The sequence below is a fragment of the Cytobacillus sp. FSL M8-0252 genome, assembly GCF_038007345.1.
Taxonomy (GTDB): Bacteria; Bacillota; Bacilli; order Bacillales; family Cytobacillaceae; genus Cytobacillus; species Cytobacillus kochii.
The window spans coordinates 1,266,942-1,497,627 of the sequence record NZ_JBBOWZ010000001.1; the positions used below are offsets into that span (position 1 = coordinate 1,266,942).

The window sequence follows — 230,686 nt, forward strand, 5'->3', positions numbered from 1 at the left end:
ATTATCAATTTTTCACCTATACTTTAGGTATGAGATTAGTGAAAAAGACTGTCAATCAAGATGATATTCAAACATATCATTTGTTTTTCGCAGATGATACGGGAAGTCCTGGAACAGATATGACTTTCTTCGATTTTCCTAATATACCCAAAGGTGTTCATGGTACAAATGAAATTTTTCAAACATCTTTCCGTGTACCTAGTGATCAGGCATTGGCTTATTGGGTGAAAAGGTTTGACCGGTTAAATGTTGCCCATAGCGGTATACAAGAGCAATTTGGCAAAAGAGTTTTGCCGTTTGTTGATTTTGATGATCAGCAGTATCAGCTTATTTCCGATGAAAATAATAAAGGTGTCGAAGCTGGGACACCGTGGCAAAATGGTCCTATTCCTTTAGAGTATGCGATTACTGGCCTTGGTCCGGTCTTTGTACGTGTATCTAATATTGATTATTTTAAAGAAATGCTGATGAAAGTATTAGAGTTTAGAGAAATTGCCCAAGAAGGTGACTTGTACTTATTTGAAGTTGGCGAAGGTGGTAATGGTGCACAAGTAATTGTTGAGTATAATACCGTTTTACCGATGGCACGCCAAGGATACGGTACCGTCCATCATGCTGCTTTTAGAGTGGAAGATAGGGAAGCTATTGATCATTGGACTGGGAGAATGGCGCAATTTGGCTACCAATCATCAGGTTTTATTGACCGTTTCTTCTTCGGCTCTTTGTATACAAGAGTTGCACCGCAAATTCTATTTGAGCTGGCAACAGACGGTCCAGGGTTTATGGGAGATGAACCATATGAGACACTAGGTGAATCGTTGTCACTGCCACCATTCTTCGAATCTAAAAGAGAACAAATTGAAGGCCTAGTCAGACCAATCGATACAGTTCGAAGTACAATTGACTTTAAAAAAGAATGACGCACTCTATTAGTATTAATTAGGATTAAGCAAACGCGATCTCATTTGATCGCGTTTTTTAATTTCGTTAAAATTAATTATGCTTAAAACAATACATACTTATCTGAGATGATTATTTTTCAAGATGATACATAACACCCACCAATTAATAGGGATACTATTCATATGTTTTATCTAATTTGTGTGAAATACAATATTTATAACTAAAAGGAATAAGGGAATAACATGGAGGAGTGTTTTTTCAAAGAAATAAGAGAAATCAATTTTCATTTTGCATTTTCTAGTTTAGTATGGTTATATGTATAAAAAGTACGGTTAGGTTAGATGAAGGGGAAGATCGTTGCATGTCAGAAGAAAATATCACGAGAATACATATGTATGATAAAGAATATATCCTTATTGGTACAGCACATATATCCAAAAATAGTGCGGAGCAAGTAAAAGAAGTGATTGAAAGAGAGCAGCCTGACTCCGTATGTATTGAATTAGATAAAGGTAGATATGAGTCTATTACAGAAGGAAATAAATGGAAAGACATGGATATTTTTAAGGTGATTAAAGAAAAGAAAGCAACACTTTTATTAATGAATCTTGCTATCTCCTCTTTTCAAAATCGTATGGCTAAACAATTCGGAATTAAAGCAGGACAAGAGATGATTCAAGGCATTGAATCTGCTAAGGAAACCGGAGCAAAGCTTGTGTTAGCTGATAGAAATATCCAAATTACGTTTTCTCGTATCTGGAGAGGACTGGGTTTTAAGGGAAAAGCAATGTTACTTTCACAAGTATTTGCCGGTATATTTAGCAATGAAACGATAACTGAAGAAGAACTAGAAAAAATGAAAAATCAAGACTCAATTGATTCCATTTTAAATGATTTTACTGAGGTATTCCCACAATTAAAAGTACCTTTAATTGATGAACGCGATCAATATTTGGCAGAAAAAATAAAGAATGCGCCCGGTGAAAAGGTTGTTGCTGTATTAGGAGCAGCTCATGTTCCAGGTATTAGAAGGGAATTTGAGAAAAAACATGATCTCAAGAAATTAACGGAAGTACCACCAAAATCAAAAGCGCCAAAAGTAATTGGCTGGATGATTCCAGTAGCAATTTTAGTCCTTATTGTTCTTACTTTTCTCATGAATCCATCGGCTGGAGTACAACAAACAATTAGTTGGGCCCTTTGGAATGGAGGGCTCGCTGCTCTAGGGGCTGCTATTGCATTTGGACATCCTCTTACAATATTATCAGCATTTATTGCTGCGCCATTTACATCTTTAAGTCCGTTGTTGGCTGTAGGTTGGATCGCCGGATTTGTCCAAGCATTCATTAAGCGTCCGAACGTACGCGATTTCGAAAACCTCTCGGAAGATGTATTTACATTGAAAGGGTTTTGGAATAATAAAGTAACTAGGATTCTCCTCATTATTGTGCTATCCAATCTCGGTAGCTCATTAGGAACTTTTATTGGCGGAGCAGATGTCATTCGTTTATTTATTGATCATTTATAAGTTATACTAGAATTAGTAATGTTCATTGAAAGGAAGTATGACGTTTGAAGAAATTCCCAACAATTATTATTGTTGCTATTGTAGTTGCGATAATAGCGTTTAATATGCTGGAAGCTGATTCAGCAGAATTAGTATTACGTGATCGAACGTTGATTTCAGCTGGTGCAGGTGTTTTGTCCGGAACCATTATGTGGATTCTTTTAACACTTGATAAAAAAGATAAAAAGTAATGTAAGAGCGCCTTTTCTTTTGAAAGGCGTTTTTTTATATGGGCTTTAGTTGTGATGTTCTCTTTTTGTCATAACAGTTGAGGTTGGTCAATACAATGAAATAACAACGAATGAAAGAGGGGACAGCATGAATACGAATAGGGTGATTACCAATGAAATACTTGTACGCTATGCGGAGCTCAGCAGATTAAAAAAACAAATTGATGAAGAGTTAGGTGCTATGAAAAAAGTATTCAATGAATACTTTGATCAAGCGGTAGGGAGAAACGAAAAAGGTGAACTCATCCTCTCCCAATATAAATTACAGCGTCAAATTAGGGTGAAAGAGCAGTACGATAGAGAGAAGACGGTAAACAAATTAGAATCTATTAATCAGCATCAACTTATTCAAAAAATACCAGATGAGAAGAGAATTCAGTCTGCACTAGATTTAGAAATTATCGATGATAAAGATTTATCTGACTGTAAAACCACACAATATACGAAGGTGATTGTCGTTAAAGCAAAGGAATGAGGAGAAAAGATATATGGGATTTAGCATAGTTTAAAATATGTATTTTACACGAACAAATCCATTTTTTTGAATTTGTTCGTGTATTTGGTATTGTTCTGACTATTTTTTGAACCGGCTTGTCTTATTTAAAGATGGTAGAGATTTGCTCTATTTCTTCTCCGGAAAGTTGCACTTCTAATGTTTTTAAATTATTCAACACTTGCTCGGCTCTTTTAGCCCCTGGGATAATGGCGTCGATGCTGTCTTTTGTTAAATACCAGGCTAAAACTATATGGGCGACTTCCACATTTTTCGCTTGGGCAATACCTCGTAATTCATCTACTTTTGCTAAGTTATCTTCAAAAACCTCTTTTTGAAAATGTGGGGAGTTAGCACGCAAGTCACTGAATGTTGTATTTTTATCGTATTTCCCTGCTAATAAGCCAGATGCTAGTGGAAAATAAGGTATGAATGAAATATTGTTTTCTTTTGTATAAGGAAGTAAGTCTGCCTCGGCGTTTCTCTGTAATAAATTGTATTCCCCTTGGTATACATCTACATAACCATCTTTATTGGCTTCTTTTAATTGATCAATAGAAAAATTAGATACGCCAATAGCTCTTATTTTTCCCGCGTCTTTCAGTTCTTTCAACGCTCCAACTGCTTCGTCTTTTGGTGTTGATTCATCAGGAAAATGGATGTAATAAAGGTCAATATAGTCAGTTTGGAGTCTACGTAAGCTATCATCTACAGATTGTTTTAAGAAACTGGGACTGTTATCCATCACCACATCTTCTTTAACGAATTTATGAGCGCCCTTGGTCGCAATGACTGCTTCTTCACGTTTGCCTCTTTCTTGTAAAACCTCCCCAATGAGTTCCTCTGACCGCTCAGGCCCGTAAATAAAGGCTGTGTCAAGAAGGTTCACGCCATTATTCAATGCTTCATGAACCAGTTTTTTTCCTTGTGCTTCATCAAGGTTGGAGTATAAATTATGTCCACCCACTGCATTTGTTCCAAGACCAATAGGATTAACAAAAAGTCCAGATTTACCTAATTGTTGTTTCGACTTCATTTACTTCACTCCTTCTTTTAAGTTAATCTGATCATAACAAATAATGTTAAGATAACAAAGAAATGCGTTTGTCATTCTTTCTTTTAAGTTGACATCTACTTGACATGAAGCAGAACGATAATGAATAGTAAAACATACGTCAGGAGATTATGGTGAGTGAAATGAGAACTGTTTTAATAGTGGAAGATGAATTACCAATTAGCCAAGTATTAAAAGTTTATTTACAAAAGGCAAACTTTCAAACTGTCCAAGCATTTAATGGAACTGAAGCAATCCAAAAATTAAATGAATATCATCCATCACTTGTTTTATTGGATGTTATGTTGCCAGATCGGGATGGATGGTCAATTTTAAAGGAAATCAGAGCGCAAATGAAAACGCCTGTTATTATGTTAACCGCTCTAGCGGACGTTCAATATCGATTAAATGGATTAAATGAAGGAGCAGATGATTATATCGCTAAACCATTTAATGCAGAAGAAGTTGTAGCTAGAGTGCAAGCGGTCTTAAGAAGGACTGGTAAAAGTGATGAAAAAATCAAGAAGTACGGTGGTCTGATAATTGATATTAAGTCTCATAAAATTACATTAAATAGTGTGGTCATTGAGTTAACGCCTAGAGATCTTGCTTTGCTCATTTTTTTAGCAGAGCATCCGAATCAAACATTTACTAGGGAACAATTAATTGAACATGTTTGGGGTTGGGAATATGAGGGAAGCGATCGAGCGGTAGACTTAGCGATTAAACGAATTAGAAAAGCATTGCATTCATGGTCTTCAGAAGAAGGTGAAATCAAGACTTTACGTGGATTGGGGTATCAATTAAGTGTCTAATCAACAAAGTAAACCTAGAGAATCTCTACTTCGATATTGGACGACTCGCTATTTACTTGCACTTTGTGTCGGACTTCTAATTATCGCCTTTTTTTCTGTATTATGGATTAGGCATACCACAGTTGAAAACCGCCTCAATATTATGGAGTTAATGGCGGAAGAAATTGCTGACCGTTTTGTAGAAATGAGTGAAGGAAAGCCAATTCCAAAAGGAGATGTCCCAGGGTATTTGAATGATAGAGGACGTTTTATGGATTTGGAAAGTGATCCACTTATTTCAATTGTTGATACGTATGGAAATACTTTAACAACCAATCGGCCTCAAGATCGAATGTTACAATTTTCCGAAGTTCTTTTAAATGAGGATAAAACTGTTCAAGAATTAAATAATGATGCAACGAAAGAAGCTTTTTATGTTGTAAAAGTACCGATTACTTATCAAGATGCGCCTGTAGGCTGGGTAGTTATGCTAGAATCGAAAGCAAATCTAGCAGAAGTAAACCAAGAATATCGATTATTAGCTATGATGATTATTGGTTTGGCATTAATTGGCTGGGCAGCGATTTACTTCTTGTCGAAGAGATTGTCTAAACCTATCCAAGAAGTAGCAGAGGCAGCTAGGGAAATTCAAGCGGGGAATTATCAAATTGATTTAAAGGATTCATACCAAGAACAGGAATTATATGAGCTTGTACATTCTTTTAAAGAAATGTCTAAACGGTTAGAGAAATTAGAAACATTACGTACGGAGCTGTTAGCAGGTGTGACTCATGAATTAAAAACGCCGGTAACGTCAATTGACGGGTTATTGCAGGCTGTTCATGAAGGAGTGGTGGAAGGTGAAGAGGCAAAAGAGTTTATCAAACTGTCCATATTAGAAACAGAAAAAATGAAAAAAATGGTGGAAGATCTATTAGCCTTTAACACTTATGCCACGAATGTGATGCCAGTTCAACTACAAGAATATGAAATTAATCAATTAATTAAAGAATCAGTCTATCAATGGGAAATTACGCATGAAGTAAGTGAGGATTTTCAACTTGTTGTGTACCAAGCGAGCACGCCTTTATTTGTGCATATTGATCAGATAAGATTACAACAAATTCTAATTAATTTACTTAATAATGCCTTCCAGGCAATGGATGGAAAAGGGAAAATCGAGGTTAAAATAGATACGGGACCGAAGAATATCTCTATAAAAGTTAATGATAGTGGAAAGGGAATACCTGACGAAGAAGTACCATACATTTTTGAGCGTTTCTTTCGTGGACAAGAAAAGAAGCTTCGTGTAAGAGGGTTAGGTCTTGGCTTACCATTTAGTAAACTGATAGCACAATCAATGAATGGTGATTTAATTTTAGTTAAGACATCTGAGTGTGGTACTGAATTTATGATCGAATTACCTTATCAAAAGCACAGTTTTAGGAAGGATTGACCAAAGTGAAAGAACCTGATCATACAGCTGTAAGAGTGTCTTTATGGCGAGCATTACATTTAATTGTTGATGAAAAACCTTATATTTTTCATGATAATATCGGTTTAAAACTTATCTCTCCAAATGTTGATTGGCAGAAACGTCCTGATATGGATGTAGCAAATACAAGTGCTTTTAGAGCATCAATTGTCGCTCGCTCTCGTTTTGTTGATGATTTAGTTGTTGAACAATTTGAAAAAGGGGTAGATCAATATGTGATTCTTGGTGCGGGGCTTGACACTTTTGCACAAAGGCATCAAGAGTTATGTCCTCAGATGACCATTTATGAAATCGATCAAGTTGATACACAGTTATGGAAGAAAAAAAGACTGGAAGAAACAGGGTACCACATTCCTGATTGTTTAAAATTTGTACCGGTAAATTTTGAAGAGAAACAAGGGTGGTTAGATCAATTAAAGAAGAATGGTTTTGATGTTAAGAAGCCTGCCGTTGTTGTTTCAACAGGGGTTACTCAATATTTAACTATAGATGCCATTATGGATACATTGAAAATGTTTAGTAAGTTAGCAAAGGGCTCAAGGTTGGCGCTGACTTTCCTACTCCCATTTGAAAACATAAAAAAACAGGATGAACGGAAAGAGGTGGATGAAGCAGAAAAAGGAGCAAAAGCAGGTGGAACGCCATTTATCAGTTTTTTCACCCCTTCAGAAATGCTAGCACTAGCTGAAGAGGCAGGCCTAAAAGATGTGACTCATCTATCATCTATTGATTTAAAAGAGAAGTATTTTCGTGAACGGAAAGATCAATTGATGCTGCAAGGTGGAGAAGATTTTATTATAGCAACGATATGAAAATATGTCGTGCCCTACTTTTATAAGATATCTATTCACATTTAACCCGCAATTTCAGATTATACCTGAAAGTTTGCGGGTTTTTTCGTTCTTGGGTACTCGGCGATTGAGCTGTGTGCTTTGGAAAAGTATTATGTCAAAACGAGATAGAACTGAAAGCCGAGGATAATACGTTAGCACGTCATTCAGATGGAAAAGCGGAATTGAACACTTCGCAAAAGCTGTTTGCAGGTCATTCAGAAGGAAAAGCGGAAATGAACGCTTCGCAAAAGGTATTTGCAGGTCATTCAGAAGGAAAAGCGCAAATGAACGCTTCGCAAAAGCTGTTTGCAAGTCATTCAAAAGGAAAAACGGAATCGAAAGCTTCGCAAAAGGTATTAGCAAGTCATTCAGAAGGAAAACCGGAAATGAACGCTTCGCAAAAGCTGTTTGCAAGTCATTCAAAAGGAAAATCGAAAATGAACGCTTCGCAAAAGGTATTTGCAAGTCATTCAAAAGGAAAAGCAGAAACGAACGCTTCGCAAAAGCTATTTGCAAGTCATTCAGAAGGAAAAACAGAAACGAAAGCTTCGCAAAAGGTATTTGCAAGTCATTCGAAAGGAAAAGCGGAAATGAACGCTTCGCAAAAGGTATTAGCAAGTCATTCAAAAGGAAAAGCGGAAATGAACGCCTCGCAAAAGGTATTAGCAAGTCATTCAAAAGGAAAAGCGGAAATGAACGCTTCACAAAATGTATTTGCAAGTCATTCAAAAGGAAAATCGAAAATGAACGCTTCGCAAAAGGTATTTGCAAGTCATTCAAAAGGGAAATCGGAAACGAAAGCTTCGCAAAAGCTGTTTGCAAGTCATTCAGAAGGAAAATCGGAAATGAACGCTTCGCAAAATGTATTTGCAAGTCATTCAGAAGGAAAAGCGGAAATGAACGCTTCGCAAAAGCTGTTTGCAAGTCATTCAAAAGGAAAAACAGAAATGAACGCTTCGTAAAAGCTGTTTGCAAGTCATTCAGAAGGAAAAGCGGAATCGAACGCCTCGCAAAAGGTGTTAGCGAGTACGTTAACAAACAGAAAACGAGAATTAACCCAAGGTGGAACCAACCGCAGAGATAAAAGAAATAACCGTCTTATGGAATAAACATACATTTATGTTTCATACTAACAAAAAGGAGTATGGGAGGTGGCGTAATGTATCAGTTAACGACGAAAGAATTGTCGGCAATTGAAGATGAAATTCGGGCGGAGGAAATAACAGCGAAGACGTTTAACTGGTGTGCTTCTCTTTGTGAGGACGAAGAAGTAAGGATGTCATTGGAAAAATTAGCAGAGGAACATCAGCTAAGGATTGCAGAATTATCAACCTATTTCAACCGAGCGAGGAAATTACATTAATTTTATTGGAGGTGGTTTCATTGCCGAATAATATCAATGGTCGTGGATTAACAGAACGAGAAATGTTGCAATTATGTTTAGAATTAGCAAAAGGAAGAGTTCCCGCTATTAGCCACACATTAATGGAAACGACTCATGATGAATTGAGAGATATTTATGAAGGGTGCTTAAAAACAAGTGCAGAAGCCCAAAAGGAAATCTTTCAATTAATGGAAAAGAAGGGATGGTATGAAACGCAACTCGCTACAGTAGAAGAAATCGAAAATGTACAAAACTTTATGCAAAATAATTTAAACCCATCTCCCTCCGAATAATATTCGGAGGTTTTTATTTCTTTTTTTACATAAAAAATTATTTTGACATATGCCTGACACATTCACTGATTAAATTATAAAACAAGGCAAGCAAAATCAAATGAAAGAAGGGATTTTTAATGAATGAATTCAATCATTTTGAAGATAATCGCGAGTATCAATCGAAGCGAAAAAATACTTGGTTTAAAAGTGTAACAATGACTGTAGCAAGTGGAGTTATGGGCTCAGCCCTAACTTTAGGAGCAATCAATTATTTTCCTAATGAAACAAAACAGTCTACGGAGGTTGTACAGGAGCAAGCAGAAACTAATGTTTCCAAAGTTAATGCTGAAACGGTATCAACTACGAGTGATGGGTCGATTGCAGATATAGTAGAAAAAGCCTCTAAAGCAATCGTAGGCGTTGTCAACATGCAAGACCAGCAAGCAAACCCTTTTAGTCATTCTACAGGCAACACCCAAAGTGGGGAAGCAGTTGAAAGTGGTACTGGCTCTGGTGTTATTTTCAAGCAAACAGACAATGAAACGTATATTGTGACAAACAATCACGTCATTGAAGGAGCGTCTAATATTCAGGTTTCTCTGCATAATGGTGAAAAGCTTCAAGCTGAACTTGTTGGAACAGATTCATTAACAGATATTGCCGTGTTAAAAGTGAATGAAAAAGTAGACGCTGAAGTCCTTTCTTTTACTGATTCTTCAAACCTTCGTGCAGGAGATCAAGTGTTAGCAATAGGCAATCCACTAGGCTTAGATTTATCCAGAACAGTAACTCAAGGAATTGTAAGTGCAGTGGATCGATCGATTGAAGTCTCTACCTCAGCCGGAGAATGGGATTTAAATGTCATACAAACAGATGCAGCAATAAATCCTGGAAATAGTGGTGGAGCACTTATTGACTCAAATGGGAATTTGGTTGGTATTAATAGTTTGAAAATAGCTGATAGTGGCGTAGAAGGGTTAGGCTTTGCCATTCCAAGTAACGATGTCGAGAACATTATTGATCAGTTAATGAAGGATGGTAAAATCATTCGACCTTATCTAGGTGTTGGTTTGATGGACTTAAATCAAGTACCGCAGTTTTATCAAGAACAATTACCAAAAAATGTAGAAGAAGGTGCCATTATTACCCAAGTTGAGGAAGGTTCGACAGCAGAAACGGCGGGGTTGCAAGCTGAGGATATTTTAGTTTCAATTGGTGATCAAACTATTACAGCCGCTAATGACTTAAGAGAATCTCTTTATAAAGACTTTTCAATTGGCGATAAGGTTAAAATATACTTTTATCGTGATGGTGAAAAGAAAACAGTAGAAGTAACGTTACAAGGAAATGGGGAAAAGCAAGTTGAAAAAGAATAAATTATTGATTGCCACTGGTTGTATGTTTGTTGCGCTGTCATAGTTGCTGTTGTTTTATACAATAGCCATTCAAAAGCAGCGACAGTCAATGGAGAAAATATAAGCAAAGATGATTTGAATGAAGCGTTAATGTCTCAATATGGCACTTCTGTTCTAGATACATTAATATCTGATCAAATTGTTCTTCAAGAAATGGATAAGGAGAAGGTAACTGTAACTGAAGAAGAAGTGGCTGAAGAAATGGATGCCTATATGGAGCAATATGGGGGAGAAGAGGCATTTAAAGAAGTGTTAGATGAAAACGGGGTATCCTATGACTCTATAGAACATAATATCGAAATCTACTTAGGTTCAAAGAAATTGATCACACCAGGAATAGAAATTACTGATGATGAGATGGAAACATACTTTGAAGAAAATAAAGAAAGTTTTTCTCAGGCAGAAGAGATAGAAGCAAGTCATATCCTAGTAGAAGATGAGGATACTGCCAAAGAAGTAAAACAAAAACTCGATGATGGTGACGATTTCTCAGAATTAGCAGCTTCTTATTCAACCGATGATTCAAATAAAGATAATGGCGGTGAATTGGGGTATTTTGGTGAAGGTGAAATGGTAGAAGCATTTGAAGAAGTGGCTTTTGCTATGGAAGTGGACGAAGTGAGTGATCCAGTTAAAACAGATTATGGTTATCACATTATTAAAGTAACAGATCATAAAGAACCGAAAGAAGCCAATTACGAAGATGCGAAAGAAGAAATAAAAGAGATGTTAATAGAGTCTAAGCTTTCTACTGAATATACGGAATGGCTAAATGAGAAATACGAAGAATACGAGATTAAAACGTATATTTAAAGGAGGTGAACGATTTTGAAAGGAAGGAAAGAGCTCAAACATGAAATCTCAAAAATGGATGGGGTTATACTTAAAAAACGCTTAAGTTCCTTTATGAATGCGGACCCCCATTCAAATGGGAGAGGGGGATATAATGTTCGTAGCGTATACTTTGATAACTTTGAAAACAAAGCACTAATAGAAAAAAAAGAAGGCTATATGAACCGGGCAAAATATAGGGTTCGCACATATAATAATGATTTTGACACAATTAATCTAGAAAAGAAAAGTAAGAAGAATAATCTGACCTATAAAGAAAAATGTCGGATGACAGCTGAGGAATATGAGCTTATTAGAGCTAGCGACATTTTATGGATGGAGAATGATTCCAGACCATTAATGAGGGATCTTTTCCATAACATGATTCGTTATCAATTGAAGCCAGTAACGGTTGTCGATTATGAGAGGGATGTTTATATCTACCCATATGGTAATGTACGTCTCACTTTTGATAGCAATATTCGTACAAGCTTAAGGAATCCCGACTTTTTAAATACGACAATGCCTATGGTACCATCCCTTGATCATCAATTGATGATACTTGAAGTAAAGTATGATGAATACATTCCCGATGTCATTAAAATGCTTCTGCAAATGCTAGATCGCAGGAAGGGCACGTATTCTAAATATCAATTAAGTAGAATGTATGGATTATAGAGAGAATAGGAGAAAAGCAAAATGGAAAGTGTGAATTTTTCAGATGTATTTAAATCAAGCTTTTTAGAAAAGACAGAGAGTTTTTCAATTATAGATTCCCTAATAGGTTTATTCATGGCTTTTGCAATTGGACTTTTTATTTATGCAGTATATAAGAAGACATTTTCTGGTGTGATTTATTCACATACTTTTAATATATCCCTCATTATAATGACCATGGCTACAGCATTAATTATTATGGGAATTTCCTCGAATGTCCTGTTATCACTAGGTATGGTTGGTGCTTTATCCATTGTCCGTTTTCGTACACCAATTAAAGACCCTATGGATCTTGTTTATCTTTTTTGGGCGATTGTTGCCGGTATTCTTTGCGGAGCAGGCTTTATTCCGTTAGTGATTATTGGCAGTTTAATGATCGGTCTCGTACTTGTATTGTTCGTTAACAAAATTACGATTCAGAACCCTTACTTACTCATTGTAAAATATGGGGGTGAAGATGTGGAATCTCAACTAGAATCGCTATTATCAAAGGTCACTAATAAACATATGATGAAATCCAAATCTATCATGAATGGTAATCAAGTAGAAATTACTTATGAAGTAAGAATGAAAAAAGAGCAATCTCAAGTGGTGAATAATGTAACGAACCTTAGCGGGGTAGAGTCGGCTGTAATGTTAAGCTATGACGGTAATTTTACAGCGTAAATGAACAGGAGAAAGGAATATGATTAAACGCAAATATGTCGTTCTCGTTTTTCTAATGTTGGCTGTTTTATTTGTTGGTATTCTATTCTTTCTACCTCATTTACTTCCAAAAGGGGAAGTAGTTGATCACTCTTATGTTTCAAAAGTATTCAATAAAAATAAAGTGACTCAAGTTGAGTTAACCCTAGCAGAAGATGATTGGGAAGATATACTAGAGAATCCGACGGAAGAAGAATATAAGATGGCAAATGTGACGATAAATGGAACTAAATTGAACCAAGTAGCTGTTCGGACAAAGGGGAATTCTTCCCTTTCTTCCGTTGCTAGAATGGAAGATTCTGATCGTTATAGCTTCAAAATAGACTTTGATTACTATACCGATCAAACTTTATATGGATTGAAAAAGTTGAATCTAAATAACCAATTTAGTGATGCTACGCAAATGCGAGAATATTTATCGTATCAATTAATGGAGAATATGGGATTACCCACACCTGCTTATTCTTATATGTATGTGACCATTAATGGTCAGGAATGGGGATTATATTTAGGTGTTGAACAAGTAGACGAAGTGATGCTTGGAAGATATTTTGAAAATCCATATGGATCATTGTACAAGCCAGATGGTACAAATAGTGACTTGAAATGGGTAAGTGATGATATTGATGATTACTCAGGTTTAAACTTGAAATCAGAGGAGCAAGATGAACAAGCGTTAATAGATATGTTAGATAGTATCAATAATGGTGGCAATTTAGAAAAAACTTTAGATGTGGATCAAGTATTACGATATTTTGCAGTAAATACGGCTGTCGTTAGCATGGATAGTTACCAAGGGCAAATGAAGCACAACTATTATTTATATGAAAATGATGGTAAGTTCTCAATCATTCCGTGGGACTATAATATGGCATTTGGCGGCTTTGGAGTAGGTATGGGTGGCGGAGGACGCATGAACGGAGATTCTTCAATCGCTGAAGAAAACCAAAACAAAAATCAAAATCAGGAACAACAAGGTCTAGCACCAGGAGAAGGTGGGCAAGGTGAGGATGAACAAGGTCAAGTTCACCAAGCTGAAATGGGGAACTTCGATGGTGGCATGGGAAATAGTAATTTAATGAGTGAAGATACGATTAATTTCAGTATTTCCGAACCTGTAGCTGGTACTTCTTTAGATGAGAGGCCTTTACTTAATGCTTTATTGGCAAATGATGAATTTAAAAAGCAATATGAAGCATACCTTGAAAAGATTGCCGAAGAATATATGACAAAAGAGTCTTACCAAAATACAACTACACAAATTAGTACATTGATTCTTCCTTATGTAGAACAGGATCCTACCAAGTTTTATACAACAGAAGAATTTCTACAAGCAGTGCAAGGTGATGAGAGTTTACCAGCATTTGCTGAGGCGAGATCAGAATCGATACTTGCTCAGCTTTCAGGTGAATTAGAAGTAGAATCACAAGCTTCTGAAGTCAATAACATGTTCCCTAGCCGAGCAGGTGGTGATGACCAGGAAGGTCAAGAAAGAGGAGAAGTATTCCAACCGCCAAACGGTAATGAAGGAAACATTGATGGTGAAATGCCTGAACGTCCGCAAGGCAATGGAGACTTTCCGCAGGAAGGAGATTTTGAGACACCAGAAGGGTTTGAAGGTATGCCTGGTGGTGAGGGACGTGGACAAGAAGAGCAACCTAGTACAGTAAAGTTCAAAACGTCAGCAATCATCTTGTATGTGGGTCTAATCACAGCTTTATTAGGAACAACTTTTTTTATCTTCTTGTTTAAACGAAGAGGAAGATAAGTAAATGCATAAAAAATCAAAATACTATTGACAATTAATTCAATACCCGATAAAATTTCCTTTATCAAAGCAACACATTAAATTTAATATGATTCTTATCGAGAGAGACTGAGGGACCAGGCCCGAAGATGTCCGGCAACCTCCTTTTAAAGGGAAGGTGCTAAATCCTGCAGAATGATTTCATTCTGAAAGATAAGGTTTAATAACAATCATTTGTTGAGCCTCTTTCAAAGTGAAAGAGGCTCATTTTATGTTGTAGAGGATTTAGGGAGGGTGAGGTAAATGATTGAAGTCAATCATTTAGTGAAAATTTATAAAAGCAAAAAGAAGCAAGTAATAGGGGTTGACAATGTATCCCTTTCTATTAAAGAAGGGGAAATATACGGGATTATTGGCTATAGTGGAGCAGGGAAAAGTTCTTTATTACGCTGTCTAAATTTATTGGAGAGACCGACATCTGGTGAAGTGAAAATTGATGGCGTTGATTTAACATCTTTAACAAGTAAAGAATTAAGAAAAGCAAGGCAGAAGATAGGTATGATTTTTCAGCATTTTTATTTAGCGAGTTCGAAGACAGTGTATGAGAATATTGCCTTTGCTTTAAAAGCGGCAGGTAAAAGCCCGAAAGAAATAGATATCAGGGTGAAAGAACTATTAGAATTAGTGGGTTTAGCAGATAAAATTCATCAGTATCCCACACAATTAAGTGGTGGTCAAAAGCAAAGGGTAGGAATAGCCAGAGCACTCGCTAATGATCCAAAGGTTTTACTTTGCGATGAAGCCACGTCAGCTCTAGACCCTAAAACAACAAAATCAATCCTGAACTTATTAAAATCAATTAATAAAAAGCTAGGATTAACCATCGTACTTATCACTCATGAGATGGAAGTAGTCAAAGAGATTTGTCATAGGTTAGCTGTTATGCAAGATGGAAAGGTCATAGAAGAGGGACCGGTGTATGATATATTTGCGAATCCAATTGAACCACTTACAAAGGATTTCATTCAGAGTGTTCTTCAATTTGACTTACCACAACAATTGATTGAAAACAGGAAGGGAACAATCATTAAGATTCAATTTAAAGGTGCAATAGCAGAAGAATCTGTTGTTTCTGAACTGTTCCAAACATTCAAAGTAAAAGGAAATATTCTTCACGGCAAGATTGAATATATTCAAGAAGTACCTCTTGGTATTTTTATTATGGAGTTGACTGGCGAAATACCTGAAATAGAAAGAGCTATACAATATATTCAAGAAAGAACACAGAATTTGGAGGTAGTTGAACATGTTGCTTGAGTCCATTCAGGCGTTACTTCCTGAACTAAATACAGCTGTATTACAAACAATTTATATGGTCGCCATTTCTTTAGTTGCGGCACTTATACTAGGTCTTCCACTAGGGATCTTATTATTCGTTACAGACGAAGGATTGTTCTTAAAGAATAGATTTGTAAATGCTGTTACCGGTTGGATTGTCAATTTGATCCGCTCTATTCCTTATATTATTTTGTTAGTAGCTCTATTGCCGTTAACAAAATTAATTGCAGGTTCAACTATTGGTCCTACAGCGGCTTCTGTTTCATTATCTGTAGCAGCGATTCCGTTTTTTGCAAGATTGGTAGAAACATCCTTAAGAGAAATAGATAAAGGAGTCATTGAATCTGCAGTAGCAGTAGGCGCTTCCCCTTGGATGATAATTAAGGAAATTCTTGTCCCAGAAGCGAAACCTGGAATTGTTCAAGGTTTAACGATTACGACTATTAGTTTAATTGGTTATTCAGCAATGGCAGGTATTATTGGCGGCGGTGGTATTGGTGATTTAGCGATACGTTTCGGTTACTATCGCTATGATAATGTCATTATGATTACGACAGTAATTGTCCTCGTTGTATTGGTGCAAATCATTCAAATTGGTGGGGATAAATTAACTAAATATGTAGATAAGAGATAATAAATTCAAACGATAGATATAGTAAAGGGGATGGAGCCTTTACTATATCTATTTATCCTAATGATTGAGTATTAAAGAGAAGATGGAAACAGACGGGGAGGAAGGATTCTATGAGCACGATAACAGCTTCATCTAAGGAAGCGTATTTAGCTGAACAACTCGCTCGACCATTTATTAAGACGGCTCAACAAGAAGAATTATTTCATAAAGCTACGATATTAGCAGAAGGATTTAGTAAGAGGGCGCAAAAGATTGATGAAAATGCAGAATTCCCTTTTGAAAATTTTGAAGAATTAAAACAATCAAATTACTTAAGTTTAACGATTCCGAAAGAATATGGTGGTAAAGAGATTTCCTTATATGAATATTTCTTAATACAAGAAAGGATTGCCCAAGGTGATGCGTCTACGGCTTTATGTATTGGTTGGCACTTAGGTGTTATCTATGATTTAAGGGTTAAACGGAAATGGAAGGAAGAACAGTTTGCCAAGTTATGTGAAATGGTTATCAAAGATAATAAATTGATTAACCGCTGTGCAACTGAGGTAGCAACTGGCAGTCCAACCCGTGGTGGACTACCAGCGACTACTGCGGTGAAAAAAGGAACACAATGGATCTTGAATGGAAGAAAATCTTTTGCTTCGATGGCACCAGGGTTAGATTTTTCTCTTATTACAGCAACGATAGAAGCTTCAGGAGAAATTGGTATATTCCTTGTACCTCATGAGAACCCTGGTTTAAAAGTGGAATCAAATTGGAATATGCTAGGGATGCGGGGCACGCGTAGTGACGATCTCGTGTTAGAGAATGTAATTGTAGAAGAAACAGCATTAGTCGAATTAGAAGGTGTTCATTTTTATGCGATTCCTAATGCATGGTTACTACATTCAGCTGCTTGTTTTATTGGCGTTGCTATTGCAGCTCGGAACTATGCCATTATTTTTGCTTCTGAATATCAACCTAATAGCCTGCCTGGTCCAATCAGTGAAGTACCAGAAGTGCAACGTAAAATTGGGGAAATGGAACTCGAGCTACTAAAAGCGCGAACAGCACTCTATTCTATAGCGGATCGTTGGGATAATGAACCGAATAAACGAGGAGAATTAGGAGCAGAACTTGGAGCCATCAAACATCTTGTCTCTAACAGTGCTAATAAAGTGGTCGATTGGGCAATGAGAATAGTTGGTGCACAAAGCTTGCAACAAAGAAATCCTTTGCAGCGTTATTACCGTGATGTGCGAGCTGCGCTCCATAATCCGCCTATGGATGATGTAGTAATCACAAATTTAGCAAAAAAAGCATTATCATTTCAAAATAACAATGATTAATAAAACTATTTAAATCACATGCCCCTCTTCATATTTGGAGAGGGTTATTATTTGTATAGGCATATAGATTAGCTCCAATTTTTATCATTTTCATCGTATATGGGCTTCAAAATATTTCGTTTTTCATAATTCTTTTTTTAAAGGCTTCTTTCCTTTTGAAAATGAATTATACTAGTAGATGTGAAAATGAAAAACGTAGAAAGTGGTGTACAGATTGAAAAAGTTTATTTCATCAATGACAATGGTTTCTTCCGTACAATGGGTCTTTTTTATTTTTGCCAATACTGTTGTCATTCCGATTTCCATTGCCAATGTATTTGAGCTATCTAGTGAAACGATGGCAATGATGATTAGAGCATCACTCATACTTACAGGTATTACTTGTATACTACAAGGATGGAAAGGTCATCGTTTCCCGATTATGGAAGGGCATTCAGGGTTATTATGGGGAATTATCCTTAATCTTGGGCTTTCAGCACAAGCGCTTAATATTGGATTAGAACGTATTGGTGGTGGGATTGTTACTGGTATTGTTTTAGCTAGTCTAGTGACCATTTTGCTGATTGCTTGTGGTGGTTTTTCATTATTGCAAGCCATCTTTAGTCCGATGGTAATGACTGTATATTTGTTTTTGCTTACTTTTCAATTAATGTTTATCTTTTTTGAAGGTATGTTAAAGATGACCTCGACTGGCGTCATTGATATAGGTATAAGTCTTTATTCTGTAGTACTCGCTCTGATTGTCGCTACATTAAAAATGAAGGGTAATCAACTTATTAGCAATTTTTCTATCTTAATTGGCCTTTTAGGGGGCTGGCTTGGTTATGTCCTATTGTTTGGTAATGATGGGGCGGGTATGACAACATCGGCACCTTTCCAACTTTTTCCATTAGGGGCTCCTAATCTTGAAATGGGAATTGTCGTAGTCACTTTTGTTGCCGTATTATTAAACTTAAGTAATACATTTGCTTCTATTAACGCTGCAGAAAAACTTCTACAAAGGAGAGCAGCAAAAAAAGGGTTTAAAGGCTCAATGCTGATTACTTCAATTTCTACCATTATTGGATCTGGTTTCGGACTTGTTCCCTATACACCATTTACATCAACGATTGGTTTCTTGCAAAGTACGAGAATTTATGAAAGAAAGCCATTCTTTATCGGTGGTGCTTTACTTACGATCATTGGTATTGTTCCAATTTTAGGCTCATTTCTTTCAATGTTGCCTGTTACAGTTGGAAACGCAGTCTTGTTTGTTGCCTATATGCAATTATTTGGTACTGCATTCAGTAGTTTAAATGGAAAGACGTTTAATTCCAATACGATATTTAGGTTAGCAGCACCTGTATTAATTGGTATTAGTATTATGAATATTTCACCTGCTATCTTTTCGGAATTACCTGTACTCATTCAACCATTTTTAGCAAATGGATTAATAATGGGTGTTATTATCTCAATTATATTAGAAAAAGCAGTGAACTGGCTTAAATACGAAGATCAACCTATTAAAAGAGGAAAAGCAAGTTGATGTTTCCTTCTTTGGTATAAGACATATTCTTGCACGTTTCTTAACTAGGCAAATGAAAATAAAACACGTAAGATAGAATAGTAGCGAATCAAAAAAGGGGATTTTGTGATGGAAGGAATTACACTGAGTTCATTGCTAGATGTAATTGGGGAGTTATTTTCAGATGAAGTGTCAATTGTAGTTTCAAATACAACAGAGTATATTTACTATCGTCCAAGTAAACGTGTTGACTTGAAAATTCGGCCAGGGGATATTGTAAAAGAAGGAAGTATTGCTGACAAAGCGCTTAAGGCTGAACAAAAGGTGTCAGAGTTTATTAATAGGGATGTATTTGGTGTACCTTATCACGGGATGGCTGTTCCATTTAAAAATAATGGAAAAATTGAAGGGTGTGTGACTGCTATTTTTCCAACATTGACAGAGGGGAAATCTGTCGTTACATTAAAGACAAGTGATGGTTGGGTACCTGTTCCATTTAATGAAGTATATTTCTTGGAAGCCAAAGATCGTAAAACACATGTTCATGCTATTTACTCTTCTGGTACGCATAAAAATACGCTACAGGAGTTTGAGTATATTTTACCAAAGGAAAACTTTATTCGCTGTCACAGGTCATTTTTGGTGAATGTTAATCAAATACAAGAGATATTTCCTGACTCTCATTCTACTTTTTTATTATTAATGAGAAATGGTGCAAAAGTGCCTGTTAGTCAATCCTATTCTAGTTATTTTCGTAAGTTGCTCGGCTTCTAAATCAAAGGCATAAATGGATGAATAACATTTAACTCAATATTTTCTGATTATCTGAAAAAATCTGCTGGCTTATCGGCAGATTTTGCTGTTTTATCAAAATTTTTCATTAATTATACTAAAAAAATAATCCCATTCTGATTTATTAGTAAAATAGTTATTAAGTATTCTTTACAGAAAGAGGGATGGGAATATGGATAATAAACTTGGGAGAGTTAAAATTCAGACACTTCAGAACAATATCATGACTGCAGAAGGGGCTGCAGAAATGATTAAAGATGGCATGACATTGGGGTTAAGTGGATTTACTCGTGCGGGAGATGTGAAAGCGGTTCCTGTCGCATTAGCAGAAAGAGCAAAAACTGAAGATTTTAAAGTCAATGTGTATACAGGCGCATCTCTTGGATCGGATGTTGATAAGTTGTTTGCAGAAGCCGGTATTTTAAATAAGAGATTACCATTTCAAGCGGACTCAACAATGAGAAAAGGCATTAATAAAGGGGACTTCTTATTTGTTGATCAACATTTATCTCACACAGCAGAACTTATCCGTTCAGGGGTATTACATGTGGATGTAGCTATTTTGGAAGCGGTTTCGATTGAAGATGACGGAACAATTGTACCTACAACATCAGTTGGTAACTCACTGTCTTTTGCAGAACATGCCCATAGTGTAATTGTTGAAATTAATATGGCCCAATTACCATCACTAAAAGGGTTACATGATATTTATAGTCCAGATAAACAAGGTGAGCGTGGTCCAATTCCAATTACAAATGTAGCCGATCGTATTGGTGAGATAGGTATTAAAGTGAATCCGGAGAAAATTAAAGCGATTGTGTTTACTGAACAAGGCGATTCACCTTCAACTATTGTTCAGCCAGATGAGGAAACAGTTATTATGGCACAACATTTAACCAACTTTCTTCGCAATGAAATTGCAGCAGGGAGATTAGATGAAAAACTTGCCCCATTACAATCAGGCATTGGTTCGGTAGCAAATGCTGTATTACATGGCATGATTGACTCTGAATTCACAGACTTAGAGGTGTATTCAGAAGTACTTCAAGATGCAGTATTTGATTTAATTGATGCTGGGAAAGTAAAGTTTGCGTCAGGTTGTTCCATTACACTTTCAGAAGAAAAGATGCAAGAAGTGTTTGCACATTTCGATCAATATCGCGATAAGTTATTGTTAAGACCACAAGAGATCACTAATCATCCGGAATTAATTCGCCGCTTAGGATTAATCTCTATCAATACTGCATTAGAACTAGATATCTATGGCAATGTGAATTCTACTCATGTTCAAGGAACTAAGATGATGAATGGTATTGGCGGATCAGGGGATTTTGCAAGAAATGCAAGGTTAGCTATATTCGTGACAAAATCAATTGCTAAAGATGGAAAAGTTTCAAGTATTGTACCTTTTGCTTCACATATTGATCATACAGAACATGATGTTGACGTAATTGTCACAGAACAAGGCTACGCAGATTTAAGAGGATTGGCTCCTCGTGAACGAGTTGAGTTAATCATTGAAAATTGTGCGCATCCGTTATACAAGGATCAACTTAGAGATTATTATTATGAAGCATTATCAGCAGGTGGCCAAACCCCACATATTCTAGCGAAAGCTTTTTCTTGGCATTTAAACTATGTGGAAAATGGCACAATGTTAGCTTCAGAGAAAGTGGATGTTTAAGGAACAAATATAAATTATAAAATACGAGTTAGAAAAGTAACCTAAGTTAATACTCAGGTTACTTTTTGTCGTGTCTCACCATCGTCTTTGTCTATATATACTGGAAAGGAAAGAGACTGAGTCGGAAACGAGTCAAAAAAGGGAGCCCAGGCAAAAGTTTGATTGGATTCAAGCAGAAACGAGTCAAAAAAGCGAGTCCGCGGCAAAATTTGATTGGATTCAAGCGAAAACGAGTCAAAAAAAGCGGGCCCGGGCAAAAATTTGGTTGGATTCAAACGGAAACGAGTCAAAAAAGCGAGCCCAGGCAAAAATTTGATTGGATTCAAGCGGAAACGAGTCAAAAAAGCGAGTCCGTGGCGATATTTGATTGGATTCAAGCGGAAATGAGTCAAAAAAGCGAGCCCGCGCAAGAATTTGATTGGATTCAAACGGAAACGAGTCAAAAAAAGCGAGCCCGGGTAAAAATTTGGTTGGATTCAAGCGGAAATGAGTCAAAAAATCGAGCCCGCGAAAGAATTTGGTTGGATTCAAGCGGAAACGAGTCAAAAAAAGGGAGCCCGGGCAAAAATTTGATTAAATATTCAAGAGTAATTGCCTCACTCAGTCCGTTTCATCAGTTGTTTCGTTTTCGTATTTATCTCTGAGCTTTAAAGCCTTGTCAATCAGTGTACTGCCAATTTCATTTTTAAATTGAGTGTAGACTGGGTCTAGGACCTTTTTCCAACTGTTTTTTTCTTCATTGGTAAGTTCGTGAATGTGGATTGAACTCACTTTTCTTATTTCTTCGAGTTGATTTTCATTCATCTGGGCAGCTTGTTTTCGATTCCATTGCGTGACTTCAGACATAGCCTCAGTTAAGATTCGTTTTGTTTCACTTGATTGCTTATTCCAAACATTCTCATTCATTAAGACGGCATAACCGAGATAGCCATGATTGCTTATTGTCATATACTTTTGTAAGTTATAAAACTTTTTCGAATAAATATTAGAGATAGTGTTCTCTTCGCCGTCTACTTTCCCACTATCTAACAAGTCGTATGTAGAATTAAAAGATTCTTTCACTGAATTTGCATTCAATTCAAGAAATTGTGATGAGAGGACATCACTTTGCATGATTCGGAATGTTTGTCCAGCTATATCTTGCGGATAAATAATTGGACCATCATTGGATGTGAATTGCTTAAATCCATTACTCCAATGAGCTAAACCGATGAGTCCATCCCCCTTTACACTAGATAATAGTGTTTGTCCGATAAACCCGTCTAACCCTTCGTTAATGGCTTCATAGGAAGGGAAAATAAACGGCAAATCGAGTACCCCCCATGCAGGGTTTAACATGCCAAGTTTTGATGTGGAGGGAGCAATAATATCAACATTGCCTTCTTGAACCGCTCGTATTTCTTCTATATCAGAGTAGAGAGAGCCGTTAGAGAAGACAACAATTTTAATATTTCCGTCTGATTTTTCAGCAACAATCTCAGCAAATTTATCAGCGGCCATTCCCTTTGGCGTATTATTGGAGACAACATGACTAAAAGTTAAAACGATTTGATCATTGAGCCCTTCTTGTTCATCATCATAAGGAAGGTCTTCTGTGAGAATATATTGTTTAAAACTAAAAAAAAGTGCAAGCGTTATAATAATGGTTAATAGTATGATGCTATATTTACTTTTCATCACCTTCACCTCATACTAAATAGTATCATTATTTTCAGATTAAAGGTCAAGTGTAGGTGGCAATGAAAGGAAGATTTGTTTGAAGGAAATACCTATTCGTTGGAAAATAACGTTGCTATCATATGGGGTTGTTATCTTTTTACTGCTTATTTGCGGGCTTGTTGTTATCGCAAATATGCAACAACAAGAAGAATTGGACTTAAGAGGCGAATCAATGAGTACGGCTAGGACAGTAGCAGAGCTTGCAGATATAAAAGATGGACTTGAGGGAGATGAGGGCTGGAAGATTATTAACCCCATTGTTGAAGAAATAAGGGTCATTAATAATACGGATTATATTGTAGTAATGAATATGGATAGAGTCCGTTTCTCACACCCAGTTAGAAGTATGATAGGTCATGTGTCAACTGGTAGTGATGAAGATCCTGCATTTGCCGAACATATTTATTTTTCCAAAGCAAGGGGAGAAGATGGTACATATTTAAGAGCGTTTATTCCAGTATTAAAAGATGAACAACTAAACCAAATAGGTGTGGTAATGGTTGGTAATAAAATTCCAACATTCAAGGAAATCGTCTCTGGTTTTTCTAAAGAAATCCTATTTATTGTGTTCCTCACTTTAATTGTAGGGTTTATTGCCTCATATATATTAGCCAATCATATTAAGAAGCAAATGTTTGATTTAGAACCGTTCGAAATTAAACGAATGTTTGAAGAGAGAACAGCAACCTTTCATTCCATCAATGAAGGGGTAATTGCGATCGATTATCATGAGAAAATTACGATCTTTAATGAAAAAGCAAAAAAAATATTTAATGTGAATGGAGAAGTCACGGGATTATCGATTCGTTCCGTTTTAGAAGATACACGTTTACCAGAAATTGTTGAGAGAAATGAACCGGTTTATAATGAACAAATTATGGTGAGTGGAAAAAGCATCTTGAGCACGAGAATTCCTATTAATAAAGATGGCCAATTAATTGGCGCCGTTGCTATTTTCCAAGATAGAACGGAGGTAGCAAAATTAGCAGAGGAACTTACTGGTGTAAGGAGTTTTGTTGAGGCACTGCGTGTGCAAAATCATGAGCATATGAATAAATTGCATACAATTGCTGGGCTTATCCAATTAGGAAAGCCAGAAAAGGCATTTCAACTTGCATTTGCTGCTTCAGAAGAACAAGAAAGTATATCTTTATTTCTTCATGAAATAATTAAAGACGATGCGGTAGCTGGACTCCTAATTAGCAAAATCAGGAGAGGGAAGGAACTAGATATTATCGTGACAGTTGATACTAATAGTAATTTGGATCACTTTCCTCCTCATTTAGATCATCATGATTTTGTTCTATTATTAGGTAATTTGGTTGAGAATGCTTTCGGCTCCTTCGAACAACTCGATCAGGAAGAAAAAATGATAGATATAAGTATCGAACAAGATGACTACATTTGTTCCATCCTTGTAGAAGATAATGGGATAGGTATAGAAGAATCTAATTTAGAAAAAGTTTTTACAAAAGGATTCACGGAAGGAAAAGAAAATGGGACTGGTTACGGATTATATTTGGTCAAACAAATTGTGGATAAAGGAGAAGGGCAAATAACTGTCACTTCTAAGGTAAATGAAGGTACTTCTTTTTTAATTACCTTTGGGGAGGTTTAACTTATGAATGATATTCAAGTACTATTAATTGAAGATGATCCAATGGTACAAGAAGTTAATAAAGGTTTTATATCTAAGGTAAAAGGGTTTCATGTGAAAGCCATTGCTAATAACGGAGAAGAGGGCATTAGACTTGCTAAAGATTTCTCACCAGATTTAATATTGCTTGATGTGTTTATGCCGAAAAAAGATGGATTAAAAGTTATGTACGAATTAAGGAAACAAAAGCTTAATGCAGAAGTAATCGTAATCTCGGCAGCTAAAGATAAGGATACGATTAAAATGATGCTACAAAATGGAGCAATCGATTATATAATGAAGCCGTTTAAATTCGATAGGATGAAGCAGGCACTTGAGAAGTTTCGTCAGTATCGTGAAAGCTTAAAAAATGAAGGAACAATGTCGCAAGAGCAACTTGATCAATTACTTTATGCAGAACAAGTAACGAAAGTAGAGGTAGATTTACCTAAAGGGCTAAATGAATTTACATTGAAAGAAGTCATTAATTATCTAACCGTTCAACAACAACCGCAAGCAGCTGGAGAAGTGGCTAGCGGTATTGGGATTGCAAGGGTGACAGCTCGGAGATATCTTGATTATTTAGAGAAAAAAGGTGTAATAGTACTAGATATACAATATGGTGGGGTAGGGAGACCTGTGAATCGGTATATGATTAAAACGTAGTGCTGAAATATAGAATAATAATCACATAATCATGAACTAAAAAGAACTGTTGAGTAAAAGCTATTCAACAGTTCTTTTTAGTTCATTTGCCCCTATAGTAAAACTACTACTTTCCATGCATTGACGATGAAAGGGAGAAAATTTACGATAGATTATATACTTTAATTAAAGTATATAATCTATCTCCAAATGATCAAAGAGGAGGAAATGTTAGATGAAAGAGATTATCTCATTACAAGACATTAAACATTTTGATTCAAGATCAGAACAATTCCAACCGTTAGAATGGTACAAATCGATGCTTGAAAGTGGGTCTATTAGTTATAATGAGAATTCTGATACTTGGAATGCATTTAAGTATGATGCCGTAAAGACCGTTTTAAGCGACTATGAACATTTCTCCAGTGAAGGAGACCGTACAACGATTTCAGTAAAGTTTAGTGAAGATGATAAGCAAATGAATAGTAAAGTGAACTTCTTGAAAATGGATCCTCCACACAACAGAAAAGGAAGATCCCTATTAGCATCAGCATTTACTCCAAGAAGTTTAGAAAATTGGAAACCGCGGATTAATCAAATTGCTGAAAATTTAATTACACAAATAGAAAAGGGCAAGACGGAAGATATCGTAGCGGCATTAGCCAATCCTATGCCTGCAATGGTAATGTCAGACTTATTAGGGATTCCGAAGCCCGATGTAATTAAATTTAAGAAATGGGTCGATATATTATTTCTACCATATGATAAGAGCAAAAAGGATGTAATCGATAACCAAAAAAATCAAGCAATTAAAGAGTTCTTTACTTATTTACAACCAGTCATCATTGAAAAGCGACAGCAGTTACAAGATGACATCATTTCTGACCTCATTAGGGCGGAAGTAGATGGAGAAAGACTAACGGACTTTGAAATTATTGAAATGACAATGGCTATATTAGGTGCAGGGGTAGAAACAACGAGTCATATGATCTCAACAAGCTTTTATGCCCTTTTATATGATGACAACGAGTTATTTTCAGAATTAAAAGCCCACCCAGAATATATTGATCGAACGGTCGAAGAGATGTTACGATATCGTTTTCATATGAGTCGAAGAGATCGTACGGTGAAGAAGGATAACAATATTTTAGGGGTAGAGTTGAAAAAGGGAGATGTCGTTGTTGCCTGGATGAGTGCGGCTAATATGGATGAGGAAATGTTTGAAGAGCCATTTCAATTAAATATTCATAGAAAAAATAATAAGAAACATCTTACATTTGGAAATGGACCTCATTTTTGTTTAGGTGCACCATTAGCAAGACTTGAGTTGAAGCTCATTTTAGAAAACTTAGTTAAGCGTTTTTCCAAAATCGAACCTATCGAATCATTTGAACTAGAGCCCAACTTAACTGATTCTGCGACGGGTCAAACGTTAACCTCATTGCCTCTTAAACTTTCTTGAAATAAATAGAGTGAAGATTCAAGGTAAAATTAAAAGAATGAACAATGAATAGTTTCTCGGAAAATACGAACAAATTCTAATGAATAGGTTCGTATTTTTATTTTTAAGTATACAGATTTTACCGATTAATTAACGAACATGCTCTTATTAATTGAAACTATAATGAAAGAATCAGATGCGTTTATCTCCCAGTATAAGTTAAAATAGCTATATACGTTTTTGGAGGTGAACGGGTGAATGATTAGAATATATATCTTAGGTATGTTAGCACATTCAGTAGACTATCCTTATAATATCCGCAAAAAACTAATGAATGCACAGCCTTTCATAAAGATTAGTGAAGGAAAGTTTTATTATGATTTTGAAGCATTACATAAAAAGAATTGGATAGAGCCTGTACAAAAGTTACAAGAAGGAAGTCGCCCAGAAAAAACACTTTATCGGATAACCAATGAGGGACGTGGCCATCTGGTAGAAGAACTCTATCTTTGTTTTCAAAAATATACGGAAGTGGCAGATTTGTATATTGCCATTCATTTCTTAAATTATATTAATAAAGAAGAAGCCGCTTCTATTTTGAAACAAACCATTCAAAAGGAAAAAGAAAAGTGGGATACATTAAAAACGAAAAAAGAAGAAAAGGAAAAATATAACAAAGTCTCTGACTCAAGCCAATTAATTGCTTCTCATGCATTTGATAAAGCGGAATTTAATATTAAATGGTTAGAGAGAGTACTAGAATTCATAAAATAAATTACTAGACGAAAGAGAGCTTAAATAAATTGTGGCTCTCTTTTGTCTAATCTATCCCTAATTTGACCTTAAATTTCACTTAGATGCTTATGGTAAGAGTAATCGGGGACTCTCCTCCTTTACTGGTTAAAATTATGTAACTTGGCAGTAGTCCATATATGCCAATCATTTTTACTGTCTCAACTAATAAGACCAAAATGAACAAAATGTTCACTATGACCATAAACTTCTTTTCATTTTCTGAAAACGCTATCATTCTAATTACAAAGAATAGTCAGATAGATAGTGTGACAGGAGATGATTAATGTGGGATTTTTAAGAATCTTTAAGAACTTAACCGTTCAAGTGTTAACAGCGATCGCACTTGGTGTGTTAGTTGGTTTAATTTGGCCAGATATAGGTAAAGAATTACAGCCGTTAGGAACTACTTTCATTAATGCAGTGAAGATGGTTATTGCCCCAATTATTTTCTTAACAATTGTTTTAGGAATCGCAAAAATGGGAGATATGAAAAAAGTTGGTAAGGTTGGTGGGAAAGCTTTTATCTATTTTGAAGTTGTTACCACGCTTGCTCTCGTTATTGGATTATTAGTCGTTAATATTGTAAAACCAGGTGACGGGTTAAATTTTAATGAGCTTGAACAAGGTGACGTATCTCAATATACAACCAATGCTGAAGAAGGCATTGATTGGATCGAATTCGTTACACATATCGTACCATCAAATATGGTGAATGCTTTTGCGGAGGGAGATATCCTTCAAGTTTTATTCTTCTCCATTCTATTTGGTGTTGCTCTTGCTTCTTTAGGTAAACGGGGAGAAGTTATTACTGATTTTCTTGACCGGTTATCCCATGTGTTCTTTAAGATTATCGGTTATGTCATGAAAGCTGCGCCAATTGGTGCGTTTGGTGCAATGGCATATACGATTGGACATTTCGGCTTAGGTTCTTTAGCACCGCTCGCTAAGTTGATGATGAGTGTGTATATTACAATGTTCTTATTCATCTTTATCGTTTTAAACATCATTTGTAAATATTATGGATTTAGCCTATTTAAATATTTACGTTTTATTAAAGATGAGTTACTTATCGTATTAGGAACGAGTTCTTCTGAATCTGTATTACCAAGAATGATGGATAAAATGGAAAGATTCGGTGCGTCAAAATCAGTTGTTGGTCTTGTCATTCCGACGGGTTATTCCTTTAACCTTGATGGGACTTCTATTTATCTTTCAATGGCGACGGTATTCTTAGCTCAAGTATTTGGAGTAGATTTATCTATTGGTCAGCAAATAACGATTATCTTAATTCTTATGCTTACATCTAAAGGAGCTGCTGGGGTTACAGGAAGTGGATTTATCGTGTTGGCTTCGACATTAGCAGCTATTCAAGTTATTCCGTTAGAAGGTTTAGCACTCTTACTCGGTGTTGATCGCTTTATGAGTGAAGGTCGTGCCATTACGAATATGATTGGTAACGGAATCGCGACAATCGCCGTGGCGAAAAGTGAGAATGAATTTGATGAAGAAAAATATCAACATGCAATTTCGAATATGAAAGAAATATCTCAAGAAGTGAATAAAGCAAGTTAAACGGTAAAGCCCTCTCAAGATAAACCTGAGAGGGCTTTGTCTGTAAGATGCTATTTGTGGTACGATAAATAAATCATTGATTGGTAAGGTGGAGCGTATATGAAGTTAACAGTAAAACCGTCATACATAAAGAAGTATAGGGAAGGTTTTCCATTAATAAATGAACAATCTGTTGAACGAATTCCTCAAATGGAAGAAGGGACGATTGTTGAGCTAGTGAATGAAAAGGGACAGTTTCTCTGTAAAGGTTACTATGGAATTCAAAATAAAGGTAGAGGCTGGGTATTAACGAAAAACCAGCATGAGCGAATAGACCAAGCCTTTTTTATGGAAAAGCTGAAGGCAGCAGTAAATCATAGACAAAAACTTTTTAACGACCCAGAAACGACTGCTTTTAGAATTTTTAATGGAGAAGGCGATGGCGTTGGAGGCGTTACAATAGATTACTATGATACGTATTATTGCATTAGTTGGTATAGTGAAGGTATCTATCAATTCAAACAAGAGATTATTAGGGCATTAGAGCAATGTATGCCGGTGAAGGCCATTTATGAAAAGAAAAGATTTAATCATAAAGGGTTGTATGTAGAAGATGATGATTTTGTTTGTGGTGAAAAGCCGACATTTCCTATTATCGTTAAGGAAAACGGGATAAACTATCCAATCTATCTTAATGATGGCGCTATGGTTGGGGTTTTCCTAGATCAAAGAGAAGTAAGGAAAAAAATAAGAGATCAATATGCCGATGGTAAAACAATCTTGAATACATTCTCATATACAGGAGCTTTTTCGGCAGCAGCTGCATTGGGCGGTGCAGTGAAAACAACGAGTGTCGATTTGGCTAATCGAAGTAAAGCGAAGACAATCGAAATGTTTAGTGTAAATGGTATTGATTATGAAGAACAGGATATCATTGTTGAAGATGTATTCAAATACTTTAAATATGCGGTGAGAAAAAATTTATCATTCGATCTTGTCATTTTAGATCCACCTAGTTTTGCACGATCAAAAAAACATACTTTTAGTGTTGCAAAAGATTATGCTGCTTTATTAGAAGAAGCTATCTCGATTACTAATCAAGGAGGGATCATTGTTGCTTCATCTAATGCAAGTAATGTGCCGATGAAAAAGTTTAAAACATTTGTCTCAAAAGCATTTGCAACAAGTAATGGAAAGTATAAGATTCTTGAAGAATATTCATTACCTATTGATTTTAAAACGATTCCGTCTTTTCCCGAAGGAGACTATCTTAAAGTTTTATTTATAAAGAAAGATTAATAAAAAGCTACAGGGTACAGCACTACAGTATCCTGTAGCTTTTTTTTACAAATAATTGTTAATTGTTTTTGTAGAATAAATTTTTAGAATAATTGTTGTTTTTTTAATTTTTTCTTGTATACTTGTAATACAAGATTGAAATTAAAACGTTTTCATTTGGTGAAAGGGGGAGAATTATGAAAGGTAAAAAAATAAAAATTACAATCTCAATCGCTGCTATTATTTTTCTTACCATTTTTGGTATTAAGACGGCTGCTGATAATGAAGATAAAACCTTTTTATCCGTAGCGACAGCTTCAACAGGTGGTACTTATTATCCGATTGGAGTAGGTATGGCCAATATATGGAGTTATGAATTAAAGAATAAGAAAATTCAAGCAAGTGGACAATCTTCTGCTGGTTCGATTGAAAATATCGAGCTTTTAAGAGAGGGAGAAGCTCATTTAGCTATTCTTCAAGGGTTAATATCTTCTCAAGCTTATGCTGGAGATGATGGTTTTGCAGGTAAACCTTATAAAGACTTACGTACTGTGGCTATGTTATGGCCCAATGTAGAACATTTTGTGTTAATGGATAATGCTATTGAAACCGGTAACATTTCAGACATTGATGGCACTCGTTTTTCCGTTGGACCCCAAGCAAGCGGAACAGAACAATCAACTGTAGTAATGATGCAAGGGTTAGAATTAACTAAAGCTAATATATCACCAGAGTATCTCGGTTATAACGATACTGTTTCTGCAATGAGAGATGGTAGATTAGACGGTGGGTCATTACCAGCCGGCATCCCAATCTCAGCAATTACGGATATGTTTGCTAGTAATGTCAAAGCTAGTATTCTTGAAGTAACAGATGAGCAGTTAGAAAAAATTAACGCTGTTTCAAACTCTTGGTACCCTTATACGATTCCTGGAGGAACTTATCCTCGTGTAGAGGAGGATATCCAAACCATTGCACAGCCTAACCTTTTATCTACAACAAAAGATATTGACGAAGAGACAATTTATACGTTAACAAAAACGCTTTATGAGAATCTAGACAAAATGTATGAAGTGCATAATTCTGCAAAAGAAATTACTTTAGAGACAGCACTTGATGGAGTGACTGTACCTTTACATGCAGGTGCTTACAAATACTTTAAAGAAGTTGGTTTAGAGATTCCTGAGGAATTAATTCCGCCAGAGGCAAAATAAGGAGGTTAGAAAATGTCGAATGTAAAAGGGGATGCCGTAACAGCAAATCAACAAGGCTTAGATAAAGAGGCTGGCGGAGGTATGCGTGTATTGCATGGTTCGTATGCCAAGGTTGTAGCGATATTAGCTATTTTATTATCTATATTTTCCATTTATTCAAATGGACTTTCTAATATTCAGGAGATTTATAGAAACTTAATATTTCTAGGTTTTATTCTCGTTTTAACATTTTTATTATATCCTGCAAGATCTTCATCAAAAAGTGGGCGTTTTACATTAGCTGATTATTTGTTTGTTGCATTAGCAATTTTGGGTGTAGGTTATTTAATTATTAATTATACAACCATTCATGTTGATCGTGGCTCACAGCCAATTTTAATTGATTATATTTTCGGTGCTATTACTATTATCGTATTGTTTGAAGCAGCAAGAAGAGCTGTAGGTCTATTTATCCCAATCCTTTGTGGTATTTCTGTTATCTATGCCTTATTTGGCACAATTTTTCCGTGGATATTTGGCCATGCGGGGTTCTCTTTAGAACGTTTGCTTTACCGTTTATATATGACCACTGAAGGCATCTTGGGTCTTACATTATCAACTGCATCAACCTTTATCGTTATGTTTATTTTATTCGGTGCCTTTTTATCTGCAAGTGGTGCGACACAACTATTTAACGATTTAGCATTAGCTATTGCAGGTAGAAAAAGAGGTGGGCCTGCACAGGTAGCTGTTATATCTAGTGCTTTAACAGGGTCATTAAGTGGGAGTGCTGTAGCAAATGTTGCCACAACAGGAGCTTTTACGATCCCGTTAATGAAATCAATTGGTTTAAAACCAAAATTTGCTGGCGCAGTTGAAGCAGCAGCATCTACTGGTGGAATGATTATGCCACCAATCATGGGTGCAGCAGCTTTTATCATGGCTGGATTTTTAGGTGTTTCCTATACTACTGTTATTCTCGCAGCCATTATCCCAAGCTTCTTATACTATATCGCTCTCATCTTTGCGATTGATATAGAAGCGAAGAAACAAGGGTTAAAAGGGATTAGTAAGGAGAATATACCAAATGTTTTACAAGTGTTAAAGGAAAGAGGCGTACTGATTGTTCCTATTATAGTGGTTATAGGAACATTATTGATTGGTAAAACAGCATTATTTGCAGGTTTTGCAGGTATCGGTTCCGTTATTGTTGCCAGTTGGTTAACGAAAGATAAGTCTAATAGAATCACAATTAAGAAAATGATTGAAGCATTTATCGATGGAGGGAAAGGGACAATACAAGTAGGTATCGCTTGTGCCGCAATCGGTATTATTATTTGTGTTGTTACCATGACAGGTATAGGTTCAACACTAGCTTTTAATATTGTTGATTTAACCGGTGGACAGCTTTGGTTAATACTTATTGTCGTTATGCTAACTTGTATTGTGCTAAGTATGGGATTACCTTCTACCGCACTATACATTGTTGTTGCTGTAACTGCTGCACCTGCATTAGTAGAGGCTGGCGTACAACCAATTGCAGCTCACTTCTTTGTATTCTGGTTCGGTGCTCTTTCAAATATTACGCCACCAGTAGCGCTTGCATCTTATACGGCAGCAGGAATTGCTGGAGCAAATGCAATGAAAACGTCATGGGAAGCTTTAAGACTTTCATTAGCAGGATTTATTATTCCGTTTATGATTGCATACAATCCAATACTATTACTCCAATCACCTGATGGCGGTAGTGTGGAAATTCTTTCTGTTATACTAGTATTAATTACTAGTACTCTAGGAGTCTATGCGCTAGCTGTTTCTATGGGGAATTACTTGAATACTTACTTACATGTAATTGAAAGAATTTTATTATTTTTCGGTGCATTGATGCTCATTAAACCAGGTATTATCACTGATGTTTCTGGTCTGGCTTTATGTGCACTTGTATTCAGTATTCATTTAATTCGTACAAGAAAGGAGACAAGTAAGGGTGTAGAGGTGAATATGTAAAGGAGATTAATAAATGAAAATTGAACGGAAGAAGATATCGGCACAAGTATTAGAGCAATTAAATGAAAAAATTAAAAGCAAAGAGTTTCCGCCCAATCAACCATTACCTTCTGAGAATGAATTGGCGAAATTATTTGGCGTAAGCCGCGCTCCTGTTAGGGAGGCACTCAGTGTCTTATCAGCAAGTGGGATCATTGAATCAAGACAAGGTGGCCGAAGTTATGTTAAAGAATTACATCTTGTCGATATGATGGACCGCTTAACATTGCAATATATTTCCTTAGAAGAGGTTTTTGAATTATTGGAATTAAGGATGATAATGGAAACAGAGGCCGCTGCTCTAGCTGCTAATCGTCGTGATTCTTCCGACTTAGAGAAAATAAAGAAAGCGCTAAAAGGGCTAGAGGAGACACTTACTAACCCTGATGAAGTGGGTCTTCAAGCTGATTTAGATTTTCATAAATATATGATTGAAGCAACAAAGAATAGCTTTATGGTAGGGGTCATGGATAATATCGGTGACCTTTACCGTAAGGCTGTCGCTTTTTCATTAAAGAAGAACTTAGGATTACAAAGAAAAAGGGAAAGCGTTTATCTTGAGCATGAAGCGATATATAAAGCGATTGAAAGTCAAGATGAAGAAAATGCAAGAAAGGCAATGAAGAATCATCTACAAAATGTACGAAAGAAATTATGGGAAGAAAAGTAAAGGAAGAAGGTGCCATCATGTTGACAGATGAGATGGTCGAACAATTTCAAAAAGCCATAAATTCACCAACGAGAATGTTAAAAGAAAAAGCGGATTTAGTCTCTTATTCATATGATGGGTCGTTCGGTACTTATTTACCTGAATTAGTCATACAGCCAATGTCAACACAGGAAGTTGTGTCTATCGTAAAGGTGGCCAATCAATATAGAGTGCCTTTATATCCAAGAGGTCGAGGAACAAGTCTAAGTGGTGGACCCTTGCCTGTTCATGGCGGAGTGGTCCTGGACTTTTCACAGTGGAATCAAAAATTAGAAATAGATAGTGATGATACAATTGCTGTTGTTTCGCCAGGAGTATTGACAGCTGAAATAGACAAAGCAGCGAAAAAATATGGGCTGATGTATCCCCCTGATCCGAGTAGTGCGCATGTGTCAACGATAGGTGGTAACTTAGCTGAAAATGCTGGTGGACCAAGAGGCTTAAAGTATGGGGTAACAAAGGATTATGTGTTGGGGTTAGAAGTCGTTACACCTGAGGGAGAGGTCATTAAAACAGGTGGTCGTACAATTAAAAATGTTACTGGCTATGACTTAACTAAGCTGATAGTCGGATCTGAAGGTACTTTAGGAATTATTACTGAAGCAACACTACAACTAGTTCCACGGCCACAAGCAACTGGAACGATGATGGTCATTTTCGACGATATTGTCGATGCAGGGAGAGCCATATCAAAAGTTCTCACATCTGGGATATTACCTTCTAAGATGGAGATTATGGATCAAGCATCTATTATAGCTGTTGAAGAATATGAATCAGTCGGACTTCCGACCGATGTTGATGCCATTATTCTTATAGAATTAGATGGTCATCCAGTGGCGATTGCTGATGAGTGTAAACAAGTAGAACAAGTTTGCCTAATGGTAGGAGCACGAGAAGTTCAGATAGCAGCGAATGATGTGGCTGCAGCGAAACTCTGGAAAGCGAGGAAACTTGTCTCCCCAGCGATTGTTAGAAAAAAACCAACGAAGATTTCTGAGGATGCGACAATCCCAAGAAGTAAAATCCCAGAAATGTTTAAACGGCTAAAACAAATTAAAGAAAAATACAATATAGATCTAGTAGTATTCGGGCATGCAGGTGATGGCAATCTCCATCCAAATATTATTACTGATAAACGGGATAAAGAGGAAATGAAAAGAGTCGAACTTGCTGTAGCTGAGATATTCGAAACAGCTATACAATTAGGTGGGACTTTATCAGGCGAACATGGCATCGGCACAATGAAGACACCGTTTATGAAAATGGAGCTAGGGGAGGCTGGATTAGATATGATGAAAAGAATGAAGAGCGCATGGGATCCTAAAAATATCATGAATCCTGGTAAGGTTTTTCCCGAAAATGAAAATCAAAGGCTCGTATTAGTCGATGAATAATCAATTAGCATACGAAGAAACATTTGATTGTGTCCAATGTGGGTATTGCTTACCTGCCTGCCCGACTTATACGACAATGGGAAAAGAAAGGCATTCGCCTAGAGGAAGAATTAATTTAGTACAGATGGCTTCTGAGGGTAAAATTTCGATTCAAGAAATAGAAGATTCGATGGAATTATGCCTTGGCTGCAGAGCATGTGAGACTGCTTGTCCGACCAATGTTCAATACGGGAAAATTTTATCTTCTTATAAAGAAGTGAAAATGGAGCAGGAAGGTAGTTCACTTATCAATCGCTTGGCGATGAAAAAAGGTCTTGCGAATAAGAGCATGTTGAATACAATGAATCTTTCCTTGAGGTTTTATCAACAATCTGGGATTGAAAAATTAGGCAAAGTAACAAAAGGGATTCGGGTACTACCTGAGAATTTACGTGCATTTGAAGCCATTATACCTAATATAACAAAGCCTGATAAGGAACTTAGAAAAGGCACACTTATCCCAGATACTGAAACAAAACTAAAAGTCGCCTTTTTTACTGGATGTATCATGGATGTGTTTTTTGCTAAGATCAATGATCTAAGTATAAAGTTGCTTCAGCATGCTGGATGTGAAGTAACCGTAATAAAAAACCAAACATGTTGTGGAGCTCTACAGCATCATGAGGGTGATAGCGAGACCACTAAACAATTAGCAAAAGAAAACATCGTTGCATTTGAAAAAGAGCACTATGATTATATTGTTAATAGTATTGGTGGATGTGGTGCGATGTTAGTTGAATATGATCAACTGCTTCAGTCTGAACCAGAATGGGTTGAACGAGCAAAACGATTTGCTGAAAAAAGTAAAGACATTAGTGTGATTTTAGCAGAGTTGGATATTGAATTTACGAAGAAGGTTGAAAAGAGAATTACATATCAACCCTCATGCCATTTATCAAATGTGCAAAAAGTAAAAAAATCGCCATTAGAGTTAATTTATCGTATACCAGGAACAACGTATATTCCCCTCCCGGAAATGGATATGTGTTGTGGCTCAGCAGGGACGTACAATGTTTTTCATTATCAAGAATCAATGGAAATATTAGATGAAAAAATGTCCTATGTAAAAGAAACGATTCCAGAAGTAATTGTCACTTCTAATCCTGGTTGTCATTTGCAGATGTGCATGGGTGTGAAGCGTGAAGGATTAGAAAGTAAGGTTGAAGTCGTTCATATTGTCGAGATACTAGCAGAAGCATGTGGTTTAAAGAAATGATAGAAGGTGAAAAGGATGTATGATTATATTATTATTGGTGGAGGAATTGTTGGTCTATCCGTTGGGTTAGAACTACTTGAACAAAAACCGGCACTAAAGATTGCTATCGTTGAAAAAGAAAGCCATGTAGCGGCACATCAGACAGGGCATAATAGTGGTGTTATTCATTCTGGCATATATTATAAGCCAGGTAGTGAGAAAGCGAGATTAGCTAAAATCGGCGGACAATCCATGAAGGATTTTTGTGAAAGTAATGATATCGAATATGATATTTGCGGTAAAGTAATTGTCGCTAGTGAAGAAGAAGAGTTGCCACTATTAGATAACCTTTATAAAAGAGGGATACAGAACGGACTTGATATTCAATTAATGGAAAAAGAAGAATTATTGGAAAGAGAACCACATGTAAATGGGAAAAGAGCCATTCATGTACCAATGGCAGGAATTGTTAACTATAGACAAGTGTCTGAAAAAATGGCGGATATCATTCGCCATAAAGGTGGAGATATTCTCCTTAATCATGAAGTTGTGGCCATTCAAGAGGATAATAATGAAGTGGTTGTTATTACTGATCAAGGAGATATAAAAGGTCAATTTTATATCAACTGTGGTGGTCTACACTCCGATCGGATTGCGAAAAAGGCAAAATTATTAACTGATATGAAAATTGTCCCCTTCCGTGGTGAATACTATCAACTGGTTGAGGAAAAACGTCATCTAGTGAAGCATTTAATTTATCCTGTTCCCAATCCAAAGTTCCCATTCCTTGGCGTTCATTTTACGAGAATGATTGGCGGTGCGATTGATGTCGGTCCAAATGCAGTATTGGGCTTCAAACGCGAAGGTTACCGAAAGACAGATATTCACTTACCGGATTTATTTGAAGTGTTAGCATATAAGGGCTTTTGGAAGCTGGCAAGTGGTTATATGAAGGAAGGGATTGAGGAAATGATCCGTTCAGCCTCTAAACAGCTTTTCTTAAAGAATGTACAAAAACTTATGCCAGAAATACAAGCGGCAGACTTGAAAACTGGACCAGCAGGAGTAAGAGCACAAGCATTGAAGGATGACGGCTCATTAGTGGATGATTTTTACATACTGCCGAGCAAGCGTGCGATTCATGTATTAAATGCACCATCTCCTGCTGCAACGGCGTCTATTGAGATTGGCAAGGAGATTGTCAGAAAACTGATATAAAAACTAAATTTCTTGGGTGTTTGAGAGCTATAGACTTTTTTACTATAGCTTTTTTCTTTTTGTTTTAAGGTGAATATGACAAAAGAACTTAGGGGATTTACATTAATCGCCTTTTTTCTATTTTATTTTTAAAAATTTCCCGGAAAATAAGTGGTCGAAGGAGATTAATGTCAAACAGTAAATAGGAAGAAATTACAGCCGTTACTTATATAAATGCGGGAGAGGATAAAGGATAAAGGAGTGTGTTTGCACATGAAGAAAACAGTAATGATTTTATTACTTATTTTCATTCTTTTTCCTAATAGTATATTAGCTAATGAAGATTCTTCCATCGTATCTGAGGCCCTTTTAACCTCTCTCGCTCCTGTGCTTACCGAAGAAATTCATCAATTTTATGGGTATGAAAAACAATACAATCTGTATGACACGGAGATAAAGAAAATCAAACGTAATCGAAAAGGGTATCATATTATTGTCAAACTTGAAATAACTACCTATGAAAAAGAGTATTTACCTCCTTATGGACAAGATTCTCTTGTACTGGACATAACGCCTTTAGGAGCAAAGGTCATTACCTATAAACATAAAGGAGACGCGGAGGAGAAAAAAGTGAATCACTTCTACCGGAAAGTTGCAAAGGACATTGAACATAGCTTCAAAAAAAAATGGCGCAGTTATCGTCAAACACGATTTAACCAATTTCAATTTCTAGCTAGCAACAATGGTTGGAATGATCGTCTTGGACCAGTAACGCAATTAGTTAAGGATATTAATGAAGAAGCAACATCAAAGTATAAAAATACCATTCAACCACTCATCTACTTTAATCAAGAGGAAATCTTAATTCTCTATAAAAATAAAATAGGATTGAATGAGATGATTACTTTAAAACATGTAGGCGATGGGTGGGTAGTAGACGAAAGAGAACAGAAACAAGGAAAGAAAATGACTGAGCAAATATTATCTTATATGTAGATTAATGATTGTTTCTTACCAACCCTGATGCTAAAATTTAATTACTATTTGATAGGGTTGGGGGTGTACATATGCCATCAAATCATTTCCATGATCAAAACATATCTGCGGATAAAATAGTGGCTGTTGCTAAAGAGCTCGTCACTGATAATGCATTTCAAAATATTACTTTAGAAGATATTGCTGTGAAAATGAGATGCCAAGTGAAGGATCTGACGGTTCATTTTAATCATATCGATGGTTTATTATATCGAATAATTGAGGAAGACTTCAATGATTTAACGCAGATGTTAGTCACTATTCAATATGGTGATGATAATAAAATAGATAAGCTTAAACAAATCTTAATTACTTTCATGGAATTTGGTATAAACCTTCATCACCGTTACGATGGGTTATTTGCTTTTTATACAAGCAACGATAAGCATTCGATTACAGAAATGGCCCAAAAAACTTATTACCGGTTTGAATATGCTGTTCTACAATTAAAAGATCAACAAACTGAAGAATCACTTATTTATTCTGCCTTCATTGCCCTACATGGTTTTATTCAACACCATAAAGGCTATGTTAAAGACTTTGAAGAAGTTCGAACTTATGCAGAGTCACATGCTTGGTTCGTTCTAAAGGGTTTATCATAAATAAAAGTCAGCAAATATTGAAGCGCTAAGAGCAGGGGATTTACTAGCTATGCTAGGATTCCCTGCTCTTTATAATATTGAAGTTAGGAAGAATGGGGATGGACGGAGGGAAAAGTAAAGATGAATACGGTTCCTTCATTAATTTTACTTTGTACTTTTATTGTTCCTTTCATTGCTCTGGCGATGCTAAAAACAACCATCATTCCTAATCCAGTCCCTTTTGCTCCTTTTGTGGAATAGTAAGGCTCTCCTAGGCGACGAATTTGATCTTCTGTCATACCGAGCCCTGTATCTTGAACTTCGATTCTAATGTGCGTAGAGGAATAATTAGAGCTTATGTATAGTTGGCCACCTCTTGGCATCGATTCTATGGCGTTTTTAATAACGTTTAAGAAGCATTGCTGAAACTTTTGTCGATCGCCTTCGATGTCACCTATGATAGAAAAATTAGTTGTTATTTCTACCGAATTTTGATTAGCTATCGGGCGTAGTATACTAATGACATGACCTAGTTCTTTCTTTACGTTCATTGTTTCAATTTTATCTAGTCCAGGTTTAGAAAAAGTTAGATAGTTTTGAATGACACGTTCTGCTGATGCCAGTTCATGTTGGACGATTTCTAAGTATTCATTTCTTTTTGAAGGGGAAAGTGTTTGTTCTTTTAATAATTGAACAAATCCTGCAGCAGCTGTGAGTGGATTCCTAATTTCATGTGAAATCGCTGCCCCCATTTGCTCAACGGCTTCTAATTTTTCTGCGATAATAAGCTTTTTCTGCATATCGATTGTTTTGAAGACAAATTCAATAATATATACTGCCATTCCTACACCAAGAGCTGGAATGGTAAGAAGAGCAAACCATAAATCAAGTGAGTGTAATTGTGGTACATATAATTCATATAAAATTAGTGAAACGATACTAGAGATAAACGTAATAAGAACAGCTAGAATAATTCTTTTATTGGCAGAAATCTGTTTAAATCTTGGGTATAAATATAAAAACAAACATCCCAGCAAAAGGTATTCAAACATAGTTACATAGAATCCTAAATTCATTCCGTAAAACCATCTTACAGCAATAACGACAATTATGAGTAAAGGGCCGACACCAACATACAATCCACCTAATATTACAGGTATAATCCTTAGGTCCATCATTAAACCAGGCACAGGTTCAAATGAAAAAATATAACAAATACCAATCATCAATGCCAGACTAATAGTTGCCGATGTTCTTGAAAAATGAAAACCGAGATTTTTTTCAGTCCATACAAGCAGAAAAAATAGGATGACAATTAACAGTGATAGATTAAGGAAAAAATGAGTGGTAATGACCATTTTTTCACATCCCTTTTAGTGTATAGGAAAATTTTATATGTTTTCCTTGCATCTGACAATAAAAATGCGGAAAATTAAGAAAAATATAATAGGTGATGCCTACTATTTTCTAAAAACCATAATGAATATGAATTAGATAAAGAATAAAAGATTTCCTTTCTTTTTCTCCTAGCAATTTTTATTTTTCTATTATATGCTAAACAAAAAAAGAAAATGGAGGGTTAGTGTGCAAATACATGAGGGGTTAGGGCTTGTTCTTGACGTAGAGACAACGGGCTTGTCGCCAATTAATGATGAAGTAATTGAAATCGCCTTGAAGTTATTTTCATTTGATCAACAGACAGGTGATATTCTTACCATAAAAGACGAACGAAGCTATTTAAGAGAGCCGGAAACCACCAGTGCATTAAGAAATTATAATCAAGCTTATAAAATTCACGGCATCCCTTTTGAAGAAGTGGTGGGGAAAAGCTTTGATGATCGTGAAATAAAGAAGATGTTCGCATATGCGGATATCGTACTTGCTCATAATGCATCATTTGATAGAAGCTTTCTCTATCAAATGTACCCTAATGATGTAAATGAACTGAAATGGTATTGTACGATGAGAGGGGTCCCGTGGAAAGAATATGGTTTCTATAACAGTAAATTATTGACGCTTTTAAAAGGTCACCAAATCACAAACTATCAAAATCATAGAGCAATGGATGATATTACATATTTACTAGAATTACTGAAAAACAAAAATCCAAATGGAGAATCATATTTAAAGGATGTTTTAAGGAAAGGTCCGATGCGTAAGTATCAGCCTAAAGTCAAGAAGTATATTTGATTTCCTCATAAATAATATCAAATCTATCGTATAAAAAGGTGTTTTCACTGTAAATGATCGTTGTGAAAGCACCTTTTTTACTATGAGCCTATGTCCATTTAAATTGTAATAATATAGAACTGACATTACTAACGATAGAGTCTCTGATTGTTAATCAGAGACTCATATAAAGATATGAAACATTAAGCTACACTATTATTCCAATTAGATATATCTTCTTCCAATGGAATTTTATTAGCTCTAGCTTTCCGTGCAGCAATAAAGAATATTGTAATTAAAACGATAGCGCCTATAGCTCCACCTATCCAAGAAGTAGTCATAGAGAGACCAAAGCCGATTTGGGCATTTAAGATATACGTAATTACCATCACTAACATAAAACTACCTGGTATTAAAGCGATAAAGTAATTCTTTTTAGCAATATATAAGTACATAGCACCGACAAACAATGCAATTACTGCTGTTGATTGGTTTGCCCAGTTGAAGTATCTCCATAATACATTAAAATCGACTTGGGTAAGTACCATGGAAATTCCAAATAACGGTACAGCAATCCATAATCGACTAGAGAACTTAACTTGAGGAAACTTAATATAGTCGGCAATTATCATTCTAGCACTTCTAAATGCGGTATCGCCTGAAGTGATAGGAAGTACCACTACCCCTAACACAGCTAATGTACCACCGATTGCTCCAAGTAAAGTTGTAGATACTTCACTAACTACTGCACCAGGACCACCGGCAGCAAGCATTTCATTTAAGCCACCATAACCATTAAATAAGCTCATTGCAGCTGCGGCCCAAATCATGGCAATAATACCTTCTGCAATCATCATTCCATAGAAAATCTTTCTTCCTTGCGTCTCATTTTGAGTTGTTCTAGAGATGATGGGTGTTTGGGTAGCATGGAATCCAGATAGCGCCCCACATGAAATGGTAAAGAATAATAAAGGTAGCAAAGGAGCATTGTCAGGGTGAAAATTCTGAAAAGAAAGCTCAGGAATAGGTGCACCTGTGACTAAAAGACCGATACCAACCCCCAATGCACTAATTACTAATAACGCACCAAAATAAGGATAAAGACGACCAATGATTTTATCAACAGGCAAGAGTGTTGCTAAAATATAGTAAAGAAAAATAAATCCGATAATAAGACCTAGTGCGACTTTTCCGTCCATTAAAAGGTGTAATAAACTAGCAGGAGTAGAAACAAAGACTGTACCTACTAATAATAACAATAGTATTGCAAAAGCATTTACGACATGCTTCATAACTTTTCCTAAAAATTTACTAGCTAACTCAGGCAAGTGAGCTCCGCGATTTCTTATAGAAATCATACCTGTTAAGTAGTCATGTACAGCACCTGCAAAGATACAACCGATAACGATCCAAACAAACGCGACTGGTCCATATAAAGCACCTAAAATTGGCCCGAAAATTGGACCTGTACCAGCAATATTAAGTAATTGAATAAGTGAGTTTTTAGATGTACTCATAGGTAGATAGTCGACATTATCTTTGTGTGTGAATGCAGGTGTTGCTCTAGCTCCTTTCACCCCAAAAACTTTCTCAACATACTTACCATAGGTGAAATACCCAATAATTAATAAGATAATACAAGAAAAAAATGTAATCATAGCATTGCCCCCTTTGTTAATGTATACGTTTTCATTTATTATAAATGACTATGATTCAAGGTTGAGTATTTTGAGCATAACATGTATAAATCCGTGATTAAGAGGTCCTTAAATTAAATTAAGATGCATTTTTTAGTGTAAATAGTCTGATAATTAATTGAGCTCCATGACCTATATTTCTAGTTTTGTTCTTAAATCTTTTACATAATTTCTGCTGACAGAAAGTTTTTCATTCGATCCTTTTAGCTCTAACTGAAATGCCCCATTGAACCAAGGAGAAAGTTTATTAATATATCTTAAATTAACAAAATAGCTTTTATGTATTCTACAGAAAGAATACGTAGATAGTCGATTTTCTAGCTCTTTTAATGATGCTTTTGTCTCATAGGCATTATCTACAGTTATGATTCGTGAAAATTTATCTTCCTTATAAACATAAATAATATCTTTAGGTTCGATGTAAATAATTTCTCCATTGTCTTCAATTGCTAGCTTTCCAGCTAATTTACTTTGCTTAGGTAGATCTATTGGTTTTAAATATTTGATAATCCGGCTGACCGTTTCAGAGATTTGCTCTTCATCATATGGTTTCAGTAAGTAATCAATCGCTTCATAGCGAAAAGCTTCTACAGCAAACTGAGGGTAAGCTGTTGCGAATATGATTTTAGGTGGATTTTTGAATTCCATTAAACTTTTAGCTGTTTGCATGCCATCCATTTTGGGCATTTCGATATCAAGAAAAACGATATCTGGCTGTAATTGAATCGTTTGTATGATGGCATCTTCTCCAGAATCAGCTTCGCCAACAATATGAATAGAGTCAAATATGGATAACAAATGCTTTAATTCTTCCCGGCTGTACGGTTCATCATCTACAACGAGCACTTTAATCTTTGTCTTCATTTTTTTCCCCCATTGGTATATTAAAAGTTATTTCCGTTCCATTGTTTTCTTCACTATTTATGTGTAATCGGGCGTTCTCCCCAAATGTCATGATTAACCTTCTATTTACATTGTATAATCCAAGACCTGTGCCTATTTTTGATGCGATTGGTTCTTTCCCAATTTGCTTTAACCGATCATGATCAATACCAAGACCATTATCTTTAATAGATATAGCAACTTCATTGTTCATTTGTTTAATTTGTACTTTAATCATACAATTTTTGTTCATTTGCTTAAATGCATGTTTAATTGCATTTTCTACAATAGGCTGTAAGGTGAGCGGTGGAATCTTACTATTAAGAACTTCATTTTCAATATAATAATCGACTTGAATTCTGTTTTCAAATCTCGTTTGTTCTATCATTAAATAGGCTTTCATATGAAGAATATCTTGTTCCAAAGTGATACGGTTTGCGGTTGTTGCATTTAAGTTTTGCCTTAGAAATTGAGACAAAGTAATAAGCAGTTTTCTTGCTTTATCGGCATCAATACGGACGAGAGAGACAATGGTATTTAATGTGTTAAAAAGAAAATGGGGACTAATTTGCGCTTGCAAAGCTTTAATTTCTGCTTCTTTAGCCAATTGAAATGCTTTATCTGCTTCGGCTATTTCTAGCTGATTACTTAGTAACACACTTAAACCTGAGATCAACTCAATTTCTAAATTAGTCACTTCCTTCTCAGAGGTGAAATATACCTTTAAAGTACCGATGATTTGCCCGCGTTGCTTTAGGGGAGCAATGACAGCTGCTCCAAGTGGACAATGCTCATTTTGACATTGTATTTCTTCATTACCTACTACTATTAGTTTACCATTATTAATTACTTCCTTTGTGATTTCTGTTTGGATGGGGTGGTCTACTCGGTGATGATCATCACCTGAACCAACATGGGCAAGAATCACATGTTTATTTGTAATGGCGACTGCCTTTGCATGTATTTCCCTTAATAATATGGTACACACAGCCTTAGTGGAGACCTGTGTCATTCCTTTCCTAAGATGTGATAAAGTTTGATCAGCGATTCGTAATGACTTTTGCGCTTGTAGTGCTCCTGCCTTTTCTTCTTCATTCACTACATTTTTAATGATAAGGAGGAATAAGGCTGATCCTACACCGTTTGCAATAATCATTGGAACACCAATTACTTCAACTAAAGAGACGGCCTTTTCAAACGGCCTCGAAAGAAGGAGAATAAGAAGCATTTGAACGGCTTCTGCAGTAGCTCCTATAAAAAAGGCAGAAGATAGCTTTACATGGTCTTTCTTCTTATGAAAATAGCCTGCTATTAGTCCGGATATAATCGTTGCTAATCCACATGAAAAGGCAGTAAAACCACCTAGTGTAAAACGATGGATTCCAGCAATTAATCCAGCACCCAAACCTACTTTATAACCACCGAAAAGCCCAGCTAAAACAACACCTATTACGCGTGAGTTAGCAATTGCTTCTTCACTTGTTAAATTAGATGCCCATCTGTCTATATTAAATGTCTCAGCATTTAAAGATAAACCTGTGTACGTCCCGATTATTCCGAAAAAACCAAAAAATAAGATCGCTTTTAATTGTAGATCTTTTTTTACATTTTCCTTATAAATCATATCTCGAAAAAATTGGAACCGTGTTAGAATAAAGGCTATGGTAACAATAATACCTAGCCTCTCTAACATAGTAATGAACAATTCAAACATAAGAAAACTCCTTCGTCATATATACATCTATCATACATTAAAAGGGTAAAATATCTAAGTATCATAAAAATTTTCGAAAAATTCCCGCTTTTACCTTTGCATTCTTTTCCACTTTCTGCTATTATGAAAGAAATTATTTTTGTTCGGAATGTAAGTAGGATGCGTTTGTAGACGTTTGCTTCATGTATGTTCCACAAGAATAGTCATAATTTATGTGTTATACATAAGGAGGATTTATTCATGGCAGAAGGAAAAGTGAAATGGTTTAATGCAGAAAAAGGTTTTGGTTTCATTGAAACACAAGAAGGACAAGATGTGTTCGTACATTATTCAGCTATCCAAACGGAAGGTTTCAAAACGCTTGATGAAGGACAAAGCGTAACATTTGAAGTGGAAGAAGGTCAACGTGGCCCACAAGCTTCTAATGTAGTTAAACTATAATATGCTTGAAATACAAGCCTGATGAAGGGCTTGTATTTTTTTTGGCGAAAACAAGCGGTTGTTTTCTAAAAAATAGTACAATTACAAACTTACTGGAATCCTTTTTTTCTTAATGATAAATAGACTATAATATAGATAGAGACTAAATAAAGGTAGGAATCGTTATGATTGTAAAAACTGAAGAAGATTTAGCGGGTTTAAAGGAAATTGGGAAAATTGTTGCTTTAATCAGAGATGAAATGATTGCTCAAACAAAGCCTGGCGTCACAACTAAAGAATTGGATGAGATAGCTGGAAAGATGTTTGAAGAGCATGGGGCATTATCTGGTCCAAAGGGTGAGTATGACTTTCCAGGATATACTTGTATTAGTGTAAACGAGGAAGTAGCACACGGTATCCCTGGAAATAGAGTCATTGCAGATGGAGATTTAGTTAATATTGATGTATCTGGATCAAAAAATGGTTATTTCGCTGATACAGGTTTATCAATCGTTGTAGGTAATGGGGATGAGAAACTACACTCTTTATGTGAAACAGCGCAAAAAGCTTTTGATGAGGGCCTAAAAAAAATAAAGCCAGGTACGAAACTTAATCGAATCGGAAAATCTGTCTACCAAACAGCAAAAAATAATGGTTTTAATGTTATTATGAATTTAACTGGCCATGGAATTGGTCGTTCTTTACATGAAAAGCCAGATCATATTCTTAATTATTTTGATAACTGGGATAATCAATTATTACGTGAAGGGATGGTTATCGCTTTCGAACCCTTTATTTCCACTGGAGATGAAGAAGTTCGTGAACAAAGTGATGGCTGGACTTTCATTACACCTAATAAAAGCTTTGTTGCGCAATGTGAACATACAGTTATCGTGTCGAAGGAAGGCCCGATTATTATTACGAAGTAAATCAAATGAAGAGCGGTAGCGATATCTAGTCGTGCCGTTCTTTTTTTGTTTTTTTAAGATGAGCTATTGAATTGCTTTAATTAGAATCTCCCTGTGTTTGTTGAAACTGACTGGAGGAGATATGCAATTTTCTTAAGGTTTATCACTTTTCACAACAATAGATTACCCTTATGATAGATATAAAAAAGGAGTGTGGGAACGAATGAAAGCAGTGATACATAAAGGTGAAGCAGGATTGAATGGAACGGGTTATCAGGACGTAAATGATTTTACTGTTGGTGATAAAGAAGTAAAAGTTGAATTAAAGGCGGCTGGATTAAACCATAGAGATTTATTTATTCTTCATCGACATCAATCAACTGAACCAGCACTTGTATTAGGTTCTGATGGTGCGGGGGTCGTGGTGGAAATTGGTGCAGAGGTGACGGGTATTAAAGTCGGAGATGAGGTTGTCATTAATCCAGGATTAGGCTGGGAAAAAAATAGTGACGCACCACCAGAGGGGTTTGAAATTGTTGGCTTTCCGTATCACGGTACTTTTGCCGATCATATTGTTATTCCTGCCATTAATGCTTTCCCTAAACCTCCACATATGTCATGGGAAGAGGCAGGCGTGTTTTCATTAGCAGGTTTAACTGCTTATCGTGCCTTATTTACAAGAGGGCAAGTAAAGTCTGGGATGAAAGTATTTATCCCTGGCATTGGTGGAGGAGTGGCTACTTCTCTTTTACAATTTGCTGTAGCAGCTGGTGCGGAAGTATACGTTAGTTCTCGTTCAGAAGAAAAGCGAGAAAAAGCTTTATCATTAGGTGCTAAAGAAGCTCTGGATAGTGGGGCAGATTGGCAAGGGGAAATTGGGGGCAAAATGGATCTAGTCATCGAATCAGTTGGAGCTGCAACTTTCAACCAATCCTTAGCTGTTCTTCGTAAAGGAGGCACACTAGTAATTTTCGGTTCATCTACAGGTGACGAGGTGACAGTAAATCTTCGACAATTCTTTTACGCACAGCAAAACATTCTTGGTAGTACAATGGGAAGTGCTGAAGAATACAAAGAAATGATTACGTTTATGAACGATCATAAAATCAAGCCAGTAATGGATCAAGTTTATCAGTTAGCAGATTATCAAAAGGCATTTGCCAGATTAGAACAAGCAAAACAACTAGGAAAAATCGTTTTTCAAATAGGTAAATGAGTAATAAGGGTGAACGAAGAAACTAAAAAACTTCGTTCACTCTTTCTTTTATCCAACATAAAAAATCGTCGGATATTGTATCCACTAAAAAAATGAGTGCTTTTCTAAAGGGAAGGAGCTCAAAAATCACTTTTTCCTTCAAATTAATGGAAAATAATGATGTAATATTACACTTTTATACCTTTCTAGAGACCTAAATTCACTTTTAATTCCGAGTAATAAAAAGGGTAATTATCATGAATATTGATTTTATGGAAAAAAATACCTGATTTAATGTTGAAAAAAATGTCTGATGGCCTGCTACTTGGAAAAAAATATGTCAAATTTACTGTTTTTTACAAATAAATAAATGCTGAATTTTACACATTGTTGTAGTCTGAATTTTTGAAATATAATTACCCCTAAGTAAGACATTACAATTTGGGGAGGAACAAGTAAATGACGAAAAAGAAAACAGTAGCAGCTGCACTACTTAGTCTTACGTTAGGGATGTCCGTATTTACATCAGGTATTTCTGCACAAGTTTCAGATGAAGCAAAAGGGAGTGAAACATATCGCGTATTGATACAAGCCCCTAGCAATTCTGTTAATGCATTAGAAACAAAGTATGAAAAACGATGGGACTTTGGTAAAGAAGGCTTCACTGCAGATGTGAGTGCTAAGGAGTTACAAACATTACAAGCGACAAAAAATGTCGAAGTACAAAAGGTAAATGAAATGAGTATAGCAACAGTAACAGGAGAAGTGTCGAAAGCAGAAGTAACAGCTGTGCCAAGTTCACAAACACCTTGGGGAATAAAATCAATCTATAATAATCAATCTTTAACAGCAACATCAGGTGGTAATGGTATCAAAGTAGCTGTGCTTGATACAGGTGTTTATACAAATCATATTGATTTAGCAGGATCAGCAGAACAGTGTAAAGACTTTACACAATCAAGCCCACTTGTAAATGGCTCTTGTACTGATCGTCAAGGACATGGTACACATGTAGCAGGAACTGTTTTAGCACATGGTGGTAGTGATGGACAAGGTGTTTACGGAGTAGCTCCTGATGCGAAGCTATGGGCATATAAAGTGTTAGGTGATAACGGTTCTGGTTATTCAGATGATATCGCTGCAGCGATTAGACACGTAGCAGATCAAGCAACTAGCACAGGCTCTAAAGTAGTTATTAATATGTCTCTTGGCTCTTCCGGTAAAGATTCACTCATCTCAAGTGCAGTAGACTATGCATACAATAAAGGTGTATTAGTTGTTGCTGCGGCAGGAAACAGTGGTTCAGGTAGTAATACAATTGGTTATCCAGGAGCATTGGTCAATGCAGTTGCCGTTGCAGCTTTAGAGAATGTGCAACAAAATGGGACTTATCGCGTAGCGAATTTCTCATCAAGAGGTAACCCATCAACTGATGGAGATTATGTCATTCAAGAGCGTGATATTGAAGTGTCTGCCCCAGGTGCAGCAGTGGAATCCACTTGGTATAATGGCGGTTATAACACAATCAGTGGTACTTCAATGGCTACACCACATGTAGCTGGTTTAGCAGCAAAGATTTGGGCTGCGAATCCTTCTTGGAGTAAATCTACTTTAAGAACAGAATTACAAAATCGTGCCAAGGTTTATGATATTAAAGGTGGAGTTGGTGCAACAACAGGCGATGACTATGCATCAGGACTTGGTTACCCTAGAGTAAAATAATTAAAATAGGGGTTGCTATATTCAAGTAGCAACCTCTTTTATATATGATTATGACGTGCTAGAATTCTTTAAATACTTAGGATTTTTCATAACCGAAACGAGAAGGATAACCCCGCTTGCAATCAGTAATAGACTTGTAGTAATAAAAACGGCAGTAAACCCAAAGGCCCCAGCAACCATTCCTCCCATAACTGGTCCGATGACATTTCCTAGAAATCTTAAACTAGTATTATATCCCAGCACCTCTCCTTGCATGGCTATAGGTGCAGCCTGTCTAATATAGGCAATACGCACAGGTATAATTCCTCCAATAGTTACCCCGAGTGCAAAACGAATGATAATAAGCTGCCACATTTCAGTGACAAATCCACCTGGAAAATAGACGATACCAGCTAAAAACAATAAGGCCATTAATATTTTAATATAACCATAATTGTCCCCAAGCTTTCCCCAAGTTTTTGACATCATTAAGTTACCTACACCAGCTGCGGAAAAAGCAATACCTGCATATAGAGCTAAATTTTCTGGGCCATGTATTTCGCTGACATAAAGGGACAGAATCGGTTGAATACTAAAATGAGCGACTTGAATCAACATCGATAAGATTAAAACAGTCACAAGGACAGGGTTTGTAAGTATATGTTTTAATACTTCTTTACTCGTATAATTCTGCTTCTCTGATTTCTTCACTTCATTGATTTGAAATTCTTTCGTGAAGATAACAAGAATCGCAGAAATAAAAATGGCTAATGATGTCCAATTGAAAGTAGAAGAAAAACCGACCATGTCAGCTAGTGCACCACCGATTAAAGGTCCTAAAAGAGAGCCTGTGATACTTCCTGTTTGTAAGGTGCCAAGCACTTGTCCTGCCATTCTTTTTGGTGTTTGTGTAGAAATAAAAGCTTGTGAAAGGGGAATAAAACCTGTGAAGATACCCATAAATAGCCTTAGATAAAACAAATGCCATACGCTTGTCGCAAAACCTAATAGGAAAATACAAAGGGCCATTCCAGAAGCAGAAATGATTAACACCTTTTTCTTTCCATACAAATCACCAATTCTTCCCCAAATTGGAGCTACAATAAAGGCAGTAACGAATGTAATGGCAAAAATCCAACCCGACCATCTTTGAATATAAGCGTCGGAAAATTGACCAAAGGTTTCAATATATAATGATATAAAGGGCAAGACCATCGTCATACTAGCTGAAACAAAGAAGTTGGCAAACCACATAATTTTTATATTTGTCTTTACTTGTGGATGGATCATGAACGAACACTTCTTTCTCATTTAAACATTTCGTAACACTAAATTTATCATAAACGAACTCAACCAAAATAAAAAGGAAAAGGTTTTTACACGACATTACCTTATAAATAACGAAAGTCGATTTAACATGAGCCATTGTTATTTGAACAGGATACCTTTATATTATGTATTATAAACGTATTTCATCTGTATGAAGTCGTTTTAAACTGTTTATCGTTAAATAAAGGAGTTATATCATCTATGGAAGTTATTGGCGAACTAAAGCCGTTTATTAAAAAAGTATGGGAACAATCGCAATTTAAACAACCAACAAATATACAGCAAGAGGCGATTCCTGTTGTATTAGAGGGAAAAGATCTTATTGCTCAATCCCCAACAGGTACCGGAAAAACGTTAGCGTATTTATTACCTGTTTTAGAAAAGATTCAACCAGAAAGCAAGGATGTGCAGGTAGTTATTCTCGCATCATCTCAAGAGTTAATTATGCAAATCTTAAGTGAAGCACAAAAGTGGGGAAGAAATAGTAACATCCGTAGTGCATCGTTTATCGGTGGTGCGAATGTAAAGCGACAGTTAGAAAAATTAAAACAACGTCCACATATCGTTTTGGGTACCCCAGGTAGAATACTTGAATTGATTAAGCAAAAGAAATTAAAAATGCATGAGGTAAAAACAGTTGTCCTTGATGAAGGTGATCAGCTTCTCATTCCCGAACATCTAGAACATGTGAAAAGTATAATAAAGGCGACTTTAAAGGAAAGACAAGTAGTGCTGTTTTCTGCTACTTTACCTAAAACAATAGAAGTGGAAGCTAAAAGTTGGATGAAATCACCAGAGATTATCACCATTGAAAAAGATGAGACGATTACAGCAGGTGATGTGGGGCATATATACTTTAACGTGGAACAACGGGAAAAAGTTAAATTATTGGAAAAGCTTTCTCGAATGGATCATTTGAAGGCGCTGGTATTTGTTAAGGATATCCCCAATATCATGATTATGAAAGAAAAGCTAGAGTATAACCATATTCACGTAAATGTACTTCACAGTGATTTAAATAAATTCGAAAGATCTAAAAATTTGAATGGCTTTAGGAAAAAGGATGCTCGCTTACTTTTATCAACAGATGTAGCAGCGAGAGGTTTAGATATTAAGGGAATTACTCATGTCATCCACTTTGACTTACCACGTGAGAAAACGCAGTATATCCATCGCTCAGGGAGAACAGGACGTTTTGGTGCAGATGGAACAGTGGTATCACTTGTTACCATGAATGAAGAAAGAGATTTAAAGCGCTTTGCTAAAGAATTAAATCTTCAATTAGAAGAGAAAATAATGCACGGCGGAAAAATCGTCAATCCAGAACATCAATCAAACGAAAAAAGACGCTAAGGAGTAATGGTGTAAGACGCTACAATAAGAAATCATAGAAAATCCGCAACAAGGTTTGATGGTTGCGGATTTTTTTCTTTTTGTTCTATATCGCTACATTTCAAGATGAAATGGAAACATCTTCAATCTATCGATGCCGATTTTGATTAATTAAGAATGTACAATTTTTTTCAACCACTTATGTGACATTATTCTATCTGGAAGCCGCACTAATCCAGTTAAAAGAAAAACATTTAAAAAGTTTCCAAAACTTAGCTTACCTTACCTTTATGGTCATATGCGTTAATCCATCTTTTCCAATGGTTCAGTTGCTGGACCTTCAATGACCTCGCCATCATATGAAAAACGGGATCCATGACATGGACAATCCCAAGTGCGATCGCCGGCATTCCATTCTGTTTCACAACCTAGATGAGTACAAGTTGTGTCAACAATATGAAGTTGGCCATCATCATCGCGGTAACAGCCTCGGCGTTTTCCATCCACTTTCACCAGGCCGCCTTCATTATTTGCTAGATCCTCAGGATGCTTAAATTCTGGCTCGAGTTTCCCTTTTATTAATTGTCCTGCAACATCTGCATTATAAGTGATAAAGTTTTTAATACTAGGGTTCGCATGAAATCTCGATGGGTTAAAAAGTTCCTGATAAGGTGTATGCTGTTCAGTTATTAAATCTTTTAACAAAATTCCGGCAGCTGTACCGTTTGTCATACCCCATTTGCGATAACCAGTAGCCACGAAGATATTATTTTCATTAGATGTGATAGGACCAATATAAGGTATTTTATCTAATGAAGTTAAATCTTGTGCAGACCAGCGAAAGGTGATTGGCTTTTCCCCGAAGACCTCATTAGAGAAAGCCTGTAATGTCTCGTAATGTTGATAAGTGTTAATGCCTTTTCCTGTTTTATGACCCTCTCCGCCAATAAGAATAAGTTTCTTACCAGTCTCCTCTGAAGTTGTAGCACGGATCGAACGGACAGGGTTATTGGCACAATAGTACATGTTACCTTCAAAATCGTCGTCACTTTCGATAGCAATTACATAGGACCGTTCAGGTAAAAGCCTGGAGAAATATAAACCTTTCCATTTTAAAAATGGGCTATGGGATGCCATAACAACATAGTTACATAAAATACGATGCCCTTTATTCGTTATGACAACAGGTTGTTTACCTTCCTCGATATCAACGACCGTTGTTTGTTCATAAACAGTACCTCCTAAGTCGATGAAACGCTTAAGTAAGCCTTCTAAATATTTAACCGGATGAAATTGTGCTTGATTGTTCATTTCAAGCACACCTGTAGTTGGAATGGAGAATGGGATACTCTCTTTTAATTGCCCTATAATCCCCAATCTTTTATAGGCGTCATATTCAAAAGTTAATTTTTCACTGTATTGATCATTGGTTGCATAGATAAAAGAGCTTTCATTACTAAAATCGCAATTTATATTTGCTGCTTCTTTTTCAATCATTTTTATTGCATCAGCTTGGGCTTCATAATACAGTCTTGCTTGCTCTATGCCGAAATGTTCAATCAACTCGTCATATATTAAACCATGCTGTGCAGTCACTTTTGCAGTTGTATGGCCAGTCGTTCCTGCTAAAACTTCCCCGGCGTCTAATAAAATCACTTTCAACCCTTCTTTAGCCAATAAGTAAGCTGAAGTAATCCCTGTTATACCAGAGCCAATGATAACTACATCTGTTTTAGTGTTACCGTCCAATGATTGATATTGGAGTTGTTTTGCTTCCAACCAGTACGATTGAGGGTATTTCGGCATATTATTTTTTTCATTATTCATACAATCACCTCTAAAATATATATCTCCGTTTAATATAGCCTTATGGATGTTTCTTATACTTCTTTCCTCAATTGACGTAAAAAAGTACAGTGAGCTATAATGATAGAATTAAGAAATTTATGAAAATAAAACAAGGTGATTTATACTTTTGGTGTATAAAAAGGAGATTCAATAGGATGAAATTTGAGACGGCATTATTACATGGAGATAAAAAAGAAAAGCGCACAATTCAAAGTAAAGCAACACCGATTTATCAAACCTCTGCATTTACTTTTAAAAGTTTAGAAGAACTAGAGGGTTTTTATAGTGGAAACGGCAACTACTTGTATACGAGATCAGGCAATCCAAACACTGATGAGTTAGGAGAAGTTGTCGCAAGATTAGAAGGTGCAGCAGCAGGAGTTGCAGCTGCATCAGGTTTAGGTGCCATTATGGTAGGAATATTAGCAGTGGCTAAAAATGGTGATCATATTATTGCTACTGATGATGTGTATGGAGGAAGTTTTCATCTTATTGTGGAAGAGCTCACGCAATTCGGTATTGACGTAACAATTGTTCCTTTTAGCGATATGACGCAAGTCGAGGCGGCAATCAAAGAGAACACGAAGCTTTTATATACAGAATCAATTACTAATCCTTTATTAAGAGTAGAAGATCTTAAAGCTGTTGTATCATTGGCGAAAAAATACAATCTGAAGACATTGATTGATAATACATTTGCTTCACCGTTTCATTGTCAGCCGATTGAGCTTGGGGTAGACATGGTTGTTCATAGTGCGACCAAATATATTGGTGGGCATAGTGATGTCACTGCTGGTGTCATTGTTGGTAGTACTGAGTTAATCGAACTGGCTGCAGCAAAAGTCGTAAATCTTGGCGTGAACTTAAGTCCTTTTGAAGCATGGTTAACAGTAAGGGGAGCAAAGACATTAGCATTAAGGATGAAGGAACAATCTTATCATGCGAAAAAAGTAGCAGAAGCTTTACTTATTCATGAAGGAGTGGAGAGAGTTTATTATCCCTTCGAACAAAATGGAGCATATGGATACGGGGCAATGGTCACGATCGAACTGAAACAACAAGCTGATGTATCAACTTTTTTCCGTTCACTAGGGTGGATAAAAATTGTTCCTACTTTAGCTGGTGTTGAATCTTCTGTTTCACATCCAATTACAACTTCGCATCGTGCGGTACCAGAAGAAACTTGTGAGGCGTTAGGCATTAATGAGCATTTGATTAGAATCTCCATTGGTATTGAACATTACGAAGATATTATTTCACAGCTTTCCATGGCTATTGAAAAAGCAATGAATAAGTAAAAAGAAAGGCTGTGACGGTGGTGGTCACAGCCTTAAAATATTTAATTTAAGAGGTCATCTATCTCTTCTTTTTTTTCATCTATTTGGGTAGAATCTTTTGAATGAAGCGCGTACCTTAATGTGTAAACAAAAACGCCAGCAGCCAAACCAACGATGAGTAAATAAGCGCTTGTTGCTATCCATAAATAAGCGATAATGATCCACCCCTTTCATTACACTTATATGCAAGTCATCACTTTTTCTTTCCATTAGACAAAGGAAACTTTTCATCGGATGACGAAATTAATTAGTAGAGTGAGGAGGGATATCATGTCTTTTAAAACAGCAGATTTATGTGACGACCATCATGAATATGTAAAGGTAAATCAAGAAGTATTATATTCATACGGTAAGAAAAAGAGATTCCATGGTAAGGTTTCAACAGTTAAGGTTTTTGAAGATAATGTACTTGTACTTGAAGCACTGGAAAGTATCCCAGAAGGTCATGTGCTTGTTGTTGATGGTGGCGGGTCAAGGAGATGTGCACTTATGGGCGATCGATTAGCAAAAATTGCAGAAACGCGCGGATTGGCGGGTGTCATTATATATGGTTGTGTGCGAGATACAGCAGATATAGCATCAATGGATATTGGTGTATTAGCAATTGGTAGTAGTCCATTAAAAAGTAGAAAAGCTGGCAAAGGAGATAGGGATACGATCGTGACATTTGGGGGGCTTGATTGGTTGCCAGACGAATATGTATACGCTGATGAAGATGGTGTCATTGTTTCAGAAAAGCCATTGTTATAAAAGGGAATAATAAAAATAATCCTTGGTCTTGCCCCTTTCAAGTAGTCAACATAAAAAAACAAATCAAAGAACGCGTGTCGATAATATTCAATAGGCACGCGTTTCTTTATCTCCTTTTGTAATCGTAATAGTAAATGTAATCCTCGGGTAGTTTGTCTCCTGCCTCCCAATTACTTATATACAGCTATGCGGTTTTTTTAGGGTGAGGTGAAAAGAGTGATTCTATACAGCCTTCCTTTGCGTGAGTGGCTGCTCTTAATTTTGTAAATCCCCCTAATCGGCAGCTGAATAGCTTTAAGTTATATTCAAAGCCTTGATTTGAACGAAGAACAGCTAATGTAAGTTAAATCATTTCTGTTGGATAGCTTTCGAATGATGAGTGGTATGTTCATTGCCGTCATTAATCTGTGTAATTAAGCACCCACATTCATTTAAATCGGCAGGGGACGGCTGTTTTAGGTTTCTTTGGCATAGAAAAAATCCTCCAAGTAGTATTCTAATCTTCATGGAATCATGAAGGTTTTTTATCTACTTGAAGGGGACATGAACATTCGTTATTTAAGAATTTAGGCTGTCACTTTTAATCCCCAGAGGGTATAAAATAAGGTCGGATAATAATTCTCCGTTTTAAGTATCTCCGTTTGCACGTATTTCTTTTGGTAATATCTTTGAAGCGTTGGGAACATGGCGTGGTGAAGTCTCAATTTCGTCTGAAGATTTGATTACAACAATCATTTGACCACCATAAACGTGTGCGCTTATAAGTAAAGGAAACTCATAAGGGTTTGTAAAGGTAAAGTCTGGTCCATACCAACTTACTGTTGCGTCTCTTCCTTTTGGTACATAAGGGACTCTTTTGCTATGGGAGAATCTCTCGCCAATTTCAACACCGGCACGATCGACGACATTAAATAGTGTAGAAGAGACCTGGCATATCCCGCCACCAATATCTTCAGATAGTTCCCCTCTTACAATTACGGGCGCACGTAGGTATCCTTTATCCTTCGTTCTTCTCCCAACAACCTCATTAAAAGAAAATGTTTCTTCAGGAAAAATGACATAATTATTAATAGCCTCAGTAGCTAATGAAATATTATGAGAGCGATTTTGATTATTGCTATTAAAGTAAGTGACATACTGTCCAATTGTTTTCACATTGATTTGACTGATTAAGTCTTTATCCACTCTTGCTGGTACAGATATAAGAGGAAGCTGGATAGTTGAGACTCCTTTGGAGAAATAATAACGAAAAAATTGATTCTTGAATTCTTTACGGTATAAACGCTTTCCTTCAATTTCTGAGATAATCATATTTCCTTTAATATAGGCGTCTTTAGGGGCAATAAATGTTTTTTTATCGAGATCTTCCATAAATGTCTCGAATTTTTTCATTTCAATAAATGGCAAATTGGACTGTGGAATAGCAAAGTCCTCTCTCTGTATTTGTGTAATTACTTTATCTTCTTTTTTAATTGTGAATATGGAATCATCATTGATAGGTGAAATCATTAACAAAAATGAAAGCAATCAAGAATGAGACATTGTCACACCTCCCAATTGTAGTATGAACTTAAATTAGTTTTACATGTATAGAATAAAATGGACTCAGCTCTCGTTCAGACTTAAGTCTTAGAGCAAAATCAAGCTGTGGCACGTTATGTACGATCTTATAAATAGGTAAGATAAATAGTGAAAGGAGGATGAGAAATGAAAAAATTTCTTTTAATCATAGCAGGTGGAATTGCGGCAATAGTTGTATTGGCGAATTTAGGTTCACTTATCGCATTAGCGATTACAGCTGCATTACTTTATTTAGTATTTAAACAATTTATCAAAACAGATGGTTGGGAAAAAGTAGCTTGGGGTACTGTAGGTGTCGTTTTACTATTGTTCTCTATCAGTAATATCCCAGCAATTTTAGCTGTTCTAGCTCTTTATGTCATTTACCTGATTTATAAAAATTGGAATAAAGAAAAGCCAAAAACAAGACAAAGTGATGATCCATTTGTGAACTTTGAGAAGCAATGGTCCGATCTTCATAAATAAGCTTTGAAACAATAGGAGGAGACAATATGGTAAATCTATTAACAAGAATTAAAAACACGATTGTAACAGATATCAATGAGGTGCTCGACAAAAAGGATAGTAAAAATCCAATAGCGTTATTAAATCAGTATTTGAGGCAAAGTGAGCAAGAAACAGAAAAAGTGAAAAAATATATCGAAAGACAATTTAAGCTGAGAGAAGAATTTCGTAAAGAACTTGCCCATGCCATGGATATGGCTACTAAAAGAAAAGGACAAGCGGAAGTTGCTGAACGAGCGGGTGAAGAGGAGCTAGCAACATTTGCGAAGACAGAAGCACAGTACTTTTCTGAAAGAGCAGATAAATTACAAACGATGGTGGCAGAAGCATCAGAGGAGCTTGGAAAGTTAGAAAGACAGTATGAAGAAATGAAGCATAAACTAAAGGATATGCAAATTCGCCGGATGCAATTAATGGGGAGAGAAAATGTAACCCGTGCCCAAGTAAAAATGAATAAAGTATTAGGAGAAGAACACTCCCACCAAACTGCTTATGATAAGTTTAATGATATGGAGAAATATATTTCAGAGTTAGAACAAAAAGTGCAAAATCAATACTTCCATAATCATATTGATAAAAAAATTGCTGATTTAGAATTGAAAATGAAAAAGGATGATTCCTTGCAGTCATAAAAACATGGTATGCTAAAGATAATTGACCGAGAAACAAGCATTGAAAGGCGTAAGGCCGACTTGCGCCTTTTTAAACAACATGATTAGGAGGGATGTCACATGTTTGAAAAATGGAATGAGGACTATAAAATGTGGATATTCATTGCCTTGGCAATGATTATTTTAGAAATGTTCTTTTTTAATCATGGGCTGATCTTCTCAATTATCATTGAAATTGGTATGATCTATATTGGTCGTAAATGGATGCCGAAGACTAGGGGCAAGGTCCTTTTTTGGCTAGGGATTTTACTTTTTGCGATTACTATTTTTAATATGATGGCATTCAAGTTGTTAATCCTTGCACTTATTGTTCATTTTGGTTATCAATTTTACTTAACGAAAAAGAAACCAAAGAAGGTTCAGCCTAGAGCAGAACAGCGGAAAGCAGATGAGCGAAAAGAGGCTGTGGTTCAGAAGAAGAACTTATTAACGAATAAAATCAGTGGGCATCAAAATACTTCTGAAGAGGTATATGAATGGGGAGATATAAATATCCAATGTGGCTTAGGGGATACTGAAATTGATTTGAGCTATACGGTATTACCTAATCAAGAGAATATCATATTTATCAAAAACCTTATTGGAAATGTACGCATATATATTCCTTATGATGTAGAGGTGTCAATCAATCATTCTGTTATTGTTGGCTCTAGCCAAATTTTCGATTTGGTAGAGAAAAGAGCTTTTAACCGCAATTATATTTTTGAGACGGAAAATTATAACCAAACTGAACAAAAGGTGAAAATCGTCACCTCTTTAATTGTGGGTGATATAGAGGTGAAGCGCTCATGAATATGGCTCAACGTCAGATCTTATATGGAGTGCTTCTTTCATTACTATTACTTATCAGCATGATGTTGTCGTTTTATTTTGTTTTCCCTATTCGCCTGATTGATTTCTGGCATTTTAAAGTAGTTGATATTCCCTTTGCATTGTTTGCACCAATGATAAGCATCTTATTAGGTGTTTTTTATGGGTTATTATCTGGTTATAGATGGCAGAAGCAACTGAAAGAGATGGAAGGCTGGCTTCATGAGGTAGAAGAAGGAAGAGTACTCACGGTTAATCATGAGGAAGTAAGTGCTGATGTTCAAAACATATATCAAAGAATGATTAAAATACAGAAGCAAATATCAGAACAGGCAAAGTATACGCAACGGCTCGCAAATGAAAAAGCGAAAGATATTGATAATCGTATGCAAGAAATTATATATGAAGAAAGAAATCGTTTGGCAAGAGAATTACACGATTCAGTCAGTCAACAGTTATTTGCTGCATCTATGTTAATGTCAGCGATTATGGAACAAACAGAGGAAAAATCGGCCAATGAGGTTAAGCAATTGCAGTTAGTAGAAGGGATGATTCACCAATCCCAGCTAGAAATGCGTGCTTTATTGCTTCACCTACGCCCTGTTGCCTTAAAAGGAAAAAAGCTAATAGAAGGTATCGAGGAACTGCTGCTTGAGTTAAAACAAAAAGTCACAATGAATATCAAATGGAGAGCAGAGGACTTTTATTTAGATAAAGGGATTGAGGATCACCTTTTTCGCATTCTACAAGAATCTGTTTCCAATACTTTGCGTCATGCAAAAGCAGACACCTTAGATGTATTACTTATTCAACGTGACGGATTTGCTATTCTACGTATTTTTGATGATGGCATCGGTTTTAATGTAGATAAGGCAAAAGCAGGTTCATACGGTATTCAAAATATGTATGAAAGAGCACTAGAGATTGGTGGTACATTAAAAATGATCAGCCTTCCTAATAAAGGAACAAGATTAGAAGTAAAAGTACCAATTATTGAAGGTGGAGGGGGCGATGAAAAATGATACGCGTATTATTTGTAGATGACCATGAGATGGTGAGGATTGGTGTGACCGCTTATTTATCAGCTCAACCTGATATAGAAGTAATTGGCGAGGCGGATAACGGTAAACAAGCGATCGAGCTGGCAATGGAATTACGACCAGATATTATTCTAATGGATCTAGTGATGAAAGAAATGGATGGGATTGAAGCGACAAAGCAAATTGTTGAGCAATGGCCAGAAGCAAAAATAATAATTGTAACGAGCTTCTTAGATGATGAAAAGGTTTATCCAGCACTTGAGGCAGGAGCTACTAGCTATATGTTAAAAACATCAAAAGCAAGTGAAATTGCTCACGCGATTCGCAGAACACAACAAGGAGAATCTGTTTTAGAACCTGAGGTCACTGGAAAAATGATGTTAAAGATGAGAGGAAAAAAAGAACAACCTCTCCATGAAGAATTAACCAGTAGAGAAATGGAAATTCTACTTCATATGACGCAAGGAAAAACTAATCAAGAGATTGCTGATGAACTATACATTGCTTTAAAAACGGTTAAAACACATGTAAGTAATATCTTAAGTAAACTTGATGTCCAAGATCGCACTCAAGCCGTAATCTATGCATTTAAGAATCATATAGTGAAAGAATAGTTTAGAGAGAGTTTTGTGATGAAGCTCTCTTTTTTTGGTCTTAACCTGATTGGTGTAGAGATGCATTTATCTTAACTCTAAGTCAAATGTTGATGTCCTTTTAGTCAATTAATAAAGGGAAAGGGATATTGAGCTAGCTTTTGCACTGCTATTTACTGGGGATTTTTAATAGGATAGTTAACTTAGAAAATTTTACTCAGAATAAACGAGCAAGGGTACTTAACCAAGCCTACATTCATAACAGTGAGTAGATTATCATGATATTTATAAATTTGAAAGTAGCCAATGTAGATGGGTATATTAGCCTTTTCCCACAGCACAGAAAATCAAAAAATCGATAAAATATATGTTTGAAAATGATTGTTATTTTAGAATATTTCATTTAAACTAGTAGTAACTGAATGGAAAAAGGAGGTGTAGAAGAGATGAGAGGAACTGTTTTAACGCGTGGAAAATGGCTTGAACATTTAACTATTTTCTGTGCAATTTTTGGCGCAATGACTGCTAACGGGATACGTCTGTCCTTTTATAACAATTGCATAGCTAAAATAAGCAGTGAAACATCTCTTTACACCCGTCAAAGAGCACAATCATAATACTGAATATTTTCTTGTATGGATACAGGTGAGTATTTATATTTAAATGAGAAAAGGGTCACAGGAGAAGTTTATTCTCTGTGGCCCTTCTTTTCATTTAATCAAATTTCTGTCTAGCTCATGTTGCTTACGGTGGTAGGAAAAAATGAGCTTTAACGCTGACAAGTGACGAAATGAGCTATTCTTAATATGGAGGAAAATGAAATGATAACGAGCGGACAAAATATAACGAAATTGTACGGTGGTGATACAGTCTTCACTAATATTAGTTTTGACATACGGAACCACTCGCGAGTAGGTATTGTTGGGAGAAATGGTAGTGGAAAGTCTACGTTATTAAAAATCATGGCTGGGGTAGAACAACCTGACCAAGGTCAAATACATTGGCGTAAACATATTGTGATTGGCTATTTACATCAAATACCAGAATATAATGAATCAGTTATTGCTTTGGATGTAGTGGAGGAAGCCTTTTCTAATTTACTTGGGGTAAAAAGAAAACTAACAGATATGGAACAAAAATTAGCTCAATCACACACCTCGAATGGGGTGGAACAACTACTCAATGAATATGGGAAGTTACAAGATTATTTTATGAATGACGGCGGCTATGAAATAGAAGGAAAAATAAAAGTAGTCATTAATGGACTTGGTATAGAAACATTAATGGAGAAAAAGTTTCAAATGCTTAGTGGTGGAGAGAAAACAAAAGTTTGCTTAGCCAAAGAGCTACTTAAGAAACCAGATTTATTATTATTGGATGAACCGACAAATCATCTTGATCTCCAAGCTGTTGATTGGTTAACAAGTTTTATTAAAGATTATGAGGGGACAATTGTTATGGTTTCACATGATCGGTACTTTCTCGATCAAACTGTGAAGATGATTATGGATTTAGAAGATGAAGAATTAACGAATTATCATACCAATTATTCTGATTATGTAAAAGAAAAGGAAAGTCGACTATTACAGGAATTTCAAAAGTATGAAGATCAACAGAAGAAAATAAAAAAGATGAAAGAATCGATAAAAAGGTTAAGAGAGTGGGCAAATCAAGCCAACCCACCTAATGCCGGGCTCCATAAAAAAGCAAGTAGTATGGAAAAGGCACTAAATCGGATGGAAAAGATAAAAAAACCCGTTTCTCATCGCAAACTACATTTGCATTTGGCAGCAGAAGAGAGAAGTGGGAAAGACACGTTAGTTATAGAAAATATGACAAAGTCTTTTAGTGGAGAGATTGTGTTAGAAAGTATTGACATGCATTTACGTTTTCAAGATCGTGCAGTGCTTGTTGGAGAAAACGGCAGCGGTAAAACTACATTAATAAAATTAATTTTACAACGTTTACTTCCAGATGAAGGAGAAGTGCGAGTAGGTAGTAATTGTAAAATTGGCTACTTAGCTCAACAAATATTTACAGAGAGAGAAAACCAAGAAAAAACCGTACTACAATTGTTCAGGGAAATACATGCTGTAGCGGAGGGAGAAGCGAGAGGGATTCTCGCAAATTTTCTTTTCTATGGTTATGCCGTTCATAAGAAGGTGAAACAGTTAAGTGGTGGTGAGCGCATGCGACTGCGTTTAGCACAACTCATGTATCAAAATGTGAATTTTCTTATCCTTGATGAACCCACAAATCATCTCGATATTGAATCGAGAGAAGTACTTGAACAGGCACTGCAGGAATTTCAAGGAACCATTTTAGCTGTTTCTCATGATCGTTATTTCATCGAGCTATTATTCAACCAAACGTATATATTGAATCAGAGAAGGCTTTCCTATTTTAATGGTTCATTCACATATGCATGGGAAAAGTGGTGCAACCAAATTCAACAGTTGGCACCTCCAATTAAGGGAGCGATAAAAAAGGTTGAAAGGGAAAGTACAGTAAAACAAAATATTCATCAAACAGATGATATAGAAGAGGAATTGGAAAAGCTAGAAGAAAGATTACAGATAATAGAAAGAAAGATGATGACTGGTGAAGCCTTGAGCATGTTGCAAGACTTACAATATGAGAAGGAACAATGTCAAATAGAACTGGATTACTTATATAAGAAGTGGTCAGCATCTTTATTGGAAGAATAGATAGAAAGGTCGGTACTATCTGTGCCAGTTATACATGGGTAGCATGCAAGCTGAAGATTGGAAATCAGACTGACTATACCTGTGTATATGGATAAAAATCAGCAAAAAGTGTTGATGTAAGAAACATCGCCACACATCCATTGTCCATTTATGGTGTGTAGGCAGTTGATGGATTAGCAAACAGAATATCACATTAAAAAGGGTTGTCCAAAAAGTCACTTCTTCGACTTTTGAGCAACCCTTTTACTCTTTTCAAAGCCTTCGTATAGGACAAAGATACTAAAAATGAAGTGTTCAATTTACAGAATTATCCATGAGGTTTCTTACCCTTTTTCTTCATTAATATTTGATGAAAGACAAAAATATCCCTTCTCTAGCAAATGCAAGTGAACCGCCCCTGCAGTGGCTATATCGACTTTATCTACCATCCATTGTTCCATACGTATATCCCTTTTTAGGTTAGAAAAAAACAAAAATAGAGTGAAGTGATCAGTAAACAAATATTCAACTAGGTTAATAATTTTTAGGGTTGTCTCATAGGATAGAAGAGATTATTTATTTGTGGGGACAAAAAGGAGAGGCGAAATGAACAAGTTCTTCAAGGGATTGCTTTTATTAATTCTAGCGGCTTTTGCAGGTGAATGTATTGAATTTCTGATTAATATGGTGCTTGCTAGGCAGTTAGGTGAACATGGTTTAGGGCTTTATATGTCTATTCTTCCAACCATTTTTTTGATTGTTTTATTAGCAAGTTTTGAAATGCCTGTTTCCATCTCTAAATTTATTGCGGAAAAGGATAGAAAATATCACTATAGTATGCTCAATCATGTGATTAGAATGACGGTTATCTTTTCACTTATATTAATCCCGTTAGCATCAGCGATTCTCCCATTTATTACTGTTTTTGATGATTATCATCCACTATTAAGGTGGATGGCTATAATTCTCATACCGATTATTTCATTTTCTTCTATTGCTAGAGGTTATTTTATGGGCAACGAACAAATGGGGAAGATTGCTTCTGCCAATTTTTTGAGAAAATTCATTCAGCTTTCATTGCTGATTCTACTTTTTCATTTGTTTCGCTTTGAAACGGAAACGGCAGTTTTTATAGCTGTTTGTACATTTGTTGGCAGTGAAATAGCGATTTTTGCTTATTTCATTCATTTATTTGTCATCCAGTATCAAAGGATGAAGAAATTGCCGTTTGAGCAGATGTCTGGTATGAGTGTGTGGAAAAACTTGATGGGGGTGTCTATCCCTACAACTGGTCTACGGATATTTCATGCTTTAACCCATGCGATCCAACCATTTTTAATAAAAGCGGCATTGCTAAAGTCTGGAATCAGTACGGATATTGCCACTGAACATTTTGGGATGGTTGCAGGTGTAGCAATGACAATTGGAATGTTTCCCGCTTTTATTGCTCATTCCTTTATGGTTATGCTCATTCCTACTGTTTCAAGAGCATATGCTGAAGAGAAGCATAATTACTTACGGCGGTTACTTCAACAAGTATTTTTTATCACCTTCTTGTATGGTGTTCCATCTGTTACCATTTTTTATTTCTTTGCCGAACCTTTAACTAGTACATTTTTCCACTCAATAGAAGCAAGTATATATGTGCAATTACTGTGGCCATTCTTTCTGTTACACTTTTTTATTTTCCCTATGCAAGCATTTCTTATTGGTTTGGGTCTTATGAAAGATGCCTTTTATCATGCTGTGTGGTCAACACTTATATCTTTTGTTGCGATGTATGTATTTGGATCAATGGAAAGTCTGCAAATGCATGGCGTAATTTTAGGCATTAATATGGGAGCCATTTTATTAATGTTCATGCATTACATGACGATATGTAAGAAGATTGGTGTTACTTGGTTTCTTACAAAACAAACAAGTTTTTATTAAAAAAATAAAAAACACTGTAGGGGAAGAAGGTCTATCATTCGTCTATTAGGGTAAGAAAAGATATAAAGGAGGAAAGGGTAATAGACCCAGATGAAGTATGGAAGCAACAATTAATTACACATTCGAAAATTATGTGAGCGAGTATGCTCAATCATTATACAGATACATTTATTCTTTAATTAAACATCCCCAAAGAGCGGAGGATTTACTCCAAGAAGCCTTGATTTCAGCTTATTTAGCTTTCCCTTCCTTGAAAGAAGAAACGAATATTAAAAATTGGTTATATAAAATTGCATTAAACAAATGTAGGGATCAATGGAGAAAACAACAAAGTGAACGACAATTTTTAGAAGAGAGGCTACCTACTCTATATGAGGAAGCCAAATCTCCAGGGGCCGATGAATTGTTTGTTAAAAAAAGTAATCGAGAAGAAGTAGAGAAGATTATCTTTTGTCTACCTGAAAAATATAAAGAACCACTATATCTTTATTACTTCGAACAAATGTCATTAAAGGAAATAAGTGAAGCAACAAAGCTACCTCTCTCGACAATTAAGACAAGGTTGAGGAGAGGAAAAGCTAAACTTCATCCAATGATTGTAGAAGAAAAATAACCTAAGGAAAAATCCCTAGGTTATTTTTCTTCTTGTTGATTATTATAATAATTAACGGAAGTCATAGCACCTTCACTCACCATTTCATTATCGCGGGTGTCTTGTGGATCGGGATGTCCGGCTTTCATTTCATATTGATCCTCACTATTAGTTGGAAGATAACTTTTCATTTTATGTGTGAGTGTCTGTAACTTTTCACGATTTTCCTTCTTAGCAAGTAATAGTAAACTTGTTACGCCAACTCCTGCAATAATAAAGTTCTTTGGACGAGATTTCATATTAACTCCTCCTTCATTTTATGGAAAGTTTATTTCTTGCATGTATTATAATTACCCGTTTCATTTAAATATAAACATATGGTTTTGTTATGTTCATTTTCAGGGAATGTTAAAGTAGGAGGGTGAGAATGAATGGATACAAAAGAGATGAATAATTGGCGTTGGCTTAATTTTTTTGAACCAGAAGCAAACAAACATTTAGCATTCCCTTTTTATAAAGAAGAAATTGAAATGTGGATCGAGCATATATCTTCTCAAGAATCAAATCATCTCCATTTGCGATCAACGGAAGGGAAAAGCTACATTTGTGGATCGCTCATCTATGAACAAAAGCTTAATCAACAAAAAGAATATAAGCTTCTCCATTATTTTCTAACAGAACATGTACTGATAACGAGTGAATTTGAACAGGATAGTCATATAAATGATGATATGTTGGAAGCTGAAAATGCAGTTGCGGGTTTCTCTATTCTTTTAGCGGAGATTTTAAAGAATAGTATTAAAAGAATTGATGATTTTGAGTTGAAATTAAACGATTTACTTTGGGAAATCAAACAAAAGAACAGTATTGATCGATTAGAAGAAATTTTTCAGCTAAGACATGAAGTGTTAGTTTGGAAAAACTTTATGATTCCAATTATAGAATTATCGTTTGGCTTGGAAGAAGCATTTTCAAGGGAAATTGTTGAGACAAAGCATTTTAAAAATATGAGAAAAAGGTTAGAAAGAGGAAATATGTTAACGAAAGAGTATATTGAAGAAATTGATCACCTTGTACATTTTGAAGAAATGGTATCCTCCCATCGAGGAAATGAAGTTATAAAAACTTTAACAGTTATTACGACATTATTTACACCAATTAGTGCATGGGGAGCTCTTTGGGGGATGAATTTCTCATTTATGCCAGAATTAGATGAGAAATGGGGATACGCAGGTGCATTGGTCATTATTATTCTATCTACTGTAGCTGTCTATATGTTACTGGTGAAAAAAGGATGGACAGGGGACACACTCAGGCCAAAAAAGAAGAATTCATTTTTTAAATAACGGTAATGAGGTATGATATATAAAGGTATCCTTTGATACTTTTATGAAGGGAGAAAATAGTGTGAGTGAATCAAAGTTTTGTAAAGAATCATATGTTGTAAAAACAAGTATTGTTCAACCACCAGATACAAATGGACATGGAACGCTGTTTGGTGGGAAGTTAATGGCTTATATAGATGATATTGCTGGGATTGCAGCTATGAGGCATTCAAGAAAAGCGGTTGTAACAGCGTCAACTGATTCAGTTGATTTTTTACACCCTATTTACGCTGGTAATGCGGTTTGCTTAGAAGCATTTGTTACATATACAGGCAGGTCTTCAATGGAGATATTTGTAAAGGTTATATCAGAAGATCTCTTAACAGGAGATAGAAATATTTGTGCCCTATCTTTCCTTACAATGGTAGCGCTTGGTGAAGATGGGAAACCAGCACCCATTCCTAAAGTTGTACCCGTGACTGACGAAGAAATGAGCCTATATGAAAGTGCGAAAGAAAGAGCGGAACATAGAAAGCGCAGAAGGAAGGATAGTGAAAAAAGGGCACAAAGCTTTGGAACTGAACTTCCGTGGAGAGAATAGATTCCTTTCTTAAGTGTAATAACAGGGGTTATATGAATGAGTACTAAAAATAGCTTGCCAATGGGCGAGTTATTTTTATTTGAAAAGAACTTCCTCATGTAAAACAAGAAAAATGAATAATTATTCATTTTAGGCAGGAAGATTCATTTACCACATAGAATATTAATAAAGTTACTGCGATGAAATGAAAGATTTCGAGGACAATTAGATACTGAAATCATTACCGCTATACTGTAATCCTATTGAAAAATCATGTGAATTTTAGAGTAACGAATTTCTTTCTATTTTATGTTTGCATTTCCATGTCCTTGCTACAGCTTAAGGTATTTTATTGATAAAAGGGAGGCTTAACATGTCTGTATTACTTGAGCTTGAAGAAATGACGGATAAAATGAATAATCAACCAGAGTATATTGTAAATGAAAAAAATAGAGTGTTTCAAGTGGATTTAAAAGAAAGTGGCCCCATTCAAATTGTTTTATGCGATGGAAAGGTAAGTGTAATTGAAGGGGAAGCTGACGATCCTGCGGTTAAATTAAGAATGAGTGATAGCCACTTTTCTAGTCTATTAAAAGGTGATTTAAACACGACGGTAGCCTTTATGACAGGTGGTTTAAAGGTTGAAGGTAATGTTGGGTTAGCATTGAAGCTTCAGGAAATATTAAAAAAATATCAATCTTTATAAGAGGTAATGTGTTAAGGCAGGCGTTCAAGTAAACACCTGCCTTAAACTCATTTTAATTGTAAGACCATATGAATTTCATCATAATAATGTCCTTCCACTTTTAAAGCACGAGGTTCGTGAGCATATGAGCGGAAACCTAGTTTTTTGTATAATTTTATTGCAGGTTGATTATCTGCCATGACAGTTAAATGTAATTGTTCGATAGTCGTACTAACTTGTGCTTTTTCTATGACCGTGTTCATTAATTGTTTTGCCATTCCGAGCCCTCTAAATTCCTCTCGTACAAATAAACCAACGATATGTGCTTTATGGCGCATTTTTAATTTACTTTCATATAACAAAGTGATGATGCCGCCTAATTTACCTTCATGAAAAGCACCGTAAGTGATTGCTTGACTAGAGAGCAATTTCTTTTCGATATCTAGTATTGATTGCTGTACTTCTTCTTCAAAACTAGAGGCAAAACTTTCTGGATGTTCTTTAAGTCCAATGAGACGTATTTGTTTGAAACTTTCGGCATGTTCTTTATGTAAAGGTATGACTTTCATTTTATTCTCCTCAACGTTTATAAAAATTATGATAGAGCTCGTTTCTTTAAATGAAAATTAGGGTACTAATAATAACAGCAACTTACGGGATGGGGCATGGTAATGAAAGGTAGAAGAAGAGTAGAGTTTTTATTTGTATTCATTCTGATGGTTACATTATATATCGGACTTTTTATGGCAACAAGTATAATGACTACGATAATGTGCCTTGTATTTTATAGTTTGGCAATATTAGTGATATGCTATTCCATTATGCTGGAAGATCGAACCCCACAGCATACATTATTATGGATGTATGTAATCGTATTCTTTCCGGTGTTTGGATATTTATTTTATTTATTTTCAGGGCAATTATATATGAAAGGGTATTTATTTAAAAGTAAACGTAGCAGAGATAGAGATGAATGGAAACGCTTAATGCATAGAGAAGAAGAACAAGACATATCATTCCTCCAAGATGGCCAGCTTCGATTTGCGGAATTTGCTAATCATTCATCATTAACTCCGATAAGTACGAAGTCTAAAGCAACCATTTTAAAAAACGGTGATGAAACTTTTTTTGAAATTAAGAGAAGGCTGTTACAGGCAAAAAAATTCATTCATATGGAATATTACATTTTTCGTTCTGATCGCTTAGGAAAAGAAATAATGAAGATATTGATGGATAAAGCCAAGCAAGGAGTAGAGGTGTTATTTATTTACGATGCAGCTGGGAGCTTAACACTGCATGCGGAAGATATCAACCAGATGTTAGATGCTGGCATCCGAGTAAAACCATTCTCGCCTTTAAAGTATGGTTTTTTTAATCAGAAATTTAATTTTAGAAATCACCGTAAGATTATCATCATTGATGGAGAAATCGGCTTTACGGGTGGATTGAATGTTGGAAATGAATATTTGGGTGAAGATAAGCAAATTGGATTTTGGCGAGATACCCATCTTTTATTAAAGGGTGAAGCTGTCTATATACTACACACGATATTTTTATTAGATTGGGAATATGTTGCTAATGAAGAGGTGTTGGATAAATATCGTAATGATAGGAAGCCTATACATAAAAAAGATGATGTGGTAGACGGAGCGCTTCAGGTCGTTGCCAGTGGACCAGATACGCAACAGGGTATTATGGGGGATTTTTATTATTCGATGATTTCGTCTGCTGATTATTCCATTTGGATTGCTACCCCTTACTTTGTACCAGATGAAGCCATTCGTACGGCATTAAGAGTAGCTGCGGCAAAAGGGATTGAAGTGAGAATTCTCGTCCCTGAAATCAATGATAGTTTTTTTACGCAATATGCTAGCCGTTCTTATTTTTCTGAACTTCTTCGCTATGGAGTAGAGATCTATTCATATAAAAAAGGTTTTCTTCATCAAAAAATAATTATTATTGATGGGAATTTAGCCAGTATTGGTACTGCTAATATGGATATGAGAAGTTTCCATTTGAACTTCGAGGTGAATGTTTTTCTTTACGGGACAAGTTCTATTAGAGATTTAGTTGCTCATTATGAAGATGATATGAAAGATAGTTTTAAAATAAGTCCGGTACAGTTTTACAAAAGAGGATTATTAGAAAGAACAAAAGAGTCATTTGCGAGATTATTTTCTGGTGTACTTTAATTCGGAACATTGTTTTGAACTGTTCGTAATCATATGAAAGAATCGGAAGCTGGTTCTTAAATGCAAAAAGAAGAGCATCCATTCTTTCTTTGCTTTTGATATTAAGTTTAACTGGCTAGAATACAGTTAAGATTTATTTGAGAAGTTACATAGGGGAGTAGGTATCAGCTCGAATTGAAACAATAAATAGTAACATTTTTAACGTTGCTAAAATGGTTTCTTTACTTTTAAGCAAATTATTATCGTTTTCATTAACAATCCAATAGAATGGAGATATTAAATATTGGGGGTTCGCCATTGGAACTTATAGCTAGTCTTACTTATATAAAAGTTGTGCGTAAAATTGATTGGAATGTCCAAAAGTATGAGGAAATAGAAAGTGAAATCAAACTTTTCGATGAGAAAATTATATGGAGTGAAGACGAAATAGATATCCAAGCTGTTTTTGATATTTCATTTAGAGAATCGAAAAAAAAGCTAGGTACATTGTATTTACATACTAATCGTGGTGTATATCCTTTTTATATGAAAGATGTACCTAAGCATTTTATAGAGCAATATCGAAATCTAATTAAAAAATAACTAAGATTGGATTCCTCTTCATACAATCCTTGTTCCTTATTAGAGATTATTCCTTCATTTACCTATTTTAAAAATGTCCACGAGAATATTAACGTTTTCACTTATCAATAAACTACCCTTTATTTAACTCTGCGTCCATGACCAATCGTTTTCTATAGCTAATCTTTGAAAGAAACAGTCCAAGTTCATATAGTCCAATTAATGGAAAGAGTACAAGTATTTGTGAGAAAAAGTCTGGTGGCGTAATGAGTGCAGAAACGACAGCAAGCACCACATATGCGTATTTTCTTACTGACTTTAGCATTTCAGGGGATACGACCCCGATATTTGTGAGAAAAACTAGTAATAATGGAACTTCAAATAGAAATCCAAACGGAATAGTAGAAATCAATAAAAATGAGAAATATTCTCGAGCAGTAATCATCATAGAAAAATTACTTTCGCCAAGGTGCATGAGAAAGCCATAAATGGTTGGGAATACAATGAATAAACCAAATGATAAGCCAATGGCGAAACTACAAATAATTCCTGGAATGAACATGATCGAGATTTTTGCTTCTTTATCATTCAATGCAGGTCTAATAAATAGCCATGCTTGAAACGCAATGAAGGGAAGGGAAATGCCGAGGCTAATGCTACCGGCAATCCCTGTGTATAGTCTAATGACATCTAATGGCCCTAGCATGACGAGATCATAGTCATTAGCTAGAATGGGAATAAGGTGGTTAATAAACACTAAGCAAAGGATAAAACAAAAGGTAAAGAAGACAATCGATCGAATGAGCACTTTTCTTAAATCAGTTAAATGCTCCACTAGTGTTTGGTCATTATTCTCCATCTTTACAGCCTCCATCACAGATGTTATTTAGATTCCTCTTCATTTTTAGCAGCCACTGTTAATGTTTCCTTGTCGCTATCGTCCATAATTTCTCTTGTCGATCTTTTAAATTCAGCTAATGTTTTTCCGAAAGCTGAGCCAATTTCAGGTAGTTTTTTTGGTCCAAATATAATCAAGGTGATGACAAGGATAATGATTAAACCTGGTATTCCGATATTTGTTAAACCCATTACAAATCAACCCCTTTCCTACTAATTAGGCGAGCAAGCCACCTTCTTTGCTATATTTGAGGATACCTTCTGCTGCTCTGAATGCGAGTGCACCGACAGTTGCCGTTGGGTTATAGCCCCCATTATGTGCAAAAGCAGAGGCACCTACAACAAATACATTCTCAGCATCCCACATTTGCAGATAATTATTAACAGCAGATGTTTCCGGTTCAGCGCCCATAATAACACCACCTGTATTATGAGTTGTTTGATATGGCACAATATCATAACTTTCAAGATTCGAACGTTCATTTACTTTATCTGCGCCCATTTCAAGCATAATTTGATCTGCAATTTTGCCGATATAGTTATAAAGCTCTTTATCTTGTTTTGTAAAGTCGTAAGTTAAGCGAAGCAATGGTAAACCATAAGCGTCTTTGTACGTCGGATCAAGGTCCATAAAGTTATGTTGTACAGGCATGGAAGCCCCTTGTGTTCCAATATTGAGTGATCTTGTAAAATACTTGATAGATTGTGCTTTAAACTCAGCTCCCCAGTTTGGTGTACCAGATGGAACGGTATTTGAGCCAATCGGTCGTTTACCTGATTGATTAATGGAGATAGAGCCACCATGGATAAAGTTTAGATCTGAGTGATCGAAGTTATCACCATTATAATCATCAATTGTTGCACCTAATGCTCCTGCTCCCATAAAAGTGTTAAAGCGTTCTTCTTCAAAAAAGCCTGTAGAGCCAGGGAGAATCTGATAACAATAGTTCTTACCAATCACACCAGTCCCGTTTTCCGGGTTATAGGCTTTGCCTATTTTTGAATGTAGAAGTAGTTTCGTATTATTCATGACATAGCTCGTAAGAACGACTGTATCAGCCGGTTGAATGAATTCTTCTTTCGTTAATACATCTACGAATTTCACACCTGTTGCTTTTCCACCTTCATGTATGATTTCAGTTACATTAGCAAAATTGCGTATATCTACATTGCCTGTTTCCATAGCATAAGGAATGACGGCAACAGTTGGGTCTGCCTTTGCACCGTATTCGCAACCAAAACGTTCACAAAATGCGCAATATTGACAGTTAGCAATCTTTGCACCGTACATGTTCTCATATGGTTCACTTAAATTAGCTGAAGGCATATGGTATGGATGCATACCTAATGAGGTTGTTGCATCTTTAAACCGTTTGGTTAATGGTGTCTCTTTCATCGGTGGTGTTGGATATGGATTGGATCGTTCCGGTCCAAAATGAGCCTCTTCACCACTAATACCAGCGACCTTCTCATATTTATCAAAATATGGTTCCAATTCGTCGTATGTAATGCCCCAATCCTGAATTTGTAATCCTTTGATTTTACTTTCACCATATTTTTCAATTGTTTTTGATCGTATTTCAAAATCATAAGGCAAAAAACGGAAGGATTGGCCGTTCCAATGAACACCAGAACCACCAGAACCCTCACCTAATAGGAAAGAACCAAGTTGACGCATGGGAAGGGCCCTTTCCTTTTGGTTATTACGGAAAGTTAAACTTTCCTTTGATAAATCTTGCATTAATTCATAACGAATAGCATAACGAAGCTCATCGTGTACGACATAATAATCTTTCAAGCCTCTTTCTTTACCTCGTTCTAATCCAACAACCTTTAATCCTTCCTTACCAAGCTCGGCAGCAATAATGCTACCAGCCCAGCCCATACCGACGATGACGACATCGGTTTTAGGTAATTTTTCAGCCATTGTATTTCCTCCTATTCAATCCACTTATTTTGTATAAGAATGTAGGGCTTGTGGTTCAATTTCCATAAATTCATCTGATTCAATTTTGTCGTAATAACTCATTTGATGCCCAGGATAGTTTTTCATTTTCCAGCCTTCCATATTAATATTTCCTCCATATGCAGGGTCAGCATATACACCTTCAATCGTGGCTGCTCTGAGAATATTAAAAAAGGTTTTGGATGTTACTCCTTTGAGCTCAACCTCATCATTTTGGAAGGAAGTTAAGATAGCATCTTGTTGTTCGCCTTCCAAGTCAGGGAAATTCTTATCGTGTTTTTCATTAGCCACTTTTTGCAGTGCCTTTATCCCGGTATCAAATACTTCATGTCTCTTAAGAGGGGATTGATAACCTTGGAAGTTAGAGCCTGGAAAGAATGGTCCTTGCATATATTCACGAGCATTGTTCCCCCAAGAACCAGCGAGCGAGTGATCTATATAATAGGCAACGCCTAATTCATCAGCTCCTGGACCGTTATCATCACTTGGGAAAATTCTTTCAGAAGCAGCGACTAAAACGGCAAACATTTCAGGGTTTGTAAAATAAAGAGGTGCTTGTAGATAGCTGGTTCCTTGATGTTCCCCTTGTGTATTTGTACCTTCTTGCTCATCATTCATATTGGCACCAATGAGCCCACCGATAATTCCTCCACCGACAAGTCCACCTGCTACGTAACCAGAGTTTCTAATAAAGCGCCTTCTTGACATTTTCTTTTCAGAGTGTTGTTCTGCCATTCGTAAAAAAACTCCTTTTTTCGTATTATGTTTATAAAGTGTTCCGATTATCCAGATTTATTCATTTTTGGGCATAAAAAAAACGACAGAAGTATTCTGTCATTTTTATCATGTTACTTGTTATTTTCTATCTTTCAGTAAACCAATTAGTCTAAGTAAGTTTAGGAAGAGATTAATAAAATCTAAATACAAATTCAAAGTGTAAGTTGGGATTTGACTTTTTTTAATACCGTATTTTTTCAAACGATTAAAGTCATATAGAATATAGCCACTGAATATAAGGACACCTATAAATGAATAAATGAGTAGTGAAGTGTCATCTAATGGCCAAAAGATTCGTATGATAGCAATAATGATAAAGGCAAGTAATGCAATTGATAATATACCGCCTAAAAAACTAAAATCTTTCTTTGTAATAGTGGCATAGCTCGCAATAAAAATAAAAATGATAGTTGTTGCTATGAGCGTCATTAGTATCGTTTGCATACCTATTGAAGACACATATTGATGTAGAATTGGATAAATAGACAAGCCAGATATAAAGGTAAATAAGAATAAGAAAAAGTAGGAAATCCCCTTTTTTCGTCTAAGAAAAAAAGCGATGATTAACATAATTACTTCAATTATCTTGATCGGTAGAAAATACTGGCTTGGAACAACTGTACCAAGAAAGACCCCAATAGTGGCAATAGCAAGAGAAATCATAAAAATAATAATAACACGACGAAAATATTGTTTTTGAATAGATGATGGCATTGGACCACTTCTTTCTATATAAGATTAGCTGTGTGAATAGATGCATGAGCATTTATGTGGCAAATAGGAAAAAGAACAAATGATATGATGAGATGTCTATCATTTGTTCTTTTTGCCACTCATATAAATATTCCTAGATTTTATTTAGGACTCATGATTTTGTTTTTTTGTTATATCAAGTGAGTTCTGCTCTTGTTTTTGCAACAAGTCACGAATTTCGATTAGTAATTCTTCTTTTGCATCTTTTTCTGGCGGTTCAGGCGTACTCTCTTCTTCTTTCTTCCTAATTCTTTTATTCATAAATTGGACAAAAAGAAAAATGGAAAAAGCGACAATCAAAAAGTCGAAAACGGTTTGAATAAATTGTCCATATAGTATAACAGATTCCCCAAATGGAGGGGAATAAGAGAGTTTTGTGAAATCGACTCCACCGATAAAGATTCCAAGAATAGGCATAATCAGATCATTCACTAGAGAAGTAACAATTTTTCCAAAAGCTGCCCCTATAATGACCCCGATTGCCAGGTCTAACACATTTCCTTTCATAGCAAATTTCTTAAATTCTTGTAACATAGCAAAAAATCCCTCCAAATCAAAAAGTAGTTCTTATGTTGAATTCTTTAAGAAACATTGTATATAAATATTTAAACATAGTAAACGGGAGAAATCAGGACATTAAGTTTACTTTACGATTATTTATTCTGTTTGTAGTATTGTTTCAGATTTGTTACAATTTAGAATGTCAATAAAGAAATGTATGATAGCTTAAAAATAGAATTGACGACTAGTCTTTCATAAAAAGGACTTTACTTAGAATATTAAGCACTTGGCAAGGGCCAAGTGATTTTTGTTGATAGGGAGATTTAAATGAAGAAATATTTATATATATTAATGTTAACTACTCTCATGTCTGGTTGCATGAATGAGTCAAAGGTGAATAAACAAGAAATGGAGCCAAGTTCAACTGTTGCTCATGAAGCGGATGAAGTAGAAAAACAACAGGTGGCAGTCCTTGAAGAAAATGCCATTTACGAAACAACAATGGTGGATGGGGAAAAAAGTTATGAAGTATATATTTCCTCAAATCAAGATGATAGCAATCAATATTCATTTTTTGTTGCTGAAGAGAACGGTAAACTGGCATATAGCCAAGAGCTTGCCTATGAGAAATTCAATAAAAATAATATCTATTCACTGAATACAAATAAACAAACTCTTATTATATTATCACTTGAAAAGAGTGAGGAAGTATCGTCACTTCGAGTTATTTCAATGGACCAAGGGATATTAAGAGAGGTACCGATTGAAGGTGGAGAATTGCTTAACTTAACAGATAGAAAACTTAAATCCTTAAGTCAAAATGTCCTTCAATCGGCCTATCCGGTTAATCAAAATGAATCGATTTTTCTCAGCTGGGAATTACAAAATGATCCATTAGTCCTTTCACTCCATGATGAAGCAACGGTAACTGAAGATTCTGGTGCTTATCAATCATTATTAGATCAGTCTTGGATGGATATTTGGAGCGAGACGGAAGAAGTGTTTTATCCTTATGAAAATATTGAGTTGACTAAAGAAGTAATTGAAAGAGCGAAAATGGGTATACCTATGGGTGGCCCTTATCCAATTGGTACGAACATAGAAGACATTAAAAAATCTAACCCTTATTACATTCAAGAGGGAATACTTCATGGTCAACAGTATTTAATGTATCCAGAAACAATCTACTACTATAACAGAGAAGATGGGGCTGTATCTACAGTTGCCATCCCAGGGGAAAGATTACAATCTTCATTAGCAGATCTCAAGAAGTTATTAGGAGATCCAGTTAGACAAGAAGAGGAGAACGGTTTAATCTATTCTGAATTTCTTGCTGATAAATATGTTCTTAAAACCTATACGGATGAATCAGGAGAGATCAAGCAAATCTCATTAAGTAAGCAATAAAACATTATATTTTGATCATAGGTAGGCTGCGAAATTTTTAAAAACAAGATAGTAGCAGCCTATTTGTGCTGCCTAAATTCAAAGGATTCTCGCATGGTAAGTCACTCAGAAAGAAAAACAGAACTGAGCGCTTTGCAAAAGGGTGTAGCAAGTCACTCAGAGAGAAAGCAGAGAGTGAGCGCTTTGTAAAAGGAGTTTGCAGATCACTCAGCAAGAAAACAAGAACTGAGCGCCGCGCAAAAGGGATCAGCAAGTCACTCAGAAAGAAACCAGAACATGAGCGCTTCGCAAAAGGAGATTGCAGGTCACTCAGCAAGAAAACAAGAACTGAGCGCCATGCAAAAGGGATCAGCAAGTCACTCAGAGAGAAAGTAGAGAGTGAGCGCTTTGCAAAAGGAGTTAGCAGGTCACTCAACAAGAAAACAAGAACTGAGTGCCACGCAAAAGGGAACAGCAAGTCACTCAGAGAGAAACTAGAGCATGAGCGCTTCGCAAAAGGAGTTAGCAGGTCACTCAGCAAGAAAACAAGAACTGAGTGCCACGCAAAAGGGAACAGCAAGTCACTCAGAGAGAAACTAGAGCATGAGCGCTTCGCAAAAGGAGTTAGCAGGTCACTCAGCAAGAAAACAAGAACTGAGCGCCACGCAAAAGGGATTAGCAAGTCACTCAGAGAGAAAGCAGAGAGTGAGCGCTTCGCAAAAAGAGTTAGCAGGTCACTCAGCAAGAAAACAAGAACTGAGCGCCGCGCAAAAGGGAACAGCAAGTCACTCAGAGAGAAAAGAGAGAGTGAGCGCTTAGTAAAAGGAGTTTGCAGGTGACTCAGAAAGAAAACAAGAACTGAGCGCCGCGCAAAAGGGAACAGCAAGTCACTCAGAAAGAAAACAGAACATGAGCGCTTCGCAAAAGGGATTAGCAAGTCACCCAGAGAGAAACTAGAGAGTGAGCGCTTTGCAAAAGGAGTTTGCAGATCACTCAGCAAGAAAACAAGAACTGAGCGCCGCACAAAAGGGATTAGCAAGTCACTCAGAGAGAAACCAGAGCATGAGCGCTCCGCAATAATCTGTTTCTCAAATAGCAATATTACTTAGAGTAGTAGGAATAACAATAAAGTATGATTCACAAAAAACAGAATGCTCAGGGGGCGTGCTTGCTCATTCACAAAAGATATTGTATCCCCAAAAAATCACGAAAAGTAGACCCAAACGCTAGCGTTTGGGTCTGAAGAGTGCTCACGCAATATTTCTTTGTTAAAATGCCCAATCCCCTTTACGGAATACAGGTTCTGTTGTACCATCTTCAAGGATACCGTCAATATCCATTTCAGAGGAACCGACCATAAAGTCTACATGGGTGATACTTTCGTTTAATCCGTTTGTTTCTAGCTCTTCACTATTCATTTTTTTGCCACCTTCTACACAGAAGGCGTAGGCGCTGCCGATAGCGAGGTGATTCGATGCATTTTCATCAAATAATGTGTTATAGAAAAGAAGGTTTGATTGAGAAATTGGTGATTGAAATGGTACAAGCGCGACTTCACCCAGATAATGAGAGCCCTCATCTGTCTCAACTAGTTGTTTTAAAATTGCTTCGCCTTCCTCAGCTTTATAATCAACTATTCTTCCATCTTTAAAAGTAATGGAGAAGCGGTCAATAATGTTACCACCATAACTAAGTGGTTTTGTGCTTGCGACAGTGCCATTTACACCATATTTATGTGGCACTGTGAACACTTCCTCTGTTGGCATGTTTGCCATGAATTCATGACCGTTTTCATTGACGCTTCCAGCACCAACCCATAAATGTTTTTCTGGTAATTCAATCGTCAAATCTGTTCCTGGTGCGGTGTAATGTAATTTTTTATAACGTTTTTCGTTTAAGTATTCTACTTTTTCGTGTAATGTTTGATCATGATCTTTCCATGCTTGGATAGGATCATCTAAATCAGTTCGTGTTGCTTTAAAGATAGCATCCCAGAGTAAGTTGACTCGTTCCTCTTCTTTTGCGTCAGGGAACACCATATTCGCCCAAGCTTGAGAAGGTGCGGATATTACTGTCCAGCTTACTTTATCTGTTTGCACAGCTTTACGATATTTTGCTAATGCTTGACCTGATGCTTTTTGGAATGTGCTGATTTTCTCAGGGTCAATTCCTTTCAGTAAATCAGGGCTAGAAGAGACAATCGCAATAAAAGCTGCTCCGTTTTCAGCTAATTCTTCCGTTTCACGCGCACGCCATTTCGGATACTCTTTAAAGGAATCAATCGGTGCTAATTCATACTTTGTACGAGAAACAATATCATCATTCCAGTTCACAATAACTTGATCAGCACCAGCTTCATAAGCATTTTTTACAATTTTTCGAACCAATTCGGCAGAATCAATAGAAGTATTGATGACTAATGATTGACCTTTTTGAATATTGACACCCACTCTAACTGCTAATTCTGCATATTTGTCGAGCTTTTCTTCAAAAGTACTCATACTATGTACACTCCCTTTGTCAAAAACTTCTTACTTATTGTAACTTTTCTATAGGAAAAAAGAAACTTTTTATCTTCATGACAAAATAGAGGGAAGAACTACACGGTTTACATGGTAAAACATATGCAAGAAGTTGCTCATGATATAACAAAAAAACTGCCAAAACAGCAAGATTCTTACTGGATTGACAGTGTTATGTTTACTCTTTATCTTCCATTGCTTGTTTTAACAAGTCACCAAGGCTCGTACCGAATTGATCATTTTTAGCAGAGTATTTCTGAACAAGCTTTCTTTCTTCACGTTTATTGACTTTTTGTTTCTTATCTGCCGCTTTTTCAACCACATTACATTTGCGACATTGGAAGTAGGTGCCGGCTTTCCCATTGTGAACTTCCATCTTTTTATGACATTGAGGACAACGACGATTAGAAAGCTTTGGATCTTTTCTTTTTCTGAAGTTACAATCAAGACTCGAACAAACGAGGATTTTTCCCTCTTTCGTATTCCGTTCTTTTAAGAAAGAGCCGCATTCAGGACATTTCGATCCGGTTAAGTTATGGGCGCGGTAAGACTTATCACTTTTCTTTACTTCGGATACAATTTGCTTCGTTTGTTGTCTAATTTTCTTTAGAAAGTCATCACGTTTTGCTTTTCCATGTGCGATTGCTTCAAGTTCTTTTTCCCATTTAGCTGTTAATGCTGGAGATGTTAATTCATCATTTACAAGATCCATTAACTGCTTTCCTTTTTGGGTGGAATGAAAGCGCCCGTTCTGTCTTTCCACTACTTCTGATGAGATAAGCCTTTCGATAATTTCGGCACGCGTTGCAGGTGTACCTAAACCGAATTTCTCCATCCCTTGTAACAGATCGGCTTCACTTAAGCGAGCAGGGGGCTCTGTTAATTTTTTTACCGTCTCGACTGTATGAACTTGCAGCTGTTTCCCTTGTTGTAACTGATTCAACGCAGTCTTTAAATTTTGTTCATTCGTAGATGAATGGAGCGTTTTAAACCCTAAGTCAATGATATGGGTTTCTTTAGCTACGAACGTTTCACCAGCTATATCTAACTTTAATAGTACACTCTCATATTGATATGGCGGATAAAATAAAGCAAGGAATCGCTTAGCAATGATATCAAATAATTTTTTCTCATCTGTTGATAAATCACTGAGATGTACTCTTTGTTCTGTTGGTATGATAGCATGATGATCCGTCACTTTACTATTATTAAATACCTTTTTGGCAAGTACCTTACCCTTTTTCGCAAGCAAAGGTTTTACTTCTGTACTATAAGCACCAGCAATTGCCTCTAATCTTTCCATCATTGTACTTTCCATATCGCTTGTTAAATAACGAGAGTCTGTACGTGGATACGTTACGATTTTATGTTGTTCGTACAATTTTTGCAGTACAGATGATGTTTTTTTAGCTGAGAAGCCGAATTTTTTATTGGCATCACGTTGTAGCTCAGTTAAATCATATGGAAGTGGTTGTGCTTCACTTCTTTCTTTCCGATTAATCGATTGCACTGTTGCTTTGGCTTTTGTTGTTTGTTTTTTAATCGTTTCAGCTTGATCACTATGAAAGATTCGTTTTTCACCATTGTTTTCCCATTCTGTTTCTAATACGCCTACTTTTGCATGAATCATCCAATAATCCTGTGGGGTGAATTTCTGGATTAGCTTCTCACGATCCATAATAAGGGAAAGCGTTGGAGTTTGCACTCTACCAGCAGAAAGAGGTTCTTGATACTTCGTTGTTAATGCACGTGAAATATTTAATCCAATGAGCCAATCTGCTTCAGCTCTGCAAACAGCAGAATCATATAAATTTAAAAAGTCTTTCCCTGGTTTAAGGTTTTTAAATCCTTGTTGTATTGCTCGATCGGTGACAGATGAGATCCAGAGGCGGTGGATTGGCTTTTTCCATTTAATCTTCTCTAAAATCCATCTAGCAACTAACTCACCTTCACGCCCAGCATCGGTTGCGATAATAAAGTCTCCTACATCATTTCGCTTGGAAAGATGCTCGACCGTTTTAAATTGATGACTTGTTTGCTTCATTACCTTGATGCCCATTTTATCAGGAATAATTGGCAGGTCTTCTAGTTTCCATTGTTTGTATTTGCTATCGTAATGTTCGGGCATCTTGAGTTCTATTAAGTGACCAAGCGCCCAAGTAACAATATAATGCTTGCCTTCTATATAGTTTTTATGCGACTGATTGCATCCTAATACTCTGGCTATTTCTCTGCCGACACTTGGTTTTTCGGCTAATACTAATGATTTCATATTTTCTCCCTTCCAAAAAAAACAATCTCCTAAACTAAAGGGTCGTTAATTATTATAGCGGAAAATGGAATGAATTTATATGGGTTGCTCTATTGCTTTATTTTGCTAACATGGTAATCAGGTAGAATATGGTAAAAATCAATTGACATGAATAAGTACCGCTTTATAATATAGATATAAGACAGATCAAATAGGTGACGTATCATGAGCGTAAATAAAAATGAATTTTTTTTAATAAAAAGACCCAAGTATCATTTCGGTGATACTCGGGTCTTTTCTTTATTTTGCTAATGTGATAAGGAGGTAATAAGATGATTGATTTAACAGGGGAACATCTGACGATAGAGCAAGTGAAAGCGGTTGTCTTTCATGGAGAAGAAGTTAAAATTGCCCGTAAGAGTATAGAAAATGTAGAAAGAAGTCATATGGCTGTAAAGAGAATCGTTGCGGAAGGAAAAACGGTATATGGGATTACGACTGGTTTCGGTAAGTTTAGTGATGTTCATATTGATCGCAAACATGTAGAGGAGTTGCAGATCCATTTAATACGCTCTCATGCATGTGGAGTCGGTGAGGCGTTCTCAGAGGAGGTCTCGCGGGCAATGTTATTGTTAAGGGCTAATGCGCTCATAAAAGGGCATTCAGGGGTTCGTCTTGCATTAATTAATAGACTACTTACTTACCTTAATCAACGAATTCATCCCGTCGTTCCTCAGCAAGGATCCTTAGGTGCAAGTGGAGATTTAGCACCGCTATCCCATTTAGCACTTACACTTGTTGGTGAAGGTGAAGTCTTTTTCAATGGACAAAAACAAAAGAGCGCAGAAGTACTACAGGCATGTGGTCTTACTCCGCTGACTTTAGAAGCAAAAGAAGGTCTTGCGTTGATTAACGGTACACAAGCTATGACCGCTCAAGGAGTTATCGCCTATATTGAAGCAGAAAACTTAGCTTTTGAAAGCGAAAAGATTGCAGCTATATCGGTAGAAGCATTAAATGGGATAATCGATGCATTTGATCATCTAGTACATGAAGCTCGTGGTTATCCTGAACAAATCGCAACAGCAAAACGAATGAGGTCATACTTAAGTGGTAGTAAGTTAACTACTGTTCAAGGAGAAATGAGGGTCCAGGATGCCTACTCTATAAGATGTATTCCGCAAGTGCACGGGGCTACTTGGCAAGCACTTAACTATGTGAAAGAAAAGCTCGAAATTGAAATGAATGCTGCAACAGATAACCCTTTAATCTTTGATGATGGAGAAAAAGTAATTTCAGGCGGGAATTTTCATGGTCAACCCATTGCGTTAGCTATGGATTTTTTGAAAATTGCCGTTGCTGAGTTAGCGAATATATCTGAAAGAAGAATAGAAAGGTTAGTTAATCCACAACTCAATCAATTGCCCGCTTTTCTTAGCCCAGAACCGGGGCTGCAATCAGGTGCCATGATTATGCAATATTGTGCAGCTTCACTCGTGTCAGAGAACAAAACACTGGCTCATCCTGCTAGTGTTGATTCTATTCCTTCTTCTGCTAATCAAGAGGATCATGTAAGTATGGGAACAATTGGTGCAAGGCATGCCTATCAAATCATAAAAAATGTAAATAAAGTGATCGCAATTGAATTGATTTGTGCTATGCAAGCGGCTGAATTTAAGGGAATAGATAAAATGGCTAATCATACCCGCTCACTATATGAACAAGGGCGAACCATTGTACCAACAATTAACCAGGATCGTATTTTTTCTAACGATATCGAAAATTGCACGGAGTGGCTAAAAAGTAAAGCTTATCATTAACTTTTTTTATTAAAAAGGCTGTAATCCCTAAGGTTACAGCCTAATAAGAATATTAACGGTTTTCACTTTGTTCAATGCGATTTTTAAAGGCTTCTTGAACGACTAAAAACTCCTCGTCTTCTTGCGCTTCAGTTGATTTTTCTTTTTGATATTGTTCATTAAACGCACCTGGATGCTGTTTGTTCTTATGATTAAAATGTTTACCTCTTGACATAGTGAATCGCTCCTTTCTATTTTATATTTCCCTTCATTCGTTAGGGATATGTAACTGCATGGAGTATAATAAGATGAAGGTGAGGTGTTCATTTAATGGATTTATTCTCAATTTTAGCAGAAGAGAAAATCAAACAAGCGCAAAGACAGGGAGAGTTTGCTCATTTAAAAGGGCATGGTAAGCCATTACCGAAAGATGAACTAAGTGGGGTACCAGAATCTCTAAGAATGTCTTATAAAATAATGAAAAATGCAGGATATACAACAAAAGAAATCGATCTTAGGAAAGAGATGCTAACAATTGAACAATTAATTGCAAGTTGTGAGAATGAAGAGAAAGAAGGAGAACTAAAAAAAGAGCTGAATGAAAAGAGGTTAAAATTCCAAGCTTTGTTATCAGAAAGAAAAGTGGCAACAAACACACAAATTTTCAAAAATTATGAACAGAAAATCGAAAACAAGCTTTTTAAATAACCATACAAAATGATGCTATTCATTCATTTTTGTGTGGTTTTTTTATGTATATAAACACAAAAAGACAAATAGGATAAAAGACCTTATTAAGATGCTTCAATTACATAGAAATATGTCGAAATAAAACAAAGAAACCAGTATCTGATAAAAAAGTAATGAGTAAAAAGTTTTGAAGTAAGTATTTTTTGAAGTAGGTGTGATAAGGATGGATAAAACAACTTGGATAGGTGTCATATTAGGAATTATTGCAGTTGTGTTAGGTATGTTTCTAAAAGGAGTAGGACTGGGTGTATTAGTAAATCCGGCTGCCGTTATGATTATTATCGTTGGGACAGTAGCGTCTGTTTTAATCGCTTTTCCAGTCTCTGAAGTGAAAAGAATACCTAAAATAATGGGCGTAATATTCAAAGAAAGAGAGACATTACCGATGTCTCAAATCATTAGCCAATTTGCTGATTGGGCTCAGCTTGCACGTAAAGAGGGGTTGTTATCATTAGAAGTAAGAATAAATGAAATCAATGATCCCTTTTTGAAGAATGGTTTATCACTTGCAGTGGATGGACAGAGTGCCGATTATATTAGAGACGTATTAAATGAAGAAATTGATGCAATGGAAGAGCGCCATCAATCGGCAGCGCAAATATTTTCTCAAGCAGGAACATATGCCCCCTCACTAGGTGTATTAGGTGCAGTAATTGGATTAATTGCGGCATTAGGAAATATGAGCGATATTAACGCATTAGGTGAAGCAATAAGTGCTGCATTTGTGGCTACGATGTTAGGTATCTTTACGGGATATGTATTGTGGCATCCATTTGCAAATAAGTTAAAGAGGAAATCTAAAATAGAAGCTAAACATAAGAGGATGATGATAGAGGGGATTTTATCTATTTTGGAGGGAGAATCTCCACGTGTAATTGAGCAAAAACTATCTTCCTATTTACCAGGAAAAGAAAGAAAAGAATTTTTAGAAGAAGGAAGCATAGAATCATGACTAGAAGGAAGAAGAAGAGTCACGAAGATGAGCATGTTGATGAATCCTGGTTACTGCCTTATGCGGATTTACTTACATTATTAGTTGCTTTATTTATCGTCTTATTTGCTTCTAGTGCAATCGATGTTCAAAAGTTTCAAAAAATGTCCACAGCGTTTAATGAGGTTTTTTCTGGAGGTAATGGTGTAATTGATTTTCCTAGCCCAATGCCAGAAGGAAGTATGGCCCCTCAAAAAAAAGAAAGTGTGTCAGCTAGTCAACTGTCTGGTCTTTCTGATGAGGAACAAGATACTGAGGAACTGAAAAAATTAAAAGCCAAAGTTGATCACTATATTATCAGTAATGATATTACTGATAAGTTTGAAACGGAGCTTACAACTGAAGGACTGCTTGTGACGATTCGAGATAATGTATTATTCTCTTCAGGTAGTGCAGAAGTAAGAGCTAGAGATATACAGACAGCAGAAGAAATCTCTGAACTACTTGTGATGAATCCTCCAAGAAATATTATTATTAGCGGACATACGGATAATGTACCGATACGAAATGCTAATTTTGAGTCAAACTGGGAACTCAGTGTAATGAGAGCTGTCAATTTCATGAAAGTCCTTTTACATAATCCAGAACTTAATCCTGAATGGTTTAGCGCCAAAGGCTTTGGTGAATATAAACCTAAAGAATCGAATGAAACGGTTACGGGAAGAGAAAGAAATCGTAGAGTAGAAATTTTAATACTTCCGAGAGAATTGACAACCAACAGATAAACTTCGAAAGAGTTTATCTGTTTTTTTATGTAAAACCCCATGATTATAATTAGAATTTGCAGAAATATCAAACTATTGTTTATAATATAGACAAATGTTTTAAGGAGGGGGAGCCATTGAATGAAAAAGAGCAGCAAATTTTAAATTCCATAAAAGATAATCCTTATATTTCACAGTCTGAGCTAGCAGACAGCTTAAGCATTTCTCGTTCTACCGTTGCTGGCTATATTTCCTCTCTTACAAAAAATGGCTATATATTAGGTAGGGCTTATATTTTACCAAAGCAACCATCTATTTTATGTGTGGGCGCTGCCAATATTGATAGAAAATTGCAAGCTGTGGACAGCTTAGATGAAGGGACATCGAATCCTGCGAAAACTGAACAATCAGGAGGAGGGGTAGCAAGGAATATCGCGGAGAATTTGGCTAGACTTGAAATGTCCGTTTCTTTATTATCTGTTATCGGTGAAGATCACGAAGGTACATGGTTGTTAGATCGCCTAAAGCCACTAGTAGATACAACACCATCGATTATTATACCTACTTGCCGAACAGGAACTTATACAGCAGTGTTGGATAAAAAGGGAGAAATGAGAATAGCATTATCTGATATGGAAATTAACGATGTCCTCGATATGGAGATAATCGAATCACGATGGGGGTATTTTACTTCGGCTAAAATGGTTGTTCTCGATACAAATTTCCCAAGTGTTATATTGACAAGAGTAATAGAAAAATGTAAACAATTCAACACACCATTATGTATTACGACAGTATCTACAGCGAAAATAAAAAGACTCCCTGCTCAACTATTAGGTGTGAGTTTTCTTATTGCCAATAAAGATGAGGCAAGTTTGCTTTCTGGAGTAAAACTTACAAGTGAAGGAGATTACTTTAAAGCATGTGAAATCATTTTAGCAAAGGGTGTAGAAAGAGTAATAATAACGAGAGGGGAAAAGGGCCTTGTTTTCGCCACACAAGATGGAGAGGCAGGAGCTATTATGCCCCCTTTTGTTCAGGTCGTTGATGTAACAGGTGCTGGAGATGCCTTAGCATCAGGAATTATTTATGCACATCATAAAGGCATGCATATAGAAGATGCTTGTAAAATAGGAATAATCTGTGCAAGTGTAACGCTTACAAGTAAGGAAACGGTTCATCCACAATTAAGCCAAAAGAAACTACAACATGCCTTTCAAGAATATTTTTAGAGGAGTTGTTACAAATGAGAAAAGATTGGTTAGATTACTCTGATGAGGTGATCGAAGCAAAAAAACAATTAAAACCAATTGTCGCACTCGAATCAACAATCATCTCTCACGGTATGCCTTACCCTCAAAATGTGCAAACAGCCAAAGAAGTTGAAATGATTATCAGGCAGAATGGGGCAATCCCAGCAACCATTGCTATTATAGAAGGTAGAATTAAAATTGGGCTATCAGACGCAGAACTTGAACTACTTGCAACGAACGATTCAATTATGAAAGTTAGCAGAAGAGATTTTCCCTATGTCATTGCAGCGAAGAAACATGGAGCGACAACTGTTGCTGCCACGATGATTTGTGCAGAACTAGCAGGGATTGAAGTATTTGTAACAGGGGGTATTGGAGGTGTGCACAGAGGGGCAAGTGAAACAATGGATATATCAGCCGATTTGCAGGAATTAGCAAAGACAAATGTCGCTGTCGTTTGTGCCGGTGCTAAATCGATCCTCGATATTAAATTAACAGCTGAATATTTAGAAACATATGGTGTCCCAATCATCGGCTACCGTACAGATAAGATACCCGCTTTTTATACGAGAAAGAGCCCGTATAATGTCAATATTCGTGTAGATGAGATAAAAGAGATTGCTGAAATGATGAAGGTAAAGTGGGGACTAGGCTTAAATGGAGGGCTAGTTATTGCTAATCCAATACCAGAAGCAGATGCTATGAATGAACTGGAAATGAATGAGATGATTGATCAAGCTCTTGTTCATGCAGAAGAAGAAGGTATCTCAGGGAAAGAGATAACACCATTCCTCTTATCTATGATTAAAGAATTAACCGGTGGTAAGAGCTTGGCAGCCAATATTGCATTAGTTAAGCATAATGCCGAAATTGGGGCAAAACTTGCTATGCAATTATAATTCAAGATATAAAAGTATCCAATTTTAAAAATCAAAGAGGAAGCTGAACATCAATCAAACTTTTAAAGGAGGAATTGATGTTCGGTTTTTTTATTTGTAGGTATTTTTTGACTCAAAAGTTCCGATTTTTTCCTCTATTCTACAAGTTTCATTATACACTTGTCGTTTTTTGATTGAAAATGAAGAAAAAAATTAGCAGATTTTAGAATGAACTAGTAGTAAAATGTAAATATCTACAATAGTCTGAAAATAAAGCGGGATTTATTGCAAAATAGGACTAATTGAGAATATGCTTCAAGTCTAAAGGGGGATTTAATTTGGAAAGGTCTTTAGTTATAGAAACACTAGATGAAGAATGGCTTGCCCTTATTGAAGAAGCAAAACAATTAGGTTTAAATAAAGAAGAGGTGAGAATTTTTCTACAAGCTAAAGAAGAGGAATAACATGACATTGAGGCCTCCGAATTAATGAGCTTACAAGATTATGGTTAAAATGGAATAAAAAAAATATAAGAAGAAAAAAACCTCCGATAAACGCGAAGATTATCGGAGGTTTCATTCATATCTCTTTTTATCTTTATAGATTCGTTTGTAAGCTTGTCTTATTTATTTCTAGTCTTCCACTTATTAAAGTCGAGAAACTCCCGAAATTCTTCTTTTGAAACCCCAGATTCCATCGCTTCTTTGACTATATTTATCCAATCAGTATCTAATTCTTCTTTATTAATTTGATCATGGATAAGGTGATCAACAGGTACATTGAGTACAGCTGCGATTTTTTCGAGGAATTGAATGGAAGGGTTCGTTTGTAAATTTCTCTCTAATGAGCTTAAGTAGGATTTAGCTACTCCTGCTTGATCTGCAAGCTCTGATAAAGACATTTTTTTCTCTTGTCTTAATGCTTTGACTCGATTACCAATCATCACGTTCACCCTATCTATCTTTGTTGTTAACAGTATCATATCAAAAAAAGAGAATCCAACCGCTTATGTCCGTAAATTGTAATCGCTTAGTCTTTTAATTGTAATAAAAAATTTTTAATCATTACATTACGGAGCTGCCGATATAAATGAGACTGTATAAACTGAATAGATTGAATTCTTACCGTTCTAAAAGAATTTTAACAGAAAATAAATATCAAGTATAGTTGTAGGGCATGTTTTCTTTAATATATTAATTAACATACATATATGTTTTAAGGGAAGACTTTCAGGGAACGGACATAATATAACCAACAATATAAACCATAAAGGAGAGATAGTAAATGAGTAAAAAAATTGCTTGTCTAATTACCGATATGTTTGAGGATTCTGAGTATACAGAACCAGCAAAAAGTTATAAGGAAGCAGGACATGAGGTTATTACAATTGAATCAGAGGCTGGTAAAGTCGTAAAAGGGAAGCAAGGAAATGATCAAGTGACGATTGATAAAAGTATAGATGATGTGAACGCAGATGAGTTTGATGCTCTCTTTATTCCAGGTGGATTTTCTCCGGATATGTTAAGAGCAGATGATCGCTTTGTTCAATTTACGAAAAAGATGATGGATGCGAAAAAACCTGTTTTTGCTATTTGTCATGGACCACAATTATTAATTTCTGCTAAAACATTAGAAGGTAGAGGAGCTACAGGCTATAAATCCATTCATGTAGATATGGAATATGCAGGAGCTAAACTTCAGGACAAAGAAGTAGTGGTTTGTCAGGATCAACTTGTGACGAGCCGCACACCTGATGATATTCCTGCCTTTACAAGAGAGTCTTTAAAATTACTCTGATAATTTAAGAAAAGCAATCGTTGCATGATTTTTGTAAAACTTTTCATTCAGCGCTAATATTAATAAGTAGAGTATAATAACTTTTAATATAACAGTGACTGAAAGAAGGTTTTGCTATTGATCGTGTTGAAATCACCTAGAGAGATTGAAAAGATGCATGAAGCAGGTAAGGTACTTGCTGAATGTCATAAAGAGATTGCCATGAGAATTAAACCGGGTATAACTACATGGGAAATTGAAGAATTTGTTGATGCCTATCTGAAGAAAATAGGGGCTACACCTGAGCAAAAGGGCTATCGCGGGTATGAGTATGCTACTTGTGCCAGCATTAATGATGAAATTTGTCACGGATTTCCGAGGAGGGAACCATTAAAATCAGGCGACATTGTAACGATTGATATGGTGGTCAATTATAATGGAGCTCTTGCAGATTCAGCTTGGACGTACGGCGTTGGAGAAGTGAGTGAAAAGGTATCTACCCTATTAGATGTCACAAAGGAATCATTATATAAAGGAATTGAGCAGGTGAAGATAGGCAACCGAATTGGAGATATTGGTTATGCGATTCAACAGTTTGTTGAAGAGAAAGGATTTTCGGTAGTAAGGGAATTTATTGGTCATGGGATAGGGGCAAGCATCCACGAAAAACCGGATGTTCCTCATTTTGGCCTCCCTCATAAAGGACCGAGAATAAAAGAAGGTATGGTATTCACCATTGAACCAATGGTGAATACTGGAATGCATCATATGAAGATGGATCAAAATGGCTGGACTGCGCGAACAGTTGATGGTGGTTTATCAGCTCAATATGAACATACAATTGCAGTCGGTAAAGATGGAATCACGATTTTAACTGAGCAATAAAACAAAAAGCAGCTGCAAATCATGCAGCTGCTTATAATAAGGTCTTATTTATTCTTGCGCAAGTTTCCTAATTCTTCAGCGATTGCTTGCATTTCATTAGGACTGAAATGATTTTTTTTCATCACTAAATCGTAAATATCTTTTAGTTCTTCGTACATTTCTTCGTCAAAATGAGAAGATTTAATGGCGCCAATATTTAATACTTTTAGTTTTTCCTTGATTTTTTCGATCATATAATCGACATTTTCAGTTGATTTCTGTGATAAATTCACTTGATTTCCCCCCATAATACATCAGTAGTATAATCTTTCCATGGTTAAAGTGAAAAGTCAACCATTGATAGGTGCAAAGCTTGCATGTTTTTAGAGAAAAAAAGAAAATAAAGTATAGGTAGATTAAAAAGAATAAAGGAGTGAGGAAAATGGGAAAATCATTGTTTTGGAAAGGTGTTGTCCTTGGAGCGGTAGCGGGCGGTGCGCTCACGATGCTAGACCGTGATACAAGAGAAAATGCAAAATCTAAATGCAGAGAAACGACAGAAAGTGCAAAATATTACATAAAAAATCCCGATGAAGCCGTTCAACAAGTGAAAGGTGTCTCTTTAAAAGTTAGAACAGCAGCCCAGCAGATCGGTGAAGATGTGGCTTTCTTAACGACCACAATTGAGGATATTAAAACAAAGGCAATTGAAACAAGAGAAGCCTTAAATGACCCTAAAAGTGAAGTAGAGGTTTCAGAAGCGACGTTAGAAGGGAATGTTAGGAATAACTAACAAGGTTTGGGGGATCGCTGATGAAACAAGTCACTACTTTTGGAAAGGAACTATGGGAGCAAATAGATAAGGATGATGTTTTCGGCGTAGCTGCACAATTGGCCTACTTCTTTCTCCTATCACTTTTTCCATTATTAATTGTTTTGATATCATTGCTGCCTTATTTACCGATTACTCAAGAGGATATATTTGCTATCGTTAGAGATTTCGCACCAAAAGAAATTATGTCATTATTGGAAGACAATTTGAGTGCCGTCACAACGAAAAATGGGGCTCTGTTATCAATTGGTATTATCGGTACATTGTGGTCCGCGTCCGCCGCGATAAATGGCATTATGAGGGCTTTTAATAAGGCGTATGATGTCGTTGAAAGTCGATCATTTATTGTTGCAAGAGGCATTGCTATGCTTTTAACTATTTCTATGGTTTTTGTTTTCTTAGTAGCATTATTATTACCTGTGTTTGGGAGACAAATTGGTCTATTTATCTTTGATGCATTTGGATTGACTGAGCAATTTTTGAGCATATGGAATGCACTTAGATGGCTGGCGAGTCCGCTTATCATCTTTATTATCTTTAGTGGACTGTACTGGTTTGCTCCTAATAAGCGTTTAACGAATGTGACAGTTATCCCAGGTTCACTTTTTGCTACAATTGGCTGGATTCTATCTTCCTATGCGTTTTCATATTATGTGAGTAATTTTGGAAATTACTCGGCCACATATGGGAGTATTGGTGGAATCATTATATTAATGATTTGGTTTTATTTAACGGGTATTATTATTATGATTGGTGGAGAAATAAACGCATTGTTAAATAAATACAGCAAAGTGAAAAACACATAGTAAAAGTTACCTGATTGTAAGGTGCATCAATGGACAACCTAGGCTTAAGGAGGGTGATTACATTGACTGCAAATAAAGATGGTAACACAAGACAAAAAGGTAAAAATAAACCTAAACAAAAAACATCTAGTTCGGCTAATAAGCAAAACGGCTATCATTAAATAAAGAAGCAGCTATCCATTCACACACTTGGATAGCTGCTTTCTTTTAGTTCTTCAACAACCTTAAGCTATTTAATATCACTAAAATGGTTGAGCCTTCGTGACCGATTACACCGTAAGGAAGATCTAATATCTGTAGAAAATTAGAGCAAATTAACAGCATAATAACTGATATAGAGAAAACAATATTTTGTTTAATAATGGTGTTCATGCGTTTGGATAGGGCAATTGCATGAGCGATTTTAGGAAGATCGTTTTTCATTAAAACAATATCTGCTGTTTCTAATGCGACATCGGTTCCTTCACCCATGGCAATCCCAACATTTGCAGTCGCAAGTGCAGGCGCATCGTTAATTCCATCTCCAACCATTGCTACTTGTTGATACTGATTTCTTAATTCCTTAACATGATCCACTTTTTTTTCTGGCAAACATTCTGCAATAAAGTCTTCTACATTTGCTTCAGTAGAAATGGCTTGAGCGGTTGATTGGCTATCGCCTGTTAACATGATGGTGTATATACCTTGATCATTTAATTGTTTAACCGCAGCTTTCGTTTCTTGACGAACTTGATCCTTTAATGCGATTAATCCACACACCTCATGATCGCGTTCAAATAAAACGATCGTTTTACCATTCGAAGCTAATGTTTCTTGCTGTTCTTTTAATTCTGGCGCAAGTTCGTTATTGTTCAAAATAAATGATGGTTTACCAATTTTCCAAGTGACGCCGTTAATCACTGCTTTAATGCCCCATCCTGGTACATCTTCGATTGATTCGGGCTCTATAAGGGGAGAGCTCTGCTCTTCTTTTGTATACGAGACGATGGCAGTAGCAAGTGGATGGTTTGCATGGTTTTCAATTGATCCAACAATGCGTAAATAATCATCACGATGCTGAGTGTGTAGTGTAATAAAATCTGTTACTTCTGGGCGTCCTTTAGTTAAAGTACCTGTTTTATCAAACGCAATGGCTTTAATATGGCCTAAGTTCTCTAAATGTACCCCGCCTTTAAATAAAATTCCCTGTCTTGCTCCATTAGAAATCGCAGACAATGTAGCCGGCATAATAGAGGCGACAAGTGCACAAGGTGAGGCGACTACTAGGAGAATCATGGCACGGTAAAATGTTTCGTTCCAACTCCATCCAAGTAAGAAGTGTGGGAGAAATAGCATGAGTGCGACGGTCAGTAGTACAATTTTTACATATTTCCCTTCGAAATTCTCTATAAATAACTGACTAGGGGACTTTTCACTTTGTGCTGATTGGACCAGTTGAATGATCTTTTGAAAAAGAGTTTCATCCGCTTTTTTTGTGATTTCTACTTTAATGGCTCCATTCATATTGACGGTGCCGGCATACACTTCTTCAGATAACCCTTTTGTTACCGGAATCGATTCACCAGTAATCGTTGCTTCATCTATAGTTGTTTGTCCGTAGACAATGATTCCATCAGAGGGAACGCGTTCCCCTGGTTTAACTAGAATTTTATCTCCGATTTGTAGTGTAGAAACGTGAACAAGTTCTTCACCATCCTCATGAATTAATAAAGCTTCTTCAGGTTGCAACTCCATAAGGCTAGAAATTTCTTTTTTACTTTTATTCATTGTATATGTTTCTAGTGCGCCACTCATTGCAAAGATAAAAATAAGAATGGCACCTTCAATCCAATAGCCAATGATTGCGGAGCCGATTGCGGCAAAGATCATCAGCATTTCAACGTTTAATTCCTTATTAGCAATCGTTTCTTCAATACCTTCTTTTGCCTTCGCAAAACCTCCGATTATAAAAGATAAGATAAAGATAGTGATAGAAGTTGTTTCATAGCCTCCTTTACTAAGTAACCAACCGATAAGAATAAAAACACCTGAAGTAATTGCGGCTATAAGCTCGATATGTGGTAGTAACTTTTCGAATAATTGACTAGATGATTGCGATTGTTTTTGTACTAGGACATTTCCTTCCATATTTTCATTTCCTCCATTCTCATTGAGAAGAATAATCAACATCATTACCCTTAAAAACGACGAAAGCTGCCACCATATAGGTGACAGCAGAAAAAGTGCCGAATTGATAATATTTAATTGCTTTAATTTTACATTATATTGTAACTTTTGAAAAGGGTTATTCTCTATATTAGACGTTTTTTAACATAATTTAACTGTGAAACAATTGCTTGCTCATCTTATGGCGACCAAAATAAGCGATAATCGTAAAATTGATGAGCATCATCCCACTAATAACGGCGAAAAAGCTTAGTGATTGTATATATTGAATAAATAAACCGCCTGCGTAGGGTCCAATAAGACTGCCTAAGCTAAAGGCAACACCACAAAGAAGATTTCCGGTAGGTAAAAGCTGAGTGGGAGTTAAATCTGTCATATAACTAATTCCCAATGAAAAAGTACTTCCTACAGCCATCCCTGCTAAAAACAGTAGCAACATTAGAATGTTGACATTCTGTTCAAATATCGCAGCAGAAGAGAAAAGAATAAAGCCACAGAATAAAATAATCATTAAAATATTTCTTCGTCCATAGCGGTCACTTAACATCCCTAAAGGCAACTGAAAAATAATCGCTCCGACAGCAAATGAGGTAAGTAATAACGAAACTGATGAGACTTCTATTCCCATGCGCACAGCATAAACAGGGAAGCTCCCATTTATTGACGATTCTAAGAATCCGTAACTAAATGGTGGGATAAAGGCAATCCAAGCATAAGTAGATACTTCGTAAAAACGATGGAAAGTCCCTTTTAGTGATTGAACAGCGATTGTATGCTGTGGTTGCTCATTATCAAGAAAGAACACAAACCCCCATGCAATAAAACAAAAGAGGGAAGAAATAATAAATGGAAGAGATTCACTTATATGAACTAATGGTGTCATTAGTGGTCCAACAGCAAACCCAATCCCAAAGAATAATCCGTAGATGGAAATATTTCTCCCTCGATTGCGTTCAGGAGAAAATGACGTTATCCATGTTTGTGTTGAAAAATGGAGGGCGTGGTCGCCGATTCCAATCAATAACCTTAAAATAAACCAAAACCAAAAACTCTTCCATAGTGGAAATAATAAGAGGGAAGTAGCTACTAGAAGTCCCCCGATAATAATGACTGGTTTATATCCATATTTTCTTAGGGGATATTCCATGAAAGGTGAAATAAGTAATATACCAATATATAAACCTGCTGCATTTAAGCCATTTAAACTTGAAGATACACCATCACCTTCAAAAATAATAGCGATGAGCGGTAATAGCATTCCTTGACTAAAACCTGATATCGCAACAATGAATACTAAAATCCAAAACCTTACTCTTAGTTTTTTGTCCATAAAATAACCTCAATAAATGAAAATAATAAATCTTCTACCACAATAGATATTATATGTGAAAGATAAAATTGACAAGAGAATAATCATAATCTTTTCATAACAATCCTTAAAAATGTTTATCTTAAGAAAAGTAAAGCGATTTTTTTTGAGGAGGATGGGATGAATAAAGTATTTGCTATACTCGTATTTATTGGCGTACCGTTATCCGTAATAGGAAGTCTTCTACATTGGTCAAGTACATTGATGTTCATTATTTATTGTGTTGCTATCATTGCCTTAGCTAGTTTTATGGGACGATCGACAGAAAGTTTGAGTATTATTGCTGGTCCTAGAATAGGTGGATTGTTAAATGCGACATTCGGCAATGCGGTTGAATTAATTATTGCGATTTTTGCATTAAAAGAGGGATTAATTGGTGTTGTTTTAGCATCATTAACAGGAAGTGTATTAGGTAACTTATTATTAGTAGCCGGTCTTTCCTTTTTTATTGGAGGTATAAAGTTTAAAAGGCAAAGCTTTAATATCCATGATGCACGCCATAATGCGGGCTTACTCATCTTTGCAGTCATTGTGGCTTTCGTTATTCCTGAAATATTTTCAATGTCAATGAATGAAGAAAAGACGATGATCTTTAGTATTGGAATTAGCATCATCCTGATGGCTTTATACTTAGCCGCATTATTCTTTAAATTAGTTACACATAGAGGTGTGTATAATAAAGGAGATGAAGACGGAAAGAAGAAAGTGGAGGAAGTACCAGAATGGAGCAAAGGAAAATCCATTTTAGTATTAGCTCTTGCTACATTAGCTGTAGCCTATATTTCTGAAAATCTTGTTCACACCTTTGAGGAAGTAGGGAAGACATTTGGTTGGTCGGAATTGTTTATCGGCGTCATTATCGTTGCAATTGTAGGGAATGCCGCAGAACATGCTTCCGCTATTATTATGGCTGCGAAAAATAAAATGGATATTGCCGTAGAGATTGCCGTTGGTTCTACTTTACAAGTAGCTATGTTTGTCGCGCCCATACTTGTCCTTATCTCGTTACTTTTCCCTGTAGCGATGCCGCTCGTATTTACAGTACCAGAATTAATCACGATGGTATCAGCTGTTTTTCTAATGGTGGTTATCTCCAACGATGGTGAGTCTAATTGGTTTGAGGGTGGCACCCTTCTAGCAGCTTATTTCATCATCGGTATAGGATTTTATTTACTATAATAAAAAAACGACTCCTAGGTTAGCCGGGAGTCGTTTTGAAATATTTCGAATAAAAAGGAAGCGCTTGCAATTTTATTTTTAACTCATTAAGTATTTAATCGAGGACTGCTAGTGTGCATTCGCTTGAATTCATTAACCACTCCTTTATGGTGTTTGTTCATAAATAAAGCGAATCGTAATGAAGCTGCCCTCCTTTCGAGTGAGTGTATAAATAGTATAAAATATATAGAGACTTTTGTAAATATTCAAAACATTACAAAAATGTTACTTTTTTATTTTCCTTTATGGATAATATTCACATCATACGAAAAAACTAATGCATATAAGTTTGAAAGGAGTAAGAGAAATGAAGAAATGGCTATATGCTTTAGTATTGATGACCATTGGGGTGACATCCTTTCAATCAGCGATATCTGCTGAAGGAAAAATAGAAACAAAAGGGGAGACGATAGAGATACCAAGTTCTGTTCTAAATGTAGAAAAGGACAATACGTATCCAAACCCTGCTCAAGATTTACCAACATTACAGCCGAGTGAATTAACACAAGAATTAATGGAGACATCAAGAGTAAAAATAGATAACCCTGAATTAATACGTATGTTAAATGAAACAACAGTAAATAGTACACCTTTTGCCATCGGATACCGTGCGATTGTTTATTTAGGTCAATGGCCACTCAATTATCAATCACAAGAAACATCACCTAATTGGGAGTTTCAAAAGATCAATACGAACTATTTTGATAATCGCGGGGGAGATGCGGTCTATCAAATGAATTATGTTCAAGAAATGCAAAAGGTAGTGAAAGGTGGACTTACATCTAAGGTTCCACATGCGCAAGATGTTAAAAAGATGATGTTGTTGAAGGCAACAGAAAAAAGTGGATTACCCTTATCCTTTGAAACGGTTGTAGGGGCAGGAACGAAAAAAGATCATAAATATCATGTTGCAATCAACCGTCTGGGCTACCTATATGCATACGCACCTGCTATTAATGAAAAAGGGAAAGTTACTTATGGTGAAGTTTATATAATGTTGAAAGGAAGCAAAAAAACCTTAGTAGTGAAAAATATCACTTCTCAAGGAATTGGCGCATGGATTCCAATACAGGATCATGTCTCATTTGGCTTTATTGTTTCGGAACGACCACGTTAAATAGAAAAGTGCGCCATTTATATTGGCGCACTTTTCTATTTTTTAACTGAGATATTTGCTTTTTTAGTTTGGAAGTCTATTTCAGGGTAATAACTGTCTTTTACTAACACATTTGGCCCTAAACATCTTGCTTCACTACAATGGCAATTTAAAGACTTAGCAAGCTTTGTTTCCATCCACTTATCGAAAACAGATGGCAGTCCATCTGTCTGTATATTCCCTAAAGGAGGTGTATCACCAAAGTCCGTTACAATTACATCACCTGTAAAAATATTTACATTTAGTCTTGAACGACCATCAGGATCATTTCTGACAGTGACATTCTGTTCATTATGAAGACGTTGTAATAAAGCTAAGTCTTCTTCATTATTGCTGCATGGATAAAACGGCAATGTTCCAAACAACATCCAAGTATCTTTGTCTCGAATATCCAGGAGGTGATGGATTGCTTGGCGCATTTCTTTTAATGATAAAGTTTCGAGAGTAGATGCAAAATCTGAAGGGTACATTGGATGAACTTCATGACGTTGACAATGCATTTCTTCGGTTATTTGCTTATGGATTTTCTCTAAATAGGGTAATGTTCTTTTATTTAACATTGTTTCAGCAGAGACCATTACACCAGCTTGTACGAGTTCTTTACTATTCTCGATCATACGATCAAAGAGTACCTGTCTTTGCTTTATGGATGGTTTTCTTTCCATCATAGCAAAACCACCCTCAATAAATTCTTCTTCGGTACCCCAGTTATGAGAAATATGTAAAACATCTAAATAAGGGATAATGCTATCATATTTACCTCTATCTAATGTGAGGTTAGAATTAATTTGTGTTCGAATACCTCGTTCGTGAGCATACTTAAAAAGAGGAATCACATAGTTATTAACTGATTTCTTCGATAGCATCGGTTCGCCTCCCGTTATAGAGAGTGAACGCAATTGCGGGATTTCCTCTAAACGTTTGATTAATAAATCAACAGGAAGTCCATCAGGATCTTTTGGCTGCAGAGTATACCCAACAGCACAATGCTCACAACGCATATTGCATAAAACCGTAGTTGTAAATTCAATATTGGATAAGGTTAATTTTCCATAATCATCGATATCCATATAAGCTTCCCAAGGGTCATAACTTGGTGAAATTGGTAACGTTTGAGATATCATTTAAAAAACTCCTTTAAGTAAATCTGTAGTCATTATTCATCTAACGTAAGCTTCTGTCAACCTTTAATGAAAAATAAACCTTTATTGCAGCTCTATTGCATTTCATGTAGGATTAAAGTTGTGTAGAGAAAGGAGCGAATACTGTGGGCAATTCAATTACTGATAAAGACAATCAAGTAGCTTTCTTAAAGCAACGTCTTCATATGTTTATGGACGTATTAGATGCGATAGAACCTGAAAACACGGAGTTAGAGGATGTTGATCGTCTCATCGAAATGATCGATGATCTTGAATCTAAAGTAAGGGAATTTAATCATAGAGATTAAAAAGAAGTGGTGAAACCCTATGAAAAAAATTGGGTTTCACCATTTTTTTGTTTCTACAGTTGGTCTTTTCTTGACTAAAGAATGAGTATATAATGGTATACGATAATGATTCTAATTTTTCGCAAAAGAAATTGATCGGTCGCAAAGGGAAAGGGGAACTTTGAGAAATGAATATGGAGCAATTCCAAAAAAGTATGTACGACTTAATTGTAGAAACTTCGACGAATTTACCAAAGGATGTTCGTCGGGCAATTAAGGCAGCAAAAGAAAGAGAAAGTGCTGGTACGAGATCAGCGATGAGTCTGGCAACAATTACAAATAATATCTCTATGGCAGATGATAACGTATCGCCAATCTGTCAAGATACAGGATTACCGACATTTAAAATCAAAACACCAGTTGGCGTTAATCAACTAAAGATTAAAGAAGCAATTAAGAATGCTATTGCAGAAGCAACAAATGATAGTAAATTGAGACCTAACTCTGTTGATTCCTTAACAGGTGCTAATAGTGGAGATAATTTAGGTGGTGGCACACCAGTTATTAAATTTGATCAGTGGGAAGAAGAGTATATAGACGTTCGCTTAATTCTAAAAGGCGGCGGTTGTGAAAATAAAAATATACAATATAGTTTGCCTGCAGAACTAGATGGTTTAGGAAGAGCTGGACGCGATTTAGATGGTATACGTAAATGTATAATGCATTCGGTTTATCAAGCACAAGGACAGGGATGTAGTGCAGGGTTTATAGGTGTAGGGATTGGCGGAGATCGTTCATCTGGTTATGATTTAGCAAAGGAACAACTATTCCGTTCTGTAGATGATGTAAATCCAAATGAAGATTTACGAAAACTGGAGGAATATGTTCTTAAAAATGCAAACGAGCTTGGAATTGGGACAATGGGATTCGGAGGAGAAACGACTTTATTAGGATGTAAAGTTGGTGTGATGAATCGTATTCCTGCTAGCTTTTTTGTATCTGTAGCCTATAATTGCTGGGCATATCGTAGACTTGGGGTAAAAGTAAATCCTGACACAGGTGAAATTAATGAATGGCACTATCAAGATGGTGAAAAAATTAATTTTGCTGACGAAGCAGCGCAAGAAACAGCTGCAACAGCAGAAGCTGAACAAGAAACAAAAGTTGTTACGCTTCAAGCTCCAATAACAGAGGAACAAATCCGTGAACTTAAAGTTGGCGATGTTGTTCAAATCAATGGTCGGATGTATACAGGTCGTGATGCGATCCATCATCATTTAATGGAGAACGATGCCCCTGTAGATTTAAATGGACAAGTAATATATCATTGTGGACCAGTAATGATGAAAGATGATCAAGAAAAATGGCATGTAAAAGCAGCAGGTCCAACTACAAGTATTCGTGAAGAACCATATCAAGGAGATATTATGAAGAAATTCGGTATTCGCGCCGTGATTGGAAAAGGCGGTATGGGACCGAAAACATTAAAAGCGCTAGAAGATCATGGTGGAGTATACTTAAATGCAATTGGTGGAGCAGCGCAATATTATGCTGATTGTATTAAAGAAGTAGAAGGCGTTGATTTAATGAACTTCGGTATTCCAGAAGCCATGTGGCACCTACGTGTAGAAGGATTCACAGCAGTGGTTACAATGGATTCTCACGGAAATAGTCTTCATAGAGATGTAGACAAATCCTCGTTAGAGAAGCTAGCGAAATTTAAAGAACGTGTATTTTAATTTGTTTTTGAGACACCAACATATAGTGGTGTCTCTTTTTTTATGTGAATAATTATTTTGGAAACTTTTAGCGCTCGTAATTTATTGTTGCTAGCAAAGAATAAGAAAAAAAGAAGGAGAAGCGCTATGAAAAAATTGATGATATTAGTAAGTAGCTTTCTGTTTATCTGTTCAATCCCTGTCTCAGCAAGTGAATTCAGCCATGCTCCTATCCATTGGGGAATTAAAAAAGCACAGAATGAATCACCGGCGGAAGCGGGAAAAATGCTTGATAATCTTCTAACAAAGCATCAATCTGTTTATAAGGGAGATCCGACTAAAAAAGAAATTTATCTTACTTTTGATAATGGGTATGAAAATGGGTATACGGATAAAATTCTTGATGTGCTTAAAAAAGAAAAAGTACCTGCGACATTCTTTATTACGGGTCATTATATTCATACGGCACCAGATTTAGTAAAAAGGATGGCAAGGGACGGACATATAATCGGCAACCATTCTTGGACTCACCCAGATATGACAAGGATCAGTCGCGATAAATATAAACAAGAATTAGAAAAAGTGAGAGCTGAGACAGAAAAGTTAACAGGTGTTAAACATATGTCCTATTTAAGACCACCTCGTGGTATTTTTAACGAACAAGGATTGGCTTACGCAAATGAATTAGGCTATACCCATATCTTTTGGTCTCTAGCCTTTGTTGATTGGAAAACAGATCAACAAAAAGGCTGGAAATACTCCTATGACAACATTATGAGGCAGATTCATCCAGGAAGCATATTATTATTACACACAGTATCAAAAGATAATGCAGATGCTTTGCAACAAGCAATTGTGGATTTAAAAAAACGAGGATATGAATTCAAATCGTTAGACGATCTCATGTGGAGCCAAGCCTTGGATAGCTCTTACTTATATTAACAGTCACCACCTACAATGAACTTCATTGTAGGTGTTTTGATTTATAAAGAAAGAAAAATGGCAAACAGAGTGCCAACGGGATTAATAAGGGTGAAAAGGGAAACGGTGAGCAAACAACGAGTCTCTGGATAAGCCATGAAAAAGAGGAAAACAAAGCAAATAGAAAGTGCCCTGGATTTAAAAGCCATGAAAAAGGGGAAAACAAAGCAAATAGTGAACTTCTTGAATCTTGAATCTATAAGCCATGAAAAAGAGGGAAACAAAGCAAACAGAAAGCGCTCCGGATCTATGAGCCGTGAAAAAGAGAAAAACAATGCTAATAAAGTTCCATCAAAATTTATAAGCAACATAAATAATAGATGCAGTATTCATCATTTATTAAGAAGTAAAAATCCCCATTAAATCATTGTAAAATTCTTGTTATAATTATAAATAAGAACAGATATTCGTCTTGATAGAAGACAGTTGAAAAAGCTCATAAAAAGATCCTTAGTATAATACGAGAAAAAACAGTGAAGGATGAACGGTGAATGGAGATAATAAAAGAAATAGGTGGACCCTATAATTTTGATGCTGTTTTAAGTCGCTTATCAAGTGACCCGCTTATTTGGGTGAATCGAGACAAGAGAATGTTAAAGGTACCCCTTAAGTTACAAAATGAATCCGTCGTCGTTACAATCACAGGTTTGGGTACAACGAACAAACCTAAATTTCTAATGACAGGATTAAATGAAGTAACAAAAGAAGAAGCGTTGGTTAGATTAACAGATATTTTTCGGTGGAATATTCCCTTAGCAGATGTTCATCAACATTTTTTAAAAACGGATTTGCGCCATGTTTTTCTCGCTCATTATGGAACACCTTTTGTGTTAGATTTTGATTTATTTGGTTCGCTCCTCAAATGTATTGTTCATCAACAATTGAATATGAAATTTGCTTATACGCTTACAATGAGGTTTGTGCATAAGTTTGGTTATGAGAAAGATGGTGCTTGGTTTTATCCTGATCCTGAAACAGTAGCTAATGTAACAATTGAAGATTTAAGGGCATTACAATTCAGTGGTAGGAAAGCAGAGTATGTTATTGGGATTGCTAAAGAGTTATCAGAAAAGCAATTATCTTTATTGCAACTAAAAGAACTGTCAGATCGTGAAATTCATGATAAACTGATTAAATTAAAAGGCGTAGGTCCATGGACAGTGCAGAATTTTTTGATGTTTGGTTTAGGGAGAGATAATCTTTATCCAATGGCAGATATTGGCTTGCAAAATGCGTTAAAAAAGCTTTATCAATTAGAGCAGAAGCCTTCCTACGAACAAATGGAATTATATGCAAAAGACTGGACGCCTTATTTAAGCTATGCCACCTATTATTTATGGCGTAGTATCGAATAACTGTGGAGTGATTATTTTTGAATAAACAAACGAATCGTAAAAAAGAAACTGCCGTTCAGTTAAAACTCAAGCAACGGTTTCCTTTAACAATCAAAAGGTTAGGTATTAACGGAGAGGGTGTCGGATATTTCAAAAAGAAAGTGGTCTTTGTTCCTGGTGCCCTGCCTGATGAAGAGGTTGTGGTAGAAGTCACAAATGTTCAACCGAAATTTTCAGAAGCAAAGATAAAAAAAGTTAGGAAACCTTCTCCCTACCGAGTAGAGGCACCTTGTCCGTTATTTGGTGAGTGTGGCGGATGTCAGTTACAACATCTTCGCTATGATCGCCAGTTAATAGAAAAAAGGGATATGGTTATTCAATCACTTGAGAGACATACCAAAATAGATCCAAGCACCATTCAAATAAAACAAACAATCGGAATGGAGGACCCTTGGAGATACCGGAATAAAAGCCAATTTCAAGTAGGGATGAAGCAAGGTGAAGTGATTGCAGGATTATATAGCATGAATTCACATCAGCTTATTGATATTGATGAATGCATCGTGCAGAAGCCAGAAACAATATCTGTTACAAATACGATGAAGCGTATTCTTCAAGATTTAAACATTAGTGCTTATAATGAACGCACGCGCAAAGGTGATATCCGTACAATTGTGACGAGAGTGGGTGTGAAAACTGGGGAAGTGCAAGTTGTGCTCATTACAAGACAAAAAGAGCTTCCAAAGTCTTCACTAATAGTAGAAGAAGCTACCAAGCGGATTCCGAATTTACGTTCGATTATTCAAAATGTCAATGGCCAAAAAACATCTCTCATTTTTGGGGATGAAACCATACCACTTGCGGGTGAAACGTTTATATATGAAATGCTAGGGGATATTCAATTTGAATTATCTGCACGTACTTTTTTTCAACTCAATCCAGAGCAAACCGTCAAATTGTATAATGAAGTCAAAAAAGCAGCAAATCTAACTGGTAAAGAAACGATTGTTGATGCGTACTGCGGAGTAGGAACAATTGGATTATGGTTGGCAGATCAAGCAAAAGAAATACGTGGAATGGATATTATAAAAGAATCAATCACAGATGCAAAGAGAAATGCAGCTAAACATGGAGTGAAGCATGCTAAATATGTAACGGGTAAGGCTGAAGAATGGTTACCTAAATGGGTGAAAGAAGGCTTTCGTCCAGATGTTATCGTTGTCGATCCCCCAAGAACAGGTTTGGATCAAGCATTATTAAAAACAATCCAACAAGTCAAACCTAAAAAATTGGTTTACGTGTCTTGTAACCCATCTACACTGGCAAAAGACATCGATTTTCTCCACCGTCAATATAAAGTAAAAAGCATACAGCCGGTAGACATGTTTCCCCAAACGGCGCACGTGGAATGTGTCGTCTTATTAACCTTGATATAACAGAGTGATTGGCAAGGAATTGATGTGATTAATCGCGTTTTAACTACGTCAGAATGACCACATCAACTTCTTGCTTTTTTAGTGTGTAGCGACCGTATATTAACTTATTACAATTTTAATACTTCATCAAACTGTGCAATTCTTACCTGCATGTCATGAGTAATTATGATTAAACATGTCTAATGGTCATATACGAGAGCCAGAACCAGAGCCAGAACCAGCACCAGAACCAGAACCAGAGCCAGAACCAGAGCCAGAGCCAGAGCCAGAACCAGAACCAGAGCCAGAACCAGAGCCAGAGCCAGAACCAGAGCCAGAACCAGAGCCAGAACGGTTATCATTAGCTTTTGATCCTGGGTTTCTACTTAGGAATTCCTCATTTCCAGCGTCTTTTGCCTCATTTAGAAGCTTTTTTACGTCTTCTTTTCCCATCTATAAAAACCACCTTTCAATATAATCCTTAATATTTAAGGTAGTTTATTTTATGAAAAAATTTTTCATTGGTTCTAAACTTCCAATTAATTAATGATCATTTGCATTATTTTTTTCATATGATAATGGGTAAAGTGAGGGAGGCGAGGATATAAGATGCAGACGAATACTGTACCTACATTAAGTATTTCTATGCAACCAGAACTGATGGAATTTTTAGAAAAAAATATTTGGCATGATGAATTAATTCCTTCTCAATTAGTTATAAACAATCATTCATTTGATATCGGTATTAGTTATAGAGGAAATCATACACGTAAATTAAGAAAAAAATCTTACAAAATTGATTTTGGAACATATAATGAGGAGTTTCTTGGACGTGAAATTCACATTAATGCAGAGTATTGCGATCCTTCTTTCATTCGAAATAAGCTATCTTTTGATTTTTTTAAGAAGATTGGGATCAATTCACCTGATTGCAGGTATGTTTTAATTGAGATAAATGGAAGGTCCTCAGGAATTTACTTACAGCTTGAATCTGTTGATGATTACTTTTTACAAAAAAGACAACTTTCATATGGGCCTATTTATTACGCAACGAATCATCAAACTAATTTTTCTTTGTTAACCACCAAAGGTGAGCCTAAATCTTCATTAATTTCAGGGTATTTGCGTAAAATTGGGAATGTTGAGGACGATTCTGATTTAGAAAAGCTAATAATAAAAGTCAATACGATACCACGTAATGAGTTTGGCAAAGAAATAGTAAAGTACTTGGATGTCAAAAAATATTTAATTTGGCTGTGTGGTGTGATTTGCACACAAAACTACGATGCTTTCATTCAAAATTATGCCCTTTATCGAAATGGAGAATCAGGATTGTATGAGATGATCCCATGGGATTTTGATGCAACATTTGGAAGGGATTGGAATGGAGGGGTTATGAAGTTTAATCGAGTTCCTATCGAAGGTTTTAATACACTCACGGCAAGACTTCTTGATGTAAAGGAATTTCGTGTTCAATACCGCATTCTTCTAGAAGAGATATTAGAGAATTACTTTACAGTTTCGGAATTTGAACCAAGAATTATCAATCTTCATAAATTATTGCGTCCCTATATAGCATTAGATCCATATAAAAAGGATGCTATCGATTTATTTGATAAAGAACAAGAATTTATCCTGCAATTTATTTTAAATCGCAATCAGTATCTTAGAGATCATCTTAAAGATCTGGAATAAAGGGAAAATATTATTTCATGCCTAGACTCTCAGTATTTTAGATGGGAGTCATATTAGTGTGCAAAGGTAGTTAATAAACAGGGTATGAAAGTTCCCATGGAGTCAAAGTCGAGCATGTCTCGTCGTGTTATGCAGGATTTGAACGCAGCCCTGGACAAATCCTCTGTCTGAGATAAGAGGTATATTGTTGAACTAGTTTGCAAAACAAAACAAGGTTGAGATCAGGCTGCGGAATCTCTAAATATTTTGTTAAGTTCATTCGTTTTGTAGTACACCAATAAGGTATGATGGGACATTTAATTGCAGGATAACTCGAGCAATTCAAACAAGGACTATTCATCCTCTTTTTTAGAATTGCTCATTAATTTTTGAATAAGGTTTAAATATCCTTTATCCGTACCGATGTCATAGCGTTTTGCAGATACTTCCACACCGTAGCACTTTTCTAACTTTAATAATTTTTGGATTGCATCCGTTAGTTGAACTTCACCTCCAACTCCTTTACCTCCTTTTTCTAAATATGAAAAAATAGATGGTTCAAAAATGTATCTCCCACTTACGGCTAAATTAGATGGGGGAGTGGAGCGAGGCTTTTCTACAATATCAGAAATTTCATAGGTATTATCTTGCAAATCAATCGCTTTCACTACCCCGTAGTTTTTTAATAACTTTTCATTCAATTTTTCCAGAGCTATTACTGTAGATTGATAATTTTCGTATACGTCTAAAAGCTCTCGTAAAGCGGGCTGGCCACTTTGTAGAAATATATCATCAGGAAGAAGAACAGCAAAGGGATCTTTACTTGCAAATCTTTTACCTAAGAGTATTGCTGTACCTAGTCCATCTGCAAAGGGTTGGCGTACATATTGAATAGAAATAGCGGGCCCGACAATTTTATTCAATAAATGCTGTTTTCCTGTCTTTTCTAAAAAGGCTTCATATTCTAGAGATCGGTCAAAATAATCTAAAATCATATTTTTATTACGGGATACCACTATTAAGATTTCTTCAATTCCTGATTCAATGGCTTCTTCAATAATATATTGTATGGCTGGTTTACCTGCGATCGGGAACATTTCTTTTGGAAGCACCTTTGTTATTGGCAAATTTCTTGTACCGAAACCTGCAGCAGGAATGATTGCTTTTTTTACTGTCTTCATCATAACCTCTCCTCTTCACTTTCTATATATTAATCTAATATATTTTACTTGGTAATTTGTCCAATAAGAAAAGGTACTTAACCATATAGTTTTTGTTTTTTTTTACCATTTCCATCTTAAATATTTTTCCCACTTTCACGTTTTGTTTGAAGCTAAATAAGATAATGATAAATTGAATGTTTTTAACATGAGCAAGTAAGGATGATAATGGTGAAAATATGTGTCATTGGTACAGGGTATGTTGGTTTAACAACTGGTGCTGTGTTGGCAGACTTAGGTCATGAGCTTTACTGTGTTGATAAGAATAAATTGATAATAGAAAAATTAATTGAGGGAGAAATCCCTATTTATGAACCAGGATTAAAGGAACTGATTGTTCGAAATAAAAAAAGAGGTCTTCTTCATTTTTCAACGGATATCCAGCGTGTGATAAAAGAATGCCCAATTCTTTACATCACAGTCGGTACTCCTACAAAAGAAGATGGGAGTCAAAATCTAACTGCGATTAACGAAGTCATTGACACCTTGGTACAGACGATAACCTCTCATAAAACAATCATTATTAAAAGTACGGTACTACCAGGTACCAATGAATGGATTCATCAAACATTAATAGAAAAAGGGATCGACTCGCGTATGTTCGACGTTGTATCCAATCCAGAGTTTCTTAGAGAAGGAAATGCTGTATTTGATATGATGAACCCGGATAAAATTGTTGTGGGTGGAAAAAGCCCTCAATCTATTAAAATAATTCAAACTCTCTATGAGAAGTTACAAGCACCTTATATTATTACTTCATTAACAGGAGCAGAGATGATTAAATATGCCAATAATGCCTTGTTGGCAACAAAAATCTCATTCATTAATGAAATCGCCCGTATTTGCGACGCCTATAATGTGGAAGTAACGCATATTGCAAAAGCGCTAGGGACAGACAATAGAATTGGTCCCTATTTTTTGAATGCAGGATTAGGTTATGGAGGGTCTTGTTTTCCAAAGGATATTCGGGCATTAGAATACGCTGCCAAACGGAGAAATGTTAATCCTGAGATGTTAAGGGCCGTTCAAAATGTGAATGATTCTCAAATTGATTTGTATATTGATAAATTAACAAATCAATTAACAAACTTGGATGGGAAAAAAATAACCGTTTGGGGCTTAGCTTTTAAGCCCGACACAGATGATATACGTGAATCAAGGTCATTATTATTAATTGAGAAATTATTGGAAAGAGGGACAGAGGTCCACGCCTATGATCCTATTGTCAATTCTTTTGAACCTGCCATTACCATTCATCATGACATGTATGAAGCTATTAAAGGAGCAGATGCATTAATTATTGCAACAGAATGGAACCAGTTTAAAACCGTAGACTGGAAAAAGGTAAATGAGTTAATGAAGGGAAATATTTTAGTGGATGGACGGAATATCATTGACCCTAAAGTCGTAAGAAAACATCAACTTCAATATATTGGGGTGGCTAGACAATGAGGATTATCGTAACAGGAGCCGCTGGGTTTATCGGTTCTCATTTATGTGAGAGGTTATTAAGAGAAGAAGAGAATGTTGTTATTGGCATTGATGGTTTTATAGACCCATCCAAGAAGTCAATTAAACTAAGAAATATAGAAAATCTGTTGATTCATCCACGTTTTCAATTTATAAATAAGAATTTACTAGGCATTGATTGGAGTGAAATTCTTGCCAAAGATGATGTGATATATCATTTAGCTGCTGTGCCTGGTGTTCGTTCAAGCTGGGGTAACAATTTCAAGTTGTATGAGGAAAATAATATTCTTGTCACCCAACGGCTATTAGAGGCTTGTAAGAATGTCTCTTTAAAGAAGTTTATTTACGCCTCCACCTCTTCTGTATATGGAGAAAAGGTTGGTATGGTTTCAGAAGATTGCCCACTTTCACCACTTTCTCCTTATGGTGTAACGAAGCTAACAGGAGAGTATTTATGTAAGGTATACAGTGAAAATGATGGTCTTCCAATAACTATTCTTCGATACTTTACTGTTTATGGACCTAGACAACGGTCTGACATGGCATTTCATCGATTTATCGAATGCATTTTAACGAATAAACCTATTCCAATATACGGTGATGGCAAACAAACACGTGATTTTACGTTTGTAGAAGATTGTGTAGAAGGAACTTTTGCTGCTCTTTATGCAGAGGATACCCTTGGAGAGACAATTAATATTGGTGGTAAAGAACGGAAATCTATATTGGATGTCATTGAAATATTAGAAGATTTAACAGGGAAAAAAGCAACCGTGGAATTTATTGGAGAACCGCGCGGGGAACCGCGACATACTTGGGCAGATATTTCAAAGGCATTGAAGATTCTGCAATATAAGCCAGCTGTGCCGTTAAAAGAAGGGCTTCTCCGAGAAATAAATGATTTAAAGATTATTTATAAGGAGGAAGAGTAATGAGGCTTGCTTTAATTTGTACAGAAAAACTCCCTTCTCCTGCTATAAAGGGAGGTGCAATTCAAATGATGATTGACGGTGTAGTTCCTTTTCTCAGTAAAGAAAATAACTTAACTATTTTCTCTGTCACCGATCCATCTCTACCTGATTATGAAGTACGTAACGAAGTGCAATACATTCGGTTACCATCTGAAAGTTATGAAATTGATATTGCTAAAATACTTACTGAAAAAAGGTTTGACATCATTCATGTTTTTAACCGTCCATTAAATATTCCTCTCTATAAAAAAGCTTCCCCTTCAAGTCGGTTTGTTTTAGGACTTCATAATGATATGCTTTCTGAAAAAAAGGTATCACTGGAGAATGGAAAGGAAATTGTAAACTCTGTTGAAAGGATTGTTACAGTTAGTGAATATATAAAACAAACTGTGGTGGAGAGGTTTCCAGAAGCAGAATCAAAAACAAAAGTAGTTTACTCAGGAGTAGATCTAGTAGAATATCCTCCAGTCTGGTCAGAGAAAGGAAAACAAATTAGAGAAGAATATCGACAAAAATACAATATTGGAGATAAAAAGGTCATATTATTTGTTGGAAGACTCACTAAAAATAAAGGACCTCATCTTCTAATATCCGCCTTTAAAGCTATTGCTAAAAGATACCCTCATACTTTACTTGTGATTGCTGGGGGAAAGTGGTTTAGTGATGATGGAATAAATAACTATATTCGTTATTTGAAGAAACTAGCCGAACCGTTAGGTGACAAAGTTATTTTCACAAATTTTATTCCTGCAAGTGAAATTTCTAACATCTTTTTAATGAGTGATATTTTCTGTTGTTCTTCCCAATGGCAAGAACCCTTAGCTCGGGTTCACTATGAAGCTTTTGCTGCTGGTATCCCTATAATATCAACAAATAGGGGAGGAAATGCAGAGATAGTTTCTCATAAAGAAACGGGTTATTTAATTGAAAAGTATGATCAAGCTAGTGAATTTGCAAAAGGAATTAATTTCTATTTAAAGAACCCGGATACTATTAATAGCATTACCCGAAATGCAAGAGAATTAGTGGAATCTAATTTTCAATTTCATCATGTTGCTAGCCGGTTAACCAACGTTTATTCTGAGTTGATTCCAAAACAAAACAAAGATCATTATCGTAAAATGTTTCGGTCGCCACTCTTTCGATTCTAATCGATTAACAAAAAAGAGGGTGAGTAAGGTTGCTAGCTAACCTTTTGCTCACCTTTTTTATTGTTAGTAAACATGATGTTAATAATGACAGTTAAAAACAAAATTTTGCGACCGATAAAAACTGTTGGTGTGTAGGTGATCAGGTGATTTTAAGCATCATTCGTCGGTCATATTTTAGCAAGCCTTCTTGTACATAAGCAATAACTTTTAAAGAATATCATTTCTAAATCTAAAGGCAAACTGACTTTTCATTGTGTTTAATCTTTAAACAGTAGGACCCTTATTCCTAATTTTATCTTGTTACAGTCACTTTACCATATCAGAAGTTTTCCTTATTTCTATTTAAATAAAGCCGTTGAAATTTTATGATTGTAAAATTTCAACGGCTTCGTCATTTTCGAGGAAGTTTCTCTACCTCAACGTTGATTCAGTCTAAGATTCAATAGTTGCTTGCTTTATTAGCTAATATTTCTTTATTAATCCATGGTATCGAAGCAGTAGTAATCTTTTTAATTGGCTGCTTTTGTTTTGGTCGGATTGGTTTTTTCTCTATAGGGGAAATCTTCTCAGCTACAGCTTTTTTGGTAAACAGTTGTTCTTCTTTCTCGCCATTCATGTTAGAAGTACTACTAATGTCAACGTTATTTTTAATTTTATAATCAATCCCGCTCCACACTTGGGAAATATCGTCGATGACTCGATTCCAATTATGATTTTTTTCTACAAAGCTACGACCATATTGACCCATTTCTCTACAGAGAGAAGGACTGGAAAGTAATTTGGATAAATGAGCTACAAATTCTCGAGGGTCATCTGCTTGCTCAACGATAAACCCATTTTTTCCAATCTCGATTATTTCAGGGTTTCCTCCACGAGCAGTTGTCACAATGGGTAACCCAGCCGCCATTGCTTCATAATGTACTCGTGCTAACGGCTCTTCCCATTGAGAAGGACAAACGAATATATCAGCAGTAGCAAACCAGTCTTGAATTTCATCAGGGTGAACAAAGCCAGTAGTTATAACAGGTATAGGAAGGCGTTCTGCAATCGCTTTAATATAAGCAATGTAATCGGTCATTCTATTATCACTAAAGCCTTTACTTCCCATTAAAACCAAGGCCGCATTAGGATGCTTTTTAGCCAAATCTAGCATGGATCGTAAAAGTATATCTGCTCCCTTGTTCACTGAAAGTCGTCCAGCAAATAAAATTACCTTTTTCGATTCTAGTTTGTGTTTTTGACGCATGGAAGCTCTAATCCTTTGACCCTTGACAGAATACGTTGGAACAAATCGCTCTAAATCCACTCCTGAATAAATTGTTTGAATTTTAGGTTGGGCATCGGGGTAAAGCTTTACTATTTCATTACCAATATAATTACTAATGGTAATAATTTTATCTAATTGATCAATTGCTTTCTGGGCTTCTTCAGTATCTATTTTTTCCCTCTTGAACATATCATTGTGCATGCTTAATATGAGTCGTGAGTTTGGTGCCACTTCTCGTATTGGTAATACTAAACGGGGGCGGTTAAAAATGTGAATTAAGTCAAAAGTATTGTTTTTAAGATAATCTACAACACCTTCCCTGTAAGTCTCCAATAATCCTCCTGGAACCCTTACATAATGAACACCATCTTTTATTTCTTTATCGGGTAATGTGTCATCGTTTCTTCCGATTATTGTAATAGAATGGTTTTTACTTAAGTTTGGAATAGCTCCAGCGATGAATGTTTGTATTGCTCCTCCTTTTACCGGTGGAACTGGAAGTTTTTCTGTACAGACTATTAGCACTTTCATTTCCTTTTTCCCCCTCTCCATTCTTTACGTAATTGCTCAAGAATTGGCCATTTGGTCTTATCGATTTCAACGATTCGCTGGACAATAGCATCCAAATCGCTATTTAATGCTATGGTTGGTTCGAATAACATATCTTTTACATTTTTATAATATAAATTTGGTAATGAGAAATCGATCAAGAGAATCTCAAACAACTCGTCAGTGATAGGGTTAGCTTCATTGTACGCTTCTAGCATTCCTACTATCCAATCAATATCCCACCTTCCTAGATCATCCATAGAACCAGATATGAGTTTGCGTAAATCACGAATAGGCAAATCATAGGCTACACCATCAAGGTCGATAATCCACATACCTCCAGGTCCCATTTGTCCATTCGACCATCCATAATCCTGATGGACTAATCTCCATTCTTTATTTCCCTTTGCGACCAGCTGTTGATAAGAGGATTGCTCCAGCATAGTCAATGCCTTTTTTGCTTGCTCCTCAAACATATCAACTGTACTTAAGATCGTCTTACTCGTGGGTATTTCTGAATATAAGTTAGCTACATTTTTAAACCAAGATATTTTTCTCACTACTTTTTTATATGCATTTGGCCATCGTAAAAGTCTTGAAGCATTCTCTGCTCCTTTAGGAGGAACATACCCTTTGGAAAGTTGATGGAACTCTCCAATAGCGTTACTCAATAGCTTTGCTCCTTCAATATCGGCAGATACTTGATATAGAGGTTCAATCCAATCGGCAACAAACCAGATTTTCCCTCCCATTTCCACTATATTGCTACCCGATTTTGTCTTTACAATCGGTGGTATTCTAGCCTTTTTTTCATTAACTAAATATTCCTGTGCACCAATGCTAAATAAACTCCTGGAGGGTTTCCGATGGAGTATTTTTAAACTTTTGGGTCCTATGTTCGTATTGATCTTCCATATAAGTCCACCCTTATCTGCCTTTGTTGTAATAACTTCCATGCTACTCACATTAAAATTGTATTGTTTAATCACTTGTTGAGCCATTTCTTCAATAAATGGTGGCACATATAAATCAGCTAATGTCTCATCTAAATCCCATGGTGTAATAAGCTGCTCCAAACTAGTCATTCCTTTCCTTGGGTAATTTGTCTTTACATCCTATTCACTCAGGTGAAAATAGGTTGGACATTTGTCCATATGAAAATGAAAAATAATGTGTATAAGCCCATGTAATAAAAGTGGAATCAAGAAGGTATTTATTTTAAAGTTTGAATTACTTTCAATTTAACTTGTTCAATTGGAATAAATTTTTAAAAAAGTGTAACGAGTGAAGTAAAAGGGAGCATATGTAATAAGCAATATGGATAAATTTGGTGATAAGTGGCTATGAACAGAATTTCTTTGTGTGGGATGTGATAAAACACCCATACATTAACTTTAAATGCTTTAGTAAGTTAAGAGTTGTCAAGGATATGTCAGAAGGAGTTATGATACACTTCTTACCTTAAAAATTATGTAACAAAAGAGCATCGGTGTTTTTTATTTAAAACATTGATGCTCTTTTGTTTTTTTATATTTGTAATTATTTTTCCATTATTATCAGTATATTGATAGTTATGTAAGATGTTTTAACATGAGATTTAATAAAAAATATACTGTTATTTTCTTTTGTTAAATAATAAAAAGTTATGGAAAAACAGATATCTATTAAAAATTAATGAGTATAAAGATTTACTAATAAAACTTTATTCTAAATATATTTAATTTATAAAAAATTTAGTCTTTTCATACAATTTCTTATCCACTATAATAAATGACAAGAAAACACTGCGACAACAGTGTTTTTTATTCGAAACAAAAATTCCGTAGTTGGTTTGGTTTAAAAGATCTGAAAATTTTGAATAAGGGGGAAGGGTAAATGAAGAAAAACAAAAGGGCGTTATTGGCTATTATGTTAGTTCTAAGTATGCTTCTAGCAGCTTGTGGGAGTGGTGGTGGACAAGCGTCAGGAGATGGTGAAGGTGAGTCAATTAAATTAGGTTTTACACTTGCTTTAAGGCTTAGTGACAGGGTTCCTGCTGTAGACCGCAAAGTAAATTGGAAACCTATTTTTTTATTTCTTCAAGCTTTCTTCTATTGACTGTTCTATATAAGGAGCCTTGAGATATTCCAGTTGCCGAGACTATCTCCTTTATAGAATATTCTTTACTATCATACATCCGTAGCGCAACAGCAAGCTTTTCTTTATCCAACTTGGGTCTACCTAATGTTTTCCCACGTCTTCTACTTGCTTCAAGTCCTTCCTTTACTCTCTCAGCAATAAGGTTTCTTTCTAATTCAGCAATGACACACATCATTTGGAACATGGCTTTGCCCGTAGAGGTTCTTGTATCCATATTTTCTTTTAAAGAAATGAATTGTACCCCCATCTCTTCTAACTGTTGAATAATGTTGAGGATATCCAATGTTTTACGTCCTAAACGGGAGATACTCTCCACTACAACTGTATCGCCTTTCCGAACGACATCAAAAAGTTGATGAAGTCCTTTTCGATCTTTAACCGTACCAGTAAATTTCTCCTTAACTATTTTTTCACAACCATATTCATTAAGCATAGCAATTTGCCGATCTAAGTTTTGATCAATAGTAGACACCCGAGCATAACCATAATCATTTGTAACCTCCAATAAAATTGTATATTTTTATTTTACTAGAGGGCCACTTATTGTAAAGGTATTTGGTAATACTTTTGGTAATTATTTTTGGTAACTGTTAATCTTAATAAAATCAAAGGACATTAGGGCGATGGGCGTACATTACAAAAACACTGGTTTTTGGTAATAGCATGTATTAACATGTAGATAGGTTATTCAGCAATCGGGCCATTTAATTGAATGAACTAGGTTAAAATTGAATCAATTTAAAAGCAAAAGAAAGGGGGATTATAATATGGGTTTAGCATTGGATATTGCGCGTTCCATATTGCCTCTTGTAATAGTGGGTGGGATTGCAGTATTTGTAATTCTGAGAATGAAGCATAAATATGAGAAAGGCACCCTGGGTAAGAAAAAAACGAAAGACGCTCAAAATTTATTGGATAGCTTAATACCATTCGGAATGATGATTGGTTTTGCTATTGCTATATTTTTAAGTATATTTTCACCAATTTCCTTACTATCTGCAATGACTTGGGGACCTGGAATAGGTTTTTTATTTGGATATTTTGCGTATGAAATTTATAGCAAAAAAGAAGAGAGTCATTCGTAATAACTGTCTTCCTGAAAAGGGTGCAGTTTTGGAATAACCTGTATAACATGAATACTTTTTAGTCAGATGTTCTGATACGAAAGGAGGTCTATGACTTGAGTAAATATGTCAAATACTCAGTAGTTATTGGTATCATAGCTTTTGTTTTGGCTTTGGTCTTATTCTTAACAATCGATTCTCCGTACCCATACCTTGGTGGTCTTGTTGTAGCGTTTATTATATTTGAAATCAGTTTTTTTCACTTATTTGGAAAGGAAAGACAAAAGAATAAACTGTAAAATGACTCTAGGGACATTTAAGCAAACGGGCGCTTATCCGGAACAAGGAACAGGGCTCATTTTTCATTTAAGGGCCAGATTGTTGAATATCGAATAATGGACAAAGACCTGGCTAGCGGTATTAGAAACAATAAAAAGGGATGACTATTCATTTTGTTAAGTAAGCAAAACAATTAAGTTTTCCATGTTTTAAATATACTCATTTTAATGTTTATAATATATATTTTGTTCAATCTGAATCCTTACTTCAATGTGTTCTAAAGATCCCTTATCAATCGAATTAATTGTACTTACATCCCATTCTTTTAGGTGATATCGATATGCGTTTTCGCTTATATTTAATAGATCTGCATTTATTTCTTCACTTTTCTCCATTGTGTTTAATAGTTCATTTTTAATTTTCTTTTCTAATTCTTTTTTTATTTTATCTAAACTAATATCCTCCTCATTTTGGACCAATACTGCATTGGCTTTAATAATTAAGTGATAAGCAGGTTTATAGCCATTTACTACTTTAATCGTTCTTTTTGGATTCTGTATAATTACACTCACTTTTTCTTCAAAGAGGGAGAGAGGGATGTTAGTAGCTTTTTTTGATAACCATTTTAATCCAGACAGGTCTTTTTTATCTGCCCATCCTTTGTATTGCTGCTGTGAAGTAACAAAGCCTCCCGTAATGACAGCAATATTTTTCTTTTTTTTATCCTCTGAAAAACTTGCTTTATTTACATCTAAAGAAGGAATGAGCTGAGTACCAACTGCCTGGTAATAGGTCGAGATAAATTTATTATACTGTTCAATAGGAATGAAAAAATTGTTTTTAGTTAAGGATTTGGGATCATGGATGATTGTATATAAAGATGGGAAATTAAAAAAGCTCTCACTTGTTAAAATTTCTTTAATATCTTGTTCTGTACCAAAAAGCCATATATTGTATCTCAGTAAAGAATTTTGTCCAATAAATTCGATGACGGACTTCATTTGCTCCTTGATAACATTTTCACTTAATAGAACGGTTTCGATATGTCCGTAATAAAGAGGCAGTGCCACCTTTTGTTCTAATTTGCTTAAAGCTGACTGAATGTTTTTTCCTTTGCCTTCCCCAATAAAAATAGGGGATGCTTCCTGCAAAGCCGAAGCGCCTTCTTGCTTCCCTATATTGACAAAATTCAAAGCCTGAATATAGACTGTAAATTCTCCTTCCGCGTAATCTAGTCCTATAGCTGTAATATAAGTTTGACTTTGTAATTCTTTTGCACCCCAGCACCCAGTCAGGAAAAAGATCTGACTGCTTATTATGATAATCAATAATATCCTTTTCATAAATTACTCCTTTTGACTATCGCTATCAATAGGTCGGTATGCTTGATTTCGCTTCTTCATAAATCGATAAGGCAGCTTCAAAATATTTTTTATGATGTCTGCTGCATTGGGTCTGGATAAATACGACATATATGGCTGACCAAAGCTTTCTAATGAAACCACGGCTGTTAGGATGAGAAAAAAGGAAATAAAGAAGCCATATAATCCAAATAGTGATGAAAAGGCTAAAACAAGAAAGCGCAGAATCACGACATTGCCTGCCATGGTTTGGTTACTCAAGATATAACCTGATATTACTGAAACTGCAACAATGACCAGACAGGCTGGAGATGTTAACCCTGCTCGAATAGCAGCATCACCTATAAATAATCCGCCTAAAACAGCGACAGTCTGTCCAACAGCCTTAGGCAGGCGTACCCCAGCTTCTTTAAATAATTCAAATAAAACAAGCATAATAAAGACTTCCATAGGTGTAGATAAAGGCAAGCCAATTCTAGAAGCAGATATTGTTGCGATAAGTGAATAAGGAATTTGATCCAGTTGAAAGGTTGTTAACGAAATATAAAAACCAGGTAAGTATATCGTCGTAATTATGGCCAAAAACCGCAGAATTCGGACCATACTAACGTAAAAAAAACTATCATGTGAGTCTTCAGGTGAATATAATATTTGATTTAAATTTGCGGGACCTATTAAGCAAGTCGGATTTCCGTCCACTAAGAGCACAAATCTTCCTTGTGTTAAGGATTGAACAGCGAAGTCTGGTCTGCCTGAATTCTCCATCAAAGGAAATAAAGTAAAGGTTTTGTCGTATAGGAATTCCTCAATTTCGTAACTGCTGGCGACACTATCCACCTTTATGGAATCTAATCGCTTTTTTACAGTTTCCAGAATTGAAGGATTCATAATATCATCTATATAGAGTAATAAGGTTTTTGTTCTGCTTCTTTCGCCAAGTGTATATTCAATACTTTTTAATGATGACGTTTTTAATCTCTGACGGATTAATGCCATATTATCTGATACATTTTCTACTAATCCATCCCTTGGCCCTCTAATTGAGGATTCCATATTGGATTCTTCCGGACCTCTTTTGGGAGGATTAGATACGGGTATAAAGAAAAGCTCCTTTGAATCCTGACAAAAAATGAGTAATTCACCTGAAAATAATTTTTGCTCTATCTCTTCTTTCATGTTATTTAAATCTTTAAGCTTACTGACCTCTAAAACATTATTTAACAATTCATAATTTAAATGACCATTCTTTTCTATCACATCATGAATGGCAGGAAAAATAACCTCACTAATAAATTTCATATCCACTAAATTAGGACAATATAGGAAATCAATTGTATAACTGTGGTAAGTCCTTGTTTTTATTGCGATATCTGAAGAACCTTCGACCCACATTTTTAATTGGTCAATGCTGATGCCTTTTTTGTTAGTTTGAACTTTCTTCATGATGATCACCTTTTAAATGAATAATTAATAAAAAAAGAAGCATCGTGCAAATTTGAAAAATAAGGTTAATAGGGAAAAAATACTTTTGCAAAAAGTAAAAAAATGAGATGGCATCCCAAGGAATACATGCACCAATGATTAATATTATATAAAGGATAGGAAGAACCCATTTTCTCTTTTTGTTAAACCCAAAAATTTTGTCGGCAATAAATAATGATAAGCTTATCCGAACAAACGCTCCAGAAAGCCATTGGAAGATCGAAAGAAAATCGAGACGAGTAATATGTTCGCCAATTTTCAACAGCTTCCACTGCTCATAAGCTGGATTCCTCAATTTTGCTGCTTCTTCCAGACCAAATTCTGAGATGGCACCTACTAGTGGACCTAAGATTAAAAACACAAGAATGATCCCAGCCAATATAAGCCATTTAACCTTTAGTCTGTCTTTAATATAGGACGTTAAAAACAAAAGAAAGATAATTTCAAACAATCCGGAACAAGTATAAACCAACCCTTGAATAACATCTTTGTATCCATTCTCAAATATCGGAAACAGCAGTTCATAATTTTTATTTGGCGAATTTCCGATTCCTACTAAAAATCCAAAAAATGAAACAATAGGAAGCACTAAAAATGCGATCGTACTTATTGTCCGTATACCTTTTGCAGACGCATACAAGCAAATGAGAGCAAATAACAATACAATGACAAAATTAGGGATCTCAAAAGTATAATTAGCATTTGCCCAAAAAAAAGTGTACTTAAGAGTAATAAAGGCATTTATTAAAAAATAAGACCCAAATGTAATCGGAAAAATAATAAAAACCCAAGAATGAGAAAATTTTCGTTTAAGTAAAGAGAGAATATCCTCATGAGTATTTAACTTTTTATAAATATAAAAAACAAGCAGAATCCAAAGGATAAATGGTATTGTACTGAAAATAACACTTAACCAGGCATCCCTGTTAGAAGTTGATAATATAGTTGGGATAATTAGTACATGCACCATGAATCCAGTAGACATAATAAGTAGGATAAAAATATGAACAGATTGAATCACCTTTTGATTCATTAAAACCACCTTAAAAATAGCAATTTATTTACATAGTTTATCCTTAAATATGTAAATTATTCGCTATTTTGAAAAAAGTTGGTTAGACTCGTGACTGCATTAAAAATTTCGTTAAATGTTAAAAAGACGGTCTTGTGACTAAATTTGTCAGATACGCAAGCATATGTATTGTTTGTAGTATTGCCTAGTGTATTCGAGCATTGTACTAATGTATATTATTTTAATTGGGGGAATCACCGTGGGGGCGAATTTCCGATATCCCTACATATTAAAAAGGCAGAAAAAGATATCAATTTTTCTTGTTTAAAAACCAGCTAAATTAAGCTTATTGCTTATTCAAGAATAGGGCGCAATTTCAGGTGCGAAACGTTTCTGGCTCAAATGGGGCCACACAATTTCGGTAAAGGTCAGACAGTTTCAGATTTCTAAAACTGAAGGGTTATGTCGAGGGGTCGAATGAGGAGGTAACGCTCTGAAAGGCTCCCCCTGCGTCGAATAGCACGCTATTCGGTAAGGAATAGCCGTGTTATAAGCTCGGCTAATAGGCGTGAGAATTTACCGTAACAGTTTGGCTGACGAAAGCCTACCCGATGGGGTGGTGTAAATCATGGTGCTTGGGTTGAACAAATATGGTGAGGATGCAATGTAAAATACAATAACATACTGTATTGCTGACGAATTTCTGGATGTACGGGTCTAGATGCGCATTATATAGAAATGTATTTACTACTAAATGTAGGGTTAGCTGTGGATGAGTAAGAATCTGGAATATGAAAATCCATCTTGTGTTACAGGCATATGCAATGCTAACAGGCTCATAGGAAACACCTAAGTTTGTTCCATAATAGACATAATTCAACGTTGTAAGCTGATAACGTGGAGAGCTTACTCTCGGTGAGGCGTTGGAAAGGAAAACAGCCGTGAGAATAGCGACTGTATAACTTTTCTTCATATCAGTGAAAGTGGTGGCACAGTACCGTTGAAGCGTGTAATGAACGCGGAGGGATAGCCACTAGACTAATGAAGAATCATTTAATCCTGTAAGGCAAGTCCTTATCGGTTAATAAGGTTCTCGTAAGACTAATAGAGGTTCACCTCCCATGGGAGGCACCGACTTATTGAAACGGAAGAATTGAGGCACATTAAGTGCCGAGGATTAATGGAATTGGATTAGTTGGGGCGCCGTATGCGATGAAAGTCGCACGTACGGTGCTAACAGGGGGAAAAGGGAGCGATAATTTCAAACCCTTACCTACCTGTATAGGAAGGAGTGCGCTCTTTTCACGTATATGTATTCATAGCAAAAACCCAGCTAATGTCCTGTCAAGGGATTAGCTGGGTTTGTTACTAATCGAAATAATGAAAATTACGAGACTTTCAACTTAATAGGTATTCGCTGATCCATATCGAGTTCAAAAGTTCCGTATGGATTCACATGATGATAAAATAAAGGTGTTAATCCTCTAAAATCTTCTGGAGTCATTTTCTTCAACCAATATTGGTTGTTGTCATAAAGAACCTCTTGTACCATTAAGGTATTCATATAGACTAAGCAATTTTGCAGCAATTGAAGTGATAAAGCAGACACCTCTTGATCTTCTATAGAATTGGAACGAATCTCACTGTTTTTCCCATAGAAAATATAAGTATTCACTGAGTTCCATTGTTCCACTGTATTTAATCCTTCATGAATCTCCCTTCGAATCTCTTCATAGTGTAAATAATCACATAAAAAGATCGTTTTAATCGCTTTTCCTAATTCACATAAAGCCTGATAGGTTGGATGTTTCGTATCCCTTGTAAATCGCTTTAATATGGATTCGGCAGAAGCAGTACCTAACCGTAGAGCAGTTGCAAACTTAATGATTTGTTCATACTGTTGCCGAATAAGATCCCAGTTAATCGGTCTACTTAAAACCTGTTGCAGGTGAGGATATTCCTCATTCATGCCGGCTTCTGGACGATATAGCTTTTGAGATCCAATATTTTTAAACCGTGGCATCAGTTTAAAACCAAGTAGATGACAAAAAGCAAATGCAACGACACTTTGTCCGTGTGTATCGACATAATTTCTGTCAACCTCCATGTCCGTACAGTGACGAAGAACCCCTTCCATCATTGCTGCCACTTCCGAAGAAAGGCAGGACTTAAGCTGAGAATAGATACAAGCTGATTTTCGATCTGTATGCCAATAGATCATGACTCCATGCTTCTTATAACGAGGATGCCATTCTGAAAGCAAGTTCTGATCAAAAGAGCCAAAATGTTTTGAATCGGAAGCACATGCAGTGGTAGCTTCTCCCCATACCTCTTTCAGTCGATTGTAGATGATATGGTTGGTAACCTCGGCGTTGGCTTTTCGCAAATGATCCTTATGAATAAATTTTTGGCGTATATATCGAAGTTCTCGATAACTATCTAGATGGTTTCCAGCAGAAACTGTTTTCAAACCTGTATTCGTTCCTAATCCAAATAAACTTAGAAGAAGCCTTCGTTGGACGGTTTCTCGATCTAAAATCTCTCGATTGGCGGTGGTTTTAAAGTGTTTGGTAAACTCCGTATGAAAATCTGTTTCTTTTAGTAAATCCAATAGGTTAATGTCGGTCCAACGGTTCTTAATCTCCTGTTTAAGCATCGTCACATGTGGAGGTTCTGGTTGCTTTTCGAGTGGAGTGACTCTAATCCATCCTTTATTATTTCTGGTAGTAATGGCTACTTTTTCGTTACTATGATCTCCTAGCCCTTGATTCAATAAATGGAGTTTATCTTTCATCAACTGTATAATATCTTCAATAAAAGGCTCTACATCAAGTGGTGCTTTCAGTGCTTGAAAATATTCTTCCTTGTTCTCTTCAAAATCTTGAGGGAGATCTTCATCTGGGTTTCGATATCGATCAGCACCCTCAATCCAAATTTCTTTACACCGAAGTCGAGTGCGAAGCGATTGGATCACTGCAATTTCATAATTGATTCGATTTACTCTTTCTATCCCTTTGCTGTCTGTCTCGACAATAACATCTTTCCATTTCGGCTGAATTACACCTTCAATGGGAACTTCATCTCCAGCAGCAAAATAACGCTGCCCACTTTCTCCATACTCTCGTATGAGTTGGATAGCCTCAATAATTGGCTGATGAAATTGATTATTTGACCGAAAAGTAAGGTTGTTTAAAATCTTCGAAAGAGACTTCCGATAATGCCCTTGGTAAGAAGAATGCATTTTCGTATAGATTTTTTCTTTGTACTCCCGGTTATTTTTCGTCAAGTCCTTAATAATATCTCGAATCATATCAGAGCTAACAATAGGGAATAGAGTAACTTGAATGACCCCATCTGGGTGATCTACGGTTGCTTTTAATAAATTGACAATATGTTTATTTTTCCCTTGGACTTTTTCTAATTCTTCTACTGCTTCTTTTCGAGTTGTGTTCTTGGCTTTATTTCCGAATTTAAGCGTAATTTCATCCAATAAATCAGCTAAATAATCAATGACTTCCTCATGACGATGCGAAAATAAAATGGCAAGAAGGGTATAGCGAATGGGTGCAGGATGTGCGCTCAATTCCGTTACGGTTTCTGTAGCTGCACGAAGTCGATATTTCTTCCCTAATTTCGGAGTCAAATGATGAAATAATCTTGGAGGAATGTGTAGGTGCCGAATAGCTAACAATTTTTTAACTTCCATTTCCATAGTACTTACACTTGGTTTGCTAGGAGAAGATAAAAGTTGCCGAAAAGTTAAAATATCTGATTCCTTTTCCTTATGAAACCCTTCTTCAAAACCTTCTGCTGTTTCTTCATCAGTGAAAGATTCCAGTAACGCATCTAATCTCGAACAAGTCCTAGGAGATAGCTGCTGATAGATCGATTGATATAAATTCTTTTCAAAAGTGTCAATGGTGGAATCGATCATACGCTTTAAACTTCCATCTGAAAGGAGGTTCGACTTGCCACTTGCGAAACAGACTGTTTGCCTGACTTTTTAAATAGTCGATATCATGTGTAAACTGAACTTGTTCGTTTAACCACTCTATCAATAGTTCGTTATCTTTTGCCGTAAGCTCTCTAAAACCGAAGAATTCTCGAATTTGTTTTCGATGATAAGTAAAGTTTCTTTCACCCGCGCCCCAACGATATTCCTCAAAGAGCGCTGAAGATAATCCTAATTGCTGCGCTATAAATTCAACTACCACTTTGGGTATATCTTGTTTCTTAGAAGGAAATCTAGCCTCTTGTTGAAAGTACTTTAATAATATTGCAAATCCTAAACGACTTGCCCCTGTTTTATTACCAATTAGCTTTCTTTCAATGGGTAGTACTACAAAATGTTCTAGAAGCTCATCTTCATTCCAATTTCGTTTCATAAATATCCTTCCCCTAACTTTAGAATAATCACTATTTTGAGTGTAATCTATTGATTAGAGGATGAAAACAATACTTTGCGGTCTAGAGCAGCTACCCTGTCACTAGGCCAATAAGTAACAGGGATTATTAAAAGATACGAATAAATATTTGGTTACCCAGCTTAGGCAGATGCCTATTGGAATGTATTTCTGAACAATATGAGTCAACAACCTATCTATCATATCAATCCCTCATTTCTATCACGCCATTATCTAAATAGCGGATATCTGCATATCCTTTTTTTCGGCGGTACCAGATTATCAGGATCGACACAAAGATTAATACGACGGAAATGACTTGCGCCATCCGAAAATATTCGGTAAGCATTAAGCTATCCGTTCTCATTCCTTCGATAAAGAAACGCCCGAACGAGTAGTAGATGATGTATGTCAAAAACAACTCACCACGCCTTAAATTTGCACGTCGGAGGGACATCAACACGATAAATCCGCCAAAATTCCAAAGAGACTCATATAAAAACGTAGGATGATAATACGTTCCTTCTATGTACATCTGGTTTATGATAAAATCGGGCAAATATAGATTTTCGAGAAATTCCCGCGGTACGGGTCCCCCATGGGCTTCCTGATTGATAAAATTTCCCCAGCGTCCAATTGCCTGAGCCAGAATCAGGCTTGGTGCAAAAATGTCAGTAAGTTTCCAGAACGAAATTTTTCGTACCTTCGCAAACACTATTATCGTCAATACTGCACCGATTAGTACACCGTGCATGGCTAGTCCGCCTTCCCAGATAGCAATAATTTTATTGGGATGTACGGAATAATATTCCCATTTAAAAATCACGTAATATGCGCGTGCAAATAGGATAGAAATCGGAAGCGCAAAAATGACAAGATCAACAAAGGTATCTTTTGGCAAAAAACGTCGCTCGCTTTCACGCGTGGCGAGCCAGAGGCCAATTAAGGCCCCAGACATGATAATTGCACCGTACCAGTATATTTGGAACGGACCGAGAGTGATCGCAACCCTGTCGATAGGTTCAATCGTAGTTTCCATATTCTCACTCCTCACACTGTAAAAGTCACTAAGCATAAGATTCCCTTCAATATTTATATGTTAACTCTAAATCACACCTTTTTATGCACTTGGCACCTGGGACATAACTTGTCCTTCAATACGTTTAAAGATGTCATCTAAATCACGACCTGTAATTGTTAGACCATGATTCTTAAGTCCAATGATTGCCCTAGATGGATCATCGGCATTTCGTACTAAATCTGCTACAGTTTTCGCCAATTGAATCGTACCGCAAGGGTAGTTAATTTCCGTTGCTGGTACACCATCCATCCATGCATGAATATGAACAATTGCCCCCACTTTTGAATGCTCTTTATAAATCATCCAATGTTCAATTGCATCAACCGACGCTCTTTTTGGAGAAATACGAGGAGGAACACTTATTTCCATCGCATTTTTTTTGGAATTAAACCCATTGATATATAAAATATCTTGGCCAATTACTCGCATATTAGCTTTGTTGACACCGCTAGCACTCATCCAAAAGCTTTTATCATCGTGTCGGCTGCTTAGATTCCCATAGCTAAGACCACCTATACTGTATAATTTTTTTAACTGACGCATATCACGAGATGACAAATATTTATCAAGTGGAAAGGGTGCAGGTAATAAATTCATTTCATCTAATTTTTTGCCTGATACGTACATTTTTTGTGTGATATCGTTAACATGCCATAAATCTTGATCCAAATCATCCACAAAATGATTGTCAATCACTAATTGAGCCGATGCGACCGGTTCTAATCTTTCATAAATTTTTTGGAAAAAGTCTTTTTCTTCACTTTGATAACTTAATTTGTAAAATCCTTGTTCAGGAGTAATAAAATAAACATCTGTTTTTTCCTTATTATTCACAATGAAAATTAAATGGTTCGCTAAAGATCTAATTAGATATGGATAAGCAGCTTCAAATATATTTTCCGGTTCTTCATTTTTCTCTAGTATCGATACGACAAAAGTCGCTTGTGCCTTTCTACGAAACGGACGTGGTTTTTCTTGTTCGATCACATTAAATACAATCCTAATATTTTCAACTGGTTCTTCATAAAACTCGTATCCTTCAGTTGAAAATTTTTCCTTTAATCCTTCCGTATACCATGTGAGAAAAGGAGTTTTTTCGCCACCTGTTATTGTAAAGTTCTTCATTTTTGTCTTCCTCCTAACTTCTATCAAATTGTTACGGTTCAAAAACCACTTTGCTTGCTGCACGATTTTTCTTATTTGAAGCAGTACCAAGAGCATTTCGGTAATCTTCTATTGGAAATCTGTGCGTAACCAATGGTGATAGATCGACTTTTCCAGTACGCATTAATTCAATCGCTATTCAAACGTTCGTGTGCTTTTTCCTTGAAACACCTCCGTACTATAAGCAAAGCTTCCTTTGACATCTAACTCATTTAGCCAAACTGTCGTCCAATCAATTCCGTCCATTATGCCGGCTAGACCTAACAGAACAACTTTTCCACCGTTGTTAGAGAATCGAAGTGCATCATTGATACTCTGTTTTTTTCCAACACATTCAAAGACAATATCTGCACCTCCTTGAATTACTTGAGGACCAAAAAATGGTTTTAATACCTGCCCTTTAAGAATTCTTGTTAGGTCATCTACATAAGTATGTTTTCTAAGCTGGATTATATTGTTAGCCCCATAATTGGACGCCAACTCAGCTTGAAATTGATGTTTCACCAATGTAACAATTCTGCACGGGATTTCCAGTGCTCGAATAGCCGCAATGACACATATCCCAATCACTCCTCCTCCTATGACCAATACAGTGTCATTTTTACTTGGTGGATTTCTTAGAACACTATGTAAAGCGCAGCTAAAAGGCTCTACCATCACGCCGTTTAAATCATTCACAGCTGCTGGGAGTTTAAATGCTTGACTTTTGTGAGCCACTATAAACGAACTCCATCCCCCACCTGTGTCACGACAAGCTCCTATTAACAAACCTGGTGAAAGGTCTCCTTCAGTTTTATATGCGCACAAACTAAAATTACCCTTAAGGCAGGCGGGACAAGGATGTTCTATACCTCTTGATACACACGACAAAATAGGGTCTATAACAACTCGATCTCCGCTATTTAAATCAGTAACTTGTGAACCTACTTCCTCAATTTCTCCTACGATTTCATGACCGATTGTGAATGGGAACGAAACAAATGGTGAAGTAGCAGGACTATCATTTAAAAAAAGAAGATTAAGATCACTGCCACAAATACCGCCATATTTCACCTTTACTTTAACCCAGTTTTCATTCGGGAGCTCCGGCTCCGATTGTTCATGAAATCGTAAACAGGATAGCCGAGCATTCCAATAAACAGAAGGAATAAATCCTCCGATTATTTTACTGAATATATAGTGGGGTATTCTATAATCGAATTGCAAAACTTTCAACACATATCACCTAGTTTCTTCAACAATTTCATATAATAATTTTCCCCGACAATTTCCTTACTATTCATTTTTTTGATAAATATGGAAAGTATTTTCCTGAAAAAAGAAACTATTTTGAAGTGAGAAAGAGAAAAATAGTTTTATGGTTATAATATTTAAGGTCTTATGAATCGGAGGAATTTGACTATGAATACAATAAACAAACAGGCATTAATGGTTTATAACCCGTTTTCTGGAAAAAAGGGATCTCATAAAGCCTTTCCGATGCTACTACAAAAACTTTCTGAAATGGGGTATCGATTAACGATTCATCCCATTAAAAAAGCATGCCAAAACAGATGGGATGCGATTTTTATTGCCGGAGGAGACGGCATTGTGAACCAATCGCTCCAATTTTTAGCGGCAGAAGAATATAGGCCCACTGTAGGGGTATTTCCATTTGGAACGAGTAATGAATTTGCAAAATATATAGGTATGTATTGCAATATACAAGCTCTTTCAATTATTGAAAGAGGTAATACAAAACAAATTGACATTGGAAAATTTGGAAACCTATACTTTGCCAACATTGCAGCAGCTGGTTGGTTGTCGGATATTACCTATAAAACTTCTCCTTTCCTTAAATCGTGTTTTGGTGAATGGGCCTATTGCATTCCTTTTCTTAAAACATTTTTTTTGACAAAACAATCAAATACTATTTCAGTTGATGTTTCCACAAATGAAGTAATTTCTGAACTCTCTTTATTTTTAATCATGAATGGAGACTCCGTTGGTCCTTTTGAACGTCTTATCAAGAATTCAACACATAATGATGGTTATTTTCATCTTCTCACTTGTAAAAAAACCAATCGATTACAGTTGTTTTTTTCATTACTTGCAAATATGCTCGACATTCCTGATAAACCATCAATAATACATCATACTAAAATAAAATCTGGTTACTTTACGATTTCAGAGGACATCGCGCTCAATCTTGATGGCGAAAAGGCTGATCTAAAAAGCCTGCATTTTAACGTATTGCCCCAGCATCTTCATGTTTTTAGTTAACTTCATATTAAGAACGCCTTATGATGCTTGTATATTTACAAGTAAAATTGGCTATATTGTTAAAAACTTATAAATAGGTGAGATATTTGTATTGTTTTATTGTTAATAAAGTTTCGGGTAATGGCAGAGCACTAAAAATATGGTGTAAAATTGAAAAAAAACTTCAAGAAAAAAACGTTTATTACTGTGTTCATTTTACACAAAAACCAAAACACGCCACTTTATTAGTACAAGAACTTATCAGCAAGAAAAAAGTAACTGTAATTGTTGCGGTAGGTGGCGATGGAACTATCCATGAAGTGATTAATGGATTAGTCGGTACGAATATACCTTTAGGAGTTATTCCTGCTGGCTCAGGAAATGATTTTTCAAGAGGACTAGGTATACCTTTAAAACATGATAAAGCGTTAGAACGTATATTAAGTGGGAAACCAAAAATCATCGATATCGGATTTGTAAATTCCACATACTTTTGTACAGTAGCAGGAATAGGATTTGATGGGGAAGTAGCTCATGTGACGAATGCTTCAATATATAAGAAATTACTTAATTTAATACGGATGGGTCATATTTCATATATCATTAGTGCAATTAAGGTGTTATTCCAATACAAACGAACGGATATTTCTATATTGATTGATAAAAAGCTATACAAGTTTCAAAAGGTGTGGCTAATTGCCGTAGCTAATCTACCTTTTTACGGTGGAGGACTTGTTATTTGCCCAAAGGCTAAAAGCAATGATGGTTTATTTGATATATGTATTGTTCAAGGAATGTCCAAGTGGGAATTTTTAAGTATATTTCCATTAGTTTTTAAAGGAAATCATACATCCTCTCCTTCTATTAAGATAATTAAAGGAAAAGAGCTTGAAATTTATTCCCCAATTCCACTGATGATTCATGGGGATGGGGAAGTGATTGGCCAAACTCCTGCCCGAATTAGAATTCAACCATGTGCATTATATGTTATTTGAGAAACAATTAACAAAACGACGAAGAACCCTCAATTTCATAGTTTTGATGAAGTAAGGGTTCTCATGATTTAAACACAGATTATTTTTTTCATTTCTTCTAAAGCCTCTTCATAATCAAATTCAACTAATGCCACAAACATTTTGTTTATTTCTCCAATGATACTTTTTATGATTTCAATCATGATTTGAATGAAAAACTTCCTTTCTTAACTTGTATTGAATTACAATGATTAATCTTTTAATAATTAGTTACTGATTATTTTCATTGTTTTGTTCTTCAGAAGGTTCTTCAGTTGGATCTGGTTCATCTTCATCAACGCCATTACATCCAAATAGAAATCCTAGGGATAAAACAGAAGATATTAGTACAAGTAAGTATTTTTTTCTTTTCAAAGTTAATTTCTCCCTTCAAGAAATATATTATTTTCTCAGTATCAACCTAATCAAAAAAAATATTCCCTTTTTAAGGTAAAATCAACAATGATGTTAAGAATTTGTAGGGTATTCCCGGAATGATTAGAAAAGAGAAGGATTTAAGTTTAAATTTTCCAAAATTGAAAAAGCTCTTCAGCAAATTCTAGAGAAAAAAGTTCATTTCATACGGTGGAACATCATAATTCCATAATCGGGAGATCGTTCTCCATTTAAAGGGCTCATTTGTTGAAAAGATATAAAAGGAACATACATATTAGTCAAGCTAATATATATGTTCCTTTATTTGTGTTATTACGCAAAATAAGTATTAAAAAAAGCGCAAAATAAATATAAAAGTTATAGGGGGGATTTACTATCTTCAATGGAAAGTTCCATAAACGTCCATTTTCGGTACTTTTCAGGGATACTAAATTGGATAAATATGTTATGATAGGAAAGAGATTGTGAAGGAATGTATTAAGCTAAAACGATAGTTATCAAATATGTTGTTTATAAAAGAGGAAATTGATACTTCATTTATGGGGGCTTTCTTGTTGACAATTTTTAAAATTTGGCATATCTTATACTTAACTTAATAATCGGCAGATGTTTATTTTCGCCTTTTTAAATAATTTGGCCATTAGCATTCTTTTAATATTTAATATTTAATATTGACTGGTTGAAAAAGTATCCTAATAAAAAAAGGAAGAGTAACGTAAATCGATTTATTTCATAATCAAGGGACTAAATTAAAGTTATACCGATGTTTTCTTTAGAAGGAAGTTAAAACATAGTAATATAACCTATAAAAAGGTAGCTCTTCAAAAAACTTCGCTGAAGTTAGTTGAAGTGAAGCCGACAATTTTCAAGATTCAATGATTTAATATCATCATTGAAGTTTTGAAGTTGTCGGTTTTTTTTATTGAAAAACAACATTTAACCAATAAAAGAAGAAAATAAAATTGTATGAAATTCTAGAAAAATATCACCTTAATTAAAAGGATTTTTTGTACGTTAACATCATTTAAAAAAGGGAGAATTTGAAATGTTAGATTCGCTGAGTTTGTCATCATTGTTAACATTATTTTTTATTATGCTTATTGCTTCTGGGCTAAGTGGACTATTGTTTTTACATCCACGAGTACCCTTGAGTTTTGTTCGCATTCATATTGGTATCGTGGCATTACCGCCTTTGGTTTCCTTAGTGGCTCTTGTTAATAGTAGTGAGAATGGAAATCTTGGTCCTTGGTACCTAGATTCCTTAGCTTGGTTAATGGCTTTCTTTGTTCTTACAATTGGTTTAATCATTCAGCGTTTTTCTGTACGTTACTTAATGGGGGATCGTTCTTATCGAAAATATTTTGCGCTTTTTACTTTCACTACAGGTGCTGCTTCAATTGCATGGTTAAGTGGTGATCTCCGCTTGATGGTTATATTTTGGGGAGCAACTCTCGTCGGTTTAACCTTACTTATAAGGTTAAACAGTGCTTGGAAAATAACTAGTCAAGTAGCCAAGGTTTCTGGTCGATTATTTATGTTAAGTTGGTTTTCTCTGTTATTCGCGATGATTTGGCTTTTTCAAGTCACAGGTCAATGGCAGTTATCATTAGCTCTAACAAATGATAGTTTAGCTCAACTTGAATCATGGGAGAGAACAGGGATTAATTTATTGATTATATTAGCAGTGATAATTCCTGCGGCCCAATGGCCTTTCCAAAGGTGGTTAATTGAGTCTGTTGTTGCTCCTACTCCTGTTTCTGCGATTATGCACGCAGGTTTAGTAAATGCAGGTGGGATTATGCTAACTCGATTTTCACCTCTTTTTAATGGTGATATAGCTTCGATTATGTTACTTATTCTTGCAAGCATTTCTGTATTGATTGGATCTGGAATTAGTTTAGTCCAGGTTGACTATAAACGTCAGTTAGTAGGCTCAACGATTGGACAAATGGGGTTTATGCTCATTCAGTGTGCATTAGGTGCTTATATAGCAGCCATTATTCATCTTATCTTACATGGTTTGTTCAAAGCTACGCTGTTTTTACAGGCTGGTTCGGCAGTACGTCGTTTCGAAGTATCGACTCGCGTTAATGAAAAGTCATCCTATTTATGGATCATGGCTGGTCGGATTTTAGCCTTAGTTGTAGGGGTTGCTTTTTGGCTCATGGCTCCTGGAGAGGGGTATCAATTGATTAGTGCGCTAATCTTAGGGTGGTCATTGTCCGTTTCTTGGACACAGCTCGTAGCTTTTGGAGAGGGGAGAATTGGTCGAATTGCTGGCTTATCATTTTTAGGAGGAGCAGCCATCGTTTATTTTATCATTCATAACCTCTTCTATGAGTGGTTGCATACAACCGTTTTTCAAAGTGTTCAACCTCCAATTTCAGTTGTCATCATTGTCGTATGTCTCTTACTATTTGGTAGTGCTTTAGGTACGTGGGTTGTTCGTAATCGTTCATCTGTTTTCTTCGCAGTACTCTATCTTTGGTTAGTGCGATTAGGTGAAGCAAAACCAAAGTCAGTAGAGAGTCATCCAAACTACCTTAAACAATACTTATCATAAGGAGGTCATCAGTGATGGGTGTAACATCCGTATTAACGAAAGAAAATGCAAAAAAGAAAGATACAGATATTGATTTTCAAGAAAGTGATATTAACGTTTTAATTGAATCTGCTAGCCGAGTGATTGCACCACTTTGGCCTATTTCTACATTTGCAGCACGTAATCCATGGATGGGACTTGAAAAGCAATCTTTTGACCAGGTTGCAGCTTGGTTAAAAAATACTCGTGATGTTGATATATACCCTAGTGCGTCTATGATCCATTCGGCAAAGAGTAAAGGTGAGATTGATGAAGCTTTTGTGAAAATGGGGCTACAGCGTTGGCTTGATTCACATTCCTTTAATATCCCACGGGACGTGGCAGAGCGATTTTGCCATGCTGCACTAAAATTAGTTCCATTACCTTCTAACCTTTTATCATCACGCAAGCTGGAGAAATTGGTAGGTAAATTTAGTGGACTGAATACGGATAATATCGAGAATTTTCCAATGCAACCAATAAGTTCGCATGTAGAGAATAAAGATGGTGACAGGTTAGTTAATATTCTTGATCATCATGTCATCAAGTGGTGTAAATTATATCTTGATGACTCTCAGGCAGGTTGGACAATGCCAAATCGTGAGGAAGGTTTCTATCGTGCCTGGCAGCGTCTCATTCAATATGATCCGGCACTTAGTAAAAAGCAACGCGAAAGTTTAAAAGGTTGGCCACAAGAGGCACATATGGCTTTAAAAGAAGCGTTATTCGTACTAGAAATACCTGAATCAGAGATACAGACTTATCTTGAAGGTCATTTACTTTCCTTACCTGGGTGGGCAGGGATGATGCTTTGGCGCTCCCGACAATCGAGCCATGAACATGCACTCCTAACAGAATATTTAGCAGTTCGAATTTCTATGGAATTGGCGCTTATAAAGCCTTACTTACCTTTGACCAATCAACGATCTGGGAAAAGAGTTTCGATTACTCCCCTTATAGCATCTTGGATCCATTGGGGGGACCTTACAATCGAGGAATGGTCACAGATGTCAGCCGCTGAACAAAACGAATATTTATCATTTGCCTACAGCTTTGATGAGAAGCTTCGCAGGAAACTTTGGTTAGAAGCTTGGGAACAAACACACACGGATCGATTAGGTCAGAAGATATTCTCTAAACAACGTGAGACAAACGATAAAAAATCAGCATTAGCTCAATTTGCATTCTGCATTGATGTACGATCAGAACCTTTTCGTCGTCAACTTGAAAAAGAAGGTCCGTTTGAAACGATTGGAATTGCCGGTTTCTTTGGCTTACCAATAGCAACAAGTGAACTCGGGAGTAATCACAGCCATTCTTCCTTGCCAGTTATACTAAAGCCTCGACACAAAATAAAAGAGTCTGCAAATGAAAATGAACTCAAATCATATCAACAACGTAAGCAGGCAGTTAATTCCTTAAGCTATACATTTAAAATGATGAAACAGAATGTACTTTCGAGCTTACTTTTACCTGAGCTAAGTGGACCTTGGCTTAGTCTACAAATGGTAGCACGTAGTTTTGTGCCAAGAGGAGCAGATCGTTTTATTCGTAACCTTTGTGAGACTTGGTTACGCAAACCTAATATAACGCTCTCGCTTAATCATGTTCATAATACAGAAGCAGAGATACCTGTTGGTTTTTCTGAAGAAGAAAAAGTGAATTATGCGCGCCAAGCTCTGAAAATGATGGGGTTAACAAAAAATTTCGCACCATTAGTCGTAATATGTGGTCATGGTAGTAAAAGTACCAACAATCCCTATGCCGCTGCTCTCGACTGTGGTGCCTGCGGTGGGGCGGCAGGTGGATTCAATGCTGGGGTTTTAGCTGCTTTATGCAACCTTCCTGAGGTAAGAGAAGAGCTTTCTTCTGAAGGAATTAAAATCCCTGAGGACACCGTTTTCGTGGCTGCTGAGCATAAAACAACGGTGGATGAATTACACTGGATTTATGTTCCTGAGCTTTCCGAAGCTGCACAAGAAGCATTTGATCGTATCGAAGCTATTATGCCGAAAGTGAGCCATAAAGCAAATGCAGAGCGTCTAGCCCTATTACCGAATTTCCAATCGAAACTTAAAAATCCAAAGGCTGAGGCACACCGATTTGCGGAAGATTGGAGTGAGATACGTCCGGAATGGGGATTAGCTCGTAATGCAGCTTTTATTATCGGCCAACGTGAACTAACTCAGGATTGTGACTTGGAAGGTAGAGCCTTCCTTCATAATTATGATTGGAAGCAGGATGAAGGTGGTGATCTCCTAGCTAATATTATTGCAGGACCAGGAACGGTGGCCCAATGGATCAATCTACAATATTACGCTTCAACGGTAGCGCCTCATTATTATGGTAGTGGAAATAAAGTTACTCAAACCGTTACAGCAGGTCTCGGTGTTATGCAGGGGAATGCAAGTGACTTGTTAGCCGGACTACCTTGGCAATCCGTCATGCAATCAGATCACGAGGCTTATCATTCTCCTCTTCGTTTGCTGATTGTCATCCAAGCACCTAGCGAATATGTAGAACGGTTATTAAATAATGATTCAGTATTTCGAGAAAAAGTTCAAAATGGATGGGTTCGACTTGCTAGTGTTGATCCAGATGGACGCTGGGAAAATTGGTAACTGCTAAAATAAACATTTATATAATGATTTTTTACTCAATCAAAAAATTAAAAAAATAGGAAAGGTGTATTAAATGAATTTAGATAAAAATAAAAAAGCACTATTTTTAACGGACATTGAAAATGGGTTGGAGCCTATTTTACAAGAAGTGACTAATATACGAGCAGAAAACATGCTGACTATACAAAGCTATGATACCTTAATCTCACATCCTTATGGAGATATAATGAGGTCTGTTATCATTGCTATTTATCAGGAAAATGTTGAGGAGATTTTTGTTGTAGGAACAAATGATAAGAGGACTGACACAGTTAATGTACTAACTCAACTTGAATCAATGAAAGACAAAATACAAACATTGGATTATCTTTTTCAAAATTGCAGGCCTGAATTTTCAGGTGATACGGTCGATGAATGGCTAAATGGAAAAGAAAATGGTAGTGGCAATATCGAAAAAAGTGTTGATATCATTCGTCATCATCCATTAGTGCCGTCATATGTTAAAGTTCGAGGTTTAGTAGTTAATAATAAGGATGGAAAATCCTCAATTGTGGAGGTTCCTACTAATAAAACAGCGTCAAACCTTACCTGATCATCTGAAATGGAAGGGGGAGTTAACTTCTATGCACCCATACATGGGGAAAAAGGCAGTTTTATCTACAATGCATGGGAAACAGCAGGCAATTGTCCAACCTTTTAAAAAATTCTTAAATGTTTCTATACAAGTCCCTAATAAGATCAATACAGACATGTTAGGAACCTTTTCTGGAGAGATAGAGCGAGAGCTTACGCCCTTAGAAACTCTCCGGAAAAAAGCAAGAATGGGAATGGAGGAACTTGGTCTCCCTCTTGGAATAGCTAGTGAAGGCAGTTTTGGACCACATCGTTATCTTCCTTGGGTTGCAGAGGATCATGAGATTCTTTTATGGATTGATGAAGAGCGAGGAATAGAGGTTATAGAGCATGAGGTAAGCGGTGAGACTAATTTTGATGCAAAAACAATTTCTACATTTAATGATCTTAAAGATTTCTTAGATAAGGTACATTTCCCTTCCCATGCCTTAGTGGTTAGACCAAATTCAGGTTTCATTCAAGGTTTTACTTTTAAGGGATTAAAGAGAGCTTCTGAGGTAAAGGAAGCCATTGATCTTTGTACTTCTGCATCTGCAGATGGTTTAGTTTATGTTGAAACAGATATGCGAGCTCATAGAAACCCTACTCGGATGAAGGTAATCAATAAGTTGGCGGAAAAATTAGCTGTTCGATTGATGAACTTATGTCCAAATTGTTGTTGTCCAGGATGGGGAGTAATAGATGTGGTTCGTGGGTTACCTTGTGAAGCTTGTGGCCTTAGGACAAAACAAATTGCTCAAGAAGTTTATGGCTGTCCTAGTTGCAATTTTAAAAAAGAAGAACCCCGTCAAGATGGTGTTACAACATCATCTCCCACTTATTGTGATTGGTGTAATCCTTAAGAATCAGAAGCCAGGAGCTAGGAGCAATAAAGCTTTTAGCTTTTTATATAGTTTTTATATTAAGTGAATCAATTCTTTCTTATTAGAATTTAAATAATAGGGATAATGTTTTTCTTGGTTATAAGGAGAATTTAATGGACTCTAATTTAACTGATTTTGTAATTGAAACAATAGAAGATATTAGTATGTTTGATTATAAAGATTTAGAATGTATAAAAAGAGTTATTAGAAAAGCAATTGATGTTTATAATTTAAAATCTTATGAAGAACTTGAGGAAACTCAATCAGGTGTTATTAGATTTTTATATATACACTCTATGATGGAAGAAAACATTTTATCCAAAATTGTAGAGATCACAAGGAACAGTGAAATTGAATTGGATATTGAAGGTGTATATGAAGGTCATGTTATTAGAGATTATTAATTGATGGCTAGAATAATCAATTTTGTCAATATAGCATGTATTTTGGAAACTTTTGAATTCAGGATTGACGACAGGCGCTCAACTTTATTTTATAAGGATGAAAATCGTCATAAAGACTAAAAAAAGCATATGGAATAAACCAATTTTTTGGTTTGATAGGAGATGTAGTATATATGAAAATATCTAAAGGTTCTTATGAATCTGAGATAAGTAAGGCAATTACTCAATGGGAAAAGGATTTTCTTGGGCGTGGGTCTGTATCAGTTAAGACAGATATATTAAGGGATATGATTATTGTAAATCTAAAAGGTATTTTAACACCAGCTGAATATACCGTTTGTGAAACAAAAGAGGGAATGTTAACTATAAAGAAAACTCGTTCGGAATTAGTTGAATCAGGTATAGAAGATCTTAAGGGTATTATATTAACTATAACGGGAGAAGAAGTGAAAAGTTTTCATACTGATATAAGCTCTCGTACAGGTGAACGTGTGATGGTATTTAAATTATTTAATGATCTTGAGAAAAATCTTTTTATGTAAAAAAATAAAGGGATGTCACCTTGAGAATTATAATATTTTTGTAAACAGTACTATATCATAATGTCTACGATAACCATTGTAGAGGGTTGGTTAGACCGTATTGGCAATCGAAAGAGTAATGATACAACAGGAATTTCACCACAAGAACGTTGGTCTGAAGAGAACTAGGTCCGTTACCAAAGCTTGATTATGATACTAGCTACCCAGTTTATCGTAAAACACATTTTGATAGTACTTTGTCTTATAAAGGACATAAATGGCTACTACCTAAAGAATACGCTGTAAAGGAAATCCTGGTAAAAGAATCGCTATCTGGCGTAATGCGTTTTTATTGTCAAGGGGAAGAAATTACGGCTATACAAATATCCGAATCCGTTATTTCGTTAGCAGACCAATTAAAAAAGAAACAGAGTGCCGTGGTTGCCGCCCCGCATTCTGTTCCCACAATACCGGTAAACACTCGTTCTCTCAATGACGACCTTGTGAATGGCCCTTTTGTGGAACAAGGAAGCTAAAGAGCGATACATATTATTCATATTTATATGCATTCCCCTCAATTTTTAATGACTTTTTACGATTTAGGTCTTAATAATAGAATATAATAGTTTTATTGAAGTTCTTAGCTAGATAAAAGTTATAGTAATCCTTAGAACTAAAAAGTGAGAAAGAATGGTTGACTTAATATTTAAACTAAAGCTATACATTAATACTATATCCTTTTTAAAAGGGGAGTAGCTTTTACACCAAAGTCGTCATTTCGGAGATTTCTAATCTCTCGGCTTTGTTGGCAGCGAATTCGTTGTTAGCAAGACCTGTGCCTATTGGTAAAGGTCTTTTTGTTTTTCCAGATCTGAGTTGCATGAATAGGACTTTTTGATATCAAACTATAGAAAGAATGGTGAGAAGGATTATGAAAAGAAAAGTATCCTTTGTGGAGTTGGTCAAAAAAAATAAAGAGGATCTCTTGAAAGATAAAAAGCAGGTTGCAAAAATAGAGGAACGGCTCGATGCAAGACATGTAATGCCCAAAAAATAAGTGGCTAAAGATCCCGAAATAAAAACAGGAAGACATTCATGATTCTGAGAAATATAGGGCACTATTAGGAATAGGATCAACACAGATCGATCTTATACTTGAAAAGGAAACATATAGGGCAGGTGAGCAGGTAAAGGGATATTTCTTGATTAAAGGTGGAACTATATTACAACAACTGAAACGGATCGATTGTGATTTGGTCCTAATGGATAGGGAGGAGAAAAACGAAGAAATCGTTGATTCTGTTACTATTTTAACAACCAAGTGTATTCAGGCAGATGCTATCTTTTCCGGCTACCGAACTCTACCCGAGTATCGACAGCCACATTATCTTATCGATTTAAAACAAGACTAGCTTTCAAAAAAAGTCTAGAAAGCTTGGATCAGGATGCTATTCGGATCACTGAGGATATTAGAAATAATGACACAGCTAGAACTATTTTTAGACATAGAACTATTTAATAGGAGGAAAATTTAATTGGAACTTTCAATTTTATTAGAATATGGATGGGTATTGCTATTATTAATCGCCATCGAAGGCTTGTAGCAGCGGATAATGCGCTTGTACTGGCCATAATGGTAAAGCATCTTCCTGAGGACGAAAGAAAAAAAGCACTTTTCTATGGACTAGTAGGTGCCTTCGTTTTCCGCCTTGGTTCATTATTCATCATTTCTTTCCTTGTCGATGTTTGGCAGGTACAGGCTATAGGTGCTTTATACCTGTTATTCATCGCAATCAATCATATTTTGAGGAAACTCGTCATTAAAAATAAAGATGTGAATAAGGCAAAAAAGGAAGAAAAGAAATCCGGTTTTTGGGGAACAGTTTTTAAAGTAGAATTGGCAGATATTGCTTTTGCTGTTGACTCAATTTTGGCTGCTGTTGCGCTGGCTATGACCCTTCCGAACACAAATATTCCGAACATTGGGGGTATAGATGGTGGTAAGTTCCTCGTCATTTTTGCCGGTGGATTAATCGGTTTAATTATCATGCGTTTCGCTGCTAACTACTTTGTGAAATTGCTTCATGCAAAGCCAGGTCTTGAAATTGCCGCTTTTGCGATTGTCGGCTGGGTTGGTGTAAAACTTGCCATCTTTACATTAGGACATCCAGATGTCGGAATTATTTCATATGAATTTGCACATTCAACAGAATGGAAGCTCATCTTCTATACTGTTTTGATTGGGATTGCCGCAGCTGGCTGGTTTCTGACTAAAAAAACGGACGAAAAACAGCCTTCGGAATAACTTAGATTTTTAAAATACGAGATTTTTGAGGAAAGAGCCGGAAGGAGATTCAGATAAACCGGTTCTTTTTTTTGCATAACGCTTTGTTATTGATGGGGTACAACCGAGATACTTGTAAAAATGAGTCACAGCATGGTTTTTATTTCCACTTTTTAAACATAAGGGATTACCGGACATGCCCATCAGTTAACACCGATGAATTCTTAGGGTAGAGCTGTTTCCGCAAGACAACATTCACCACTACTAAATAAAGGTATGCCGAATTCCCTGAAATAGGGAAATATTTTAACGCTTTGTTACTTTCTTGTGACACATGGTACACTGATAGACAGTCACCCAATATATAAAAAACTGTCTTTTTCTCATAACGGTGGGATTTTTTCTCTTTTTTCTGTAGGATGGTAAACAGGCGAAGCACCTGTTGTTTACATAACACTGAATTATTAGCAAACAAAGAATCCTTAGATTTCATAGAATCTAAGGATTCTTTGTTTATAAGAGTATACTCATAATGAACAAAAACATTTTAAATCAATAACTGCAAATAAAGCCGAATCTCCCTTAGTGTAGGGGAATTCGGCTTAGGGTTTCTTATCTTTAAATAAAATCCCCAGCGCTAAGCGCCAGGGTACGTAGCTAATCTTTGAGTGCTGTCTTAAATATACTCAAGCCAAACTTTGAATAATTGATAAAGTGCTTCTTTACTAGTATTGCCATCAATTGCATCAAGAGTTAAATTGTAAACTACAGTTCTCGGGTTTAGTTCCATATCAGATTTGAACCCTACTAACACTGGGCTGTTAACATATTCTAATGATTTAGGTTTTGTAATGTACCCCCATTTTAAATTTTTTTCGAAATGTTTTATTAATGTTTCTGCAAAATAAATTGCTATATCCATTGCTAATGTAGTGCTAGCCACACTCAACCTTTTGTTGTTTCTTCTTACTTCATCTTTAAGCCAATCAGGAATATTTTGTAATTCATCATCTATCTCTTCTTTAGTCTTTAAGGTGGTTTTAATATTAGGCAAGAACCATTCCCATAAAATAATTAATGACTTAGGGGATAAATCTAGGTATTTCTTTTCTCCGCCCCCAGTAGCACCAAATAAATCAATCAATAGATTTATTCGATTAGGCACTTCTGAAACATACCATTCAAAGTGTTTCTTCGCTTCTTTGGCTGACATTTTCCCAAAAGGTTTTACCTCAAAAGGCGGATCCATTAAAGGGTAGTCCAACTTTCTTCACTCCTAATCATATATAATATAATCAATTTTACGATCTCTAAGGTAATTTAATAAGTTTTTTGATCCTCCGATTTTTCCAGTTACTGCACTTCTGAAGAAGTGCCATACAGCGCCTCTGATAGATTTCTTTTTTATTAGTTCCGCATCTTTTTGTACCTGTTCTTTTATTCTTTTTGAAAGCGTAACATAACCAACTTTTGACTCATGTGCAATACCATTGGCCAATTGGTCAACATACCTTCCACCTAGACTTGTTTTAAAATAAACTTGTGCTCGTCCTCCGACTAATTGTTTAAGGTACTTTTCACCGGCTGCTCCAGTTTTAAAAGAAGGTTCATCATCATCTTTAAATTCCTTTTTGATTTTTTTAATTAAAGCACTCGAAAGCCATCTTACCAATGTTCGGAATCTACCATCTTGATCAATATACATAGCAGGGTTATTTCCAGCGTAACTATATCTGTTTTGGGTAACTGGATTTTTTAGCTCTCCAAATACCGGATCTTCCGATAAAAATCGTCCATTTACAGGGGAATAATATCTTGCCAATAAGTAATATAATCCCGTATTTTCATCGTAGCGATATCCAGCATATCGATAGGGATTAGATTCAGCCATGGAGCCTGCCTTAGAAATGGTGTTACCCCAAGCATCGTACTCATACTGTGCAACCACATTCCCATTTTCATCGGTTAATGCAGTAACATCACTATGTCCATTAACATGATAGTAGTATATTTTACCACCCTTTGTCATGGTTACCGGATTCCCGTTGTCATCCCAAGAATATTCAGCAGTAATAGTATTATTAGCATCTGTTTCATAAATCACCTTATTCCCACTATAATGGAAATAGGTTGTCCCACTGGAATTTGTTATGCTAGTACGTTTTCCGTCATCGGTCACTTTTGTGAGGTTGCCAGAAGCATCGTATTCATAGCTCGTTACCCGGCCTGCTGGATCAGTCACACTTGATACATATCCGTTTGTTCCGTTAGCCAGAGTTGTTGCTCTCCCAGAAGCGTCTTGGACTTTTGATAATTTTCCAGAAGCGTCATACACGAAAGTCGTTGTGTTATCATTTGTGTCAACAATCGAGCTAATTTTGCCATCTTTGTTAAAATTCGTTTTTGTACCGTCAATTTCGGTAATGGTATAAGTTCCGTCACTATTCTTGACTAAATCAAGATAAATACCTCCGGCTGCTTCATATCCACCTCCGACTTTTTCTCCAAAAATATGACGCGTGTTATCTTCATCAATTAAGGTGATCGGTCCGCTCCCTGAATCAACGATTGATGGTTCCAGATTAGTAATCCATGCCTCGTGTATATTAATACACTCATGATTCAATCTGTATTATCGGAAAAGCAATGGCAGGATATGATGACACCTGAAGACTTGAGAGCGTTAAGTCCACTTATCTATAGCCATGTAAATCCTTATGGTATCTTTAAATTGGATATGATGGAGAGAATTCCAATCGTAGAAAGGCAATCAGAAATAGAAAATACTTTGCAAATTTAACCTTATTCCTTATTGCGGGTAGTGACAGCTTCGCTGGTACTACCCCAGCAAGTAATGCCTTGGGAGAAAATTGTAGAATCGATTGAAGAAGCTAAATTATTATCAAGACCAATGGATTATGATTATCTCGATTTAATAAAAACTCGATATAACTATTTAAGGAAATATACTCCAAGCCTGTTGGATTCTTTAGAGTTCAAATCTACTAAATCAGCAGAACCTTTAATGAAAGCACTAGATACCATACGAGAATTAAATGATTCTGGAAAAAGGAAAATCCCTGATGGCTCACCTTTAAGTTTTGTTCCTAAACGTTGGCAAAAACATGTTTTTGATGATGAAGGTAACATTAACCGTCAATATTATGAAATGGCTGCCTTAACAGAACTCAAAAACTATATCCGTTCTGGTGATGTTTGGGTTGAAGGTAGTCGATTACATAAGGATTTTGAAGAATATTTAGTGTCAAAAGATGATTGGGGAAAAGCACAGATTAAAGGGACTAATATAGCTGTTAATGTAAGTTTTGAACAGTATATACAGGAAAGATGTGAGACTTTAAATACTAAACTTCAATGGATTTCCAAAAATATTGATAAAGTTGAAAGTATCAACATTGAAAAACAAAAGATACATGTTGAGAGACTTCAAGCTGATACTCCTGAAGAAGCTAGAAATTTCAGCTTATCGCTTTATAATATGCTTCCAAGAGTTAAACTCACTGATTTATTAATGGAGGTAGCTGAATGGACTGGATTTGATGAATCATTTGTTCACGCTTCCTCAAATCAACCACCTAAAGGTGAAGAAAAGTCTATTGCGATGGCTTCGTTAATGGCGATGGGGACAAATATTGGATTAACTAAAATGGCCGAAGCAACTCCTGATATTTCATATCGCCAAATGGCCAATGTTATGCAATGGAGATTACATGAAGACGCTATGACTCGTGCTCAAGCTACACTGGTAAATTATCAGCACCGTCTATCATTAGCTTCATATTGGGGAGATGGGAAAGCATCATCTTCAGATGGTATGCGTGTCCCTTTCGGAGTATCATCATTACATGCAGATTCAAATCCTCATTATGGAACTGGAAAAGGTACAACAATTTATCGTTTTACAAGTGATCAGTTTTCTTCCTTTTATGCAAAAGTTATTAATGGGGTCCTGCCGACAAAACGCAGATATTATACGATAAGGAACTTTTCAGAAGGTAAAACCCTGATTTTTCTACGCTAAGCAGAAAAATCAGGGTTTTATTTATGTTCTGAGTGGACGTAGGGAATGAAAGGTCGAAATCTCAGGTTTAAATGAATATTCACCTAGAAAGTTTATGTGTTTCCATCCTAATGGTGATATGTGTGGAAGCAATTTCTCTTGATATTTTCCTGTAGTTTTAAAATGTTCAATTGCTTGTGATAGATACACGGTATTCCAAATACTAATAGCATTAATAATGAGGTTTAAGGCGCTGGCACGCTGCAACTGATCTTGTAGTGCTCTTTCTCTAAGTTCCCCATGTTTCCCAAAGAAAATAGCTCGTGCCAAGGCATTCATGGCTTCACCTTTATTTAATCCACGTTGGATTCTCCGACGTAATGTTTCGCTAGAAATGTAGTCTAATATAAACAAAGTTTTATCAATACGTCCCATCTCTCTTAGTGTAGTAGCAAGGCTATTTTGACGAGAATAAGAACCTAATTTCCCCATAATGAGAGAGGCAGATACCGTTCCTTTACGAATGGAATGTGCCAACCTTAATACATCATCATAATTTTCCTGAATGATCTTGGTGTTAATTCTTCCACGTAGCAACTTCTCCATTTCTGGATATTGGTCGGGCTTTTCAAATGAGTAAAGTTTTGAATCTGCAAGGTCTCGTAATCTTGGGGCAAACCGAAACCCTAACAAATTAGTTAGTCCGAATACTTGATCTGTATAACCGGCTTTAATTGTACTATCATTAGAAGTAGTTATTAACGTATCTTACGATAACAACTACTTCTTTTTTATTTCCTTATAGAATCATTATCTGTACTATGAAATTTATGTATATAAAGTATCCTAAGAAACCAGGGGGTGGTAATGTTGAAAGTACAAGAGGTTCTTATTCAAGAGAAGAAAAGATATCTGTTAATTGACAAGGATGGCTATCCTGTCATACCGGTTGCAAAGTATATAAAGTATTTAGATAACGTTGGAAAAGCTGAAAACACACTAAAATCATACTGTTACCATCTAAAGCTTTACTTTCAATTCCTAGAGGAGTGTGGATTAGAATATCAAGAAGTAAACCTTGATATTTTGGCTCAGTTCATCGGATGGCTGAGAATTCCTGATCAATCTACAAAAGTCATTTATTTTGAAGAAACCTTAGCAAAACGATCAGAAAAAACGGTCAATACCGTCATAACATGTGTCATGGGGTTCTATGACTATTTGACTCGTAATGAGGATTACGGAGGAAATGTAAATGATCAGTTAAAAAAACAAGCCCCAGGGCGTTTTAAGACTTTTAAACCTTTCCTCCACCACATTACAAAAGGGAATTCATACGATAAAAACATTTTAAAGATTAAGGAACCAAAGCGTTTAATCAAAACTTTGAGTAAAAATCAAATCCAAGTGATCCATGATGCTTGCAGCAATATACGGGATGAATTATTATTCCGTATATTATATGAAGGGGGATTACGTATTGGAGAGGCCCTTTCTCTGTGGGTAGAGGATTTTGATATAGGTAAAAATGCTATTACGGTGAGGAAATCCAAAACATCCGATGGGGAAAAACGAAAAATTTATGTATCTATTGAGACTATGAATCTCTTTCAAGATTATCTAATAGACTTTCATTCTTACGAAATTGATAGCAATTATGTTTTTATCACCTTAACTGGACCAAATCGTGGTAAGCCAATGACTGATGGTTCTGTACGTTCTTTAATTAAACGGATGAAGAAAAAAACAGGAATAGATTTTACCCCTCATATGCTTCGGCATACATATGCTACAGAGTTACATGAAGCAGGAGTAGATATTGCCATCATACAGAGGTTATTAGGGCATGCACACGTTCAAACAACCATACAGACTTATATCCATGCATCCGATGAAACCATACAGAATCACGAGATTGCCTGCCAGGGTTTGATTACTTAGGATATAACCTGATATCACTGTAACAGCAACAATGACCAAACAGGATGGAGATGTTAACCCTGCACGAATCGCAGCATCACCAATAAATAATCCGCCTAAAACAGCAACAGTTTGTCCAACAGCCTTAGGTAGGCGTACCCCGGCTTCTTTAAATAATTCAAATAAAACAAGCATAATAAAAACTTCCATAGGCGCAGATATAGGCAAGCCAATTCTAGAGGCAGATATTGTTGCGATAAGTGAATAAGGAATTTGATCAAGTTGAAAGGTTATTAACGAAATATAAAAACCAGGTAAGAAAATCGTCGTAGATATAGCCAAAAACCGCAGAACACGGACCATACTAACGTAAAAAAAACTATCATGAGCGTCTTCTGGTGAATATAATAGTTGATTTAAATTTGCGGGTCCTATTAGGCAAGTCGGATTTCCATCTACTATGATCACAAATCTTCCTTGTGTTAAGGATTGAACAGCAAAGTCTGGTCTGCCTGAATTCTCCATCAAAGGGAATAGTGAAAAGGTTTTGTCATATAGGAATTCCTCAATTTCGTAACTGCTAGCGACACTATCTACCTTTATGGAATCTAATCGCTTTTTGACATCTTCAAGAATAGAAGGATTCATAATATCATTTATATAAAGTAATAAGATTTTCGTTCTGCTTCTTTCACCAATTGTATAATCAATGCTTTTTAATGATGATGTTTTTAATCTCTGACGAATTAATGCCATATTATCCGATATATTTTCTACTAATCCATCCCTTGGCCCTCTAATTGAGGATTCCATGTTAGATTCTTCAGGACCTCGTTTTGGAAGATTTGATACGGGTAGAAAGTAAAGATCGTTTAAATGATGATTAAATATGATTAATTCACCTGAAAATAGTTTTTCCTCTGTCTCTGTTTTAACGGTATGTATATCTTTAAGCTTATTGGCCTCCAGAACATTATTTAATAATTCAAAATTTAAGTGACCGTTCTTTTCTATAACTTCATTAATAGTTGGAAAAATAACCTCATTTATAAATTTCATATCTACTAATTGAGGACAATACAAAAAATCCAAAGTATGATCTTGATAGTCCCTCGTTTTTATCACGGTATCAGAAGAACCTTCAAACCAAATTTTCAATTGTTCTATGCTGACGACTTTTTTATTAGGTTGAACTTTCTTCATGTTGATCTCCTTTTAAATGAATGATTAGTAAAAAAATCAGTAGCGTGCAAATTTGAAAAATAAGGCTAAAAGGGAAAAAATAATTTTGTAAAAAGTAAAAAAATGAGGTAGCATTCCAAGGAATGGAGGCACCAATGATTAATAGTAAATAAAGGATAGGAAGACCCCATTTTTTCCTTTTGTTTGATAAAAATAGTTTGTCTGCAATAAATAATGATAAGCTTATCCGAACAAATGCTCCAGAGAGCCATTGAAAGATTGAAAGAAAATCAAGTCGAGTAATATGCTCGCTAATTTCTAAAAGCTTCCACTGCTCATAAGCTGGATTCTTCAATTTTGTTGCTTCTTCTGGACCAAATTGTGAAATGGCTCCCACAAGTGGACCTAAGATTAAAAACACAAGGATGATCCCAACCAATATAAGCCATTTAATCTTTAATCTGTCTTTAATAAAAGACGTTAAAAACAAAAGAAAGATCATTTCAAACAAACCAGCACAGCTATACACTAAACCATGAAGAAAATCTATGTATCCATTCTCAAATATCGGAAATAACAGTTCATAATTCTTATTTTTCGAATTTCCGAAACCTACTAAAAATCCGAAAAATGACACTAATGGAAACACTAGAAAAGCAATCGTACTTATCGTTCGTATTCCTTTCACAGACGCATACAAGCAAATGAGTCCGAATAACAATACACTGACAAAATTAGGGACCTCAAAAGTATAATTAGCATTTGCCCAAAAAAAAGTATACTTAAGAGTAATAAAGGCAGAAATTAGAAAATAGGCTCCGAATACTATTGAAAATATTATAAAAACCCCGGATTGAGATAATTTTCGTTTAAGTAAAGAGAGAATATCATCATGAGTATTTAATTTTTTATAAATATGAAAAACAAGCAGAATCCAGAGGATAAATGGTATCGTACTGAAAATGACACTTAACCAGGCATCCCTGTTAGCGGTTGATAATATAGCTGGGATAATTAGAACATGTACCATGAATCCTGTAGACATAATAAATAAGATATAAATATGAACAGCTTGAATCATCTTTTGATTCATGGAAAACCCCCTTAAAATCAGCTAATTATAATTACTTGCATAGTTTAGCCTTGAAGCTGAAAAAAATTCACGAGAGTGTATAAAAAATTGTTTAAATTGTTAAAGTCAACAACAAAACGAACAGGATAATTTACAAAGCTTTAAAAATGACTTAATAATTTTGTTTCAGTTGACAATGGAATAAAAAACTTTCATTAGTAGCACATTATTAATAAAATTTTAAAAGCAAAAGTTTACAACGAAAGGATTTGAAAGATTGGATTTGATTAAAAAAAGATTAACTTCTGCAGAAATAACAAATTTATGGATCTATTATATTCAGGAAACTATGGCAATTCCAATCATTAAAATGCAGATTAAAGAAATTTAACTTGGAAATTTCCGAGGATAAAACCAAAATTATTTCTTTCGGACGTTTTGCGGAGAATTATGCAAAACAAAATCTCTTTTCGGAAATTACGAAGGGCTTTGTTTAACACCATTTCAGCAAATTCAAAACCTGAACTGAATTAATCGCAGTTCCTGTCTTTTTTGCTGCTTCCGCCAAAGAAAGCCTTGCTTGTTCACTAAGTGCAATCCCATATGCCATTCCACTGATCAAAAGTGGAATTTTTATTTTCATTGTTTTTTTTGCCTTTGGACCAATGGTAACGGCAACATCTACTACTTCTTCACCATCAATTGGAAATGGTGACGTTTGTGCGGGGAAGCTAGTGAAATCTTAACAGACAAAGACATTGATAGAGAAGAAGCAATAAGATTAGCTGAACAAGTCAAAAGGGATATGGAAGCTAACCCAGACAAAGTAATGTACGCTTCTCCAGTAGAAGAACCTATTATAAGCGATGAGAGATTTATTGAACTATTAAGTAAAGAAGGCGACTTAACAGAAGAAGAATCTAAACAACTTTCCAAAAGAGTTGAGCGCGATCAAAAAAACAATCCAGATAAGGTTTTCAATGCTTCTCCAGTTAAGGAAGATGATTTCTCCATCCAAAATGTTGGTTTTGAATTTGATTTCCTCGGTCCCTCTCTTCCTGGTAGGAATCATATAAGCGCTACGACTAGCACTTTAAAAGTTAGAATACAAACAACCATAAATTTGCCAGTAACTTTCAACCTATATAGAGTAAGCGACGGTGCCTTCATGGGTAGTAGGACATACCCTAAGCTAGCAACTACAGAGGCTACTTTTGGTGTGCAGATTTTATCAAGTTACAGATTTATATTAACAGGTAAAGATGGATCTTGGAAACGAGGGGTAGGTTTTATGTACCACTAAAACCATAAAGAAAAGTTATTATAATCCAACCGGGGTGATATATCATCCCGGTTTTTTTGTGGTTTAGATATCCCTCTGGAGAGCATGTAAAATCTACACCTTTTTCTTTATTCCGTTTAAATGGAGCGATTGTTCAATATAGGCAATCGTTTTTTCTTCTAACAACGAATGATAGGAGGTAATATAGAGTGCCTTAATTGTTAGTAAGGGAGATGAATACAATGTCAAACTCTAAGGAAGAAGAAAAGTTAGCTGGAGGGAATGTCTCAAATGTATATCGATTTGAAGATACTGTTCGACGAGAAATAAAACCTAATAGTTTGAAAATACATAAATTATTGCAGCACTTAGAGAGCAAAGGTTTTAATTATGCTCCGAAGTTTTTGGGTATTGATGAAAAATACAGGGAGATATTATCCTTCATTGAAGGATAGGCTGGAAATTACCCTTTGAAAAAATATATGTGGTCAAATGATGTGTTAAAAGAAATAGCACATATGCTTCGTCTTTACCATGACGCAGTTAGTGACTTTCCTTTGTTTGATGAATGGATTCCAATTGACAATACTCCTATAAATAGAGAGGTCCTTTGTCATAATGATTTTGCTGTGTACAATATTATTTTTAATCATGAACAGCCAGTAGGCATTATTGACTTTGATGTTGCAGCTCCCGGCCCAAGACTTTGGGACATAGCTTACACCCTCTATATATGCGTTCCTTTAAGCAGACTTTATCATAATGAAAAAGGTGAGACAGTCAATTATAATACTTTATATGATGCAGAAAGGATCAAAACAAGAATCAAGTTGTTCTTTAACTCTTACGATATTGAAGGTATAGATGAAGACTATTTAGAGATGGTATTGTTACGGTTAGAAGGGTTATGTAAATACATAAAGAGAAAATCCAACGAAGGAGACACTGCATTTCAAAAAATGATAGCCGAAGGACACCTTGAGCATTATGAAAAGGATATAGAATTCATTCGTGAACATAGGAGAGAGTGGTATTAATCAGAGTAATAAATTGATTTTAAAGGGACTAGACTATTTGATATCTCCAGATCACGCCTTAAACAATCTCGGAGTTTTAATCGAAGAACATATATAAGTTATCTCGAAATCGAGTCTTCCGCAATCGGGCGCGATTGCAGAAGATGATGGCTAACGACTTTGAATCGTTAGTCATTTTTAAATCATTCTTTAAATACATGTCTACAATGAAAGATCACATTATAATTCTAATTTTTTTATAAAAAGGTATTGATAACCGGCTGTGTCTGTATAATGTTCTTTAATATGCAAGTCGGTTTCATGATGCAATAAACCATCTATAACATGAACAGCGTCTCTTGCGTTTGTATTAATCACTTTCGTATAGAAGCTAGAAAATTGGTCACTAACAAAGCGATAAATGGTTGCTCCTTTTCCCGTTCCATAATGTGGATTTGCATCAGCGTGTAAGGATGAAACTCCTACTTGAACACGCATTCCATCTGAAGAAGAAGATGTACCATCTCCCCAGTACGACGACAAGCTTAACTGATGCTGAAAATTCACCATAATGGCTTGTGCTTTATTCATGGCATCTTCATATAAACGCCACTGTGAGGCTGTGGACATTTGCCGGTATGAAACTCCTTGTGTCGCTTCTGCCATCTTAGTAAGACCGATATTTGTTCCCATAGCCATAATCGCTGCCATGATCGCTGGCTTTTCTTCTTCTTTTGGAGGATGCAGTGTAGAAGCATGAAGAAACTGCTTGTCGAATCCCGTCCAACTTGCTACTTCCATAAGCAAATCTGTCAGCTTCACACGAGGTATCAGTTGATATAGAGATAAACTATATTCTCGTGCTTTTTCTGGAACGTTTTTCTCCAAACGATGGACATGCAGCCGTCCATCCTCAAAATTAACCCCATCTAATTCTGTGATATTCGCTTTAATCCATTCAAGCCGATTATGTAATACATCCATTTTTCCTTTTAAGTATTCATCAACAGAAGGTGGTGCGGTAAGTTCATTAAGCTGCTTGTTTTGCTCCCATGTTTCTTTTGTCACTAAATAATTATCAAAATCTTGATGCTGACGACTTCCTTTAATAGAAACGTTACCTGAGCGTACAAGATTTCTTAACTCGGTAAGAACAGACATCTCATAGTATTGGCGATTTATATTCCCGTCATCATCATAAACGTGCTTTTGCCAGCGATTCGAGATAAAGTCCAAAGGAGCACCTTCTGGAACCTTTCGTTTATTATTTCTGTTCATCTCTTTAATGGTCTCAATAGCTTGAAGCAATGGCTCTCCTGATTTTGTAGAAGTGAATTCCAAGGCTTCTAACAATGTTGGGGTATATTTACGTAAGTAGTTAAAGCGAAATTTTAGTAAGTCTAAGTAATCGTAATCCATTGGGCGTGACAATTGCTTCGCCTCTTCTATTGAGTTTACGAAGTCCTCCCAAGGCATAATAGCTTCTAATGCTTCAAATGGGTCCTTCCCTTGTTCTTTTGCTTGAATCAATGCTGATCCCAAATCTGCAAAGTGAATAACCTTTTCATTAACTGATTTACCATTTAACCTCTGAATCTCTTCTTGAGCTTTACGTCCCTTTGATAACAATAAGCTGATTTGCCGATCATGTATCTCAAAGGCATGATCAGTAAGGTTTTGGCTAAGTTGTAGGAGATGTAAAATTAAAAGTGTAAATTTCTTATTCTCTTTAAATCTACGGAATGAACGGGGTTCATATTTGGAACCCAATCGTGCTAACTGTAAGACCCTATTTGGATGAATTTCTTTAATATCCACATTAAGTTGTAAAGTTCGTATGACTTGAAGACGTTTTATAACCTTTAAGAAGGCATCTGGAGAAGATTGACCGGGAACTTCTCGTAACCAAGCAAGGGGTGTCTTTGAATAGGTGGAACTTACATCAAGTAAGTGATCTAACTTTGGTTTTTGAGATTCATTTAATGTAGAGCTGATAGATTTAAAAATTCGTTCTTCTGCCCGTTGACGAGCCTCCCATACAATTCTTTCTATTGTTGTCATAGCTGGCAAAATTACTTTTTGTCTTCGCAATTCCTTAATTGTTGAGCGAATCAAGTAATCTGTATTCCCGTTCCCAAGAGCGTGTTGAAGAGTATATTGTGCAATTATTCGATACATCCCAAAGGATAAATTTTGGTAGCCATAATGCTGTCGAAGTTCCTCTAGGTGTTCATTTCGAGTTGCTACCCGTTTTGCATACTGTGTATATTCTTGTGGGGAGACATCAATTTGTTTCGCAATATAATCGAGTATTTGGTTGGGAATGTCTTTAATCTGAAATAAAGTCCAACCCGGATACCGAAGAACTGCAAGTTGTAAGGCAATCCCTAAGCGATTATGGTCTCTTCGATGCTTATTAATAAATGCAAGATCTTCTGTGGTAAAAGTATAGTGCATTTCCATATCATGCTCAGTCATATCATCAGGAATAGACATAAACATATTTCGCTGATCAAGGGTTAATAGTTCTTTCCCTCTCATGTTACACCTCCTCGCTGGATAGCCCTTTCTTTCCCAAGTAACGATATAGCGTTGTTGCTCCTATTCCTGTGGCTTCTTTAATTTGAGATAAGGAGTAGTCTTTACTTTCATACATCTTCATGGCAAGCATAATTTTTTTTGATTCAACCTTCGGTCTACCTCCATTTCTTCCCCTAGATCTAGCTGCCACCAACCCATCTTTCGTTCGTTCACTAATGATATCCCGTTCTAATTCAGCTATGCTAGCCAACATTCTGAAAAAGAATCGCCCCATAGCTGTTGTTGTGTCAATTTTATCCTGAATAGACGCGAAATGGATTCCTTTTGCTTCAAACTGTTCCATGAGTTCGATTAAATGTTTGGTACTCCGACTGATACGATCTAATTTATAGACAACTACTGTGTCACCCTTACGTAATACTTTAAGAAGCTCCTCCAACTGCGGGCGATTTTTCCTTTTACCAGATTCTTTTTCTTCAAAAGTTTCGTCCACTCCATGACGATCCAATGCATCAAGTTGTAATGATAATGACTGATCTTGCGTACTCACACGTGCATAACCAAATTTCAATTTGAAACTCCCCTTTCCATACAAATTAATTATACCAAAAAGGGGGTTAAGGCTGATGTATTGGTATTCTGTTTTTGGTTATAGTTTTGGGTATGTATTTTAGCACTATTTGAGACTTTTAAAGACGCTCACTCACCATAACCATAAACGGTCGTTTTCGGTATTGGAATCATTTAATTGAAGGTAGTAAAAAATATATTGACCCTGTACTATGGTACAGGGTTTATATTATATGTGAGGTGAAGTAAATTGCATTTTCGAGTCGGGGAAATCGCTGAGAAGTGTAACGTTAACAAAGAGACCATTCGATATTATGAGCGTTTAGGCTTAATTCCAGAGCCTGATCGTACCGAAAAAGGATACCGAATGTATTCACAACAAACGGTCGATCGGTTGAATTTCATAAAACGGATGCAGGAATTAGGATTTAGCTTAAATGAAATTGACAAATTGCTAGGGGTCGTCGATCGCGATGAAGCAAAGTGCCGTGATATGTATGATTTCACCGTTCTTAAGATAGAAGACATCCAGCATAAAATTCAAGATCTCAAAAGAATTGAACAAATGCTGATGGATCTTAAAGAAAGATGTCCTGAAAACAAAGATATTTACGAATGCCCCATTATTGAAACATTGATGAAGAAATAAGAGGTGAAACAGGATGAAAAACACAATAAAAAGTTCAGGCTGGTTTCTTGTCGCACTAATCACATGCCCGTGTCATCTGTTTTTACTGCTTCCGTTGGTTGCAGGAACGGCACTGGGTTCATACTTCACGGACTTTAAAGATGTTATTTTCATCGTGATGGGTCTGTTATTTGTCTTTGCTCTTTTCAAGGGCTGGAGAAAACTTGACCCAGAAACAAAAAAGGAAACAAAAACGCATGATTGTTGCAGTATGGAGAGGTTTAAATCATGAAGGAAAAAGTGTCGCAAGTAGCTACTGTATTTTCAGCTTTTGTTATGGCTGCATGCTGCCTAGGTCCACTGATTTTCATTCCTCTTGGACTAACTGGATTTGCAGGAGCATTAGCCTTCTATTCACTAAAGTATCGGTTATTGTTCAGCATCGTTACCATTATCCTTCTTGCTTACTCGTTTTACATGGTTTATGGGAGAAAGGGCAAAAGTAAAAGTTCTGTCATTGGCTTATGGATTACGACGTTTTTCGTTTTCGGCATGTTTCTTTTTTTATTTCTAGTTGAAAGTTGACTATAAAGATTGGGGTGCTATATATGAGAGTACAGATAATCAGGATTATGATGGCATTATCCCTTCTGCTGGTGGTTAGTGCGTGTAGTAACGAAAAAAAGCACAAAATACTATGGATGCTAAGCAGGAAGCAAAAGCTACCATTGAAACATCTAAAACAGGGACATTCACGGTTTTGGGGATGGATTGTTGTCCGCCGTCTGTTGTAGAAAGCGTCCTGGAACAGGTAGATGGCGTTAGCAAAACAGCCATTAAAGTCAGTGGAAGCAAGGGCGAAGTAACGGTTTCCTTTGATGATAAGAAAACGGATTTACAGGCAATTAAGACGGCAGTTTCGGATTTCGGGCTTGGAGTCGAATAAAAGGAGAGGGTTAACATGAAAAAATATCGAGTGAACGTTCAAGGGATGACTTGTACGGGTTGTGAAGAGCATGTAGCTGTTGCTCTTGAAAACATGGGTGCAAGAGGGATTGAAGTAGATTTTCGTCGTGGCGAAGCTGTATTTGAGCTACCAAATGGCTTAGAGGTTGAAACAGCGAAAAAAGCGATTGCTGAAGCGAAATATCAACCAGGCAAAGCAGAAGAAGTACAATCGCAAGAAATGATGCAGTTAGGTGATGAAGGTGATTATGACTACATCATCATCGGTTCTGGTGGGGCTGCCTTTTCATCTGCCATCGAAGCCGTGAAATACGGAGCAAAAGTGGCAATCATTGAACGTGGTACGGTTGGTGGAACATGCGTGAACATCGGCTGTGTTCCTTCAAAGACTTTGCTTCGGGCTGGCGAAATCAATCATCTGGCAAAAAATAATCCATTCATCGGATTGCACACGTCAGCTGGCGACGTTGATTTGGCACCATTGATCAAGCAGAAAAATGAACTGGTGACGGATCTTCGAAACTCAAAATATGTGGATTTGATTGATGACTATGGCTTTGAATTAATCAAAGGCGAAGCGAAATTCGTAGATGAAAAAACCGTTGAAGTCAATGGCATGCAGTTGTCAGCCAAACGATTCTTAATCGCGACAGGTGCTTCACCAGCAGTGCCAAACATTCCTGGAATGGATGAAGTCGATTATTTAACAAGCACAACTCTACTTGAATTAAAGAAGGTGCCTAAGCGTCTTACGGTCATCGGTTCTGGATATATCGGGATGGAATTGGGACAACTCTTCCATAATCTAGGTTCAGAAGTCACGTTGATGCAAAGAAGCCCGCAATTATTAAAGGAGTACGATCCTGAGGTTTCAGAAGCAATCACGCAAGCCTTGACAGAACAAGGGGTCAACTTAGTGACGGGAGCATCTTTTGAACGAATCGAACAAGATGGAGACATTAAAAAGGTCCATGTTGAGGTAAATGGCAAGAAGCGAATCATTGAGGCAGATCAATTACTGGTTGCCACAGGAAGAACACCAAACACGGCAACCTTGAATTTACAGGATGCAGGCGTTGAAGTAGGCCCCCGTGGTGAAATCGTAATCGATGAGTATTCAAAAACAACGAATTCACGCATCTATGCAGCAGGAGATGTCACGCTTGGTTCCCAATTTGTATATGTAGCAGCTTATCAAGGTGGAGTTGCGGCAGGAAATGCTATCGGTGGACTGAACAAAAAGCTGAATTTAGAAGTGATTCCGGGGGTTACATTTACAGCTCCAGCAATTGCAACAGTTGGTTTAACGGAGCAACAGGCAAAAGAGAAAGGATATGAAGTGAAAACTTCCGTCTTGCCGTTAGATGCCGTTCCAAGAGCACTGGTTAATCGGGAAACAACAGGCGTGTTTAAACTGGTTGCGGACGCGAAAACGTTGAAAATATTAGGGGCTCATGTGGTGGCAGAAAACGCAGGAGACGTGATTTATGCAGCGACATTAGCTGTCAAATTCGGTTTAACCGTAGAGGATCTTCGCGAAACCCTTGCACCATATTTGACAATGGCAGAAGGACTGAAGCTGGCTGCTCTAACGTTTGACAAAGATGTATCCAAACTATCTTGTTGTGCAGGATAACCATCTCTTAATATCAAGCCGATGATTCCTTAACGTAGGAAAAATCGGCTTTTTTAGATGGAAATTTGCTTAGCGTACAAAATTTCCGAAATGTTGGCTGTACCCCTATCTACAAATGCTTTGTCTTGTTGATTGCGCAAGAAATTAATACGTTCTTTAAGCTCAGAATGGTTGTAAAGGGTTGCTTTACTAACTCCAGCTTCTTCTGCCACACTATTATAATTAATAGCCTTAGAAGCCTTTGTAAGACGTTTTATAGCTTCTTCAACCTTATTCTTAGTTGTTTGCTTTCTCCTTTTATGCAACTGCCTTAATTGCTCCTCACGGTCAAAATTAGCCATTCGTAACACCTTTCTTTTTCTTTCGTTCTAATTGTCTCTTCATACGATCAAAGCGTCCAAAAATGACATTCCCATTTTTGATTGTTTCATAGATATTTTGGTATCTCTCTAGGTTCTTTTCATTCGCTTTTACCATCTCTTCTCGACCATACTCTTTTGCAACTTGAATGTTTTTAGTCACAGACTCAATTAGTAGTTCATACTTTTTTACATCAAAACTATCCATACCAACAGCTAAGTCAAAACAAGGCTTTCCATCGTTTGCTGTCAGACAAGGAGGTTCGGCGGCTAGTGGGCAATTTCCGTTCACTCTTGCACGGCAAGTGCCATAAGGGTTGTCCAATGCGTTTAATTTCTCATCTTTCCACATCATATCTAATATGTCTTCTGGAATGTCCTCATTTTCTGCTACCTGTTGTATTTCACCATTTAAATCAAACGTAAATACACCTTGTTTAACAACCTTTTCAAATTCTTTTCTTTTTGTATCGTCTACTAAACGAGCATATCGCAACGTCATTTCGGGAGATGCATGAGCTAACAGGTCCTGTACGACTAAAATATCTGCTCCACCATTTAACATCTTTACAGCGTAGGTGTGTCTGAATTGATGGGTTCCGAAGTGAAAGACGTTACCCATTTCATTAGTAATATTCTTTTTAACAGCTAGTTCGTTAAGTTTATCTCTTACCCAACCTTGAGAGTATGGTTTACCCTTGCGGGTACCTGTATAACGAACAAAGATAAATTTTTCGGGATTGTTATCATCATTACTACGTTCTTTAGATTTATGTATTAAAACGGCAATTAAATCCGATAGTTCATCATCAATGGGTATTTTATGACCTTTAATATACAGCTTCTCAATATCTGTTTGTATAGAATATTTTCCATTTAACTGAATCAAACAATTTTGAGTCAACCCTAATGTATCGCTAATACGTAATCCGGTCTTAAATGCTACCAAAACAATCGGCTGAACATCTGGGTGAAGGTCGTTGATATGTCTAAAAAGTTGCTCCAGTACAAACTCCGGAATATAATCTATATCGTCATCTGATTTTTTACCAACATTTGGATAGTCTTCTGGATATATAAGCTTATACACAGGCTTTTCTGGTGCGATGCTATATTCTAAACGTTCAATCTACCTTAAAAAGTTATTAACTATAGATATGTTTTTGACAATATATCCATTCGGATCAGAATCTTTCCTTTTTAATCTATTCTTTGCATAGTTATAAAGTTGTGCTAAATAATTCTCGATATGTTCTCTAGTAGGGGTACCGTCAGGAAAATGTTGGCTGTACCCCGTTATGATTTTAAGCAACCTCTCTTTTTTGATGATAATGTGACGATATATTCAGAGATTAAAGAGATTCATAGTAAAGTTTTCTTAGTAAAGCATACTTTTCATAAGGGTCATGACATTATAGCTATTGGTACTGAATTAAGAGTCTGGGGAATCTGTCTGGTGAAAAACCTAAAGCTGTTGTGATCCCTAATGAAATTCGTCAGTTGTTGGAACATGAATAAAATTCTATAACGTAGCTTCAGTCCAATATAGGATTGAAGTTTTTTATTAAACTCTTTCCACAAATTTAACGAAACAAATTTCTTTTTTTCCTACATAAAGTAGCTAACTATTCTTTTCTTATTCTATTACAATAAATACAAGAAAACTGAATATTTGGATAAGCGGGATAAAATTGAAAGCGTTTACCAAAATATCTAATAGGGGGCTAACAAAATGAAAGTGATTAACCCGATGAATGTTATTGATAATAGTAAAATTTCTTCGTTTCATGTTTGGCTAATAACTTGGTTGTTTTTGGTTATTGCTTTTGATGGTTATGATGTTGTCGTTTATGGTGCGTCTGTTCCATCATTAATTCAAGAGTGGGGAATTTCAGACGTAACAGCTGGTGCAATTGGTAGTTACACTGTTATTGGAACAGCTTTGGGGGCAGTTATTTTTGGGATGCTGTCTGATAAAATAGGTCGTAAAAAAATTATTTTGCTGACAACGTTCTTATTTAGTTTCTTTACCATGATATCTGGTTTTGCGACAGGCCCAATTTTATTTGCTGTATTTAGAATCATTGCCGGGATTGGTTTAGGTGGGGTAATGCCGAATGTTATTGCTCTTGCTACTGAGTTTTCTCCAAAACGAGTTCGATCTGCTATTGTTTCTTTTATTTTCTGTGGATATTCTATTGGAGCACTTACAGCAGCACTTACAAGCCGTTCTCTATTACCAACAGTTGGCTGGGAGCCTGTATATTGGTTAGCGGGTATTCCACTTTTGTTTATCCCCTTTTTATTGAAAAGTATTCCAGAGTCGGTAGGGTTTCTTATTGAAAAAGGGAAAGAAGAGGAAGCTAGAAAAACGTTAATGAAAATTGATCCAAGCTTAAGAACTGGTGGAGAGTTTGAATTTGTTAAGCCACCGGCAAAAGCACCTGGTTCACCAGTAGTGAAGCTTTTTGCAGATAAGCGTGCGTTAAGTACCATTATGTTCTGGATATCTTGCTTTAGTGCCTTTGTTTTAATTTATTCTATGAATACATGGTTGCCGCGTCTTATGATGCAATCAGGTTATGATCTTAGCTCAAGTCTAGCATTTACGGCTGTCATGCAAATAGGAGCAATTGTAGGTACGATTATTTTTGGTCGATTGGTTGATAAAATTGGATTTAAAAAGGTTCTTGTTCCGTTATTCTTCTGCGGTGCTTTAGCGTTATCTTTTATCGGATTAACTAATAGTATGGCAATCGCTTTTGTATTAATTGCGATCATTGGTGCAGCTTCAGTTGGATTACAGAACATCTCCAATGCATTTGTTTCTCAATACTATCCTTCTAGCATGCGTTCCACTGCACTTGGAAGCACGATGGCATTTGGTCGTATTGGAGGAATTGTAGCGCCAACCTTTGTTGGGTTCTTATTAACAATGAATCTATTACCGCAATTTAATTTTGTCGCAATCGGTGGAGCTGCATTACTTGGTGGAATTGCTATGTTGTTTGTCCAGGAAAAACATGGAGATTATTATGAAGCAAAAGAAGAGATTAAACCAGCAAATCGCCCAGTGAATGTGGCAAAATAAATTGGTCAGGTTTTACCTTCAAATGGGTTAACTTCGCTACTATTCTTTATGAAATTTAAGAATGGTAGAAGGTTGCCCATTTGCTATTTTTGTTTAAGTGTCTAAAAGTTTTCAGCAAAGAAAGGGATTTTGTAGATGGAAACGACATTTGTTTTTAAAGCAAATATTCAGGTAGATAACCCAATTGAAGTTGGGGACGTTGGAACAGGAATAAGGAGAGTTATTCCGATTATTGGAGGTACTTTTGAAGGTAATGGTATAAAAGGCAAAGTCCTTTCAGGTGGAGCAGATTACCAGATTATAAGATATGATGGTGTAACAGAAGCTCTTGCTCACTATGTAATTGAAACGGACGATGGCGTACCCATTTATGTGATTAATAAAGGATATAGACATGGTCCTAAAGAAATCATAGATAAAATTATTCGTGGTGAGCAGGTTCCTGATGGTTCTTATTATTTCAAAACTACTCCGTCTTTTGAAACGAGCAGTGAAAAGTACTCTTATTTGAACCGAATGATTTTCATTGGTGAAGGAATTAGAAGACCAAATGATGTTCAAATTTCATTTTATCAAGTGTATTAATCGTTTAAACAATCACGATTACCTTTTCAATTAAGTTTTTCTTCTTTTATACTATTAGTATCAAGAAAAACGGAAATAGGGGGTTATTGTGTGTCATACAGTAAGAGAGAAATACTAATGAAAAAAGTAGAGCATCATCTACGAACCACATCCCGGCAGCTAATTAAAATTAATACAGAAGAAGAAGTGCTTCAATATTTAGCTGATTCGTTCTGTTCTGAATTATATTGTGATTTTGTTGGAGTCGTTTTGAGTAAGGGAGATTCTTTTATTCCTAAGGCATGGAGTGGAAATATTCCTTCAGTCCTTAGGCATTTCCCTCTTTTAGCGGCAAACTGTTCCTCCAAACTTCTTCGTCAAAGCTTAACATATAAAGCTTCTGCAACAAATAATTCTTGCAGGTTAACAGAGATCCTTAAGGAAGAAAATGTGAAAACATGGTTTACTGTTCCGTTAAATGATGACATTCATCACTTTGGTTTTTGTATCGTAGGCTTTTTAAGTTATGTTCCATTACTTGAGATGGAAAGTCATTTTGAGGAATTTGGAAAAGATATGGCCGTCGCTCTATCTGTGGCTAGACAAAAGGAAAATCAGTTGAAAAAGCTAGAGGGAATTGAATGGATTAGCAAAAATCAGTCTCTCGATTCTTCTCTAGACCAGCATTTTTCAGAAGTAACATATAGAGCTGGGAAATCAACAAATGCTGATTTTGCTTGTATGTATTTATATAATGAGAAAGAGAATTGCTTTGACTTACAAAAGCCTGTATATGGGGAAATGGAATATCCCGATATAATGATGATTGAGGATAACTATGCACTTAAGGAATACTTTCCATTTCTTGAGGAAACTGGATGCGCCCAAATGACAGTACCACTTTTAATTGATCTTAAACCAATTGGTGTACTTCATGTTCAGAATAAATACGAAAGACCTTTTTCTGAAGAAGACTTAAAAATATTAGAAATGCTATCAACACATGTTGCGACTCTCTTAGAGAATGCACGATTATATAAAAGTGAAAAAGATAATAAAAACCGTCTTCACTTTTTATTAGATTTTCAACAATCACTTGTGAAAAAAACAGTTGAAGATGATGATTTTGAAGGAATTACATTAAAGCTCTCAGATCTATTTCAAGAAACAGTTGTTTTATATGATCGATTTATGAGGCCGATTGCATTTAACTTCCGAAACAGTGATAACGATTACAATCTACCTGATAACCTTGCACTACAAGCGAATAGGTTAAGGCAAAATCTGAAAAAACAAGAGAAGTTTACTGTCGTACACCCTGAAAGAGATGACTGTGTGTTTTCTTTTTGGGTAATAAATGGTGGAGGGAATTTATTAGGATATCTTTCTGTTTGCAATACAGCTAGCGAGATGAATGAATTTGACCAGCTAACAGTTGAGATGGCACGAAATATATGCTCAATTCAGTTTATTAAGCAAAAGCTTGTTCTCGATACAAAAGAACAGGTCAAGGATAGCTTTATTAGCAAATTGTTGGTGGAAAAAATCGAAGATCAAGACAGTATCATTCAATATGCTAACCTGTTTCAATGGGATATTTTCAAATGTCATCGTGTTGCGGTATTGACGATTTCAATAGATGAAGATGACCTTTTAGAACAGCAAGCAAAAAAAGTGCTTATATGGGATGCGATCAAGTCACATCTTGCAAAGTTTGATTCTCGGATATTAACAGTGTCACATGATGAAAACTATATCCTGCTAATCCCAGTGGATGATGATGCCCAAAGTAAAAAGTATTGGAAAAACCTTTATGATCATATTGAAAAATGGTCATTAGAAGTGTTTTCTGGTTGTAAGATTTTATTGGGGATTGGTTCATCAACAAGCAATATGAAAGATTATTATGTAAGTTACCAACAGGCACTTCTAGCATTAAATGTTATGAATCTTAGGATGAAGCATATCGCTTTTTCACTATATGAAGATCTTGGAGCTTATACAATTCTCCACCATCTCGATCAATCTAATGCGGTAAACTTGTTTATAAAAAGTCAGCTGGATCCTCTATTAACTTACACAGAAAATAAAAACATAGATTTATATCATACTTTATACGTTTTCCTGCAAAATAACGGAAATATTAAAAGTACTTCAGATGAGCTTTTCATCCACAGGAGTTCCCTGTTATACAGACTTGAAAAAATTGAATCACTACTAAATGTTGATTTGAATGATGCTGAAATCAGGTTTAATTTAATGATGGCTTTCAAGCTGCATGATATGCATGGGGAGCGATTGAAGAAGATCTAGATTATTAGTAGAAGCAGTCCAACTTGTATGAGTTGGGCTGTTTTTTTTGACAAATTCCGGGAAGTGACCAGGCACTGCCCCTTCCTACAAAACATAGGAAGTTACACAATTTTATTCCTACATTGTGTAGGTACAATCCCTTTCCAGTGAAAGCTATAATAAACCTATAGAAAAAAGAGAATGGGGATGAGATGAGATGGCGATTCAAACAATTGGTGTGGTTGGTGCTGGATCGATGGGAGCGGGTATTGCGAATCTAGCAGCTATGAATAAGTTTAATGTTATTTTAAATGATATTGAGGAGCGTTTTTTAGATGGTGCTCTTAAACGTATTGATAAGTTTATGAGCAAAAGTGTGGAAAGAGGAAAAATGACTGAAGAGCAAAAGCAAGAAGCATTTGCCCGTATTCAAACAACTACTAGTTTAGAAGAAATGAGTGGAGCAGATGTTGTGATTGAGGCAGTCTTAGAAGATCTTGCTTTAAAGAAAGAAGTATTTTCAAAGCTTGATAATATTGTTAATGAAAATTGCATTCTAGCTACAAACACTTCGTCCATGTCTATTACAGAAATTGCTTCTTCAACAAAACGTCCAGACCGTGTGGCGGGGATGCATTTCTTTAATCCAGCACAACTCATGAAGCTTGTTGAAGTAGTTCGTGGCTATAAAACAAGTGATGAAACCATCGAAGAATTGAAAGCGCTATCCAAACAACTTTCGAAAGAGCCAGTAGAAGTAAAGAAAGATTCTCCTGGGTTTATCGTAAATAGAATTATGATTCCTCAATTTATTGAAGCAATTAAGCTATTAGAGGAAGGCGTTGCTTCAGCTGAAGATATCGATAAGGCTGTAACGCTTGGATTGAACTATCCAATGGGACCGTTCACACTTCAAGATTATGCAGGAGTCGAGATTGGTTACCATGTGATGGAGTATTTTAAAGAAGAATTTAATGATAACCATTTTGCTCCACCACAATTATTAAAACAGTTAGTGAGAGCAGGACGTCACGGTAAGAAAACAGGTGCAGGATTTTACGATTACGAATAATGAAGGGGGACTTAATAATGACTTATGAATTTTTATTATGTGAAATTGAAGAAAATGTAGCGGTGGTAACGATTAATAGACCACCGGTTAACCCGTTGAACACAGTTGTTTTTCAAGAACTTTCAACCTTATTTGATGTATTAGATGCAGACGATGAAGTCCGTGCCATCATTCTTACTGGTAGCGGTGAGAAAGCGTTCGTGGCAGGAGCTGACATCAACGAAATGGCTAGTCTTGATCTTGTTGGTGTTAATAAGATGAACAAAGTATCTAGAACCGTCTTTTCTAAAATTGAACAAACGACAAAGCCTGTTATTGCTGCCCTTAATGGTTTAGCACTTGGTGGAGGCTTAGAGCTTGCTCTAGCATGTGATCTGCGAATTAGCTCAGATCGAGCAAAATTTGCTTTTCCAGAGGTAGGTTTAGGAATCATCCCTGGTGGTGGCGGAACTCAGCGATTACAAAAAATTGTTGGTCAAGGTATAGCTAAGGAACTTCTTTACTTCGGTGATATGTTTGATGCAAATAGAGCACTAGAATTAAGGATTGTTAACAAAGTAGTTCCAGCTGAAGAGGTTCTTGGTGCAGCAAAAGACTGGGCAAAGAAATTGGCACAAAAGCCTCCAGTTGCGCTTCAAATGGTGAAAACAGCAGTAAACGTTGGTGGAAATACGGACTTAGAATCAGGACTTATCATTGAAAGTACTTGCTTTGGGAATGCTTTTTCAACTCAAGACAGAATCGAGGGACTTCAAGCTTTTGTGGAGAAAAGAAAACCTGTTTATACAGGGAGATAAGAAACACCATCACTAAAAAATGAGGTGAAATACCATGAAAGATATCGTGATTTTAGAAGGAGCAAGAACACCATTTGCCGAGATTTCCGGTTCGTTTCGTGAGATTACCGCAACTGATTTGGGTGCAATTGCAGCGACAGAAGCATTAAAAAGAGCAAAAATTACTGGTGAAGATGTAGATCAAGTAGTTTTTGGAAATGTTCAGCAATCAAGTAAAGACGCTCATCTTCTAGCAAGACATGTTGGGTTAAAGGCAGGAACACCGATTGATGTTCCTGCTCTAACCATTAATCGCTTATGTGGCACTGGCCTTGAATCGGTTTTAACGGCTGCGCGCTATATTTTAACAAATGAAGCAAATGTAGTATTAGCTGGTGGAACAGAAAGCATGAGTCAGGTGCCTCACGTTATTCGTGGAATGAGGTGGGGAAGTCAGCTTGGTGCACCAGTTGTTGAGGATTGGGTATGGGATGGTCTTTATGATACCTATGGAGATTGCATGATGGGAGAAACAGCCGAAAATCTTGCTGCAAAATACAATGTAACAAGAGAAGAAGTGGATCAACATGCACTCTCAAGTCATGAACGTGCATTGGCAGCAAGAGAAAAGGGCTATTTACAGGAAGAAATTGTTCCGGTAACAGTCAAGGAACGAAAAGGCGATAAAGTGATTTCAGAGGATGAACATGTTCGACACACAAGTTTGGAACAGCTTGCTAAATTAAAGGCACGATTTGTTGAAAATGGTGTGGTTACACCTGGGAATGCTAGTGGAATGGTGGATGGAGCTGCTGCAATAGTTGTTGCATCGGGTGACTATGCGGCTGAGCGTGGCTTAAAACCAATTTCACGTTTAGTATCTTGGGAAGTAGTCGGTGTTGAGCCAAAGTATATGGGAATTGGACCGGTTCCAGCTATTCAAGGTGCATTGAAAAAAGCAAATATGACAATAGAAGATCTAGATTTAATTGAGATTAACGAGGCCTTTTCGGCACAGTATCTTGCTTGCCAAAAGGTGTTAGGATTTGACTTAGAAATCGGCAATGTTAATGGTGGAGCGGTTGCAATTGGACACCCATTAGCTGCAAGTGGAACAAGAATTTCAACGTCCCTTATTTATGAACTAAGAAGAAGAAACAAAAAATACGGGGCTTCCGCAGTATGTATCGGAGGCGGTCAAGGAATTGCAGCTGTTTGGGAAGCATTATAATTGTTTTCTGGAATAAATATTTTGAATTTTCAAGGAAATGAAAGCGTTGTATCGAACGTTATTAATATGAAATGAGATCGATTTTAGGAAATATACCCTTATAAATATACTAATTTCAATATCTATCACTTGTTAAGAATAGAAACAAGGGAGAGGGATGCTAGGCATGAATCATAAAGAAGATCAAATGACCTTGTATGGTTTACTGAAAAGGACAGCTACCCAGTATGGAGAAAAAGAAGCCATATACGACTTATCGAAACGTGTTTCATACTCTGAGTTTTTTAAAGATGTGAATCGTATTGCAGCAGGGTTAAGGGCTAAGGGGATAAAGAAAGGTGATCGAATTGCTGTAGCATTACCTAATTTTTATGAAACGGCCATTATCTTCTTTGCTGTCGCTAAACTTGGGGGTGTTCTTGTTCCTTTTAACCCAAAGTATAAAAAACATGAAGTGAATTTTATTCTAAATAACTCTGAACCTAAAATTCTTTTCGCTACGAAAGAATTTGAAGAAAACATTGGATTCAAAGAAGTTCTTTATGTTGTACCTGAAGCGATCACGGTCAAATGCAAGCTGGATGGTCTTCCATCGTATGATGAATTACTTGTAAAACATGAAAATGAAGTAGAAGAAGCAAAAATTGATACAACTGACGATATTAATTGTATTCTATATACCTCTGGAACGACAGGAATACCAAAAGGAGTCATGATTACACATCGAAGTGTTGTACAATCAGCAAACACAATAAAAAGACAACTATATTGTACAGATCAAGACGTATTTGTGATTGCTGCTCCGTTTTTTCATATCTTTGGTATGGCGATTAATCTCTATTGTGCAGTATCATCAGGAGCGCGAATGGTGTTGCAAGAAAAATTCCATCCACAACAAATGTTAGAGTTAATCCAACAAGAAAAGGTAACAATCAAACAAGGTGTTCCAACCATGTTTATTAAAGTATTGGAAGCAGAGAATATTGATCAATATGATCTGTCTTCCTTAAGAGCAGGAATCGTAGGGGCTTCTGCTATTTCACCAGCAAAAATGAAGGAAATTAGAGAAAGAATGGGAATTAACCTTTGTCAATCCTATGGAATCACAGAAACTGTTTCAGTGACAATGACACCATACGATGATGAAGAAAATAATATCTGTGAAACTGTCGGCAAGCCAATTCCTGGTGTGAAATTAAAAATAGTGGATGATCAAAGAGAAGCGGTTCCAAATGATGAAGTTGGCGAGATTGCAATCAAAAGTTTTGGGATGATGAAAGGCTATTATAAGCTGCCTGAGCAAACGGCCCATGTATTGGATGATGAAGGATGGTTCTATACAGGTGATTTAGGCAAATTAAATGAACAAGGTCATTTAACATTTGTTGGTAGGAAAAAAGAAATGATTATTCGAGGTGGCTTCAATATTTACCCACAAGAAATTGAAGGTGTATTAATGAAGCATCCGAAAATTGCTGAAGCAGCTGTGGTCGGACTTCCAGATGAAACACTAGGTGAGATTGTTTGTGCTGTCATTCGGTTAAAAGATGGAAAAACATGCACAGAAGAGGAACTGAAAGACTATTTAAAGGAACAGCTTGCTATCTATAAATTGCCTGGGAAAGTAATTTTCACAAAGAACTTTCCAGTAACAGCTAGTGGGAAAATTCAAAAGCTAAAGTTACGAGATCAATTGGCAGGGGAAATAAGTCGCCCTGTCTAAAGTGAAAGTGGGGCCTTTATATGAAAAACAACTATGAATTTAAGGTGAGATGGGGCGATACAGATGCTGCAGGTATCGTATTTTATCCCAATTTTTATAAATGGATGGATGAGGCAACACATGAATATTTATCAGCCATAGGATATCCATCTTCCAAGTTATTCCAAGAACAGCAAATAGGCTGTCCGATTCTTGAGGCAAATTGCCAATTCAAACAACCTCTTTTATTTGAAGATTCTGTTAGAGTTCAAAGCACAGTTCAGGAAATTCAAAATAAAGTGTTTAAAATTAGTCATGTGTTCTTAAGAGGAGAAAAAGAAATAGCAAAAGGATATGAAGTTCGTGCTTGGACTTCTTTTAAAGAAAAGCCAAAAGCACAGCCAATTCCGGAAGAAGTTCGAGCAAAAATACTACAACCTGATCAGCCTGTGGAGGTTTAAAATATGCTCAGGGAAAAAAAGAAACAGCATTATTTAACGAATGATGTTGAAGTTGATGAAGTATTTATTCCGGAGGATTTTAATCAGGAACATGAAATGATGAAAGACTTAGTTGAGAAGTTTGTTGTGAAAGATGTAAGACCATCCCTAGAAAAAATAGAAAATCAGCAATTTGATGAAGCGGTACGACTGATGAAAGAGGCTGGTTCACTCGGATTAATTAGTGCAGATATCCCAGAGGCTGTTGGAGGTCTAGGTCTTGGTAAAGTCTCCGCAACGATACTTTCAGAAAAGATGGCACCTGCTCGTTCTTTTGCGATAACATTTGGCGGGCAAACTGGGATTGGTGCTCTTCCGATTGCTTATTTTGGAACAGAGAAGCAAAAAGAAAAATACTTACCAGACATTTTAACAGGTGATCTTATTACAGCTTACGCATTAACAGAGCCTGGAGCTGGAACTGATGCTATGAATCTAAACACAACAGCAGTTCCTTCTGAATGCAATCGTTACTATATTTTGAATGGAGAAAAGCAGTGGATTTCAAACGCTGGTTTTGCGGGTCTTTTTATCGTGTTTGCAAAAGTGGAGGGAGATAGGTTTACTGCCTTTATCATAGAAAAAAACTTCGATGGAGTATCTATTGGTCCAGAGGAAAAGAAAATGGGGCTAAAGGGATCTTCTACTTGTTCGATTATTTTAGACAATGTGAAGGTTCCTAAGGAAAATATCATTGGTGAAATTGGAAGAGGGCATATCATTGCACTTAATGTCTTAAATCTTGGACGACATAAAATAGCTGCCACATCACTTGGAACAGCCAAGCATGCGATTGAGTTAGCGGTCACTTACGCCAATCAGCGAAAACAATTTGGCCAGCCACTCTCTAGTTTTCATTTAATTAAAGATAAAATTGCCGATATGGTGATCAAAACATATGTAAATGAAAGTGCTATCTATCGAACAGCAGGATTGCTAGAAAGTTCTTTTAGCCAATTAGCTGATCAAGAAGATATTGCAACAGCAATAAGCAATTTGGCGGTTGAATGCTCTATCAATAAGGTGATGTCAACAGAAACACTAGATTTTGTTGTAGATGAATCCCTTCAAATGCATGGAGGCTACGGATACATGGCCGAATACGAAATTGAGACATTATATCGTGATTCCAGAATCACTCGTATTTTTGAAGGGACAAACGAAATTAATCGATTAAATATAGCCTTAACAATACTTAAAACATATGAAAAGCCAATTGAGCAAAAAAAAGCGCAAGATGGAATTCTCATTCAGGAAAAACAAACTCTTCATCTATTAAAAAAATTGTATCATGCAATGATTTTTTCTATACAAAAATATGATTTGGTCATGTTAAACGAAGAACAAGAAGTTGCAGCATTCCTTGCTGACCTTGTTTCAAGTATCTATGCAATTGAGAGTGCGATATTGAGAACAGAAAAGGTGATTAAATTATCTGGCTTCGATAGAAACCAGCAAAAGCTCGATTACACGATATTGTACACACATGAACAATCACAGCAATTAGCGATAAGAGCATTAAACCTTTTGCCACATTTAGGTGATGAAGAATCGTTATCCCAACTTGCATGCCGACTTGTGAGAAGTAGTCAGAAGGATTTTGTAAAGATAAAACGCAGGATTGCTGACATCATTATCAAAGAAGAAAAATATAGATCGTAATCCTATATAGGGAGAGTGAATGAAGATGGCTAAAAACGATATGTTTGTTAAAGAAGAATTGGATCAGTATTACGAAGGGATGAAGAAGCAGCATTTAGGACCACTTTGGTATGATCTCGGACATATGGTAACAAAGGAGCCTGTTCATGATGTAGAACCATATTTGTGGAAATGGAAAACAATCCGAGAATATGTGTTAAAAGCCGGCGAATTACTTGAACCAGGTAAAGATGCTGAGCGACGCGTTGTTTATTTACAAAATCCAAGTTTATTAAAACGAGGTCTTGTGGGTTATGGTACTCATACTCTTTACGCTGGTATTCAATTGCTTTTACCAGGTGAAAGTGCACCATCACACCATCATTCACAGTCAGCCATTCGCTTTGTTATTGAAGGAGACGGAGCATATACAGCCGTTAATGGTGAGAAAACATATATGGAGCGCGGAGATATGATATTAACTCCGGCATGGACGTGGCATGAACATAAACACGAAGGAACGGAGCCGATGTTTTGGCTTGATGGACTAGATGTTGGACTAGTGAAAACAATGGCTGCCTCGTTTTTTGAACCATATGAAGAAGAAACCTATCCGATGGAAGCACCTGAAAATTATTCAACAAAGCAATTTTCAATGGGTGCTTTTAAGAAACTTAATGAATCAAAGGAGCCTGGTTATCCTTCACCAATCTTTGGATATAAGTTTGATCGAGTGAAGTATTTATTAGATGAAATGACAGAAGCAGATAACGATCCTTATGATGGCTATGCGATTGAATATATTAACCCAACAACAGGAGGCTCTGCAGATTCGCGAATTGGAACGATGATGCAAAAGCTAAAATCTGGTCAACAAACAAAAGCACATCGACATGTGCATAGTGCCATCTTCCACGTTCTTGAGGGCTCAGGATATACGGTCATTAATGGGGAGAAGTTTGAGTGGGAAAAAGGTGACTTTTTTATCTTACCGCCTTGGAGTTTGCATGAACATGTGAACACTGGAGAGAGTGATGTGTTTCTGTTTTCGTTTAATGATAAACCTGTTATGCAAAAATTAGACCTTGAGTACAGTGAAGTATACGAAGATAACGATGGTCATCAAATTGTAGAGAAAGTGTTTGTACCGGAAAACTAGCGTTAAGATAAGGAGGTAGCCTTGGATGAAAATCGCAATTTTTAATGAAAATTTACTTGGAATTGTTCAAGGAAATCAAATCATTGACGTATCAAATGCAGTTGAATGGAAGCCGTCTAATCCAGGTGAATCTTTTCAACATCTTATTGAAAACTTTGATGTGTTGAAAGGAAGAATAGAGGATGCCTTAGCAACGAGTACATCATATCCTTTATCTAGTGTAAAACTTCATTCACCTGTACCATCTACAAAGAAAATTTGGGCTGCACCAGTTAACTATAAAAATCATCAAATTGAAATGAATAAAATGTTTAATAATGCCCCGCGAACAATTGAAGATTTAGCATTATTTCTAAAATCTCCTGAATCACTATCAGGACCGACCGACCCGATTATTCTACCATTTAAAGACCGCAGAACAGATCATGAAGCAGAGCTTGGCTATATTGTTGGTAAAAAAGCGAAAAACGTAAAAGCAGAAGATGCGAAAAGTTATATTTTTGGTTATTTTGCTCTTTTAGATATATCAATTAGAGGAAATGAAGAGAGAACATGGAGAAAGTCGTTTGATACGTTTACACCAATTGGTCCATGGATTGTCACTGCTGATGAAATTGAAGATCCTAATGATTTAAAAATGACTTTGTGGGTAAATGAAGAAATACGTCAGGATGGAAGTACAAGGCATTTAATTTATGATTGCTATAAATGTTTTGAAGTCGCTTGTAATAATATGACGCTAAATGCTGGAGATATTATCGCAACAGGTACTCCAGAAGGCGTTGGACCAATTGAGCATGGTGACAAGGTGAAAATTGAAATTGAACAAATTGGTGGATTTGAGGTAGATGTTTGTTACGCAGTTGAGAAATAGAATGCTAGTTTTGAGGGCTCATGGTAGAAAGATTTTCTGCTATGAGTCTTTTTGTATGGATGTTAGTAGAGTTATTATGTTTAGAAAAATTTTAATAGAGGTTTTAGAAAAAAACTATTTTCCTGTTCCGTATAGAAGAACAAAAGGATAAGAATATTCACTATAATTTCTTATAATCAAGACAAGAAGAAAACATTTTAATTAAAGGGGAGAAGGATATGTCAAATAGAAAAAAATGTGATGTGATCGTTGTTGGTGCTGGTCCGGTTGGACTTGTAGCAGGTCTTGCTTTGCAAAAAAAGGGAATTTCATCTGTTGTGATCGAAGCTGAACGATTTGGACGTGCACGCCCAGGGAGTCGTGCTATTTATCTGCATAGTGCCACGTTAAAGCTCTTAGAAGAAACATCAAAAGGACTTGGTTTTACTCTAGCAAGAAATGGAATTATCTGGCCAGTAAAAAGAACTTTGTACAAAGGTAAAGAAGTGTATGTGCGTAATTATGGAATAACGAATAACAAGGATCCTCATAAACTACCACATTTTACAGCACTTCATCAAGATGAAATTGAAAAACATATTTATGAAGAATGCTTGGAAGCTGGTGTGGAGTTTTCCTGGAATTCACCTGTAGACAAATTAGTTATTGAAAAAGATCATGTTATTTTAACGACGAAATCTGGTGAAGAATGGGAAGCTAAATACATTATTGGTAGTGATGGGGCTCGTTCTGTAGTGCGGGAACAAGCTGGCTTAAAGTTTGAGGGTCCGAGAACAAATGATACTTTTCTTGTCGTCGATGTTAAAGAAGACGCGGAGAATCCTCTACCTCTTGAGAGAACATTCCATTATCAACACCCTGCTATGGGAGGACGTAATGTGATGTTTGTTCCTTTTAAAGGTGGCTGGCGTGTGGATCTTCAACTGTTAGAAAACGATAATCCAGAAGAGTTTTCTGATCTTGAAGGAGTGAAAAAGTGGCTGCCAAAAGTAATGGATTCCAAATACGCGGAAAGAATTACATGGGTATCAACATATCGTTTTCATCAGGTTGTTGCTAACTCGTTTACAGATGAAAAACACAGAGTTCTTCTTGCGGGGGAAGCAGCTCATTTATTCGCTCCATTTGGTGCTCGCGGTCTAAACTCTGGTGTTCCTGATGCACTGTTAGCGGTTCGTGGAATCGAAAAAGCCCTAAAAGCTAATTCAGAAGAAGAGCGAACAGAAGCTATTGAAGCGGTGGCAAATGAACGTAGAATTGCAGCTTTGTGGAACCGTGACGGCTCAAGCACAGCCCTACATCATTTACAAGGAAATGCTTCTGATATGAATATGAAGCGTGAATTAGCTGCATCACTTGTATCTATTATTCCTAGATTGGGACGTTGGTTAGATGAAGGTCCTTATGGTCCTAAATTTGGACCACCTGAATTAACAACAAAATATTAACATAAACCATCGAAGGGAGCGGAAGATACATGTCTGAGAATATGAATGTTGCAGAAGTTGAGTTGCAGAAAAAATCTATTGACGCAATGGTGAATAGATTACAAGCTATTCACTGGGGGAAGAAGGTTGGACAGCAAAACCTGGAGTCAGAGGAAAAAGTCATTGAATTTATGAATGATCTTAACGTGAATTCTTATGAAATAAAGTGGTTATTAAAAGAAGAAGTACCAGAAACGATTAGCCGTCTTACTTTTGAGGGAAGTGAAATATGGGAATCTTTAAAAGAAATTCCAGAAGAGTTAAGCCACAAGATTAAGGAAGATGGTCATGAAAAGTACCTTTTGGATTTAGGTGATCGCGTGCCGGAACTCGTCTTTCATGGTGCTTACTCACATCTGTTTCAGCAATTTGAAGATATGAAAACTTTAGAATACCTAGTTGGTTTAGCCATGTATGTGAGTGTGATGTCATGCACAGCGGAGCTAGCCGAGGGGAAAAATATCTTTTTATCAATTGTTAATTTAATTGAGGCTGGTCACTTACCGTTAGGACCTGAGGGAAATACGTTTTATCTAATATAATATTGAAAAACCATCCAGTGTTCTGTTGCTGGATGGTTTATTTAAAGTATCCCAGCATTTCAGAAATCTGCCTGCCTGCTGCTTTTATTTTAGCAATGAATAGTGGATACCTTTCCTCTGTTATTCGTGATGTTGAACTAATAATTGAGACAGAAGCAACTACGTTTTCTGTATAATCATAGATAGGGGCAGCGATCCCGACAAACCCTTTGTAAAAATGGTCGGGTGTAATGGCAAAGCCTTTTTTTCGGATTTTACTCATTTCATCTCTTAATTCCTTTGGATCTGTTAGTGTGAACTCAGTGTAAGAGTAAAAAGTATTCTTTAAAAAGCTGTTGATCCTCTTTTGTTTTTGAAACGCCATAATAGCTAATCCTTCACTTGTACAATGGATAGGATTTTTCCTCCCCATATATGTTAAAAGTCTTTCAGGTCGATCACATTCTTTTCGAAACAAATAAACAACTTCATGATCCTCGAGAAGACATATATGAGCGGTTTCTCCTAACTCATCTACAAGGTTGTCTACAATAGGTTGTGCTTCAAGATAGAGATCTCTATGACTAAATACAACACCACCTAATGTCAGAAGAGTTAGTCCTAAACGATAGTGATTTGTTTTTGGATTTTTAGATAGAAATCCTTCATCAACCAGCCCCGAAACTAATCGATGTGTGGTGCTTTTAGGCAAACCAATGAGTCTCGTAATCTCTGTGACACTTAATTCTTCCTGCCCTTTTTTGAACAAACGTAATATTCTCATTGCATTCTTAACAGAAGATAAGATGGCTTTTGCAGGGGGATCATTATTCATTGAGCTCCATTTCACCTCTTTCTAACAAATTCTTCTTCTATTATACTAAAAGAAGTAAGTTTCCTCTATTTAACAAAGGAATTGTTATGCCTTTAGTGAATTGATAGATAAGAATAAAATGTAAGAGTTTAAAAGAATGGAGTGAGTGTATTGAAGGTGAAAAGAGACTCATCTCTAGCAAATGCTTTGAGTATTCTGAAAAGCTTTACAATAGATCACCCTGAACAAGGTGTAACAGATGTTGCGAAACATTTAGGGTTAAGCAAAAGTACCGTTCACAGGCTGCTTGCGTCTATGGCGAGTGAAGGCTTTGTTTATAAAAATCCCCGTACAAATCGTTACAGCTTAGGAACCTCTGTCTTAACATTAACGAATCTTGTGAGTTCACAGCTACCAATTTTAAATGAATCCGTTCCTGTTTTAAATATGTTAACAGAAAGAACCGGTGAAACCTCACATCTTGGAATTCTTGAGGATCAACATATGATTTACCTTCAAAAGGTTGAGTGTGATAACCCAACTTCACTATTTACCCATATTGGGAAAAGACAACCTATTCATGCAACAAGTATTGGTCAAGCTATTTTAGCCTTTCAGGAGCAGGATGAAAGACACCAACTTTTGCCGGAAACGTTGGAATCCTTTACAAACCACACAATAACCTCCCATAAGAGATTATATGAAAAGATAGATAGTATTAAAGCAGAAAAATATGCTATATGTGACCAAGAATTACAGGAACATGTGATGGCGATTGCAGCACCAATCTTTAATGAGAAGGGCAATGTGCTAGCATCCATTAATATTGTTGGACCAGCAAATCGGATAAAAAGTAAGCTGAAAAGTCATCGATTAGTTGAAGAAGTCGTTCGATCAGGAGAGAAAATGACGGAATTAGTAAGGGTGCGAAAATTAAAAAATCGTTTCAAAAGCTGAGTATGACATGCTCAGCTTTATTTTATTGATTTTTTTCTTAATTGTTCCATATAGAAGAACGGTAGAATGTGACCTCAATATTCAACTCGATATAATATGAGCAAAAGTAAAACAATTTTATGATTTGGAGGGAATGAAATTGAAACTAGTGATGTTTACGAAAGATGGGATAACACGTTTAGGAGCAATCGAGAATGAAAATGTAATTGATTTAAACGCTGCCTATTGTTCGTTACTTGAGTCAGAAGGGAAGCTACGTGCTGAAAAAATTGCTGAAGCATTTGTTCCAGGAGAAATGACGGAATTTCTACAAGGTGGATCAGAAAGCATTGAGGAAGCAAAAAAGGCAATTGCCTATGCAAGAAGTAATGTTGAAGTAAAGGGACGTAGGCTTCTATTTTCCGTTTCTGATGTAAAAATAGAGGCACCTGTCCCTGCTCCTGGCAAAATGATTTGCGTTGGCCATAATTATAGTGAGCATATTTTAGAAATGAAACGAGAATTACCTCCACATCCGGTTGTTTTCGCCAAATTTGCCAATACAGTCGTTGGACCGCAGGATGATATTCCGTTTCATCCCATTTCAGAGCAGTTAGATTATGAAGCAGAATTTGCCTTTGTTATTGGACAACGTGCACGCAATGTTTCACAAGATGAGGCTCTTAAATATGTTGCAGGATATACGATTGTGAATGATGTTACGTATCGTGATTTACAACGTCGAACATTACAGTGGCTTCAAGGAAAGGCAGTTGATGGAAGCGCTCCAATGGGTCCTTGGTTAATAACAACAGACGAATTGACCGATCCATCTGGTTTAGAAATTGTTTTAACGGTGAATGGAGAAGAACGCCAACGATCTAATACTGCCAATCTTGTTTTCTCGGTTCCGTATCTTGTTGAATTTTTGTCCAATATCATGACGCTTGAGCCCGGTGATATCATTTTAACTGGTACACCCGGAGGAGTAGGTGTGGCACGAAATCCACAGGTGTTTTTAAAAGATGGAGACATTGTTCGTATTGAGGTCGATCAGGTTGGAGTCCTTGAAAATAAAGTGAAACAAACAATGGAGGTGCCCGTATCATGACCAAAACATTACAAGCGAGCTCTATTGAATCAGTACAGAACTCTATTGATAACATCATTAACCTTGTTAAGGGAATTTCAGAGAAGGAAAGTAGATGGAATCCATCTACGGAAGAATGGTCTATTATGCAAATTATTATTCATGTTGCCGAAGCCATTCCATATTGGGTGAGGGAGATTCAACAGATAAAACACCACCCCGATCAAACATGGGGTCGAGGATTAACGGATGAAACAAGACTGAAAACAGTGTCAGAAGAAAATGTGACCAGTTTGCAGATTGCGGATGTACTAGATCAACTTGCTTCTATTCCAGCTGAGGTAGAAAAAACGCTTCAAGCCCTTTCAAGTGAAGATTTAAAAATAATTGCTCCAAGCCGTAACCCGCGCTTTGATGGAAAACCTGTTGAGTTTATTGTGAATCATTTGATCGTAGAGCATGTTGAAAAGCACTATCATCAAATTCAGCGCAATTTATCAAAGTTTAATCAGGAATAGGAGGAGAAAAACATGGCTGAAAAAAATGAGTTTTTTAACAGTACGATTGTTCAGGATTTTAATAGAGATATTGAACAATACCATCTTGGTCCTTTATGGAATGCGATTCCGGATTTAATGAAGCATACACCTGAACCACATGCACAGGCATACTTATGGAAAAGTGAATTATTAATGAAAAAGCTACAGGAAGCTACACAAATTTTCACTCCAGATCGTGGGGGAGAAAGAAGAGCGATTTACTTACAAAATCCAGGTCTAAATTACAGAAAGCCATGGGGCTGGGCATCAACGACTCAAACATTATACGCAGCTGTTCAATTAATCCAACCTGGTGAAACAGCACCATCTCATCGACATGTGCAAAATGCGCTTCGTTTTGTCATGGAAGGTGAAGGGGCATACTCCATTGTTCAAGGTGAAAGAATTTTCATGGAAAGAGGAGACTTCTTAACAACACCAAACGGCCTTTGGCACGGTCACGGACATGAAGGTGATAAACCAATGATCTGGATGGACTGTCTTGATATTCCAACAATCTACTATCTTGGTGGAACATTCTTTGAACCATACCCAGATCGTATCGAGCAGCCTAGTCTTCCAGATAACTATAGTTCACAACGCTACCAAGGTGGAATGGTTCGTCCAATTTCCGATCGCTATTCGAAAAAAGCTCCTCTTGGCTCTTATAAATGGCAAGGAACAGAGACAGCAATCAACGGCTTAAGCCGATATGAGCCAGATCCGTATGATGGCTATGCAGTTGAGTATATTAATCCTTCAAATGGAGACACAGCTTGTCCTACTATTGCAGCTTGGATGCAAAAGCTTCCTGCTGGATTTAGAGGAAAAGCACACCGACATACACATGCTTCTATTTATCACGTTCATGAAGGTGAAGGCTATACAATTATTAATGGTGTTCGATTTGATTGGTCGAAAGGAGATTTCTTTGTTGTACCAAACTGGGCATTACACGAGCACGTTGCTTCAAGTGATAGTTATTTATTCTCAACAAATGATTTACCAATCTTGGAGAAATTCGGGTTGGAACGCAAACAAGAGTATGATAAGAATAATGGGTATCAGACGATTACTGGTGAGTTTTCACCGATTTTAGGGTAGTTGATATATGTTTTAAAGAGATATTTAATTTTTGAATGTATGTGGCTGAACCCAAAAGTCTAGCTAATGAAGAATATTCTAAAGATTACGATGCATTGGCTCCACTTAAAGGGCCAAATTCCGAATATTCGACTTATAACTTTCCGAGTTCTCCTGGAGGTGCCTTTGTAATTACAAATAAGGCAAGTGAAGAAGCACAGATTGCTGCTATTAAGCTAGTAGACTATATGTTTACAGAGGAAGGGCTAATTCGCAGTTTCTATGGTGAAAAGGATGTAAGCTGGAGGGAACCTAAAGAGGGAGAAGTAGCGATTGAGGAAAGTGCTGAACCTATACTTGCACAAATTCAGCTTGAAGAAGGTGAAGAACCACGTAATGATAATTGGACATCAATGGTGCAATTTTATCATTCAAGAGAACATAGAGATGGGCTAGTCCAAGCAACTGATATTTATACAGCAGAAGGGTATGAGCGCAGATTGCAGGAAGCAACACATTTATATGAAGGGAAAGAGCCTTCTGAGGTTTTCCCGCATTGGGCCATTTGGATTGACCCGGCTGTAGCAGATGAAGCTGCTATGATTCAGACAAATATTGTGGATTATATTGAGCAGAATTCACTTCAGTTTATAACAGGCACAAAAGATTTAGATAAAGAATGGGATTCATACGTGAAAGGATTTGAACAATTAAATCTAAAACGTTACCTAGAAATTATGCAAGAAGCTTATGACACTTCCAGTTTATAGAAGTTCCGATTTATTTAACTGAACAATTGAATAAAAAGCCGATGGAGGTCTCTTCACCGGTTCTAATTTTTTTGATTATTTATAAAAAATCACTAGTGTTGCATTAATTTAGTTTGATTATTAAAAATACTCAAAATGTTCCTTTTTGTCCCAGATTTGTGGAAAGAAAAGGCTTCGCTCCCAATTGAAGTAAAAACTGTAGGTAGGCAATTTCAATGAGTAGATTGAAAAATGAAAGAGGCAATGCATCTTTTTATGTCATTTGGTTAACTTTCATCCTAGGCCTAATGCTCATTCTTGTTATCAATATCGCAGATGTGTTTCTAGTAAATCAACAGGCTTCTATCGGAGTTGAACAAGCAAGCCTTGCCGCAACAAATTATGCGTATGATTGTGTTTATGAGGATGCCGTTGAGAAGTATGATGATTTTCTAAATGTAGTGTTTTTGTAATGTACGCCCATCGCCCTAATGTCCTTTGATTTTATTAAGATTAACAGTTACCAAAAATAATTACCAAAAGTATTACCAAATACCTTTACAATAAGTGGCCCTCTAGTAAAATAAAAATATACAATTTTATTGGAGGTTACAAATGATTATGGTTATGCTCGGGTGTCTACAATTGACCAAAACTTAGATCGGCAAATTGGTATGCTTAATGAATATGGTTGTGAAAAAATAGTTAAGGAGAAATTTACTGGTACAGTTAAAGATCGAAAGGGACTTCATCAACTTTTTGATGTTATCCGTAAAGGCGATACAGTTGTAGTGGAGAGCATCTCCCGTTTAGGACGTAAAACATTGGATATCCTCAACATTATTCAACAGTTAGAAGAGATGGGGGTTCAATTCATTTCTTTAAAAGAAAATATGGATACAAGAACCTCTACAGGTAAAGCCATGTTTCAAATGATGTGTGTCATTGCTGAATTAGAGAGGAACCTTATTGCTGAAAGGGTAAAGGAAGGACTTGAAGCAAGTAAAAGACGTGGGAAAACATTAGGTAGACCCAAGTTGGATAAAGAAAAGCTTGCTGTTGCGCTACGGATGTATGATAGTGAAGAATATTCTATAAAGGAGATAATCTCAGCAACTGGAATATCTCAAGGTTCCTTATATAGGGCAGTCAACAGAAGAAAGATTGAAGAAATAAAAAAATAGGGCGAGTTTTATTATTTCTTCAATTTTACTTTGCGGTCTACAGCAGGAACCCTGTCACTAGGCCTTTAACAGGCAATTTTGCTTTTATGGGTGAAGGGGTGAAAGAAGGGGTAGAGCTTTTCTTCGAAGAGAATGATTACAAAATTGGTGATAGACCGGTGGAATTATTTTTCGAGGATGATGCTGGAGATCCTCAAAAAGCCTTGAAGAACTATCAACAACTAACTCTGAATCAGGAAGTGGATTTCCTTGGAGGAGGTACAATTGGTAGTATTTCATATGCACTCACAGAAGCTGCTGAAAAAGATAAGCGTGTCCCAATTATTAATGTAGTCGGTTCAGGTAATAGCTTATCATGGGGAGACAAAAGTGATTATGTTTGGCGAATTGGTTTTTCCTCTCTCAATTATGCAGGCACATTAGGGGTTGATATGGCTGAAAATATTGGTAAAAAAGCAGTCGTTATTGCTTCTGACTATGTGGCTGGACATGAACAGGCGACTGACTTTTCTGCGAATTTTAAAGAGCATGGGGGAGAAGTGTTAGATATTCTTTGGGCACCTTCGGGTACTAGTGACTTTTCTTCTTATATTAATCAAATTAAACAGCATGATGCTGATGCTGTATTTATGTTTATACCAGGTGCGGACGGTCCGAGATTTGTGCAACAATTTAAGGAATTTGGATTAGCTAAGAATTACGCTCTTGTCGATGGTGGTTCTGTTTTGAATGCCCCATCAACAGTTGAAGCAGTTGGTGATGCAGTAGTTAATGGTTATACACTGTCTCATTATCATGTGGGTTTAGAAAATGAGTTAAACAAAAAGTTCGTTGATGATTATACCAAGAAGTATGATAAAGTGCCCGACAACTATGTTATTAACGGCTATGATACGGCCAAAGTGATGTCAGAATCAATTCAAAAAGCTGGTAGTACAGAAGTTGGCGATATTATTGAAACTTTAAAAGCTGGTTTGTCATTTGATAGCCCTCGTGGACCAATTGAGTTAGATCCAAAAACGAATCACCCAATCCAAAATCACTATATTTTAAAAGGTGCCGAGAAAGATGGAGAAATCGTCTTTGAACTCGTTCGTACGTATGAAAAAGTGCAAATGCCGGCAGAAGATCCTGGATACGAGAAAGCAAAATAAGATTTAAGAGGGACTCTTTACCTGTAAAAGAGTTGTAAGGGGAAAGGCATGATACTCCATCAATGCCTTTTCCAAAAAATATACAGAGGAAGTTATTTCTTCGTAGTTATTTATTCTGAAGGGAGTCGAACAAGTGGAATTTTTTATTGCTAACACCGTTTCAGGATTGGCGTATGCCATGTTGTTATTTTTAATGGCTGCAGGTCTCTCCATTATCTTTGGTTTAATGAAGATTATGAACCTTGCCCATGGATCTTTTTTTATACTCGCAGGATATGTTGCTTATTCGTTTTCTAGGAGCGGAATGAATTTTTGGTTATCGATGGTTTTGGCAGTCATTGTGATTTCCATTTTTGCTCTAATTATTGAAAAATTACTTATATCGAGAGTGCATGGAAGTGAAACTGATCAGGTGTTGCTAACTGTTGGTCTCGTTTTTGTACTCGGTGATTTAGCGTTATGGATTTGGGGAGGTAATTTTCTCTCTATCCCAGTACCAGCACTCTTTGACTATTCACTAGATTTTGTGGGAATGACATTCCCTGCTTATCGTCTATTTGTCATTGCTATGGGAATTCTGTTTGCTTTCGTTCTTTGGTATTTTGAGGCAAAGACAAGAGTAGGATTGATTGTGCGAGCAGGTGTAGATGATATGGAAATGGTATCAGCACTTGGGTTTAATGTGAAAATCATTTTTTCAGGGGTGTTTATCTTTGGTGCTGCTTTGGCTGCTTTCGGGGGTGTGTTAAGTGGACCTATACTTGGAATGTACCCGATGATGGAATGGGAGATTCTTGTTAATTCAATGATTGTCGTCATTATTGGTGGTTTAGGCAGTTGGAAAGGTGCTTTTATTGCTTCAATGATTGTTGGGTTTGTCGATATTTTCGGAAGAATTTATATGCCTACGTTTGCGATGGCTTTTATCTTCATATTAATGGTTGCAATTTTAATGGTTAAACCAACAGGTTTATTCGGAAGGGTGGAATCATGAAAAAAGCATTATTATCAACTATTCTTTTGCTTATCACTGTTTTAATTCTGCCTCACATCATTTCTCCATTTATGGTGTATTTATCAACAGAAATTCTTGTTTTCGCTATTTTTGCAATGAGTTTGGGTCTGATTATGGGTTTTGGAGGAATGCCATCATTAGGACATTGTGCACTATTCGGTTTAGGTGCTTACACCGTTGCTATTTTGAGTGAATATACAGCAAATATCTATTTACTTTTAGGTGCAGCTATACTAATTTCACTTTGTTTCTCACTCGTTACAGGTTATATTGCTATTCGTAATAAAGGGGTATTCTTCTTAATGATTACCTTAGCTTTTACTCAAGTCTTATTTTTAATTACTTCAAGAATGAAGTTCTGGGGTGGAAATGATGGCTATAGTGCAAGTTTGACAGCTAATTTTGGTTTTGGGGAGATTACTTCTAATATCGGTTTATTTTACATGATGGGATTTTTCTTTGTTCTTACTTATTTTCTCTTGAAACTTTTTGTTAATGCCCCAGCAGGCAAAGTGCTAAAAGGCATGATGGAGAATGAAGGCAGAATGATTGCTCTAGGCTATAACCCGAAGACTTATAAAATGTTTGCTTATTTAATTGCCGGTAGTATGGCAGGTTTAGCTGGAGGCTTATACATTTATAAAACACAATTTGTTTCTCCGGCACTGTTCAGTGTGCATATGGGTGCAGAAGTAATGATCATGGTTTTTATTGGTGGTATGGGTACGATTTTTGGTCCGGCATTAGGTGCTGGGGCATTTGTTTTCCTACAAAACTATATTAGTACGATGACAGATCGCTGGCCGCTTATCTTAGGATTATTATTCATAGCAATTGTTCTCCTAAAAAGAGGAGGGATATTGCATCTTCTCCAGTTTGTTGCGACATTTGGCTTAAAGTTATTTAAATCATCTCGGAATGCTCCTGTAGATAAACATGTTAAAGGAAAGGAGCAAGCAAGCTGATGACATTATTGAAAATTGAAGACTTAAATAAATCATTTAAGGCATTGCATATCTTAAAAGGTGTCAATATCGAAGTAAATAAGGGAGAACGTCATGTGATTATAGGCCCCAATGGAGCTGGTAAAACAACTTTATTTAATTGTATTTATGGTACATTGCCATTATCTTCAGGAAAAGTTTATTTAGCGGGCAAGCGTATTGATCATATTCCTTCCTTTAAAAGAACCGAGAAGGGGATGGGGAGAACTTTTCAGAAGAATAATCTTTTTGAGGAATTAACAGTTGAAGAGAATGTACGTTTAGCGATTATGGGGAAAAAGAAATATCGACTCAATATGTTTAAGCCTATGCAAAATTATAATGATTTAGCAGAAGAGTGTCATAGATTACTAGAAGAGTGGGAAATGACAGAGCGCCGTACTGTATTGGTCAAAGAACTTTCCTATGGTGAACAACGTTTATTAGAAATTATTTTATCATTGAGTACAAATCCGGAAATTATACTCTTGGATGAACCGACCTCAGGAATGTCGCCAACAGAAACAAGTAGATTTGTTAAACTAATCAAAAAAATACCTGATCATATTACTTTGGTTATTATTGAACATGATATGGAAGTTGTGTTTAGTTTGGCTAATAAAATCACTGTCCTTCACCATGGGACAGCAATGATGACGGCTAGCCCTGAAGAAATTCGAGGAAATCAAATGATCCAAGAAATTTACTTTGGTGGAGGAGCGTTGAGTCATGATTGAGCTAAAGGAAGTACATTCATATTATGGTCATAGCCATATATTACACGGTGTTAATTTACAGGTGAAGAAGGGTCAGTGTGTTGCACTTCTTGGTAGAAATGGTGCTGGCAAAACAACAACGATTCATTCTATCGCTGGGCTAGTTGTTCCTAAGGAAGGCACCATCCAGTTTAAGGATAAAGAGCTTGTTGGTAGAACACCAAATCATATTTCTAAAGCTGGTGTTGGTCTTGTCCCTCAAGGGAGACGGGTTTTCCCCTCTTTAACGGTGAAAGAAAATTTGTTAATAGCTGAAAGAAAAAGTATATCTAGTGAAAAACAATGGACAATTGAAGAAGTTTATCAATTATTTCCGATATTAAAAGAACGTGAAGAGAATATGGGCAATGAATTATCAGGTGGGCAACAACAAATGCTAGCCATTGGCCGTGCGCTCTTACTTAATCCAGATTTCTTGTTAATGGACGAGCCATCTGAAGGACTTGCACCTGTTATTATTGAACAAATTAAAAATATCATTTTAGATGTCAAGAAAACAGGATTATCCATGCTAATCGTAGAACAAAATATTGATTTAGCCTGTTGTGTGGCAGATGAAGTGATTATTTTAAACAAGGGAGAAGTCGTTTGGCAAGGGCTTCCTGCTGAGCTATTGCATAATGATGAATTATTAAAAGTCCATTTAGGTGTATAAAGTACCGATGTATAATGAAATGGATTAAGTGTATCGAATCAATCACGAACAGTTCACATTTGAACTGTTTCGTGATTATTTTTATACTGTTTCAAATTACCTCCTACCTTATTTGAGCTTTTTACAATCGAAAATGTTCTCTCGTTTTAAAAGGACCTTTGAATAGAAAGTTGAATTTGATGGGTATTTATATTTATGAAAGAATATGGAATTATTTCAAAAACAACCGATATTAATAGTATAATTTACCTATTAAATCATTCGGGGGAAGCATTCATGAGTTTGTTTAAAAAAAGAACGAGTAAAAAGTTAAATGAAGAGGTTGAAGAAGGAAAGGGTGTATTGGACCTTGGTGACGCATCTAAGTTCACACGACAAATGGAATTAATTCATTTAAGTGAAACTGATTTAGGTCTCATAAACAAGATGCAGCCAATCATTCAAACGCACAGTGAACAATTAGTTAATCAATTCTATGATAATATTTACAAAGAGCAATCACTTATTGAAATTATTGAAGATTATAGTACGGTAGAGCGTTTAAAAGGAACATTGAGGGTACATATTGAAGAAATGTTTGCCGGTATAATAAATGAAGAGTATGTGGCGAAGCGGTTACGGATTGCCCATGTACATGTGAAAATAGGCTTACAAACAAAATGGTATATGTCTGCTTTCCAAGGATTATTATTATCGATTATCCAGCTTGTAGAAAAGATGGAACTTACTTCGCGTGATTGCTGTCTTCTAATTGCTGCCGTAACGAAAATTTTTAGCTTTGAACAACAGCTGGTCTTAGAGGCTTATGATACAGAAATAGAGACTTTAAAAGCAAGAGAAGAAGATAAGAAACAAGAAATAAGGGGAAATGTAGCAACAGAAACAGAAACCCTTGCAGCCATTTCTGAGGAAACTAACGCATCTTTCCAAGAATTAATTGCTCAAGCAGAAGAAGTAGTCGAGCATGCTGAGAAGGGGCAAGATTTTTCTCTAAAAGCGAAGGAGTATGCTGAAAACGGCAAGCAATTTATCAATGAACAAGGTGAATTAATGTTGACGATTGTCGACTCTGTTGCAGAAATTAAACAAGATGTTAAAAGTTTATTGTATGTAATGGATGAAATGCATGAAATTACTACAATTGTAACGGATATATCGAGTCAGACGAATTTATTATCCCTCAATGCTGCTATTGAGGCCGCTAGAGCAGGCGAACATGGACGTGGGTTTTCGGTAGTGGCAGAGGAAGTGAGAAAACTTTCGGATCAAACAAGATCGTCTGTAGAAAATGTCTCACAATTAATCGCTAATACAAATGGACAAATCGATAAATTAAGTGAATCACTTCAAGAAGTAAGTAATACAGTCCAAAACGGTCAATCTCATATGAAGGCGACAGAAGAACATTTTGAATATATTGTTGGTACAATGAAAGATACGATGCAACAGAATCAAAAGATTATGGAAGAAATCGATGGAATTGTTAACGTAGTCCATCTTTTAGGAAAAGGGTTTGAAGAGGTAGCGTTTACAGCAGAGAATTTAACCTCAATTGCTCAAGATATGTGATGATTAGAAAGAATCTTTAATGGGTAAATGAAAAGGTATGCTAAATTTTTTATAAAAATGAGGACAGAAGTGTTGTTCAATCCAGTCTAACTTTTTATCTTAAACTGTACAACACTTTCTATCAATAGAATCTGCTCAGCTATTTGGTCCTTTGTCTTTCTTTGATGTTTGGGTGTTTTTTGTAGGAGTTTTTTTAAATAGTATAAATCACGAAGAAAAAGAAGTTGTTCCGCTGTTGTTAACATGATCAACACTCCTATTTATTTCTGTCCTACTTATTTACCCATTTGTGTAAAAATCAAACAAAATTTATTTAAGTAAAAGCTAGGTACACATAGTTGTACCTAGCTTTTATTACTTTTAACAAATGTGTAAATAGCTGTCTTTTTATTCATGAGAAAAGGTAAAAAAGTTAAAATAATAAGAGATAAGCCACTTACTAAGAATATATTTTGAATCCCAAAAAGGTGAATAAGATAGGCTCCCCCAAGAGGAGAGATGAAAATCGTCGAACTTGTTAATGACTGATAAATACCAGCAATGGAACTCACTTCGTCTTCCTGTGGAATTGTTTGTATACAATAGTTAGTAATAATAATAGAAATGCCAGTTCCTATTCCGCACAAGACACCAAGGAGGAGAATATAGCTAAGGGAAAAGCCCTTTTCTAAAAAACCAAGGCCAGTAAACCCTAAACCAAGACTAAGAAGGGCTAAACTAAGCCATCTCTCTAAGCGCACAAACCTTTCTTTTTTACTAATGATATAGATTGTTAATACTGAACCGCATCCAATGCTTGCAATCAATAATGTCATATATGCAGGTTTTGTTGGCGCAACTAGTTGAAATAGCGCAGGGAATTGTGCATCAACTAATTGGATAATGAACATTCCTACTATATTTAATGATAAGACAATCATTAAAGTTGGAGCACGATATAAACTTTTCCAACTGTTTTTCCATTGATTTAAAAATGTATTGTCAACTGTTTCACGCGGTGATTGTGTATACTTTGCTTTTGTTTGTATGATTTTTCTTAAAGAAAATAATAAACAAGCAGAAATCATAAAAGCGAATGCGTTAAATAGTAGTAAATGTTTTGCAGGTAATAAGGTGAGTAATGCACCACCTATTAATGGTGCAATGATTTTTGCTGCTTGATTCACACCTCCATTCCAAGAAACGGCCTTTAGTTTTAAATGAGCTGGAATGAGCTCATGAACTAAACCTTGTTGAGCAGGAAAGTGAACAGTACCGACAAAAGATCGAAGTGCCAATAAAATGAGTGCTAACCAAGGAGTGTTTGCAAAGAATAGCAAAATTGTAAAGAAAACCGTTACTAAATCAGCACATCCCATAAGGATAATTTTATTGCGCTTTTGTACAAAGATGCCAGAAAATTGAGAAAATAAAACTTGTGGTAAAGCATAAGCAATGGGTATGAAAGCAAGTAGAAAAGAACTCGTTTGCCATACATATCCAAATAGGACCATAATTGCTACCATATCAAACCATTGACCAATCATTGATAGACAATAAGAGATAAATAACCTACTGTATCCTCTGATTTCCCATATGGAACGCGCAACTTCTTGTGGTTGCCATGATGAAGGGAACTGCCGAGTGCGAGTTTCCACTGTACTCAGCAATTCTTCTATTTTGATTTTCGCTATTTCAAGAGTATAATGATCCATGGTTTATAAAACAAGTTCGCCAATATTAGTTGCTATTTGCTCATCATGATCTTGTAAAACATGTATTTCACCTTTAAAAGATTGACTGATCTTTTTCTTTAATATCACTTTTGTTGTTTCATCTACAACTAAAATATCCCCTGCTAAAATAATTTCTGAGATATGGTCAATATCTGCATGAGTTAACGTGTCATTTATTGTTAGTTGATCTTGTATGATTATTGTTGTTTGTGGATCTAACTGCTTAAAGTTAGTCGAAAACCATGTCTCCTCTTTTACTGCTATATAGTTTTTAACATAAACAAAAACTTCATTTTCGAGATTGGCTAATTTTTCAAAAAGAATATCTTCTGTACCTTCTGGGCACAAGATATAAGATAAAGAATGAATAGAAGAGAATGCTTCATTCAATCCTTCTCTAGTTATAGTTGAATCAATAAATATAGGTTTAGTTGTATAAATCGATTGTTGTTTATATCTCTTAATATTATGTTTATTTAAATGGGTTTGAGTTGAGAGTACTTGATAGCCTTTTGGGATAATGTTTTGGTTACCGTTAATACCTAATTTTCCTGAGATTAAAGGTTGTTGAAAATCATAATAACGAATCGTACCGTTAATATCTAACCTCGCGATCTTTTCCTTCAATAATGTTAAATCAACATGCTCATCAATTGTTATTATCCCGTTTACTAATAGATTTGTGCCTTCACGTAACCCTTCTAAATATCCTGTTGTTAAATGAAGGTTTCCATTTTCTAATTTAGGTTCTGGCCCTTCATAACTGACTAATGTACCATTTGTTGTTAATAATTTGGATTGAATAGCGCCGTTCAAGTGAGATGGAGAGTAGATGATACCGTTGACAATAAATGTGATGTTTTTTTGCAGAAGTTCTTCTAGTGTGACATCTACATTCACAATGACTGCTCCATTGATAAACACCGTTTCATTGTCATCTACAATTTTTAAATAAGCAGAATCAACCTTGTAGACACCGTTAGCCATTTTCACATTCTTCTCTACCATAATGGTTTGGCCAATATTTTTTACATTTAATTTTGGCACGAGGTATGCATTCTTTTGTGAATAGACGAGTAACCCTACATTATTAATCTTTTCTATTTCTTGAATGCTTTCCTCAGTTGCTTGGATAAGATTTAAAACCCCGACATTACTATATTTTTTTCCCATTATTATTGTTCCTCCTCTAAGATCTTTCGTAGTTTTTTCATTGCTTTTGCTAAATGATACCTAACAGTTGAAGCTGATAAACCAAGCTTTATAGCAATTTCATCACTTTTTAAACCAATCCAGTATTTTTTGAAAATGATATCACTTTCAATAGCTGATAATTGACTAAGTAACTCTACCGTTTCAATTGAGGTTTTCATAAAGGTAGGTAAAATTACTTCTTCATTTTGGTCAATATTCATTTCTCGTTTGAATTTTCTCCGCTGATCAATCAATTGATTTTTCATGACACGGTAAAACCAAGCTTTTTGCTTATATTTTGGCCAAGAAGACAAATCATCTAAATGCATGGCCTTTTCTAAAGCTTGTTGGATCAAATCCTGTGCTTCATGCTCATCATAAGCAATAGACGAAGCAAATTTATATAAATCATCCCGCAATGATATATAAATAGATTGCAATACAATCACCTTTATTCCATGGAAAAGTAGTTTTTCTTCTCAGCTTCATATAGATAACGAAATAGATGCTACAAATGTTGGTGGAGTATAAAAAAATTTTGAGAAAAGTGCAATTTCAAACAACAGATTTAGAAAAATGGCCTCAGCAACAATGTGAAATATAGGCATTTCATAAGAAGTGAATAGGATAATGTATGGCTCACTCACTCTAGCTGAAATGCTGGCACGCTTCCCGTAGAATCCACGTAACTGCAGGATTATCTCTGTCTTTCTCAACTGGAAAGTACAAAATGAAAGCTTTAGAAAAATGGGTTTTGCCGGTCTCCCTTCATTTTGTACATTCCTAAGTAATGAATGATATACATCGTTCTCTTCACCTTTACAATGGCTCCTTCATCTAGCTTACCATTGGAAACGTTCTTTTTACCTTAAAAGATACATCTTTTATTCGTCTTATGAATAGAACGTATTAATATTTAGAATTTAATAAATATACAAACAATGGTACGATAGATAGTAGTTATCTGATTATTTATTAGCGCGATAAGGGGGTTTTTAAGATGAAGGTTTCACTTTTTGCTACCTGTTTAGTCGATATGTTTAACAGTAAAGCAGGGATAGCAACTGTAGAATTATTAGAAAGGCTTGGCTGTGAGGTGGATTTTCCTGAAAATCAAGTATGTTGTGGTCAACCATCTTACAATAGTGGTTACGTAAAAGAATCAAGGGATGCAATGAAAAGGATGATAGAAACCTTTAGTCATTCTGAATATGTAGTTTGTCCATCTGGTTCATGTGCCTATATGTTTCATGAATATGAGCATATATTTAAAGACGATCCACATTGGGGGCCACAAGCGAAAAAATTAGCTAAAAAAACGTATGAATTAACAGAGTTTATCGTTGATGTGTTAAAAGTTGAGGATGTAGGCGCAAGCTATCAGGCGAAAGCTACTTATCACACTTCCTGTCATATGACACGATTGTTAGGTGTAAAAGAAGCGCCGATGAAATTATTATCACATGTAAAGGGATTAGAGTTTACAGAATTGCCAAATAAAAGTCAATGCTGTGGATTTGGTGGAACATTTTCTGTAAAGATGGGGGCCATCTCAGAGCAAATGGTAGATGAAAAAGTAGCCCATATTAATGAAACAGGAGCAGAGCTTTTAATTGGCGCTGACGGTGGCTGTTTAATGAATATTGGCGGTCGAATTGATAGAGTGGGCGAACCAGTGAAAGTGATGCATATTGCTGAAGTATTAAATAGTAGAACAGAAAGATAGGGTGATTGATATGCCAATGAGGATTGGAAATGAGCAATTTACTGATCGAGTAGCGTCTGGTTTAGAAAATCGCTTTATGAGAGGGGCGGTTTCAGGGGCGCAAGATCGCTTGGAAGTGCGTAGACAGGATGCAGCAAATGAATTAGGCGATTGGGAAGAATGGCGAGCACATGGGGAAGAAATTAGACAACATGTATTAGAAAATCTAGATTATTATCTGTTTCAACTAAGTGAAAATGTAGAAAAGTTAGGTGGACATGTTTTTTTCGCGCAAACACCAGAAGAGGCTAATGATTACATTAAAGGTGTAATTAAGAAGAAAAATGCTAAGAAAGTAGTAAAGTCGAAGTCAATGGTGACAGAAGAAATCGATCTCAATCATCATTTGGAATCGGTTGGGTGTGAGGTCATTGAAACAGATCTAGGTGAATATATTTTGCAAATCGATGATCATGACCTTCCATCACATATTGTTGCTCCAGCACTACACAAAAATAAAGAACAAGTAAGAGATGTGTTTACCAGGAAATTAGGTTACCAGGGGACAGATAGACCGGAGGAATTAACACAACATGCTAGGAAAATGCTAAGAAATGAATATTTAACAGCAGATATAGGTATAACTGGATGTAATTTTGCCGTCGCTGAAACAGGTTCAATCTGCCTCGTAACGAATGAAGGAAATGCCGACTTATCAACTTCTTTGCCCGATACACAAATAACTGTTATGGGAATGGAGAGACTTGTGCCATCGTTTACAGAATTAGAAGTATTAGTAGGAATGCTTTCTCGTAGTGCAGTCGGACAGAAATTACCAAGTTATGTTACCGTTTTAAGTGGCCCAAAAGAAGAGGGAGCAGTGGATGGCCCAGAAGAGTTTCATTTAGTTATTGTTGATAATGGTCGTTCAAATATTTTAGGTGGAGAATTCCAATCGATCCTCCAATGTATACGTTGTGCCGCTTGTGTAAATGTATGTCCCGTTTACCGTCATGTAGGCGGACATTCATACGGTTCTATCTACTCAGGTCCAGTTGGTGCAGTACTTTCTCCATTACTCGGTGGTTATGAAGAATATAAAGAACTTCCTTATGCTTCCACATTGTGCGGGGCGTGTACTGAGGTTTGTCCGGTGAAAATACCATTGCATGACCTTCTTCATAAACATAGGCAAGTCATTGTTGAAAAAGAAGGAAAAGCCCCCATTTCTGAAAAGTTAGCGATGAAAGCTTTTGGTCTTGGAGCAGCTTCTCCTGCTTTATATAAAATGGGTGGGAAATTTGCCTCAAAGGCTGTTGGGCCATTTTCTGATGGGACAAAGCTAACAAAAGGTGTCGGTCCATTAAAGGCGTGGACGGAAATCCGTGATTTTCCTGCTCCGCAAAAGGAAAGATTCCGTGACTGGTTTAAACAAAGGGGCAAGGAGGAAAAGAATCATGGCGATTGAAAATAGAGATATATTTCTTAAGAAAATTGCAGCACGATTAGGAAAAGAAGAAGTGAGGAAGAAGATAGAAAAACCCGAGTGGAAATATGCCCCACAAAAGCGGGTGTTAAAGGGGGCATCGCAGTCCGAATTAATTTCGGTCTTAAAGAACCAATGCAAATTAATTCACACGGACTTGATTGAAACAAATCTATCAAACTTGCCGCAAACATTAGAAGACCGAGTGTCAGATTACGGCGGTGAATCCATCGTAACTTGGCGTGATAGTAGATTAAAAGCATGGGGAGTAACAGCCAAGCTTGATGAATTGCATAAGCAAGGGGTAGCGTACTATGAATGGAATCATGAAGTTGAAGTAGAAAATATAGCAATAGCTGAAAAAGCAAACATCGGATTAACGATTAGCGAGATTACCCTTGCAGAATCGGGAACTGTCGTATTATTTAGTGATAAACACAAAGGCAGGACAGTCAGCTTCTTACCGGAAAAATCAATTATACTTGTACCTAGAAGTTCTATCGTACCGAGAATGACACAAGCAGCTGCCTATATCCGGGAAAAAATAAAAGAAACAGAAGTAATTCCTAGTTGTATTAACTTTATAACTGGACCAAGTAATTCTGCTGATATTGAAATGAACTTAGTCGTCGGTGTACATGGACCCATAAATGCAACATATATTATTATCTCTGATTTATAAGGTTACTGAGGAACAAGGGAATATGCGAAATGAGAATCCGAACAAATACTAGGGAATAGTGTTTGTTCGTTTTTTTTATGGAATTGATCATTTTTCTTCATTCGGTTGTTTGTTATGATTTTCGTCAATGCGCTTCCCTAGATTTCGTCCCACGCAATTATCATACATAAATACAACTATTAGAAATGGACATATTTTTATCTTCTTTTCCGCCTTTATTTATTTTTTAAATATAATTTTTTGGTTTGTTTCCTTTCTTTTAGTGGTACAGTTATTTTAAAGAAAGAAATCATTGTTTCTTCTTAAATATAGGAAAAAAATAATTATTCGCAAAATAATTTTTATTGCTAATTTATGATATAATGACCATGTAAAAATTAATAGACAAGGAGTAATCGCTATGCTGAAAGATCTATTTATAGGCTTATCTCAAAATCAATTTTTAAATAGTGCAGCAAAAAAATATGGTTTAAAACTGGGTGCTCAAAGTGTCGTTGCGGGTACAAATATTGAAGAAGCGATTGTTAAGATTAAAGAATTAAATGCCCATGGTATCGCATGTACAGTCGATAATCTAGGGGAATTTGTTAATCAAAAAGAGGATGCGACTGCAGCAAAAGAACAAATCTTAGCAGTTGTTGAAGCGATTCATGAGCATGAAGTCGATGCTCATATTTCGTTAAAACCATCTCAATTAGGTTTAGACATTGATTACTCCTTTTGTTTGGAGAACTTAAAAGAAATAGTAAGTAAGGCTCATGAATATGGCATCTTTATCAATTTTGATATGGAGGATCATGGCCGTTTACAACCTTCATTTGATTTATTGGATGAATTATCAAAAAGTTATGATAATATAGGGACTGTTATCCAGGCCTATTTTTATAGAGCAATAGAAGATATAGAAAAATATAAAAATTATCGTTTGCGTATTGTAAAAGGTGCATATAAAGAACCAGCTGAAGTTGCGTATACTGCGAAGGAAGAGATTGATAGCAACTATATTAAACTAATAGAATATCATTTGTTACATGGTAAATTCACGTCGATTGCAACACATGATCATCATGTAATTAATCATGTGAAGAAATTTGTAAAGGAACATGATATTCCAAATGATCAATTTGAATTCCAGATGTTATATGGATTCAGGAAAGAAATGCAATTAGAGCTTGCGAAAGAAGGCTACAACTTTACCACATATATTCCGTTTGGTGATGACTGGTACGGTTATTACATGCGACGTCTCGCAGAAAGACCACAAAACATCAATCTCGTTGCAAAACAAGTATTTAATAAAAAGACAAATACTATTCTTGGCGTTGCTGCTGGTGCATTCTTACTCGGTAGATTATCTAAAAAGAAAAAATAAACTGATATAATAAAAGGTTCCGAATGGGGGCCTTTTTTTGATCATAGAAAATAGAACATAAGGAAACTCCTATATTTAATAGGGGATTCCTTATGTTAATTTTAGAGCAATTTTTCAATGTCACTCGTTAATTTTTCCGGTTCGGTTGTTGGTGCGTATCTGTCGTATACTTCCCCATTCCGGTCAATAAGAAACTTGGTGAAATTCCATTTAATATTCTTTGAAAGTACACCTTTCTTCTCTTCTTTTAAATAAGAAAACAGTGGTTCTGTGTTATCACCGTTTACATCTATCTTTGCAAACATTGGAAAGGAGACACCATAATTCACTTGACAAAACTCTGTTGTTTCATCGATATTAGCGAATTCCTGGTTGTTAAATTGAGCACATGGAAAACCAAGGATGACAAAGCCTTTATCTTTATATTTTTCATATAGCTCTTGCAATCCTTCAAACTGAGGAGTAAGGCCGCACTTACTGGCAGTATTAACGATTAGGATTACTTTTCCTGCAAAATCTTTTAACTGTTCTGTATGACCATTTGTTTTTTTTACTTCAAAGTCATAAATAGTTTTCATTATTATTCCTCCAAACATCAAGTAGGTTTATTTTAGCCGACTTTATTATTTATAAGTAGGATTCTGCTTGTTCATTGAAAAGCATTGATTCGCTTAATTCTTTTCTTACCCTATTAATATGGTTACTCATTAATTGCCGCGCTTCATTCCCATTTCCTGATGCAATTGCTAAATAAATATCACGGTGCTCTTCCATAGTAGATTTTTCCCGTTTATTGTCTTCTGCAAACCGGTTTGACCTCGTTACTTTTATAGTATTTTTCATATGTTCAGTAAGGTTAGTCATGAGTTTGATAAATATAGAATGGTGTGACGCATAAACGATATGTAAGTGAAATTGAAAATCCGCGTGGATGCCGTCTTCGGGCGTGGATGCCGTTTCCATCGCTAAAAGCGAATGGCGGATATTGGCTATATCTGTTGATGTCGCTCTAGATGATGCCAAACCAGCACACTCCACTTCTAAAACTTTTCGTAAATCTAACATTTCATATATATTTGTCTTTGGATTAGCAGAAAGGATAGGTGCTTCAGAAGTTAAACAATCAACTGATCTAATGTATGTTCCACTACCTTGCCGAATCTCTAAGACACCTTTCATTTCTAAAATTTTCAATGCTTCTCTAATTGATGTTCTGCTAGAGGAAAAGAGAGTTGCAAGTACTCTTTCAGGGGGGAGGCGATCTCCTGATGATAGTTGTTGATTGATAATATATCCTTCTAATTGTTCTGTAATAATCATATGTATTTTTTTCTTTTGCGACATGATTTCCACTCCCTTTCATATCATCATACAAAAAAAGGGAAAATGCAGCAATTTTAAATTTTTAATTATTGATTTTTTTGAATTTTCTTGTACAATGAGAACATGTTAGACCAATTTTCTCAAAATTCAATAATTGGTCTGTGCAATTTTGATTTGTAAGGAGAGAGACTAAACAATGAAAACAACAGAGGGCAGTCAAACGAATAATCAAGAATTAGTAAGCGCTTTATTGAGTTTTTTAACAGATGAACAAGTATCTATTAATGAAACCATTCTTGACTTACATAGTAAAGATGAATCCTATCATAAAGGTAGTCATCCTGATATTGTTGTTTATCCCAAAAATGCTAGTGAAGTAAGTCAAATTATACAAAAGGCGGGAGAATTCCAAACGCCCATTATTCCTTTCGGGGTTGGGTCGAGTTTAGAGGGACATGTCATTCCTTACAAAAAGGGAATAACGATGAATTTTACTGAAATGAATAGAATTATAGAAGTTAAGGAAGAAGACTTTTTAGTAAAAGTTCAACCTGGTGTGACACGTTCGCAACTAAATAAAGAGTTAAAAAAATACGGTTTGTTTTTCCCTGTTGACCCAGGTGCTGATGCTACATTAGGCGGGATGGCAGCAACCAATGCAAGTGGAACCACTTCAGTTAAATATGGTGTAATGAGAGATCAAGTACTAGATTTAGAAGTGGTTTTAGCTAATGGGGAGATCATACATACCGGTAGTTTAGCCGCCAAATCTTCTTCTGGCTATCATTTAAATGGACTATTTGTCGGGTCAGAAGGGACTTTAGGCTGCTTTACTGAGTTGACGTTAAAAGTGTACGGTATTCCAGAATTCCAAATGGCTGGTAGAGCAACCTTTCCTACAATTGATGATGCAGTTGGTGCTGTAGTTGGTATCCTACAAGCTGGCATTCCGATTGGCAGAGTTGAATTGGTAGATGAAGCTTCAATTAATCAAGTGAATCTTTTTAGTGAGACTAATTACGAGATTAAGCCAACGCTATTTTTAGAATTTCATGGTAATGAAGCAGGGCTTCAACAAGATGTAGAATTCATGAGAGAAATTGTAGCTGATTTCCATTGTCAAGATATAACATTTGAAACAGATACGGCTGCTCGTAACCTTTTATGGGATGCAAGACATAATTTAGCCTACGCTTATGTACACGGTTATCCAGGAAAGAAAATGATGGTAACAGACGTATGTGTACCGATCTCAGAATTAGCGGGTGCCGTTACTTATGCAAGAAAATGCCTAGATGAGATTAATTTAATTGGTGGCCTGACGGGACATGTAGGAGACGGAAACTTCCATTCGCTTGTGATGATTGATTTGAATAATGAAGAAGAAGTAAACAAAGCTAAACATTTCAATGAACAACTTGTCTTGTATGCTTTAGAAAAGGGTGGCACTTGTACTGGCGAACATGGTGTTGGGGTAGGAAAGATGAAATATCAAGAACAAGAGCATGGGAAGGCATTAGAAGTGATGAGGAACATTAAGAATGTCTTAGATCCAAATCACATCTTAAACCCAAATAAGGTTATTCCTTTTAATTCGGAGGGGGAGAGTTAATTGAAGATTCTGGAAACCGTTAGTAATCTCGCAGGAAAGTATTTTGCTTTTCTTGTTATTATTGCTGCAGTTGTGGCTTATCTCTATCCACCGTTATTCGTAGTCTTCGGTGGATATATCACCTTGTTACTTGGCGTAGTCATGTTCGGTATGGGTTTAACATTAAAACCGGTAGACTTTAAATTAGTATTTTCTCACCCACTCCCAGTTTTACTGGGCTTTGTAGCACAATTTACAATAATGCCTTTGACAGCTTTCGCTATTGCCTACCTTATGCAATTACCGGCAGAATTAGCAGCGGGATTAGTATTATTAGGGTCAGTCCCGGGTGGTACAGCATCTAATGTCATGGTGTATTTAGCAAAAGGAAATGTACCCTTATCGATAACAATGACATCGTTATCCACTTTGATTGCACCAATAGCTACACCGCTCATACTTTTAGCTCTAGCAGGTCAATGGATGCCCGTTGATGCGTGGAGTATGTTTGTATCAATTGTTCAAGTAATTATCGTTCCTATTATACTTGGTTTAGTAGTGAAGAGAATATTCCCGGTTATCGTAGAAAAAAGTATAAACGTTGTTCCACTTATTTCTGTTACAGCAATCATTATTATCGTTACCGCTGTTGTAGGAGGGAATGCTGAGAAAATTGCTTCTTCTGGGCTTTCTGTCTTTATTGCGGTGATGCTCCATAATGCAGCAGGTTTACTATTAGGATACATGGCTGGCGTACTTTTCAAAATGGATGAAGGTACGAGAAGAGCGATTGCTATTGAGGTGGGCATGCAAAACTCAGGGTTAGGTGTTTCGTTAGCAACTGCTCACTTTGGTCCAGTTGCCGCTATTCCAAGTGCTTTAGGCGCTGTTTGGCATAATATATCGGGTCCTATTTTAGCTACGTACTGGTCAAAAAAACCAGCAAAAGAAAAAGAAGTAATCACTAAACAAACAAAGGTGATTTAACTTATATACCAATAATAAAAGAGCATCCTTTACGGATGCTCTTTTTACAAAACTTGTTTATTGTACAACAGCGATAATTCCTTGTTCATCGTCGAGTACGAGGTTTATACCTGCATATGGATCGCGATTAAGAAATTCATCTAACCATAATCTTAATGCTTCGATCATATTCGCTGTAATCAAGACTTGCTTGCGGCCGCCAACATGAGATTCGGCAGAGAAACCATAATCGTCATCATACATGAGCTCAATTTCGACTTCTTCTAGCTTCACTTGTTTTTTACGAGAAATGTACACACATAATGCATTGACAATATCTTGTTCAGGAATAATTAATTGTTCCATGGATTTGGTTCCTGTTTTTTCTTTTTATCTTTAATCATCGTAAAGATTTTACGAATAATCATAATGACAAAGACGATAGCTAAAACATTGACAAGTAAACCAAGAATACTACCTAACATACCCATATTTCCAAACAGGCCACCAAATAATAATCCCGCTAGTCCACCTAACATAAGTCCTTTCATTAATCCGCCAGAAAAGAAACCACCATTATTCTTTTGTTGTTGATTTGTTGCTGTGTTGTTTTTTTGTTGCTGATTATTTTGAACGTTCGATTGGTTATTATTGTTTGTCGTGCTTTTATTAAAGTTTACACCTTTTTTACCTGATTTATAAGATTTCGCCTCAACAGTTGAAACCTGGTCTTGGAAGATTGTTGTTCCTACTGGTGAAAAGACAAGTGCTGCAGTAAGTATAGCTGCAAAAATTTTCTTCATTATCTATAGTTCCCCCTAATAGTGTATTACTACTTATTATATCAAAATAGGTTAACAATTTGTAAGCAAAATTAGATTGTGCGTTTTTTGACATAAATGATTTAAACGGTTATTCATTGCAAAGATGAAAGAAGTTAGCTATAATTTTCGCGATATAGATAATTTTCAGAAAGGTTGTGTTTGCTTGAACAGATACTCACTTGCGTTTGCAATGGAGAAAGACCAACAAGATCAACTGGCAAAATATCGTAAGGAATTTTACCTGAGAGACGATTTAATATATCTAGATGGAAACTCTTTAGGGTTATTATCTAAAAGAGCTGAAAAATCACTAAATGAAGTAATTCAATCATGGAAGGAATACGCAATTGATGGTTGGACCGAGGGAGGGGCTCCGTGGTATTATATGGCCGAAACAATTGGGGAAAGCTTGGCCAAGCTCGTAGGAGCTAAGAAAGCAGAAGTTATCGCATCTAATTCTACGACAGTTAATTTGCATCAAATATTAGCTACCTTTTTCCAACCAAAAGAAGGTAAAAATAAGATTATCGCGGATGAGCTAAACTTTCCGTCTGATATTTATGCGATCAAAAGTCATCTTCGTATGAGAGGCTATTCAGAGGAACAATTTATTAGTATTCAAAGTAGAGATGGTCAATTTATTCACGAAGAAGATATTATTGCAGCGATGAATGAAGAAGTTGCACTCATTATTTTACCTAGTGTATTGTATCGAAGTGGACAAATTCTCCAAATGAAAAGGTTAGTCGAAGAAGCTCATAAAAGAGACATACTAATTGGCTTTGATTTATGTCATTCCATTGGAGCCATTCCCCATTCATTAACAGAATGGAATGTTGACTTTGCCTTTTGGTGCAATTATAAACATCTAAATGGTGGACCTGGTGCTGTAGGTGGTTTATATATCAATGAATGTCATCATGGAACAGCTCCTGGCTTAGCTGGCTGGTTTGGTTCTCATAAACAGAAGCAATTTGACATGGAACATGAGATGACTGTAGCAGATGACGCAAGTGCATATCAAATGGGCACGCCACAAATTTTAAGTATGGCACCATTATTGGGAGCGCTTTCTATGTTTGATGAAGTTGGGATTAATGCTATTAGGCAAAAGTCTTTGCAATTAACAGATTATATGATGGACTTAATTCACTATGAATTAAAACCTTTTGCCTTTCAACTATACAACCGCACGGATGAGAGTAGAGGGGCACATATTTTACTTGGGCATAAAGAGGCTGCGAGAATTTGCAAAGCTTTAAAGGAGGAAGGTGTTATTCCTGATTTTCGCATGCCAGATGGAATCCGTTTAGCACCTGTGTCCTTATATAATTCGTTTGAAGATGTATGGCGTGCAATAAACATATTGAAGAAAATCATGGAAGAGGAAACATATAAAAAGTTCGAAAATATACGAGGAGTGATTGCCTGATGGGACATTGGATAGATATTTCTCAGCCACTGCACAATGGGATGGCACATTGGCCAGGAGATGAAGCTTTTTCTTTTAACTTATCTGCAACGAGAGAAGAGACTGGTTCGGTTAATATTGGTCAACTGTCTACAAGTATACATATCGGTACCCATGTAGATGCACCGTTTCATTTTATAGAAGATGGTAAAAAGACAAATGAATTAGATATTAATTTGTATATTGGTAGAGCTAAACTGATTGATTTATCAGGTGAAGAAAGAATCACAACCGCCTTATTAGACCAATTCCCATTACAGAATGTAAAGCGACTATTAATCAAAACGAGTAGTGAGCCTAAGCCAAAGCATTTTCCAACAAGGGTCCCTGTCATCAGTGAAGATGTCCCGTTATATTTAAAAAAATGTGGGGTGGAACTGATTGGTGTTGATTTTCCGTCAGTGGATGAATTGGATAGTAAAGCATTACCTATTCACCATAAGCTCCATCAACATAATATTCATATACTAGAAAATATCGTTGTTCATGATATTGTACAGGGAGACTATGAACTGATTGCTCTTCCACTAAGAATTGAAGGCGGGGATGGCAGTCCAGTAAGAGCAGTAATAAGAAAATTAGAAGGAGGGGGTGCATGATGACAAATAAACAGGGGCAGCCCCCGTTTGAGAATGAAAATGGGATACATACCGCATTCGATGAGAATATGACATATGGTGAATACTTGCAACTAGATCAAGTACTGGGCGCGCAAAAAAGGTTGTCTGGTCACCATGATGAGATGTTGTTTATTATTATTCATCAAGTATCTGAATTATGGATGAAACTTATCTTACATGAAATTCAATCAAGTATTGCAGCCATTGAAGCTGATGACTTGTCGACAGCACAAAAATGCTTATCTAGGGTAACGAAAACACAATCTCAAATTATACAGGCTTGGGACGTTCTATCTACTCTCACACCATCTGAGTATATCGAGTTTCGACCTTTCCTCGGCCAAGCTTCAGGCTTTCAATCTTATCAATATCGTATGATAGAATTCGCACTAGGGTATAAAACACCGCATGTGCTAAAAATCTATCAAAAAGATGCTGACTTGAAAGAAGAGTTGTTGAAATCATATGCAGCAAAAAGTCTCTATGATGTCAGTATCCATTGTTTACAGCGTAATGGATTAACAATTGATGAGACGATACTTTGTAGAGATGTAGAAGATACTTATGAATATAATGAATCGGTTAAAGAAGCATGGAAATCGGTGTATTTAAATAACGAGAAGTATTGGGAGCTCTATGAATTAGCAGAGAAACTAGTAGATATTGAGGATTCGTTTCAACAATGGAGATTTAGGCATATGAAAACAGTAGAGAGAATAATAGGCTTCAAGAAAGGTACAGGTGGCTCATCTGGCGTCGGTTATCTAAAGAAAGTCATTGATCAACAGTTCTTCCCTGAGTTATGGATGATTAGAACAGAATTATAAATGAATAAATAGTAATAGTCCAAAAAGCCCTCTATATCATTTGAAGACAGGGGCTTTTTTCTACTTTTATAGCAAATTGTTACGTAAACGAATGATAAGATAGGAATAATAAATCATTAGGTAAAAAGTAGTGGTTTGTTACAGGTTTTGATTTTTATACTTAAATTTCTGAATATTTAGGTATTTACTCTCTTGTCATATTTTCCTAATATTACTATATTTATTCTTAATTGAAGAACAATTGAAACGAGAAGGGAGGAGGAAGTATTCGAAAGGTCATTTCGGTCATTGGTAATAGTTTATTTGTCCTTCTCATTTTATTAGGTGTTCTTTCTTTATACACGCTAATCACTAGTGACCAAAATCAAGAAAAGCCACCATCTCTATTTGGGAGAAGTCTTCTTATTGTATTAACAGGAAGCATGGAGCCGAGTATCTCACCAGGTGATGTTGTTGTGGTTAAACAATCTACGTTTAATCAAATCAACGAAAATGATGTGATTACATACCGAAATGGGGCAGACTTTGTCACTCACAGAGTAACTGAAGTAGCTAAGGATGAATCTGGCTCATTTTTTAAGACGAAAGGCGATGCAAATAATACTGAGGATGAGACGAAGATACGGTCTGAACATCTAACAGGTAAAGTAGAATGGGTGTTGCCGAAAGTAGGCTCTATTGCTGAATTCTTGATCAGTCCAATTGGTTTAAGTTTGATGTTTTTCATTGTTCTTGCCATTATTTTTTCAGACAAGCTATTTAAAAGGAACAAAAAAATCATAAATGAATTTGAGGGGGAGAAGAGTTGAAAACAAAATTATCGTTAAGTTCATTGGCATTATTATTAATTGCTACAGCTATTTTTGGGACAGTTGCTTATTTTTCTAAAAGCTTTACGAGTACAGGAAACACAGTTCAAGCTGCAAAATTTAATGTGAACGCAGTGAATGAAAGCGGTGAGACAATTGGGGATGGACAATTCTCCTTAGGTGAGAATTTTTACCCAGGGATGGATCCTGTCAAAGTTTATGCTTTTGAAATTCAAAAAAATGATACGAAGGTGCCCGTTGAGTATCAAGTAGATTTAATTCCATCGGGTAAATTATTCCCTGCCAATGGCAATTCGCCAATTGTTTTGTCATTAGAAAGAAAAGTGAATGGGGAGTGGAAGGAAATCGATCATACTTCAACATTTAAACCGACAGTGGATAACGAGCAATTTCGTATTTTCGCAAGGTGGCCACATGGTGATAATGATATTAACTTCCAAGGGAAAACAGGAAATTTAAAACTGAAAGTTGTCGCTACTCAAGTAGATGAAGAGGAAGGACCTCCGTATTATACTGGTTCAATCGCTTTTAAGGCAACACCTTCAGGGGATATCAGAACAACAGCAAATAAAGAAGTGAATTTTTATAAAAATGACCAAGGTAATAAGGTCATTGAAGTGAAAATGGGAGAAGGTAATGGGGACTTCGAGAAAAAGGTCGGTAATTTTACAATAACAGAATCACAAGAGGGTGGCAATACATGGTATAAAGTCGTGACAGATCATGAATATTACGCTGGACCAAAAGTTTGGAAATTAACAGCGGATCGTGTCAATACTTCTCAGGCTGGTGTAATCGATTTTAGAAAAGATACGAATGTTTACCTAACTATTGAATCGCAACAGTTATACAAATGGTTTACTTCAAACTAATACTGAAGGCAGGATAACCAGGGTTACTGTAGAATAGTTAGTTGAGAGAGTAAGAAAGGGGCAAGTTGTTTGTTATTATATGAATCAATATATATCTTCTTTTCAGCCTAATCTAACGAGAAAAGGGGTTAAAGAATGATATATACGAGTAATCTACAAGATATAACGATAGACATGCTATCAGGTTTTTTTGTGGGATGGGGGAATTATCCGCAACCGAAAACGCATCTATACCTAATGCACAATAGCTATAAAGCGATTGTGGCCATTGATGAAACGAACGATAGAGTCGTAGGCTTTATTACAGCTATCAGTGATGGTGTGATCTCGGCATACATTCCGCTGCTAGAAGTACGACCAGACTATCAACAGCAAGGTATTGGAGAAACACTTGTAAAGATGATGCTACAGGAACTGAGCGATATTTATATGATTGACTTATCTTGTGATGATGATTTAGTTCCGTACTATGAAAGATTCGCCATGACGAAGGGAAATAGCATGATTATACGCAATTATGAGAGGCAGTCTGGGAGAAATATTAATAAAACGATATAAAGAAGTTCTTGCATTAAAACGGGCAAATGCTATTTCAATAGCTTTGTTCGTTTTTTTTGTATTGGCAAAAGAATGAAATGGAAGGAGTTTACATTAATGATTATGAACACAACAAGTAGAATATTAGTTGAAAAGTTAATGGTTTCCTGCTTTTTAATTTGCACTGGCGAGTTGTCTTTATTTTCCGAAGGACTTCCAGTATGCTTATGTTGAGAGCAACTGTGAGGAGGATACATATGAAGAAAATCTATAGTGATATTATTCAATTTAGAGGCAATCATTATGATTATGGTTTCTTGCAAGGGGAGTTATTAAAGGACTCATTGTCCGTGAAAAATAGAGAAGACCAGTGGAAGGTAAGGAAGCCACGCTTTACTATCAATGTAGAAGAAGCAAAGTCGATGATTACACACTTTGCTCCAGGTGTTTGGGATGAACTAATGGGTTTACAAGAGGCATTAGAATGGCCAATAGAGCGGGTATTACAAGAATACGGTGGCTATCGCGTGAATCATCATAAATCAGGCTGTTCTATATATATAGGTGAGGATTATTTAATCCGCAATTATGATTATCATCCCAAAACATATGAAGGGCGATATACACTATTCCAACCGACTGATGGAATGGGCTATAGTATGATTGGTCCATCGCAACGAGTAACAGGGCGAATGGATGGTATGAATGAGTGTGGTTTAGCAATGGGCTATAACTTTATGAATAGAAGAAGACCAGGTGATGGTTTTATTTGTTGTATGATTGGCAGACTTATTTTAGAGTCATGTCAAGATGTTGAAGAAGCAGTTGCGATGTTAAAAGAAATTCCTCATCGTCATTCCTTTACTTATGTTGTTCATGATAAGAAGGGAAGAAGTGCGGCAGTGGAAACCACCCCAAGAGAAGTGACAGTGCGTGAAACTCTATCCTGTACAAACCATTTTGAGAAACTCTTATCAGAAAACCGTCATCAATTAGCAGATTCAAAGCGTCGTTTAGCTGTTATGGAAGAAAATCGCGCAGCAATGAGTAGTCCAGAGCAAGCTTTTCAATTGATGAATGGTATAGGTAAAGGTGTATTTTCTGATTTGTATGGAAGCTGGGCGGGGACTATTCATACATCTGTATATTTTCCGCGTAGCCTAAAAGTATGGATGGCATTGGGAGGAAATCAACAACCTTATGAGATTGACTTTGCTTCTTGGCTATTAGGAAAAGAGTTATCAATCGAGAGAATGACTGGTAAAGTGGACACGGATATTCCTTTTCTTCACATGGATGAAGGGGCGAATTGGTTTAAGTGAAATGATAAAAAAAGAAAAAGCCAGTTGTGCAAATGAAGAAATGCTCAAAACTGGCTTTAGGGTGGCCTGTTATGGTACTGATTTTGATTATAATTCTCTTCTCATCGCCTTAAGAACATCCACTTTTGTTGCTCTCTTTGCAGGGCGGAGACCTGAGAATACGGTAACGAGTAAACAAATACCGACACTAATAAGGGTCAGTGACCAAGGGATATATGACAATAATAGTCCTTCTGGAGCTGCCTCATCAAATGCTGTTTGAATAATAAATGGTACAGATAAATTGACTAGGAAGCTGACACCATAAGCAACAATCGTCCCAAAGATGGCGCCTAATAAGCCGATATAAGTACTTTCTAATAAAAAGATATTTTTAATTGTACGTGGATGTGCACCAATCGCTTTCATAATTCCGATATCCGGTGCCCTTTCCGTTACAGCCATTGTCATCGTATTGTATATACCAATAGATGCAATAATCAATGCAATCGTACCAATAAAGATAAGGCCGATTTTCATAATAAGGAAGATGACATTCATTTGTTTCATTTCATTGGCAATCGAATAAATCATATAGCCTTTATCTTCAAGAGTCTTGTTAATTCCTTCTACTTCTTGAACGTTATTTGCGTATACTTTTACATAATCATAGACGTCTTCCGATTGTTTGGCGTCAAGTTCGCCGCCTTCGTACATTTCAGTGGCACCGCGCATAACGCCAGTGAATTGTTCAACTTCTTGTAAGATTTCTTCGGAAATAAAGACATGTGCTTCATATGCCCAATCGCGAGCAGGCTTTTCAGCGATTCCTACAATTTTAACAGAAATGGTTTTCTTCGTTTCTTTCCCATCTGTTAATTTAATGACTTCCATGTCCATTTCTTTATTTAGCAAGTCATCAGTATAGACATAGTCCTCGTTGATATTTCCTTCATCATCGTACAATTTCTCAGGGTTAGCACCGTTTTTAATTAAGCTTTCAGTAAAGTGATAACCGACAACAACTTCATTCTCCCCCTCAGGTAAGCGCCCAGAGGCGAGCTTGAAGTCTGCTTTAATCTCTGATGGAAAGTGTGTGACGATGGCATTCGTATTAGATGTATAGTCATCTAGTTGGAAGAAAGGCATCTGCGCCAATTCATTCCTGCGGGTAACGGCTTCCACTCCGTCCATTTCTTCAAAATAAGTAATATCTTCATTTGTTAGTCCTTGTGAATCTTCTTTCCCGTATATCTCCACTTGGGTAACCAATTGGTTTTGCATCATATCAGAAATAATCGATTTATGAAGTCCGAAGCCGACAGAGGCAAGTACAATTAAGAATGCAACACCAATCGCAGTAGCAAGTACTGTCATAAATAACCTAGATTTATTTTTCTTTAAATTTTGTCTAACGAACTTAAACTGATCTTTAAATGTCATTTCCCTACTTCCTCCAATACACGACCGTCAACAATTTCTATTGTGCGATGACCGAACTCGGCAACCTCTTCATCATGAGTAATGATAAGAAAAGTAATCCCTAATTCTTCATTTAATTGTTTAATGAAAGCGAGTAAGCTTTTCTCGGTGTCACTATCTAGGCTACCCGTTGGTTCATCAGCAAGAATAAGAGGTGGATTCACTACAAGTGCACGAGCAATACTGACCCGTTGTTGTTGTCCGCCTGATAATTCGCTTGGGTAATGGTCCTTAAACTCTGCTAGTCCAACACGCTCAAGTGTCTCTAACGTTTTTTGTTTACGTTCCTTTTCATTCATCCCTTTAAAAGTTAACGGCAATTCAACATTTTGGAATGCTGTCATACTTGGAATCAATTGAAAGTTTTGAAAGATAAAACCGATATGCTGAAGTCTAAAGGAGGCAAACTCTCCTTCAGAAAGCTCCGTCACAGTTTGATTATTAATCTTAACTTCACCATCCGTTGGTTTAATAAATCCGCTAATAATATTTAGTAAAGTTGATTTTCCAGATCCGCTTTTACCTACAATGGATACAATTTCTCCTTTGTTAATTTGGAATGATACATCCTTCAGAACAGGTATGACCGTTTTCTTCTCTTTTTTACCTATTTCAAAAGAATGATAAATCTTATTTACCTCAATCATGCATTTTCCCACCTTTTCTTTTGAATACAACTTAATAGACGTAAGTGAAATGAAGTATCCCTACATATTTATCAAAAAAAATCTTTTTTAAATGCAAAAGTCATTCAATTGTTGATAGAGATTGAGTTGAAGTAGTGATGTTGTGATAAACTATTATCATTGAGAAAAAGTTGAGGTGTACGTAATGGAAACGGTGTTGATCGTCGGTGGTGGCATAAATGGTCTGTCAGCTGCCCATGAACTACAAAAATGGAAAAACGCAAACAATCGCGACATTCGCATTATATTAACAGAAGCACAAAATCATCTAGGTGGAAAAATTAAAACCGTTGAAGCGGATGGATTTATGATGGAAACGGGCGCTGATTCTATTGTCTCAAGGAAAGTAATGGGGAGAGAAATCTTTTCAGAACTGAATTTAAGTGATGAGGTCGTTTATAACGGGACAGGTCGCTCTTATTTATTTACCGATGGCGAGATAAAGCCCATCCCAGTTGATGCTGTATTTGGTATACCGACAAGTATCGAGTCATTGGCTAAAACTACATTAGTCTCTGCTGAAGGTAAAGTTCGAGCATTAAAAGACGTTTATCACCATAAGAATCCATTTACAGTTGAAGATAGTATTGGTGACTTTCTTACCTATTATTTTGGCGAGGAATTAGTAGAGAAGCAGATTGCTCCAGTATTATCGGGTGTTTATTCTGGAAAACTACAAGATTTGACGATTTCATCTACCTTACCAGCTGTTTTCGAATATAAAAAGAAATACGGAAGCATTATCATGGGGTTCAATGATCATAAGGAGAAATATCAGAGTAGCGGTGAAAGGAAGTTCCTCTCTTTCAAAAATGGTCTTTCAACAATTATTGACGCATATGAAAAATCTCTTGGAGCAGTGGAAATCAAAAAAGGATACGAGGCACAATCAATACAAAAAGAGAAGCAACATTATAAGGTGAGTTTTTCAAATGGTGAAGTGATGAAAGCAGATCATATTGTCTTAAGCACTCCACATCAAGTTGCGCAACAATTACTTGATGACGCAGCGTTGAATCAGTATTTTTCTAACATGAAAAACAGCTCACTCATTAGTGTTTACATAGGATTTGATGTTCCTGATGCGGTTTTACCCGAAGATGGAACTGGCTTTATTACTTCAAACAATAATGAGCTACATTGTAATGCATGTACATGGACAAGTAGAAAATGGAAACATACGTCTAAAAGTGGAAATCTCCTTGTCCGTCTCTTTTACAAAAGTAGCCATCCTTCATTCGGTAGAGTGAAGGATATGGAAGATATAGGATTACTTGATCTAGCAAGAGAAGATTTACAGAAAAGCTTAAAACTAGCAGCTGAACCCATTGTATGGGATATAACAAAATGGAATGAATTAATGCCTACTTATACACTGGACCACCCGCAATTAATCAAAGGGATTGAACAAACACTTATAGAGAAATATCCTGGTGTGTATATAGCAGGAAGTTCTTACTATGGTTCAGGGATTCCGGATTGTATGGAGAATGGTATTGAAGTGGCTAGAAGAATAACAGCTACATTGTGAAGAAGTAAAAAAACAAGAGGGGGAAGGTTATTCCTCCTTCTTGTTATTTAGTTCTTCCATTTTTTCTTTCTTTTTCTTTTTTAAGCGCTTTTTCTCTTCTTCCATTTTACTTTCAATCCAACGTTTTTCTTCTTTTAATTCTTGTTTGATTAATTGCTTTTGTAACCTTCTTGACATCAATTTATCTTTTGTTGCTCCTGAAAGCTCTATTTCTCTTTTCACTTGCTGAAGTTCCTTTATTAAGGATATAGTCATTAGAACCATTACAAAGGAAAATGGGAATGCAGCAATAATCATTGTATTTTGTAGTGCTTGAAGCCCTCCAGAGTAAAGCAATACAGTAGCAATGGCTGATAATAAGACGCCCCAAATGAGTTTATTACGATTAGAAGGATTTAACACACCTTTTACTGATTGCATACCTAATACAATCGTAGCTGAATCACCTGAAGTAATAAAGAAAATGGAAATCAAGATGAGAGAGAGGAGAGATGTGATAAAACTTATAGGCATCTCTTTCAATGTCCCAAATAGCATTTGCTCAGTATTCATCGAAGCCAAATCAGCTATCCCTGTCATTTGCATATCGATAGCTGTGCCTCCTAAGAAAGCGAACCAAATAAATGTAACGATGGTAGGTACAAGCAATACTCCAATAGTAAACTCACGTATGGTCCTTCCTCTAGATACTCTTGCTATAAAAGTGCCAACATACGGTGACCATGCCATCCACCATGCCCAATAAAAAATTGTCCAATTATTAATCCATTCTCTACTTTGTTCATTATTTGGTGTTAATCTAAAGCTCATTTCTGGCAGTCTTTGTATATACTTCCCAATCGTATCTGTGAACAAATTTAAAGAATAAACAGTCGAACCAAAAACAATAAAAAAGACTAGGAGTACAAGGGCAAGTATCATATTGACATTGGATAAAATTTTAATACCTTTATCAATCCCAGTAGTGGCTGATATTAAGAAAATGACTGTAATAATGATAATAATCACTAATTGGATAAGAAAAGAATTAGGGATATTCCAAATGTAAGAAATCCCACCATTTATTTGACTAGCTCCAAAGCCAAGAGTAGTTGCGATTCCTGCAACAGTGGCAATAATCCCGATAATATCCACTATTTTACCTAACGGACCGTCTGTATTTTTCATAATAGGAGATAGTGTAGAGCTAATTGAACCATCTCCCCCTCGACGGAAATTGAAAAAGGCAAGACAAAGAGCAATAAGGACGTATATACTCCAACCATGAATACCCCAATGAAAATAGACATACCTTAAAGCGTCCATAGCTGCTTGATCGGTACCCGTTTGCCCTGTAGGAGAATCAATAGCGAAATGAGAAATAGGTTCTGCTGTTCCCCAAAAAAGAAGACCTGTTCCCATCCCAGCACTAAACAAAAGGGCAAACCAAGTAGGATAACTATATTCTGGTTTTTCATCTGACTTCCCCAGTTTTAATTTCCCATATGGGCTAACAATTAAAAATAAGCAAACACAGACAAAAATCGTGACTATGATTAAATAATACCAGCCAAAAGTAGAGGTGATGGCTGATTGAATAGCAGCTGTATAGTTTTCCATCACTTTTGGAGCGAATGCACCGATAAAAATTAAAACGAGTAAAATACCGACTGACCAATAAAAGACGGCCCCGAATTTCTGATGTTTAGTTTCATTATTCACTATCATATACCACCTTTTTTATTGTCAAAGCGTAACTCCTGATATTAAATGGAAAAATCCCTACTGTAATTCTTTTACCTTTTCTAGTGTTTCGAATTAAGATAAATATTATGTACACTTATCATGTGAAAATGGTGTGTGGAATAAGGAATATTGCAGTAATAGGAAGTATTTGTTCCTTTATGCGACCGGAGTTAACCTATCCAAACAGAGCAATAAATGACAGGCGTAAATAAATGATGCGATATACAATCAAACTGAAGGGAGAAGAGTCTATGAGTTGGGTAACAGATATACAAAAAGCGTTGGATTATATTGAAGCAAACCTGTTGAAAAAGTTAAACAGTAAGGAGGTAGCCAAACAAGCGAATACTTCTCCTTATCACTTTCAACGAACGTTTGCGATTTTAACGGATATGACGCTAGGGGAATATATAAGGCGACGAAGATTAACGGGTGCAGCCATTGAGCTTGGTAATAATGATGAGAAAATTATTGATATTGCTCTAAAATATGGCTATGAAACCCCAGAAGCATTTACTAAGGCATTCAAAAAGCAACATCATATCTCACCATCAGAAGTAAAGAAATACCGTGGAAAGTTGAAATTATATCAGCCCTTAAAAATACATGTAACATTAGAAGGAGCCGAACCAATGAATCATACGATTATTTCAAAAGAAAGCTTTCAAGTAGTAGGCTTAAGAAAAAATTATTCCCTTGAAAAAGATGAAAACCTAGCAGAAATCCCAAAGTTATGGAATCAAGTGAATCAAGATGGGACTTATGATCGCTTACTTTCATTAAATAATGGCTCAATAAAAGGTGTACTTGGTGTTTGCGTGGATCATATAAATCAAAGGGAGATTGACTATTGGATTGCTGTCAATCATGAGGGCCATTCTACTAGCTTTGAAACAATAACGATTCCAGCCTCAACTTGGGCCGTATTTCAAGTGAAAGGAGAGATGCCTAAAGCAATCCAGCAAACGTGGAAACAAATATTCTCAGAATGGTTTCCAACAAGCGGTTATAGACATGCGGGAACCGCTGAGTTAGAGGTATATCCTGAAGATGGCTCTAATCGTAGCGATTTTTACTCAGAAATTTGGATCCCTGTAATCAAAGAGTTGTAAGTAAAAAAAGCTGGGTTGTAATCATGAACCCAGCTAAATGATTTAAGAGGTTTGCTTGAGGTTTGTGGTTTCCTGCACAAAAACATTTCTTCCAGCCCCGATCCCACATAAAGTAAAAAGAACGGCAATAGTAATAAGGGCAAAAAATGCTGTATGCCATTGGTGAAAAAGGTCATAAAGAAGTCCAAGTAAGAAAGGACCACATGCTGCCAATAAATAACCAAAAGATTGGGCCATGCCAGAAAGAGAGGCAGCCTGTTCACTGTTCATAGATCGTAGACTCATTAATGCTAATGAATGACTTATCGCAGCTCCTAAAGAAAGACCAATGAGGATAATACTTAGAAATGTGATCACCATATTTGAAGTGAGAAATAACCCGCATAAACCTGTAATAAGGGTTGTACCAATCCCTAACCCAATCCATTTTTGATGTGATAATCTTTCTCCTAAAATAGGAATAAAAAAACTCGCTGGTAAACCCGAGATTTGCATGATAGTTAGCATCCAACCACCCATTTCTAACGTGAAACCTTTTACTATCAATATCTCTGGTAACCATGTGGAAAAACCAAAATAGATAAACGATTGCAACCCCATAAAACCGGTGATTTGCCATGCTATTCCCGACCTAAACAATGTAGAGAATGAAAGGAGAGGAACAGGGTTTTTTTTAGGTGTCTTTTTAATAAATGGTATCCATAGAAGACAAGCAAGTAAAATAGGGATTACCCAAATTAGTAGACTGGTTTTCCATGCAATCCCATTGCTAGAAAGTGTTCCACTAATACCTGGTGCAAAGCCAGCAAATACCCCCATTGCTAACGTATATATGCCAGTAATTAGCCCTATTTTTAATGGGAATTGTGCTTTAACAAGACTTGGGAGTAACACGTTACAAATACCTATCCCTAACCCGATCATGAAGGTACCAAGAAATAGTATGAAAATAAAATTAGTAGAGCGCATGAAGACACCTAGACCTATCAGTGTTAGACCGCAGAAAAGCACCCTCTCAATTCCCCATTTTTTTGCAAAAAAAGGAGCAAAGGGGGAGATAGCTGAAAAGGCTAATAAAGGGAGCGTGGTTAGTAAACTCACTGTACTCGTATTAAACTGCAATTCATGTTGTATGTCACCAATAATGGGGCCAACTGAAGTAATCGCAGGGCGTAAATTGAATGCAATTGTGATAATCCCTATAAAAATAAGTATATTCCTACCTTGATCGCTTCTATCTGTCATAATTAACGCCTCTTTTCAAGTAATCCAAGACGCGTTAATTATAATGAATTTTCTGATATTTGTATAGGGCAACGAAATGTTTATCTATTATTTCTTTGTCTTAGGTGGTAATTGGAGGCTTCGTAACAATTGGGTCTCTATACTATTCTGAACAGTATGCTCGATGAAGAAATCACTAATCATTTTCTTATACTTCTCGTCTTCAAACATTTTTTTATTTTGCAATTCCATCTCGGCGAGTCCTTCATATATGGCAATGAGGCAATAGGTATGGTCATTACCGGAAATAGGGCAGAGAATTTCAACCTCGTGACTGTAGTTTTCGTTGCGAAAGCTTTTGATATTAGCGAGATTTTGTATGCCTTCTTGAAAGTTTTCTTGTTTTAGTTGAAATGATTGATATACATAAATACTCATAATGAACATTCCCCAATCTTCTTTTATCAATTTAAACTTCACTCATTTTTGGTCGATATAGAATGATATAGGAGTATTTTGACATTAATATATCACGATTATTCATATTCTTCTTAGAAACTTAAGCAACGTTAGAGAGTTATGTAGCTTTTGCTCTATTTTTTATCGAAATATCTTTATAAGTAGGGGAAAGTCGACTTTTGCTCAATTGAAGAATTTATGCTTTATGTAAGTGTAAATCGAGTTTGTGCAGCTAACATTGTAGAATGCATGATTGATGACTGAGCAAATCAAATTTGCGCAGCAATCTTTCCGATTTTTACACATGATGACCGACAAATTGAATACGAGCAGTTAACTATCTGAAATCGCTCTGATTGGTATGAGGAAACAGTTGCTACTCACTATTTGTTTATGAACGAAGAGTTAGGAAGGCAATAAAAAAGCACCTGATGACATCAGATGCTTTTCCCATGATGGTTATTTCTTAAATACCTTATTTACAAGTTCGTTCATTGACATGTCACTATTTACTTCAAAAGTCCCTGGACGTAGATCATTTTCTAGACCCTTTTTCTCTACGGCATCAAAGAAGTCTTTACCATTTTTAATGATTTTTGCAGACTCAAGTGCATTACCGACGTCGATACTAGTCATACCAGAGGTAACTGTGAGCATCGTACGGTAAACAGCTTTTTCATTTTCATTTTCTTTTGCATCGTTAAGTTGCTTTTTTAGCTTTTCATTTTCTTCTTTAACAGAAGCGATATCTTTCATATCTTTATTAATATTGTTCCATTCTTCTTCACTATGAATAATAAATCCTTGAGATTGTAAGGCTTTTTCCATCTCTTCAGTACTAAGTTCTTCTTTGGTTGCTTCTGCGGGTTGATCGACTTCTTCTGTTGCTTTTGGCTCGGCAGCTTCTGTTTGTTTGCTTTCGGCCGGACTAAGGAAATAAGTAATCCCGAGAATGACTGCTGCGACAATTAAACCACCAGCAAAGCTGCGCATCGTTTTCTCACTCATTGAGCTACTTTACTCCTTTCCGTACTACGTTTTTCGTATGGAGCTAGTAGGTTATTCACTTCTTGTAATGACATCTTTAGTTTTTGAGCGATGCTTTCGTTGGAGTATCCTCTTCTATGTAGGTCAATCATTTCACGTAGAAGTAATCTATGATCCGATTGTACTTCAGATGTACCTGCTTCTACCGCTGTTATCTCAGCATCTATTTCCATGAATTTTACTTTTTGCTGTAGTTGGTGAATTTCATCCATTAAGGAAAAAGAAACCTGGTCAATATGTTGTTCTTGTTCTGATTTCGATTGTTTACCCTTAACAAATGATAAAATGAGCAACACAACAGCTGCACCAAGTAAAATGGCTAATACCCATTCCATCTTATAATTCCTCCTTATATGAAACTATTATCCTGTGATTTTATAATTATACCTTCCTTTTTGTCGAAATACGATTATTTATGTCAAAAATGCCACTAAAGTCATATTTTTGTAACATAAAAACACAGGTTGCATGCTCCTATTATAGTATAAGAGAATGGGGTCTAAATTCAAGCAATGTACAATGAGTGTGTTTTTTTTTGCAAAAGGTTTGCGTCTTTATGAAAGAAAAGGTTAAAATGCAATAAATAGTTTGAAGGAGTGCAACATGAATACATTATTTAATAATCAAGCAAAAGTTTATAAAGAGAAAAATAAAAACAGGGGTCGCTTGCTCATCAAATGCCCTGATCAACCAGGGATTGTCGCCCACATTTCGAAGTTTTTATTTCAACACCAAGCTAATATTATCGAATCCAGTCAATATTCCACTGATCATGAAGGTGGCAACTTTTTTATGCGCATTGAATTTGAGTGTCCTGAACTTCCACAAAAATTTGGACAAATGAAAGAGTCATTTATAAATGTTGCTCAAGATTTTGAAATGGAATGGAAGTTACAACAAAATAGTGAATTAAAAAGAACGGCAATCTTTGTTTCAAAGCAGCTCCATTGTTTAAGAGAGATACTATTAGAATGGCAGAATGGCGACATGATGATGGAAATTCCATTAGTTATCAGTAACCATCTAGAGGCAAAAGAAATTGTTGAGTCATTAGGAATTCCTTTTTACCATATCCCTGCTTCGAAAGAAAATCGTGAAGAAGTGGAAACAAAGCAGCTACAATTACTTGAAGAGTATAATATAGATGTTGTCATTCTCGCTCGTTATATGCAAATTTTGACATCTCGATTTGTTTCTGCTCAAGCTAATAAAATCATTAATATTCATCATTCGTTTCTACCGGCATTTGTTGGTGCGAAACCATATGATCGTGCCTATGCTCGCGGAGTGAAGATTATCGGTGCAACTTCACATTATGTAACTAATGATTTAGATGAGGGGCCGATTATCGAGCAAGATATAAGTCGAGTTGATCATAGGGATGAAGTAGAGGACTTGAAGAGAAAAGGAGCCTCAATCGAACGCAGTGTTCTAGCGAGAGCAGTAAAGTGGCATCTTGAAGATCGCGTGATTGTATATGGTAATAAAACCGTTGTTTTTTAAAAATAAATCGTAATACCTAAATCGGGGAGTTTTCCTCGATTTTTTTATTCTAATAAAACGATGAAAGCGTTTTATTGTTCAAAAAGAATTATTAAAGTAAGTAAATATCCTTATCTTTGCGGAGTTTTAATTGTTAGATTTCCTTACATCATAATTGACAGCTTGTATAAATTGTTTTTCAATATAACTATCATAAAAAACAGAAAATTATAAATTTTAGGAGGATGATGATGGAGGAGGCAATAAAAATAGCAAGCCATCCAGTTGTGTGGATTATCTCACTTACAGTCATTGGTGTAGTCATTTTCCAAGGAATTAAATTTATTCAAATGGCAAAGAAAACAAGTGAAAGTGTAGGTCTAAGTAAGCAAGATGTTAACAGCGCTTTAAAAGTTGGGATGATTAACGCAATAGGTCCTTCATTTGGGATTGTGGTTGTAGCTGTATCTTTAATTACTTTACTAGGTGACCCTTTAACATTAATGAGAATAGGCATTATAGGTTCTGCTGCTACTGAATCGATGGGCGCCAATTTGGCTGCAACCGCTTATGGAACAGAACTTGGATCTGAAAGTTTTACTGCAGAAGCGTTTGCAACTGTCGCATGGGTTTTATGTATTGGTGGATGTGGTTGGCTACTCTTTGTCTTCTTATTTACTAAATCATTAGCAAAGATTGAAAGGAAAGTATCAAATAAACAACAAGCAGATGGCAAACTCCCCATTATGATGATTGTGTCAAGTGCTGCTATGCTTGCGGTTTTTGGTAACTTTGTTGCAGGTGAAATATTCAAAGGGGTGGAAACAGCTATTGTTGCTTTAACAGCGGCTGCTGCGATGCTAATCGTGAGTTTTATTGCAAATAAAAGTCATCAACTCAAATTTTTACATGAATGGTCATTAGGTGTATCGATTATTGTTGGTTTAACAGTTAGTTATTTTGTCCTTTAAGGAGGGAAAAGTATGGCGGTTTCCGAAAGTAATATAGCAGCTAAAAAAAATGAGGTGATTCATTCATATGAAATGTATACTTTTCATCAAAAATCACATTTCTGGGGACGCCTAACTATTGGGTTGGTCATTGTATTGACTATCTCACTTCCTCTATATCTATCCTTTGTATTAGGTATACATCCCGGTTGGCAACCAATTATTACTGGGTTGATAGCTTATGCTGCCGCCATCGGGTATGCCTGGTTTATGGAGCCAATATCATATTATCCAACTTTAGGGATATCTGGTACCTATCAAGCCTTTTTAACAGGAAATATTGCTAATATGTGCTTGCCTTCTGCTGCGGCAGCTCAAAATGCTGTTGGTGCTGAACCTGGAACGAAAAAAGGTGAAATTGTTGCGGCTCTTGCAATAGGAGCAACATCATTAATGAATATGGCCATATTAATTTTCATTATTGTTTCTGGATCTTATCTCGTATCAATTATTCCGGAATCGATTCAAGGAACATTTATATATATTGTTCCTGCTATTTTTGGAGGTATATTTGCGCAGTTTGCCCTTAAGAAGCCGTTATACGGAGGTATTGCATTATCAGTAGGATTATTTGTAAATCTAATACCTATTCCCACTTTTTTTAAAGGAATTATCTGTATCATCTTAACTATCATCATTTGTATATCATTAGAGAAAAGAAAGTAATTATAAAGGAGGAATTTATAATGATCAAAGAAGAACTTATAGATTGGATAAAAAATAAAGAAGAATTTTTTTCAGATATGGCAAAAGATATATGGAATCATCCACAAGTTGCTTATGAGGAAGAATACGCATCGAATTTACAAAAACAAGTCTTACAAGAAGCAGGGTTTGACATTCGAGAAAACGTAGGAGGAGCACAAACAGCATTCGTTGCCGAATATGGAAGCGGGAAGCCTGTTATTGGAATATTAGGAGAATTTGATGCCTTACCAGGACTTTCACAAGCGGTATCTACAAACAGGGAAGAGATTATTAGTGGTGGACCTGGACATGGATGTGGACATAATTTGTTAGGAACCGCTGGTGTGGAAGCTGTTATCGCGATGAGCGAAGCAATGAAAACGAGTGAAATAAATGGAACGATTCGTTATTATGGATGTCCTGCAGAAGAAGTTCTTTCTGGGAAAACATTTATGGCAAGAGAAGGAGTATTTAATGATTTAGACTGTGCATTAACTTGGCATCCAGGTGTAGCGAATTTTGTTGTCAATATGTCAATGCAAGCAATGGTTTCGGTAGAATATCAATTTAAGGGAATAACTGCTCATGCTGCTGGAGCTCCGCATGCAGGGAGAAGTGCATTAGATGCCGTGGAATTAATGAATGTTGGAGCAAATTATATGAGAGAGCATGTATTAGATGGCTCAAGGATACATTATGTCATTACTAATGGCGGCCTTGCACCTAATATCGTACCTGATCAAGCAAGTGTATGGTATTATTTGCGTGCAACTACGAAAGAACAAGTAGATAGTATGTTCAACCGATTAGAGAAAATTGCACAAGGTGCAGCACTAATGACTGAAACAAAAGTTGAGCATCAAGTGAAGGCATATGCGTACAATGTCTTGCCTAATGACACACTTAATAAGGTAATGTTAAAAAATATGGAAGGTGTGTCTTTTTCATTTAATCAAGATGAATTAAATTTTGCAGAAAAGTTGGTAGCAACAGTTGATAACGAAGTTGTTGAAATGTCCAAGAAGCAGTTCGGTATTGAACTAGAAGATCTATTACCAACGGATAAAAATCATTTCAAACATTTGAAAGGGCAATGTATAGGGGGATCAACAGATGTTGGTGATGTAAGTTGGATTACACCTGTAGGTCAAATCATGACAACTTGTGCACCAGTTGGTGTTCAACCCCATTCTTGGCAAGCTACAGCTTCTTATGGGTCCTCCATTGGACTGAAGGGGATGCATTTAGCAGCAAAATCAATGGCATTAACTTTATTTGATTTATTGACGGATACAAATTTAATCGATGTGGCAAGAGAAGAGTTTGTTAAAGAGACTGCTGGAAAGAAATATGAAGCAGCAATTCCTGATGATTTACGACCACCATCGTTAAAAAGCATGAAAGAATTAGTTCGTATGTAGCAGGGAAGTTGATTGGATAGGAATTATTGTGTAGATAAGCCTTAACAATATTCATTAGAATTGCTAAGGCTTTTTTTGTTTTGATTTCCTCATTCCTCTCCATATTTCTCACGATAATGTGATAAGGCTAAAAGAGGGAAAATGTAACGGTAACTGTGATAATGAAAATAAATCGCACCAGCGAGGCCTTGCCCTGCTGGGTAGTCTTCGCTCCAATCGTCATTGTCCAAAGATGTGAGGAGGTATTTTATGCCTCTTTTAATTGTCTCATCTGGCTTCTGACTTACCGAAATTAATGCATCTATGGCCCATGCAGTATGTGTGAGCGTACTATCACCTAATGGAATATATTTTTTTTGTTTATCACTTAAAGCGGATTCCCCATAACCTCCATCAGCATTTTGAATGGATCGTAGCCAGCTTGTAGCCTTCTTGATCATTTCACTTTTATTATCATATGCAATTGCTGATAATCCCGTAAGAGCTGCCCAAGTCCCGTATATATAGCAAATGCCCCATCTGCCATACCATGAACCGTTCTTTTCTTGGTGTGTTTTAAGCCATTCAATACATTTGTCGAAATGAGAATGTTGGTGTGGCATTTGTGTGTAATTGCCTAAAAACTCCATGGCTCTTCCTGTTAAATCGGCACTGCTTGGATCGGTGAGAATAAATTCACTATCTTGGATTGGTACTAAAGCTAGTAACTTATTATTGGTATTCTTTTCAAAAGCTGGCCAACCGCCATCATCATTTTGCATGGAAACGAGCCAATTCACGCCTAAATTCCAAGCCTCTTTTATGTTATCATCGATTTTTGCAGAGTTTGTAATTGCACGAAGAGTGGCTGAGGTATCATCAGTATCTGGCTGAAAAGTGTTAATGTTAGAAAATCCCCAAGCTCCTGGTTTTGTCTTGGGATTATGAATGATCCAATCTCCAAATTTATATTGTTGTCTACTAAGTAAATAATTAGTTGCTTTCTTTATCATTGGATCATTTGGTGTTAATCCAGCTTTTTGTAAAGAATAACTGAGCAAGCTTGTATTCCAAACAGAAGCAGTAGTGAATTGGATATGTGTATGACCCTTTACTTTTGTCTTGAATCCGTATAATCCTTTTACCGCATTCTCAATTAACGGATCATCTTTTTTATGTCCTAATGAAAGTAATGCAAACACCATTAAAAATGTCGAGCTAATATAGCCAAATAAGGTCCCGTCAGGTTCTAGGTGATTCATCATATATTGTTTTGCACGGCTCATACTCAGTTGGTGTAACTCTTGTGGTAGGCCTATAATTTTCTTAATACTTGATTTGATTGTTTTGTGTATGGTTCGCCATTCAGAGGAACGGGACCAACTAAAATTTGCTTCCTCTCTCGAAGTGAACAGATCTGATAAATCTGGACTGCTGGCTGTTCGAAAACGAAACTTCTTTTCTGCGATAATCATAATGGGAACTATATTTGCTCTGCCGTATACGGAGATGCTATAGAAATTAATTGGCATGATAGGTTGGATGAGCATTAGTTCAATTGGTAGGGGAAAGAACTTTGGCCATTCATACTGTCCTGTGATGGTAAGAATCAGCTTGGTTAGGAAATGGGTTTCCTCTATGCCACCTTGTTGTAAAATGAATCGTTTTGCTTTTTTCATTCGATCATCTTTTTTATCGATATAACCAGAATACAACAATGCATGATATGCCTCGACAGTTAAGGAAAGACTGCCTCCTCTTTCATCGTAATAATGTTTCCATGCTCCGTTTTCCTCTTGTTTACTTAGTATCCTTTTAACCAATTGTTTTATCATCTCTTCATCATCAATTTCCAAACTTCTTAATAAAATAATCATATACGTATCAGTGGATATACTAGATTCAAAAGGATATTCCCAAGTACCCGAAGTTGTTTGGTCAGCTCTTAAAGTAGTAATTAAATGATTGATTCCATTTGAGACCTTCATGATATTCACCCTTTTCGTTACTTTTCCTAACAATGTAAGCAATATTAATACATGAGTATTCATTGGACAAAATTATCATTCATAATGGTGGTGTTTTCCATATTTTTAATTCATAAATGGCGAAGAAAAAGCTTAAAATCATCTATTACTAGGAGAAAGCTAAAAAAAGAATTAGTGACCTTACTAAAGAAAAACAAGCAGAACACAATAAATGAACTTAATCTTGACGAACAACAGATCCTAGAAAAGATAAACCAACAAACAACAGCTTGTAATCTCAATAATGTGACAAGAACAAATGCTTATCTCGCGTTTTATTTGAAATACCCCCAAGTGCATTGGGCTTTGCTAGCACATTTCGTCTCCAGAAATGCGGGTTGGAATATGACAGATTTAAAGGGGGATTTATTATCAAAGATATTAAGTGAGACAGAACAGAATGCGTTCTTTCAATTTATGGAACGAGCCAATTGGTTGATTTTTCAAGATGCATATCCACAGTTATTGCTATACGAGGAAAGTGTCAGACAAAGTAAGCCGTTATTTCATTTGCTCTCTCATTTAGGAGTTTCTTCATTTATGCAAGCCGTATGGTCCATTTTTTGGCAGCAAAAGCAATCACATATCCTTACACATGCGCTTATTATTAATGAACAAAACTATATAGAAAAAAGAGTGGTACAAAACCCAATTTTTAAAGAAGAAGTGACTTCAACACTTGAGTTCAAATTACAAGATGTTTTTGCTTTTAACTATATTCTTTTTCCGTATCAGACGCATGGAATATCACAGTTAAAAGGGTTAGTTGTTCATTTATTTACAAAGTTGAATCAGAGAATAGAATTAGGGTATAAATTGTACACACTTCTATACGAAAACCCTTCTCAACTACGAAGCTATGTGAAGTGGGCGAACCAACATCCCCATACAGGGTCAAGAAGTGATTACTGGAGGAATGTCTATTGCGTCGTTCAGGAGGGAATACCGACAAAAACCTATAAGCCAAGAATTGCAGATGGTCATTTAAAAAGCGGTGCGAAAAAGTTATTTAGTCCTGTGCTTGTTCATGTATGGAAAGATACTAGTCATAAGAAGCCGGAGGTAGAAGATTGGTTTCAGAATGAGGGTATAGTGAAAATGCTATTTAAAGAAATGAATGTAAAAGATCATAACGTGAAACTGGCGTATATGAAATCCTTAGAAAGATTGGAGCTAGCAGTTGCTGCGAAAAGTTTATTATCGTAATGCAAAGACATACCTTTTTAATTCAGAGGGTATGTCTTTTTTTTGTACAACAATTTTAAATCTTACCATGCCTAGTAGTTTGACAGTAATCGTTTACCTTAACTTATGTTGAAGAGAAGGGATGAACTAGTTAACAATTATATGCTATTTAAGTGAATTTATAGAAATAAAAGCGCTTTCAAATAAAAAGATTATTAAAAATAATAACAAAAGACAAAATGTTCTTTTAATTTAAAAAGGAGCGTGATACTATTGTAAAATATCAAAATCGAATTTAAAGGAGTGGCATGTATGTCTCAGCTAATGGCTTTTGTAATTGTAATTGGAATTTTATTTATTGGGGATGTGGTAGCTACCAGAACAAAGGCATGGGTGCCATCCATGTTTATTTGTGCTTCACTATTTCTCCTTGGATATTGGACGTTCTTCCCTACGGATATTGTTGAAGTGGCTGGTATCCCATCGTTTGTAGCAACATTATTAATGTATTTGCTCATTACTAATATGGGTACATTGCTTTCTTTACGGGAATTAAAGCAGCAGTGGAAAACGGTAGTGATTGCTCTTTCTGGAATCTTGGGCATTATTGTCATTTTATTTACAGTTGGTGTACTACTTTTCGATTTTCAAACAATGGTAGTGGCTATTCCACCACTTGTTGGTGGTGTAGTATCGGCATTATTGATGTCAGACGCAGCTGCCGAAGCGGGACTTGTATCATTATCCGTATTTGCCATTGTTATTTACGTTATGCAAGGTTTTGCTGGTTATCCACTGACATCCTTTGTCTTGAAAAAGGAAGGGAAAAAGCTTCTTCAGCAAGTACGTAAAGGGGAATTGAAAATAAAGGATTCTGTCGAGGAGACAGCAGCCACAACTGAAGAAGTAGAATTAAAGTTGTTTAAATGGCTACCTGAGAAGTACAATACAGACTTTTTTAAGTTTTTCCGTCTAGGTATAGTTGCTTTCTTTGCCTATCTTGTGTCAACTGTATTAACCCCGGTCGTTTCAATTAGTCCGTTTGTCCTCTGTTTATTATTTGGTGTGATTGCTACAAGTTTTGGATTTTTAGAGAAGCAGTCGTTACAAAAAGCAAATGGGTTTGGTTTCGCAATTATGGCATTGATGTTATTTATCTTTGATGGACTAAAGCAAGCAACACCAAGTATGATGCTAGAAATAATTTATCCTTTAATTGCAACAATCGTCATTGGTGTAATCGGTATGTATATTTTCTCAATGATCGTCGGTAAAATTCTTAAGGTAAGTAAAGAGATGGCCTTTGCTGTATCTTTAACCGCATTATACGGATTTCCAGCAGATTACATTATTACCAATGAAGTAATTAAATCATTAACAGATGATGAAGAGGAAAGAAATATCCTCACTAGTCATATGTTGCCACCAATGTTAGTGGGCGGGTTTATAACCGTCACGATCGTCTCGGTTATTTTAGCAGGTCTATTTGTCCAATTCTTATAAATTCGCAATCGAAATGAAGGAGTGATGAATGTTGAGTAATGTATTAACTCGAATTGATCAACATATAAAAACACTTGGTAAGTATACAAGTACGCCCGGAAAAGGTACAACGAGACTTACTTATTCAAATGAAGATTTACAAGCAAGAAACTATTTGAAGGATGTCATGAGAGACTACGGATTAACTGTATCGGAAGATGGTGTAGGGAACATTTTTGGTAAATTGGCTGGAGAGGTGAATGGACCAAGCGTTTTAATCGGCTCTCATTTTGATTCTGTTCCACATGGTGGTGATTATGATGGCCCTGCTGGGGTGGTAGCTGGATTGGAAGTGGCAAAACTATTCCAAGAGAATGGCATTAAACCTAAGTATCCATTGGAAGTTGTGGCACTAGTAGAAGAAGAAGGGTCAAGGTTTGGTGGCGGGTTAATGGGATCTAGAAGTATAACAGGTAAGCTTACAGACCAGACATTTAGAGAGTTGGCGGATTCACAAGGAGTTTCCACAGTTGAAGCGATGAAGAGTATTGGTTTGAACCCAGACCTCGTAAAGAAGCGTGACAGAGATACGATGAAGGCGTACTTAGAACTGCATATTGAACAAGGACCGATTTTAGAAAATGAGAAGACCTCAATTGGTATCGTAGAAGGCATTGTGGGTTTATCACAATTGGAGATAACAATTAAGGGAAAGGCAGGTCATGCAGGAACAACACCAATGGATGGTCGTGCAGATGCGCTTGTAATGGCAGCACATATGATTGCTAAGCTACCTAAGATTGCTGAAATTTACGGAGAGGGGACTGTCGTTACAGTTGGTAAACTATCAGTCTATCCGAATGGAGCAAATGTTATACCTGGGTCGGTTACATTTACGATTGATTTACGGTCAACAGAAGAAGCTAAATTGAAAACTCTACTAGAGGAAACACAAACTTTTATTCGTCAGTTACAAAGTGAGAAAATATCTATCTCTATTGCAGAACAATTATATATGTCACCAACAATATTAGATGATGAGATGAAGAAGCAATTAGAAAAGGGCTGCGAGAAATATAAAATATCTTATCAATCTATTTTCAGTGGGGCTGGACATGATGCCATGGTATTTGCTGAACAAACGAAGGCGGCTATGATCTTTATCCCAAGCAAAGATGGATTAAGCCACTGCCCAGAAGAATGGTCAGACCATCAAGATATTGAAAAAGCAGTATATGTTTTATTTGAAGCAGCAAAACATCTCACGGAGGTGAACTAACATGAACAACTATATTAAAGAGGCAATACTTGCGAGAGCGAATGAAGTGATTCAATTAAGAAGAAAGCTTCATAGTGAGCCGGAATTATCATGGGAAGAAGTAAAAACAACAGAGTTTATTGCTAACTACTTGGAAGATTTACAAGTTCCATATCGGAGAATGAAACCGACTGGTATAGTTGCTGAAATTACTGGCGGTAAGCCTGGAAAAAAAGTAGCTTTAAGAGCGGATATTGATGCCCTACCTGTAGAAGAGCTAAATACAGAATTATCTTACGCATCACAAGTAGAAGGGAAAATGCATGCTTGTGGCCATGATGCACATACAGCCATGCTATTAGTAGCAGCGGATGTTTTAAATAGTATGAAGGAAGAATTAAGTGGAAGTGTTCGTCTTATTTTTCAACCAGCTGAAGAAGCAGCCAGAGGTGCACTAGCAATGGTCGAGCAAGGAGCAATGACAGAGGTTGATCATGTGTTTGGTATTCATATTTGGTCCCAAATGGAGACAAATAAAATTGCTTGTACCGCAGGACCTCAGTTTGCATCTGCTGATATTTTTCATGTAGCTTTTCAAGGCCAAGGGGGACATGGTGCAATTCCACATGATTGTATAGATGCAACAGTGATGGCTTCTTCCTTTGTGCTGAATTTGCAGTCGATTGTTTCAAGAACAATTGATCCACAGCAAGGAGCAGTTGTAACCGTAGGAAAGCTTGAGTCTGGAACTAGATTTAATGTCATTGCTGAAAATGCTAAACTTGAGGGAACCGTTCGTTGTTTTGAACCTGCAGTTAGAGATCACATAGAGGAGCAATTATCTCACTATGCAAATCATGTTGCTGGTCTATACGGTGGCAAGGCAGTGGTTGAGTATACGAGAGGGACCCAAGCAGTAATTAATCATGAGGAGAGTGCTGCGTTAGTCCAAGAGGTGGCAGTCGACTGTTTTGGCCCTGATGTCCTATTTGATGAAAAACCAACAATGGGTGGAGAAGATTTCAGTTTTTATCTGGATTACGCACCAGGCAGCTTTGCGCTTGTAGGAAGTGGAAATAAGGATAAGGATACCGAATGGGCACATCACCATGGTAGGTTTAATATAGATGAAGATGCTTTAGTAACGGGTGCAGAGCTATATGCACAATTTGCCTGGTCTTACTTATTGAAAGTTTAATAAGCTAGCTTCTGTAATCATAAGTAAATCTTAAATGACAATAAAGAAACCAATCATTCAATGATTGGTTTCTTCTTTTCCATTCATAAAGGATTATTATTGTTTAATCCTGAGTTTTGATGGTTGGCTATAATTGATTGTTTGCGCCTCAGTAATTGTAGATCTATAAATAATTGG

At 36.2% G+C, this 230,686-nt stretch carries 211 protein-coding genes, 12 pseudogenes and 1 riboswitch (2 of these 224 only partly in view); of the genes and pseudogenes, 157 read left to right on the plus strand and 66 right to left on the minus strand.

Annotation, left to right across the window (positions count from 1 at the left end; all coding sequences use genetic code 11):
- The 4 genes from MKX83_RS06620 to MKX83_RS06635 all read left to right on the plus strand — a co-directional run.
- A protein-coding gene (locus tag MKX83_RS06620; RefSeq protein ID WP_307317625.1) for a ring-cleaving dioxygenase crosses the window boundary here: on the plus strand, positions 1-920 show its 3' portion. Its footprint begins 58 nt before the window's first position; the window shows 920 of its 978 coding nt (coding positions 59-978); the start codon falls outside the window, past its left edge; the stop codon is at positions 918-920.
- 344 nt (positions 921-1,264) lie between these two features.
- Entirely contained in the window at positions 1,265-2,431 is a 1,167-nt protein-coding gene (locus tag MKX83_RS06625; protein WP_341054681.1) for a TraB/GumN family protein, read from the plus strand.
- A 44-nt stretch (positions 2,432-2,475) separates the two neighbouring features.
- Positions 2,476-2,661 (plus strand): hypothetical protein, encoded by a 186-nt coding sequence (locus MKX83_RS06630; protein ID WP_095370157.1) that lies wholly within the window; start codon positions 2,476-2,478, stop codon positions 2,659-2,661.
- 127 nt (positions 2,662-2,788) lie between these two features.
- Positions 2,789-3,175: a hypothetical protein gene (locus tag MKX83_RS06635; RefSeq protein WP_341054682.1), complete on the plus strand. Its 387-nt coding sequence runs from the start codon at positions 2,789-2,791 to the stop codon at positions 3,173-3,175.
- Positions 3,176-3,296: 121 nt separating this feature from the next.
- Here MKX83_RS06635 and MKX83_RS06640 read toward each other — a convergent pair whose 3' ends face one another.
- Positions 3,297-4,229 carry an aldo/keto reductase gene (locus MKX83_RS06640; RefSeq protein ID WP_251162923.1) on the minus strand — a complete coding sequence of 311 codons (933 nt, stop codon included), beginning with the start codon at positions 4,227-4,229 and terminating at the stop codon, positions 3,297-3,299.
- A gap of 161 nt (positions 4,230-4,390) precedes the next feature.
- Between MKX83_RS06640 and MKX83_RS06645 the strand changes: the two genes are divergently transcribed.
- From MKX83_RS06645 to MKX83_RS06730, 18 genes are all read left to right on the plus strand, one after another.
- Entirely contained in the window at positions 4,391-5,062 is a 672-nt protein-coding gene (locus MKX83_RS06645) for a response regulator transcription factor (RefSeq protein WP_095373506.1), read from the plus strand.
- Positions 5,055-6,497 (plus strand): sensor histidine kinase, encoded by a 1,443-nt coding sequence (locus tag MKX83_RS06650; protein ID WP_095370155.1) that lies wholly within the window; start codon positions 5,055-5,057, stop codon positions 6,495-6,497. The genes MKX83_RS06645 and MKX83_RS06650 overlap by 8 nt, the downstream gene beginning before the upstream one ends.
- A 5-nt stretch (positions 6,498-6,502) precedes the next feature.
- Positions 6,503-7,348, plus strand: coding sequence for a class I SAM-dependent methyltransferase (locus tag MKX83_RS06655; RefSeq protein ID WP_341054684.1), 846 nt, complete (start codon positions 6,503-6,505; stop codon positions 7,346-7,348).
- 113 nt (positions 7,349-7,461) lie between these two features.
- Entirely contained in the window at positions 7,462-8,331 is an 870-nt protein-coding gene (locus tag MKX83_RS06660; RefSeq protein WP_341054686.1) for a hypothetical protein, read from the plus strand.
- Between the two features lie 197 nt (positions 8,332-8,528).
- Complete coding sequence (locus MKX83_RS06665; RefSeq protein WP_095370152.1) at positions 8,529-8,732, plus strand: hypothetical protein; 204 nt, start codon at positions 8,529-8,531, stop codon at positions 8,730-8,732.
- Positions 8,733-8,752: 20 nt separating this feature from the next.
- Entirely contained in the window at positions 8,753-9,046 is a 294-nt protein-coding gene (locus tag MKX83_RS06670) for a spore coat protein (RefSeq protein ID WP_095370151.1), read from the plus strand.
- Between the two features lie 119 nt (positions 9,047-9,165).
- Positions 9,166-10,404 carry a S1C family serine protease gene (locus tag MKX83_RS06675; protein ID WP_341054688.1) on the plus strand — a complete coding sequence of 413 codons (1,239 nt, stop codon included), beginning with the start codon at positions 9,166-9,168 and terminating at the stop codon, positions 10,402-10,404.
- Between the two features lie 18 nt (positions 10,405-10,422).
- Complete coding sequence (locus tag MKX83_RS06680; RefSeq protein WP_341054690.1) at positions 10,423-11,256, plus strand: peptidylprolyl isomerase; 834 nt, start codon at positions 10,423-10,425, stop codon at positions 11,254-11,256.
- Positions 11,257-11,271: 15 nt separating this feature from the next.
- Positions 11,272-11,952 (plus strand): polyphosphate polymerase domain-containing protein, encoded by a 681-nt coding sequence (locus tag MKX83_RS06685; RefSeq protein WP_340978181.1) that lies wholly within the window; start codon positions 11,272-11,274, stop codon positions 11,950-11,952.
- A 21-nt stretch (positions 11,953-11,973) separates the two neighbouring features.
- Positions 11,974-12,657, plus strand: coding sequence for a DUF4956 domain-containing protein (locus MKX83_RS06690; RefSeq protein ID WP_095370148.1), 684 nt, complete (start codon positions 11,974-11,976; stop codon positions 12,655-12,657).
- Between the two features lie 19 nt (positions 12,658-12,676).
- Entirely contained in the window at positions 12,677-14,464 is a 1,788-nt protein-coding gene (locus tag MKX83_RS06695; RefSeq protein WP_095370147.1) for a CotH kinase family protein, read from the plus strand.
- Between the two features lie 92 nt (positions 14,465-14,556).
- A riboswitch (SAM riboswitch) is annotated at positions 14,557-14,663 on the plus strand.
- 83 nt (positions 14,664-14,746) lie between these two features.
- Positions 14,747-15,760 (plus strand): methionine ABC transporter ATP-binding protein, encoded by a 1,014-nt coding sequence (locus MKX83_RS06700; protein ID WP_095370146.1) that lies wholly within the window; start codon positions 14,747-14,749, stop codon positions 15,758-15,760.
- Positions 15,750-16,415 (plus strand): methionine ABC transporter permease, encoded by a 666-nt coding sequence (locus tag MKX83_RS06705; RefSeq protein WP_095370145.1) that lies wholly within the window; start codon positions 15,750-15,752, stop codon positions 16,413-16,415. Before MKX83_RS06700 ends, MKX83_RS06705 begins: the two co-directional genes overlap by 11 nt.
- Before the next feature lie 110 nt (positions 16,416-16,525).
- On the plus strand, positions 16,526-17,743 hold the full coding sequence (locus MKX83_RS06710) for an acyl-CoA dehydrogenase family protein (RefSeq protein WP_095370144.1): 1,218 nt from the start codon (positions 16,526-16,528) through the stop codon (positions 17,741-17,743).
- A gap of 214 nt (positions 17,744-17,957) precedes the next feature.
- The gene (locus MKX83_RS06715; RefSeq protein ID WP_341054692.1) at positions 17,958-19,268 is read left to right on the plus strand and encodes a uracil/xanthine transporter; all 1,311 of its coding nucleotides are present in this window, start codon (positions 17,958-17,960) and stop codon (positions 19,266-19,268) included.
- 108 nt (positions 19,269-19,376) lie between these two features.
- Positions 19,377-20,021 carry a LytTR family DNA-binding domain-containing protein gene (locus tag MKX83_RS06720; RefSeq protein ID WP_095370143.1) on the plus strand — a complete coding sequence of 215 codons (645 nt, stop codon included), beginning with the start codon at positions 19,377-19,379 and terminating at the stop codon, positions 20,019-20,021.
- Positions 20,022-20,211: 190 nt separating this feature from the next.
- Positions 20,212-21,723 carry a succinate CoA transferase gene (locus MKX83_RS06725; protein ID WP_095370142.1) on the plus strand — a complete coding sequence of 504 codons (1,512 nt, stop codon included), beginning with the start codon at positions 20,212-20,214 and terminating at the stop codon, positions 21,721-21,723.
- Between the two features lie 158 nt (positions 21,724-21,881).
- Positions 21,882-22,367: a hypothetical protein gene (locus tag MKX83_RS06730; RefSeq protein ID WP_341054694.1), complete on the plus strand. Its 486-nt coding sequence runs from the start codon at positions 21,882-21,884 to the stop codon at positions 22,365-22,367.
- Here the strand turns inward: MKX83_RS06730 and MKX83_RS06735 are convergent.
- Positions 22,324-23,400 (minus strand): DctP family TRAP transporter solute-binding subunit, encoded by a 1,077-nt coding sequence (locus MKX83_RS06735; protein WP_095370140.1) that lies wholly within the window; start codon positions 23,398-23,400, stop codon positions 22,324-22,326. The genes MKX83_RS06730 and MKX83_RS06735 overlap by 44 nt on opposite strands.
- Before the next feature lie 73 nt (positions 23,401-23,473).
- Between MKX83_RS06735 and MKX83_RS06740 the strand changes: the two genes are divergently transcribed.
- The 14 genes from MKX83_RS06740 to MKX83_RS06805 all read left to right on the plus strand — a co-directional run bounded on the left by MKX83_RS06740 (position 23,474) and on the right by MKX83_RS06805 (position 40,198).
- Complete coding sequence (locus MKX83_RS06740) at positions 23,474-25,060, plus strand: ATP-binding protein (protein WP_157734002.1); 1,587 nt, start codon at positions 23,474-23,476, stop codon at positions 25,058-25,060.
- A 3-nt stretch (positions 25,061-25,063) separates the two neighbouring features.
- Positions 25,064-25,744, plus strand: a complete 681-nt coding sequence (locus tag MKX83_RS06745) for a response regulator (protein ID WP_095370138.1) — start codon at positions 25,064-25,066, stop codon at positions 25,742-25,744.
- A 214-nt stretch (positions 25,745-25,958) separates the two neighbouring features.
- Positions 25,959-27,185 (plus strand): cytochrome P450, encoded by a 1,227-nt coding sequence (locus MKX83_RS06750; RefSeq protein ID WP_095370137.1) that lies wholly within the window; start codon positions 25,959-25,961, stop codon positions 27,183-27,185.
- Between the two features lie 237 nt (positions 27,186-27,422).
- Entirely contained in the window at positions 27,423-27,938 is a 516-nt protein-coding gene (locus MKX83_RS06755; protein WP_322910024.1) for a PadR family transcriptional regulator, read from the plus strand.
- A gap of 306 nt (positions 27,939-28,244) precedes the next feature.
- Positions 28,245-29,531, plus strand: a complete 1,287-nt coding sequence (gene dctP / locus MKX83_RS06760) for a C4-dicarboxylate transporter DctP (protein ID WP_233435288.1) — start codon at positions 28,245-28,247, stop codon at positions 29,529-29,531.
- A gap of 99 nt (positions 29,532-29,630) precedes the next feature.
- Positions 29,631-30,809, plus strand: a complete 1,179-nt coding sequence (locus tag MKX83_RS06765) for a class I SAM-dependent rRNA methyltransferase (protein ID WP_341054699.1) — start codon at positions 29,631-29,633, stop codon at positions 30,807-30,809.
- Positions 30,810-30,985: 176 nt separating this feature from the next.
- Positions 30,986-32,002, plus strand: coding sequence for a TAXI family TRAP transporter solute-binding subunit (locus MKX83_RS06770; protein WP_095370134.1), 1,017 nt, complete (start codon positions 30,986-30,988; stop codon positions 32,000-32,002).
- Positions 32,003-32,014: 12 nt separating this feature from the next.
- Complete coding sequence (locus MKX83_RS06775) at positions 32,015-33,988, plus strand: TRAP transporter permease (RefSeq protein ID WP_341054702.1); 1,974 nt, start codon at positions 32,015-32,017, stop codon at positions 33,986-33,988.
- Positions 33,989-34,001: 13 nt separating this feature from the next.
- Complete coding sequence (locus MKX83_RS06780) at positions 34,002-34,697, plus strand: FadR/GntR family transcriptional regulator (protein ID WP_341054705.1); 696 nt, start codon at positions 34,002-34,004, stop codon at positions 34,695-34,697.
- Between the two features lie 32 nt (positions 34,698-34,729).
- The gene (locus MKX83_RS06785; protein ID WP_445293179.1) at positions 34,730-36,130 is read left to right on the plus strand and encodes an FAD-binding oxidoreductase; all 1,401 of its coding nucleotides are present in this window, start codon (positions 34,730-34,732) and stop codon (positions 36,128-36,130) included.
- Positions 36,123-37,385, plus strand: coding sequence for a (Fe-S)-binding protein (locus MKX83_RS06790; RefSeq protein WP_307317571.1), 1,263 nt, complete (start codon positions 36,123-36,125; stop codon positions 37,383-37,385). The genes MKX83_RS06785 and MKX83_RS06790 overlap by 8 nt, the downstream gene beginning before the upstream one ends.
- A 15-nt stretch (positions 37,386-37,400) precedes the next feature.
- Complete coding sequence (lhgO, locus tag MKX83_RS06795) at positions 37,401-38,582, plus strand: L-2-hydroxyglutarate oxidase (RefSeq protein WP_095370130.1); 1,182 nt, start codon at positions 37,401-37,403, stop codon at positions 38,580-38,582.
- 252 nt (positions 38,583-38,834) lie between these two features.
- Positions 38,835-39,557 (plus strand): DUF3888 domain-containing protein, encoded by a 723-nt coding sequence (locus MKX83_RS06800; protein ID WP_341054709.1) that lies wholly within the window; start codon positions 38,835-38,837, stop codon positions 39,555-39,557.
- Between the two features lie 71 nt (positions 39,558-39,628).
- On the plus strand, positions 39,629-40,198 hold the full coding sequence (locus tag MKX83_RS06805; protein ID WP_095370128.1) for a TetR/AcrR family transcriptional regulator: 570 nt from the start codon (positions 39,629-39,631) through the stop codon (positions 40,196-40,198).
- Between the two features lie 83 nt (positions 40,199-40,281).
- Here the strand turns inward: MKX83_RS06805 and MKX83_RS06810 are convergent, their stop codons facing one another.
- Positions 40,282-41,535, minus strand: coding sequence for a sensor histidine kinase (locus MKX83_RS06810; protein WP_307317566.1), 1,254 nt, complete (start codon positions 41,533-41,535; stop codon positions 40,282-40,284).
- 226 nt (positions 41,536-41,761) lie between these two features.
- Between MKX83_RS06810 and MKX83_RS06815 the strand changes: the two genes are divergently transcribed.
- The gene (locus tag MKX83_RS06815; protein WP_095370127.1) at positions 41,762-42,367 is read left to right on the plus strand and encodes an exonuclease domain-containing protein; all 606 of its coding nucleotides are present in this window, start codon (positions 41,762-41,764) and stop codon (positions 42,365-42,367) included.
- Between the two features lie 182 nt (positions 42,368-42,549).
- On the opposite strand, the gene MKX83_RS06820 is transcribed toward MKX83_RS06815, so the two are convergent.
- The 3 genes from MKX83_RS06820 to MKX83_RS06830 form a co-directional block, all read right to left on the minus strand.
- Positions 42,550-44,004, minus strand: coding sequence for a carbon starvation CstA family protein (locus MKX83_RS06820; RefSeq protein WP_095370126.1), 1,455 nt, complete (start codon positions 44,002-44,004; stop codon positions 42,550-42,552).
- 171 nt (positions 44,005-44,175) lie between these two features.
- On the minus strand, positions 44,176-44,907 hold the full coding sequence (locus MKX83_RS06825; RefSeq protein ID WP_307317561.1) for a LytR/AlgR family response regulator transcription factor: 732 nt from the start codon (positions 44,905-44,907) through the stop codon (positions 44,176-44,178).
- Entirely contained in the window at positions 44,891-46,639 is a 1,749-nt protein-coding gene (locus MKX83_RS06830) for a sensor histidine kinase (protein ID WP_095370124.1), read from the minus strand. Before MKX83_RS06830 ends, MKX83_RS06825 begins: the two co-directional genes overlap by 17 nt.
- Before the next feature lie 240 nt (positions 46,640-46,879).
- Between MKX83_RS06830 and MKX83_RS06835 the strand changes: the two genes are divergently transcribed.
- The 4 genes from MKX83_RS06835 to MKX83_RS06850 all read left to right on the plus strand — a co-directional run bounded on the left by MKX83_RS06835 (position 46,880) and on the right by MKX83_RS06850 (position 50,884).
- On the plus strand, positions 46,880-47,080 hold the full coding sequence (locus MKX83_RS06835) for a cold-shock protein (RefSeq protein ID WP_095370123.1): 201 nt from the start codon (positions 46,880-46,882) through the stop codon (positions 47,078-47,080).
- Between the two features lie 164 nt (positions 47,081-47,244).
- Complete coding sequence (gene map / locus MKX83_RS06840) at positions 47,245-47,988, plus strand: type I methionyl aminopeptidase (RefSeq protein ID WP_341054711.1); 744 nt, start codon at positions 47,245-47,247, stop codon at positions 47,986-47,988.
- Between the two features lie 202 nt (positions 47,989-48,190).
- Entirely contained in the window at positions 48,191-49,183 is a 993-nt protein-coding gene (locus MKX83_RS06845; RefSeq protein ID WP_095370121.1) for a zinc-binding dehydrogenase, read from the plus strand.
- A gap of 438 nt (positions 49,184-49,621) precedes the next feature.
- Positions 49,622-50,884 carry a S8 family peptidase gene (locus MKX83_RS06850; protein WP_341054713.1) on the plus strand — a complete coding sequence of 421 codons (1,263 nt, stop codon included), beginning with the start codon at positions 49,622-49,624 and terminating at the stop codon, positions 50,882-50,884.
- Between the two features lie 48 nt (positions 50,885-50,932).
- On the opposite strand, the gene MKX83_RS06855 is transcribed toward MKX83_RS06850, so the two are convergent.
- The gene (locus MKX83_RS06855) at positions 50,933-52,153 is read right to left on the minus strand and encodes an MFS transporter (protein WP_341054715.1); all 1,221 of its coding nucleotides are present in this window, start codon (positions 52,151-52,153) and stop codon (positions 50,933-50,935) included.
- Between the two features lie 240 nt (positions 52,154-52,393).
- Here MKX83_RS06855 and MKX83_RS06860 point away from each other — a divergent pair, with 240 nt between their 5' ends.
- Positions 52,394-53,545, plus strand: a complete 1,152-nt coding sequence (locus MKX83_RS06860; RefSeq protein ID WP_341054717.1) for a DEAD/DEAH box helicase — start codon at positions 52,394-52,396, stop codon at positions 53,543-53,545.
- A 282-nt stretch (positions 53,546-53,827) separates the two neighbouring features.
- On the opposite strand, the gene MKX83_RS06865 is transcribed toward MKX83_RS06860, so the two are convergent.
- Positions 53,828-55,351, minus strand: coding sequence for an FAD-dependent oxidoreductase (locus tag MKX83_RS06865; protein ID WP_095370117.1), 1,524 nt, complete (start codon positions 55,349-55,351; stop codon positions 53,828-53,830).
- Positions 55,352-55,527: 176 nt separating this feature from the next.
- On the opposite strand from MKX83_RS06865, the gene MKX83_RS06870 reads away from it, so the two are divergent.
- Positions 55,528-56,670 carry a trans-sulfuration enzyme family protein gene (locus tag MKX83_RS06870; RefSeq protein ID WP_095370116.1) on the plus strand — a complete coding sequence of 381 codons (1,143 nt, stop codon included), beginning with the start codon at positions 55,528-55,530 and terminating at the stop codon, positions 56,668-56,670.
- Between the two features lie 309 nt (positions 56,671-56,979).
- The gene (gene rraA, locus MKX83_RS06875; RefSeq protein WP_095370115.1) at positions 56,980-57,459 is read left to right on the plus strand and encodes a ribonuclease E activity regulator RraA; all 480 of its coding nucleotides are present in this window, start codon (positions 56,980-56,982) and stop codon (positions 57,457-57,459) included.
- Positions 57,460-58,086: 627 nt separating this feature from the next.
- On the opposite strand, the gene MKX83_RS06880 is transcribed toward rraA, so the two are convergent.
- Complete coding sequence (locus MKX83_RS06880; protein WP_341058590.1) at positions 58,087-58,968, minus strand: VanW family protein; 882 nt, start codon at positions 58,966-58,968, stop codon at positions 58,087-58,089.
- A gap of 198 nt (positions 58,969-59,166) precedes the next feature.
- On the opposite strand from MKX83_RS06880, the gene MKX83_RS06885 reads away from it, so the two are divergent.
- The 9 genes from MKX83_RS06885 to MKX83_RS06925 all read left to right on the plus strand — a co-directional run bounded on the left by MKX83_RS06885 (position 59,167) and on the right by MKX83_RS06925 (position 67,890).
- Positions 59,167-59,505, plus strand: a complete 339-nt coding sequence (locus MKX83_RS06885; RefSeq protein WP_307317545.1) for a lmo0954 family membrane protein — start codon at positions 59,167-59,169, stop codon at positions 59,503-59,505.
- Between the two features lie 26 nt (positions 59,506-59,531).
- Positions 59,532-60,176, plus strand: a complete 645-nt coding sequence (locus tag MKX83_RS06890) for a PspA/IM30 family protein (RefSeq protein ID WP_341054719.1) — start codon at positions 59,532-59,534, stop codon at positions 60,174-60,176.
- Positions 60,177-60,275: 99 nt separating this feature from the next.
- Positions 60,276-61,007, plus strand: coding sequence for a cell wall-active antibiotics response protein LiaF (gene liaF, locus MKX83_RS06895; RefSeq protein ID WP_095370112.1), 732 nt, complete (start codon positions 60,276-60,278; stop codon positions 61,005-61,007).
- Positions 61,004-62,047 carry a sensor histidine kinase gene (locus MKX83_RS06900; protein WP_341054723.1) on the plus strand — a complete coding sequence of 348 codons (1,044 nt, stop codon included), beginning with the start codon at positions 61,004-61,006 and terminating at the stop codon, positions 62,045-62,047. The genes liaF and MKX83_RS06900 overlap by 4 nt, the downstream gene beginning before the upstream one ends.
- A complete protein-coding gene (locus MKX83_RS06905) occupies positions 62,044-62,679 on the plus strand; it encodes a response regulator transcription factor (protein WP_095370110.1) in 636 nt (211 codons plus the stop codon). Before MKX83_RS06900 ends, MKX83_RS06905 begins: the two co-directional genes overlap by 4 nt.
- A 425-nt stretch (positions 62,680-63,104) precedes the next feature.
- Positions 63,105-63,275 carry an RAxF-45 family protein gene (locus tag MKX83_RS06910; protein ID WP_307317536.1) on the plus strand — a complete coding sequence of 57 codons (171 nt, stop codon included), beginning with the start codon at positions 63,105-63,107 and terminating at the stop codon, positions 63,273-63,275.
- A gap of 204 nt (positions 63,276-63,479) precedes the next feature.
- Complete coding sequence (gene abc-f / locus MKX83_RS06915; protein ID WP_340978190.1) at positions 63,480-65,366, plus strand: ribosomal protection-like ABC-F family protein; 1,887 nt, start codon at positions 63,480-63,482, stop codon at positions 65,364-65,366.
- A 585-nt stretch (positions 65,367-65,951) separates the two neighbouring features.
- Complete coding sequence (locus tag MKX83_RS06920) at positions 65,952-67,277, plus strand: oligosaccharide flippase family protein (RefSeq protein WP_289433178.1); 1,326 nt, start codon at positions 65,952-65,954, stop codon at positions 67,275-67,277.
- A 97-nt stretch (positions 67,278-67,374) separates the two neighbouring features.
- The gene (locus tag MKX83_RS06925; protein ID WP_224935386.1) at positions 67,375-67,890 is read left to right on the plus strand and encodes an RNA polymerase sigma factor; all 516 of its coding nucleotides are present in this window, start codon (positions 67,375-67,377) and stop codon (positions 67,888-67,890) included.
- A 20-nt stretch (positions 67,891-67,910) separates the two neighbouring features.
- Here the strand turns inward: MKX83_RS06925 and MKX83_RS06930 are convergent, their stop codons facing one another.
- The gene (locus MKX83_RS06930) at positions 67,911-68,168 is read right to left on the minus strand and encodes a hypothetical protein (protein WP_224935388.1); all 258 of its coding nucleotides are present in this window, start codon (positions 68,166-68,168) and stop codon (positions 67,911-67,913) included.
- Positions 68,169-68,300: 132 nt separating this feature from the next.
- Between MKX83_RS06930 and MKX83_RS06935 the strand changes: the two genes are divergently transcribed.
- The 3 genes from MKX83_RS06935 to MKX83_RS06945 all read left to right on the plus strand — a co-directional run bounded on the left by MKX83_RS06935 (position 68,301) and on the right by MKX83_RS06945 (position 70,480).
- Positions 68,301-69,215, plus strand: coding sequence for a magnesium transporter CorA family protein (locus tag MKX83_RS06935; protein WP_224935392.1), 915 nt, complete (start codon positions 68,301-68,303; stop codon positions 69,213-69,215).
- Between the two features lie 61 nt (positions 69,216-69,276).
- Positions 69,277-69,795 carry an acyl-CoA thioesterase gene (locus MKX83_RS06940; protein ID WP_224935394.1) on the plus strand — a complete coding sequence of 173 codons (519 nt, stop codon included), beginning with the start codon at positions 69,277-69,279 and terminating at the stop codon, positions 69,793-69,795.
- 352 nt (positions 69,796-70,147) lie between these two features.
- The gene (locus MKX83_RS06945; RefSeq protein WP_095370103.1) at positions 70,148-70,480 is read left to right on the plus strand and encodes an SCP2 sterol-binding domain-containing protein; all 333 of its coding nucleotides are present in this window, start codon (positions 70,148-70,150) and stop codon (positions 70,478-70,480) included.
- A gap of 47 nt (positions 70,481-70,527) precedes the next feature.
- Here the strand turns inward: MKX83_RS06945 and MKX83_RS06950 are convergent, their stop codons facing one another.
- Positions 70,528-71,028, minus strand: a complete 501-nt coding sequence (locus tag MKX83_RS06950) for a GNAT family N-acetyltransferase (RefSeq protein ID WP_341054740.1) — start codon at positions 71,026-71,028, stop codon at positions 70,528-70,530.
- A 102-nt stretch (positions 71,029-71,130) separates the two neighbouring features.
- On the opposite strand from MKX83_RS06950, the gene cls reads away from it, so the two are divergent.
- Complete coding sequence (cls, locus tag MKX83_RS06955) at positions 71,131-72,651, plus strand: cardiolipin synthase (RefSeq protein WP_095370101.1); 1,521 nt, start codon at positions 71,131-71,133, stop codon at positions 72,649-72,651.
- 297 nt (positions 72,652-72,948) lie between these two features.
- Complete coding sequence (locus tag MKX83_RS06960) at positions 72,949-73,233, plus strand: hypothetical protein (RefSeq protein ID WP_095370100.1); 285 nt, start codon at positions 72,949-72,951, stop codon at positions 73,231-73,233.
- Positions 73,234-73,345: 112 nt separating this feature from the next.
- Here the strand turns inward: MKX83_RS06960 and tatC are convergent, their stop codons facing one another.
- The 6 genes from tatC to mscL all read right to left on the minus strand — a co-directional run bounded on the left by tatC (position 73,346) and on the right by mscL (position 78,139).
- Positions 73,346-74,071 carry a twin-arginine translocase subunit TatC gene (gene tatC, locus MKX83_RS06965; RefSeq protein ID WP_095370099.1) on the minus strand — a complete coding sequence of 242 codons (726 nt, stop codon included), beginning with the start codon at positions 74,069-74,071 and terminating at the stop codon, positions 73,346-73,348.
- A 23-nt stretch (positions 74,072-74,094) separates the two neighbouring features.
- Positions 74,095-74,301, minus strand: a complete 207-nt coding sequence (gene tatA / locus MKX83_RS06970) for a twin-arginine translocase TatA/TatE family subunit (RefSeq protein ID WP_095370098.1) — start codon at positions 74,299-74,301, stop codon at positions 74,095-74,097.
- 25 nt (positions 74,302-74,326) lie between these two features.
- A complete protein-coding gene (locus MKX83_RS06975; protein ID WP_341054747.1) occupies positions 74,327-76,036 on the minus strand; it encodes a GMC family oxidoreductase in 1,710 nt (569 codons plus the stop codon).
- 24 nt (positions 76,037-76,060) lie between these two features.
- A complete protein-coding gene (locus MKX83_RS06980) occupies positions 76,061-76,810 on the minus strand; it encodes a gluconate 2-dehydrogenase subunit 3 family protein (RefSeq protein ID WP_095370096.1) in 750 nt (249 codons plus the stop codon).
- Between the two features lie 120 nt (positions 76,811-76,930).
- On the minus strand, positions 76,931-77,566 hold the full coding sequence (locus MKX83_RS06985) for a Bax inhibitor-1 family protein (RefSeq protein WP_322910032.1): 636 nt from the start codon (positions 77,564-77,566) through the stop codon (positions 76,931-76,933).
- Between the two features lie 144 nt (positions 77,567-77,710).
- A complete protein-coding gene (gene mscL / locus MKX83_RS06990; RefSeq protein WP_095370094.1) occupies positions 77,711-78,139 on the minus strand; it encodes a large conductance mechanosensitive channel protein MscL in 429 nt (142 codons plus the stop codon).
- Between the two features lie 294 nt (positions 78,140-78,433).
- On the opposite strand from mscL, the gene MKX83_RS06995 reads away from it, so the two are divergent.
- Positions 78,434-79,513, plus strand: a complete 1,080-nt coding sequence (locus tag MKX83_RS06995) for a hypothetical protein (RefSeq protein ID WP_341054751.1) — start codon at positions 78,434-78,436, stop codon at positions 79,511-79,513.
- A gap of 582 nt (positions 79,514-80,095) precedes the next feature.
- The gene (locus MKX83_RS07000; RefSeq protein ID WP_340978196.1) at positions 80,096-80,311 is read left to right on the plus strand and encodes a hypothetical protein; all 216 of its coding nucleotides are present in this window, start codon (positions 80,096-80,098) and stop codon (positions 80,309-80,311) included.
- A gap of 449 nt (positions 80,312-80,760) precedes the next feature.
- On the opposite strand, the gene MKX83_RS07005 is transcribed toward MKX83_RS07000, so the two are convergent.
- Both MKX83_RS07005 and MKX83_RS07010 read right to left on the minus strand, forming a co-directional pair.
- Positions 80,761-81,993 carry an aminopeptidase gene (locus MKX83_RS07005; RefSeq protein WP_341054754.1) on the minus strand — a complete coding sequence of 411 codons (1,233 nt, stop codon included), beginning with the start codon at positions 81,991-81,993 and terminating at the stop codon, positions 80,761-80,763.
- A 199-nt stretch (positions 81,994-82,192) separates the two neighbouring features.
- Positions 82,193-84,286 carry a DNA topoisomerase III gene (locus MKX83_RS07010; protein WP_341054756.1) on the minus strand — a complete coding sequence of 698 codons (2,094 nt, stop codon included), beginning with the start codon at positions 84,284-84,286 and terminating at the stop codon, positions 82,193-82,195.
- 311 nt (positions 84,287-84,597) lie between these two features.
- On the opposite strand from MKX83_RS07010, the gene hutH reads away from it, so the two are divergent.
- Positions 84,598-86,085 (plus strand): histidine ammonia-lyase, encoded by a 1,488-nt coding sequence (gene hutH / locus MKX83_RS07015; protein ID WP_341054759.1) that lies wholly within the window; start codon positions 84,598-84,600, stop codon positions 86,083-86,085.
- Positions 86,086-86,137: 52 nt separating this feature from the next.
- On the opposite strand, the gene MKX83_RS07020 is transcribed toward hutH, so the two are convergent.
- Positions 86,138-86,299 (minus strand): hypothetical protein, encoded by a 162-nt coding sequence (locus tag MKX83_RS07020; RefSeq protein WP_224935434.1) that lies wholly within the window; start codon positions 86,297-86,299, stop codon positions 86,138-86,140.
- Positions 86,300-86,394: 95 nt separating this feature from the next.
- Here MKX83_RS07020 and MKX83_RS07025 point away from each other — a divergent pair, with 95 nt between their 5' ends.
- The 6 genes from MKX83_RS07025 (at position 86,395) to sinI (ending at position 91,104) form a co-directional block, all read left to right on the plus strand.
- Positions 86,395-86,772 (plus strand): DnaJ family domain-containing protein, encoded by a 378-nt coding sequence (locus tag MKX83_RS07025; protein WP_095370089.1) that lies wholly within the window; start codon positions 86,395-86,397, stop codon positions 86,770-86,772.
- 205 nt (positions 86,773-86,977) lie between these two features.
- Entirely contained in the window at positions 86,978-87,766 is a 789-nt protein-coding gene (gene motA / locus MKX83_RS07030) for a flagellar motor stator protein MotA (protein WP_289433187.1), read from the plus strand.
- Positions 87,763-88,530, plus strand: a complete 768-nt coding sequence (gene motB, locus MKX83_RS07035; RefSeq protein ID WP_289433188.1) for a flagellar motor protein MotB — start codon at positions 87,763-87,765, stop codon at positions 88,528-88,530. Before motA ends, motB begins: the two co-directional genes overlap by 4 nt.
- Positions 88,531-88,646: 116 nt before the next feature.
- Entirely contained in the window at positions 88,647-89,741 is a 1,095-nt protein-coding gene (locus tag MKX83_RS07040; protein ID WP_289433189.1) for a carbohydrate kinase, read from the plus strand.
- 14 nt (positions 89,742-89,755) lie between these two features.
- Positions 89,756-90,661 carry a pseudouridine-5'-phosphate glycosidase gene (locus MKX83_RS07045; RefSeq protein ID WP_328199527.1) on the plus strand — a complete coding sequence of 302 codons (906 nt, stop codon included), beginning with the start codon at positions 89,756-89,758 and terminating at the stop codon, positions 90,659-90,661.
- Positions 90,662-90,978: 317 nt separating this feature from the next.
- Positions 90,979-91,104, plus strand: coding sequence for a DNA-binding anti-repressor SinI (gene sinI, locus MKX83_RS07050; RefSeq protein WP_157733760.1), 126 nt, complete (start codon positions 90,979-90,981; stop codon positions 91,102-91,104).
- Positions 91,105-91,262: 158 nt separating this feature from the next.
- Here the strand turns inward: sinI and MKX83_RS07055 are convergent, their stop codons facing one another.
- Entirely contained in the window at positions 91,263-91,583 is a 321-nt protein-coding gene (locus MKX83_RS07055; RefSeq protein WP_095370084.1) for a helix-turn-helix domain-containing protein, read from the minus strand.
- 341 nt (positions 91,584-91,924) lie between these two features.
- Here MKX83_RS07055 and MKX83_RS07060 point away from each other — a divergent pair, with 341 nt between their 5' ends.
- Together MKX83_RS07060 and map (MKX83_RS07065) are read left to right on the plus strand one after the other, a co-directional pair.
- The gene (locus MKX83_RS07060; protein WP_095370083.1) at positions 91,925-92,437 is read left to right on the plus strand and encodes a type 1 glutamine amidotransferase domain-containing protein; all 513 of its coding nucleotides are present in this window, start codon (positions 91,925-91,927) and stop codon (positions 92,435-92,437) included.
- A gap of 117 nt (positions 92,438-92,554) precedes the next feature.
- Entirely contained in the window at positions 92,555-93,301 is a 747-nt protein-coding gene (gene map / locus MKX83_RS07065; protein WP_095370082.1) for a type I methionyl aminopeptidase, read from the plus strand.
- A gap of 44 nt (positions 93,302-93,345) precedes the next feature.
- Here the strand turns inward: map (MKX83_RS07065) and MKX83_RS07070 are convergent, their stop codons facing one another.
- Positions 93,346-93,573, minus strand: a complete 228-nt coding sequence (locus MKX83_RS07070) for a DUF1128 domain-containing protein (protein ID WP_095370081.1) — start codon at positions 93,571-93,573, stop codon at positions 93,346-93,348.
- Positions 93,574-93,722: 149 nt separating this feature from the next.
- Here MKX83_RS07070 and MKX83_RS07075 point away from each other — a divergent pair, with 149 nt between their 5' ends.
- Together MKX83_RS07075 and MKX83_RS07080 are read left to right on the plus strand one after the other, a co-directional pair.
- Positions 93,723-94,073 carry a YtxH domain-containing protein gene (locus tag MKX83_RS07075; protein WP_095370080.1) on the plus strand — a complete coding sequence of 117 codons (351 nt, stop codon included), beginning with the start codon at positions 93,723-93,725 and terminating at the stop codon, positions 94,071-94,073.
- A 20-nt stretch (positions 94,074-94,093) separates the two neighbouring features.
- On the plus strand, positions 94,094-94,918 hold the full coding sequence (locus MKX83_RS07080) for a YihY/virulence factor BrkB family protein (RefSeq protein WP_095370079.1): 825 nt from the start codon (positions 94,094-94,096) through the stop codon (positions 94,916-94,918).
- Between the two features lie 207 nt (positions 94,919-95,125).
- On the opposite strand, the gene MKX83_RS07085 is transcribed toward MKX83_RS07080, so the two are convergent.
- The gene (locus tag MKX83_RS07085) at positions 95,126-97,045 is read right to left on the minus strand and encodes a heavy metal translocating P-type ATPase (RefSeq protein ID WP_322910041.1); all 1,920 of its coding nucleotides are present in this window, start codon (positions 97,043-97,045) and stop codon (positions 95,126-95,128) included.
- Between the two features lie 190 nt (positions 97,046-97,235).
- Positions 97,236-98,414 (minus strand): MFS transporter, encoded by a 1,179-nt coding sequence (locus MKX83_RS07090; RefSeq protein WP_341054770.1) that lies wholly within the window; start codon positions 98,412-98,414, stop codon positions 97,236-97,238.
- Positions 98,415-98,573: 159 nt separating this feature from the next.
- On the opposite strand from MKX83_RS07090, the gene cax reads away from it, so the two are divergent.
- Both cax and MKX83_RS07100 read left to right on the plus strand, forming a co-directional pair.
- On the plus strand, positions 98,574-99,632 hold the full coding sequence (cax, locus tag MKX83_RS07095) for a calcium/proton exchanger (protein WP_095370077.1): 1,059 nt from the start codon (positions 98,574-98,576) through the stop codon (positions 99,630-99,632).
- Positions 99,633-99,978: 346 nt separating this feature from the next.
- Complete coding sequence (locus tag MKX83_RS07100) at positions 99,979-100,788, plus strand: YfkD famly protein (RefSeq protein ID WP_307319345.1); 810 nt, start codon at positions 99,979-99,981, stop codon at positions 100,786-100,788.
- A 35-nt stretch (positions 100,789-100,823) separates the two neighbouring features.
- Here MKX83_RS07100 and yfkAB read toward each other — a convergent pair whose 3' ends face one another.
- Positions 100,824-101,951 carry a radical SAM/CxCxxxxC motif protein YfkAB gene (gene yfkAB / locus MKX83_RS07105; protein WP_307319343.1) on the minus strand — a complete coding sequence of 376 codons (1,128 nt, stop codon included), beginning with the start codon at positions 101,949-101,951 and terminating at the stop codon, positions 100,824-100,826.
- A gap of 143 nt (positions 101,952-102,094) precedes the next feature.
- Here yfkAB and MKX83_RS07110 point away from each other — a divergent pair, with 143 nt between their 5' ends.
- The 6 genes from MKX83_RS07110 (at position 102,095) to rlmD (ending at position 107,725) form a co-directional block, all read left to right on the plus strand.
- Positions 102,095-102,277, plus strand: coding sequence for an SE1561 family protein (locus MKX83_RS07110; protein ID WP_095370074.1), 183 nt, complete (start codon positions 102,095-102,097; stop codon positions 102,275-102,277).
- A 167-nt stretch (positions 102,278-102,444) separates the two neighbouring features.
- Positions 102,445-103,995: a fumarate hydratase gene (locus MKX83_RS07115; RefSeq protein WP_095370073.1), complete on the plus strand. Its 1,551-nt coding sequence runs from the start codon at positions 102,445-102,447 to the stop codon at positions 103,993-103,995.
- A 126-nt stretch (positions 103,996-104,121) separates the two neighbouring features.
- Positions 104,122-104,916, plus strand: coding sequence for a delta-lactam-biosynthetic de-N-acetylase (gene pdaA, locus MKX83_RS07120; RefSeq protein WP_095370072.1), 795 nt, complete (start codon positions 104,122-104,124; stop codon positions 104,914-104,916).
- A 135-nt stretch (positions 104,917-105,051) separates the two neighbouring features.
- On the plus strand, positions 105,052-105,318 hold the full coding sequence (locus MKX83_RS07125) for a hypothetical protein (protein ID WP_322910043.1): 267 nt from the start codon (positions 105,052-105,054) through the stop codon (positions 105,316-105,318).
- A 128-nt stretch (positions 105,319-105,446) separates the two neighbouring features.
- Positions 105,447-106,310: a DNA-3-methyladenine glycosylase family protein gene (locus MKX83_RS07130; protein WP_307318059.1), complete on the plus strand. Its 864-nt coding sequence runs from the start codon at positions 105,447-105,449 to the stop codon at positions 106,308-106,310.
- A 17-nt stretch (positions 106,311-106,327) separates the two neighbouring features.
- The gene (gene rlmD / locus MKX83_RS07135) at positions 106,328-107,725 is read left to right on the plus strand and encodes a 23S rRNA (uracil(1939)-C(5))-methyltransferase RlmD (RefSeq protein ID WP_095370070.1); all 1,398 of its coding nucleotides are present in this window, start codon (positions 106,328-106,330) and stop codon (positions 107,723-107,725) included.
- 186 nt (positions 107,726-107,911) lie between these two features.
- On the opposite strand, the gene MKX83_RS07140 is transcribed toward rlmD, so the two are convergent.
- Entirely contained in the window at positions 107,912-108,157 is a 246-nt protein-coding gene (locus MKX83_RS07140; RefSeq protein ID WP_341054776.1) for a hypothetical protein, read from the minus strand.
- 156 nt (positions 108,158-108,313) lie between these two features.
- Between MKX83_RS07140 and MKX83_RS07145 the strand changes: the two genes are divergently transcribed.
- Positions 108,314-109,399, plus strand: coding sequence for a CotH kinase family protein (locus MKX83_RS07145; protein WP_341054779.1), 1,086 nt, complete (start codon positions 108,314-108,316; stop codon positions 109,397-109,399).
- 332 nt (positions 109,400-109,731) lie between these two features.
- On the opposite strand, the gene MKX83_RS07150 is transcribed toward MKX83_RS07145, so the two are convergent.
- Positions 109,732-110,559, minus strand: a complete 828-nt coding sequence (locus MKX83_RS07150; RefSeq protein ID WP_095370067.1) for a UTP--glucose-1-phosphate uridylyltransferase — start codon at positions 110,557-110,559, stop codon at positions 109,732-109,734.
- Between the two features lie 210 nt (positions 110,560-110,769).
- Between MKX83_RS07150 and MKX83_RS07155 the strand changes: the two genes are divergently transcribed.
- Genes MKX83_RS07155 through MKX83_RS07165 form a run of 3 tightly spaced genes read left to right on the plus strand, consistent with a single transcriptional unit; the run spans position 110,770 to position 114,190 of the window.
- A complete protein-coding gene (locus MKX83_RS07155) occupies positions 110,770-112,050 on the plus strand; it encodes a UDP-glucose dehydrogenase family protein (RefSeq protein ID WP_095370066.1) in 1,281 nt (426 codons plus the stop codon).
- Positions 112,047-113,000, plus strand: a complete 954-nt coding sequence (locus MKX83_RS07160; protein ID WP_322910047.1) for an NAD-dependent epimerase/dehydratase family protein — start codon at positions 112,047-112,049, stop codon at positions 112,998-113,000. Before MKX83_RS07155 ends, MKX83_RS07160 begins: the two co-directional genes overlap by 4 nt.
- On the plus strand, positions 113,000-114,190 hold the full coding sequence (locus MKX83_RS07165; protein ID WP_341054782.1) for a glycosyltransferase family 4 protein: 1,191 nt from the start codon (positions 113,000-113,002) through the stop codon (positions 114,188-114,190). The genes MKX83_RS07160 and MKX83_RS07165 overlap by 1 nt, the downstream gene beginning before the upstream one ends.
- A gap of 439 nt (positions 114,191-114,629) precedes the next feature.
- On the opposite strand, the gene MKX83_RS07170 is transcribed toward MKX83_RS07165, so the two are convergent.
- Together MKX83_RS07170 and MKX83_RS07175 are read right to left on the minus strand one after the other, a co-directional pair.
- Complete coding sequence (locus MKX83_RS07170; RefSeq protein WP_307318052.1) at positions 114,630-115,988, minus strand: glycosyltransferase family 4 protein; 1,359 nt, start codon at positions 115,986-115,988, stop codon at positions 114,630-114,632.
- Positions 115,985-117,082: a CotS family spore coat protein gene (locus MKX83_RS07175; protein ID WP_445293157.1), complete on the minus strand. Its 1,098-nt coding sequence runs from the start codon at positions 117,080-117,082 to the stop codon at positions 115,985-115,987. Before MKX83_RS07175 ends, MKX83_RS07170 begins: the two co-directional genes overlap by 4 nt.
- Positions 117,083-117,881: 799 nt before the next feature.
- On the opposite strand from MKX83_RS07175, the gene MKX83_RS07180 reads away from it, so the two are divergent.
- Entirely contained in the window at positions 117,882-118,103 is a 222-nt protein-coding gene (locus MKX83_RS07180; RefSeq protein ID WP_341054787.1) for a hypothetical protein, read from the plus strand.
- Here MKX83_RS07180 and MKX83_RS07185 read toward each other — a convergent pair.
- The gene (locus MKX83_RS07185) at positions 118,069-118,650 is read right to left on the minus strand and encodes a recombinase family protein (protein WP_341054789.1); all 582 of its coding nucleotides are present in this window, start codon (positions 118,648-118,650) and stop codon (positions 118,069-118,071) included. The two genes, MKX83_RS07180 and MKX83_RS07185, sit on opposite strands and share 35 nt — an antisense overlap.
- A gap of 262 nt (positions 118,651-118,912) precedes the next feature.
- Between MKX83_RS07185 and MKX83_RS07190 the strand changes: the two genes are divergently transcribed.
- Complete coding sequence (locus MKX83_RS07190) at positions 118,913-119,230, plus strand: hypothetical protein (RefSeq protein ID WP_066194366.1); 318 nt, start codon at positions 118,913-118,915, stop codon at positions 119,228-119,230.
- A gap of 95 nt (positions 119,231-119,325) precedes the next feature.
- Positions 119,326-119,508 (plus strand): hypothetical protein, encoded by a 183-nt coding sequence (locus tag MKX83_RS07195; RefSeq protein WP_066194368.1) that lies wholly within the window; start codon positions 119,326-119,328, stop codon positions 119,506-119,508.
- 204 nt (positions 119,509-119,712) lie between these two features.
- Here MKX83_RS07195 and MKX83_RS07200 read toward each other — a convergent pair whose 3' ends face one another.
- From MKX83_RS07200 to MKX83_RS07230, 7 genes and pseudogenes are all read right to left on the minus strand, one after another.
- Positions 119,713-120,831 carry a Ger(x)C family spore germination protein gene (locus tag MKX83_RS07200; RefSeq protein WP_341054793.1) on the minus strand — a complete coding sequence of 373 codons (1,119 nt, stop codon included), beginning with the start codon at positions 120,829-120,831 and terminating at the stop codon, positions 119,713-119,715.
- 3 nt (positions 120,832-120,834) lie between these two features.
- The gene (locus MKX83_RS07205) at positions 120,835-122,292 is read right to left on the minus strand and encodes a spore germination protein (RefSeq protein WP_101226413.1); all 1,458 of its coding nucleotides are present in this window, start codon (positions 122,290-122,292) and stop codon (positions 120,835-120,837) included.
- Positions 122,273-123,364 carry a GerAB/ArcD/ProY family transporter gene (locus tag MKX83_RS07210; protein WP_066194373.1) on the minus strand — a complete coding sequence of 364 codons (1,092 nt, stop codon included), beginning with the start codon at positions 123,362-123,364 and terminating at the stop codon, positions 122,273-122,275. Before MKX83_RS07210 ends, MKX83_RS07205 begins: the two co-directional genes overlap by 20 nt.
- 1,366 nt (positions 123,365-124,730) lie before the next feature.
- Positions 124,731-127,728, minus strand: a pseudogene (locus tag MKX83_RS07215) (Tn3 family transposase).
- 223 nt (positions 127,729-127,951) lie between these two features.
- Positions 127,952-128,785 carry a prolipoprotein diacylglyceryl transferase gene (lgt, locus tag MKX83_RS07220; protein ID WP_251157329.1) on the minus strand — a complete coding sequence of 278 codons (834 nt, stop codon included), beginning with the start codon at positions 128,783-128,785 and terminating at the stop codon, positions 127,952-127,954.
- Between the two features lie 81 nt (positions 128,786-128,866).
- The gene (locus tag MKX83_RS07225) at positions 128,867-129,952 is read right to left on the minus strand and encodes a class II aldolase/adducin family protein (RefSeq protein ID WP_251157328.1); all 1,086 of its coding nucleotides are present in this window, start codon (positions 129,950-129,952) and stop codon (positions 128,867-128,869) included.
- Between the two features lie 31 nt (positions 129,953-129,983).
- Positions 129,984-131,206, minus strand: a pseudogene (locus MKX83_RS07230) (zinc-dependent alcohol dehydrogenase).
- Positions 131,207-131,392: 186 nt separating this feature from the next.
- Between MKX83_RS07230 and MKX83_RS07235 the strand changes: the two are divergent.
- Positions 131,393-132,253: a YegS/Rv2252/BmrU family lipid kinase gene (locus MKX83_RS07235; protein WP_251157327.1), complete on the plus strand. Its 861-nt coding sequence runs from the start codon at positions 131,393-131,395 to the stop codon at positions 132,251-132,253.
- Positions 132,254-132,339: 86 nt separating this feature from the next.
- A complete protein-coding gene (locus MKX83_RS07240; protein WP_251157326.1) occupies positions 132,340-133,227 on the plus strand; it encodes a diacylglycerol/lipid kinase family protein in 888 nt (295 codons plus the stop codon).
- Positions 133,228-133,476: 249 nt separating this feature from the next.
- Here the strand turns inward: MKX83_RS07240 and MKX83_RS07245 are convergent, their stop codons facing one another.
- Complete coding sequence (locus MKX83_RS07245; protein ID WP_251157325.1) at positions 133,477-133,620, minus strand: hypothetical protein; 144 nt, start codon at positions 133,618-133,620, stop codon at positions 133,477-133,479.
- Between the two features lie 1,066 nt (positions 133,621-134,686).
- Between MKX83_RS07245 and MKX83_RS07250 the strand changes: the two genes are divergently transcribed.
- The 10 genes and pseudogenes from MKX83_RS07250 (at position 134,687) to MKX83_RS07295 (ending at position 143,569) form a co-directional block, all read left to right on the plus strand.
- A complete protein-coding gene (locus MKX83_RS07250; protein WP_251157324.1) occupies positions 134,687-136,204 on the plus strand; it encodes an NADH dehydrogenase subunit 5 in 1,518 nt (505 codons plus the stop codon).
- 14 nt (positions 136,205-136,218) lie between these two features.
- The gene (locus tag MKX83_RS07255; RefSeq protein ID WP_341058591.1) at positions 136,219-138,843 is read left to right on the plus strand and encodes a DUF2309 domain-containing protein; all 2,625 of its coding nucleotides are present in this window, start codon (positions 136,219-136,221) and stop codon (positions 138,841-138,843) included.
- A gap of 73 nt (positions 138,844-138,916) precedes the next feature.
- A pseudogene (locus tag MKX83_RS07260) lies at positions 138,917-139,439 on the plus strand (carbonic anhydrase); the annotation flags it as partial.
- A 27-nt stretch (positions 139,440-139,466) separates the two neighbouring features.
- Positions 139,467-140,318, plus strand: a complete 852-nt coding sequence (locus tag MKX83_RS07265) for a DUF6671 family protein (protein ID WP_251157382.1) — start codon at positions 139,467-139,469, stop codon at positions 140,316-140,318.
- A gap of 134 nt (positions 140,319-140,452) precedes the next feature.
- Positions 140,453-140,743 (plus strand): DUF6407 family protein, encoded by a 291-nt coding sequence (locus MKX83_RS07270; RefSeq protein WP_251157376.1) that lies wholly within the window; start codon positions 140,453-140,455, stop codon positions 140,741-140,743.
- Positions 140,744-140,916: 173 nt separating this feature from the next.
- Complete coding sequence (locus tag MKX83_RS07275; RefSeq protein WP_251157375.1) at positions 140,917-141,285, plus strand: DUF2294 domain-containing protein; 369 nt, start codon at positions 140,917-140,919, stop codon at positions 141,283-141,285.
- Between the two features lie 236 nt (positions 141,286-141,521).
- A complete protein-coding gene (locus MKX83_RS07280) occupies positions 141,522-141,800 on the plus strand; it encodes a hypothetical protein (protein WP_341054811.1) in 279 nt (92 codons plus the stop codon).
- Between the two features lie 395 nt (positions 141,801-142,195).
- A complete protein-coding gene (locus tag MKX83_RS07285) occupies positions 142,196-142,321 on the plus strand; it encodes an FbpB family small basic protein (protein WP_285855299.1) in 126 nt (41 codons plus the stop codon).
- 94 nt (positions 142,322-142,415) lie between these two features.
- The gene (locus tag MKX83_RS07290) at positions 142,416-142,676 is read left to right on the plus strand and encodes a sporulation protein (RefSeq protein WP_232233841.1); all 261 of its coding nucleotides are present in this window, start codon (positions 142,416-142,418) and stop codon (positions 142,674-142,676) included.
- Between the two features lie 123 nt (positions 142,677-142,799).
- Positions 142,800-143,569, plus strand: a pseudogene (locus MKX83_RS07295) (TerC family protein).
- A gap of 655 nt (positions 143,570-144,224) precedes the next feature.
- Here the strand turns inward: MKX83_RS07295 and MKX83_RS07300 are convergent.
- Both MKX83_RS07300 and MKX83_RS24625 read right to left on the minus strand, forming a co-directional pair.
- Positions 144,225-144,812 carry a hypothetical protein gene (locus tag MKX83_RS07300; protein WP_251157373.1) on the minus strand — a complete coding sequence of 196 codons (588 nt, stop codon included), beginning with the start codon at positions 144,810-144,812 and terminating at the stop codon, positions 144,225-144,227.
- A 12-nt stretch (positions 144,813-144,824) separates the two neighbouring features.
- A complete protein-coding gene (locus MKX83_RS24625; RefSeq protein ID WP_445293180.1) occupies positions 144,825-145,577 on the minus strand; it encodes an RHS repeat domain-containing protein in 753 nt (250 codons plus the stop codon).
- A 567-nt stretch (positions 145,578-146,144) separates the two neighbouring features.
- Between MKX83_RS24625 and MKX83_RS07310 the strand changes: the two are divergent.
- Positions 146,145-146,348 (plus strand): annotated as a pseudogene (locus MKX83_RS07310) (Tn3 family transposase); the annotation flags it as partial.
- 45 nt (positions 146,349-146,393) lie between these two features.
- Positions 146,394-147,512, plus strand: a pseudogene (locus MKX83_RS07315) (Tn3 family transposase); the annotation flags it as partial.
- Between the two features lie 99 nt (positions 147,513-147,611).
- Here MKX83_RS07315 and MKX83_RS07320 read toward each other — a convergent pair.
- Positions 147,612-148,307: pseudogene (locus MKX83_RS07320) on the minus strand (Tn3 family transposase); the annotation flags it as partial.
- A 129-nt stretch (positions 148,308-148,436) separates the two neighbouring features.
- Here MKX83_RS07320 and MKX83_RS07325 point away from each other — a divergent pair.
- Positions 148,437-149,510 carry a tyrosine-type recombinase/integrase gene (locus tag MKX83_RS07325; protein ID WP_341054818.1) on the plus strand — a complete coding sequence of 358 codons (1,074 nt, stop codon included), beginning with the start codon at positions 148,437-148,439 and terminating at the stop codon, positions 149,508-149,510.
- On the opposite strand, the gene MKX83_RS07330 is transcribed toward MKX83_RS07325, so the two are convergent.
- The 3 genes and pseudogenes from MKX83_RS07330 to MKX83_RS07340 form a co-directional block, all read right to left on the minus strand.
- Positions 149,409-150,692: a spore germination protein gene (locus MKX83_RS07330; protein WP_341054821.1), complete on the minus strand. Its 1,284-nt coding sequence runs from the start codon at positions 150,690-150,692 to the stop codon at positions 149,409-149,411. The genes MKX83_RS07325 and MKX83_RS07330 overlap by 102 nt on opposite strands.
- Positions 150,673-151,764 (minus strand): endospore germination permease, encoded by a 1,092-nt coding sequence (locus MKX83_RS07335; protein WP_022629635.1) that lies wholly within the window; start codon positions 151,762-151,764, stop codon positions 150,673-150,675. The genes MKX83_RS07330 and MKX83_RS07335 overlap by 20 nt, the downstream gene beginning before the upstream one ends.
- A gap of 505 nt (positions 151,765-152,269) precedes the next feature.
- Positions 152,270-152,479 (minus strand): annotated as a pseudogene (locus tag MKX83_RS07340) (glutamate synthase-related protein); the annotation flags it as partial.
- Here MKX83_RS07340 and MKX83_RS07345 point away from each other — a divergent pair.
- Together MKX83_RS07345 and MKX83_RS07350 are read left to right on the plus strand one after the other, a co-directional pair.
- Complete coding sequence (locus MKX83_RS07345; RefSeq protein ID WP_022629633.1) at positions 152,462-153,046, plus strand: hypothetical protein; 585 nt, start codon at positions 152,462-152,464, stop codon at positions 153,044-153,046. The pseudogene MKX83_RS07340 and the gene MKX83_RS07345 overlap by 18 nt on opposite strands.
- A 221-nt stretch (positions 153,047-153,267) precedes the next feature.
- Positions 153,268-154,062: pseudogene (locus MKX83_RS07350) on the plus strand (phosphotransferase).
- Between the two features lie 252 nt (positions 154,063-154,314).
- On the opposite strand, the pseudogene MKX83_RS07355 reads toward MKX83_RS07350, so the two are convergent.
- Positions 154,315-156,582: pseudogene (locus tag MKX83_RS07355) on the minus strand (Tn3 family transposase); the annotation flags it as partial.
- Between the two features lies 1 nt (position 156,583).
- Positions 156,584-157,153: a recombinase family protein gene (locus tag MKX83_RS07360; RefSeq protein WP_076315855.1), complete on the minus strand. Its 570-nt coding sequence runs from the start codon at positions 157,151-157,153 to the stop codon at positions 156,584-156,586.
- A gap of 249 nt (positions 157,154-157,402) precedes the next feature.
- Between MKX83_RS07360 and merR1 the strand changes: the two genes are divergently transcribed.
- The 5 genes from merR1 (at position 157,403) to merA (ending at position 160,382) form a co-directional block, all read left to right on the plus strand.
- Positions 157,403-157,801 (plus strand): mercury resistance transcriptional regulator MerR1, encoded by a 399-nt coding sequence (gene merR1 / locus MKX83_RS07365; RefSeq protein WP_047914436.1) that lies wholly within the window; start codon positions 157,403-157,405, stop codon positions 157,799-157,801.
- Positions 157,802-157,814: 13 nt separating this feature from the next.
- A complete protein-coding gene (locus MKX83_RS07370; RefSeq protein ID WP_169189108.1) occupies positions 157,815-158,072 on the plus strand; it encodes a hypothetical protein in 258 nt (85 codons plus the stop codon).
- Positions 158,069-158,365 carry a mercuric transport protein MerT gene (gene merT / locus MKX83_RS07375; protein WP_169189107.1) on the plus strand — a complete coding sequence of 99 codons (297 nt, stop codon included), beginning with the start codon at positions 158,069-158,071 and terminating at the stop codon, positions 158,363-158,365. The genes MKX83_RS07370 and merT overlap by 4 nt, the downstream gene beginning before the upstream one ends.
- A 112-nt stretch (positions 158,366-158,477) precedes the next feature.
- Positions 158,478-158,726: a mercury resistance system substrate-binding protein MerP gene (gene merP / locus MKX83_RS07380; protein ID WP_169189106.1), complete on the plus strand. Its 249-nt coding sequence runs from the start codon at positions 158,478-158,480 to the stop codon at positions 158,724-158,726.
- 15 nt (positions 158,727-158,741) lie between these two features.
- A complete protein-coding gene (merA, locus tag MKX83_RS07385) occupies positions 158,742-160,382 on the plus strand; it encodes a mercury(II) reductase (RefSeq protein WP_169189105.1) in 1,641 nt (546 codons plus the stop codon).
- Positions 160,383-160,489: 107 nt separating this feature from the next.
- On the opposite strand, the pseudogene MKX83_RS07390 reads toward merA, so the two are convergent.
- Together MKX83_RS07390 and MKX83_RS07395 are read right to left on the minus strand one after the other, a co-directional pair.
- A pseudogene (locus tag MKX83_RS07390) lies at positions 160,490-160,723 on the minus strand (DUF6262 family protein); the annotation flags it as partial.
- Positions 160,716-162,002: pseudogene (locus MKX83_RS07395) on the minus strand (tyrosine-type recombinase/integrase); the annotation flags it as partial. The pseudogenes MKX83_RS07395 and MKX83_RS07390, both read right to left, overlap by 8 nt.
- Before the next feature lie 471 nt (positions 162,003-162,473).
- Between MKX83_RS07395 and MKX83_RS07400 the strand changes: the two are divergent.
- The 13 genes from MKX83_RS07400 to MKX83_RS07460 all read left to right on the plus strand — a co-directional run bounded on the left by MKX83_RS07400 (position 162,474) and on the right by MKX83_RS07460 (position 177,672).
- Entirely contained in the window at positions 162,474-163,832 is a 1,359-nt protein-coding gene (locus tag MKX83_RS07400) for an MFS transporter (RefSeq protein ID WP_341054846.1), read from the plus strand.
- Positions 163,833-163,967: 135 nt separating this feature from the next.
- On the plus strand, positions 163,968-164,417 hold the full coding sequence (locus tag MKX83_RS07405; RefSeq protein ID WP_341054849.1) for a DUF3237 domain-containing protein: 450 nt from the start codon (positions 163,968-163,970) through the stop codon (positions 164,415-164,417).
- A gap of 90 nt (positions 164,418-164,507) precedes the next feature.
- A complete protein-coding gene (locus MKX83_RS07410; RefSeq protein ID WP_341054851.1) occupies positions 164,508-166,709 on the plus strand; it encodes a helix-turn-helix domain-containing protein in 2,202 nt (733 codons plus the stop codon).
- 196 nt (positions 166,710-166,905) lie between these two features.
- Entirely contained in the window at positions 166,906-167,760 is an 855-nt protein-coding gene (locus tag MKX83_RS07415) for a 3-hydroxyacyl-CoA dehydrogenase family protein (RefSeq protein ID WP_341054853.1), read from the plus strand.
- Between the two features lie 17 nt (positions 167,761-167,777).
- Positions 167,778-168,557: an enoyl-CoA hydratase-related protein gene (locus MKX83_RS07420; protein WP_341054855.1), complete on the plus strand. Its 780-nt coding sequence runs from the start codon at positions 167,778-167,780 to the stop codon at positions 168,555-168,557.
- Positions 168,558-168,591: 34 nt separating this feature from the next.
- On the plus strand, positions 168,592-169,767 hold the full coding sequence (locus tag MKX83_RS07425; protein ID WP_341054857.1) for an acetyl-CoA C-acetyltransferase: 1,176 nt from the start codon (positions 168,592-168,594) through the stop codon (positions 169,765-169,767).
- A 166-nt stretch (positions 169,768-169,933) separates the two neighbouring features.
- Positions 169,934-171,490: a class I adenylate-forming enzyme family protein gene (locus MKX83_RS07430; RefSeq protein WP_341054859.1), complete on the plus strand. Its 1,557-nt coding sequence runs from the start codon at positions 169,934-169,936 to the stop codon at positions 171,488-171,490.
- A 20-nt stretch (positions 171,491-171,510) separates the two neighbouring features.
- Complete coding sequence (locus tag MKX83_RS07435; protein ID WP_341054860.1) at positions 171,511-171,930, plus strand: acyl-CoA thioesterase; 420 nt, start codon at positions 171,511-171,513, stop codon at positions 171,928-171,930.
- A gap of 3 nt (positions 171,931-171,933) precedes the next feature.
- Positions 171,934-173,631, plus strand: coding sequence for an acyl-CoA dehydrogenase family protein (locus MKX83_RS07440; RefSeq protein WP_341054863.1), 1,698 nt, complete (start codon positions 171,934-171,936; stop codon positions 173,629-173,631).
- 25 nt (positions 173,632-173,656) lie between these two features.
- On the plus strand, positions 173,657-174,769 hold the full coding sequence (locus tag MKX83_RS07445; protein WP_341054865.1) for a cupin domain-containing protein: 1,113 nt from the start codon (positions 173,657-173,659) through the stop codon (positions 174,767-174,769).
- A 25-nt stretch (positions 174,770-174,794) separates the two neighbouring features.
- Complete coding sequence (locus MKX83_RS07450; protein WP_341054868.1) at positions 174,795-175,643, plus strand: fumarylacetoacetate hydrolase family protein; 849 nt, start codon at positions 174,795-174,797, stop codon at positions 175,641-175,643.
- Positions 175,644-175,861: 218 nt separating this feature from the next.
- A complete protein-coding gene (locus MKX83_RS07455; protein WP_341054870.1) occupies positions 175,862-177,091 on the plus strand; it encodes an NAD(P)/FAD-dependent oxidoreductase in 1,230 nt (409 codons plus the stop codon).
- Positions 177,092-177,120: 29 nt separating this feature from the next.
- Positions 177,121-177,672: a hypothetical protein gene (locus MKX83_RS07460; RefSeq protein ID WP_341054872.1), complete on the plus strand. Its 552-nt coding sequence runs from the start codon at positions 177,121-177,123 to the stop codon at positions 177,670-177,672.
- Positions 177,673-177,709: 37 nt separating this feature from the next.
- Here the strand turns inward: MKX83_RS07460 and MKX83_RS07465 are convergent, their stop codons facing one another.
- Positions 177,710-178,486: an IclR family transcriptional regulator gene (locus MKX83_RS07465; protein ID WP_341054874.1), complete on the minus strand. Its 777-nt coding sequence runs from the start codon at positions 178,484-178,486 to the stop codon at positions 177,710-177,712.
- Between the two features lie 156 nt (positions 178,487-178,642).
- On the opposite strand from MKX83_RS07465, the gene MKX83_RS07470 reads away from it, so the two are divergent.
- From MKX83_RS07470 to MKX83_RS07530, 13 genes are all read left to right on the plus strand, one after another.
- A complete protein-coding gene (locus MKX83_RS07470; RefSeq protein ID WP_341058595.1) occupies positions 178,643-179,422 on the plus strand; it encodes an IclR family transcriptional regulator in 780 nt (259 codons plus the stop codon).
- A gap of 139 nt (positions 179,423-179,561) precedes the next feature.
- Positions 179,562-180,512, plus strand: coding sequence for a fumarylacetoacetate hydrolase family protein (locus MKX83_RS07475; RefSeq protein ID WP_341054876.1), 951 nt, complete (start codon positions 179,562-179,564; stop codon positions 180,510-180,512).
- The gene (locus MKX83_RS07480; protein WP_341054880.1) at positions 180,509-181,009 is read left to right on the plus strand and encodes a DinB family protein; all 501 of its coding nucleotides are present in this window, start codon (positions 180,509-180,511) and stop codon (positions 181,007-181,009) included. Before MKX83_RS07475 ends, MKX83_RS07480 begins: the two co-directional genes overlap by 4 nt.
- A gap of 12 nt (positions 181,010-181,021) precedes the next feature.
- Entirely contained in the window at positions 181,022-182,134 is a 1,113-nt protein-coding gene (locus MKX83_RS07485; RefSeq protein WP_341054882.1) for a cupin domain-containing protein, read from the plus strand.
- Positions 182,135-182,169: 35 nt separating this feature from the next.
- Positions 182,170-182,883: a hypothetical protein gene (locus tag MKX83_RS07490; RefSeq protein WP_341054884.1), complete on the plus strand. Its 714-nt coding sequence runs from the start codon at positions 182,170-182,172 to the stop codon at positions 182,881-182,883.
- A gap of 215 nt (positions 182,884-183,098) precedes the next feature.
- Positions 183,099-183,335: a pilus assembly protein TadG-related protein gene (locus MKX83_RS07495; protein ID WP_341054886.1), complete on the plus strand. Its 237-nt coding sequence runs from the start codon at positions 183,099-183,101 to the stop codon at positions 183,333-183,335.
- A gap of 129 nt (positions 183,336-183,464) precedes the next feature.
- A complete protein-coding gene (locus tag MKX83_RS07500) occupies positions 183,465-184,046 on the plus strand; it encodes a recombinase family protein (RefSeq protein WP_341054888.1) in 582 nt (193 codons plus the stop codon).
- A complete protein-coding gene (locus tag MKX83_RS07505) occupies positions 184,043-185,200 on the plus strand; it encodes an ABC transporter substrate-binding protein (protein WP_341058597.1) in 1,158 nt (385 codons plus the stop codon). The genes MKX83_RS07500 and MKX83_RS07505 overlap by 4 nt, the downstream gene beginning before the upstream one ends.
- Before the next feature lie 133 nt (positions 185,201-185,333).
- The gene (locus MKX83_RS07510) at positions 185,334-186,194 is read left to right on the plus strand and encodes a branched-chain amino acid ABC transporter permease (protein ID WP_341054890.1); all 861 of its coding nucleotides are present in this window, start codon (positions 185,334-185,336) and stop codon (positions 186,192-186,194) included.
- Entirely contained in the window at positions 186,191-187,180 is a 990-nt protein-coding gene (locus MKX83_RS07515) for a branched-chain amino acid ABC transporter permease (protein WP_322910052.1), read from the plus strand. Before MKX83_RS07510 ends, MKX83_RS07515 begins: the two co-directional genes overlap by 4 nt.
- On the plus strand, positions 187,180-187,935 hold the full coding sequence (locus tag MKX83_RS07520) for an ABC transporter ATP-binding protein (RefSeq protein WP_095370061.1): 756 nt from the start codon (positions 187,180-187,182) through the stop codon (positions 187,933-187,935). The genes MKX83_RS07515 and MKX83_RS07520 overlap by 1 nt, the downstream gene beginning before the upstream one ends.
- Positions 187,928-188,629, plus strand: coding sequence for an ABC transporter ATP-binding protein (locus MKX83_RS07525; protein ID WP_095370060.1), 702 nt, complete (start codon positions 187,928-187,930; stop codon positions 188,627-188,629). Before MKX83_RS07520 ends, MKX83_RS07525 begins: the two co-directional genes overlap by 8 nt.
- A gap of 276 nt (positions 188,630-188,905) precedes the next feature.
- The gene (locus tag MKX83_RS07530; protein ID WP_095373500.1) at positions 188,906-190,198 is read left to right on the plus strand and encodes a globin-coupled sensor protein; all 1,293 of its coding nucleotides are present in this window, start codon (positions 188,906-188,908) and stop codon (positions 190,196-190,198) included.
- Positions 190,199-190,284: 86 nt separating this feature from the next.
- Here the strand turns inward: MKX83_RS07530 and MKX83_RS07535 are convergent, their stop codons facing one another.
- The 4 genes from MKX83_RS07535 to MKX83_RS07550 all read right to left on the minus strand — a co-directional run bounded on the left by MKX83_RS07535 (position 190,285) and on the right by MKX83_RS07550 (position 193,556).
- Positions 190,285-190,443 (minus strand): hypothetical protein, encoded by a 159-nt coding sequence (locus MKX83_RS07535; protein WP_157733759.1) that lies wholly within the window; start codon positions 190,441-190,443, stop codon positions 190,285-190,287.
- A gap of 99 nt (positions 190,444-190,542) precedes the next feature.
- The gene (locus tag MKX83_RS07540; RefSeq protein ID WP_341054893.1) at positions 190,543-191,892 is read right to left on the minus strand and encodes an MFS transporter; all 1,350 of its coding nucleotides are present in this window, start codon (positions 191,890-191,892) and stop codon (positions 190,543-190,545) included.
- 3 nt (positions 191,893-191,895) lie between these two features.
- On the minus strand, positions 191,896-193,086 hold the full coding sequence (locus tag MKX83_RS07545) for a hypothetical protein (protein WP_341054897.1): 1,191 nt from the start codon (positions 193,084-193,086) through the stop codon (positions 191,896-191,898).
- A gap of 2 nt (positions 193,087-193,088) precedes the next feature.
- On the minus strand, positions 193,089-193,556 hold the full coding sequence (locus tag MKX83_RS07550) for an RNA polymerase sigma factor (protein ID WP_233435280.1): 468 nt from the start codon (positions 193,554-193,556) through the stop codon (positions 193,089-193,091).
- Positions 193,557-194,107: 551 nt separating this feature from the next.
- Between MKX83_RS07550 and MKX83_RS07555 the strand changes: the two genes are divergently transcribed.
- The 4 genes from MKX83_RS07555 to MKX83_RS07570 all read left to right on the plus strand — a co-directional run bounded on the left by MKX83_RS07555 (position 194,108) and on the right by MKX83_RS07570 (position 198,352).
- Positions 194,108-194,833 (plus strand): (Fe-S)-binding protein, encoded by a 726-nt coding sequence (locus MKX83_RS07555; RefSeq protein ID WP_341054900.1) that lies wholly within the window; start codon positions 194,108-194,110, stop codon positions 194,831-194,833.
- 10 nt (positions 194,834-194,843) lie between these two features.
- Complete coding sequence (locus tag MKX83_RS07560) at positions 194,844-196,280, plus strand: LutB/LldF family L-lactate oxidation iron-sulfur protein (protein WP_095370056.1); 1,437 nt, start codon at positions 194,844-194,846, stop codon at positions 196,278-196,280.
- Complete coding sequence (locus MKX83_RS07565) at positions 196,270-196,980, plus strand: LutC/YkgG family protein (protein ID WP_307318039.1); 711 nt, start codon at positions 196,270-196,272, stop codon at positions 196,978-196,980. The genes MKX83_RS07560 and MKX83_RS07565 overlap by 11 nt, the downstream gene beginning before the upstream one ends.
- 400 nt (positions 196,981-197,380) lie before the next feature.
- The gene (locus tag MKX83_RS07570) at positions 197,381-198,352 is read left to right on the plus strand and encodes a proline dehydrogenase family protein (RefSeq protein WP_095370054.1); all 972 of its coding nucleotides are present in this window, start codon (positions 197,381-197,383) and stop codon (positions 198,350-198,352) included.
- 101 nt (positions 198,353-198,453) lie between these two features.
- On the opposite strand, the gene MKX83_RS07575 is transcribed toward MKX83_RS07570, so the two are convergent.
- Complete coding sequence (locus MKX83_RS07575) at positions 198,454-198,930, minus strand: glutathione peroxidase (RefSeq protein ID WP_307318038.1); 477 nt, start codon at positions 198,928-198,930, stop codon at positions 198,454-198,456.
- A gap of 49 nt (positions 198,931-198,979) precedes the next feature.
- Positions 198,980-199,696 carry a FadR/GntR family transcriptional regulator gene (locus tag MKX83_RS07580; protein WP_233435279.1) on the minus strand — a complete coding sequence of 239 codons (717 nt, stop codon included), beginning with the start codon at positions 199,694-199,696 and terminating at the stop codon, positions 198,980-198,982.
- 175 nt (positions 199,697-199,871) lie between these two features.
- On the opposite strand from MKX83_RS07580, the gene MKX83_RS07585 reads away from it, so the two are divergent.
- Positions 199,872-201,287 carry an FAD-binding oxidoreductase gene (locus MKX83_RS07585; RefSeq protein WP_341054902.1) on the plus strand — a complete coding sequence of 472 codons (1,416 nt, stop codon included), beginning with the start codon at positions 199,872-199,874 and terminating at the stop codon, positions 201,285-201,287.
- A complete protein-coding gene (locus MKX83_RS07590) occupies positions 201,288-202,253 on the plus strand; it encodes a bile acid:sodium symporter family protein (protein WP_307318035.1) in 966 nt (321 codons plus the stop codon).
- Between the two features lie 57 nt (positions 202,254-202,310).
- Here the strand turns inward: MKX83_RS07590 and MKX83_RS07595 are convergent, their stop codons facing one another.
- Positions 202,311-202,598 carry a YxcD family protein gene (locus MKX83_RS07595; protein ID WP_224935623.1) on the minus strand — a complete coding sequence of 96 codons (288 nt, stop codon included), beginning with the start codon at positions 202,596-202,598 and terminating at the stop codon, positions 202,311-202,313.
- Positions 202,586-203,035, minus strand: a complete 450-nt coding sequence (locus MKX83_RS07600) for a hypothetical protein (RefSeq protein WP_095370049.1) — start codon at positions 203,033-203,035, stop codon at positions 202,586-202,588. The genes MKX83_RS07595 and MKX83_RS07600 overlap by 13 nt, the downstream gene beginning before the upstream one ends.
- 211 nt (positions 203,036-203,246) lie before the next feature.
- Here MKX83_RS07600 and kynU point away from each other — a divergent pair, with 211 nt between their 5' ends.
- The 7 genes from kynU to MKX83_RS07635 all read left to right on the plus strand — a co-directional run bounded on the left by kynU (position 203,247) and on the right by MKX83_RS07635 (position 209,535).
- On the plus strand, positions 203,247-204,488 hold the full coding sequence (gene kynU / locus MKX83_RS07605) for a kynureninase (RefSeq protein WP_341058599.1): 1,242 nt from the start codon (positions 203,247-203,249) through the stop codon (positions 204,486-204,488).
- Complete coding sequence (kynB, locus tag MKX83_RS07610) at positions 204,488-205,126, plus strand: arylformamidase (protein WP_095370048.1); 639 nt, start codon at positions 204,488-204,490, stop codon at positions 205,124-205,126. Before kynU ends, kynB begins: the two co-directional genes overlap by 1 nt.
- Positions 205,126-205,974: a tryptophan 2,3-dioxygenase gene (gene kynA, locus MKX83_RS07615; RefSeq protein ID WP_180316992.1), complete on the plus strand. Its 849-nt coding sequence runs from the start codon at positions 205,126-205,128 to the stop codon at positions 205,972-205,974. Before kynB ends, kynA begins: the two co-directional genes overlap by 1 nt.
- Before the next feature lie 287 nt (positions 205,975-206,261).
- Positions 206,262-206,783 carry a signal peptidase I gene (locus MKX83_RS07620; RefSeq protein ID WP_322910077.1) on the plus strand — a complete coding sequence of 174 codons (522 nt, stop codon included), beginning with the start codon at positions 206,262-206,264 and terminating at the stop codon, positions 206,781-206,783.
- Positions 206,780-207,676: a hypothetical protein gene (locus tag MKX83_RS07625; RefSeq protein WP_180316991.1), complete on the plus strand. Its 897-nt coding sequence runs from the start codon at positions 206,780-206,782 to the stop codon at positions 207,674-207,676. The genes MKX83_RS07620 and MKX83_RS07625 overlap by 4 nt, the downstream gene beginning before the upstream one ends.
- A 135-nt stretch (positions 207,677-207,811) precedes the next feature.
- Positions 207,812-208,234 (plus strand): GNAT family N-acetyltransferase, encoded by a 423-nt coding sequence (locus MKX83_RS07630; RefSeq protein WP_095370044.1) that lies wholly within the window; start codon positions 207,812-207,814, stop codon positions 208,232-208,234.
- Between the two features lie 236 nt (positions 208,235-208,470).
- The gene (locus MKX83_RS07635; protein ID WP_307318029.1) at positions 208,471-209,535 is read left to right on the plus strand and encodes a C45 family autoproteolytic acyltransferase/hydolase; all 1,065 of its coding nucleotides are present in this window, start codon (positions 208,471-208,473) and stop codon (positions 209,533-209,535) included.
- An 87-nt stretch (positions 209,536-209,622) separates the two neighbouring features.
- Here the strand turns inward: MKX83_RS07635 and MKX83_RS07640 are convergent, their stop codons facing one another.
- Positions 209,623-210,957, minus strand: a complete 1,335-nt coding sequence (locus MKX83_RS07640; protein ID WP_095370042.1) for an ABC transporter permease — start codon at positions 210,955-210,957, stop codon at positions 209,623-209,625.
- Positions 210,954-211,643: an ABC transporter ATP-binding protein gene (locus tag MKX83_RS07645; RefSeq protein ID WP_341054905.1), complete on the minus strand. Its 690-nt coding sequence runs from the start codon at positions 211,641-211,643 to the stop codon at positions 210,954-210,956. Before MKX83_RS07645 ends, MKX83_RS07640 begins: the two co-directional genes overlap by 4 nt.
- A 184-nt stretch (positions 211,644-211,827) precedes the next feature.
- Here MKX83_RS07645 and hemG point away from each other — a divergent pair, with 184 nt between their 5' ends.
- Positions 211,828-213,213, plus strand: a complete 1,386-nt coding sequence (gene hemG, locus MKX83_RS07650) for a protoporphyrinogen oxidase (RefSeq protein ID WP_341054908.1) — start codon at positions 211,828-211,830, stop codon at positions 213,211-213,213.
- Between the two features lie 27 nt (positions 213,214-213,240).
- On the opposite strand, the gene MKX83_RS07655 is transcribed toward hemG, so the two are convergent.
- On the minus strand, positions 213,241-214,914 hold the full coding sequence (locus MKX83_RS07655) for a BCCT family transporter (RefSeq protein WP_341054911.1): 1,674 nt from the start codon (positions 214,912-214,914) through the stop codon (positions 213,241-213,243).
- Positions 214,915-215,189: 275 nt separating this feature from the next.
- Here MKX83_RS07655 and MKX83_RS07660 point away from each other — a divergent pair, with 275 nt between their 5' ends.
- A complete protein-coding gene (locus MKX83_RS07660) occupies positions 215,190-216,050 on the plus strand; it encodes an AraC family transcriptional regulator (RefSeq protein ID WP_341054912.1) in 861 nt (286 codons plus the stop codon).
- A 42-nt stretch (positions 216,051-216,092) separates the two neighbouring features.
- On the opposite strand, the gene MKX83_RS07665 is transcribed toward MKX83_RS07660, so the two are convergent.
- The 4 genes from MKX83_RS07665 to MKX83_RS07680 all read right to left on the minus strand — a co-directional run bounded on the left by MKX83_RS07665 (position 216,093) and on the right by MKX83_RS07680 (position 219,115).
- Entirely contained in the window at positions 216,093-217,295 is a 1,203-nt protein-coding gene (locus MKX83_RS07665) for a CynX/NimT family MFS transporter (protein WP_341054914.1), read from the minus strand.
- Positions 217,296-217,382: 87 nt separating this feature from the next.
- Positions 217,383-217,712, minus strand: coding sequence for a hypothetical protein (locus tag MKX83_RS07670; protein WP_095370037.1), 330 nt, complete (start codon positions 217,710-217,712; stop codon positions 217,383-217,385).
- Positions 217,713-218,192: 480 nt separating this feature from the next.
- Positions 218,193-218,741: a hypothetical protein gene (locus MKX83_RS07675; RefSeq protein ID WP_340978232.1), complete on the minus strand. Its 549-nt coding sequence runs from the start codon at positions 218,739-218,741 to the stop codon at positions 218,193-218,195.
- Complete coding sequence (locus MKX83_RS07680) at positions 218,738-219,115, minus strand: hypothetical protein (RefSeq protein ID WP_095370035.1); 378 nt, start codon at positions 219,113-219,115, stop codon at positions 218,738-218,740. The genes MKX83_RS07675 and MKX83_RS07680 overlap by 4 nt, the downstream gene beginning before the upstream one ends.
- Positions 219,116-219,383: 268 nt before the next feature.
- On the opposite strand from MKX83_RS07680, the gene purU reads away from it, so the two are divergent.
- The 4 genes from purU to MKX83_RS07700 all read left to right on the plus strand — a co-directional run bounded on the left by purU (position 219,384) and on the right by MKX83_RS07700 (position 223,380).
- Positions 219,384-220,283: a formyltetrahydrofolate deformylase gene (purU, locus tag MKX83_RS07685; RefSeq protein ID WP_095370034.1), complete on the plus strand. Its 900-nt coding sequence runs from the start codon at positions 219,384-219,386 to the stop codon at positions 220,281-220,283.
- A 230-nt stretch (positions 220,284-220,513) separates the two neighbouring features.
- Complete coding sequence (locus tag MKX83_RS07690) at positions 220,514-221,233, plus strand: DUF5058 family protein (RefSeq protein WP_322910061.1); 720 nt, start codon at positions 220,514-220,516, stop codon at positions 221,231-221,233.
- A 12-nt stretch (positions 221,234-221,245) separates the two neighbouring features.
- Positions 221,246-221,938, plus strand: coding sequence for a small-conductance mechanosensitive channel (locus tag MKX83_RS07695; RefSeq protein ID WP_233435276.1), 693 nt, complete (start codon positions 221,246-221,248; stop codon positions 221,936-221,938).
- 20 nt (positions 221,939-221,958) lie between these two features.
- Positions 221,959-223,380 carry an amidohydrolase gene (locus MKX83_RS07700; protein ID WP_095370032.1) on the plus strand — a complete coding sequence of 474 codons (1,422 nt, stop codon included), beginning with the start codon at positions 221,959-221,961 and terminating at the stop codon, positions 223,378-223,380.
- An 89-nt stretch (positions 223,381-223,469) separates the two neighbouring features.
- On the opposite strand, the gene shc is transcribed toward MKX83_RS07700, so the two are convergent.
- Positions 223,470-225,347 (minus strand): squalene--hopene cyclase, encoded by a 1,878-nt coding sequence (shc, locus tag MKX83_RS07705; protein WP_341054917.1) that lies wholly within the window; start codon positions 225,345-225,347, stop codon positions 223,470-223,472.
- Positions 225,348-225,521: 174 nt separating this feature from the next.
- Here shc and MKX83_RS07710 point away from each other — a divergent pair, with 174 nt between their 5' ends.
- The 4 genes from MKX83_RS07710 to MKX83_RS07725 all read left to right on the plus strand — a co-directional run bounded on the left by MKX83_RS07710 (position 225,522) and on the right by MKX83_RS07725 (position 230,509).
- Positions 225,522-226,592 (plus strand): DUF2515 family protein, encoded by a 1,071-nt coding sequence (locus MKX83_RS07710; protein ID WP_233435344.1) that lies wholly within the window; start codon positions 225,522-225,524, stop codon positions 226,590-226,592.
- A 291-nt stretch (positions 226,593-226,883) separates the two neighbouring features.
- Positions 226,884-228,074, plus strand: coding sequence for a hypothetical protein (locus MKX83_RS07715; protein ID WP_341054919.1), 1,191 nt, complete (start codon positions 226,884-226,886; stop codon positions 228,072-228,074).
- A 31-nt stretch (positions 228,075-228,105) separates the two neighbouring features.
- Entirely contained in the window at positions 228,106-229,332 is a 1,227-nt protein-coding gene (locus tag MKX83_RS07720) for a Zn-dependent hydrolase (protein ID WP_445293158.1), read from the plus strand.
- Between the two features lies 1 nt (position 229,333).
- Positions 229,334-230,509: an amidohydrolase gene (locus tag MKX83_RS07725; protein ID WP_095370027.1), complete on the plus strand. Its 1,176-nt coding sequence runs from the start codon at positions 229,334-229,336 to the stop codon at positions 230,507-230,509.
- Positions 230,510-230,592: 83 nt separating this feature from the next.
- On the opposite strand, the gene MKX83_RS07730 is transcribed toward MKX83_RS07725, so the two are convergent.
- Positions 230,593-230,686 carry the end of a PucR family transcriptional regulator gene (locus MKX83_RS07730; RefSeq protein WP_095370026.1) on the minus strand. It continues 1,187 nt past the right edge of the window, so only the last 94 of its 1,281 coding nucleotides appear in the window; its start codon lies beyond the right edge, outside the window — the gene reads right to left on this strand; the stop codon is at positions 230,593-230,595.

Coding starts and splice junctions, on each gene's coding strand:
- MKX83_RS06625 (WP_341054681.1), top strand. CDS start 1,265: ATGTCAGAAGAAAATATCACGAGAATACATATGTATGATAAAGAATAT.
- MKX83_RS06635 (WP_341054682.1), top strand. CDS start 2,789: ATGAATACGAATAGGGTGATTACCAATGAAATACTTGTACGCTATGCG.
- MKX83_RS06640 (WP_251162923.1), bottom strand. CDS start 4,229: ATGAAGTCGAAACAACAATTAGGTAAATCTGGACTTTTTGTTAATCCT.
- MKX83_RS06645 (WP_095373506.1), top strand. CDS start 4,391: ATGAGAACTGTTTTAATAGTGGAAGATGAATTACCAATTAGCCAAGTA.
- MKX83_RS06665 (WP_095370152.1), top strand. CDS start 8,529: ATGTATCAGTTAACGACGAAAGAATTGTCGGCAATTGAAGATGAAATT.
- MKX83_RS06675 (WP_341054688.1), top strand. CDS start 9,166: ATGAATGAATTCAATCATTTTGAAGATAATCGCGAGTATCAATCGAAG.
- MKX83_RS06690 (WP_095370148.1), top strand. CDS start 11,974: ATGGAAAGTGTGAATTTTTCAGATGTATTTAAATCAAGCTTTTTAGAA.
- MKX83_RS06695 (WP_095370147.1), top strand. CDS start 12,677: ATGATTAAACGCAAATATGTCGTTCTCGTTTTTCTAATGTTGGCTGTT.
- MKX83_RS06700 (WP_095370146.1), top strand. CDS start 14,747: ATGATTGAAGTCAATCATTTAGTGAAAATTTATAAAAGCAAAAAGAAG.
- MKX83_RS06705 (WP_095370145.1), top strand. CDS start 15,750: ATGTTGCTTGAGTCCATTCAGGCGTTACTTCCTGAACTAAATACAGCT.
- MKX83_RS06710 (WP_095370144.1), top strand. CDS start 16,526: ATGAGCACGATAACAGCTTCATCTAAGGAAGCGTATTTAGCTGAACAA.
- MKX83_RS06720 (WP_095370143.1), top strand. CDS start 19,377: ATGGAAGGAATTACACTGAGTTCATTGCTAGATGTAATTGGGGAGTTA.
- MKX83_RS06725 (WP_095370142.1), top strand. CDS start 20,212: ATGGATAATAAACTTGGGAGAGTTAAAATTCAGACACTTCAGAACAAT.
- MKX83_RS06735 (WP_095370140.1), bottom strand. CDS start 23,400: ATGAAAAGTAAATATAGCATCATACTATTAACCATTATTATAACGCTT.
- MKX83_RS06745 (WP_095370138.1), top strand. CDS start 25,064: ATGAATGATATTCAAGTACTATTAATTGAAGATGATCCAATGGTACAA.
- MKX83_RS06750 (WP_095370137.1), top strand. CDS start 25,959: ATGAAAGAGATTATCTCATTACAAGACATTAAACATTTTGATTCAAGA.
- MKX83_RS06755 (WP_322910024.1), top strand. CDS start 27,423: ATGATTAGAATATATATCTTAGGTATGTTAGCACATTCAGTAGACTAT.
- MKX83_RS06765 (WP_341054699.1), top strand. CDS start 29,631: ATGAAGTTAACAGTAAAACCGTCATACATAAAGAAGTATAGGGAAGGT.
- MKX83_RS06770 (WP_095370134.1), top strand. CDS start 30,986: ATGAAAGGTAAAAAAATAAAAATTACAATCTCAATCGCTGCTATTATT.
- MKX83_RS06775 (WP_341054702.1), top strand. CDS start 32,015: ATGTCGAATGTAAAAGGGGATGCCGTAACAGCAAATCAACAAGGCTTA.
- MKX83_RS06780 (WP_341054705.1), top strand. CDS start 34,002: ATGAAAATTGAACGGAAGAAGATATCGGCACAAGTATTAGAGCAATTA.
- MKX83_RS06785 (WP_445293179.1), top strand. CDS start 34,730: ATGGTCGAACAATTTCAAAAAGCCATAAATTCACCAACGAGAATGTTA.
- MKX83_RS06790 (WP_307317571.1), top strand. CDS start 36,123: ATGAATAATCAATTAGCATACGAAGAAACATTTGATTGTGTCCAATGT.
- lhgO (WP_095370130.1), top strand. CDS start 37,401: ATGTATGATTATATTATTATTGGTGGAGGAATTGTTGGTCTATCCGTT.
- MKX83_RS06800 (WP_341054709.1), top strand. CDS start 38,835: ATGAAGAAAACAGTAATGATTTTATTACTTATTTTCATTCTTTTTCCT.
- MKX83_RS06805 (WP_095370128.1), top strand. CDS start 39,629: ATGCCATCAAATCATTTCCATGATCAAAACATATCTGCGGATAAAATA.
- MKX83_RS06810 (WP_307317566.1), bottom strand. CDS start 41,535: ATGGTCATTACCACTCATTTTTTCCTTAATCTATCACTGTTAATTGTC.
- MKX83_RS06820 (WP_095370126.1), bottom strand. CDS start 44,004: ATGATTACATTTTTTTCTTGTATTATCTTATTAATTATTGGGTATTTC.
- MKX83_RS06825 (WP_307317561.1), bottom strand. CDS start 44,907: ATGAAGACAAAGATTAAAGTGCTCGTTGTAGATGATGAACCGTACAGC.
- MKX83_RS06830 (WP_095370124.1), bottom strand. CDS start 46,639: ATGTTTGAATTGTTCATTACTATGTTAGAGAGGCTAGGTATTATTGTT.
- MKX83_RS06835 (WP_095370123.1), top strand. CDS start 46,880: ATGGCAGAAGGAAAAGTGAAATGGTTTAATGCAGAAAAAGGTTTTGGT.
- map (WP_341054711.1), top strand. CDS start 47,245: ATGATTGTAAAAACTGAAGAAGATTTAGCGGGTTTAAAGGAAATTGGG.
- MKX83_RS06845 (WP_095370121.1), top strand. CDS start 48,191: ATGAAAGCAGTGATACATAAAGGTGAAGCAGGATTGAATGGAACGGGT.
- MKX83_RS06850 (WP_341054713.1), top strand. CDS start 49,622: ATGACGAAAAAGAAAACAGTAGCAGCTGCACTACTTAGTCTTACGTTA.
- MKX83_RS06855 (WP_341054715.1), bottom strand. CDS start 52,153: ATGATCCATCCACAAGTAAAGACAAATATAAAAATTATGTGGTTTGCC.
- MKX83_RS06860 (WP_341054717.1), top strand. CDS start 52,394: ATGGAAGTTATTGGCGAACTAAAGCCGTTTATTAAAAAAGTATGGGAA.
- MKX83_RS06865 (WP_095370117.1), bottom strand. CDS start 55,351: ATGAATAATGAAAAAAATAATATGCCGAAATACCCTCAATCGTACTGG.
- MKX83_RS06870 (WP_095370116.1), top strand. CDS start 55,528: ATGAAATTTGAGACGGCATTATTACATGGAGATAAAAAAGAAAAGCGC.
- rraA (WP_095370115.1), top strand. CDS start 56,980: ATGTCTTTTAAAACAGCAGATTTATGTGACGACCATCATGAATATGTA.
- MKX83_RS06880 (WP_341058590.1), bottom strand. CDS start 58,968: ATGATTTCACCTATCAATGATGATTCCATATTCACAATTAAAAAAGAA.
- MKX83_RS06885 (WP_307317545.1), top strand. CDS start 59,167: ATGAAAAAATTTCTTTTAATCATAGCAGGTGGAATTGCGGCAATAGTT.
- MKX83_RS06890 (WP_341054719.1), top strand. CDS start 59,532: ATGGTAAATCTATTAACAAGAATTAAAAACACGATTGTAACAGATATC.
- liaF (WP_095370112.1), top strand. CDS start 60,276: ATGTTTGAAAAATGGAATGAGGACTATAAAATGTGGATATTCATTGCC.
- MKX83_RS06900 (WP_341054723.1), top strand. CDS start 61,004: ATGAATATGGCTCAACGTCAGATCTTATATGGAGTGCTTCTTTCATTA.
- MKX83_RS06905 (WP_095370110.1), top strand. CDS start 62,044: ATGATACGCGTATTATTTGTAGATGACCATGAGATGGTGAGGATTGGT.
- MKX83_RS06910 (WP_307317536.1), top strand. CDS start 63,105: ATGAGAGGAACTGTTTTAACGCGTGGAAAATGGCTTGAACATTTAACT.
- abc-f (WP_340978190.1), top strand. CDS start 63,480: ATGATAACGAGCGGACAAAATATAACGAAATTGTACGGTGGTGATACA.
- MKX83_RS06920 (WP_289433178.1), top strand. CDS start 65,952: ATGAACAAGTTCTTCAAGGGATTGCTTTTATTAATTCTAGCGGCTTTT.
- MKX83_RS06925 (WP_224935386.1), top strand. CDS start 67,375: ATGGAAGCAACAATTAATTACACATTCGAAAATTATGTGAGCGAGTAT.
- MKX83_RS06930 (WP_224935388.1), bottom strand. CDS start 68,168: ATGAAATCTCGTCCAAAGAACTTTATTATTGCAGGAGTTGGCGTAACA.
- MKX83_RS06935 (WP_224935392.1), top strand. CDS start 68,301: ATGGATACAAAAGAGATGAATAATTGGCGTTGGCTTAATTTTTTTGAA.
- MKX83_RS06945 (WP_095370103.1), top strand. CDS start 70,148: ATGTCTGTATTACTTGAGCTTGAAGAAATGACGGATAAAATGAATAAT.
- MKX83_RS06950 (WP_341054740.1), bottom strand. CDS start 71,028: ATGAAAGTCATACCTTTACATAAAGAACATGCCGAAAGTTTCAAACAA.
- cls (WP_095370101.1), top strand. CDS start 71,131: ATGAAAGGTAGAAGAAGAGTAGAGTTTTTATTTGTATTCATTCTGATG.
- tatC (WP_095370099.1), bottom strand. CDS start 74,071: ATGGAGAATAATGACCAAACACTAGTGGAGCATTTAACTGATTTAAGA.
- tatA (WP_095370098.1), bottom strand. CDS start 74,301: ATGGGTTTAACAAATATCGGAATACCAGGTTTAATCATTATCCTTGTC.
- MKX83_RS06975 (WP_341054747.1), bottom strand. CDS start 76,036: ATGGCTGAAAAATTACCTAAAACCGATGTCGTCATCGTCGGTATGGGC.
- MKX83_RS06980 (WP_095370096.1), bottom strand. CDS start 76,810: ATGGCAGAACAACACTCTGAAAAGAAAATGTCAAGAAGGCGCTTTATT.
- MKX83_RS06985 (WP_322910032.1), bottom strand. CDS start 77,566: ATGCCATCATCTATTCAAAAACAATATTTTCGTCGTGTTATTATTATT.
- mscL (WP_095370094.1), bottom strand. CDS start 78,139: ATGTTACAAGAATTTAAGAAATTTGCTATGAAAGGAAATGTGTTAGAC.
- MKX83_RS06995 (WP_341054751.1), top strand. CDS start 78,434: ATGAAGAAATATTTATATATATTAATGTTAACTACTCTCATGTCTGGT.
- MKX83_RS07000 (WP_340978196.1), top strand. CDS start 80,096: ATGAGCGCTTCGCAAAAGGAGTTAGCAGGTCACTCAGCAAGAAAACAA.
- MKX83_RS07005 (WP_341054754.1), bottom strand. CDS start 81,993: ATGAGTACTTTTGAAGAAAAGCTCGACAAATATGCAGAATTAGCAGTT.
- MKX83_RS07010 (WP_341054756.1), bottom strand. CDS start 84,286: ATGAAATCATTAGTATTAGCCGAAAAACCAAGTGTCGGCAGAGAAATA.
- hutH (WP_341054759.1), top strand. CDS start 84,598: ATGATTGATTTAACAGGGGAACATCTGACGATAGAGCAAGTGAAAGCG.
- MKX83_RS07020 (WP_224935434.1), bottom strand. CDS start 86,299: ATGTCAAGAGGTAAACATTTTAATCATAAGAACAAACAGCATCCAGGT.
- MKX83_RS07025 (WP_095370089.1), top strand. CDS start 86,395: ATGGATTTATTCTCAATTTTAGCAGAAGAGAAAATCAAACAAGCGCAA.
- motA (WP_289433187.1), top strand. CDS start 86,978: ATGGATAAAACAACTTGGATAGGTGTCATATTAGGAATTATTGCAGTT.
- motB (WP_289433188.1), top strand. CDS start 87,763: ATGACTAGAAGGAAGAAGAAGAGTCACGAAGATGAGCATGTTGATGAA.
- MKX83_RS07045 (WP_328199527.1), top strand. CDS start 89,756: ATGAGAAAAGATTGGTTAGATTACTCTGATGAGGTGATCGAAGCAAAA.
- MKX83_RS07055 (WP_095370084.1), bottom strand. CDS start 91,583: ATGATTGGTAATCGAGTCAAAGCATTAAGACAAGAGAAAAAAATGTCT.
- MKX83_RS07060 (WP_095370083.1), top strand. CDS start 91,925: ATGAGTAAAAAAATTGCTTGTCTAATTACCGATATGTTTGAGGATTCT.
- MKX83_RS07075 (WP_095370080.1), top strand. CDS start 93,723: ATGGGAAAATCATTGTTTTGGAAAGGTGTTGTCCTTGGAGCGGTAGCG.
- MKX83_RS07080 (WP_095370079.1), top strand. CDS start 94,094: ATGAAACAAGTCACTACTTTTGGAAAGGAACTATGGGAGCAAATAGAT.
- MKX83_RS07085 (WP_322910041.1), bottom strand. CDS start 97,045: ATGGAAGGAAATGTCCTAGTACAAAAACAATCGCAATCATCTAGTCAA.
- MKX83_RS07090 (WP_341054770.1), bottom strand. CDS start 98,414: ATGGACAAAAAACTAAGAGTAAGGTTTTGGATTTTAGTATTCATTGTT.
- cax (WP_095370077.1), top strand. CDS start 98,574: ATGAATAAAGTATTTGCTATACTCGTATTTATTGGCGTACCGTTATCC.
- MKX83_RS07100 (WP_307319345.1), top strand. CDS start 99,979: ATGAAGAAATGGCTATATGCTTTAGTATTGATGACCATTGGGGTGACA.
- yfkAB (WP_307319343.1), bottom strand. CDS start 101,951: ATGATATCTCAAACGTTACCAATTTCACCAAGTTATGACCCTTGGGAA.
- MKX83_RS07115 (WP_095370073.1), top strand. CDS start 102,445: ATGAATATGGAGCAATTCCAAAAAAGTATGTACGACTTAATTGTAGAA.
- pdaA (WP_095370072.1), top strand. CDS start 104,122: ATGAAAAAATTGATGATATTAGTAAGTAGCTTTCTGTTTATCTGTTCA.
- MKX83_RS07125 (WP_322910043.1), top strand. CDS start 105,052: ATGAAAAAGAGGAAAACAAAGCAAATAGAAAGTGCCCTGGATTTAAAA.
- MKX83_RS07130 (WP_307318059.1), top strand. CDS start 105,447: ATGGAGATAATAAAAGAAATAGGTGGACCCTATAATTTTGATGCTGTT.
- MKX83_RS07140 (WP_341054776.1), bottom strand. CDS start 108,157: ATGGGAAAAGAAGACGTAAAAAAGCTTCTAAATGAGGCAAAAGACGCT.
- MKX83_RS07145 (WP_341054779.1), top strand. CDS start 108,314: ATGCAGACGAATACTGTACCTACATTAAGTATTTCTATGCAACCAGAA.
- MKX83_RS07150 (WP_095370067.1), bottom strand. CDS start 110,559: ATGAAGACAGTAAAAAAAGCAATCATTCCTGCTGCAGGTTTCGGTACA.
- MKX83_RS07160 (WP_322910047.1), top strand. CDS start 112,047: ATGAGGATTATCGTAACAGGAGCCGCTGGGTTTATCGGTTCTCATTTA.
- MKX83_RS07165 (WP_341054782.1), top strand. CDS start 113,000: ATGAGGCTTGCTTTAATTTGTACAGAAAAACTCCCTTCTCCTGCTATA.
- MKX83_RS07170 (WP_307318052.1), bottom strand. CDS start 115,988: ATGAAAGTGCTAATAGTCTGTACAGAAAAACTTCCAGTTCCACCGGTA.
- MKX83_RS07180 (WP_341054787.1), top strand. CDS start 117,882: ATGAAGAAAAACAAAAGGGCGTTATTGGCTATTATGTTAGTTCTAAGT.
- MKX83_RS07190 (WP_066194366.1), top strand. CDS start 118,913: ATGGGTTTAGCATTGGATATTGCGCGTTCCATATTGCCTCTTGTAATA.
- MKX83_RS07200 (WP_341054793.1), bottom strand. CDS start 120,831: ATGAAAAGGATATTATTGATTATCATAATAAGCAGTCAGATCTTTTTC.
- MKX83_RS07205 (WP_101226413.1), bottom strand. CDS start 122,292: ATGAAGAAAGTTCAAACTAACAAAAAAGGCATCAGCATTGACCAATTA.
- MKX83_RS07210 (WP_066194373.1), bottom strand. CDS start 123,364: ATGAATCAAAAGGTGATTCAATCTGTTCATATTTTTATCCTACTTATT.
- lgt (WP_251157329.1), bottom strand. CDS start 128,785: ATGGAAACTACGATTGAACCTATCGACAGGGTTGCGATCACTCTCGGT.
- MKX83_RS07225 (WP_251157328.1), bottom strand. CDS start 129,952: ATGAAGAACTTTACAATAACAGGTGGCGAAAAAACTCCTTTTCTCACA.
- MKX83_RS07235 (WP_251157327.1), top strand. CDS start 131,393: ATGAATACAATAAACAAACAGGCATTAATGGTTTATAACCCGTTTTCT.
- MKX83_RS07250 (WP_251157324.1), top strand. CDS start 134,687: ATGTTAGATTCGCTGAGTTTGTCATCATTGTTAACATTATTTTTTATT.
- MKX83_RS07255 (WP_341058591.1), top strand. CDS start 136,219: ATGGGTGTAACATCCGTATTAACGAAAGAAAATGCAAAAAAGAAAGAT.
- MKX83_RS07265 (WP_251157382.1), top strand. CDS start 139,467: ATGCACCCATACATGGGGAAAAAGGCAGTTTTATCTACAATGCATGGG.
- MKX83_RS07270 (WP_251157376.1), top strand. CDS start 140,453: ATGGACTCTAATTTAACTGATTTTGTAATTGAAACAATAGAAGATATT.
- MKX83_RS07275 (WP_251157375.1), top strand. CDS start 140,917: ATGAAAATATCTAAAGGTTCTTATGAATCTGAGATAAGTAAGGCAATT.
- MKX83_RS07285 (WP_285855299.1), top strand. CDS start 142,196: ATGAAAAGAAAAGTATCCTTTGTGGAGTTGGTCAAAAAAAATAAAGAG.
- MKX83_RS24625 (WP_445293180.1), bottom strand. CDS start 145,577: ATGACAAAGGGTGGTAAAATATACTACTATCATGTTAATGGACATAGT.
- MKX83_RS07325 (WP_341054818.1), top strand. CDS start 148,437: ATGTTGAAAGTACAAGAGGTTCTTATTCAAGAGAAGAAAAGATATCTG.
- MKX83_RS07330 (WP_341054821.1), bottom strand. CDS start 150,692: ATGAAGAAAGTTCAACCTAATAAAAAAGTCGTCAGCATAGAACAATTG.
- MKX83_RS07335 (WP_022629635.1), bottom strand. CDS start 151,764: ATGAATCAAAAGATGATTCAAGCTGTTCATATTTATATCTTATTTATT.
- MKX83_RS07370 (WP_169189108.1), top strand. CDS start 157,815: ATGAAAAACACAATAAAAAGTTCAGGCTGGTTTCTTGTCGCACTAATC.
- merT (WP_169189107.1), top strand. CDS start 158,069: ATGAAGGAAAAAGTGTCGCAAGTAGCTACTGTATTTTCAGCTTTTGTT.
- merP (WP_169189106.1), top strand. CDS start 158,478: ATGGATGCTAAGCAGGAAGCAAAAGCTACCATTGAAACATCTAAAACA.
- merA (WP_169189105.1), top strand. CDS start 158,742: ATGAAAAAATATCGAGTGAACGTTCAAGGGATGACTTGTACGGGTTGT.
- MKX83_RS07400 (WP_341054846.1), top strand. CDS start 162,474: ATGAAAGTGATTAACCCGATGAATGTTATTGATAATAGTAAAATTTCT.
- MKX83_RS07405 (WP_341054849.1), top strand. CDS start 163,968: ATGGAAACGACATTTGTTTTTAAAGCAAATATTCAGGTAGATAACCCA.
- MKX83_RS07415 (WP_341054853.1), top strand. CDS start 166,906: ATGGCGATTCAAACAATTGGTGTGGTTGGTGCTGGATCGATGGGAGCG.
- MKX83_RS07420 (WP_341054855.1), top strand. CDS start 167,778: ATGACTTATGAATTTTTATTATGTGAAATTGAAGAAAATGTAGCGGTG.
- MKX83_RS07425 (WP_341054857.1), top strand. CDS start 168,592: ATGAAAGATATCGTGATTTTAGAAGGAGCAAGAACACCATTTGCCGAG.
- MKX83_RS07430 (WP_341054859.1), top strand. CDS start 169,934: ATGAATCATAAAGAAGATCAAATGACCTTGTATGGTTTACTGAAAAGG.
- MKX83_RS07435 (WP_341054860.1), top strand. CDS start 171,511: ATGAAAAACAACTATGAATTTAAGGTGAGATGGGGCGATACAGATGCT.
- MKX83_RS07440 (WP_341054863.1), top strand. CDS start 171,934: ATGCTCAGGGAAAAAAAGAAACAGCATTATTTAACGAATGATGTTGAA.
- MKX83_RS07445 (WP_341054865.1), top strand. CDS start 173,657: ATGGCTAAAAACGATATGTTTGTTAAAGAAGAATTGGATCAGTATTAC.
- MKX83_RS07450 (WP_341054868.1), top strand. CDS start 174,795: ATGAAAATCGCAATTTTTAATGAAAATTTACTTGGAATTGTTCAAGGA.
- MKX83_RS07455 (WP_341054870.1), top strand. CDS start 175,862: ATGTCAAATAGAAAAAAATGTGATGTGATCGTTGTTGGTGCTGGTCCG.
- MKX83_RS07460 (WP_341054872.1), top strand. CDS start 177,121: ATGTCTGAGAATATGAATGTTGCAGAAGTTGAGTTGCAGAAAAAATCT.
- MKX83_RS07465 (WP_341054874.1), bottom strand. CDS start 178,486: ATGAATAATGATCCCCCTGCAAAAGCCATCTTATCTTCTGTTAAGAAT.
- MKX83_RS07480 (WP_341054880.1), top strand. CDS start 180,509: ATGACCAAAACATTACAAGCGAGCTCTATTGAATCAGTACAGAACTCT.
- MKX83_RS07485 (WP_341054882.1), top strand. CDS start 181,022: ATGGCTGAAAAAAATGAGTTTTTTAACAGTACGATTGTTCAGGATTTT.
- MKX83_RS07490 (WP_341054884.1), top strand. CDS start 182,170: ATGTATGTGGCTGAACCCAAAAGTCTAGCTAATGAAGAATATTCTAAA.
- MKX83_RS07495 (WP_341054886.1), top strand. CDS start 183,099: ATGAGTAGATTGAAAAATGAAAGAGGCAATGCATCTTTTTATGTCATT.
- MKX83_RS07515 (WP_322910052.1), top strand. CDS start 186,191: ATGAAAAAAGCATTATTATCAACTATTCTTTTGCTTATCACTGTTTTA.
- MKX83_RS07520 (WP_095370061.1), top strand. CDS start 187,180: ATGACATTATTGAAAATTGAAGACTTAAATAAATCATTTAAGGCATTG.
- MKX83_RS07525 (WP_095370060.1), top strand. CDS start 187,928: ATGATTGAGCTAAAGGAAGTACATTCATATTATGGTCATAGCCATATA.
- MKX83_RS07530 (WP_095373500.1), top strand. CDS start 188,906: ATGAGTTTGTTTAAAAAAAGAACGAGTAAAAAGTTAAATGAAGAGGTT.
- MKX83_RS07535 (WP_157733759.1), bottom strand. CDS start 190,443: ATGTTAACAACAGCGGAACAACTTCTTTTTCTTCGTGATTTATACTAT.
- MKX83_RS07540 (WP_341054893.1), bottom strand. CDS start 191,892: ATGGATCATTATACTCTTGAAATAGCGAAAATCAAAATAGAAGAATTG.
- MKX83_RS07545 (WP_341054897.1), bottom strand. CDS start 193,086: ATGGGAAAAAAATATAGTAATGTCGGGGTTTTAAATCTTATCCAAGCA.
- MKX83_RS07555 (WP_341054900.1), top strand. CDS start 194,108: ATGAAGGTTTCACTTTTTGCTACCTGTTTAGTCGATATGTTTAACAGT.
- MKX83_RS07560 (WP_095370056.1), top strand. CDS start 194,844: ATGCCAATGAGGATTGGAAATGAGCAATTTACTGATCGAGTAGCGTCT.
- MKX83_RS07565 (WP_307318039.1), top strand. CDS start 196,270: ATGGCGATTGAAAATAGAGATATATTTCTTAAGAAAATTGCAGCACGA.
- MKX83_RS07570 (WP_095370054.1), top strand. CDS start 197,381: ATGCTGAAAGATCTATTTATAGGCTTATCTCAAAATCAATTTTTAAAT.
- MKX83_RS07575 (WP_307318038.1), bottom strand. CDS start 198,930: ATGAAAACTATTTATGACTTTGAAGTAAAAAAAACAAATGGTCATACA.
- MKX83_RS07580 (WP_233435279.1), bottom strand. CDS start 199,696: ATGTCGCAAAAGAAAAAAATACATATGATTATTACAGAACAATTAGAA.
- MKX83_RS07585 (WP_341054902.1), top strand. CDS start 199,872: ATGAAAACAACAGAGGGCAGTCAAACGAATAATCAAGAATTAGTAAGC.
- MKX83_RS07595 (WP_224935623.1), bottom strand. CDS start 202,598: ATGGAACAATTAATTATTCCTGAACAAGATATTGTCAATGCATTATGT.
- MKX83_RS07600 (WP_095370049.1), bottom strand. CDS start 203,035: ATGAAGAAAATTTTTGCAGCTATACTTACTGCAGCACTTGTCTTTTCA.
- kynU (WP_341058599.1), top strand. CDS start 203,247: ATGGAGAAAGACCAACAAGATCAACTGGCAAAATATCGTAAGGAATTT.
- kynB (WP_095370048.1), top strand. CDS start 204,488: ATGGGACATTGGATAGATATTTCTCAGCCACTGCACAATGGGATGGCA.
- kynA (WP_180316992.1), top strand. CDS start 205,126: ATGACAAATAAACAGGGGCAGCCCCCGTTTGAGAATGAAAATGGGATA.
- MKX83_RS07630 (WP_095370044.1), top strand. CDS start 207,812: ATGATATATACGAGTAATCTACAAGATATAACGATAGACATGCTATCA.
- MKX83_RS07635 (WP_307318029.1), top strand. CDS start 208,471: ATGAAGAAAATCTATAGTGATATTATTCAATTTAGAGGCAATCATTAT.
- MKX83_RS07640 (WP_095370042.1), bottom strand. CDS start 210,957: ATGACATTTAAAGATCAGTTTAAGTTCGTTAGACAAAATTTAAAGAAA.
- MKX83_RS07645 (WP_341054905.1), bottom strand. CDS start 211,643: ATGATTGAGGTAAATAAGATTTATCATTCTTTTGAAATAGGTAAAAAA.
- hemG (WP_341054908.1), top strand. CDS start 211,828: ATGGAAACGGTGTTGATCGTCGGTGGTGGCATAAATGGTCTGTCAGCT.
- MKX83_RS07660 (WP_341054912.1), top strand. CDS start 215,190: ATGAGTTGGGTAACAGATATACAAAAAGCGTTGGATTATATTGAAGCA.
- MKX83_RS07665 (WP_341054914.1), bottom strand. CDS start 217,295: ATGACAGATAGAAGCGATCAAGGTAGGAATATACTTATTTTTATAGGG.
- MKX83_RS07670 (WP_095370037.1), bottom strand. CDS start 217,712: ATGAGTATTTATGTATATCAATCATTTCAACTAAAACAAGAAAACTTT.
- MKX83_RS07675 (WP_340978232.1), bottom strand. CDS start 218,741: ATGAGTGAGAAAACGATGCGCAGCTTTGCTGGTGGTTTAATTGTCGCA.
- MKX83_RS07680 (WP_095370035.1), bottom strand. CDS start 219,115: ATGGAATGGGTATTAGCCATTTTACTTGGTGCAGCTGTTGTGTTGCTC.
- purU (WP_095370034.1), top strand. CDS start 219,384: ATGAATACATTATTTAATAATCAAGCAAAAGTTTATAAAGAGAAAAAT.
- MKX83_RS07690 (WP_322910061.1), top strand. CDS start 220,514: ATGGAGGAGGCAATAAAAATAGCAAGCCATCCAGTTGTGTGGATTATC.
- MKX83_RS07695 (WP_233435276.1), top strand. CDS start 221,246: ATGGCGGTTTCCGAAAGTAATATAGCAGCTAAAAAAAATGAGGTGATT.
- MKX83_RS07700 (WP_095370032.1), top strand. CDS start 221,959: ATGATCAAAGAAGAACTTATAGATTGGATAAAAAATAAAGAAGAATTT.
- shc (WP_341054917.1), bottom strand. CDS start 225,347: ATGAAGGTCTCAAATGGAATCAATCATTTAATTACTACTTTAAGAGCT.
- MKX83_RS07715 (WP_341054919.1), top strand. CDS start 226,884: ATGTCTCAGCTAATGGCTTTTGTAATTGTAATTGGAATTTTATTTATT.
- MKX83_RS07725 (WP_095370027.1), top strand. CDS start 229,334: ATGAACAACTATATTAAAGAGGCAATACTTGCGAGAGCGAATGAAGTG.